The following is a 224,053-nucleotide window of genomic DNA, read 5'->3' as shown; positions in this document are numbered from 1 at the left end:
CCTGTTTCTCCACCTTATTGTTGAATATGCTTATCGGCCTTATCTTGTTGTTCCTTTTAGGAATGACCGCTTTTGGAGTGGCGGCTGTGCCAGCCTTCATCTTTCTGAAAGGCGTTACTGTGGGCCTGGGAGTCCTTTCCTTTTTTACTGTGGACGGGCTTTCCGGGCTGGGCCGGGCGGCATGTACTTATACGCCTGTTACAGCCCTTGCATCTCTGCTGCTCCTGCTTTTCGCCACCCGCACCATGGTTTTTTCCAAGCGCCTGGCAAAGGCCGGGTTCAGCCCTCAGGAAGAAAGTCTGAATTTCCGCCGTTATCTTATGGACTTTTTCCTGTTCCTGTCTTTTGCGGTTATGGCTGCTCTTGTGGGAGGCTTGCTGGCTGTGCTGTACGGCAGTATATTTCCATCATAAAGAAGGTGTTGAAACGTGTACGATTTCCATTCTATGTTCGCGCAGTATCTTATGGAGCAGAAGGCCAATTCTGCTAACACGCGGGAATCTTATTTGCGGGATGTCCAGTATTTTTTGGAGTTTCTTGGCAGGCTGGATATTACGCCTCTAGAAGCAGACGAACGGGATATCCAAGCCTTTGTGCAGCATTTGGCTGATTTAAAGCGCTCTACCACTACTATTTCTCGGAATTTGGCTTCTATCCGCTGTTTTTATAAGTTTCTTATTATGCAGGGGCTTGTGGATCATAACCCGGCCAAGGCGGTAAAGCTGGAAAAGGCGGAGAAAAAGCTGCCCCAGGTTTTGCTGGGGGAAGAGATTGAGCTGCTGCTTGCCCAGCCGGATATCACAGAGCCGAAGGGCTGCCGGGACAAGGCCATGCTGGAGCTGCTGTATGCGACAGGCATCCGGGCCTCGGAGCTTATCAATCTGAACATACAGGACATCAACCTGCGTTCCGGGGTGCTGTACTGCCGGGGCAGCAAAGGCGTGCGTTCCATCCCTATTTACCCTTCTGCTGTGGTGGCGGTGTCTGACTATATATATCGGATGCGGGGCTTGATTGCCGGGCCGGACAGTGGCGAAGCTCTTTTTGTGAACCTGAACGGCGGCAGGCTGACCCGCCAGGGATTCTGGAAGATTGTAAAAGGCTATGCGGTGGAGGCAGGCATTACAAAAGAAATTACGCCCCACACCATCCGCCACTCCTTTGCCCTCCATCTATTGGAAAACGGCGCTTCTGTCAAGGACATTCAGACAATGATGGGCCATGCGGATATTTCCTCTACCCAAGTGTATGTACAGCTTTTGGACAGCCATGTGAATCAGGTGTATCATGACTGCCATCCCAAAGCCCAACGGAAGCTGGGGTAAAGGAGGGAGCGGCTTGCCTTTCTTTGGTGTGTTCAGGCCTTATGGCGGGTCTGAACCTGAAGTGCGCAGAGAGGAAAAGCTCAAAGCAGCGCCAGCGCGGTTTTTTCAGCTTTGGGGGCGGAAATTTTCCCAATTGGTGCGGCTGAACCTGCTTTTCCTGGTTCCGATTCTGCTAGTGCTGGCTTTGATGGCGGCGCTGGAGTTTTTCTTGCCGCACTATCTGATGCGTTTGCCAGAGTCGGGAAACGGTATACAGTGGTGCAGATGGGAGCAGTTTTCCCACCCGGCTCCTTATGAAATGAAAGGCTTCTGGCTGGATATGTGGAGGCTGTGGGCAGTTCCGGCACCGCTGGTGCTGCTTTCTCCATTTTGGGCAGGGCTGGCCCTTGTTACTAGGAATTATGTAAGGGAAGAACACGCTTTTATCTGGTATGATTTCTGGGACGCTGTGAGGGCCAACTGGAAAAGCTTCCTGCTGGGGGGCGCTATGTGCTATCTTCAGTTTGCAGTGTTGTCTACTTCCATTGCCTGTTATGGCTGGGCAGCCCAAAGCCAGCCCTTGTATTATGCCCTTTTATGGCCCTGTGTGATGCTGGGGCTGCTGTGCCTGTTTGCCCAATATTATCTGCCGGTTATGCTGGTTACGTTCCATTTGAAATGGAGACAAGCCTACAAAAATGCTTTGATTTTTTCAGTTGTAGGCCTTGGGCGGAATCTGCTGCTTACGCTCCTTTTAAGCGTACTGGTGCTTTTTTGCAGCCTGCCTTTGCTGGTGCTGAATCTTTTGGTGTTTTCTATCTTCTTCGGGCTGTTCGGCTGCGGTTTTTCCATGTTCCTGGTGAATTTTATGGTTTATCCTGTTGTTGAGCGCCATATGATGCAGAAATCCTGTGAGGAATCTATGACGGACAAAAAATAAAAGCAAGTCTTGAAAGGCGGTTTCGTCTCTCAAGACTTGCTTATTTTTTGCTGTTTTTCTATTCCTCGTCTTTCCGTTCTTTCTTCTCGCTTTTGGGAGATACATGGGCCAGAGGGTTGGCATTTATGGCGCTTTCCATCTGATTGCTGGAGGTGTGCGTATAGATTTCTGTGGTGCCCAGATTGGCATGGCCCAGAATGTCCTGGAGCACCCGGATATCCACATCGCCGTAGCGGTACATTAAGGTGGCGGCTGTGTGGCGCAGCTTGTGTACGGAGTAACCGGGGCCGCTGAGGCCGATTTTATCCAGGTATTTCTTTACCATAGCCTGCACAGTTTTAGGGCTGATGCGGGTTTTCCGGTTGCTGAGAAAGAGGGCGCTGCGATCAATTACGCCGTCCTTGGGACGTACCGCCAGGTAGCTGTTGATAGCGTCCAGGCAGGCTTGGTTTAGGTATACAATGCGCTCCTTGTTGCCCTTGCCCAGGATGCGAAGAGTGGAATTGTTATAGAGCACATCTGAAATGTTGATGGAAACCAGCTCAGCAAGGCGCATTCCGCAGTTGAGAAACAAGGTCAGGATACAGCGGTCGCGCTCTGCGTCCGGGCCTTCTACTGCTTGTAACAGTTCGATGCTTTGTTCGAGAGAAAGAAAATGGGGGAGCGCTTTCTTTTTTTTAGGCGGGGTCAGGTTTTCTGTGGGGTTTTCTGCCAAAAGCTTTTCGTGGACGGTGAGGTATTTGAAAAAGGATTTCAGCGAGGAGGATTTCCGCTGGCGGGTGGAACTCATATTATTGCGCTCGTCTGCCACAAAATTCATAAACTCGAACAGGTCATAGGTTTTGATGTTCCGGACAAATTCCAGGCCCACGTCTTTTACGGAAACTTCTTCCAGTGGCACGCCGGGCTGCACCAAGGCCCAGTTGACCTTTAAGAAACGGAACAGCGTGCGCAGATCCATGCAGTATTCATCTACAGTTTTGGCGGACAATCCTTTGATGTTGCGCAGATACATGGCGTATTCCTGAACGAGATCGGACATTTCCAGTTTGATTGAAAAACTCATGGCAAGGATTCCTTTCTGGGATTTTAGCCGGGTTTTACGGAATTTCAGAGACACGAATACGTTTTTGCCTCCCCTGAATTATACAAAATATCAATTTTGTATAATTGCTCTTTTTGGAAAAAGCCCCTTTCAAAGGTGCTGGCTCCCTCGTCCCTCCTGGCATTAAGCCAAGGGCAAAATACCGCCTACATCTATAAGAGGATTTTGAGTCAGCTCCCAAATGGAAACGCCGCGGCTTTCGCAGAAAGCCCGGATAGCTTTTCCATCAGGATGGCTTTCCAGCCTGCCGGAAACTGCCAGCACATCAGCGGAGACTTTGCCGCAGCATCCACCAATGAAGCCAGTGTCATAGCCAGGCAGTCTGATGAAGCCAGGCCGGATTTTCAGCACAGAAAATCCTTTCGCTTCCAGGGCCTTTGCCATACCTGCGTCGGCAGTTATGCAGGCCTTTTCGTTTATCAGCGCTACAGAGCAGGCCGCATATCCTTGCCGCACTGGCAGCAGTTCCAGTCCCTTGGCTTGAGCCGCGTTTTGTATGCCTGCATCCAGCGTTTGGGGATTCCCCACCAGCCATTTGTCCCATACAAAGCCGTTGCACAGCACATCGCAAGGATACCGGCTTTCTGGCTGACGAATGGTTTCTTTTACAGAAAGCCCCAGGCTGGACAGCTTGTCTTGTAAAGCGCTTTTCCTTAACACAAAGGCTTCTCGTTCAAAAAGGAACACTTGCATGTCAGGATGGTATCCCAGCGGAGCGGGCAAACGGGAATCGAACAAAGTTTTAATAGGGGTAATGCCCTGCCGCTTCAGGCTGTCTGCCAGTTCTGGATATTCCCCGGAAACCAGCGCCAGCTTTGCCGGGCGGAAAGGCAGGCGCGGCGTGTGCGCGCTCATGTAGTGGCAGCCTGGAAAGCCTCCCGGATGTTCCGGGCACCGATAACTTCCAGCCCTTCCAGCTTGCTTTTGGACACGTTTTTCAGCCCATGGTAAGGCAGGATACACCTAGTGAAGCCTAGGCGGCTGATTTCCGCAATGCGCAGTTCTACGTGGCTGACGCTCCGCAGTTCTCCTGCCAGGCCAATTTCCCCGAACACCACAGTATCTTCCCGAATGGGCATGTCCTTCAGGCTGGACACCAGCGCCACAGCTACTGCCAAGTCTACAGAGGGCTGATCCAGCCGCAGGCCCCCCACCACGTTCAGGTATGTGTCTAAATTGGAAAAATAGAAGCCAGCCCGTTTTTCCAGCACAGCCAGAATCAGGGCCATGCGGTTGTTGTCAAAGCCTGTGGCCATGCGCCGGGGCGTGCCAAAGCCTGAGGTGGTGGCAAGCCCCTGTATCTCCGCAAGCAAAGGCCGGGAGCCTTCCATGACAGCGGTGACGCAGGTGCCGGAGGCATCTTTGGGCCTGCCGGACAGCATGGCAAGGGAAGGGTTCTCCACCTGCTGCAGCCCCTTCTCTCCCATGTCGAACACGCCAATCTCGTTTGTAGAGCCGTAACGGTTTTTTACTGCCCGCAAAATGCGGTAGGTCATCTGCCGGTCGCCCTCAAAGAGAAGGACAGCGTCCACAATATGCTCCAGTACCTTTGGCCCGGCAATGGCCCCGTCCTTATTCACATGTCCCACCACAATAACCGGGATGTCCAGGGCTTTGGCACAGCGCATCATCACGTTTGTGCATTCCCGCACCTGGGTAATGCTGCCCGGCGAGGAGGAAAGCTCTGTGTAATTCATGGTCTGGATGGAGTCGATCATCACCAAGTCCGGCTTTTCGGCCCGGATTTGTTCCACTATGTACTGGATATCCGTCTCCGTCAGGATCATCAGGTTCGGGCTTTGCACCCCCAGCCGGGAGGCTCGCAGCTTGATTTGCCGGGCAGACTCCTCCCCGGACACATAGAGCACCCGCAGATTCTGCCCCAGGTATTCGCAGATTTGCAGGAGGATGGTGGATTTGCCAATGCCGGGATCGCCGCTTATCAGCACAAGGGATCCTTTTACGATGCCGCCGCCCAGCACCCTGTCCAGCTCGGACAGGCCTGTGTGGTAGCGGTGCTCGTCTGTGGTGCTGATTTCCCCGATAGGCACTACCCGGGAGGCCATGCCGCCTACAGCCCGCTTTACAGCCGCACGCTGGGCGCTTTCCTGTTCCTTCACTGTCTCCAGAAGGGTGTTCCACTCCCCGCAGGAAGGGCATTTTCCTGCCCATTTGGGGGATTCAAACCCACACTGGGTACACTGGTATATGACTTTGCTTTTGGCTGCCATTGCTTTTTCATTCCTTATGATATGTCAAGTGTAATAGCATTCTTTACAGCCATTATATCACATTTTCATGGATTTGCAAACTGCCCGTTGCTGCCCTGCTACTTTCCGGTATCCTGGTTTGCCTGCAAATAGTCTATCAGCCCGTTATAGATAGCCGCCGCCATTTCCTTCTGGTAGGAGGATGTCTGCAGCTTTTCGGCCTCCTGGGGGTTTGACAAAAAGCCGCATTCTACCAAAATAGCTGGTACATGGCAGTTATACAGCAGATAAATATTTTTTTCAGCCTGCTTGTTTTCCCGTTTGTTTTCAGGCTGCAAGGCGCTTACAATATTTTGCCGGACAGCCTCTGCCAGCACCCCGCTTTCTTCCCGGGCGCCGGAATAAAACACCTGGGTGCCGCTGTACTTGCTTTCGGAAAAGTGGTTCTGGTGGATGCTGATGAGAATGCACTCCCCTGTTTCCTCCACTATGCGCAGACGCTTTTTTGTGTCAGAGCGCTTTCTCTCGGCAATGGTGCCAAGGCTTTGATCCCCTACGGCGCTGTCGGTGTCCCGGATCATGATGACGTTGAAATTATTCTGCTTTAAGTACTTTTCCAGCTCCAGGGCAATGGCTAAATTGATATCCTTTTCCACCGCCCCGTTTATGCCTACGGCTCCGCCGTCTTCGCCGCCATGGCCCGCGTCCACTACAATGGTTCCTTTTTTCTGGAAAAAATCGGCGTGGAAGGACACCACGCCAAAAGCTTCCATGGTTTGTATACCGAAAAGCGCCAGCGCCCCGCAGAATAACACCCAAAATGCCAGCTTCCGTTTCATGCCTTCTCCCCTTTGCCTTGTAGGTTTCACAGTCTTTCCATACAAGCTATGCTGGGAATATTTTTCCTATTCTTTCTTTTCAAAAATCCAGAAGAGGAAAAAAGAAAAGCGCCAGCCTTGCGGGGTTGGGCGCTTTCTTAGAGCGTATCCAACATAAGTTGAATATGTAGATTTTCAAGGGGATTTTGTGGGATTCAAGGCAGGAACCGCAAGAAAGGCTGTCGCCTTCCGGCTCTGCAATTGTCAATACCATTCCTCAGGAACCGCTTGTGCGTCCAGGAAAAGATCGGGATTTTTTTCCAGCAGCGCGCAGGCAGTTTCCCGCATCTTACGGGCGTTGCCGATGATGCATTTGGCATCTCCAAACGTACCATACCGGATGGCCCCATGCTTTAAAAATGGCTTTTCCAGCTTGTCATAGTTTTCAGAAACGTCCCCAGCAGGGCAGTAATGAAACCTTGCGTCTGTGCGGTATTCTTCGCCCTGAGGCCCTATAATAGTGATGGGCCGGGTTTCCTCTGTAAGGCGGTTCGGAATGCCTTCCCACTCCTCTACGCCATGAATAAAGGTGTTGGAGCGCAGGGTGCAGCCTAAAAAGAGAATGTCCGCGTCCAAGTCCAGCAGTCTGCCCCAGCAGCCATCACGGGGGCAGGGACTGTGGGCCTGTTCCTCGCCGGCTGTGTAGGCCGCGGCCCCCTTTCCCAGGGCGGCTACTGAATGGGTGGGATGCAGGGAGCGCACCACGCCGGGCCTGTGCCGGAAAAGCTCAGGCAGGATGCCTACGCAGGAGGGAAGCGTGCGGGAGTCGAACACATTCTGCTCCTTGCCTTGCCCAATGTATTTCCAGGTGTGGGTGGGAAAAATGAGCAGCCCCTCCCCCATGTACTGGCACCAAGCGTCCAAGACGGTGTCCGCACCGCCCTCCACTGGGCCGATGGCCTTCATGGAGGAATGGATGAGCAAAGCGCCTTGGGGGTTGACACCCATGTTTTTAATATCTGCCAGCAAATCGCTTTTTGTATACATTTTAATCGCCATGCGATACAGGCTGTGCCCGGTATCGTTCCTTTCTCATGATTTTTCGTACTATCTATTTTCTTTCCAGGAAGCCTTCCCTGTGCAGCCATGCCGCCGAGTCTGCCAGGGCCTGCGCGGTTTTCACCTCCAGCACAGCCCGGCAGTCTCTCTCAGCGGCAAGAGCCAGGTGCCAGGGCAGATCAATTTCCCCTGTGCCCAGGGGCAGATGGTTTTTTCCACCGATTGCGTCATGAATGTGGAAATGATGCAGCCGTTCTTTATGTGCAAGGAAAAAGGGCCTGTCCACGTCCCCGGCGCTGTGGTTATGGCCGATATCGAAGGTCAGCCCAAAGAGCGGGCTTTGGAGGAACAGCTCCAGGGCCTCCTGGAGGAAGGGTTTGTTAAAATTCCCGGTATTCTCCAGGCAGATGGAAACCGCCCCTTCCGCGGCTTCCTCGCACCGGGCAATGGCCTCTGCCAGCCGCCCCAGGAAATGTTCCCGGTACATTTCATAGAGATACGCCTTTTTCCCAGGCAGGGTAAAGTATACGCCTTCTGACAGGTGCATGTTTAAGACAGGGATGTGCAGCTTACGGGCAAAGGAGATAGTTTTCAACAGGGTGTCCAGGTACGCCTGGGCCACAAGGGGGTTGAAATCACACAGATCCAACTTTTCGTCCAGGTGTATGGTGAAATAGACCTGATACCTGTCTGCTACACTTTGCAGCAAGGGCATGTCCCACTGCTGGTACTGGGGCAGGTTCATGTTCAGTTCGACAAAGCCAAACCCTAAATGGCGGCACAGGGCCGCAGCGCTCTCCGGATCCGAGGCTTCCAGCAGGGTAGGTATTCCCCATTCTTTTACCGGCACTGCTCCCACTCCTCCCGGGTGATGCCATAAACCTTCGTGATGGTGTTCACATCGTCCTCAAACTCTTCTAACAGGCGCATGCCGTTAGCCATAGCAGTGGAATAGGAGCCGATGTTCGTATATTTCATGTAGGAAAAAAGCATGTTAAAAGGGGTATTTTCAAAGGCCCAGTCCCGGCAGGCCCGGGCGGCCTCTTTGGCATAGCCTTTGTGCTGCTGGTCTTTGCGGATGTGGTAGCCAATCTCAGGCTTTATCTTGCTGCCGATGTTCTGCATGGTCAGGCCGCAGTCACCGATTACTTCCCCCGTCTCTTTCAAAACGACTGCCCATAGGCCAAAGCCAAAAATCTGATACCGCTCCATGTTCCGCTGGATCCACTCCCTGACCCGCTTTTCATCGAAGGTATAGGGGTAGTGCTGCATGATATCCCTATCCCCCCAAACCTTGTACAGGGCATCAAAGTCGCTGGGAACCATCTCCCGCAGGATAAGGCGTTCTGTTTCCAACTGCATAAGCTTTACACGCTCCTTTCGCAAAACAGGGGTTTCATTTTCGATTCGGCTTCCGCTTGATTGCCAAGAGCCGCACGTAATCATCCAGCAATTCTGTGCTTTCAGGCTCAAACATAACCCATTTTCCGTCATGGAAAGTCTGCGCCTTTGCGTATGCTGTTTGTATCTGTGCAGGGAAGCTGTCTTGAAGTGCCTCGAATTTATCCCGCTCGGCCTTGCCAAAAATTACCATGAACCCTGCACAGCCTTCCCGGGCATACAGTGCGCACAGGGTCTTGCCGCCCCTGCGGTACTTATATTCATATTGCCAGTTTTTGCCGCCTGTGTTCCAAAGCCGCTCCATTTCATATTTCGCGTCAATTGCGGCGCACAAGCCTGCCCACACCTCATACAGCGTTGGCCCAAGCAATGCCGCCAGTTCTTCCCTGTCCGGGATATTTTCCAGCATAAAGCTTCCACCTTTACAGAAAATGAAAAACGCTATGGACATCTATCCATAGCGTTTCTGGAGGTGACACCCGGATTTGAACCGGGGAATGAAGGTTTTGCAGACCTTTGCCTTACCACTTGGCTATGTCACCAATGTTTAGGAAAAGACGCTCCAAGAAAGAAGCGTCTTTTCACATCTTGTGGAGCGGACGACGAGGCTCGAACTCGCTACCTCCACCTTGGCAAGGTGGCGCTCTACCAGATGAGCTACGCCCGCAAATGGTGCCTCCGATCGGAATCGAACCAATGACACGGGGATTTTCAGTCCCCTGCTCTACCAACTGAGCTACAGAGGCAAATATGGCGACCCGGAACGGGCTCGAACCGTCGACCTCTAGCGTGACAGGCTAGCGTTCTAACCAACTGAACTACCGGGCCAGATTACCTAAGTAAAACATGTGTATGGTGGGGACAATAGGACTCGAACCTATGACCCCCTGCTTGTAAGGCAGGTGCTCTAACCAGCTGAGCTATGCCCCCATCTCCCACACATCCTAAGTACCGCTTAAGCGGCGCTTGCGCTGTCTACCAGCGACGCTCTATATATTACAGGATTTTCCGTCAAATGTCAAGGGGTTTTTCAAAATTTATTTTTCTTTTTTTAAACTGCCTGCCGCCTGCTCTGCCAGGGACTCTAGTTCCTCTTTTGTAAAGTAATATTTCCGGCTGCAATACTGGCATACAGTTTCCACCCTGCCCTGGCTGTCCAAAGGAAGGGTACGGATTTCCTGAGGGCCTAAGGTCAGAAGGCCCTTTGCAAAACGCTCTTTGCTACAATTGCACACATAGTGTATCTGAAACTCGTCTAAAACCTCCATGGCAAAGCCGTCCAGAGCCTTCTGGCACATTTCCTCCAGGGAAAGCCCCTTTGCCAGCATGGTGGTTACGGAATCCAGCTTGGCGATATTGGCTTCCAGTTGCTTGACTGCGGCTTCCTCTGCCCCGGGCAGCACCTGAATCAGCAGCCCGCCAGAAAGCAGCGCCCCGCCCTTTTCTCTGTCCACCAGCACACCTAAGGCACACACTGTGGGCACCTGCTCGCTGATGGCATAATACTGGGTGATGTCCTCGGCTATTTCACCGCTTACAAGGGCTGTCTGCCCGATATAAGGGTCGCCCTCCCCTAAGTCGCGTATAACTGCCAGGCGGCCTTCATGGCCTACGCCGCCGCCCACATCTATTTTTCCGTCTTGGCGGATGGGCAGTTCCACCTGAGGATTGTCCACATAGCCGCGCACGTTGCCCCGGCTGTCTGAAAGGGCTACAAGGGCGCCTAAAGGCCCTCCGCCGTTTACCTTCAGGGTTAGGGCGGCATCATCCTTTTTCAGCATGGCGCCCATAAGGGATGCGCCTGTCAGCAGCCTGCCTAAAGCCGCGCAGGCTGTTTTGGAAAGCCCGTGGAGCTGCTGGGCTGTGTATACAAGCTCTGTGGAGTCGATAGCGGAAGCCATCAGGCTCCCATCGGAAGTGATGGTGCGGATAATCCTGTCCATATGGTTTGGGTTTTCTCCCCTCATTTCAATTTTTGCGCGGCAAACACCAGCCGCTGGCTGTCCTCCCGGGGCGGCTGAAACGTTAGCTCGTCATACACCTGGATATTTCCGAAACCTGCCTTTCCCAGCATGGCAAATACTTCTTCCAGCGGGTAGGCAGACTCGGAAAAGTGCTCCCGGCTGCGGCGGTACAGCTTCCCCTCCCGCTGGAAAAAATCCAACTGGATGTCCACACGCCCAGAGCCTGGGATGCAGCGGTTCTGCCATACACAGTAGACCTGCCCTATATCATAGACAAAGGTATTGTTCCCCAGCACCTTTTCGTGTTTGTAGAGGGTGTTCAGGTCAAATAAAAAATACCCTCCGGGATTCATAAAAAAGGAAACCCTGCCAAAGGCCTGCTGCACCTCTTCCCTGCCGCTTAAATGGTTCAGGCTGTCTAAAGAGCAGATAACCGTATCCACTGTCCCGTACAAGTCCATTTCCTGCATTTTCTGGCACAGAAACAGGATGTCCGCCCCTGCCTGGGCGCATTTCATCCGGGCCTCTGAAAGCATCTCCACAGAAGCGTCTATGCCGTATATATCCACGCCCCTGCGGAACAGCTCCAGAGTCAGGGAGCCTGTGCCGCAGGCCAAATCCAATGTAAGGCCGGGCGTATGCCCCAACCGCTCTAAGAGGGAAAGGAAATATTCCGCCCGCTCCTTATAGCCCACGTTGGCGGTTAGGGCATCGTAAAACTGGGCAAAAACCGCGTAGCTTCCCATAGGCTTATTCCTGCTTCCTCTCTTTTCCCAGCCGGCTGAACACCAATTCATAGCCGTCGCTGCCGTAATTCAGAGAGCGGTTTACCCGGCTGATGGTGGCGGTGGAAGCTCCTGTTTTCGCCACAATGTCGCTGTATACCTGCTTGTCGCTGAGCATCTTTGCCACAGCCAGACGCTGGGACATGGATTTCAGCTCTGGCACTGTACACAGATCGTCAAAAAAGCGGTAGCACTCCTCTGGCGTTTCCAGCGACAGTACTGCCTGGAAAAGAAAATCTATGTTACCGTCCTGCAATTTCGCGTTCATCTCTGCGCCGTCCTTTCTTTCCATGAAAAATTTTAAAACCTGCAGGCTTTCTGCGCCCGGTATGTTCTTATCTCCCTGTTTTCACACGGTTCCCACTGGTTTATCATTTTAACACAGAAAAGCAGAAAAGTAAAGTTCAAAGTCTGTGGATTTTATGGCATCAGGACAAAACCCGCTCCAGCTCCCGCAGGCTGCAGATAATATAGGCAGGCGCAATGTCCTGGGGCGGCTGCTTTCCTCTGGGATTATACCAGCAGGCGGGAATCCCAATAGCCACAGCGCCTGCAATATCGCTGGAAAGGGAGTCGCCCACCATCAGGCACTCCTCCGGGCTGCACCTAAGGGATACGAGCATTTCTTTAAAAAATGTCTTTCCCGGCTTGATACAGCCTATTTCCTCGGAAATGAACACAGCCTCCGTATAAGGCAGGAGTTTTTCCACTCGGGGCCTTTGCACCCGGGTGACGCCGTTAGTGGCCAGCACCAGCTTATGGCTTGCGGAAAGCTGCCTGAAGATATCAAAGGTATCCTCTTCCATAAAATCGCAGGACAAGGCTACGTGCTCCAGGTAACATTCCACCAGTTCGTCTATATCCCCGCCCCACCCCAGGGTCTGTGCGAGGCATGTAAAATGCCGCTGGAGATACGCATAATAATAGCGGTGGTAATTTGCCTGGATGTCTTGATTCGAGGTATTGTCCAAGCCAAACTCGTCCCAGATTTTCCAGCTTAATTTTTCATCTAAAGAAATATATTCCGGCGTATACGCGGCGTTAAGCTTCTCCGCAATGGCTTTTTGGGCGCAGGCATAGGCACGTCCAAAATCTAACAGCGTGCCGTCCACATCAAAAAACAAATATCTATAGCCCATTATGCCGCCCCTTATACGTCATTGCGCACCAAGTCCTCATAGGTCTCCCCTTTGATGATGATACGGGACTCCCCTTGGGACACCATAACACAGGCTGGCCGGGGATTGCGGTTATAGTTTGAGGCCATGGAATAATTATAGGCCCCAGTGGTGAGCACTGCCAGGATGTCCCCTTCCTCTGGGCGCTGAATAGGCGTGTGCTCCTGGATCAGATCGCCGCTCTCACAGCATTTTCCTGCTACTGTGGCAATGTAATCCGCAGGCGCGTTTGCCTTATTGGCAAGCAGGCAGGTGTAATCGGCCTGATAGAGGGCATAGCGGGGATTCTCAAACATGCCCCCGTCAATGGAAACATAATTGCGCACACCGGGAATCTCCTTGATGGCGCCCACAGTATACAAGGTGATGCCTGCTTCCGCCACCACAGATCGGCCTGGTTCAATGTAAATTTCAGGTTGGTCAAGGCCTAAATCTTTACACTTCTTGTGTACCATCTGGGACACAGCTTCCATATAGCGTTCATAGGGAAGGGCATCATCCCGCTGGGTGTAGCGCACCCCAAAACCGCCGCCCAGGTTCAAATGCTCCAGTTCCACGCCAAATTGGGACTTTATCTGCCCGAATAACTCCAGCATGACTTCAGCGGCGTGTACAAAAGGCTCCACTTCAAAAATCTGGGAGCCGATGTGGCAGTGCAGCCCCTTTAAGCTTACATGCTCCAGGGAAAGGCTTTGGCGCACCGCCTCCAGGGCTTCGCCGCTTGCCAAGTCGATGCCGAATTTGGAATCAATCTGCCCGGTGCGGATAAAGTCGTGGGTGTGGGCATCTATGCCCGGCTTGATACGCAGGGAAATGTTGACCACAGCGTTATTGCCCTCCGCAATGCGCTCTACAAGCCGCAGTTCGGAAAAGCTGTCCACCACAATGTCTCCCACGCCGTTTTCAACGGCAAAGGCTATCTCTCCGGCAGACTTATTATTCCCCTGGAAATGGATATGCTGGGGCAGCACTCCTGCTTGCAGGGCTGTGTACAGTTCACCGCCGGAAACCACTTCCACGTCCAGGCCTTCGCTTACCACAATACGGTAAATTTCCTTGCAGCTAAAGGCCTTGCTGGCATAGATAGGGCGGCCATGGCCCCCATAAAATTTCTGGAAGGATTGCACATAGCTTTTGCAAACCCGGCGTACTTCGTCCTCGCTCATCACATAAAGGGGTGTGCCATACTGCCCGGCAAGCTCTACGGCATCACATCCGCTGATAGCCAGCCGTCCCCTCTCGTTTATTTCAAGGCAGGGAGAAAGCAATCTCATCATCCTTTCGCACAATCAAAAATTACATGTCCGCATACGTCTCTACAGCCTTTGCAATCAGTTCCCGCACCTCTTCCAGCCCGACTCCTTTTACCGCGGAGAAAGGATAAAAGGGGATGCCTAAAGGGGTTAGCAAATCAGAAAAAAGCTGGGTTTGAGCCGTTGTCTCCCCTTTATTCAGCTTGTCGGATTTGGTGCAGACCACAGCAAAAGGCGCGCCCATTCCCTGCAGAAAATCTATCATCTGCAGGTCATTGGCAGAGGGCTTGTGGCGCATGTCAATAAGCTGGATAACCAGGGCAATTTGGCGCTGCTGGGCAAAATATCCCTCCACCAGGGAGGCCCAGCGCTCTTTTTCGCTTTTAGAAACCTTTGCATACCCATAGCCGGGCAAGTCCACAAAACAGCAGCCCACCAGACGGTAAAAATTGATGGTGGCGGTTTTGCCCGGCGTGGCGCTCACCCGGGCAAGGGCCTTGCGGTTCACCAAGCGGTTTAAAAGGGAGGATTTCCCCACATTGGACTTGCCGGAAAACACGATCTCTGGTAAATTGGAGGCGGGCAACTGGTCTTTGCGTCCTGCTGCAAATTCAAATTCTACATGTTGAAAATCCACTGGTAAGCTCCTTTACTTTACACTCTGGCAGGCTCTACATAGTGGTCAGCGGGAGCTGGGTGCAGGGGGATTTCCTCGGAAATGGCCTGTCCCTCCGGCTGGATGGGCCGGGGCATACACTGTAAAGCGTTTTCCAGTACGGTATCTACTCGTTTTACTGGGATAAAGCATACATTTTTCTTTACAACTTCATCTATTTCTGCCAGATCCGGCACATTGTCAATGGGAATAAGCACAGTCTTTATGCCGTTTTTATAGGCTGCCATGGCTTTTTCCTTCAGGCCGCCGATGGGCAGCACGCGGCCCTGTAAAGTGATTTCCCCTGTCATGGCTATATCCCGCCGCACAGGTATGGCGGTTAAGGCCGAAGTGATAGCAGTGGCCATGGCGATGCCGGCAGAAGGGCCGTCTTTGGGCACTGCGCCCTCCGGAGCGTGAATATGTATATCACACTTTTCATAAAATTTGGGAGAAATGCCCAAAGCGCCGGCCCGGGTGCGGATGCAGGTGATGGCCGCGTTGGCGGATTCCTTCATCACATCCCCCAAAGAGCCAGTAAGCTGGATTTTGCCTGTGCCTTCCATAACAGCCACTTCCAGGGGCAAAAGCTCCCCTCCCACGCTGGTCCAGGCCAGCCCGTTGACAAGGCCCACCATATTTTCACTGGGCAGGCGATCCTGGGTATATTTCCGGGGGCCGAGCAGCTCTTCCAGATCTTCGGGCTTTACAGAAACGCTGGAAAACTCCGGATCCAGCACAATTTTTTTAGCTGTTTTCCGGCAGACGGAAGCAATGGTGCGCTCCAGTGTGCGCACGCCAGCCTCCCGGGTGTAGCCTTCGATGATCTGCCGGAGGGCCGCTTTGCTGAACTTTAACTGCCGGGCCTTAATGCCATGCTTTGTAAGCTGCTTTTTCACCAGATGCTTGGTAGCAATATTTAACTTTTCCTCCAGCGTATAGCTGCCCAGCTCGATAATATCCATACGATCATACAGCGGGCCGGGGATGCGGGAGGCATCGTTTGCCGTGGTGATAAAAAGCACATGGCTCAAGTCAAAGGGCATGTCAATATAATGGTCGGTAAACTCCCCGTTCTGCTCCGGATCCAACACCTCCAGCAAGGCGGAAGCGGGATCCCCCTTGAAGTTCGTACCCAGTTTGTCAATTTCGTCCAGCAGGATAAGGGGGTTGTTCACTCCTGCCTGCTTCACAGCGTTGATAATACGGCCAGGCATGGAGCCTACATAGGTTTTGCGGTGACCCATGATTTCTGCTTCATCGCTGACGCCTCCCAAGGACACCCGCACATATTTGCGTCCGGTGGCCCGGGCAATGGAACGGGCGATGGAGGTTTTGCCCACGCCCGGAGGACCAACCAGGCAGATGATCTGTCCATTTTGTAAAGGCGCAAGGCTTTTCACTGCCAGGATTTCAATAAACCGCTCCTTGACTTTTACAAGCCCATAATGATCCTGATCCAGAATCCGCTGGGCGCGGGTTAAATCCAGCTTTTCCTTGGAAGATTTCCGCCAGGGCAGCTCCAGGCAGGTGTCCAGATACAGCCGGATGACACTGGCCTCGTGGGAGCCGGAGGGCATATGGTACAGCTTATTGCATTCCTTTAGAAGCTTTTCCTCGCAGACCTTGGAAAGCTGCAGGGCGCGCACCTTTTTCCGAAGTTCATCTGACTCCTGCTGAGGGTCGTCCTCTTCCCCCAGTTCATTGGCAATGGCCCGCATCTGTTCCTTTAAGAAATATTCCCGCTGGTTTTCATCCATCTGGGCCTGGGCCTTCTGATTGATTTCATTTTCTACAGCCAGAATCTGGATTTCCTCGGTCAGCACGTCAATCAGTTTCTGCATACGCTTTAGGGGCCGCAGCTCGTCTAAAATATACTGCTTGCGCTCGAAGTCGATGGAAATGTTGGAGGCAATGTAGTCCGCAAGCCTGCCGCAGTCCTTTTCCTGGAGCACGCCCAGCAGCACATCCGGGGGCACATGCTTAAACAGGCGCAGATATTCGTCAAAGCGCTCGTGGACAATACGGATGAGAGCTTCAGACTTGTAGGACTTTTTATAGGTGAGCATAGGGCATTTTACAATGTTTCCCAGCAGATAAGGCTCTTCCTGCACAAAAGAGGTGATTTCCCCCCGGCACAGCCCCTCTACATGAAGCTTTGCCCCTTCTTCTGAGTGGTGTACCACCTGTTTGATGCGGGCAATGACGCCTACCCGGTACAGGTCATCCCCTACCGGTTCTCCATCCTCCATATGCACCTGGGAGACTAGAAAAATCAGCCTGTCATTGACGATAGATTCGGATGCTGCCAGTACGGATTTTTTTCGGGAAATGTCAAACTGCAGCATCATACCGGGGAAAAACACCAGCCCGCGCACAGCCAGAACCGGCAAAACCAAGTTGTTTTCTATCTTGTTATTTTCATCTGTAAAATTTTGCATGATGATCTCCTAAAACCAGCGAAAGACTGCGACCGGGAACCATGCCGGCAACAGCCTTTTTCGCTACCTTATTTATGATACCGAGTCTCTGCGGTCACGCCGCTTAGGCTGGGTGATTTTGATTTTAACGGGTTTTCTGTCCTTGTTGTACAGGATTTCCGGCTCCATGCCGTCCTCTACCATCTGCTTTGTAATTTTTACCTTTTCAATGGTGTAGTCGCTGGGAACCTTATACATCATGGGCATTAAAACCCCTTCCAAAATGGATCGCAAGCCCCGGGCGCCTGTTTTGCGCTCCAGAGTCTGTCTGGCAACGGAACGCAGGGCTTCTTCCGTAAACTCCAGATCCACCTTGTCAAGGTCAAACAGCTTCTGGTACTGCTTCAAGAGGGAATTTTTCGGTTCCCGCAAAATGCGCACTAGGGACTCTTCGTCCAAGCCCTCCAAGGATGTGATAACCGGGATACGGCCTACAAGCTCAGGGATAAGGCCGTATTTTACCAGATCGTGGGGGGTTACATCCTTCATCCAGTTAATGGAATCCAGTTCCTTTTTCCCGTGGACTTCCCCGCCAAAGCCTAAGGTGGTGGACGCAGAGCGCTGCTGGACAATTTTTTCCAGGCCGTCAAAGGCACCGCCGCAGATGAAGAGGATGTTGGAGGTGTCGATGTTAATGGCTTCCTGCTGGGGATGCTTACGCCCGCCTTTGGGCGGCACACTGGCAGTGGTGCCTTCCAGAATTTTCAGCAGGGCTTGCTGCACCCCCTCGCCGCTGACATCCCGGGTGATGGAGGTGTTTTCCGACTTGCGGGAAATTTTGTCGATTTCGTCGATATAGATAATGCCCCGCTCTGCCTTGAAGATATCATAGTCTGCCGCCTGGATAAGCCGCAGCAGGATGTTTTCCACATCCTCGCCCACATAGCCCGCTTCTGTCAGGGTGGTGGCATCCGCGATGGCAAAGGGTACGTCTAAAAGCTTTGCAAGGGTCTGGGCCAGATAGGTTTTGCCCACGCCGGTGGGTCCTAAAAGCATGACGTTGCTTTTAGACAGCTCCACATCGTCATTGGAAAAATAGATGCGCTTATAGTGGTTGTAAACCGCTACGGACAAAGCGATTTTAGCGCTCTCCTGCCCCACCACGTATTCATCCAGCTTCCGCTTAATTTCCTGTGGCTTTGGCAGCAGGATGCCCACTTCCTTTTCGTCGCTTCTGCCCTTTTTCAGCCGATCCTCATCCTCTATAATGGACATACACAGCCTGACGCAAGCATCGCAGATATACACCCCGGAGCCTGCTATCAGACGGGTTGCTACAGCCTGCGGCTTTCCGCAGAAAGAACAGCAGATTTCACTTTCATTGATTCCCGCCATCTGTCCACACCCTTTCTGTTATCTCGATTCTATAACCTTGTCGATAAGGCCGTACTCCAGTGCCTGCTGGGCTGTCATAAAGTTATCCCGCTCAGTGTCCCGCTCGATGACCTCAATGGGCTGGCCTGTGCGCTGGGACAGGATGGTGTTCAGGCGCTTCTTGGTGCGCAGGATATGGTCGGCATGGATACTGATATCCGTGGCCTGCCCCTGTGCGCCGCCGCTGGGCTGGTGTATCATGATTTCGCTGTTTGGAAGGGCAAAACGTTTGCCCTTCGTCCCCGCAGCCAGCAGGAAGGAACCCATACTGGCTGCCATGCCAATGCAGATAGTAGACACATCGCACTTGATATACTGCATGGTGTCATAAATGGCCATGCCGTCGGTAATAACGCCGCCAGGGCTGTTGATATACAGGGAGATGTCCTTTTCCGGATCCTGCCCTTCCAGGTACAGAAGTTGCGCCACAATAACACCAGCAGACGCGCTGTTCACATCCTCGTTAAGCATAACGATCCGGTCATTGAGCAAGCGGGAGAAAATGTCGTAAGACCGCTCGCCCCGGTTGGTCTGTTCCACAACATATGGCACCAGGCTCATATTGATTAGCTCCTTTCCAGAGGCCCTTTTGAAAGCAAATCACTCCAAACAGGCCTTCAGCCTAAATTAGTATGAAAGCAGGCAATAAGATTTATTCGGTTTCAGAAAAATTATGCCAGCAAAAGGCATTTCTGCCTTATTTTTCCTGTTATTCTTCCCCAGCTTCCGGCTCTTTGATGACAGCGTTGGCACGCACAAACTCTACAGCCTTCTGGTTTGCCAGGTCTGCGCTGACCATATCCATGTTCACCAGGCCCTTGACGTTCTCCAGGGGCATCCCATACGCTTCGGACAGGCGCTTCAGTTCTTCCTCGCACTCCTCGTCTGTGGGCTTGATGCCCTCTAACTGGGCGATTTTTTCAAGGCCCAGCCGCACCTTTACCTGCCGGTCTGCCTGGGGCTTATACTGGGCGCGGAGATCGTCGGTGGTCATATTGGTATACTGGAGGTAAGTCTCCAGCTTCAGGCCCTGGGACTGCAGGCGCTGGGCAAAGGCGTTGATGATTTCATCCACCTCGTTTTCTACCATCTCATCCGGGATTTCCGCCTGCACCTTTTCAATAACCGCGTCAATAAGCTGGTTCTCCACATCGGCATCTGCGGCCTTTTCCCGGCGCTCCAGCAGCTTCTTTTCAATATCCTTCTTATATTCCTCCAAGGTGTCAAATTCGCTGACATCCTTTACAAATTCATCGTCTACCTCGGGCAGTTCCTTTGTCTTTAACTCATGCAGCTTGATTTTGAAAACAGCCGCCTTCCCTTTCAGCTCCTCAGCATGGTAATCCTCCGGGAAGGTCACGTTTACGTCAAAGTCCTCCCCTGTGCTGTGGCCCACGATCTGATCCTCAAAGCCAGGGATAAACTGCCCGGCGCCCAGGGTCAGCTCGTAGTTCTCCGCCTTGCCTCCGTCAAACTGCTTGTCATCTACATAGCCGTCAAAGTCGATTACAGCAATGTCGCCGTTTTCCGCCGCGCGGCCTTCTACTGTGATCATCCGGGAATTACGCTCCCGAACCCGCTCCAGCTCGCTGTTGATGTCCCCTTCTGTTACCACAACAGGCTCCCGGGTGACTTCAATGCCCTTGTATCCTTCAATGGAGGCCTCGGGCTTTGTGATAACCGTCAGCGTACACTGCACGCCAGCCGCCTTGCTGATTTCGTCGATTTTAAAGTCTCCAATGCTGACTACCTCCAGCTTGGACTGGTCGATGGCTTCCATGACGATGGAGCGGTACAGCCGGTCAACAGCGGCATCAAAGAACACTTCCTCGCCGTAATACTTTTCTACAAAAGCCCGGGGCGCCTTGCCTTTGCGGAAGCCGGGGATATTCAGCTTTTTGCTTTCCGCCTTGAACACAGCGTCCAGGGTCTTGTTAAATTCTTCGGGGGTGACCTCAATCTGCAACTGGTATTTGTTGGTTTCCACGTTGTTGGTAGCTTTTAAATTCATTTTACTTTTTCCTCTCACAATAGACTTAGCCGGGCGTTTTGACTTCATACCAGAAACGGGACGGGCCGCCTGGTATCCTGATAAAATTTAAGTATTGCAAAATAGCCGCTTGTGAATATTATAGCATAGACAAGCGCAGGAATCTATATCTGGACTGCAAATTCTTGCAGGAAAATCGTGAAAAATTCGGTTTTTTCACATAAAATTTGCCGTTTATGGGATGCGTACAGGGGCGAAGTTTACATAATCGCAAGAAATCAAATGCATCTCCACACCCCGGTAGCTGCCTGCCAGAACTTTTTTGGCGGCATACTGCCCATGGATATGGCCAAAATAGCAGTGGCGGATCTGGTTTTCCCAAAGGATTTCCAGCAGTTCCCGGCACTCCATATTATCATATACCGGCGGGTAATGGAGGAAAGCCACCAGCTCTCCCCCCAGGGTCTTTGCCTGCTCAATGGAGGACAAAAGCCTGCCTGCCTCCCGGCTGACAATTTTCCTGTCTTCCTCGGTTTCCGAGTTATAGAGCCATCCCCGGGTGCCGCAAATGGCTTTATCGCCTACCCTGTAGGCGCAGTTATGCAAAATGTGTAAGGTGTCCCAACCGTTTTCCAGGAAAAAGCGGTCTATTTTGTTCCGGGTAGACCACCAGTAATCGTGATTGCCTTTTAGGAGCAGCTTTTGCCCGGGCAGGGAATTGATAAAGGCAAAATCCTTGCCGGTATCTTCCAGCTTCATGGCCCAGGAAATATCCCCGGCAATGACTACCGTATCTGTTTCAGCCACTGTGCCCCGCCAGTTTTCTTCCAGGCGCTGCACATAATCCTGCCAGCCTCGGAAAACGTCCATGGGTTTGTCTGTCCCCAGGGACAAATGCAGATCTGCTATTACAAATAAAGCCATTTTCCCACGTTCCCGTGATACAGACAGTCCCGTATCTTCCTTTCTTGATAATCTTACCCTATCCCCAGCATACGGCGTACAGCGGCAGCCGTTTGCTCTTTAGGGACGATTTCTGTAAAGCGAATTCCCTTGTCGCGCAGAGCAAGAAGCTGCCGGGGAGCGCTGGTACGGGTCAGTTCCTCCAGGCGGCGGAGGTTTTCAAATTCTTCCATCGTTTCAAGGGGTTCCAACGCGCCCAGCACATGCTGTGTAAATTTATAAGGACTGGCAGTGGAGGCGATAATGGCAGGCGTTTCCCCGTCCCCAGTTTCCTCTATATACTGCCGGTATACGTCTAAGGCCACTGATGTGTGGGTGTCACAGAGATAGCCTTCCTGCTCCCAGGTGCGGCGCACTGTTTGGGCTGTGGCCTCCTCATCGCAGAAGCCGCCATAGAAGAGGGCTTGCAGCTTTTCCTTTACCAGCGGGCTGACTTCATACACGCCCTTTTGGGCAAGTTCCTCCATCCAGCCGGTTAAAGCCTGGCTGTCTTCCCCGGATAAAGCATACAACAGCCGCTCCAGGTTGCTGGAGATGAGGATATCCATGGAAGGCGAGGAGGTGGCGAAAAACTCCCGGCGGCGATCATACACGCCTGTGCGGATGAAGTCTGCCAGCACCTTGTTGCGGTTGGAGGCACAGACAAACTTTTTTACGGGAAGGCCCATGCGGCTGGCATAATAAGCCGCCAGAATATTGCCAAAATTCCCGGTGGGCACCACAATATTTATCGGCTCTTCCAGGGAAGATATGCGGCCTGTGCGGTGCAGTTCCAAATAAGAATAGAAATAATAGACAATCTGCGGCAGCAGGCGGCCCCAGTTGATGGAATTGGCGCTGGAGAACAGCATTCCCTTATCCAAAAGCGCCTGCTTCATGCCTTGATCGGTAAAGATGGTTTTTACTGCGGTTTGCGCGTCATCAAAGTTCCCCTCTATGGCGCAGACACCCACGTTTTCCCCTTCCTGGGTGGCCATCTGGCGCTTCTGCATAGGGCTGACCCCGTCTTTGGGATAAAACACCATGATTTTCGTGCCCGGCACGTCCTTAAAACCCTCTAACGCAGCTTTGCCCGTATCTCCGGAGGTGGCTACCAGGATGACGGCTGTTTTCCCTGCCGCTGATTTCCCCATGGATTTTGTGAGGAAATGGGGCAGGATTTGCAGTGCCATGTCCTTAAAAGCACAGGTGGGGCCATGCCACAACTCTAATAGATGTTCATTGCCTGGGGAATTCGGCAAGGGGACAAGCTTCACAGGTTCTCCTCCCCCGAATTTGGCGGGGGCATACGCCTTTTCCACGCACTCGTCCAGTTCTTCCAGAGAAAAATCTGTTAAAAATTCCGCAAAAACAACCTTCGCAAGGCTTCGGTAATCCATATCCCGCCATAAAGGCAGCTTTTCTTTCACCTGCGGCAGGCATTCTGGCACAAACAGCCCGCCTTCCTCCGAGATTCCCTGGGCTATAACCTGCGAAGCCAGCAGGGAAAGCTTAGAATTCCTGGTGCTTTTATAGCGCATCCATATCACCCACACTTGTTATTTTTCATTCCCGGCATCTTGGAGGCCTGGGAAATTACACCCCAATACTATACCGCACTTTTGGCGTTCTGTCAAAGCAAATTCTGTTTTTGGAAAAAGCAGGCCCCGTTTTCATAAAAAATTTTCTTTACCAGGCTTTCCGAGTAATTGTGTTTTAAGAACAGCTCATACAGCCTGGGGACAGCCCCCAGCCCGTCTGCCATGTCTTTTGGCAGGGCCGCGCCGTCCCAGTCGCCGCCCATGGCAAGGGTGTTTTCGCCGCCAAGGGCGAGGAAGTGCTCCGCATGGCGCAAAACGTCCTCCATGGAAGCTATTTCCGGTTCATCATGCAGGAAAGCTTTATAGAAATTCAGCCCCACCAGCCCGCCGGAATCCCGTATAATGCAAAACTGCTCATCTGTCAGGTTCCGGGGATGGGAGCACACAGACTTGGCGTTGGAGTGGGACGCAGCCAAAGGCTTTTGGGAAATCTCTGCAACATCGTAAAAAAGCGCCGGGCTTGCGTGGGAAAGATCTATCACAATGCCGGCTTCCTCCAGGCCTTTCACAGCCTGCCTGCCAAAATCTGAAAGCCCGGTATTGCCTTCTGCCCCCACGCCCCGGCCCAATTCATTTTCCCCGTTCCATGTCAGCGTACACATTTTCACGCCCCTGTCCCGGAAGGCCTGGATGTTCTCCAGCTTTCCCCCCAGTGCCGCGCCGTTTTCCACTGTCAGTACAGCGGCGTGCTTTTTCTTTGCGGCAGCCTGGGCCAAGTCTCCGGGCTGCCGGCAGACAGAAAGCGGCTCTCGGTTTGCCGCTGCCTCCTCCTGAAAGCGGTCTGCAATTTCGCAGAACCGCTGGAAAGCAGCGTCCCCCCGCAGGCTGTCTGGGATCCACACCGCATAACACTGGGCATAAGTTTCCATGGCCTGCGCCTTTTGCAGGTTTACGTGGAGATCGTTTTCCTTCAGGTGCTTGTCGTGCAGGAAGCACTCTGTCATGGTGTCGCAGTGCAGGTCGAAATAACGCAAGGATATCCCCTCCTTATGCTGTAAAAGCATTTTCCAGATACTCCATTTTTACTATCCGCCCTGCCTGCATATACACAGCCGCCACGTCAAATCTGGGCTGCCATGGAGCCGGATTTTCCGCCAGATACTGTCCTGCGGCGAGCAGAAGCTTTTTCTGCTTGCTCCGCGTTACTGCCTCCAGCGGGGAAACCATGCTTCCCGCTTTGCGGGCTTTCACCTCTACAAAGAGGATCCATCCGTCCTTTTGGGCGACAATATCTATTTCCCCTAAGCGGGTGCGGTAATTCCGCTTAAGAATTTTGCAGCCCTCTTCCGCTAACCGCTGGGCAACGAAATCTTCTGCAAGCTTCCCCAAGCTGCCGGACTGCTTCTTCTCCATAGCTGTTCCTATTTCTCTCCCAGGTTTTTCAGAAAGCTTTTTCTATGTACTGGCAGCACCCCATAGGCCTTAATGGCCTCATAATGGGCCTTTGTGCCGTATCCTTTGTGCTTGGCAAAGCCATATTGGGGATATTGTGCATCCATCTGGCACAGCACCCTGTCCCGGCTTACCTTGGCTAAAATAGAGGCTGCCGCAATGCTGGCAGACTTTGCGTCACCTTTGACAATGGTTTCCCCGGGGATGGGCAGGGGCGGCATGCGGTTGCCATCCACCATAGCCCAGTCCGGCGGGAGCTTCAGGGCTTCTACAGCCCGGGCCATAGCCTGAAAAGTGGCCCGCAGGATATTGAGACGGTCAATTTCCTCCTCGTCTGCCCATCCGATGCCATAGGCCAGTGCCTTTTGGGTGATGAGGGGGAAAAGCAGTTCCCGTTTTTTCTCTGTCAGCTTTTTGGAATCATCCAGCCCGGGGAGTTCGCAGTCCACAGGCAGGATAACGGCGGCGGCGCACACAGGCCCCGCTAAAGGCCCCCGCCCCGCTTCATCTATGCCGCAGACAGCCCGGCATCCCTGGGATATTGCCTGCTTTTCATAGGCGTACCAGTCCACTGCCCTTTCCTCCTTTATCCGTTGTTTTCAAGCGGGTTCTAAGGTTATGGGGCCAAGCTTTCCGCCCCGGTATTCGTCCAGCAGGGTGATGGCGGCCCGTTCGGTGTTGATTTCCCCGCCGGAAACCAGCATGCCCCTGTTGCGCCCAATGCGCTCTAACAGCTCATATCCCTGCAGAGGTCTTTGGGGATCAAGCTGCAGCTTGTACCGCTGCTCCAGGCATTTGGGATAGCGGGTTTGCAAAAGCTCCAGCAGGCGGCAGGCAAGGCCCTCCAAGTCCAGGATTTCGTCTTTCACAGCCCCTGTAAAGGCTAGATGCTCCCCTACAATGGGATCTTCAAATTTGGGCCAGAGCACTCCTGGGGTATCCAAAAGCTCGAAGCCCCTGCCTACGGCGAACCAGCGGTTTTGCCGGGTGACGCCGGGCTTGTCCCGCACCTCGGCTTTCCCGCCGCCTTTGCCCATTATGCGGTTGATAAAGGAGGACTTGCCCACATTGGGCACCCCCAGCACCATCACCCGGATGGGCCTGCCCACCATGCCTTTGCGCTCCCAGGCGGCAATCTGCTCTGCCAGCACCTGGCGCGCCCCATTGTAAAAGGCAGGGATGCCCTTGCCCGTTTTGCTCTCAATGGGAATGGCCTTCAGCCCCTGCTGCTGATAGCGGGCCACCCATTTAGCCGTTTCGCTGGGATCTGCCATATCGCTTTTATTTAAAAGCACCACGCGGGGCTTGGATCGGATAATATCCCGCAGTACGGGGTTTGAACTGCTTTGGGGAATGCGCGCGTCTAAAATTTCCGCCACCACGTCCACCAGCTTTAAATCTTCCGCGATTTTCCGGCGGGTTTTCGCCATATGGCCTGGGAACCACTGTACTGACATCACTTCGCCCATCTGCGCTCTCCTTTCTGCTTTGTAAAGCCAAACTGCCTTACGAGTTGTCCATAAAAGGTACAAGTTTGTTTCTATGCCGGGTATGCGCCTCAGGAGGGCCTGCCCAACTTGGAGAAGGGATAGAGGTTAAATACGACCTTCCCCAGTATGTTCCGGTGATCCACCATGCCTACAGAGAGAAAGCGGCTGTCTGTGGAATTGCCCCGGTTGTCCCCCAGTACAAACACGCAGTTTTCCGGCACAGTCTGGGGAAAATCCAGCACCTGCCCGGGCGCATCCGGCACAAAGGTGATGCCGTTTTCCAAGCCAAAGGCTTCGCCCTTTACAGGCGTGCCGTCAACAGTCAGCTCTCCTGCCGCCGGATCGAAGTCTACAACCTGCCCTTCTGTGGCAACTACCCGCTTGATAATGGGTTCTTGCAGGGCATGGACGATAATAACTACATCCCCCCGGCCTATCTCTCCTGCAAAGCCGGAAACCAGCACCCGATCCCCATGTTGGTATGTCGGCTCCATGGAGCGCCCATCAACCGTAATAACCCTTGCCGCAAAGGTGAATACAATCGACACCAGCATAATGGCGAACACGATAGTTTCCACCCATTCCAGCACAGAACTGCAAAAAGCTTTCTCCTGCTGTTCTGGCCCTTCCATAGGCTGTAGTATATCCTCCATGAAAACCATCCTTTCCAGTGGTTGTTTATGATAATGCGCTTTCACTGCGCTGGGCCGAATCTGTGCAGGGGAAACACGTGGAAAACAGCTTTCCCAAGCACATCCCGCATATCCACCATGCCGATAATCTGATACCGGCTGTCCTCGGACACAGGCCGGTTGTCGCCCAGCACAAAAATGCAGCCTTTAGGTACGGTCTGGGGAAAATCTACCAGCTCAAAAGAGGTGTATGGATATTCTGTGATACCGTTTTCCAGCCCAAAGACTGTTTCGTCCAGGGCCTTCCCGTCTACCAGAACCGCCTTTGCCTCATAGTCAAAGTCCACAGTCTGTCCCTCTGTGGCTATTACCCGTTTGATAATAGGCTCCTCCAGCACGTTTACAATTACGACCACTTCCCCCTGCCTGGGAGGCGTAAAGGCGTTTACCACCAGTATCCTGTCCCCGTCCTCATAGTTTGGCACCATAGAGGTGCCAGAAACCGTAATGATTCGGAAACAGAAGGTGAAAATGACAGCGATTATGGTAAGAGCTATCACCAGTTCTTCCACCCAGTCCAGAAAAATGCTGGCAGTGATTTTTATTCTATTGGGCTGGCGTGCATTTTCCGGTGCGTCCATCCTGTTTGCCCCGCGGCACAAGATACGCTTTTCAGCGTTCAGTACCGCTCCTTTCCGCTGTTTTTGAACCAGTATAACAAAAAAGGGACATGATGTCCCTTTTTGCCTTGCTATCAGGTTTTTCTTACTTAAGCTGCTCTTTAACCTTGGCGGCCTTACCCACACGGTTGCGCAGGTAATAGAGCTTGGCACGGCGCACACGGCCCCGGCGCACGACTTTCACAGCCTTCACATTGGGGGAATGCAGGGGGAACACCCGCTCCACGCCAACGCCATAAGAAACGCGGCGTACTGTAAAGGTTTCACTGATGCCGCTGCCTTTGCGGGCAATAACGGTGCCTTCAAACTGCTGGATTCTCTCCCGCTCGCCTTCACGGATGTTTACGTCCACCCGCACGGTGTCGCCAATGTTGAACTGGGGTACTTCTTCCCGCAGGGAAGCCTGGGAAATGATTTTCAGTGCGTCCATTTGATATTCCTCCAAAAAATATATTCAGACATTCATGCCGGGAACCCGGCAGCGGACTGTCCGCTTCCGGCGCTTTCGCGCCAAGAACCCCACGGGCAAGCCTTTGAGGACGCCCGCAGAACTCAAATGCTTAAATATTTTACCATACCGCAAGTGGTTTTGCAAGGTGTTTTTTACGCTATTTCGGAAAAATCTTCCAGCAAAAGCCTTTTACGATAGATTTCCGCATAGGGCGCCAAGCCCAGGCAGCTCTTCAGGGCATCTAAAAGCAGGCTGGGGTTTATACTGCCGGAAACGCTGCAGGGCAGGCGCAGGGCGGCCTCCAGATATCCCGGTCCGGCGTTTAATGCCATGCCGGAAAAATAAGGGGCAATATCCAACTCTTTATCCTCTTTTTTTCCATGCTTCGTCACGATTACGGGGCCTTGGGCCAAAAGCCCTTCTATCTGGCTTTTTAACCCGGCGCTGTCCCCTGCCTCCAGGCGCAGTTCATAGTCGGCAAAGGCGATGGCATCCAGCTTGTTTTCCGGCTCTGTAACACCCCAGACGGAAATGGAGTCTGGCAGGCGGGGATTGACGCGGCCTGCCACGTCCGCTAAAGGAAAATCCTCTTCTGTCAGGCGGATGTCCACACACTCCCTCTCCCCGCTTACACCCAGGGACAGAGGCATGGCATACGCCATATAGATCCGGGGGTTAAAGCCCTGGGTATACCATATAGGCAGGCCGGAAAGCTTCAGGGCGCGCCCCATGCAGTGGGTTAAATCCAGATGGGAGATATATTTTGCCGCTCCCCCTTTTTTAAACCACATTCTCACGTTTTTCAACGCACAGCCCTCCTTTGTAGCACAAAGCGCCGCAGTTTGCACACTTTTCCCGGCAGTTGGGGGTGGTAAGCCCCTGATAGGCTCGTTCATACTCTGCCTGCAGGAACGCTTTTGTCACGCCATAGTCCAGATGATCCCAGGGGAATACCTCGTCAAGGCCCCGGGTGCGGGTGGCATAAAAATCCGGATCCACCCCGCAGGCGGAAAAAGCCTCCATCCATTTGTCAAAGTGAAAGCAGTCGTCCCAGCCGTCAAAATGCAGGCCCAGTGCGATGGCCTTTTCCAACACAGCGCAAAGCTTCCTGTCTCCTCTGGCAAAGACAGCCTCCAAAAAACTGGTTTTCGCCCCATGGTAATTGACGCTTACCCGCTTCGAGCGCATATGGCCTGTCAATTCCCGCTGCTTTTTTTGCAGGGTTTCCATGGTGTCCTGGCCAAACCATTGGAAAGGTGTGAAAGGCTTGGGCACAAAGGCAGCAGCGCTTAGAGCCACCTCTACAGGCTTTCCCAGGGGCTTTTCCTTGTTCTGGTAAAAGGCGTCCACCACCTTCTTGCCCAGCTCCAGAATGGCCAGCACGTCCTCCATGGTTTCTGTGGGCAAGCCTATCATAAAATACAGCTTGATGCGTGTCCAGCCCTCGGTGAAAGCCACGTTTACGGTGTGCAGCAGCTCTTCCTCCGTTACGTTCTTGTTGATTACATTGCGCATGCGCTGGGATCCGGCCTCCGGCGCGAAGGTCAGACCGCTTTTGCGCACAGAGTTGATGCGCTCCATCAGTTCCGGCGAAAAGCCATCCACCCGCAGGGAGGGCAGGGAAAGGCTTACCTTATCCTTCTCCGTCCACTGATGCAGGCGGTCAATCAGTTCGTTAAGGCGGCTGTAGTCGCTGGTGCTCAGGGAGGAAAGGGAGATTTCGTCATATCCGGTGGAGGCGCACAGGGCGCGGCACTGGGTATCTATTACCTCGATGCTTTTTTCCCGGAAGGGCCGGTATAAAAAACCTGCCTGGCAGAACCGGCAGCCCCGGATACACCCCCGAAGCACCTCCTCGGATATCCGGCTGTGCACCACCTCTATCATGGGCACAGGGAAAGAATCTGGATAATAGGCGCTGTCCATATCCAGCACCACCCGCTTTTTTATGGTGGCGGGCGCGTTTTCTTGCGGGATATACCGCTTTACGGTGCCGTCCGGGTTATACTCCACATCATAAAGGGACGGTACATATACCCCCTCGATCCGGGAAGCCAGCCGCAGGAACTCTTTCTTATCTTTTCCCTCTTTTTTGCACTGCCTGTAAAGCTCCATCACCTCCATGTCCACTTCTTCCCCGTCCCCTAAAAAGAACAGGTCAAAGAAGTCTGCCAGAGGCTCTGGGTTGCAGGCGCAAGGCCCGCCGCCCACCACGATGTTGAAAAGCTCCGGGCGGTCGGCTGCCCGCAGGGGAACGCCGGAAAGCTCCAGCATCCGGAGAACGTTTGTATAGCTTAACTCATACTGGAGGGTAAAGCCAATAAAATCAAATTCCTTTACTGGATCCCCGCTTTCCAGGGCATACAGGAGGATGCGGTGTTCCTCCATCTGCTTTTCCATATCTGTCCAGGGGGCGAATACCCGTTCGCACCAGAAGTAGGGCACCTGGTTGAAAGCACCGTACAAGATTTTGATACCCAAATGGGACATGCCTATTTCGTATACATCCGGGAAGCAGAAGGCAAAACGCACCTCCACCTCCCTTTTATCCTTCACAACGGAATTTACCTCGCCGCCCACATAGCGGCCCGGCTTCTGCACCTTGAGCAGGAATTTTTCTATCTCTTTTGGATACATAGGTCAGATTTTCCCCGCTTCCCGCTCCAGCATGTCCCAGCAGCCCCACAGGTACATAATGCCCATGGCCCGGTCATAAAGGCCATAGCCGGGGCGGCACTTTTCGCCCCAGATGTGCCTGCCATGGTCAGGCCGCATATAGCCTTCATAGCCGCAGTCATGATAAGCCCGCATAATCTCCAGGATGCCCGTATCCCCGTCGCAGTCCCGGTGGGAGGCTTCTGTAAAGTCCCCGTTCGGGAAATGCTTCACGTTGCGCACATGGGCAAAGGCTATTCTGCCGCAGTAGGCGCGGATAATATCCGCCACATTGTTCTGGGGGTTCGCCCCTAAAGAGCCGGAACACAGGCACAGGCAGTTATAGGGGTCATCCACCATGGAAAGGAACTGTCCGATGGACTCCTTATCCACCAAGAGCCTGGGCAGGCCAAAGATATCCCAGGGTGGATCGTCCTGGTGGATGGCCATTTTAATGCCTGTCTCGTGGCAGGTGGGCATAACCGCCTCTAAGAAGTAGCGCAGGTTTTCCCACAGCTTTTCCTTTGTCACAGGGCGGTAGGCTTCAAAAAGCTCGTCCAGCTTTGCCATGCGCTCCGGCTCCCAGCCAGGGAAAGTCATGCCATGGAGGTTTTCCAGGATATACTGTGCCATTTCTTTATAGTCCTGCTGGATTTTTTCCTTCTCATAGTAAAGGGCTGTGGAGCCGTCCTCCATGGGATGGAACAGATCGGTGCGAGTCCAGTCGAAAATGGGCATAAAATTATAGGTGACCACCTTCACCCCGAATTTTGCCAGGTTTCGCAGAGTCTGCTTGTAGTTTTCTATGTATTTGTCCCGGCTGGGCAGGCCGATTTTGATGTCGTCATGGACGTTTACGCTTTCCACCACGTCCATGTTAAAGCCGTGGCCCTCAATCTGGCGGCGGGCCTCCTCTATCTCTTCCACCTCCCAGACTTCCCCGGGGGCCTTGTCGTGCAAGGCCCACACAAGGCCTGTTACGCCGGGGATCTGCTTAATCTGTTCCTGGGTAATGCTGTCGTTGCCTTCGCCATACCAGCGGAAAGTCATCTGCATAAAAAATTCCTCCTTTATTAAGGCGCACAGCGTTGCGCGGGCTGTGCGCCTTCCATTTCCATTTATATCAGGCGTGCCTTATAAGGGCCGGATTACAGACAGCACGCTGCGGTCTTCCCGCAGGAGGGACAGCTTTTCCGACACGTCCTCCAGGGTTATCTGTGCCAGCGCGTCAATATAGGCAAACAGCTCCCTTCCCTTTAAGGAAAGGCTGAGCACGCCGTTTGCAATGCTGGAGGCGCTGTTTAAAGCTGCCACGTTTTCCCCGTACAGGGCGCGCTTGGCCCGCTGGAAAGCATCCTCTGGGATGCCGTCCTGTAAAAGCCTGGCAATTTCCCGGTTGATGGCCTGGGCCACAGCCTCTGGCTCCCGGGATTCCCCGCCGAACATGACGGTGGCGTATCCGGCTCCCTCGAAATACTCATAGCTGAAGCTGGACTCATTTACAAGGCCCTTGTCCAAAAGCTGCCTGAACAGCGGGGATGATTCAGAAGCCAGGATTTCCAGCAGGATTTCCATTTCCGCAAGATCTTTTTCCGTCCGCGCCCTGCCGCCATCCTCCTTAAAGCCGAACTGGAACAGGGGCAGCGCCACTGCCAGGCGCTCCTCTGCCAAGGGCTTTACAATATCCGCTGGCTCTGCCGGGAAAACCCGCTCCACAGAGACAGGCGCACAGGGCTTGAGCATTTTATCGCACAGGGCCAGCACTTTTTCCGGGTCAAACTTTCCAACCAGCACCAGCGCCATGTTGTGCAGGTTATAGAAGGTGTTGTAGCAGCGGTACAGGTATTCCGGGGTGATTTTCCCAATGCTTTCCACTGTCCCGGCAATATCCAGGCGGATGGGATGGGCATGGTACATGGCACGCAGATAATTAAACATCACCCGCCACTGGGGATCGTCGTCATACATCTTAATTTCCTGGCCGATAATCCCCTGCTCCTTTGCCACCGTCTCCTTGGTAAAATAGGGCGACTGCACAAAGTCCAGCAGGATTTCCAGGGACTCATAAAGCCGCTCTGTGCAGGAGAACAGGTAGCAGGTGGACTCAAAGGAAGTGTAGGCGTTGGCGCTGGCCCCGGTTTTGGCGAACCGGGCGAAAGCGTCCCCGTCCTCGCTCTCAAAAAGCTTGTGCTCCAGATAGTGGGCAATGCCCTCGGGCACGGTTTCCGGGGCCTTTTCATCGCTGCGGCAAAAGCAGTTGTCAATAGATCCATATTTGGCGCCGAAAATGGCATAGGTGGTGTTGCCGCTCTCTTTGGGATAGAGGTAAATGGTAAGGCCTGTGGGATGGCTTGCTTTGAAATAGTGGTCGCCCACCCGAGCGCTTGTCACTTTTTGCAGATCCATTGGTCAATCCCCTCCGTTTCCCTTTAGCCGGTATACTGTGTCAAGCCGCAGCCTGTTCGCGGCCTCTATTACGTCCTGCACCTTGTAGCCCATTAACTGCTCTGCCGCCATGTCCGGGCTTTGCTCCGGCTGATCGAAGGTTCGGGAAAGATACCAGTTTTCCACAGCCCCCAGGGAATCCCTCACAGAATGGAGGGCATTGCACAGAGCAAGCTTTGCAAAGGTCAAATCCTCCTCGGTTACTTCCCCGCGCTGCAAGGCCTGAAGCTGCTCCAGCACAGCCTCCTCTGTTTTTTCCAGATTTGCCGTTTCCACGCCGCTTTCCACATACAGCGCGTTGCCGACGCTGGAAAAGCTGGAGGAGCAGTAATAGCACAGGCCCATTTTTTCCCGCACGTTCTGGAAAAGCCTGGAACTGGGCGTGCCGCCCAGCACAGCGCTCATTAGCTGGAAGAGCATCCGCTCCCGGGGCTTTGCGTCCAGCCGGAAGCCCATGGAAAGCTTGGACTGGGACAGGGGCTGTTCCTCTGTTACCCGGCGCACCTCCCCAGGTTCCCGATAAGGCACCTGTCCAAGAGGGCGGGAAAGGCCCATGGCGCCAAACTTCTCCCGGAACAGCGCAGGATTAGGGGCGCAGTCTCCCAGGGTGAAAATTTCAAACCTTGCTGTGCGGAGCAGTTCCTCCCAGGCCGCCAGAAGCCCTTCCCGCTTCAGTGCCTCAATATCCGCCCGGCTGCCGCAGCGGTTGATACCCGCCTGCTGACCCTGGAACAGGATTTCTTCGCAGCGCTGGTGGGCATAGGTCATTTTATCATTATACTCCGCGTCCTTCATCTCTAAAAGCTGGCGCTTTTCCTGGGTGAACCCGTCTAAAGGGAAAAAGCCCTGGGCATCCTGCAAAGGGGAAAAAATTACGCTGAAAAGGAGGCTGGAAAGCTCCTCCAACATGTTCTCGCCCCCAAAGGCATAGCGGTCCGCAATGCCGCTTGCAGAAAGCCCGATAGACTGGAAGTTCCCGAACTTCCGCACGCTGGAGCTTAAAGAAGCGCCATAAAGCTCTGAAAGGCGGCAGTTTAAGGCTGTGTAATCGGGATACTGCCGGGTGGCCCGGCTGACAAGGGAAGGCAGCAGCGCATAGGCTGCCGCCGTCTTTTCCGTTAGGGGTACCAGCATATTAACAGACACCCGCATGGTTTTAAAGCGGGAATCGGACAGGGATTTCAGGGAAGCGCCCTCCCCGATGGGATTAAATTGCAATGCATTTGTCATGGTGTCGTAACCTTTCAGGATGAATACTTTTAAATCGTGCCAAAAATCCTATCGCCCGCATCCCCCAGTCCGGGCAGGATATAGCCGTTTTCGTTGAGTTTTTCGTCAACAGCGGCACAGTAAATCTGCACATCCGGATGGGCTTTGTGCAGGGCCTCAATCCCCTCAGGGGCCGCGATGATGCACAGGAATTTCACGCTTTTAGGCTGGCTGCGCTTGACAATGGTGATGGCGTCCATGGCGGATCCGCCGGTGGCCAGCATGGGATCCAGCACGATAACATCCCGTTCCATAATATCCTGGGGCAGCTTGTTGTAATACTCCACAGGCTTTAGGGTGTCATGATCCCGGTACAGGCCGATATGCCCCACTTTAGCGGAGGGCACCAGCCGCAGCATGCCATCCACCATGCCCAGCCCAGCCCGCAGGATGGGCACGAAGGCCAGCTTCCGGCCTGCGATGACCTGGGTGGTGGTTTTCTGCATGGGGGTTTCCGTCTCCACATCCATTAAAGGCAGATCCCGGGTGGCCTCATAGCACATCAGGTTGGCGATCTCGCTGACAAGCTCCCGGAACTCCTTGGTGCCTGTGTCCTTGCTGCGCAGAAAAGTGAGCTTGTGCTGGATTAAGGGATGATCCATAACAAATACGTTTTCATGGCTTTTCACTGGTAAAACTCCTCCCAACTTTTAAGTATAGCCGCAACGCATAAAGCTGATTGCCTTTACAGTGTTCCTTCTTCAATCTGGGCAATCTGGGCAATGCGCCGGGCATGCCGGCCGCCGTCAAATCCTGTGTCCAGGAAGATATCCACGAGCTGTAAAGCGGTTTCCTTGTCGATTACTTGCCCGCCCATGCACAAAATGTTGGCGTTATTGTGCCGGCGGGTCATTTCGGCACAGTGGGCGTTTGTACACACTGCCGCCCGGATGCCCTTCACCTTGTTGGCGGCCATGGAAATGCCAATGCCTGTGGAACAGATTAGCACGCCAAAATCTGCCTTTCCCTCCGCCACGCTGCGGGCTGCTTTGGCGGCAATGGGCGCATAATCTACAGATTCGGTGCTGTATGCGCCAAAGTCCTCGCACTGTATGCCCTTTCCCTCCAGATGCTGCCGCACAGCTTCTTTCATCTCAAAACCGCCGTGGTCACAGCCAAGTGCTATTTTCAAGTCAATTCCCCTCTTTTTCTTTTTTTCGTTTTAACTCCCGCTCTGCCTGGGGCAGGCGCAGGTACACAGGCAGCAGCTCCGCCCCGGAAACTGCCAGCCCCTGCTCTGCCTGCTTGAAACCTAAAAAGGCTACGCTGGAGGCTTGCTGGTACCGCTGGCTTTCCGGAGCCAGGCGCGCCCCCCACGCGGAAAAGGTTTTGTGGCACAGGGCTGCGCCGTCGCCAAAGAGCACCAGCGCCGGCCCGTATGCCTCGCATTCTGCCGAAAGCGCGGAGATAGCGATAGCCCTGTCCTCTGTCAGCCGGATGAGCGCGCCCTTTTCCACCCGGAACAGGGCATTGTACACCTGCCCACACCGGGCGTCCATGACGGCACAGAGGACACAGCCCTCGCAGGCAAGGCCTCCATAAGCAATGGCCTCCAGGGTGGAAACGCCGCAGCAGGGCGTGTTGTTTGGAAAGGCCAATCCCTTTACACAGGAGACACCGATGCGCACCCCCGTAAAAGAACCTGGCCCGGCGGAAACTGCCAGCAGAGAAAAATCCTGCCAAGACTTCCCCAAGGCCTGGAGCAGGCTTTCCGCCATAGGCAGCAGGGTCTGGCTGTGGGTCATGGAAACGTTGCAGTAATACTGCCCCAAAAGCTTTTCCCCTTCCACCACAGCCGCCGAAGCCGCTGTGGCTGAGGATTCAATTCCTAAAACCAGCATACCCTACAGTTCCCCCTTCCAGCCCTCTATGGTAATGCGCCGCTGGGCCTGCGTTTCCCCAGGCGACATATGAATATAGACGGTTTCTTCAGGCAAAGCGCCGTCTATGTTTTCGCTCCACTCAATTACCAGCACCCGGCCTGTGCCCAGATAATCAAAAAAGCCAGTGGAATACAGATCGTCCCAGGTTTCAATGCGGTACATGTCAAAGTGTTCCACCGTAAGCCTGCCTGTATACTCATTGATAAGAGCAAAGGTGGGGCTTTGAGCTACGTCCCCTGCTCCCAGTCCTATGACAAGGCCCCGGGTGAAGGCTGTTTTGCCCATACCCATGCCTCCGGTAAAGGCCAGCACTTCCCCGCCCTGCAACTGCTTTGCAAGGCGGGAGGCCAGCGCCTGGGTTTCCTCCGGCGAATTCGTCAAAAATGTTTGCGCCATGCTTTTGTTTAGAACAACCCGTGAATGACAGACATCTCATCCACGTCGATTTTCTCTGCCGCAGGCACTTTGGGCAAGCCGGGCATAGTCATAATATCTCCGGCGTAAGCCACCACAAAGCCTGCGCCTGCAGAAAGCTTCAAGTCCCGAATGGTGATGGAGAATCCCTCGGGCCGCCCCAGCAGGCTGGGATCGTCAGACAGGGAATACTGGGTCTTGGCAATGCACACAGGCATGGCGTCCCCGCCCAGGGCCTTGATGTCCTTTAAAGATTTCTGGGCCTGTTTGGTGAAAATGACGCTGTCCGCGCCGTAAATTTTCTTGGCTATTGAGTCAATTTTTTCCTCAATAGGAGCCTTGTCCGGGTAGATGGGGGCAAAATTCGTCTGGCAGCCCTCGCACTTTTCAATAACATCGCACACAGCCTGGGCCAGCTCTTTGCCGCCTTCGCCGCCCTTGGCGAACACCTCGGAAAGGGCATAGTCTACCTCCAGCTCCTTGCAGCAGTTGTCTATAACCTGCAGCTCTGCGTCTGTATCTGTGCCAAAGCGGTTGATAGCCACCACTACCGGCACGCCAAACTTGTGCATGTTTTCCACATGGGCTTTCAGGTTCACAATTCCCTTTTCCAGCGCAGCCACATTTTCCGCTGCCAAATCGACCTTTGCCACGCCGCCGTTATACTTTAAGGCCCGCACAGTGGCCACCACCACAATGCAGGAAGGCTTCAGCCCTGCCATGCGGCACTTGATATCCAGGAATTTCTCCGCGCCCAGGTCAGAGCCAAACCCTGCTTCTGTAATGCAATAGTCTGCCAGCTTCAGGGCAAGGCGGGTGGCCCGCACAGAGTTGCACCCATGGGCAATATTGGCGAAAGGCCCGCCATGCATGATGGCAGGGGTGCCCTCTACGGTCTGCACCAGGTTGGGATTGACGGCGTCTTTCAAAAGGGCCGCCATAGCGCCCTGGGCCTTGATATCCCGGGCATAGACAGGCTTGTTGTCATAGGTATAGGCGATGAGGATATTGCCCAGGCGCTTTTTCAGGTCTGGCATATCAGCGGCAAGGCACAGAATTGCCATAACCTCGCTTGCCACTGTGATGATAAAGCCGTCCTCCCGGGGCACGCCGTTGATTTTGCCGCCCAAGCCCACGTTTACGTTGCGCAGGGCCCGGTCGTTCATGTCCAGGCAGCGCTTGATAAGGATGCGCCGGGGATCAATGCCCAGAGGGTTCCCCTGCTGCAGGTGGTTGTCCAGCATGGCGCAGCACAGGTTATTGGCGGAAGTGATGGCGTGCATGTCGCCAGTGAAGTGGAGGTTGATATTCTCCATGGGCAGCACCTGGGCATAGCCGCCTCCCGCCGCGCCGCCCTTGATGCCGAACACAGGGCCAAGGGAAGGCTCCCGCAGGGCGATGATGGCGTTTTTGCCAATTTTTGCCATGGCCTGCCCCAAGCCTGCGGTGGTGGTGGTTTTGCCTTCGCCAGCCGGAGTGGGGTTGATGGCCGTCACCAGCACCAGCTTGCCATCCGGCTTCTGGGACAGGCGCTGGAAAGCAGCGTCGTTGAGCTTTGCGGTATACCTGCCGTACAGCTCCAGCTCTTCCTCCAGAATGCCCAGCTCTTTCGCCACCTGGGTGATGGGTTTCATGGTGGTACTCTGTGCGATTTCAATATCGGTTAGCATAAGGTACCTCACGCCTTTCCGGCCGCTATGGCCAAAAGATTTTCTTTCCTTTATGCATTATAAATTATCTTGGCGGAATAGTAAAGCCTGAAACAAAAAAACTTGCCGAAAACCGGGAAGCGTGGTATAATTGCTTTACATAAATCGGGAATTCGGGCTGTAGGAGCGTCATAATCAAAATGAAGAAAGGGAAAGGGGCGGGCGCCGCCTTTGGGTTTAACTGCATATTATGGAAAACCGTTTTTTGAAAGGGCTGTGGGGATATTTAAAGCGGGCCGACATCATCCTCTGGATGCTTTTAGCCGCCATCTCTATATACAGCCTCCTGCTGCTGCGCAGTGTAGACACCGCTACCGGGACAGGCTATTTCCGCACGCAGCTTATGGCCACAGCCATCGGCCTTGCCGGCGCTGTGGTGGTCAGCATGATGGACTATGCTGAAATTGCCAACTATTGGGTTCTGATATCCGGGGCGTGCATTATCATGATGATTTATACGGCCCTTTTCGGGGATCAGGTGCTGGGTTCCGGCGGAGTGGACGCCAGGGCCTGGATCCGCATAGCCGGACGCACCTTCCAGACCTCGGAGCTGGTGAAGATAGCCTTTATGGTTACCTTTGCAAAGCATCTGGATATCCTGAAAAATCAGGGCAGGCTGGAAGAGCCTATACAGGTTATCCTGCTGGCCTGCCATGCTTTCATCGCTGTGGGGCTGTGCATGTTCCAGGGGGACACTGGGGCCGGGGTGGTGTTTTTCTTCATGTTCCTTTCCATGAGCCTGGGCGCCGGGGTGCAGCTTCGGTATTTTGCCATTTTGTTTGTGATGATTCTCATTGCCTTCCCCATCCTCTGGGAGTATGTCATGCCGGAATATCAAAAAAGCCGCTTTACCGCTGTATTCAACCTGGAGGATCCCACTGTCCAGATGGAGGGCGGTTACCAGCAGTATCAGGGGCGCATCTCCATTGGAAGCGGGAAGCTGCGGGGCCAGGGGCTGTTCCAGGGCACCCGGGTGGCAAGCAATGCGGTAACCTTCCAGCAAAGCGACTACATTTTTTCTGTGGCAGGGGAAGAACTGGGGTTTATAGGCTGTTCCCTGATTTTACTGCTTCTGTTCCTGCTTATGGTGAAGGTGCTCCATGTTGCCAGCATGGCCCGCGACGATTTGGGTCGGTTTATGTGCTTTGGCTTTTTTGGCATTATCGCCCTGCAGTCTGTTGTAAATATCGGCATGTGCCTGGCCCTGCTGCCTGTTATGGGCGTGACGCTACCCTTCTTCAGCGCAGGCGGATCCTCCGCGGCCTGCCTGTACCTGGGGTTCGGGCTGGTGCAGAGCGTACACATGCGCCGGAAGGAAAGCGGCGGCCTGCGGCTGCGGCAAAAACAGCCTCTGCGCTTTGTGGGAAAAGCAAAGGGAAAGAGCAAGAGGCTTTCTTAGGGCCTTGCTTTTAAGAATAAAAGTCCCCCGGCTCCGCCGGGGGACTTTTATTCTTATGCCTGTGCTGTTTCCTCTATGCTGAACTCTCCGTCTGCAAGCCGGCAGGCATAGCGTTTCCCGGCAGCCACCCTGCCTTCCAGCATCTGTTCGGATACTGTGTCCTCAATTTTGCTCTGTATCACCCTGCGCAGGGGCCGGGCGCCATAAAGGGGATCGTATCCTTTTTCTGCCAGCGCCTCTACCGCTTCCGGCGCAAACTCCATTTCAATGCCCATCTCTGCCAGCTTCCCTTTCAGGGTTTCCAGCATCTTCCCGGCAATCCTGGCCGTGTCCTCCCGGGTCAGCTTGTGGAACACGATGATGTCGTCTACACGGTTTAAGAACTCTGGCTTGAAAAGGTTTTTCAGTTCTCCCATCACCAGCTCTTTTATCTTCTCGAAATCCTTGCTTTCCCCGCCGCTTCCGGCAAACCCCAGGGTGTTCTGCTTTTCAGTGATAAGCCTGGCCCCTACGTTGGAGGTCATAATGATAACCGTGTTTTTGAAGTCCACGGTTTTGCCCTGGGAGTCTGTCACCCGGCCGTCCTCCAGGATTTGCAGGAGGATGTTGAACACATCGGGATGGGCCTTTTCAATCTCGTCAAAGAGCACCACAGAGTAAGGCTTGCGGCGCACCGCCTCTGTAAGCTGCCCGCCCTCGTCAAAGCCTACATAGCCGGGAGGGGATCCCACCAGCCGGGAAACTGTATGCTTTTCCATATACTCCGACATATCAAAGCGTACCATAGCCTTTTCGTCCCCGAACATGGCTTCTGCCAGGGCTTTGCACAGCTCGGTCTTGCCCACGCCTGTGGGGCCTAAAAAGATGAAGGAACCAATGGGCCGGTTCTTGTCCTTCAGGCCCACCCGGCCCCGGCGGATGGCTTTTGCAATGGCTGTTACGGCTTCTTCCTGGCCGATGACCCGCTGGTGCAGGGTTTCTTCCAGCCGCAGCAGCCGCTGGCTCTCCTCCTCGGTGAGCTGGGACACGGGCACCCCTGTCCACATGGAGACAATGTCCGCAATATCCTCCGGGGTTACCACGCTGTTGCTGCGCTCGTTTTTTGCGGCCCACTCGTCCTTGGCCTTGTCAAGCTGCTCCTGCAGCTCCTTCTGCTTATCCCGCAGGGAGGCCGCCCGCTCGAAATCCTGAGAATTGATGGCTGCTGCTTTGTCTATCTCCGCGTCTTTAATCTGCTTTTCCAAATCCTGCAGGCTCTCCGGGGCTGTGAAGGTGCGCAGGCGCACCCGGGAGGCCGCCTCGTCCACCAGGTCGATGGCTTTGTCCGGCAGGTAGCGGTCGGCAATATACCGGGCGGAAAGCTGCACCGCCGCGTCAATGGAGGCGTCTGTAATCTGCACCTTGTGGTGGGCCTCATACCTGTCTTTCAGGCCCCGGAGGATTTCCACTGCCTCTTCTTCCGTAGGCTCCCCTACCGTCACCGGCTGGAACCGGCGCTCTAAAGCAGCGTCCTTTTCAATGTGCTTGCGGTATTCGTTGATAGTGGTGGCGCCGATTACCTGGAAATCCCCTCGGGCCAGGGCGGGCTTTAAGATGTTCGCCGCGTCTGCCGAGCCTTCGGCAGAGCCTGCGCCGATGATGGTGTGCAGTTCGTCGATAAACAGGATAACGCTGCCGTCTGCCTTCACCTCGTCGATGGCGGCCTTAATGCGCTCCTCAAAGTCTCCCCTGTATTTGGCCCCGGCTACCATGCCTGTTAAATCCAGGGAAACCAGCCGCTTGTTTTTCAGGGTTTCCGGCACGTCTCCCGCGTGGATTTTCAGGGCCAGGCCCTCTGCCACAGCGGTTTTGCCAACGCCAGGCTCGCCAATAAGGACAGGATTATTCTTTGTGCGGCGGGAAAGGATCTGCACTACCCGCTCAATTTCCGTCTGCCGCCCGATTACCGGGTCAATCTTCCCTTCTGCCGCCAGCTTTGTCAAATCCCTGCCAAACTGCTCCAGGGCCTTCCCGGCGGGTTTGCCTTCACGTCCCGCCTTGGAGCCGCTTTCCTGCCCGGAAAAGGCTGTGTTGCTCAGCAATGCGGAAAGCTCCCCCACTATCCTGTCCGGATCTGCCCCCAGAATCTTTAAAAACCGGATGGCATAGCAGCTTTCGTCCTGCATAATGGCAATGAGCAGGTGCTCTGTACCTACATAGGCGTTGTGCAGCCTTGCGCCTGCCATGGCGGCAACCTGTAGAATCTGCTTCGTCCGGGGGGTGAAAGCGTCTGGGGAAAGGGATGTGGCAGGGCCGGAACCGATGCGCTCCCGGATGAGCTTTTCAAAAGCCTCCGCTTCCACCCCCAGCTTGCTTAATACGGTATAGGCCACGCCGCTGCCTTCCTTCAGCAGGCCCAGCATCAGATGTTCGCTGCCAATATAGTCGTGGCCCAGCTCCTGGGCGGATTCCACCGCCAGGTTCAGCGCCTTGTTGGCCTTTTCTGTAAATCCATTAAAACGGTACTCCATATATGCCAGCTCCTTTCAAAACACGTTTATTCCATCACATCTCGAAGCTTCCCGCACACCTGCCGGGCAAGGCAGGCACGTTTGGCGTCCCGCTGGTTTTCAGAAAGCTTCTGCCCGTTTTGGGCCATCAGCGTGGCAGGCTGGGCGTGTACAGACAGGGCGTTCAGTTCTTCCGGCGTGACCCCCTGCAAAAGCCCTGCTGCAAGGCCCAGCCGCACATAGGACAGCAGCTCCATAAACTCCCCGGTGGAAATTACCCGGGCGCTGCCCAGCACACCAGCCGCCCTTGTTATTTTGTCCTGCAAAAGCAGGTTTTTGCACATCTGGTTCCGCAGCCTGCGCTCTTCCTCTATCAACTGCCCTGCAATGGCGCTTAAATTCTCAATGGCCTCGTTTTCGCTTAGCCCCAGGGTAATTTGGTTGGAAAGCTGGTACAGCGCCCCTGTAACCTTTGTCCCCTCGCCGTAAGTGCCCCGCAGGGTCAGGCCCAGCTTGGAAAGGTTTGCGCAGATGCGCGCTATAGATCCGCTTTCCTGCAGGGCTGGCAGGTGCAGCATAACGGAGGCCCGCATACCGGTGCCAAGATTTGTGGGACACTGGGTGAGGAAGCCGAATTCCTGGTCAAAGGCAAAGGAAAGGCTTTCCCCCAGCAGGGTGTCCAGCCGATCCGCTGTTTCAGCGGCCTCTTTCAGGGACAGGCCCTCCCGCAGCACCTGTATACGCAGGTGGTCTTCCTCGTTTATCATAATGGAAATGCTTTCATCCTCTGCAATCAGCACGCCCTTCCCCTGCCGGCCGGCAATAAACCCGGGGCTGACAATGTGCCGCTCCACCAGGGACACTGCTGTTTCTTCGTCCATCTCCTCCAGGGGCAGGAACTGGAATTCCTTAGAAAGAATGCTGTTGCCGGAAAGGAGAGCGTCCCGCACACGCTTTTTAATGTCTTCCCGCTGTTCCAGGGAGGCCCTGTCCGGGAAAGGATATTGTTTCAGGTTCCGCGCCAGGCGCACCCGGGTGCTGCACACCACGTCTCCGCTGGCTCCGGCTTTTTCATACCACTTCATGATTACTTCTCCCCTTTCTGCTGCTTCTCCAAATCCCGTATCTCATCCCGCAGTACAGCGGCCTGTTCAAAGTCCTGGGCTTCTATGGCCTTTTGCAGCAGCCGCTTCTTTTCATCTGCCAGGGTGGTTTCCACAGCCACCAGCTTCTGGTTGGGATCCGCCACCCGCAGGGCCGAGCCGCCGGGCACCTTGCCTTTGTGCCGCGTTGTGCCGTGTACCCGCTGGATAATGGGCGCCAGTTCTTTGCGGAAGGCATTGTAGCATGCGGCACAGCCCATTTTCCCGCTGCGGGATATTTCTTCAAAGCTTGCCCCGCAGGAAGGGCAGCGGGGCACCTGGCGCTGGGGAGCGGCCCCGCCCATCAGCCCGCTTACCAGGCTGTTAAATCCCCAGTCTTCAAAAAGATGGGTATACCCCTGTTCCCTGGCGCATTCCGGGCAGAGGTAAAGCTCTGTCATCTTGCCATTGACAGTTGTTTTGATATGAGTGGTTGCGTTGTTCTTTCCACAGCTTTGGCAGATCATGCAAATTCCTCCTGTTCCTTCTCTGTTATATGGTTACGTCCTGGTTGCCAGCAACATGTTTTTATAGATTGCGGCCCGCACCGCCTCCCGCAGCTCCCGTGGCACAGCGGCCAGGGACTTTTCTGAAACAGCCGCCTGGATAAGGTCTGCCGCCTGGGGGGCAAGCACAGAATTCTGCACCATGTTGGCGGTCATGGCCCGGGCTGTGGCGGCGTCCAGGGAATCCCCCACAGCGTTTACAATATGCATAATCATGTCCGCTGTGGAAAGCCGGAGCCTTGTGATGCGGATATACCCGCCGCCGCCCCGCCTGCTTTCCACCAGATATCCCTGCTCCGGCGTGAAGCGCGAGGTGAGCACATAGTTTATTTGGCTGGGCACGCACCCCAGGAAGCTTGCCAGCTCGTTGCGCTGGATCTCGGCAATGCCGTCGGCTTCATTTAGGAGCTGCAAAATATAGTTTGCAACGCTGTCGCTGATACGCATTCCTTCTCATCTCCGTTTTTGTCTTTGACTTTCTTTGACTTTAAGTATACCAAGTTTTCCGGGAAAGTCAAGAAGGATTTTTAAAAAAATCCGGCTTTCAGATTCACCTATACGGATTTATGGGAACATAGCTTCTGATTCCTGATAAAATCTCCTATATTCTCTTTTTTTCATAGCTGTAACACTTTTCTTCCCCTGCCATAAGATAGAGTGTAAATGAAAGGAGGCGTTCTTCAATGTGTAACGGAGGTTGCTCTTGGATCATCATCATCGTTCTCATCCTTCTGTGCTGCGGTGGCTGCGGGAATTTCGGCGGCTACAACAACGGCTGCAACTGCGGCAATGACTGCGGCTGCAACGGCTGCGGCGGCAACTGCGGCTGCTAACGCCACACAGTCCTGAAAGGACGCGGCGGCAGGTTTTCACATGAAAGCCTGCACGCAAAAAGGGTGCTGTCCCCCAGCGGGGCCAGCACCCTTTCCTTATAACATACATCTTTTTTGAAAAAGCCGGAGCTTATGCCTGCAAAGCCTGGGCCAAGGCTGCGGCAAGCTGATCCGGGCATGACGTGGACTTGACGCCGCAACGGATCCCTTTGCAGCGGTCAATATAATCCTGTACCTTCATGCCTTGGGCCAGAGCCGCCACACCCTGGGTGTTGCCGCTGCAGCCTCCGGTAAACTTGACAGACTGGATAATGCCGTCCTCCACAACCACGTCGATGTGGCGGGAACAGACGCCTTTCGGCGTAAAATGAATTTCCATAGGAACCATCCTTTCCAAAGCTAAAAAGTGAAGGGCAGGAATAAGAAAAAGCTGCCCAGCACAAAATTTACCAAATCTTTTTCCATTTGTCAAGAGGAGCGTGTCCTGGGGGCAGGGCGACAGCATTTAACTTTTTGTCGGAACATGGTAAAATAGAGGAATGGAAATAGAAAGATTAAAAACAGCACTGGAAAAGGTAGAGGACCCGAGAAGAACGGACCGAGGCCATGTACTGCACAAATTGGAGGACATTTTAATAATCGGATTGTGTACTCTGGTATGCAACGGCAGTGATTTTTCGGATATGGAGGATTTCGGAAGGGAACGGGAGGAATGGCTAAGGAACTTCCTGGAACTGCCAAATGGGATACCAGACAGTGACACATTCCGGCGAATTTTCGAGCGATTGAACCCTAAAATGCTGGCCGAAAGTCTGTATGACTGGCTGGCCAACAACCGAAAAGAAGGCAGTGTAATTGCAGTAGATGGTAAAACGATTTGTGGAAGCGGAAACCATAATCACAAGGCATATCATGTAGTAAGTGCTTTCGTGGCGGAAAATCAGGTCACTTTGGGAGAGATCGTTACCGAAGAAAAGTCCAATGAAATCACTGCTGTACCGGAACTTCTGGAGCTGTTGGAGATAAAAAACAATATCGTGACAGCGGATGCCATGAGTTGCCAGAAGGAGATCGTAAGAACAATTACCAGTAAAAAAGCTGACTATGTGATTGCCCTGAAAAGGAACCAGCCTGGACTACTGGAGAATGTTGTTCTGTATTTTGACAGCTTTCGGGAAGAAATCCCTCTGTTCAGCACAGATGAAAAAGACCATGGCCGAATAGAAAAACGGGAATACCGTTTATTAACAGACCTGTCCTGGCTGCCGGAACAGAAAGACTGGAGTGGCCTAAAGTCAGTGGGAGAGGTTCGCACAACTGTTACAAGGAATAGGGAAACTTCTACTGATACTCGGTATTTCATCTCCTCGCTAACCGAACTGCCACGTTTTGCCCATGCGGTACGATGCCATTGGTCTATTGAAAACCAGCTGCATTGGTGTCTGGATGTTATTTTTGACGAGGATAGCTCCAGAGCAAGGAAAGATATGTCACCGCTCAACCTGAATGTCCTTCGCAAGGTTGCTCTGTCTCTCTGTAAAAATTGTCAGAACCCTAATCTCCGTAAATCAAGCCTACAGAAACGCCGCTTCCGCGCTTCCCTTAATCCTGATACCTTCCTCTCCATTTTGTTGGGAACTTAAATGCTGTCGCCCTGGTCCTGGGGGAGTGTCCAAGCCATGCGTTTTATATCCGCGGCACAAGCCCCATGCCCCAAAACATTCCCTTTGAGAATGTTTTGATCCGAAAACCAATCTCCTGCATTTGTGAAATTTCCCTTTAACAAACTTTGTGCTTTCGCCACGCCTATATCCTGCCGGGCTATGATTCGTACACGCTGTCCCCGGCTTCCTGGACAAAAAGTTTTTCAGGCTGGAAATTTTGGGCCGAAATATTGTACAGGATAACGGAAACTGCCCCCAGCGCTGCTGCCAGCACCAGCAGGACCGCCCAATGGAGCCGGAACACCCCGGTAAACTGCACCAGATATACCACCACTATCGGCAGAATCAGGTAGCCCAGGGTCTGCATGGCTTCCCCTGTGCTGTGTACCCGGGTAATAATCAGGCTGATAAATACCACGGAAAACAGGGACATAACAGGCGTTAAGGGGAACAGCGTGATAAGCCAGTCAATGCGCAGGAAAAAAGGCGCGCCTGTTAGGACATCCGCCACTGTAACTGTCAGGAAAAATGCCGCAAAAGCCATCAAAGACAGGAAAACTGACAGCATTACGCAGCAGCCGATTTTCGCGCTGAAAATGGAACGGGCGTTCATGCTGGAAAGCATGAGGGTTTCCAGCGTCCCCTCCTCTTTCTCCCCTATAAAGGCGCAGGCGGCAGAAACCGCGCCGGTGAGCAGGGGCACGCAGAGGAACAGCATGGGGCACAGCAGGGTGGTGAAGGCTTCCATCCACGCCTGCCGGTATGCCAGCTTCCCCTCATATTCCGGCAGCAAAGCCCATATGCCCTCCGGCACCCGGGCGCCAGGGGCGATGGGCACAAGGGAAATGGCGGTAAAGTATACAATGGGGACAATTACCGCCAGAAAAAGCGGCACCAGCACCAGCAGGGCGCGGATGCCTTTGCGGCTCCACAGGCTGCTTAAATCCTTTTTCACCAGGATGATTTCAGAAGAGGAAAAAACAGCCCTATTCTTCCCCTCTGGGTTCTCCCGGCTGTTCCGTCCCGGATTCTGCTCCGTCCGCTGGGGTTTCTTCTCCGGCAGCCTTGTCCTCTTGCCGCTGGGTTCCCTGCTCATAGGCCATCTCCCTTCTCCTGCCTCCCGCCAGGCAGGCGCGATATATTTCATCCAGCGTGGGCCGGATAAGCTTTGCCTCATACAGGCTTTTCCCCTGCCCCACCGCCTGGGCGATAATGGCGGGCATTTCGTTTTCGGAATCTATCTCCTTTTGCCACAGCCCGTCCTCCAGATGAAAGCCAGGAAGGGTTCCCTCCCCTTCCCCCAGGCGCAGGGCGGCCCGGAAACGAACCCCCGCCCCCTGCCGCAGGCTTTCCAGACTTCCCCTGGCAATGAGCACGCCGGCCTGCATGAGGGAAAAGCTGTCGCAAACCCTTTGGGCATACTGCATGTTCCGGGTGCCCAGCAGCAGGGCAATCCCCTCCTCCCGCACCAGATAGGCCAGCAGATCCTGGACTATTTCCGCGGTTTCTGCGTCCAAGCCCCGGGCCGCTTCGTCCATCAGCAGCACCCGGGGGGAGTGCATCAAGGCTCTGGCAAGGCTGGCCCGGCGGGCCACGCCTGTGGGCAGCGCTCCAGCTTTTTCATCCCGGTATTCCCAAATGCCCAGCCTGTGGAGCAAAAAGGAAGAACGCTCCAGGCTGTCATTCCCGTCCATATTATGGATGCCCGCGAAAAACCGCAGGTTCTCCCCTAAGGTCATGCCGCTGTACAAAGGGGCCTTGTCCAACACCACCCCCAGGCGGGCATGAAGCTTCGCCGTTTCAAAGGCCGGGGACATCCCCAAAACAGCGCACTCCCCTGCTGTAGGCCTGCACAGCCCGGACAGCAGCCGTATCAGGGTGGTTTTCCCGGAGTTCTCCCAGCCAGCGCAGGCCATGGCGCTGCCCTGCTGCACCTGCAGGTTCAGCCCCTGGAGCACTGTGCGCCCGGCATATTGCTTTGTCAGCCCAAAGGCTGTGATGGCATCCATATGCGCCCCCCTTTCAGCGTCTGGCCTCTGAGGTGCCATGCTCCCGGAGGTAAGTGGCCTCCAAGTCTGCCAGATGCAGCTTTACAGCCAGCGGGTAGCGGTCAAACGCAACGCTTAACGCGAAGCTGCCGCCCCGCACTGAGTCGTCAAACCCGCCCATGTGCCAGCGCACTGCCATGGCCTCGGCAGGCTTTAAGCGCACAAAGCGCTCAATAAGGAATACAGACTTTTCCCCATGGCCATAAGGAAAGGCATCCTCTACCGAATAGAAGGGCTTCTTCTCCCACTGGCCTGTCTCCTCATTTTTTACATTCCTTGTGGAAATTTTATAAAACTGGGCCTTGCATACGTCATGGAGCAGGCCGCACAGGGCAAAGCTTTCCTCGCTGTCCCCTTCCTCGAAATATTTTTCCCGCATGACCTGGTATACATTCACGCTGTGCTGCACCAGGCCGCACTCACAGGCGCAGTGGTACTTGGTGCTGGCAGGGGCGGTGAAAAAATCTGTGCCGGAAAGCCAGTTCAAAAGCTTATCCCCGCCGTCCCTTGCCACATGCCGCTGAAAGATTTCGATAAATTCCTCTTTATACTGATTTTCCATTCTCAACTTTACCGCCGTTTCCCTTATTCTCTAAACATTATACTGTCCGGAAGCCCTTGCCGATGATCTCGCTGGTGTTGGTGATGAACATAAAGCACTTGGGGTCAATGGTTTTGCACCTCTGCCGCAGGCGCACCGCCTCTCCCCGGCGGCAGGCTATGAGCACCACCTTGCAGCCCGCGTGGGTATAGGCGCCCATGGCGTCAATGACAGTGGAGCTTCTGTTCATGTCCTGTATGATATAGTCGCAGATCTCCCGGGGCTTTGAGGTGACAATGGCAAAAAACTTGCACAGGTTAATGCTTTCAATGACAGAATCTACCACAAAAGCCTTCAAAAACAGGCCCAGCAGGGAGAAAAGGCCTGTCTGCATCCCAAAAATAAAACAGGCGGACAAGGCTATCAGGCCATCGCTGACAAACAGGGCCTTGCCGATATCTGTGATGCTGGCATACTTTTTCAGTATCATGGCGACAATATCTGTGCCCCCGCTGGAGGCGTTGCTATTAAAGAGCAGCGCCGAACCTACTGCCGGCAGCATGATGGCAAAGCACAGCTCCAGAAGGGGCTGGTCGGTGAAGGGCCTGTCCATGGGGAAGATTTTTTCAAAAAGCCATGTCTCAAAGGAGAACATAATGCTGCAATAGGCTGTCCAGAAGCCAAAGTCCCTGCCAAGGAAGATAAAGCCCACCACCAGCAGGGCAATGTTGATGACAGACATCATGGTGGCAGGCGATATGGCCGGGTTCGGGATGAGCCGCCCCAGAATAATGGCAATGCCGCTTACGCCGCCTGTGGTGAAGTTATTGGGGAACTTGAAAAAATATACCCCCAGCGAGAGCAGGAACACCCCTGCGTTGATAATCAGGAATTTTTTCATGCCTTCCCTGCCGATTTTTGCCAGCAGGGGCTGTTTGGGTGATTCGCCCTCCATCTTAAATCACCATACGAACCAGGATTCGCCGCAAAAAGCCATGAAAAAGCGGCCTTTTGTACCCGGTATCGTTCCTTTCTTTGTATTTTTCACACCGCCCGTTCAAAAAGGGCAGTTTTCCTCTTGCAATATGGATTTTACCACCCTTTGCCTGAATTTACAACCCGTTTCCCATAAAAAAACAGCCGCCCCCTGGAAATAAAGGCGCGGCTGCATTTGGTGCTTCTAGCTTTCTTCCCTGTTCCTGGAACGCTCGGAATCAAAGCCCTTGGGACACCGCTTTTGCAGCTTGTCCAGGTTGCTTTGCAGAACAGCCTCCAGGCCTTACCGGATGAGGTTCTGCAAAAAGCGCACTGCCACGCCGATGTCCCCTTCCGGGTCATCCCCCACTTCCCGCTCAATGGTGAGGAAGCCTTTGAAGCCAATGTCGTTTAAGGCTTTCAAGTAGTTGGGGAAATCCACGTCGCCTTCGCCCAAGGGCAGCTCAATATAAGAGGGGTCACTCAGCATTTCAGACTCTACCATGCCGTAAAGCACTTCCGGATCCCGCACAGCCAGCCTGCGGCCGTCCTTGGCATGGGTGTGGACAATGTAATCCTGCAAGGTATATACAGCCTGTACCGGATCGTCCCCGGTGACCATGACAAAGTTTGCGGGATCCAGGTTCACCGCCACGCCGGTGGAGTGCAGGCCGTCCAGAAAGCCTTTGAGGGTGGCGGCCTTCTCCGGGCCTGTTTCAATGGCAAAATGGGCCTGCATCCCGTCCGCGTAAGCTGCAAGCTTTCCGCAGGCATCCTGCATGATTCCATAGCGGGGATGGGCCGGGTCTTCCGGCACCACGCCGATATGGGTGGTCACCACGTCTGTTTCCAAATCCTTTGCCAAGTCCAGAATGCGCTTGGACTGCTCAATCAGCCCGGGGTTCAGTTCCGGGTTTACAAAGCCCTTGCCCAGGTCGCCGCACAGGGCGGAAACCGTAAGGCCATGATCCTTTACAGCCTTGAGGAATTCTTTGCGCTTTTCTCCATAGAGCTTTTCCGGGGACATTTCCCCCCGGGTAGCATACACCTGGATGCCCTTGGCCCCCAGGGCCGCGGCCTTGTCCAGGGCAGTGAGCATGTCTGTGCGGAAGGAATCCAGCATGACGCCGATAGAAAAGGGATACATAATCTTGCTCCTTGTTTTTATTTTTGTAATGGTGGAAGGGCGGGAAATTACGGCTCGCCCATCCAGTTTTTCAAAATCTCCTTGGCGGATCGCTCCATTTCCAGGGCGAAGTCCGAGGTGTACTTCCGCTTGCAGAAAGCGGCGGCCTTCTCGTTATCATAATAGGCCAGCAGTTCTTCATCGGTAAGATCGTGATAACCGTTTTCAAAAACGATCATCTCCTTGGGGAAGCGGCTGGGCTGCTTGCGGTCTTTCTGAAGCTGGGTGGGATAGCCGAACACCAGCATGGATACCGGGGCCACATACTGGGGCAGGTTAAAAGCCTTCTGGTGGGTTTCCCACTGCTCAATAATGTCCCCGATGTAGCAGGAGCCGATGCCAAAGCTTTCCGCTGCCATGCAGGCGGCATGGGCGGCGATAACCGCGTCGTTGGTGGAGAGGATCAGGTCGCTTAAGCGGGGCTTGGGGGCCTCGCACCCGGCCTGGGCAAATTTGCGCACCCAGCGGCGGTAATCTGCCAGAAACACCAGCACCAGAGGGGCTGTGGCGATAAAGGGCTGGTGGTCGCAGCTCTCCGAGAGGAGATCCTTCAGCTTCTGGTCGGTCACGTCCAAAATGGAGTAGAGCATGGAGTTGCCGGCAGTGGGGGCGCGCATGGCTGCTGCTAGAATGGCTTCCTTTACGTCGGCGGGGATTTCCTTTTCTTCAAACTGGCGGACAGATTTCCGTTTCATCAATACGTCAATGGTCTGGTTCATAGGTGGAACCTCCCTTTTTCATAGTTTCGTCTATTGTACCACACTTGCCCGCAGGTGTAAATCAGGAAAAAAGGCGGGGCAGGGCGACAGCATTTAAGTTCCCAACAAAATGGAGAGGAAGGTATCAGGATTAAGGGAAGCGCGGAAGCGGCGTTTCTGTAGGCTTGATTTACGGAGATTAGGGTTCTGACAATTTTTACAGAGAGACAGAGCAACCTTGCGAAGGACATTCAGGTTGAGCGGTGACATATCTTTCCTTGCTCTGGAGCTATCCTCGTCAAAAATAACATCCAGACACCAATGCAGCTGGTTTTCAATAGACCAATGGCATCGTACCGCATGGGCAAAACGTGGCAGTTCGGTTAGCGAGGAGATGAAATACCGAGTATCAGTAGAAGTTTCCCTATTCCTTGTAACAGTTGTGCGAACCTCTCCCACTGACTTTAGGCCACTCCAGTCTTTCTGTTCCGGCAGCCAGGACAGGTCTGTTAATAAACGGTATTCCCGTTTTTCTATTCGGCCATGGTCTTTTTCATCTGTGCTGAACAGAGGGATTTCTTCCCGAAAGCTGTCAAAATACAGAACAACATTCTCCAGTAGTCCAGGCTGGTTCCTTTTCAGGGCAATCACATAGTCAGCTTTTTTACTGGTAATTGTTCTTACGATCTCCTTCTGGCAACTCATGGCATCCGCTGTCACGATATTGTTTTTTATCTCCAACAGCTCCAGAAGTTCCGGTACAGCAGTGATTTCATTGGACTTTTCTTCGGTAACGATCTCTCCCAAAGTGACCTGATTTTCCGCCACGAAAGCACTTACTACATGATATGCCTTGTGATTATGGTTTCCGCTTCCACAAATCGTTTTACCATCTACTGCAATTACACTGCCTTCTTTTCGGTTGTTGGCCAGCCAGTCATACAGACTTTCGGCCAGCATTTTAGGGTTCAATCGCTCGAAAATTCGCCGGAATGTGTCACTGTCTGGTATCCCATTTGGCAGTTCCAGGAAGTTCCTTAGCCATTCCTCCCGTTCCCTTCCGAAATCCTCCATATCCGAAAAATCACTGCCGTTGCATACCAGAGTACACAATCCGATTATTAAAATGTCCTCCAATTTGTGCAGTACATGGCCTCGGTCCGTTCTTCTCGGGTCCTCTACCTTTTCCAGTGCTGTTTTTAATCTTTCTATTTCCATTCCTCTATTTTACCATGTTCCGACAAAAAGTTAAATGCTGTCGCCCTGAAGGCGGCGGGGGGATTTTTTCTAAAATCCGCATTGCAAATACCGGCGCGCTAAGGTATAATCACCATAAAGCCCGAAAACGATGTGAAACTGATAAGGAGAGTGTATCATCATGAAGGTAGCTGTTATCGGCTGCGGCACCATTGCCAACGCCGCCCACATCCCGTCCTATATGAAGAACCCCGAGGCGGAAATCAAATATTTCTGCGACATCATCCCTGAGCGGGCCGAGAAAGCCGTGAAAGAGTATGGCTGCGGCACGGCCATTGTGGATTACCATGCGGCGCTGGCCGACCCGGAAATTGAAGCTGTGTCTGTCTGCACCCCCAACGACATGCACCCGGTTATCGCTATGGACGCCCTGCGGGCCGGGAAAAACGTGCTGTGCGAAAAGCCTGCCGCCCGCACTTACGCGGAAGCCCTGGAGATGCAGAAGGTACAGCACGAAACAGGGAAGGTTTTGAACATCGGCGTGGTAAACCGCTTTAACGACGGCGTAAACCGCATAAAGGAATACATTGATTCCGGCCGCCTGGGGAACATCCACCACGTCTATGTGAGCTTCCGCGCCCACCGCTCTATCCCCGGCCTGGGCGGCGCTTTCACCACCAAGGCCATTGCAGGCGGCGGCGCCCTTATCGACTGGGGCGTACACTACCTGGATATTGTTATGTACTGCTGCGGCGATCCCACTGTGCGCACTGTCACAGGCGAGGCCTTCTGCAAGCTGGGCAAGGATATGGAAAGCTATGTGTATAAAGACATGTGGGCAGGGCCTCCCAAGTATGACGGCGTGTACGACGTGGACGATTCCGTTACCGGCATGATCCGCACCTCCGGCCCTGTGATTACCTTAAACGGCGCCTGGGCGCAGAATATCGGCGCGGAAGACCGCTATATCGATTTTATGGGGGACAAGGGCGGCATCCGGCTGCAGTATGGCAAGGAGTTCACCCTGTACACCGTGGAAAACGGCGCGCTGGTGGAGTTTACCCCTCAGTATACGTCCCGGGATATGTTCCAAAATGAGATAGACGCTTTTGTGGACTGTATCAAGACAGGCAGGAAGCTGCCTTCCCACATCGACACCGTCATTGTTACGGCCCAGATGATGCAGGCCATTTACGATTCTTCCGAGCAGCATAAGGAGATTGTGCTGGGCAGCTAAATTTCAGGCTATGCCCGCTGGCATGGCAAGGGGCACACTGTAAAGGCAATTTGCTTTTCAGTGTGCCCCTTTTTTCTGTTAAAACAGGCGGAGCTGCTCGGCAGGCTTTTCCCTGAGAGGGACTTTCTCCTTTTCCAACAGTTCCGGCGGGATTTCCACCATAAAGGGCGAAGGCTCCCCGGAGGAAAGCAAGACAAGCTCCTCCCGGGCGCGGGTCATGCCCACATAAAACAGGCGGCGTTCCTCCTCGGCATCTGCCTGGCCTTTGGCGGATTCCAGGGGCAGGGTCCCCTTGTCCACTCCAGCTAGAAAGACTACGGAGAATTCCAGCCCCTTGGCCCCGTGCAAGGTGCTGAGATACACGGCCCCGGAGGCGTAAGTTTTGCCGGACTGGCGGCGCAGATCTCCCTCCTCGCCTAACAGCAGGGTGTTGAGGAAATCTTCCAGGCTGGAGGAAAAGGCCGCGACGCCTGCCAGGCGCTTTAATGCCCGGGACTTTGGCTGCCTGGCTGCCCAGCTTTCCAAAAGCTTTTCCGGCTTTTCCTTTACCCGGGGCAGATACTCTTCCGCTGCCTGCAAAAAGCCCTGCAGTGCCGGGATATCCCCCAGCCGCCCTTTCAAAGGCTCTATGCTCCCCTGCCCGGTTTCCCCGCAGCAGGCGGCGGCTGTTTCCCGGTGGTAAGCAGGGCAGCCCCACAAAAGCTCCAGGCAGGATTTTAAAGCGCCCGCATCTGTAAAGTCCAGCAGGAACCGGAAAAAGGCGGCTGTGCCCAGCACCTCCTTTTCCTGCAGGGAATCGTCCCGGCCCCCGATTACGCAGGGGATGTCCTCCCGGCGCAGGCAGCGTTCCAAGGCCTCAAGCTGGCGGCGGGTGCGGCACAGCACCGCAATTTCAGAAAAAGCATAGAAGGCTTCCCGCTGGCGCGCCCCCAGCATGTCCATGCCCCCTGTCATGGCGGCAATTTCCTTGGCGCAGAATATCCCCTGGGAAAACTCGTCCTCTCCTTTGCACCACCGCACAAGGGGGCCTTTAGGGGCTTCGCTTGCAAGGACGCGCGGCCCGCCGGGGTTATGGGAGATGACTTCCAGGGCGCTCTGCAGGATTTCCGGGGTGGAGCGGTAGTTTCGCACAAGGCGTATTTCCCGCAGGCCGGGCCTGTCCTCCTTTAGCTGCTGGAAGCACCTGCCTGCCGCGCCCCGGAAGCCATAGATGGACTGATCCGGATCCCCGATGACAAAAAGGCTTTTCCCCTTTTCCGCCCAATGCAGGGCCAGCCGGTATTGCAGGCTGTTGCAGTCCTGGAACTCGTCTATAAGCAGATGGGTAAGGCTTTTGGGGGCTGGCGGGTCAAGGGCCAGGGCCTGTAAAAGGAGATCGTCAAAGTCCAGCCGCCCCTCCAGCAGGATGCGGTACTCCTCCAGCAAACTCTCCTCCACTGCCGTTTCCTTTGGCCCCATGCCGTTTTTCCGCCGGGAAACCTCCTCTAAAAACCGCCCGGGCGTGACACGAAGCCCCCGGCCCTCTAAAAGCTTTTCCGCAAGGGAAAGGGCCTCGCTTCCGCTTACCAGCCCGGGCTTTCCCAACTGCTGCCAGCACACACTGTGGAAAGTGCCAATGGTCATGCCGGAAACAGCCCGCCTGCCTCCCAGCTTTGACGCGAGCCTGTCCCGCAATTCCCCAGCGGCCTGGTTTGTAAAGGTGACTGCCGTAATCTCCCGGGGCTTTGCCCCCGTTTGGGCGAGCAGGAATTCCACCCTGTCCGCAAGGGTTTTAGTCTTTCCGCTTCCCGGTCCGGCTATCACCGCCACTACTGGCTCCACAGCGCAGGCAGCGGCCTGCTGCTCCGGGTTTGGTATGGCGGATTGGGGAAGCAGAGGCTTTTCCGCGGCTTTCACCTGGGGCTTTTTCCCGGCTTTTTTCTTTTGGCCAGGCTTTTTTCCAGCGCTATACAGGGCAAACAGGCTGGTCTGCCCCTCAAGGGCCTCTATTTCCGCTGGGGTCAGCAGAATCACAGCGCCAAACTGCCCGTCAAACCCAGCTTTGCGCTCCACCCGGCCCTGGCGCAGGCGGCCGATTCCCTCTGCCACAGCAGGCCCTGCCACCTGGCTGATGTCGGAAAGAGGGCTTTCCCGCAGGATGGAAAACTCCGGGCCAAGCTCTGCTATCATGTGTTCGTAACAGGCCCGCACCTTTTTGCTGCCCTCCGAATACCCGCAGCAGGCTCCTATCACCTCCGGCAGGGGCGCTAAGCTTTCAAAGGGCTTGGCCTTTACAGGCCGGAAGCCTTCTTCCCTGTCTGCCAGTTCTTCCACCCGGTGCTCCACCCCGATGGTCAGCTTTTTCCCGCAAACCGGGCAGCGTCCCCCCAGGGCCTCCGTTTCGGCGGGAGAAAGCACCACGCCGCAGTTCCTGTGGCCGTCCAGGTGGTATTTCCCCTCCTCTGGGAAAAATTCCAGGGTGCCCCCAAAGCCTTCTCCCGTCTCAATGGCCTGTTTCAGCGCAGGGTAGGACAGCTCCGTATCCAGCAGGTTCCCTTCCCGTCCCAGCTTCTGGGGGGAATGGGCATCTGAATTGGAAACCAGGGTGTAGCCGTCCAGTTGGGAAACCCGCCAGTTCATAGGAGGATCCGAGGAAAGCCCTGTTTCCAGGGCATGAATTTCCCCGGACATATCCCCAAAACATTCCTCTATGGTGTTAAAGCCGGAAAAAGCCCCGAAAAGGGAAAAATGGGGCGTCCAGATATGGGCGGGAATGAACATGGCCTGGGGGCAGGCCTCCAGGGTGATTTCCAGCAAATCCCGGCAGTCCAGGCCTAGGATGGGCCTGCCGTCGGAGTGAAGGTTGCCGATGGCCTCCAGGCGGGCGGAAAGCCGGCGGGCACTGTCGAAATCGGGCAGGAGGATAACCGAATGCACCTTGCGCACCCTGCCGTCCTTCTTGTAGATGGAACTGATTTCCCCGGAAATCACAAAGCGCACAGCCGCCTCAGGCCCGCCTGGAAGCTGGTGCTCCATCTTTAACGCATAAAGCCCTTCCTCCGCAGGCACAAGCTGATCCTCCAGCTCCCTGCGCCATGCCGGGTGGGTGAAGTCTCCTGTGCCCAGCAGGGCAATCCCTTTTTTCCTGGCCCAGAGATCCAGGTGAGGCCCGTCGCAGTCCCGGCTGGTGGCCCGGGCGTACCGGGAATGGATGTGCAGATCAGCAATGTACATGGAGAACCCCCCTTTTTGTGTAAATCCGTGTGCTTTACACAATTGGCTGTTTCATACTTTTGCGGATAATTTATTATAGCATACCAAGCCAGGCTTGCAAGCCTTTTCTGCATAACACGCCCTTTTTGCGCCCATTCTATAGTATCAGAAAGGAGCGTGCAAAGATGGAAGAAAACCGGACAGCCCTCTCGCCACTGGCAGAAGCGCAGTATCTGGCGCTGGAATATATGCGCCAAAAAGCGCTGACAGATGACGCCCCCGCTGATATTGCCCGGGAGTACAGTACCCTGCGGCAGCAGCTATATGCAGCCTTAAGCGGCAGCGTCTCCCAATAATACGGCAGAAAAGGATCCCGGGCAGCCTGGGATCCTTTTCTTGTAATGCCGATGTCCTTTACAGGCAGGCTTTTGACAGCGCAAATTGCAGCAGGGCCTTGCTTTTTCATGCTTCCTGTGGCAAAATTAAGAAAAACAGCCTGCCATGGCAGGGTGGAAATCAAGGAAGATATTGCGGAGGGCAGGAGGGTATTTATGAAAATCCTGAAAGAGTTTAAAGAGTTCATCTCCAAGGGCAATGTGCTGGATACGGCGCGTTTATTGCTGCTGTCATAAACTTCCTGCTTATTGCCCTGGTGCTGTTTTTGGTTATCAAGGCTATCAACCGGCTGCGCAATTTGAAAAAAGCCGAACCGGATAAGCCAGCCCCTGCGGTGAAGGCCTGCCCTTACTGCAAAAGCGAAATTGCCCTGGAAGCTTCCCGCTGCCCCCACTGCACTTCTGTGCTGGAGGAGGGATAAGCATATAATCTTTTCATTCCAAAGCTGCTGATTTGGGCAAAAAAGAAAAAATTCTGCGCTTTTCAAAAACCTATTGCGCCTTTTTGTTCTTTGTGGTAGGATAGGCAAGGTAGGGACAGGCCTGCGGCACGTACCAAGTAATGATACATTCCAAAAGGGCTGTTGATGCAGCCCTTTTTTCTGGCACTGCCTCTTTTTATTCTGTAAAGGAAACTCTCTTTACAGAGCGGATGAAAAATCATGGGAGAAAGGAATGGCGCAGGGCGCGGGAAAGCCCTGTACCCAATGGCGGTTTCTTTATGAGAATTGTGATTGTGGGCGATGGCAAGGTGGGTTCCGCTCTTGCTGTACAGCTCTCCAAGGAAAATCACGATATTGTCATCATTGACAGCAATAAAATGGTGTTGCAGGAATCGGAGCAGTCTTTGGATGTGAACGTGGTATACGGCAACGGAGCGGCTTTGAAGGTGCAGAAGCAGGCTAATGTGGACGCAAGCGATCTGCTTATTGCCGCCACTTCCGCCGATGAGATCAACCTGCTGTGCTGTATTCTGGCGCGGAAGCTGGGCTGTGCCCACACTATCGCCCGGGTGCGCAACCCCGACTATTTTGGCCAGCTTTTCCTTTTGCAGGAGGAATTTGGCCTGAACATGGCCATCAATCCGGAACGGGCCACCGCAAACGAAATTTCCCGCCTGCTGCAGTTCCCCTCCTTTTTGAAGCGGGAGGCTTTTGCAAGAGGCCGGGTGGAGATTGTAGAGCTGGTGCTTAAAAGTGACAGCGTTTTAAACGGCGCGCGGCTGCTGGATCTGTACAAAATTGTGAAGGTAAAGGTGCTGGTGTGCGCGGTAAAGCGCGGCTCCCAGGTGGTTATCCCGGACGGCAATTTCACCCTGCTGGAAGGCGACAGGCTTTATGTTACGGCCTCCACCAGCGACCTGGCAAGGCTTATCCGCAGCCTGGGCATTGCCCAGAAAAAGGTGCGGGACGTGCTGATTATAGGCGGCAGCCGCATTGCCTTTTATCTGGCGGAAGATCTCATTAAGGCCGGCGTCAACGTAAAACTGATTGAAATCGACGAGAACCGCTGCATAGAGCTTGCGGAAAACCTGCCTAAGGCCACCATCCTCCACGCAGACGGCTCTGACCGTTTTGTGCTGGATTCCGAGGGACTGGCCCAGACAGACGCGGTGGTTACCCTGACGGATTTTGACGAGCAGAACCTTATCATTTCCATGTATGCCAATTTCCTGGGCACCTACAAGGTTATCACCAAAATCAACCGTACAGAATTCAGCGAGGTTTTAAACGAAAAGGGAATTGACTGCGTGGTAAGCCCCAAGGACTTGTGCTGCAACGACATTGCCCGGTATGTGCGTGCCATGGGAAACCGCAAGGGCGGTTCTGTGCAGGCCCTGCACCGGCTGGTGGAGGATCAGGTGGAGGCCCTGGAGTTTACCGCCACCAAGCAGCTCCCCCATCTGGGAGAACCCCTTTACCAGGTGGCATTAAAGCCCGGCACCCTGATTGCCAGCATCACCCGCCGGGGCAAGGTCATCATCCCCAGCGGCGGCGACTGCATTGAGCCTCATGACAACGTGGTGGTTATTTCTCCCGCAGAGCGGGGCATTGCAGATTTGAGCGATATTTTTATTGACGATTGATATTTTGCGGAAAGGAACGGTATGGGGCATGAATCCCCTGCCGCATGGCGGTTTTTTATGGTGGAAAATCCACGGCACATTGACATCCTGGGCGCGCGCAAGGACGGGGGCGCGGATCTGGTTATGGTTTCCCCTGATCCTCTGGACGAAACGCCGGAAGGCCAGACCCTGCTGCTGGACAAGGTGGAAACCTACTTGAAATATATCCGTACCCCGGATTTCCGCGGGCAGTGCCCTGCCGCCACGCCGGAAAACACCCATGTTGTCCTGCTGGTGCGGGAGGAGCCTTCCCCCTTTATGCAGGAGCTGCTGCAAAAAATTGCGGCATGGGTGGCGGACAACCATGCCCGATTTTTCGTGCGCATTGAAAAGGAATAAGTTTTTCCGGCTTTCATCATCTCAAATCAGGAAAGGAGCGCCCCGGATACGGCCTGGGGCCTGTGCCTGCTGCTATGAATCACAGAATGATCCTGCGCTTAATCTGCTATATCCTGCGCGTGGAAGCAGTGTGCCTGCTGCCGTCTATCGGCATATCCCTCTATAAAGGGGAACATGCGGCCCTTTTCGGGCTTATCCTCTCCACCGCCCTGGCGGGCGGCCTCAGCCTGAGCACCTACCTGTTCCGTCCCCGCAGCCGGGAAATAGGCGCCAGGGAAGGCTTCCTCAGCGTGGGCCTCTGCTGGATAGCTGTGTCTGCCCTGGGCGCCCTCCCCTTCTTTCTCAGCGGCGCTATCCCCCATTTTATCGACGCCTTTTTTGAGACGATTTCCGGCTTCACCACCACCGGCGCCAGCATTCTCACCGATGTGGAGGCCATGCCCATGGGCCTGCTCTATTGGCGCAGCTTTACCCACTGGCTGGGCGGCATGGGGGTGCTGGTGTTCCTGTTAGCCGTAGTGCCCATGGGAAAGGGGAAAAATTCCCTGCTGTACGTAATGCGGGCGGAAAGCCCCGGCCCCCAGGTGGACAAGCTGGTACCCAAGCTGCAAAACAGCGCTAAAATATTATATGCCATTTATATCGCCTTGACCCTTATCCAGACTATACTGCTGCTGATAGGCGGCATGCCCTTTTTCGACAGCATCACCACAGCTTTCGGTACGGCGGGCACCGGCGGCTTTGGCATCAAAGGGGACAGCCTTGCCGGGTACAGCCATTATCTGCAGGGGGTCTGCACCGTTTTCATGGCGCTGTTCGGGATAAATTTCAGCGTGTTCTATCTGCTGCTCTTACGGCAGTTTTCCCGGGTGCTCCACAACCAGGAGCTGTGGACGTATTTGGGCGTTATGATAGGCTCTGCCGGGCTTATTGCCTGGAATATCCTGCCCCAGTTTGGCGGCAATGTATGGGAAGCCCTGCACCACGCGGCCTTCCAGGTTTCCTCTATTATGACTACCACTGGCTTTGCCACTGTGGATTTTAACCAATGGCCCACCCTTTCCAAAACCCTTTTGGTGGTGTTGATGGTGCTGGGGGCCTGCGCCGGATCTACTGGCGGCGGTATCAAGGTGGCCCGGGCTGTGGTGCTTACAAAAGCAGGGCACCGGAACATCAAGCGGATGCTGCGGCCCAGGTCTGTTGCCCAGGTGCATATAGACGGGCAGCTTGCCAGCGAGGACATGATTCAGAATGCCTACAGCTATCTTTCCGCTTACTGCGCCATTATCCTTTTGTCTATGCTGCTGATTGCCAGAGACGGCTTCTCCCTGGAAACAAACATAACCGCCGTATTGGCCTGCCTGAACAATATCGGGCCGGGCCTTGACATGGTTGGCCCCACAGGGAATTTCTCCCATTTTTCCGGTTTCAGCAAGCTGGTGCTTTCCTTTGACATGCTGGTGGGCCGGCTGGAAATCTTCCCCATGCTCCTTTTGTTTGTGCCCTCGGCCTGGCGGAAAAGCTGAAAAGCGGGATTTGGAGTGATTGGCTGATGAACAAAACAATCGCAAAGGCGGGGGCTTTTATCGTAACGGTTTCCGTGCTGCTGTTTGCCCTCTGTATGTTTATTCCCTTTGCCTTTGGAAGCTATTTTGTGTGTATGCTGCTGCCTATCGGATACATCATGGCGGCCGCCGGCTTTTGCAAGGAAAGCGATGAAAAGCATAAGGTGGCGGCTCTTGCTGGAATGGCCTTTGCCGTGTTGTATGCTGGCTTCATCTTCCTGGTATATTTTGCCCAGACTACATCTGTCCGGCTGGACGGGCTTAACGAGCAGGCCATAAGGATCCTCGATTTTTCAAGGGGCGGGCTGATTTTCAATTATGACCTGCTTGGATATGGCATGATGGCGCTTTCGACTTTCTTTCTGGGGCTTACGATAGAGGCAAAGACAAAAGCGGACAAATGGTTACAGGTTTTGATGCTGGTTCATGGAATTTTCTTTTTCTCCTGTTTTATACTGCCCATGACAGGCATGTTCCGCTCTATGGCGGACGGGGAGAACAGCCTGGGCGGCGTTATAGCGCTGGAATTCTGGTGCGCTTATTTTACCCCCATCGGCATTTTATCTTTTATCCATTTTAGGAGAAGCAATTTGTAGGAACCGCCATACAGAAGCACACAGCATAGCGCGTAAGACAAGCCATAACGGCCTGTCTTACGCTTTTTTCTATTTGGAGAGGGGTTCCAGCCCCTCTAAAAATTTTTCTATATTTGCCACAGTGCGGGGCGACAGGAAGTGCTCGATTTTTTCCACCTCTTCCAGCTCGCTTTCTGTCTGGTTAATGGTACACAGAAGCCTGCCCACCACCTGGTGCCTGTGTACCAGATAGGCCCCCATGCGCCTGCCCCATTCCGTCAGGGTGATGTAACCGTATTTGGGAAACTCAATCAGCCCCTGGCCCCGGAGGTTTGCCGCCATTTTGGAGGCGGAGGGCGGCTTTACGTGCAGGGCCTGGGCCAGGGCTGTGATGCGCACATAGCCCTCCTCCCCCATGCGGTATATCATCTCCAGATAGTCTTCCATGGACGCGGTAAGCTGCCCATGCTCCAGCAGCGTATACCCTTTCATGGTGTAAAACCCTTCCTGCATCCCGGCTCCTCCCGTCACAAGTTTTTCTCTCAGGAATATAGTAGTGGAGAGAAAGAATTTTGCCTTTCCCTAACAAATTATTCAGGAGTGACTGTATATATGAAACCATTCAGCAATCTTTCCAGCCTGCTGCCAGGGCAGTCGGCTGCCGTGACGGAGCTGTCCGCCCAAGGCCCTATGCGACGCCGCCTGCAGGATATCGGCCTTGTACATGGCACAGTTGTAAAATGCCTGGGGGCAAGCCCTTTGGGCGACCCTTCTGCCTATTTAATCCGGGGGGCTGTTATCGCCCTGCGCAGCCAGGACGCCGCCGGGGTTCTGCTGGACGGGCCGGCGGTTTGACGCCAAAGAAAGGAGCGTGGCAGAACTATGGGGCTTTCTAAGGACTCCACCGGAGCGCGTGCCGCCGGGAGCGAACTGGTTATTGAGAAAAAAGAGCCGGGAGATCTGGTGCTGGCACTGGCGGGAAATCCCAACGTGGGCAAAAGCACTGTGTTTAACGCTTTAACTGGAATGCATCAGCATACAGGCAACTGGCCTGGAAAAACTGTGACCAATGCCCAGGGATATGTAAACCGCCAAAATCAGGGGTATGTTCTGGTGGACTTACCTGGATGCTACTCCCTGCTGGCCCATTCCGCCGAGGAAGAAGTGGCCCGGGACTTCCTCTGCTTCGGCGGCGCGGACGCTGCTGTGGTGGTGTGCGACGCCACCTGCTTGGAGCGGAATTTAAACCTGGTGCTACAGGCCATGGAGATCACCCCCCGGGTGGTGGTGTGCGTGAACCTTTTGGACGAGGCGGAGCGCAAGGGCGTGAAGGTTCATCTGGAGAAGCTTTCAGAGCTTTTAGGCGTGCCGGTGGTGGGCGCCTCTGCCCGCAGCGGCACAGGCCTGGAAAAGCTTTTAGAGGAGGCGGGAAAAAGCGCCCAGGGGCTGTCTCCTGAGGCTGGCAGCGCCCCCATCCCCTATTCCCCCTTTACCGAGGAGGCTGTGGCAAAGCTGCAGCCTGTTGTAGAGGGCTTGTGCGGGGGGCGGGTCAATGCCCGATGGCTGGCCCTGAAGCTGCTGGACAGCAGCGACACAAGCCTGGACCTTGCTATGGAGAAAAACCTGGGCCTGCGCCTGCGGGCACAGCCGGAGGTGCGGGAAATCCTGGAGGCCTTAGAAAAGCAGTGGGAAAAGGAAGGCCTTACCCCGGAGCGGCTGCGGGACGACATTGCCTCCGGGGCCGTGGGCAAGGCAGAGGAGATTGCCCGGCAGGCGGTTTCCTTTGGGCAAAACGGCTACAGCGAACGGGACAGGAAATGGGATCGGCTTTTAACAGGCAAGGCCACAGGGTTCCCGCTTATGCTGCTTTTGCTGCTGGGGATTTTCTGGCTTACCATCACCGGGGCAAACTACCCCTCCCAGCTTCTCAGCACGGCCCTCTTCTGGCTGGGCGACCGCTTAGGGGATCTGTGCGCCCTGTGCCAGCTTCCCCCCTTTCTCACTGGGCTGCTGGTTGACGGCATGTACCGCACCCTTGCCTGGGTGGTTTCCGTAATGCTGCCGCCCATGGCGATTTTCTTCCCCCTCTTTACCCTGCTGGAGGATTTGGGGTATCTGCCCCGGGTGGCCTTTAACCTGGACAAATGCTTTCAGGCCTGCGGGGCCTGCGGGAAGCAGTCCCTCACCACTGCCATGGGATTTGGCTGCAACGCCGCCGGCGTGGTGGGGTGCCGCATTATCGACTCCCCCCGGGAACGGCTGATTGCCATGCTCACCAACAATTTCGTCCCCTGCAACGGCAGGCTGCCCATGCTTATTGCCCTTATCACCATGTTTTTTGCCGGGGCTGCGGGAGGCTTTGGCGGCTCCCTGCTTTCTGCCCTGCTGCTTTTGTGCGTCATCCTTTTGGGGCTGTCCATGACACTGGCTGTTTCCAAATTCCTCTCCAAAACCCTGCTGAAAGGCGTGCCCTCCTCCTTCACCCTGGAGCTGCCCCCCTACCGCCGCCCGCAAATCGGCAAGGTCATTGTCCGCTCTGTGTTCGACCGCACCTTGTTCGTGCTGGGCAGGGCGGCAGCGGTGGCGGCCCCGGCAGGGCTTGTCATCTGGCTTTTAGCCAACATCACCCTGGGAGACGCCACCCTCCTGGCCCACTGCGCCAGGTTTTTAGATCCCTTTGCAAGGCTTTTCGGCCTGGACGGCGTGATACTTTTAGCCTTCATCCTGGGCCTGCCGGCAAATGAAATCGTTATCCCCCTTATCATCATGGCCTACACCAGCGGCGGGGCTTTGATGGAGCTGAGCGACCTGGCAGCCCTTCATGCCCTGCTGGCAGATAACGGCTGGACATGGGTGACAGCCCTGTGTACCATGCTGTTCGGGTTGATGCACTGGCCCTGCTCCACCACCTGCATGACCATCAAAAAAGAGAGCGGAAGCCTGAAATGGACGGCTGTGGCCTTCCTGCTGCCCACAGCCTGCGGGCTGGGCCTGTGCTTTATAACAGCCTGTGCCGCAAGGCTTTTGGGGCTTGCGTGAAGAACCTAAAAGCGGGTTTGAAAATCCTGCACGCTGCATTTTTCAAAAAACATGGCATACACTATAGGGGAATCCCTGTATTTTTCCTGGAAAGGCAGGATGCCTCATGTCAAAACGCATAAACCATACCCCTATCCAGTGGAAGCCCTTATTCATAAGCCTTTTCATTCCCCTGGCTGTGGGGGGCCTGTCCGCCTGGCTTACCCATGACGCCATGGACGCATATAAAAACCTGAGGCAGCCGCCTCTGGCCCCGCCGGGCTGGGTGTTCCCGGCTGTATGGAGTGTCCTTTACGCGCTGATGGGCATTGCCGCCTATCTGGTGTGGGTGCGGGACAGCACCGGGCGCACCGGCGCCCTTTTCTGGTATGGCCTGCAGCTTGCCTGCAATTTCCTCTGGACGCTTATCTTCTTTAACATGGGGCAGTATGCCCTGGCTTTTTTCTGGCTCCTTGGCCTGTGGATACTCATTTTCATAACCACAGTGCGTTTCTTCCGGGAAACCAGCGCCGCCGGCTGGCTGCTGCTCCCCTATCTGTTGTGGACTGCCTTCGCGGCTTACCTGAACCTGGGGGTATGGTTTTTAGGGCTTGCTTAAAAAATCGCAAACGCCGTCTTTTTGTTCAAGATACACGCTTTCTTTGTTGGAAATCCTCGAAAGGCGATAGCCTTTCTTGCGGTTTCCGCCTTGAAACCGCTGCATTTTGATTCAAAAATCCGTCACTTGCTCTATTTTCAAACAAGCCCTGAACCACTGAACCCCAGGCCGCGCCTCTCCTGCTCACCGGGCGGAGAGGCGCTTTTTTGCTGCCATAAGGCGGAAAATGCAAAAGAAACCTGGAAAAAGCCGGGATTTTCGGCAGACAGGCCCTTGCATTGCGGAAAAGAACATGGTATAATAGCAAAGTTGTTTGAGACAAAGTTTCAAACTTCCTTGCTCCGCGACAATACATCATAAGAGCGCGGGGCCAACAGACCAAAAGGAGGTGCAATACAAATGGCAGAAGGAAAGAACCTGTATGAGACGGTTATCGTCACTTCCGCAAAGCTTGGGGAAGAAGGCAGCGCCGCGCTGGTAGAGCGGTTCAAGGCTCTCATCGCGGAGCACGGTACTGTGCAGAGTGTTGACGACTGGGGGAAGCGGCGGTTTGCCTATCCCATCCAGAAGCAGACCGAGGGCTATTACACGCTTATCAACTTTGAGAGCAGCCCTGCGTTTACCGCTGAGCTGGACAGGCGGTACCAGATTACAGACGGCATCATGCGCACCATTATTGTCAAGCGCGATCCCCGTCATGTGAACGCCCAGAAGCCTCAGAAGGCCCACAAGGCTGAAGAATCCAACATTGATGTGGAAGCCATCGCAGCCGAAGCTGTGGAGGCCCCCGCAGAGAGCGCCCAGTAAGGCGCTTGTTTTGGGAAAGCGAGTTCTGAAATTATGCTGAATGTTGCCGTAATCATGGGGCGGCTGGTAGCCGACCCTGAGTTGAGACATACCGCAAATGATATTGCCGTTACCAGCTTCCGCGTGGCGGTTGACCGCAGCTATGCCCGTCAGGGCACAGAGCGCCAGACTGATTTTATTGATGTGGTTGCCTGGCGCCAGACTGCGGAATTTGTCTGCCGCTATTTTACAAAGGGGCAGATGATAGCCGTAAACGGCTCTATCCAGACCCGCAATTACGAGGACAGGCAGGGCAACAAGCGCACCGCTGTGGAGATTGTGGCAAGCGACGTGAGCTTTACCGGTTCCAAGCGGGAAAGCGGCGGCGCAGGCGCTTTTGACGGCCCTCCCCCGCCCCAGCAGCCGCCGGCCCTTTCAGAGCCGGCCCCCGCTTATTCCAGCGGGAGCAGCGAATCCTTTGAGGAGATGTTTGGCGACGACGATCTCCCTTTCTAAAAGGCAAGCGCTGTTTTGCAACGATTCTGTATCAAGATACTGTAAAGGAGGCTTTTTGGCTATGGCAGATAGACCTGAAAGAGAAGTGCGCCGTGGACGCAAGGGGCGCAAAAAGGTATGCAGCTTTTGCGTAGACCGGGCTGAATTCATCGACTATAAAGATGTGGCCAAGCTGCGCCGCTTCATTTCCGAGCGCGGGAAGATCCTTCCCCGCCGTGTTACCGGCACCTGCGCCCGCCACCAGCGGGCACTTACGGTGGCAATTAAGCGTGCGCGCCATCTGGCTCTGCTCCCCTACACCAGCGACTGATAAATACGTTTTGGAGAGGCCTTCCGCCAGCAGGCGGTGGGCCTTTCTTTGACTTGGAGGCACGCGTATGAAATTTTTTGATTCCCATGTCCATTTTTTTCCGGACAAGCTGGCAGGCAAAGCCCTGCCCCAGCTCTCCCGCACCTGCGGGTGCCCCTATTACAGCGACGGCACCAGGGCGGGCACCCTGGCAAAAATGGAGGCCTGGCAGGAGGAAAATTCCTTTGCCGGCGCCATGGCCCTGCACATTGCCACCAGCCCCCGCCAGCAGGCTGCTGTGAACAATTTCGCGGCACAGAGCCAGCAGGGAAAGCTGTTCTGCTTTGGCAGCGTGTTCCCCACCGCGCCAGACGCTTTAGAGGAAATGGAACACATAAAGGCGCTGGGGCTGCATGGCGTAAAGCTTCACCCGGACTACCAGGCGTTTTTCATAGAGGATCCCTGTGCCCTGCCCCTCTATGCCCAGGCGGAAAAGCTGGGCCTTCCTGTGGCCTTCCACACAGGGCGGGATCCCTATTCCCCCTATCTTGTCCACTGCCACCCTGCCGCTGTGGCGCGTGTTGCCCGCCGTTTCCCGGGGCTGACCATTATCGCGGCCCACATGGGCGGCATGGAGCAGCCGGAGGACGCCGCCAAATACCTTTGCGGGCAGGAGAACGTGTATTTTGACACAGCCTTTGCCTCCCGCTTCCTTACGCCGGAGCAGTTTACAAAGCTTGTGCGCCTCCATGGCCCGGAACGCGTGCTGTTCGCCACAGACTGCCCCTGGAGCACTGTGCCTGAGGAGCTTGCCCTGCTGGGGGCGGCAGAGTTGACGGAGGAGGAGCGGGAAAATATCGCCTGGAAAAACGCCGCCAGATTATTCCATCTGGATATTTGACTTTTTCCCGGAAAGCAGGTACAATATAAACATGGTAATGAGACATGGGAAGCCACTGGAGCGCTTCCTTCACTTGCTTAATAAAAAGGAAATCTGCCTATGAAAAAACTGCTTTTTAGCTTATGCCTTTTCTCCCTGCTTCTTCTGCTTTCCGGCTGCGAGTCCGCCTCCCGCCTGAACCTTTCCCAAGGCTATGGCAACGGGCTGAAGCTGGTACACCTGAGCGCCGGCTCTGGTGAAACCTACCAGCGCATTACAGACTTCCAGGCAGCGCTGGAGAATTCCACCCCCTTGGAAAAGGATCCCGCCCTGTTCGCCTATTACCCGGACTTCCTGCTGGAAATTCAAACCCCAGGCACCCAAGAACCGCTGCAGGCGGTGGTGGATATCAACGGGGATTTTGTGGACTTCTACTATGTAGGCCAGGAGGATACCCTGTACCGGGCGCAGGCCAGCGCGGAGGAATTTTTGGCCCTTGTCCACGGGGACTAGAGCCTGTTTGAAAATAGAGGAAATGACGAATTTTTGACGCAAAAATGGCTGATTATGGGCAAAAAGACAAGGCTTTCAATTTTTTAAACATGCCTTAACCCCAAGCTGCACGCGAAAACCTGCCGGAATGCTTTCAAAACCTGCATATAAAACCAGGCGCACCCCTTTTATGGCGGAGCGCCTGGTTTTTTGTCCTTTTGTTAGTTATATGTTATTTTCCGGAAGTGTCTAAAGCGAAGAGTTAATTAAAAGAAATTTATTAATTTTAAGAAATTGGTTTTAGGATCAACCCCTTTTTTAAAAGGGGTTGCAGGGTGTGGGACGGAGTCCCGCAGTTTTGCGTTGCAGATATAAAACGCGCTGTCTGGACACTCCCCTGTTTTCCAGCCTGCCGGGCATGGCGGTGCTGCCTTTACTTCTTCTCGATTGCCGCCGGGGCCGCAAAGCCTTCCCGTATCACCCGATAGACCGCCTCCGAGAACTTGGGCTTGCGGTCATAGGTGTACAGGCCGTTTTGCTCCTGCTCCACATCGGTGAGCTGGGTGTAGCAATAGGCGCACATTTTGGGATCGTCCAACAGGGCCTTGGTGAGGGCCGCAATGCGCTTGCCTGCTTCCTCCTCTGTAAGGGGCCTTGCGCCGTATCCCCAGCCGGTCAGGCCGCCTTCGCCGTTTTCCATGCGCACCCGCTGGGTGGCGGCCTCCTCCGCGTTCCACCAGGTGCCGCCGTATTCGCTGACAAAATAGGGCTGGCCCCCATACCGCTGGCGCTGGGGATAGTTCTCATATGGCTCCGGGTTTTCCGCATAGCGCTTGTAGAACACTTCCGGATCCTGCTCGTAATCATGTACGTCATAGATGTCTGTGACAACATGGAAGTTGCCGCTGGTGTCAATGACGGGCCGGGTGGGATCGGCGGCCTTGGTGGCATAATAGATGCCGGAAAGCACCCGGTCGTCCTGAGGGCGGCCGTTAAAGTCCCAGGTTTCATTGAAAGGGCACCAGCCGATGAGGGCGGGATGGTTAAAGTCCCGCTTCACTTCCTCCAGCCACTGGGGCAGTACTGTACACAGGGCGTCAGCCTCCGATATGTTCAGGCCCCAGTTGGGGAATTCGCCCCACACCAGGTAGCCCATACGGTCGGCCCAGTAAAGGAACCGATCCTCGAAAACCTTTTCGTGAAGCCTGGCCCCGTTGAAGCCCATTTCCATGGAGAGCCGGATGTCCTGCCGCAGGGCCTCGTCTGAGGGGGCTGTGTAAATGCCGTCGGGGTAGAAGCCCTGATCCAGCACCAGCCGCTGGAACACGGGCCTGCCGTTGATTTGGATGGCCCCGTCCCGCAGCTCGATTTTCCTTAGGCCGAAATAGGAGGACACCTTGTCCGCCGCCTTCCCTTCCCCGCTTTCCAGGGTGAGGGCCAGATCGTAAAGCCTGGGGGAACCCGGCTCCCACAAGGCTGTTTCGGACAGGGGCAGGGTGAAAGCGGTGCAGGAGCCTGTGCAGGCGGCGGCAGCCTCCCCTGCCTCCCTGCCTTCCAGGGAAGCGGCAGCCCGCAGCTTCATGCCGGAAGCGGGAACATTGGTGAAAGCCCGCAGGTGGACGCAGGCGTTGTCCGGATCGGGAACGGCCTCCAGGGAGGCAAGGTATACCTTCGGTACAAACTCCAGCCAGACCGTCTGCCAAATGCCTGTGGTGCGGGTGTAGAAGCAGCCAAAGGAAGCAAACTGATGGCTCTGTTTGCCAGAGGGCTGCTTGCCGGTGCGCAGATGGTCGGAAGCGTATACGGTGACAGCATTTTCCCCAGCATGGACTGCCTCTGTGATGTCCACTGTAAAGGAGGTATAGCCTCCATCATGGGAGCCTGCGGCCTGTCCGTTTACAAACACCTCGCAGTGGTAATCCACTGCGCCAAAGTGGAGGAGCACCCGGCCCTCCAGTTCCTGTTCCGTCAGGGCAACCTCCCGGCGGTACCACACCGCGTCTACAAAATCTGTGGCGCCAAGGCCGGAAAGGCTGCTTTCCGGGCAGAAGGGCACTGTAATGGAAAGGGGCAGGCTGTCTTTCTCAGCCCAGCCCTGGGCCTTTTTAGAATCGCTGTAATCGAAATCAAACTGCCAGGCGCCGTTTAAGCTGCGCCAGCTTTCCCGGTAAAACTGGGGCCGGGGGTGTTCGGGACGGGGGATGGAAATGGGGTCCATAGGGAGCCTCCTTATATGGGGTTATTTGAAGCGGCTGTGCCGCCTGTCCAGAAGAAGCTGTCCGCTTCTTCTAAACTGCGATAACTATAGCATACAGCCCTCCAAAAAGCAACATCAAACCGCATTCTTTTTTATGATTATTTCTGAAAAAGCAGAGGGCCGGCCTTGCCACCTGTTCCTTTCAGAGACGGCAGGAAAAAATGCGATATTTTCGACCGAATGTTTTGCAATTCCTGTCAACATATGGTATACTAAAAAGAAAAAGCAACAACAGCTTATAGAAATGGAGAGGAATATGCGGCTTTTTAAACGCATCGCTATCGGGGTTGCCTGTGTGCCGGTATTCCTTTTCACCTTGTTTGCGGCATATGAGCTTATAGGCATGGTGGTAAACCATATTGCCACCAGCATGCAGACCAGCCGACTGGAAAAGACGCTGGAGAAGGAGCTGCCTGCTGTGGAAATCCTTGGCTCCTGTTCTGAAACAGGGAACACCAGCGGCACAGGCAACCATGTGGATATGCTGTCTGTCGTGCTGTTTCGGACAGAGCTGGAGAGGGACGGGATAACCCGCAGGCTGGAACCCTTCTTCCGCTTTACAGACGGCTGGAGCTGTTGGATTGCCGATGCAGGCGTTATAAAAAGGGAACATAAAAAGGATCGGTACGCGCTCTCCTTTTTTGATAAGCTGGACGCCCCGGCAGAGCTTACCAACTGCTATATCCTTTATTTAAATGAAAGCGCGCCCTTTCCGGATAATATAGAGGGACATTAGGTGGGAGGGAGATAGGAAATGGGCCAGCCCCTTGCAGACAGGATACGGCCCGCCGCCCTTAGCGAGGTGGTGGGGCAAAAGCATATTTTAGGTCCCGACAAGGCCCTGCGGCGGATTATCGAATCCGGGCAGGTGCCCAACATGGTTTTTTACGGGCCTTCCGGCGTGGGCAAAACCACAGTGGCCTCCATTATCGCCAAAAATACGGACAGGCACTTGGTAAAGCTTAACGGCACCACAGCCTCCACTGCGGATATCAAGGAGGCTGTGCAGAGCACAGGCACTTTTGAAGGGATAAACGGGGTGCTGCTGTATCTGGACGAAATCCAATACTTTAACAAAAAGCAGCAGCAAACCTTGCTGGAGTGCATAGAAAACGGAAGCGTAACGCTGATTGCTTCCACCACAGAGAATCCTTATTTTTATGTATATAACGCCATTTTAAGCCGCTCTACTGTGTTTGAGTTCAAGCCTGTGGAGCGGGAGGAGGTGGAAAAGGCGGTGCAGCGGGCCTTCTCCATTTTGGCTGATGATCTGGGCCAGGAATTGGAGCTGGAAGAAGGGGTGTGCAGGCACATTTCCTTTGCCTGCGGAGGCGACGTGCGCAAGGCCATGAACGCTGCGGAACTGTGTGTGCTGGCCTGCGGCGGGGACGGCGGGCCTGTCCGGGTGACCCTGGAAAGCGCCCGGGAGCTTACCCAGAAAAGCGCTCTGCGGTATGACCGGGCCGGGGACGAGCATTACGACATCCTTTCTGCCTTCCAGAAATCCATGCGCGGCTCTGACCCGGACGCGGCCCTGCACTATCTGGCCCGGCTGCTGGAGGCCGGGGACATGCCCTCTGTGTGCAGGCGGCTGATGGTATGCGCCTGCGAGGATGTGGGCCTGGCCTGGCCCCAGATTATCCCTATTGTCAAGGCCTGTGTGGACGCGGCCATGATGGTGGGAATGCCGGAAGCTGCCCTCCCCCTTTCCGACGGGGTGGTGCTGGTAAGCACAGCCCCCAAGTCAAATTCCGCCCACGACGCTTATGCAGCCGCCCTGGCAGATGTAAAGGCAGGGAACACAGGGGCCATCCCCCGGCACCTGCAGAACAAGCATTATGACAGCGCCGAAGTGGCCCGCAAAGGGCAGTTTTACCAGTATCCCCACAACGCGCCCCACCACTGGCTTCCCCAGCAGTATCTGCCGGACGCTCTTCTGGGGGCGAAATATTATGAATATGGAGACAACAAGAACGAGCAGGGCTTTAAAGCCTATTGGGACAGGATAAAGGGAGGAAGCTAAAGCTCCCAGGCAGCCATGCATAAGAAAAGCCGCCAGGCTGTATTATATTGTAGAGCGCCATCTGAATAGTACATGATTTGGGGAAACGGAGGTACACATTATGAAACCCCTGGTATTAGAAAATCTTTCTTACGGGCTGTATGCCATTGGCGTACAGGACGGCACACGTACAAACGCCTGCATTGTCAGTTCCTTGATGCAGATTACAAAGGCTACGCCTTCTGCCGCGCCCCTGGTGGCCTTAAGCCTGCACCAGGACAGCTTTAGCTGCCAGTGCGTGGAGGCGACAGGCATCTTCAGCATTTCTGTGCTCAGCCGGGAAACCCCTGCCGCCGTAATCGGGGCGCTGGGCTATCTTTCCGGCCGGGGGACGGATAAGCTGGAGAACATCCGCCACCGGGTGCTCCATGAAGGGGTGCCGGTTATCAAGGAAAACACCTGCTGCTGGTTTTTGTGCCGCGTGAAGGATATGCTGCCCGCTGGGAACCAGAAGCTGTTCGTGGCGGAAATTATTGCCGGCAGCGATGAGGCCGAGGGCGTCCCCATGACTTATGACTACTATATCAAGGAGCTGGGCGGGGCCGCTCCCAAAAAGGCCCCTGGCTATCTGCCTCCGGCCCAGGGCCACGATCGCAAAAGCGGGGAAAGCTTTGTCTGCTCCGTATGCGGCTATGTGTACAGCGATCCCAATTTTGGCTTTGAGGAGCTGCCGCCAGACTGGATCTGCCCCATTTGCAGCATGCCCAAAAAGGCCTTTGTGCGCAAAAAATAGGGATTCCTGCTGCGTGTTCCCCTGTCCTGCGGATGGGGGAACGCTTCTTTTTTCCTGCTGATTTGTTCTGAAATGGCAGAAAAACCGGGCAAAAGTGGGGATAAAGCCGCTTTTTTTGTGAATTTCCGTGGAAAATCTTACAATTTCCCGTCAAGAAGATTGCATTTTTGTAATCTTTCGTATATAATATATGTATCATGCCATTTTGAAACAAGGCATTACATATGGAGGTATACAGTGAAACAGATGATAAAGAGAACGGGAAAGCGGGCTTTGCTCCTGCTGCTGGCAGCGCTTATGCTGACGGCAGGGCTGCCGGTTCTGGCGGCAGAGGATTTATCCTCCCAGGTTTCCGCCATCACCTCCCAGTTGGAAGATCTGGAGGGAACTTCCTCCAGCCCTGAAGAGGAACCGCCGGAAAGCCAGCCGGAGGAATCTCCCCTCCCCTCCAAGCCTGAGGGCAGCGAGCCTGCGGGCGGGGAGGATGATCCAGGAGAGGAAGAAGAGCCTGACGAGGAAAACCCGGAAGAAAAAGCGCCGCTGGACGCCTCTTCCCTGCTGGTGACAGGCGGGCACAATACATATCTTTCCGGCTATGAAGGGGCGCTTTTCAAGCCCGACAACAATATGAGCCGAGGCGAGGTGGCTTATATGTTTTATAACCTTCTGGCCGCAAAGCCCCCTGTCTCCCAGTCCCAGTTTTCCGACGTGCCCTTTTCCAGTTGGTGGGGCCCTGCTATCAACACAGTGGCAGCGGCCGGGGTTTTCCAGGGCAAGGGCGGGAATATTTTTGATCCCACTGCCCCTATCAGCCGCGCTGAATACGTCACAGCCCTCTCCAATTGTTTTGCGCTGGAGTCTGGCGCCGTAAATTTCCCTGACGTGGAAGGCCACTGGGCTTATCCCTACATCGCTTCCGCTGTGGCAAAGGGCTGGATAACCGGCTTTGAGGACGGCACCTTTGGCCCGGACAAGCCTATCACCCGCTGCCAGGCAGTGAAAATCATGAACTCTGCCCTGGAGCGCCGGGACGAAGATTTCGCCAAAGACCGGGCACAGCAGAAATTCTATGACGTGCCCTCTTCCCACTGGGCCTATCTGGAGATTGCCGAGGCCGCCAAGCCTGTGGACTCCATGGTAGATCCCCCTCCTGATGATCGTCCCTTTAAAAAAGGCGACACAGTGAAGGTGACTGCCGATATCGGGTTGAATGTGCGGGATAAGCCCAGCGGCGCCGTTATCACCACTGTGGCCCAGGGTACTCTGCTTACCATTGTGGATACCGCCTCCTGGCCCTGGGTGCAGATCCGTATGAGCAACAGCCGGGTGGGGTATGTCCATTCCGATTATATCGAACTTGCCAATGGCAGCGGCGGGGATCTGCCTGTTACAGGGGATGGGGCGAAAATTTCTACCGGCAGGGTTTCCCTGCACCAATACCAGACCTTCCGGCTGGATGCCTCCGTTACAAAGGGCATGGACGCTATGGTGTGGAGCAGCAGCGATCCCAGCGTGGCAGAGGTGGGCTATACTGTCCCTTACAACAAAACAGAACATGGGGCCATGATATACGGCAAAAAGCCCGGCAGCGCCACGCTCACCTTCTCAGACAGGGCCGGAACCACGAAAGTGTCCTGCGCTGTTACGGTTACTGCCCCGGAATCTGTCCGGTATGCCTATAATGACGCAAACACAGTAACCACCAATACGCCCTGCAACCTGGTGGCTGTAACGGACACCAGCCGCAGTGCTGTGCGGTTTGAGATTGTAAAAGGCCCTGCCCAAGGAACGTATAATGTTTCCGAATATGAAACCCAAACACGCAAGTCCAGCTATGGCCTGCCGGACAATACGGTTCGCGTTTTCAAAAAGAATATGTCCTTCAGCATGGCAGGCTCCTATACCCTCCGGGCCTATTCCCAGGACAGCAGCGGCGCTTTCTCGACAGATTACAAGGAGTTTAACCTGCTTGTCACCGCCGCCGCCTCCACCACCGTTACAAACGAAACCCGCCTGCCAAGCCGCGCAATCCTGGATCAGATTAAAAGCTTTGAGGGGAACGTGTGGGAGATTGAGGATGACATGGCGAACCGGAAGCATCCCACTGTGGGCCATGGGTATGTCGTGAACCTGCACAAAACCTTTTATAACACCCTGACGGAAGCAGAGGCTTATGCCCTGCTGGTCGAGCAGGTAAACAGCAACTATGGCTCTACGGTCAATAATTTCCGCACAAAATATGGCGTGCGCATGAGCCAGGCCCAGTATGACGCCCTGGTAAGCTTTGTGTACAACTGCGGGGGCAATACCTTGAACCCCAGCAGCTATTATACCCCCGCTGTCATCCTGAACGCTGTGGTGCCCCCCAGCGATTTGGGGATGAAAACCTATTCGGGCAAATTGAACGTAGGCAATGGCCTTCTCTTCTCCTCTGCGGATATTACCAGCTCCCGGCTGGCTACTGTGCCTGGAGGCAGCACCGTAACGGTGCGGGAATATAAACGCTTCTCCAGCAGCACCAAGCAGGAAGTGTGGTATAAGGTGACCTATGGCTCCACCACAGGCTGGATGCCTGCCGGCTATGTGAACCTGAACCTTTCCAATCCCATCCACGACCTGAACTATGTGGATTCCACGGTGCTGGCCTATAACTTCCTTCAGTGGCACACTTCCAACGGCACCCATTATGTGGGGCTGCTGCGCCGCAGGCTGGCGGAATGCAAGATATTCTTCTTCGGCAACTATGAGGAAGCAAACTCAAGCCATCCGAATTACAAGAAAAATACTTACGGCTTTGTGTTCCCCACCTGCTGTACCTCATAATCTATAAAAAAGAAGCTCCCTGGCCAACAAGCCAGGGAGCTTTTTTAGAAGGAAAGCCGCTCCCATGCCTTTTAAGGGCACAGGGGCGGCCTTTCTTGTGACCAAACCTGTAAGCCGGGTTCTGTCGCGGACAGTCATCTATCTTGGCCTGCCGTTGCCAGCAGGCTCTCGCCACCTCCATAGGACGCGCGGGCCGCGCTTGCAGACTGAACTGCCGTCCTGCCACGGTGTTGCTCCGGATAGGGTTTACAGGGCCGCGCAGTCTCCTGCGCGCCGGTGAGCTTTTACCTCGCCTTTCCACCCTTACCGGGGTTTCCCCCCGGCGGTATATCTCTGTTGCACTTTCCCTGGGGTCGCCCCCGGCGGCCGTTAGCCGTTATCCTTGCCCTGTGGAGCCCGGACTTTCCTCAGACGCCCGCTTTCGCAAAGCGCCCGCAACTGTCTGGTTTGCTCACATCTAGTCTAATACGGCGCACTGCCCTTTGTCAAGGGGAGGGCGCGGCTTTTAGCAGGATTTTGCAGAAAGCAGGCGGTTCTTTTCCTCCCACAGGCTCTGGGACAAGTCTACATAGTAGGTATGGGGGTTTTCAAACCGGGTAACTTCTTCCCAAAGCGTGTCCACCTGGGCCATGCAGTATGCCTTAATGGCCTTCAAGGCCCGGGGGGTGTAGGTGCAGGCCCCGCCTTTAAAAATCTGGGTCATCAGGGATACGGCATAGAAATTCTGGACAGTTTTGCGCTTCCAGGTGTGGTTGGGGTCGAAGATGGTGTAAGGCTTTGTATCGTCAATAATCTCATCGTGGAGGGTTATCACGTCGGCAATGGCCTTGTCCGTCTCCTTGTCAAAAAGCCTCCACACGTTTTTAAAGCAGGGCGTAGTGATTTTTGCCACGTTTTCGCTGATTTTAATTTTAGGAATTACCTGCCCGTCCGGCTTTTCCACTGCCACCAGCTTATACACGCCGCCGAACACAGGCTCTGAGGAGGAGGTGATAAGCCGCTCGCCCACGCCGAAGGAGTCCACCCTGGCGCCCTGTATCAGCATGTCCCGGATGATATACTCGTCCAGGGAGTTGGAGGCGCAGATGGCACAGTCCTCAAAGCCTGCGTCATCCAGAAGCTTACGGGCCTTGCGGGAAAGATAGGTGATGTCGCCGCTGTCAATGCGTATGCCAGCGGGCCGGAATCCCTGGGGCACCAGCACTTCGTTGAATACCTTTATGGCGTTGGGCACGCCAGACTTTAACACGTTATAGGTGTCCACCAGCAGCACGCAGTTCTGGGGATATGCCTCCGCGTATGCCTTGAAGGCGTCGTATTCGCTGTCGAAAAGCTGCACCCAGCTATGGGCCATGGTGCCCAGTGCCGGCACGCCGAAAAGCTGGTCGCTGATGGTGCAGGCGGTGCCTGCGCACCCGCCGATAAAGGCGGCCCGGGCGCCGTATACCGCGCCGTCAAAGCCCTGGGCGCGGCGGGAGCCAAACTCCATCACAGCCCGGCCCTGGGCAGCCCGGACAATGCGGTTGGTCTTGGTGGCAATAAGGCTTTGGTGGTTGATGCATAAAAGCACCATGGTTTCCACAAACTGTGCTTGGATGGCCGGGCCGCGCACGGTTACAATCGGCTCGCCAGGGAAAATAGGCGTGCCCTCGGGCACAGCCCACACATCGCACTGGAATTTGAAATTGCGCAGGTATTCTAAAAATTCCTTGGAGAAAATATGCTTGCCCGCCAGGTATGCAATATCCTCCTCAGAAAAATGCAGGTTGCGCAGATAGTCCACAAGCTGCTCCACGCCTGCCATAATGGCAAAGCCGCCGTTATCAGGCACTTTGCGGAAAAACATATCAAAATAACAGATGGCATCCTCCAAGCCGTTCTGGAAATAGCCGTTTGCCATTGTCAGTTCGTAAAAGTCTGTAAGCATAGTCAGATTTCTTTCATTGCCGGTAAAATTTTTTCCCATGGCGTTTTGCCCTTCCTTTCTTTATGCAGAGCATAGAGAGCTAAAGATACAAGGTTTATAAAGCGATTTTTACCGTTTCTATTATACCAGCTTTTGGCAAAAAGTACAGTGTGTTTTGCAAAACTATTTTCTTTGCAAAAGAAAGGCGCGGTATGCGGAAACAAACTGTATAAATTCTAAAATTTTTCTGGTATAATTCTTTAAAGTAGATTGATTTCCCCGTTCCCCTTCCTTATAATATGGGTAGGATACTGAAACTTTTTGGGAAAAGAGGGTATAGCTATGAGATTGCGCAGCCAGCCCTTGGGCTCAAAAAACTTGGTAGGTGCCAGAGTAGAGTCTGCCCGTAAAAGCCAGGGCATGAAACAAAAGGAGCTTTTAGCCCAGCTACAGGTGCGCGGCGTAGATTTAAACGCCTCGGGCCTGTCCAAGCTGGAAGGACAACTGCGCTTTGTCACAGACATGGAGCTGCTGGCTTTGTCCAACATCCTAAACGTCTCTGTGGACTGGCTGCTTACCGGCAAAGAAAAGTAGCTGTGGCAAACCAGACAGAAAACTAAAAACCTCCTTCAAAGGATGCCTTCCAGGCCTTCGGGCTTGGAGGGCATTTTTGTGCTCTATGAGGGCATACTCTTTTGTATATCAGCCCATCATGAAAGGAGGCGCGGCTGTGCTTCAAAAAGGCGAACTGCGGCGGCTTTTGCCTCTGCTGGTGTTTTTTGCCCTGTATTCCCTGGGCTTTTTCCTATGGGTGAAAACCTTTTTCTATTCCCTCCCCTTCCTCCTGGGCCTGCTGGCGGCTGCGGCAGTGCAGCCAGTTATTGCTTTTCTGGAAAAGCACTGCAAATGCTCCCATGCTGCCGCCTCTGCCTGGGGGGCGGCCCTTGCCCTGCTGGCAGCGGCAGCCCTCACCGGGCTGGTGGCCTTTTTCGGCATCCGGGAGGCCATCTCCTTTTTGGTGAAGGCTTCTAGCGGCGGGTTTCCAGAGTTTTCCCCGGCAGTGAAAGCTTTTTTCCAGCGGGTGAACAGTTTTTTTGCAGAGCTTGACATGGAATTCTTCCAGCGCAACCAGGAAGAATTGATGGAGTTTTTAAAAAGCAGCATGGATCTGGTGCTCTCTTTCCTCCGGGCGCTGCTGGGGGTGGTCACCTCCCTGCCCACCCTGCTGGCACTGGTGCTGACGGCGGGGTTTTCCACCTTCTGCTTTTCCCGGGATATGGGGCGGCTGCGAGGCTGGGTGCGGCGGATCCTCAGCGACAGCACCGCAGAGCAGGTGAAAGGCGGGCTAGAAAGCTCTGCGGGGACAGGGCGGAAATACTTTCTCTCCTATCTCTTTCTATACTTCATCACATTCTGCGAAACCTGCGTAATCCTGTCCCTTCTGCATATCCCCTATCCCCTCACTACCAGCCTTATCACCGCCGCCGCAGACCTTCTGCCTGTGCTGGGGCCGGGCATTGTGTTTACCCCCCTTGCCGTGTATCAGGTGCTTATTGGGGAATACTGGAAGGCTTTGGGGCTGTTCATCGGGTGGGTTACCATCACCTGCATCCGGCAGGTAATGGAGCCAAAGCTGGTGGCGTCCACCACAAAAATCCATCCCCTTGCCATGCTGGCGGCAGTGTATTTTTCCCTGGTCAGCGGCAGCTTCTGGATGCTGCTCTATGTGATGGGCCTGTGTATGCTGTACGCCTTCCTGAAGGAATCCGGCATCCTGCCTCCATTGCTGCCAAAGGAGGAATCGGAAGCCTCCTGACAAACGCATCATAAAAAGGGAGGGGCCGCCCCCTCCCTTTCCTTTGCTGGTAAAAGGATTATGCCGCCTTTTGCATGGTTTCCTAGAGTTTGTCTTAAAACTCCAAAAAACCGTCTTTTTGTCCAGTGACAAACGGTTTCTGTGTTAAAAATCCTCGAAATACGAAAGTATTTCTTGCGGTTTTTGCCTTGAAACCGCCTGCCCTGAACAAAAATACTGGCATTTCTCTGGTTTTAAAACAGACTCTAGGACTTCTGCAATTTTTTTTGAAAACCCCTTGCAAAATACCCCTAAGGGGTATATAATAGAAATTGCCAAATACCCCCACAGGGTATTTTGACACGCACCAAGCTTATGAGAGGGAAGGGATATCTATGGGAGAAGCGGAAAAAAACTGCTGCCGCTATAAGTCCTCCCCCCGCAGCCCGGAAACCCTCCGGCAACTGCAAAACCGCCTGAGCCGCATAGCAGGGCAGTTAGGGGGCATCAGCAAAATGCTGGAGGAAAACCGCTATTGCGGCGACATCCTCACCCAGGTGGCGGCTGTGGAGAGCGCCCTGCAGAGCTTTGGCTACACAGTTTTGCAGGAACACATGGAAACCTGCGTGGCAGAAGGGGTTCGGGCCGGGGATATGGAAATCCTGGAGGAGGCCCTGGGCCTGATTAAAAAACTGAAATGAGGGGGTAACATATGACAACAGAGAAATTCCGCGTAACCGGCATGACCTGCGCCGCCTGCCAGGCCAATGTCACCCGCCGGGTGCAGAAGCTGTCCGGCGTGCAGGAGGTGGATGTGAGCCTGCTGAAAAACCAGATGCAGGTCACCTTTGACGAAAGCGCAGTGGCAGAAGGGGATATCTGCGCCGCTGTGACAGAGATAGGCTATGGGGCGGAACCGGCGGAGGCCCCTGCCCCAGGCGGGGACGGAAGCGGCCGGGATTTCCAGAGCCAGTGGAAAAAACGCCAGCAGGACGCAGAGGAGGAACAGGCTGCCATGAAAAAGCGGCTTACCCTCTCGGTCATCCTGCTCGTGCCCCTCATGTACGTGGCTATGGGGGCCATGATGGGCCTGCCTGTGCCCTCATTCCTCATTGGCATGGAAAACGCCCTTGTTTCCGCCATGACCCAACTGCTCATCACCCTGCCCATTCTGGTGCTTAACCGGAAGTTTTACACCGGCGGCCTGCGTTCCCTGTGGAAGCGCAGCCCCAACATGGACTCCCTGGTGGCGGTAGGCTCTGGCGCGTCACTGCTGTATGGCATTTTCGCCCTGTACCGCATGGCCTGGGGCTTTGGGCATGGCGATATGGCCCTTGTCCACCAATATGCCCACGACCTGTATTTTGAGTCCAGCGCCATGATTGTCACTCTGGTAACAGTGGGCAAATATCTGGAAAGCCGCTCCAAAGCCAAAACCAGCGGCGCCTTAGACAAGCTGGTGGATTTAGCCCCTAAAACCGCCACAGTGCTGCGGGAAGGCGCAGAAACCGTTATACCTGCCCAGCAGGTGCAGGCAGGGGATATTGTGGTAATACGCCCCGGGGAGAGCCTGCCTGTAGACGGCGTGGTGACAGAAGGCCACGGGTATGTGGATCAGTCGGCTATTACCGGGGAAAGCCTGCCTGTAGAGCGCGGCCCCGGGGATCCGGTGCTGTCCGCCACCATAAACAAAAACGGTTCTTTTCACTTTCGCGCTTCCAAGGTGGGCGATGACACCACTCTGGCCCAAATCATCCGTCTGGTGGACGAGGCGGGCAGTACCAAAGCGCCTATTGCCCGGCTGGCGGATAAAATCAGCGGGGTGTTCGTGCCCATCGTCATGGTCATTGCCCTGGTGACTGCCATTGTGTGGCTCATAGCTGGGCAGACCTTTGAGTTCTCCCTTTCCTGCGCCATTGCCGTTCTGGTAATTTCCTGTCCCTGCGCCTTAGGGCTTGCCACGCCGGTTGCCATTATGGTGGGCACAGGCAAGGCGGCAGAATACGGCATCCTGGTAAAGTCGGCGGAAAGCCTGGAGAACCTGCACCGGGTGGATACCATTGTGCTGGATAAAACCGGCACCCTCACCAGCGGCAAGCCTGCCGTCACGGATGTGCAGGTGCTGGACGACACCCTCTCCCCCGCCAGTTTCCTAGCTCTTGCCGCCGCCCTGGAAACAGGCAGCGAGCACCCCTTAGCCCAGGCTGTTACCGAATATGCCAAATCCCAAGGCATCACCCCCTACAAGGCGGAAGATTTTTCCGCCACTGCCGGACGGGGCGTGCAGGCTGAAATCCAAGGGGAACTGTGCCTGGCAGGCAATCTGGCCTTTCTCCGGGAGCAGGGCATTGAGGCAGACAGCGCTGCGGCCCAGGGAGAAGCCCTTGCCAGGCAGGGCAAAACACCCCTGTTCTTTGTGAAAGCCGGGAAGCTTGCCGGCGTTATCGCTGTGGCAGATTCCCTGCGGGAGTCCAGCCTGCGGGCAGTAGAGCGGTTCCACAAAATGGGCTTGCGGGTGGTTATGCTCACTGGGGACAACAAGGCCACCGCCCAGGCTATCCGCCAGCAGGCAGGCATTGAGGAGGCAGTTTCCGATGTGCTGCCTGCGGAAAAAGAGGCGGTTATCCGCCGCCTGCAGGGAGAAAACCGCCGGGTAGCCATGGTGGGTGACGGCATAAATGACGCCCCCGCCCTCACCCGGGCAGACATCGGCATTGCCATCGGGGCAGGGACGGATATTGCTATCGACTCTGCCGACGTGGTGCTGATGAAGAACTCCCTGGAGGACGTATGCACTGCCATTGAACTGAGCAAGTCCGTTATCCGCAATATCCGCATGAACCTGTTCTGGGCCTTTTTCTATAACGTCCTGGGTATCCCTGTGGCGGCAGGGTTGCTGTGGCCCCTGTTTGCCATCAAACTAAGCCCTATGCTGGGTTCCGCTGCCATGAGCCTAAGCTCTGTGTGTGTGGTGGCAAACGCCCTGCGCCTGCGGTTCTTTAAAGACAAGGCGCGCACCCTGGAGATACCCCCCAAAACAGCAAGCCCTATGGAAACACCCATTCTTAATACAACTATGGAAGGAGCAAATACCATGAAAAAAATTTTAACTGTTGAAGGCATGATGTGCGCCCACTGCCAGTCCCATGTGCAGAAAGCCCTGGAGGGCGTTGTCGGCGTTACTGCTGTCAACGTAGATCTGGAGGCCAAAAAAGCCACTGTGGAGATGGCAGAGAATGTGGCAGATGAGCTGCTCACAGCCGCTGTTAAGGACGCAGGCTATGAACCTGTGGACTGCAAGGCAGTGTAAGAAAACGCAAAACGCAGAGCGGCCTGGAAAAGCTTCCAGGCCGCTCTGCGTTATATGAACAACCACCGGCTAAGCCGATGGTTGCTCATATAAAGAACCCCCCTGCGGAGCTTGTCCGCAGGGGGGTTCTTATTCCTACCAAAAAGGGCTTACGCCAGCTTTTAGATAGAAGCGAAGTACTTAATGGTGCGCACCATCTGGCTGGTGTAGCTGTTCTCGTTGTCATACCAGGATACAACCTGCACCTGATACAGCCCGTCGCCGATTTCGGTAACCATGGTCTGGGTGGCGTCGAACAGGGAGCCATAGGTGATGCCGATGATATCGGAAGATACCAGAGGCTCTTCGGTGTAGCCGAAGGAATCGGAAGCGGCTGCCTTCATGGCGGCATTGATGCCGTCAACAGTCACGTTCTCGCCCTTGACAACGGCAACCAGCAGAGTGGTGGAGCCGGTGGGTACGGGCACGCGCTGGGCAGAGCCGATGAGCTTGCCGTTGAGTTCGGGGATAACCAGGCCGATAGCCTTGGCAGCGCCGGTGGAGTTGGGAACAATGTTCACAGCAGCGGCGCGGGCGCGGCGGAGATCGCCCTTGCGGTGGGGACCGTCCAGAACCATCTGGTCGCCAGTGAAGGCATGTACAGTGGTCATGATGCCGCTCTGGATGGGAGCATACTTGTTCAGGGTGTCGGCCATAGGGGCCAGGCAGTTGGTGGTGCAGGAAGCTGCGGAGATGATCTTGTCCTCAGCAGTCAGGGTGTTCTCGTTCACGCTGTACACGATGGTCTTGAGGTCGCTGCCAGCAGGAGCGGAGATAACAACCTTCTTGGCGCCAGCGTCGATGTGAGCCTGGGACTTTGCCAGGGAGCAATAGAAGCCGGTGCACTCCAGAACAACGTCAACGCCGATCTGGCCCCAAGGCAGATCCTTGGCATCCTTTTCAGCATAGATCTTGATGGTCTTGCCGTCTACAGTGATGGAGTCCTCGCCGGCCTCCACCTTGTCGGCCAGAGCATAGCGGCCCTGGGCAGAGTCATACTTCAGCAGATGAGCCAGCATTTTGGGGCTGGTCAGATCGTTGATAGCTACGACCTCATACCCTTCGGCGCCGAACATCTGGCGGAAAGCCAGACGGCCGATGCGGCCAAAACCATTGATTGCAACTTTAACAGACATTGGTAAAACCTCCTGAAATTGGTATAGGGTTTTGTATACCATTATTTTAATGCATTTTACACAAGAATACAAGAGCCAAACCAAAAAATCCCCGGAAAATTTTTGTGATTTTTTTCTCAAAGTCCTACAAAAATCCGGGGCCGCAGCATTTTTCATGCTGAAGCCCCGGGAAGCGGTTCCATATCAGGGTTATCCGGGCAGGAAGCCTCTGTTAAAGCCCCGTCCTTACTCTGCCTGTGAGATATCAACCCCGAAATATTTTTCAGAGAGTTCTGTGAGGGTGCCGTCCTCTTTCAGCTCTGCCAAGGCTTTGTCCACAGCCTCCCGCAGGGTGCGGGTTTCCTCGCCTTTGCGCATGGGAATGGCAACCTGTACTGCCTCGTCGCTTAAAACGGCAATTTTAATGTCTGCGTCCGGATGGTTCTTCATGTAATCATAATACGCCACTTCGTCATTGAGGGTTGCGTCGATGCGCCCGGAAAACAGCAGTTCAAAGGTCTGGTTCAGATCGTCCACGCCAGTAACCTCCGCCCCATGGGCTTCGGCAATCTTGGCATAGGTGCTGTTCAGGGTATTGGCGGTGTGCTTGCCCTCCAGATCCTCCATGGACTTGATGTCCTCGTTTTCGTTCTTCACAATGACGGCGGTACGGTTGGCGGCATAGGGGATGCTGAAATCATACTTCTCTTTGCGCTCCTCGTCCACGCTGACGCCATTTACCATGAGATCATAGCGGCCGGAGTCCAGGCCAGCCAGCAGGCCGTCCCATTCGCCTTCGATGAAGTTTACCTTCACCCCCAGCTTTTCCCCGATTTTCTGGGAAACCTCTACGTCATAGCCCACCAGGTTGTCGTCCTCGTCATGGAAAGTCCAAGGCGCCCAAGTGCCCTCCATGGCTACGGTTATTTCGCCCTTTCCCTGGATTTGTGCCAGCAGATCCCCTTCTGTCCCGCCGGAGGCGGCAGAGCCTGCAGGCTCTGAGTTTGCGGAGCCTCCCTCTCCGCCGCAGGCCGCCAGGGCCAGTGTCAGACACAGGGCCAGCAGCAGTGCCAAAAGCTTCTTCATTTTCATCATGGTTTCTCCTTTCTGAAATCACAAATGGTAAATATACTATATCTCTATGGATAGCAATTTAAAACGCGGCCTGTTACTCCTGCCCCACCAGCCGCAGAAATTCCTGGGTGCGCTGGGAGCGGGGGCTTTGGAAAAACTCCTTGGAGGGAGCCGATTCCACCACCAGGCCGTCCTCCATAAATACCACCTGGCTGGATACATTCCTGGCAAAGCCCATTTCATGGGTGACCACCAGCATGGTCATGCCCTCCTCTGCAAGCTGCCGCATGACAGCAAGGACTTCCCCTGTAAGCTCTGGATCCAGGGCAGAGGTAGGCTCGTCAAAGTAGATGATTTCCGGCTGTGCTGCCAGCGCCCGGGCAATGGCTACGCGCTGCTGCTGCCCGCCGGAAAGCTGGCTGGGGTAGTAATCCATCCGGTCGGAAAGGCCCACCTTTTCAAGGGCTTGCTCTGCCGTCTGCCTGGCCTGATCCTTTGGCATCTTCCGGGCAATGACCAAGCCTTCCGTCACATTCTGCAGGGCAGTCTTATTCAAAAACAAATTATAATTTTGGAACACAAAGGCAGTTTTCCGGCGGATGGCGGCGATTTCCTTCTTCGTAACCTTATGTAAATCATAGGCCTGCCCATCAAACACCAGTTGGCCTGCCTGGGCGCGCTCCAGGAAATTCATGCACCGCAGCAGGGTGGTTTTGCCGGAGCCGCTGGGGCCTAAAATGGCTACCACATCCCCCTGCCCCACCTTGATGTCTACACCTTTGAGCACTTCTGTGCCCCCAAAGGACTTCTTGATGCCCTTTACTTCCACCATTTCGCCTGGGGCCTCCTTTTCGGCAGGATTATCATGGACTCTTTCGCCGTGTATACGCTGAGCCTCTTCTCCCCCAGCTTTTGCAGCTTTGTCAGCACCGTGGAGAACAGCAGGTAAATTATGCCTGCCTCCATATACAGGGCCAAAGGCTCGTAAGTGCGGGCAATAATGCGCTGGGTGGACATGAGCATTTCCGTTACCGTGATGGTAGACGCCAGGGATGTGTCCTTCATCATGGCAATAAGGGAATTCGCCAGGGATGGGAACGCTGTGCGCATAGCCTGGGGCAGCACAATACGCCGCATGGTCTGCAAATAGGACATGCCCACGCAATAGCCCGCCTCCAACTGCCCGGCAGGCACAGCCTCCAAGGCGGCCCGGACGATTTCCGCGCAATAGGCGCCCTCGTTTAAAGAGAACACCAGCACTGCCGCCGGAAAGGGATCGATAATCACGCCCAAACCCGGCAGTCCATAAAACACCAGATAGAGCTGCAAAAGCAGGGGCGTACCCCGGAACACCCAAATGTGAAACCTGGAAAGCTGCTTCAGCACCGGCACGCCCGCAAACTGCGCCAGCGCCATAAAAACGGCCAGCACCATGGCAAAGAAAAAGGCGATTGCTGTCAGGGGCAGGGTCATGGTCAGGCCCGGCACCAGGATTTTTGTGAAAGAATCTGACAGTATCTCCCACAGCCGCTCTGTCATACCTCGTTTCTCCCTTCTTTGTAACCTCCGCCCTTGGCGGCTGGGATAAAGTATACCATATTACTCCACTTTATGCAAATACCTTTTTCCTATAATAAACCATACTTCAGCAAAAGAAATATGCCTATAGGGCATAGAATCTCGCATAAGAAAGCCGCCCCCTGCAAAGGAACGGCTTTTGTAAAGATCTTGATTTGAGGCTGAAACAAAAATCAGTAGGCCGCTGTCACCTGCTCGGCCTGCTCCTCAATTTTATGGAGCACCATGGAAGCGTCATCTACCTTGGCATATTGCAGCAGGGAGCACACAATATCTGGAATATCCATAGGGGCAAAATTGCCGGACTGGACTATCTGCAAGGCAAAATGCTGATTGCGGGTGAGGGTGGGCGCGTAGCTGCGGGCGTGCTTCCGGCCCCGGCCTGTACCATTCGTTACTTTTATGTATCCCTTCTCCAGCAGTTCGTTTACCAGAAGATGAAAGGAACTGACAGCAAACAAAGGCTCTCCCCGCTCGTTTACAGCGGCAGAGATGATCTCTGGCCTGCATAGCGGATGATCTGCCTGCCAAAGGATCTCCATAAGGATTAATTCAGAGTTTGTAAGCTGATGCGCCTTTTTTCTTTTCATAAGGGGGACAACTCCTTTGCAGCGAATAGAGAATTGCCCGGCCTGCCAGCGCCGGGCTGCCAAATCCTTCTTAAACAGGTGGGCTACATCATTCTCCTTAGTTCCTTCCAAAAGGGATACACTTTTCCCTTTGGCATTGTCTTTGATATATTTTATAATATATTTTCGGAATTGTCAATGCGTTCCCCTAAAAAAACAGGTAAAAATTTTTAAAAGCAAACAGTTAATAAATACAGAAATTCTATCTTTTTTCGCTCATACTTTCCTGTACTCCAGCCCTGAGCTGCCGCCGGCGGTACAGGAACTGATCGGCTACAACCAGCAGTGCGCCGGCAATCACAACCAGGTAATAAGTGAAAAATCTCCACACCATTACAGCGGCATACAGATCGTTATGGATGAAATAGCCCCGGAAGTAGGACGAAAACCCGATTTCCTGGGCGCCGGAGGCACCTGGCATGGGCATGAAAGACACAGAAACCTGCAAAAGGCTTTGCACTGCCACAATCTCCCAATAGCTTGCGTCCTGGTATCCAAAAGCCCGGAAGATGAAAAAAATCACGCTCATTTGCAGGAAAAACTGCGGAACGGACAGCACAATCCCCCACAGGACGCTGGCTTTTTTCTCCTTGAAATTGTCGGTAAAGCTGCCAAAATCGGCCTCGAATTTGTCAATTGTTTCCATCAGGTGGAAGCGTTCCCGCAGAAAGCGGAACCGGGAAGCCAGCCACTTGGCAAAACGGCAGATTACATGAAAGACAGGCTTGATAAACAGGGAGGCGAAAAACAGAATGGAACCGCCATTTATTACAAGCCCCAAGACGATCAGCGGGAGGATGCCTGGGTTTTCCGCCTGAATCTTTCCGTACATCATGGCGTAAAACACAATTGAACACAACACAAAGGCGCACTGATAGCAGAAGAATTTCATCAGCAGCACAGCAGTGGAAAGGCCCACAGGTATGTTGTCCCGGCGCAGGTATGCTGCCTGCATGGGCTGCCCCCCTGTGGAGCTGGGGGTGATATAGGAATAATAAATGCCGATAAGGCCGATTTTTATGCCGCTGCCCCAACCCATAGGAATATGCTGGCTGCGCATAAGCAGGCGGATTATGCCCCCCTCAAAACCAAAAAAAATAACGGTGATGACAATCGCCAAACTGAGCCATCCCGGCGTAAGCCCAGCCATGGTGGCAAACACGTTGCCAAATTCCCGATTGAACACGCCAAACAGCACCACTGCCACAATAGTCGCGGCAATATAAAGCAGGCTCCAAGGAATACGCTTTTTCTTTTTCATGGGAGCCACCCCCTCTTTTCCTTTCATAGCCACTCTCCTCTTAGAATCTGTTTCTATGGAGAATTATAGCACAGCCCATTTTCCCTGTAAACCTTGCTAAGAAAAACGTAAGAAACAGCGTTGCGGCACAGGCTGTTCCAAGGCTGGGCTTTGAAATGCGCAGGTAATATTGCCGTGAAAAAAGCAGGAGGGACTGGGCTTTTGACCCAGTCCCTCCATACTCACTCTAAATTTACAATTACCCAATTGTTGTCCGCGTGTCATGGAATCCATGGCAAAAAAGCCGAAAAGCTTCTCGCACACGAGCTTCTTTTGTGAAAAGATTATAACACTTTTTTGTATGGTTTGTCAAGCGTTTACAACCGGAAATCTATGGATAGTATATTCCTTATTTTACCTCAACTACCCAGCCGAAGGGATCCTCTGCCTTCCCTGTCTGGATGCCAGTGACAGTGTCATAAAGCTTCTGGCTTACAGGGCCAATGCCCCCGCTGGAAATTTCCATCACCTCGTCCCCAAAGCGCAAGGCCCCAACTGGGGAGATGACAGCCGCGGTACCGCTGCCCCAGCACTCTTCCAGGGAGCCGTCCCTGGCGGCGGCCACCAGTTCCTCTACAGAAACGCGGCGTTCCTCCACCTCCATGCCCCAGTGCCTGCACAGATCCAGGCAGGAGGCCCGGGTGACGCCGGGCAGGATACTGCCGTTTAGCATGGGGGTGACCACCTTGCCGTTTATCTTGAAGAAGATATTCATGGCCCCCACCTCTTCAATATATTTGCGCTCCACGCCGTCCAGCCACAGCACCTGGGAGTAACCTTCCTCGTGGGCCTTCATCTGGGCTTTCAGGCTTGCCACATAGTTTCCGCCTGTTTTGGCCTCGCCAATGCCGCCCCGCACAGCCCGCACATAGTCATCTTCGATCCAGATTTTCACTGGATCCAGGCCGCTTTCATAGTATGCGCCGGAGGGGGACAGAATGATCATAAAGAGATATGTATCAGAAGGGCGCACGCCCAGGAAGGGATCTGTGGCGATGATAAAGGGCCGGATGTACAGGGAGGTGCCAGGAGCTGTGGGAATCCAGTCCTTTTCAATGCTTACCAGGGTTTTGAGGGCATTCATAAAATCATCCTCCGGCACTTCCGGGATACAGATGCGCCGGTTGGAATTGTTGGCCCGGGCAATGTTCCGGTCAGGGCGGAACAGCAGGGTGCGGCCGTCCTCCGCCCGGTAAGCCTTCATCCCCTCAAACATCTCCTGGCCATAATGGAACACCATGGCGGAAGGATCCAGCTCCAGGCTGTGATACGGCTCTATGCGGGGATCGTGCCAGCCCTTTTCCTTATTATAGGGCATAATGTACATGTGATCGGTGAATATCTTACCGAAGCCCAGCTTAGACTGGTCTGCGGGCTTTGCCTTTGGGTTTTTTGTCAGTTCAATCTTGATTTCCTGCATAATCAACACCACTTTCTTTGCCTGTCCATTTGGCTTTTGCCGCCTGCCGCAGGCTGATTTTTCCTATTTCCCTATTATAGCCCTTGGGAGGCAAAAATGCAAGTCAAACCAAATAATCCTGCAAAAATTCTCCCGCAAGCTTACTATAAAAGCGCCGGGAGGCTGTCCCGGCGCTTTTTGCCTGTCTCACTCGTCGTCCTCATCCTCCGGGGCATCCCAGTTGTGCCAGACGTTCTGCACGTCGTCGTTGTCCTCCAGCAGATCCAGCATCTTCTGCATTTTGACAACTACCTCCGGATCCGCAATGGCGGTGTAAGTATCGGGCACCATTTCCATCTCGGCGGAGACAAATGCATAGCCTTTCTTTTCCAGGTCTTCCCGCACGCCGCTGAAATCGGCAGGCTCGGTGGAAATCTCAAACACATCCTCATCGGCGGCAAAATCAGAAGCGCCAGCCTCCAGTGCGTCTGTCATAACGGTATCCTCGTCCAGGCCCTCCCGCTCAATCACGATAACGCCTTTCTTGTTGAACATAAAGGACACGCAGCCGGTGGTGCCCAGGTTCCCGCCATATTTGTCAAAGGCATGGCGCACATCGGCAGCAGTGCGGTTCCGGTTATCGGTGAGGGCCTCTACAATGACAGCCACGCCGCAGGGGCCATAGCCCTCATAGGTTACATCTTCATAGTTGTCGGCATTACCGTCTCCGGCGGCCTTTTTGATAATGCGCTCAATATTGTCATTGGGGACGTTTGCGGCCTTTGCCTTGGCGATACAGTCCCGCAGGCGGGAGTTTGCGGCCGGATCCGCGCTGCCCCCTTCCTTTACGGCAACAGTCAGCTCGCGCCCAATCTTCGTAAAGATTTTAGCCTTTGCCCCGTCGGCCTTTTCCTTCTTCCGTTTAATGTTGTTCCATTTTGAATGTCCAGACATGCTGTACCCTCTTCCTTATTAGTATAAAATAAGCTGGCGCTTAAAATTTGCCGCTTATAATCATATCATAAGCGGGAAAGGATTTCAAGACCAAGGCTTCCCGCTTTTTTCTGGGCCTGCACCTGTTTCTCCCGCCCCAGGTCAGTGGCATCCCACACCACGCAGCCCGTAAGCTGGGTGTTCATCACACTGAAGGATCGCTTAAGCTGGTAAGTGGTCACCTCTACCCCGAAATCCTCCTCGCTGCCCATGGAAAGGAGCAGCACAGCTTCCCGGCGCTTTTTAATGGGCGGCTTTTTGTTTAAGGAGAACCGGGCTTCAAAATACCGCTGGGTTCTGTCCAGCAGGGCCTTCATAGGCGCGGGAAAGGAAGCGTTGTATACAGGCGACGCCACTACCAGCAGGTCGCTTTTCCGCAGTTCCTTGTCAAAGCCGTCCAAATCGGAAAATTTGCATCCTTCCTTTTTGGCGCAGGCCCCGCAGGCTATGCAGGGGTTTGGATGCAGATCGTACACATCTATCTCCTTGATTTCCCATTCCTTCTTCCCTTTGAACCCTTCCAGGAAGCTGTCCAGCAGCATCCTGGTGTGGCCATGCCCGTTGGGGGAGCAGAACAGCACCAGCAGCCGCTTTTTGCTTTCAAAAAATCCCATTTCTTTCTCCTTTCCGCTTGTTCTTTCGTAAAAACAGGCGCTGCCTGCCGCCGGAAACCCGCGGGGCGCTTACCTGTCTGCGTCTCCCCGCTCGGGGAGCACTTCTTCGCTTTTTACCACATGGGACACCATGCCCTTGCCTGTGGCCTCCCGGTTGGGGATAACCAGGTTCAGGATAATGCCTACAATAATGCCCAGGCCGATGTTGGAGAAGCTGAAGGTGGCATTGCCAATGACAGCCCCGCCGATTGCCAGCACCAGCATAACGGCGGCAATGCACAGGTTGCGGTTCTTGGTGAAGTCCACATGGTTTTCCACCAGGGTGCGCAGGCCCACAGAGGCTATCATGCCGTAAAGCACAATGCAGGCTCCGCCCAGCACACAGTTAGGCACAGACTGGATAACGCCGATGCCCTTGCCAAAGAAGCTGACCGCTATGGCGACAAGCGCCGCTATACGCAGGGAGGCAGGGTTATAATTCCCGGTAGCAGCCAGTACAGCGGTGTTTTCGCTGTAGGTAGTGTTGGGAGGGCCGCCTACAAAGCCGGCAAATACCGTAGCCAGGCCGTCCCCCAGCATGGTGCGGTGCAGGCCGGGCTTTTCTGTGAACTTCTTGCCTACCACCGCGCCGTTTGCGTATACGTCCCCCACATGCTCCACGCAGGTGACAATGGCAATGGGCGCAATCATGCCAATGGCAGTGATGTTAAAGACGGGAAGCACGAAATGAGGGGCCTGCAGCCAACCATAGCCTGCGATGACGCTGGTATCCATCAGGGAAGCCGGGGCAATGCCGGTTTTGGTGAGGATGAGGGTGAGCACATAACCGCTGACTAAAGCTATCACAATGGAGGACATCTTTACCATCCCCCTGCCGCAGCTTGACAGGAACACAGCCAGCAGGCACACCACCGCAGCGATTACCCAAGCCCATACATAAGTGGGCATATGATAGCCCTCTGTAAAGGGGGACATGGCGGCGCCGTCAGGGCCATATTGGGTCTGGATGTTGGAAATGGCGGTGGAGGCAAGGTTCAGGCCGATGAGGGTGATGCCCACGCCCCGCACAACAGGCGGGAAAAGGGTGTCAATAAGCCCTTTGCCAAAAATGCGGATCACCAGGGACAACAGCAAATAGAAAATGCCGGAAACGATTATGCCGCCCATTGCCGCCGCTATCTGCTCATCCTTGGTGGCGCCAAAGGCAGAATTGCCGACCACGCCGCAGATGGCGGAGATAAAGGCAAAGGAGCTGCCCAGGAAGGTGGGCATACGCCCGCCTGTACAGAGATGGAAAATCAGGGTGCCAACGCCTGCGCAGAACAGGGCCACCCCCACGTCCAGCCCGGTGAGAAGCGGCACCAGGATTGTGGCGCAGCTCATAGCGAAAGCGTGCTGAAAGCCTAAGGCAATGGCCTTCTTCGCGCCCAGCTTTTCATACTCCCCGGCACAGGGAAATAAAAAGCTGTTGATTTTAGAAAACATGCTCATTTTTCTGCCCTCCCGTTTTCATTGCAGGGGCTTTTCCCTGCCCGCAGTTGTTTTGCCTGCCGGCTTACGGGCACATCCGGAGCCTTACGAAACCCGGGTCCCCTCTCCCCTCTTTTCTTCCCGCACGGGGAGGCTGGCAGGCGCTCTTGCCTATTTTATCACTGCGGGGAAGAAATAGCAAGAAAAAATGCCAAAAGGCGGAGAAAAGGATGGATGTTATGGGGGCCATCCATAGATACAAAAAGGGCCTGCGCGGAAAAAATTCTTCCCCGCAGGCCCCCGTCTATATCATTTTTCCTGTTTCTGCTTAAATGGCCCAGTTGCCGTTCCTAAGAACCGGCACAGCCTTGCCGTCCCGGGTGTATCCGGTGACATTCAACTCCTTGCTGCCAACCATAAAGTCCACATGGATAATAGAATCGTTAATGCCTTTTGCCTGGATCTCTTCCTTGGACATCCCGGCAAAGCCGGGAATGGTGTCATTAAAGCCCATGCCCAAAGCCACATGGCAGGCTGCGTTCTCGTCAAAGAGGGTGTTATAAAACAGGATGCCGGAATTGGAGATAGGGGAATCATCCGGCACCAGGGCCAGTTCTCCCAGCATGGAAGCGCCCTCGTCCATGGCGATCATCTTTTCCAGCAGCGCCTGGCCCTGCTCAGCCTTACAGGAAACGGCTTTGCCGTCTTTAAAGGTGATAGAGAACTTATCAATCAGGTTCCCCTGATAGGAAAGGGGCAGGGTGGCAACCAGGGTGCCCTCGCACTTGCCCTTTAAAGGAGAAGTGAAAGCCTCCTCAGTGGGCATATTGGGGTTGAAGAAGGTGCCGTCGATAAGGGTTTCCCCGCCGCCGTTCCACTTGCCGCCAGGGATGAGCCAGCACTTAAAGTCTGTGCCATTCTGGCTTTCATAGTGGAGGTAGTCGAAATCATAAGCCGTGAGCTTTTCGCACTTCTCGATAATGGTACGGTTGTGCTTGTCCCACTCTGCCTGGGGATCGTTGTCCTCGGTGACGCGCACCGTTTTCAAAATGACCTCCCACAGCTTTTCCACCGCTGTGCTGGTGCGCTCTCCAGGGAACACCTTCTTGGCCCACTTTTTAGAGGGCACCGCCACGATAGTCCACTGGTGCTTGTTCTCAATGGCATCCCGGTAGGGCTTGAGCACTTTGCCCCGGGCGGCGTTTATCTTCTGCATTTTGTCCACATTTATGCCCTTGAGGCCGTCAGGATCGGCGGACACGATAGAGATACGCACCGGCAGCTCGTCCACAATGAACTGCTGCTGGGCTTTCTCCCACTCCTCTACCCGGGAGCGCTGGGTGACGCTTTCATGGCGGAACTGGAGCTTGTTGAAATCCTGATCCTGCCACTGCATGTGTACCCACTTAGCCCCGGCCCGGTAAGCCTCCTCAGCCACCATTTCGGCAAACTCATGCTGCTCCACCTGGGCGAAAATCACAGCACCCTGGCCCTTCTTGATATTTACGCCGGTTTTTACTGTCAACTGCGCGTACTTGCGCATCATTGTTTTTTTCATATTGTTTTCCTTTCTTTATCTCCGCATTGCGGCCTTGGGCAGCGCCCCAAAGCCTTACAGCGCCGCCACCTTCTCCTGGAGAGCCGCGTCCTTTTTCATAACGCCCGCTTCCAAGTCCCGCTTCATCTGGGAGAGCTTTTCTGCCAGCGCCTCATCGGACAGGGCCAGCATCTGGGCCGCCAGGATGGCGGCGTTTTCCCCGCCGTCAATGGCTACTGTGGCCACAGGGATGCCCGCGGGCATCTGGACAGTGGCCAGAAGGGCGTCCAGGCCGTCCAGAGTAGAGGACTTCACCGGAATGCCGATGACGGGCAGGGTGGTGTGGGCGGCAAGCACCCCCGCCAGATGGGCGGCCTTTCCTGCCGCGGCAATCACCACGCCAAAGCCCTCATCCCGGGCGCTGGCGGCAAAAGCCCCTGCTGCCGCCGGCGTGCGGTGGGCGGACATGACATGCACCTCCGTCTCTACCCCCAGGGCCTTCAGGCGCCTGATACATGGCTCCAACACAGGGAAATCGCTGTCGCTTCCCATAATTACGGCTGCTTTCTTACTCATAGCTTGACCATTCCTTTCCTTTTGCCAGCATATCTTTTTAGGCGGTCAGTTCCAGAACCAGCGGGACACTTCCTCAAATTTCAGGTATACGTGCTTTGCGCCCAGCTCCCGCTCCAGCAGAGGGATTACCGCGGCCTGAAAGCGCTCGCAGGCCTCCTGGGCGGCGGTGCCGTAGATCATCACGTTCACAAAGGCAATGGGGCCGTCCTGCTCCCCTCCCATCCACAGGCGGCAGTTGTCTGTAAACTGCGCCATCAGGCTGCTTTCGCTTTTGCCGGGAATCAGGGAAATGGCTTTGCCAAGCTCTGCTTTTAACAGGGTTTCCTGCTCGCTGCTTACAGGGCAGCTTGTGCGGACATCTAAAAATGGCATATGCTTCATCCTCTCAGTTTTTTCCATAATACAGGAAGTATACACCCAATCCCCTAAAAGTGCAAGGGCTGTTTTCTTCAAGAGCATGGCTAAAACGCATACGCACGCGGAAAGCGGGCAGGATTTGCCCCCGCCTTTGCCTCCTGATGCTATAAAAGGTTGACACCTCCTGGATTTTCACGTATAATTTATAAAGAAATGAAACTACCAATTCATGGGAGGGCGACAGCAGCGTGAAACAGTTTTTCGGTATGAGCCAGCGCGGGAATTTGGATGAGGCACTCCGCGGCCTCCATGCCCCGCAGTTTATCATGCTATTTTCTAATGACGGCCAGTTTGAAAAGCACGTGGAAGAATTGGAGAAAAGGTTCCCTGGGGTACCCAGCATCGGGTGCGTGGGGATGAGCTACCAGACGCAGGTGGTGGAAAAGGGCGTGGGCATTATTGCTTTTTCCAATGGCGTGCGCGCCGCCGCCAACGTGCTGGAGCAGGTTTCCACCATGCCCGTCAAGCATATCCAGCGTTTGGAAGCGGACATGAAGGCGGTAGGCGGTTCCGGGGAAAACACAGTGTGCATAGATTTTTGCAGCGGCAATGACGCCTGCGTGCTGACTACTATCAACACATCCCTGGGCAAGCGCAGCATCCCCTTGGTGGGCGGCACAGGCGATCAGGGCAAAGTGTCTGCCAACGGGCGGGTATACCAGGACGCGGTGGCCTATGGGCTGGTGCGCAACGAAAACGGGCGGGTGAAAACCTACAAGGAAAACATCTACCATCAATTGGGGAATTACCGCTTTATTGCCTCCAACACAGACAGGGCCAACTACATACTGGGTTCCTTAAACGGCAAGCCCGCCAAGCAGGTCTACAAAGACATCCTCCACGTTACGGACGAGGAAATCCTTACCCGCACCTTCCAGAATCCTTTTGGCAAGCTGAATGGAAATGACACCTGCATTATCTCCATCAAGGAGGTACACGGCAACGCTCTGGCCTGCTTCCGGCAGGTCAACGATTCAGACGTGCTGATTTTGCTGGAGCTGGGGGATTATAAGGCCATCACCCAGGAGACTATCCAGCGGATTTGCGCGGACTTCCCCCGGCGGTCGGCTATTTTTTCTGTAAACTGCCTGTTCCGCTACAAGCTTTTCTCCCAGCACAACTACATGCAGGCCTATTTGCAGGATATGGCCGCGTTGGGGTGCCACGCAGGCCTTGTGGGCTATGGGGAGCATTATAACAACCGTTTTGTAAACCAGTCCATGACCTGCGTGGTCTTTGAATAAAGGAGGGGGAAGCCATGGGGTTCTTTTTTAAGAAACAGGAAAAACAGGCCCAGGAGGAAAGAAGCCTTTATCCCATGCTGCACATCGCCGGCAGCCTGAAAGGCTGCCGGCAGGAATTGGTACAGAAGGAGGTTGCCGCTCTCCAGGAGCTGAGCCTGGTAAGTTCCTCCTTCTCCGGCGTCATGCGGGAGGCTGATTTGTTCCAGAACAAGCTTTCTGATTTGGGAGATTCCTTTTCCAATATTGACGAAGCGGCAGGGCAATTCGGGCAGGTACGGGGAGACATTGCGGAAAGCGTGACCGGCGCCCAGGCCCAGATGGTGGAACTGGGAAAAATCTCCGCAGCGGTGCAGGCCTCCTATGAGGAGATGGCTGGCACCTTCTCCCAACTGCAGGCCGCTGTAAATGGCATACAGCAGTGCATGGGCAAAATTGTGTCCATTGCCGATGAAACCAACATTCTGGCCCTCAACGCCTCTATTGAGGCCGCCCGGGTGGGGGCGGCAGGCCGGGGCTTTTCTGTGGTGGCCGCCCAGGTGAAGGAGCTTGCCGGGGAAATCAAGGCCCTGGCAGGGGAAGTGAGCGATGGCGTAAGCGAGGTAGAGCAGCGGGCAAACGAGTTGAGCGGCCGCATTTCCTCTTCCCAGGAAACACTGGGCTTAGGCGTGGGCATCGTTTCCCAAACAGACGAAAGCTTTCAAACCATCACCTCCGCCGCTGACGGCGCTTCTGCTGTCCAGTCGGAAATTTCTGATGTCATTGAATCCTCCCAGGCAGAGCTGCAGATTATCTGCCGGTTCTTTGACCGGATTAAGGACTTATACCAGGATGTTCAGAAGCATATTAACAATGCCAGCAACCTGGGCACCACGAAAAGCGCCATGTTTGAGGACATGGACAACATGATTTCCCAAATCCAGCCTTTGGTGCGGGATATTGAGAACCACTCATCTTTGAAATCCTGAGTATCGTCCTTGAACGCCAAAAGCGCCTGTCCTGAGTCCTGGACAGGCGCCTCTTTTATCTGCATAAAATATACCGTAAAGTCAGCCTGCGGCGGAGGCTTTCAGAACCTGCATGTTTCCTGAGGTGGTGGAAAAGGACAATTCACCGCTGGGCTTTCCAGTGCCGCATACGCGTTTCCCGCCTTTCCCGTCTGTGGAAGGGAAGTCGGAGGAGAAGGAGCCGGAGACAGTGTCATGCTCTACAGTAAAGCTGGCGTTTGACGGAAGCTCCACTATGATGGCCCCGGAGACAGACTCCATTTTCACCTCTTCCGGGCAGGCAGAGAGAGCAGCCCGGCTGGAACCGGAGACGCTGGAGGAATCGAATTTTTGAGCGGCGCCCTCCACATCAATTTCACCAGACACAGAATGGCAGTGCATTTCCTCTGCTATAGTATCCGCAAAGCGCAGCATGCCGCTGGTAGTGCTGGCATCCAGGTTTTCAGAAGAAAAGTCCTTCAGGATAATGTCGCCGCTGGTGGTGCTGAGTCCGCAGTCCTCGCTAAAGGCCAGCTTGCTAAGACGCAGCGCGCCGGAGACAGAGGAGAATTCCCCTTCTGTGCCGGTAAGGCCGGAGATATCCATGTCTCCGGAAATGTTTGAGCAGTCTATCTCTGTAAGCTGGGAGGCCACCTCTTGGGGAAGCTCTACAACCAGGGATTTGCTGTTCATACCAAAGAAATTCAGGGAAAACAACTTGAAACGGCTGTGATCCCAGGAAATTTCCAGTTTATTCCCGTTTATCCTCACCTGCATCTGCTCTGACTCCTCCAGCTTGTGGCCGCTGCTTTCTGTGATGCGGATTTTGCCTGCCGGGACGGCCTTCACCTCTACCGGGCCTGCTTCCCAGTTTATTTCCAACTGGGCGACAACGTTTTCCTCCGGATCCAGGGTTATTACATTGTCGTAGCCATAGGAATGTTCATCTGAGCTGGCCTGTGCGGCCATAAGCCCAAAGCCGTTGCTGCTAAGGCCTACCAATAGAATGCCAGAAAGGAACACAACTGCGATGGAACCGGCTACAATAGTAAAAATCGCGCGCTTCTTTTTCATATAAGTCTCCCCTTTCCGGCCTACCGCACATTTTTGTCCTGGAGGGTCAGCACCGCGCTGATAATGCTGTCCACTGCCGGGGCAATTAAGAAAATAATCCAGGTGATGTACCACTTGCCTGTGCCAAAGCTCAGGAGGAAATACAGGGCCAGCACCAGGGGCCAGTATGCCGAACGGATGGATTTCATCATCTGCTTTTTCTGGGACTTGCCTGCCTGCCACTCTTTAAATTCTTCCACCACAGTGCCCGGCATGACATAAGGCTGGTTTTTGGGCTTTGTCATGTGATCATAAATCAGCAGGCCTGTGGCGGCGGCTATCATCACAAACATCAGCGCAACGCCCAGCACCGGCCAGCCTTCCCCATAGCCGCCAAACAGGCTGGAAATCACGATGACAGGCACCACGCTCAAAATGTACAGCATTACAGCTATGGTAACCACAGCAGCATGGCGGGCCCGGCCTTCCTCCGGCATAGCGGGCTGGGCCATAGGCGGCGGAACATCCTCATCCTCGGAAAGCCCGGCAAAAAGCTCCCGCACATCGCCAATGCTCATAACCGTAAGGTTATAGGCATCATCTTCGCTTTTGCCCTCGCTTAAAAGGGCAAAATATTTATCCAAAAGGTTCTGGGTCAGCTCCACTTTCAACTCATAGGCCCGCTGGGTGCGGGGTGCGCTTTGAAAAAGCTCATCCACATAGGCCCTTAAACGGTATTCCATACAATCGCGTCCTTTCTCACTTTTTCATCTCAGTTTCCGGATAAATCAGCCGCTGCAAAAGCCGGGCTGACTGCTCCCACTCTGCCGCCATGCGGGTATACTGCTCTACCCCATACGGGGTGATGGAATAATACCGCCTGCGCGCGCCGGTGTTCTCATCTCCCCAATAAGAGGTGATACACCCTAACTGCTCCAGCCGCCGGAAGGCCGTATACAAGGTGGCTTCCTTTAGCTCGAACAGACCCTCTGTCTTTTCTACAATGGCCCGGTTGATTTTATACCCATAGCTGTCTTCCTGCATCAACTGGGCCAGAATAATCGTATCCGTATGCCCGCGGATAACATCTGACGCAATGGACAAAGCGCCCCCTCCTTTGTTCTGGTTTTCCAGGGCGCGCCCCAAAGGCTGTGCCCCGTTTACAGGTAGATTATACGCCTTATATACCTCGCCTGTCAAGGTATATAAGGCAATAAAATACTTACAAATTTCTTACCAGCTTTGAAAAAGACAATAGCCTGAAAATGATTTATAGTAATGCAAAAAGACGGCGGGGACTGCTTCCCTGCCGCCTTTTTGTATTACTATGAAAAGATTTCCCTCCATCAGGAAATTACCGCATGATTCTTCCGATACGTATCGTTATCCTTCTGCGCCAGCTCCTGTTCAATCTGGGCCAACTGCCTTTCCTGCGCTTCCCTTCGCTGAGGATCCTGCTCCCGTTCCACCTGCTGGGAAAGCTTCTCCTGCTTCTCCTTCAAAGCTTTTATCTCCCTGTCCACCTTCCCGGTGTCCATCGTGGTGACATTGGATTCTTCCTTCTCTTTTGCAGGAGCCTCCGGGATAGATTTCTCCGGATCGTCAAACTCCACCTTAGGCACACCATCTTCTTGCACCACCCGGTACAAGCCAATGGGAGCGTGGGCCTCCTTATCCTCTGGTATGTATTCGTCAAAAGCGGAAGCAGGCTGTTTAATTTCCGGCTGGGCCTGTTCCGCAGCGGGGGCCTGCTTAACAGGGGCTGTTCCCTGTATCCCCTGTGCCTGGATACCAGCCTGCACAGCGTTTATGTTCATAAATAATCCCTTCCCTTCTTCGCCTAGTTAAAAAATATTACACTTTTAGTATAGCACCGGCCCTGCATGGTGTCAAGGCGACAAAACCCTGTCGGCAGGCCAGCCCTGCCATTTTAAGAGAATTGTAAGGAATTTCCTTACGGTTCCCCTCTGAGCACGTCCGCCACCTCCGAAATGGATATGTAAGCAGTGGGATCTTCCGCATGGACAATGTTCTTCATGCGGGTGATCTGGAAACGGTTCAGAACGATGTACACCACGCTTTTAGCGGACTGGGAGAAATAGCCTTTGGCGTCCAGGATGGTCAGTCCGCATTTAAACTCCTCAGAAAGAGAAGCCCCCACCTCCTCAGGCTTGGAGGTGACAATCATGGCAGCTTTGGAGCGGTCTATGCCTTCCACCAGGAAGTCCACTGTTTTCAGGGCGGCGGCATATGCCACAATGGAATACAGGGGCAGGATCCAGCTTTGCAGAAGGATGCCGCAAATGACATACAAAAGTAGGTTATATATCATTACAAAGGTACCTACTGTCAGCCCCAGGCGTTTGGCAAAGATGACCGCCATCACCTCTATGCCGTCCATAGCCCCCCCACTGCGGATGGCGAGGCCGCTGCCTACACCGGAAATCAGCCCGCCAAAAATGGCACATAGCAACAGATCCTCCCCCGCCAAGGGAGAGGCAATGCTTACATCTACAGGCAGCACGTCGGTAATCAGCCAGGCCGCCAGGGAATAGATCCCTACTGTATAGATGGCACAGACAGTAAAATAAGCGCCCTGTTTTTTATAGCCGTACAAAAACAGGGGGACATTGAGCAGCAGCAGGAAGAAAGACAAGGAGAGGTAGTCCGGCGTAATTTGAGAAAGGAGAATGGAGGTGCCGGAGATGCCGCTGTCATAGAGCTTGACAGGGGCCAGGAACATGGTTACCCCGGTGGCATTGATAATGCCTGCCAGGGTGAGGAAAAAGAAAGTTTTAAAGGTGAATTTTTCTTTGAGCTTCGCAGATTTCTTGTTCACAGCAGCCTCCTGAAAACAGATTTTCTATATAAATGGCATAGTTTTTACTGATTTTATTGATAGTATATCATAAATTCGCCTGCTCTGCAACCGCTAGAAACAGCTTGATCCCTAAGAACTAAGACGGCAATGAACCCTGTGTATACAGAACCAAGGCGGTGCTGGAGAGAAACGGAGAGGATAGTTCATCTGTTTGTCTGCAACAATTTTTACATCTGCTTTACACAGCAGCTCCTATCACACAAAAAGCCGCAAAGTTTCCTTTGCAGCTCTTTTGTTCATCTACATATTCTATAGTTCTTTACGCCTGCCTGTCAGGCGATTCCTTCAATGCTCTCCGTAAGGCCCCAAAACAGGGTGCAGCTTCCACAGAGCCAGCACTGCCACGGGCAGTACGGCCAACTGGATGATAAGGCCTGGCAAGGGAATTACAAAGCTTTCCTGTGCCCAGATCCACCAGGAATAGGCTCCCGGCCTGAGGAGGAACGCATGCAAAAGCCCCTCTATCCCGCGCCCCAGCAGAATGGCGCCAATAAGGGCGGCGTACACATTTATCCAGCCCCAGCCGCTGCGCAGCAGGCACACCAGCAACCCTGCCAGAAAGCCATAAAGGGCGCAAAGGCACAGAGATACCGGAAGGGCAGAAAGAGAGGGCGCCCCGAAAATCATGTTGGAAAAAACAGGGCAGAGCGCGCCGCAGGACAGCCCGTAAGCCGGGCCGCACAGCAGTCCGCAAAAAAGCACGCAGAGCTGCATGGGCAGCACCACAGGCTCCCACCCTGTCCGCATACGCACCAGGGCAGGCAGCGTTACTCCTAAAAACAGGCAGAACACCAGAAAGCCTGTCTCCCACAACACCCTTCTGGGGCTTTGCATAGGCACCCTCCTCCCCCTTTAAAATAGGCTGGCTTTTCTATTTCCGGCTGGTTATCACAGTTACATCCGGATGAAGCTGCAGAACCGAGGCAGGCACCCGGGGCGTTATCATGCCAAACAGCGCCTTCTGTATAATTTCCGCCTTGTCCGGCCCTGCAATGAGCAGGATTTTTTTCGCCTTCATAATGGTGCCAATACCCATCGTCACCGCCTGGGTGGGTACGTCCTCTATCCTGTCAAAAAGCCGGGAATTGGCTTCTATAGTGCTTTGGGCAAGCTGGACAGGATGCACCTGGCAGGGGAAATCCTCCTGCGGCTCGTTAAACCCGATGTGCCCGTTGTGCCCAATGCCCAAAAGCTGCATGTCCACCTGCATGCCGGCTGCCAGCTCTTCATAGCGGCGGCACTCAGCTTCCAGGTCAGCGGCGCAGCCATCAGGCAGGAACGTGTTTTCCGGCTTTATATTGACCTTTTGAAAGAGATGGGTATTCATAAAATACCGGTAGCTTTGCGGGTGCTCCGGCCCCAACCCGCAGTATTCGTCCAGGTTTACAGTGCGCACCTGGGAGAAGTCCAGCAGGCCTTTTTCATATTCCGCTGCCAGCCTTTCATACGTGCCGATGGGAGAGCTTCCCGTGGCAAGCCCCAGCACGCAGTCCGGCTTTAAAAGCACCTGTGCCCCCAACAGCCCAGCGGCAAGGGCGCTCATTTCCTCATAGCTGTCTGTATGGATTATCCGCATAAAATAACCTTCCTTTCCCATATATGGGTTCTCTATGTTTCCGCTTCTTTTGCTGTTTTCTTGTCCGGCAGTTGTGCCAGCACCACGGCCCCGAACACCAGGGCGCACCCCATAAGCTCCCGCAAGGAAAGGGGCTGGCCCAGCACCATCCAACCGGATACCGCCGCAAATACAGATTCCAAGCTCATCAGCAGGGAGGCTACTGTGGGGGGCACATTCTGCTGCCCCACAATTTGCAGCGTGTATGCCACCCCGCTGGAAAGCACCCCCGTATACAGCAGAGGCCCCCAGGCAGGGAGCAAATCTCCCAAGGCGGGCTTTTCAAAAATCAAGGCGAACACCAGGGACACCGCCCCTGCCACAAAAAACTGCACGCAGGAAAGCATGATGCCGTCCACCCGGGGGGAGAAATGGTCGATAACCAGAATGTGCAGGGAGAAAAACAAGGCGCTGATGAGTACCAGCAAATCTCCCGGAGCGATGGAAAAGCCCTCGCCTGTGGCGGCGCCGCTGAGAAGGTAAGCGCCGGCAAGGGCCAGAACTACCCCGATCCACACCTTAAAGCCTGCCCGTTTTCCCAGAAACACACCCAGCACAGGCACAATGACAATATACAGAGAGGTCAGGAAGCCCGCTTTTCCGGCAGAGGTGGAGGTCAGGCCCATCTGCTGCAAAAGGCTTCCCCCGGAAAGCATGACGCCGCAAGCCGCGCCTCCTATGAGCAGCGCCTTATCCAAAAGCCAGAACTTCTTCTTTTCCCCGCTTTTCTCCGCTCCCCTGCCCTGCCGCCGGGAGAAAAACCAGATTACCGGCAGCAGCGCCACGCTTCCGATAAAGCTGCGGGTGGCGTTAAAGGTGCAAGGCCCGATATAATCCATGCCCATGCTCTGGGCCACAAAGGCCGTTCCCCAAATAAAAGCTGCCAGCACCAGCAGCAGCGCATAGCGCCGTGTATTCTTCCTATTCCCTTCCATCAGCCAGCTCTTCCTTTTTATTGTTGTCTCTCGTCAGGTTTTTCATCCAGTTATACCGGTTTATCTTCACCACTGCCACAAAGCACTTCAAAATCTGATCGCACTTCAGGCAGGCAAACACCACCCAGGGCGCGGCCCCCATCCACATGGCGATAAGGGCGGAGGGGATTACCACCAGGAACACAAAGATGGTATCATTTTTAAAGACAAAGGAGATGTCCCCGCCGGACTTCACCAGGCCGAACAGGCAGGCAGCCTGATAGCAGGTGCCGATAATGGTAACGGCAATTACATTGATAAACTGGTATGAATAAGCCTGGGCCTCGGCGCTCACATCGTATAGGCCGATGAAGCCGTCCCGGAACAGGAGCACCAGCGCCCCGGAGACAAGCCCCACCCCCAGGAAAATCATCTGTACGGTTTTGGCGTATTCTTTCATCTTCTCATACAGCCCCGCGCCCACAGTTTTTCCTGTAATAATGCCCACAGCGGAGGAAAGGCCGTTCATCCACACGTAAATCAGGTTGTGGAGCATGCCGGTGATGCTGGCGGCCGCCATCACGCCGGCAGTATAGCACCCCAATATCTTGGTGTTTGCCAGCATATTGACAGACCACACCACCTGCCCGCCAATAATGGGCAGGCCATAGCGCACAAAGTCCTTTAATAGCTGCCTGTCCGTGCGGAGCAGATCCCGGAAGCCCAGCCGTAGCTTCTTATCCATAAAGAACACATACCCAGCGCTGACGCACATTTCCAGGACGCGGGAAATCAGCGTGGCAACTGCCGCGCCCCGCACCCCCATGGCGGGAAAGCCCAGCTTGCCGAAAATCAGGATATAGTTTAAAGACACGTTTACCACCAGGGCTATAATGGAGATATACAGCCCGATTTTCGCCGTCTCAACGCTGCGCATGGAAGCGATCATCACCTGGGAAATGCAGAAGAACAGGTATGTAAAGCCTACAATCTGTAAATAGACCGCCCCTTCCTGGATGACCCCAGCCTCCTGGGTGAACAGGCCGATTACCACTGAAGGAAACAGCACCGCAATAAGGGATGCCACGATGCCTACCCCCAGGGCAAACTTCACCCCGATGGACACCACCTTCCGGATGCTGCCTGTGTCTTTTTTTCCCCAATACTGGGCGGCAAGGATGAGGATGGCCCCCTCCACGCCTCCAATAAACATCTGCACCACAGTCTGCATCTGGTTGCCCACATACACCCCTGAAACGGCGTTGTCCCCCAGGGAGCCTATCATCAGGTTGTCCGCAAAGTTTACCGCGAAGGTGATAAGGTTCTGCAGCGATATGGGGATTGCCAGGGTAATCAGGGTTTTATAAAAGGACTTGTCCTTTGTAAAAACCGCCATGTGTTTTCTCCTCCTCCCAAAATCCATTCCACCCGATTATACACTACCCGGCGCAGGAAGTAAAGCCCTGCGCCGGGCATATTTTCCGCGTCCCCCTGCATAAACATCCCCCGTCCCAAAGGGCGGGGGCACAGGATATATTTTACTGCTCCAGCAGCCGACGCAGGGCCTCCACGTTTTCCTGCTGCACCTGGATAAGCTTTTCCGTACATTCCAGAAGCTTTGGAGCCCCCGGCTCCCAGCGGATTTCCCTGTCCATGGCGGCTTTCAGGTTTTCCGCTGTCACCTCTCCCAGCTCAATGCAGGAACCATAGCCCAGATACCGCAGGAAAGAGCCGATTTTGGGATCGTAGGAAACCCCCACCATGGGAATGCCGCTGAGGGAAGAAAAGATAAGGCCATGCAGCCGCATGGACACCACCAGCCGCATGTGGGATAATACGGAAATAATCAGCTCCGGGCTGTCCGCGCTGTCCAGAATATGATGGGGGCAGGCAAGGCCCCGGCAGACTTTCCCGGCGGCAAGGGTATCCGGCGCCGGGTTCAGGGCAAGGAACACAGGGGTCAGGCCATAGGCGTCATAGGCGTATTGGGCACAAGCGGCGAACACGCCGGCCTTTTCTGTGAAACCCGCCCAGGAGCGCAGCATAAAGCAGATATAGTTTCCCTCTGTCGAAAGGCCGCTGGCCGCAAGGCAGGCAGCCGCCTTCTGCTCTCCGGCAGGAGGCAGCACCAAAGCCGGGTCAGAGCTGAGCTGGATTTCCGGACTTGTCACCCCAAAGCCCTTAAGCTCCCGCACCGAGTCCTCCTCCCGCAGGGTGATGGTGTCCACCGAACTGTTGAGCACGTGGCGCACCAGCCACACGTTCATCTTCCCAGTGACCGGCCCGATGCCGCAGCCATACATATCCACCTTGTTCCCCAGCCGTTTGGCGGCCCAGAGGGTGAACAGGTAATACCACAGGCTGCGCTGGCTGGTGGCGTTCTGGATAAGGGTGCCGCCGCCGTTAATATACAGCTTCGATTTCCCCATGGCCCACAGCATTTTTAAGAAATGGAAGGTGTAAAGGGCATTCACCCGGTAGCGGCGTTTAATGCTCCCGGTGTTTTTTGCCAGCACGGTAATGGGCATGTCCTTGTCAAGGCCCTGCACCGCCTGTATCACCGACTTTAAAATGGCGTCGTCCCCGGCGTTGCCATGGCCGTATGCCCCGCAGATAATGGCTCCGTCCCGCCTGCCCCGGGCCTTCCGCCGGGCGTGGCGGCGCAGCACGTCCTTGTAGATTTCCAGCTGGTATTCTACCATGTGCTCCAGGGAAAACTCCCTTTGGGCCTTCTCGAAAAGCTTCTCCCCCAGCTCCCGGCGCAAAGCCGGATCCTCATAGAGCTGAATAAGGTATGCCGCAAGCTGCTGATAGTCTTCCGGCTCGAACAAAAGGCCGTTTTCTTCATGATCTATCAAAACCGGCACCCCTCCCACCCGGGTGGACAAGGTGGGCAGATGGAAGCGGGTGCCCTCTGCCAAGGCATAGGGAAAGCCCTCGGAAAGGGAGGACAAAAGGTTGATGTCCACAGCATTGTAGAAGGAATCCATATCCTTCACCCAGCCCGCAAAGCACACCCGGTTTTCAATCCCCAGCGACTTGGAAAGCTCCCGCAGCTTTTTCTCATCTTCCCCATCCCCCGCGCACACCAGCTTCAGGTTGGGGCATTTTTGGGCGGCAACCTGCAAAGCCCGCAGCAAGGTGGAATGATCCTTAACGGCAGTCATCCGGGCCACAATGCCTACCACCACGTCCCCCTCCTGCACCTCAAGGCCTAAAGAGCGCAGAAATTCCTTTGGGGGCACACAGTTTTTAGGGGCGCTGAAATCTATGCCGTTATAGATGGTATAAATCCGCTCCGCAGGGAAGTTCCGCTCTATCATGGCCTCGGTAACAGGCCCTGCCACGCAGATGTAATAATCCACCTGCCGCAGGCAGACTGTATTGGTGGTGCCATACACCAGCCGCGCCCCGGGGCGGCCCAGGTAATCCAGACGGTAATCGCTGTGTACGGTGGTGATAACCGGCACCTGCAGATACCTCTTCATCATCACACCCATCAGGTTGCCCCTGGCCCCATGACAGTGCAGGGCGTCCACCTCTCCTGGGCGCAACAGCTTTTTCAGGTGAGGCAAATCGGAAAAGGGGTTCCCCGTATCAATAATGTGAACCGGGATGCCCAGCTTTTCCGCGTCCTCTGAAAACTCTCCCCGGCGAAAGCATACCAGCTCTGCGTCCACATGCTCCTTCAGCTTACATAAAAGCCCCAGCACATGGGTTTTGGCGCCGCCTGTGTCGCCTCCGCCTATCAGATGCACTACCCGCATAGTAATCGCCATGCGATACGGGACACACATAAAAAGCCGCAGAAAAGCAGGCCAGTATATCCGGTATCGTTCCTTTCTTCCGAATTTTCACCAGTATCTTCCTCTATTATACCTGCCTGCGGCCCCAGGGTCAAGGCCGCACAAAGAGGAACTCCTCCCTGCCGTTTACCAGCACCCGTTCCCCCCGCACGCCAAAAGCCTGCTCTGGCACGCCGCTTTGGAAAACCTCCCGGCTTTTCCCAAAGGCCAAAAGCTTCCCCTGGCCCAGCACAGCTATAAAATCGCTGTAGGAAAAGGCAAGGGACAGATCGTGCAGTACCATCACCACGGTTTTCCCCCGCTCCCGCAGGCTCCGGATAAGCTCCAGCATCTCGTATTTTTGCCCGATATCCAGATAGGTGGTAGGCTCGTCCAGGAAGAACACCTCCGGGCTTTGGGCCAGGGCCATGGCAAAGTAAACGCGCTGGCGCTCTCCCCCGGAAAGCTTTGGCACCTCCCTTTCCCGCAAGGAAAGCACGCCCGCTTCCTCCATGGCCCGAAAGACTGCTTCCTTGTCCGCGGCCGTCAAGTCGCGCCCAAAGGAAAGATGGGGATACCGCCCATGGGACACCAGCGCTTCCACTGTCAGGGCGGGCGCTTCCCGCATCTGGGGCAGCAGGGCGCAGAGCCTTGCCCACTCTTTGCGGCCCGCGTCCTTCCGCATCCTGCCATCTATGGCGATTTTCCCCTTCAAGGGAGGGATCAGGCCGCAGGCCGTTTTCAGCAGGGTGGTTTTCCCGCAGCCGTTCGGCCCGATAAGGGCAGTCATCCTGCCTTTGGGGGCTGTGAAGCTGACCCCCTCCAAAACCGCCCGGCCCCCATGGCCAGCGCTCACCTGGGAAAACGAAACCACAGCCATCCCTCCTCTCTTTATTTTCCTCTCAGTTTTCAAAAGGGCTTCAGCGCCGCCGCCTGCGCAAAATCAAAAACAGGAAGAAAGGCCCGCCTGTAAGGGATAAAAGGATGCCTACCGGGATTTCATAAGGGGAAAACAGCAGGCGGCTGAGAAGGTCGCTGAAAGTGACCAAACACGCGCCCAAAAGGCAGGCTCCGGGCAGCAGCCAGCGGTGGGACTGCCCGAAAAGCCTGCGGGTGATATGGGGCACAATCAGTCCCACAAAGCCGATAAGCCCGGAAAAGCTGACGGCACAGCCTGCCAGCACGCAGGAGAGGATGATGGCGGCAAAACGTATGACGCCCACCGGCTGGCCCAAGCTGCGGGCCGTCTCCTCCCCCAGACAGAGCACGTCAAGCTGCCGGGGCAGGAGCATACACCCTAAAAGGGCCAGCAGGATACACACCCAGGCGGGGGTGATGTCCGCCATAGACACCCCGGAAAAGCCGCCGATGAGAAAGGTGCTGCCGTTATAGAGGGTTTCCGGGGAAAAGGTTTTCACAGCGTTTAAGCCCGCCGTGAAAATACTGCTGACTGCCACGCCCGCCAGGATGATGGTCAGCTTCCCCGCCCCGGCGGCAGCGGCCACAGCATATACAATAAGGGTGGCGGCAAGGGCGCCCAGGAAGGCTCCCAGGGCACAGGCCCCTGTGCTGCCGGGCAAAACCGCCATAAACAAAAAAGCGAAAAAGCCCGCCCCGGCGTTTACCCCGATAACATTGGGTGAAGCCAGCGGGTTTGAAAGCACTGCCTGGATTAAAAGCCCCGCCACCGCCAGGGCCGAGCCTGCAAGGAGGCTGGCGCACACCCGGGGCAGCCGCACATACAGCAGGATGCGGGCATCCGGGCTTTCCGCCCTGCCGGAGAGGATTTCCCCTAAGGCAGAGGGCACGTCAATGAAGGAGGCCCCCGCCCCGGCCCCCAGCAGGGCGCTAAGAAGCGTCAGCAGCAGAAGCAGCAGCAGTTTCCTGCTGTCCCTGGCCTTCATCGGCAGCTTTGCGCTGCCACTCCCCTTCAAAAAGGGCCGGATAAAGGATTTTCCCCAGGTATTCATAGCTTTCCCCCCAGCGGTTATTGGGCTTATAGTGGAATAAATCCTTGGGCAGCACGATATAGCGGCCTTCCTTCACAGCGGTCAGCTCCTGCCAGGCAGGGTTCTTCTCTATGAGGGAGTCAAGATATTGCAGAGCCTTTTCCTCGTTTCCCATGGTGGTGACAAAGATGAAGTCCGGATCTGCCCCAATAATCTCCTCCAGGCTCAAATCCTCTAACATGGAAGGGTGATCGTCCGCAATATTGCGGGCGTTCAAATCCTTTAGAATAGAGCCTGCCAGCTCATCGTCGGTTTTAGCTTTAATGCCTGTGGAAAAGGCCCGCATCAGCAGCACGCTGGGCAGGTTGCTGCTCAAGGCGGCAGTCATCTTCGCCTCTTGAATCTCCTCTCCCACGTCCTCCACGTTCTGTTTATACAGATCCTCCCGCCCGGTAAGGCCCCAGAACTGGAACATCATGGAGCTGTAATCCGCAAAGGTATCCACCCGGAAGCAGGCGCAGGAAATCCCCGCGTTTTCCAGCACATCCCGGATATCCATCTGCCCGGCAATGTCCGGGTTCAAAAGCACCAGCTCCGGCTCCAGGGCGATGATGGTCTCTGCGTTCGGCTCCTTCACCGTGCCCACCACAGGGATGTCCGCAGGAAGCCCCAAGTCCCGCTCCTCCAAAGCGTCCTTTGTCACGCCGGCAAGCTCCCCGCCGGCAAGCAGCCAGGCCTCCGCATAGGATCCGTACAGAGAGACAGTGCGGGGGTTCTCCGGCATGTCCGGGAATTCCCCGCCCAAAGAATCCCGGAATATGCCCGGGTTTAACAGGGCGCCATCCTCTCCCCTTCTGGAAAACTCCGGTATGACATACTGCTCTTTGCCGTCTCCCCGGTATTCATACGCGCCAGAAACATCCGGGGCACTCTCCATCCCGGACACAGCAGGGGCCTGGGAACTGCTTTCCGGTTCCGGCATGGCAGAGGACAGGGCCGCCTCACCAGAGGAAGATGCAGGGGCAGAGCCGTCCCCGCAGCCAGACAGCACAAGGCAGAGGCATAAAAGGCACAAGAAGGTTTTCTTTATCATAAATAGCGGATTCCTTTCTCTTTGGCGTTTTTTCAGCATCCTGTTTATCCGAAGGGCCTTTCCCCGGTTATGGCGGCAAGGTCGCAGGACGGGAAATCCTGTATCAGCCGCCGGGCAAGCTGTACAGCCTGTTCGTACAGGGAGAAAAAGCTTTCTGTGCGGCCTTCCCCGCCCCAAGGGCTTTCCTGCACGTTGGCGTAATCCACCTCATTCCCTTCGGTGAGGGGCACGATGTGGGAGGTTATCACATGGGGCCTGCCCCGCTCCAGCAGGCTGAAAAGGCGGTGCTTAAAGCCTGTACGGTCGGTAATGGCGGCAAAGACAAACCGGGTATCCCGGGTGGCCTGCAGCAGCTCCTCCTCCGGAATCTCCTGGTTGTATACCTCCAGCAGCACTGCATGGTACAGCTTGGCAATGCGCCGCTGTATTCCCTCGTTTTTGGGGAACAGGTTTTTAAGCTTTACCTCTGAGGGCAGCTTTCCGGTTTCCCGCCGCAGGACAATGGCATCCAGTGCCGACTCTATCTCCCCATGCATGGAAGAAGGCGTTTCATGGGGGCGCTGGGCAGCCAGCTCCCCTGCCAGGGCGTTTACATAGGGGTGGGCGGTGGAATCCAGGGCGTAGTGGCACAAAAATCCCTGGACATAAGAAGCATAGGCTGGCTCCGGGTGTTTTTCCAGAAAGTTCCTCATAGCGGACAGGGTCAGGGAAGGCCGGGTGCTGTGCAGCAGGTTCCCATATTCCTTTAACCCCTCCTTTTCCTTCCCAATCCCTACAAAGCGCAGGTAATGGTGGCAGAAGAGAAAATCCGGGCCTTGGGCGCCCCAGAAATAGGCAGGCTCTACAAGCCCGCCGGCTTCCGGCAGGCCTTCCAAGACGGTTTTCGCAAAAGTATAATGGGTCAGGCTGGCTGGCATTTGCATCGCCCCTTTTCTGATTTTATGATGCCTCCCACCTCTGGCAGCCAGGGAAAGGCTTCTTTCATGTCTGGCGGGAACCCTGCGGCAAAGGTTCTGTCCATATCAAGGGCTGCGCTTTTCATGTGCAGAACCCCGCAGTGCAGCGCCTGCCGGCCTATTAGGGCCTGGCTGCCGCCATAGAGATCGTCCCCAGCCAATGGATACCCCATATAAGAAAAATGCGCCCGGATCTGATGGGTGCGCCCGGTTTCCAGCCGCACAGCCAGCAGGGTGTGGCCTCCCCCGCTTTCCAGGGCCTCCCAGTGGGTAACCGCCCGCTGGCCGCTGCCGCACTGGCGCTTGATTTTGCTCCCCTCTTCCAGCCCAATGGGCACGTCTATGGTGCCCCGCCCGGAAAGGGTTCCCTGGCACAGGGCAAAATACGTTTTTTCCAGCGCCGTCCCAGACACAGCCAGGGTGTGTTTCCCCAGGGCGATAGCGCCGCTGGTGTCCCTGTCCAGCCGGTATAGAGGGCAGAGCAGCGGGCACAGAGCGCCCTTAGCCTGATAATAATAGGCCGCGCCGTTTAAAAGGCTGTCCCTGTCATGCCCCGGGGAAGGATGCACTGGCATTCCGGCAGGCTTATGAACCACCAGGAAATCCTCCGTTTCAAAGAGGACAGAGAAAGGAAGCTTCTCAGGAGGGTACGTCCCCTCTAAAAGGGGCAGGCAAAAGGACAGCATATCCCCTGCTTTCAGCAGGGCCGTGGTGAAAACAGGCACGCCGTTTAAGAGGATTCCCCCCTCTGCCCGCTTCTGCTGTGCCAGCACATGGGCAGAAAACCCCAGCCGCTTTTTGGCAAAGTCCTTTACAGCCGCCCCCTCCCACTCTAAAGGTACGGCATAGGAAAGGCGGCGTGTCAATTTTCCCTGGCAGCAAGGGAAAGGGCAAGGCTTTCCAGGAAATCCTTCTCCCCTGGAAAAGCCTTCAGGGCTTCCACCGCTTCCCGGGTGTACTCATTTACCAGGCGCTTGGCCTCTTCCACCCCCAGGAGGGAGACGTAATTCTGCTTGCTGCGGGCAGCATCCATGCCTGTATCCTTTCCCAGCTTGTCCGCGCTGCCCTCCACGTCCAAAATATCATCCCGAAGCTGGAAGGCCATGCCCAGGCCATAAGCATACCGCCTGGCAGCCTGCAGGGCCTCCTCTCCCGCCCCTGCGGCAATGCAGCCCATGCCGCAGGCAGCGTCAATCAGCGCCACAGTTTTCCCGTCATCCATGGCCTGCAGGAGGGGCACTGTCATCTCCCTGCCCTCAGACCGCAGGTCAATGCACTGTCCTCCCACCATGCCTTCATGTCCCGCCCGCCTGGCAAGAAGCCGCGCTCCCTCCAGCGCCGCCTTTGCATCCCCGGCAAAGGAAAGGGCTGTTTCAAAAGCCAGGGTTAAAAGGCCGTCCCCTGCCAGCAGGGCCATGGCCTCCCCATAAGCCTTGTGGTTGGCGGGCCTGCCCCGGCGCATGGCGTCATCGTCCATGCAGGGCATGTCGTCATGGATGAGGGAATAGGTGTGAACCATCTCCACAGCGCAGGCAAAGGGCAGGGCCATGGAAGGCTCTCCCCCGCACAGTTCGCAAAAAGCCAGGGTGAGCACAGGCCGCACCCGCTTGCCGCCGCACAAAAGGCTGTAGGCCATGGCCTCCCGCACAAGGCTCCTGCCGTCTCCCTCCGCCGGGGCCGGGATGGCCTGGGTCAGGGCCTTTTCAATCTGCTCCCGGTACAGTTCCATTTTATCAGCCATCCGCTTCGCCCTCCAGTTTCGCAAGCTGGGACACCTTCTGCTCCGCCTTGTCCAGTGCTTCATAGCACTGGGCGGAAAGCTTTGCCCCTTCTTCAAAAAGCTTCATGGCCCCTTCCAAGGGTTCCTCCCCGCTTTCAAGCCTTTTAACAATTTCCTGAAGCCGCATCATGGCTTCTTCAAACTTCAGCTTTGCCTTTCCCGCCAACCAAAACCACTCCCTTCCTCTGCGTTTTCACACAGCATCATTCCCAGCTTTTGGGGATTTTAATCGCCGCGCGATACTGGATACGCACAAAAAGCCGTAAAAAAGCAGCGCTTTGCGCCCGGTATCGTTCCTTTTTTCGTTTTTTCACACCGCGTCCACTTTAAGGATTTCCGCCAGGGCAGAGGCCTCTGCCCCCCGGATTGCCACCTGCTGGCCCGGGCGCAGGGCGCCCACGTCTGTTACAGCCTGCCCCTTTTCATCGCGCACCAGGGCATATCCCCGGGACAGCACCCGCAGAGGGCTTAAAGCGTCCAGCCTGCCGGCAAGGGCGGAAAGCTCTCCCCTGCTTTTGTCCAGCCGCCTTTGCTGCATCCCTGCCAGGGCCTTTGTAAGCCCCGCAAGCCTTTCCCGGCAGGCCTGCACATAGGCCGCGGGGCTTTGCAGAGGGGAATCCCTCGTGAGGATGTCCACGCTTTGCCGCAGGGAATCTACAAAGCTCTTCGACTCCTCCAGGAAATACCGGTGGAAAGACCTCATCCTTTCCATTTCTTCCAGGCAGTCCGGGGTACACAGCTCTGCTGCCGCGCTGGGGGTGGGGGCGCGCAGGTCGGCGGCAAAATCGCAGATGGTAAAATCCGTCTCATGGCCTACGGCAGACACCACCGGGATGGCGGAGGCATAAACAGCCCGGGCCAGGGCCTCATCGTTAAAGGCCCACAAATCCTCCAAAGAGCCGCCGCCCCGGCCTATGATGATAACATCGCAGGCCCGCCTCCGGTTCAATGCCTCTATGGCGGCTCTTAACTGGGCGGGAGCGCCCTCCCCCTGCACCAGCACCGGGCAAAATACAATCTCCGCCAAAGGCCACCGCCGGGCAGTTACCTGCAAAATATCCCGCACTGCCGCGCCGCTGGGAGAGGTGACCACCCCGATTCTCTCCGGATAGGCAGGCAGGGGCCGCTTATGCTCCCTGTCAAACAGCCCCTCCGCAGTCAGGCGCTCCTTTAGCTGCTCATAGGCAAGGCTTAAGGCCCCCATGCCGTCGGGCTGCATGTCCTCCCCATAAAGCTGGTACTGCCCGCTTGGCTCATACACCGACACCCTGCCCCGGACAATCACCTTCATGCCGTTTTGGGGCCGGAAGCGCAGCCGCCGGGCCGCCCCTGCAAACATCACAGCCTTTATTACAGACTTTTCGTCCTTTAAGGAAAAATACAGGTGCCCTGATTTATAGTGGTCAGTAAAATTGGAGATTTCCCCGCTGACAAGGATATCGGAAAGCCGCCCGTCTCCTTCTATGAGGGATTTAAGGAAGAAATTCACCTGGGAAACTGTCAGCACGCCGCTCATAAGCCCGCCCTCTTTTTATAGGCCAGTATGGCCGCCCCTGCCCCATTGTCTGAAGAAAACTCCGGCGCGGCAAACCATGCCCCGTATTTTTGGGAAAGCCTGTCCCGCAAAATGCTATTGGAGCACACGCCTCCTGCAAACAGCACAGGGAGGGAACCATGCTCCCGCAATAAGGCTTCACACATTTTGTCTAATGCCGCCCCAATGGATTCTATGCAGAACCGGGCTGTCTCCGCTGGCTCCCGGCCCTCCCGCACCATGGCGGCGCTTTTATTTTCAATCCCGGAAAGAGAGCAGTCCGCCCCCTTCATGGCAGGGCGCACAGATACCTTATCTGTCCATTTGAGGGCCAGCTTTTCCAGTTCCGGCCCGCAGGGGAAGGGAAGCCCCAGCATAACGCCTACCCTGTCCACTGCCTGCCCGGCCTTGAGGTCAAGGGACTGGGCGGCTAAAACCGCCTTTGGCATTCCGTCCCTGTCAGGGGCCACTAGGAGGGCCTCTGTGGTGCCCCCGGAGACGTGGAAGGCCAAAAAGGGCTTTCTGAGCAGGTCAAGCTTTCCCGCCGAATAGAGCGCCGCCGCAATATGCCCCTGCTGGTGGGAAAAATATTCTATAGGCACGCACCAGGCCCCGGCTAAAGCCTGGGCAAACCCCTTTCCCACTAAAAAGCAGGGCATGTAAGAGCCTTCCGCGCCGCGAGGGGATGCAGAAACCCCCACCGCGTCCATAGCCTCCCCCCTCTCCAGGATGGGGGCCAGCACCTGGGGAAGCTGCCGCACATGGTGAAACACCGCATCGCTTTGCCGCAGGCCCTTTTCCCCGGGCTTCACCGGCAGCAGCATGCGGCGGTTTTCCAGCACCTCCCCCGCAAAAACAGCGGCAGAGGTGGTATAATTGCTTGTATCTATCCCTAAGCAGCGCACCAGCCTCCTCCTTTCCTTTTAAAAGCCATGCCAATAAGCCGGCACAGCTTTTGCTCTACTTTTCCGCTTCCCCTTGCGGCTCTTTCCGGGGGTTAGGGAACTCTTCCTTTCTGTGCTGGCGCGCAACAGACGCCAGCACCCCGTTGATATAGGGCGCGTCATCTTTCCCGCCGTAGGTTTTTGCCAATTCCACCGCTTCGTTAATGGAAACGCTGGCAGGGATGTCCTGGGCAAACAGCAGCTCGTATACCGAGAGCCGCAGCAGCGCCAGGGTCACCTTGGAGAGCCTGCGCAGGCTCCAGCCCCGGATGTTTTCGCTAATCACCTTGTCAATCTTTTCCCCCTGGCGCTCTGCCCCCAGAGCCACCTCCTCCGCAAAGGGATCGGGAATCAGATCCCGGGCCTCCGTGGCGGCGTGGAGGATGTCGTTCATGCTCTCCCCGCCTGCTGCCTGTTCAAACAGCAGGCAGAATGCCTGCTCCCTTGCTTCCCGTCTTGTCATACGCACCCCACCACCGCGCGGAACCCGTCCCGCGCCTTCCTTTCCTTTTTCTCTTTTCCTCAGTCACATCCCGTAAAAGCGGCAGAAAAAAAGCCCGCCTGGCTGCGGCGGGCCTGTCCGGCCTTTCCTGCGGCTTGTTATAGCCATTTTATCACAGAAGCCGGGATACTGCAAGAAAATCTATCCAAAAATCTTTACAGAAATAATGGAGAGCGCCAGGGCGGCTGTATCCCCCAAAAGCCCGGCAGGCACCGAATAGGAAAGCTTTTTGCAGCCGCAGGCGCCAAAGTATACGGTGATGGCGTAAAAGGTGGTTTCTGTGGAGGCTGTCAGCACAGAGGCTATCCTGCCGGTTTCGCTGTCCGGGCCAAACTGCTGGAGCAGAGACAGGGCATAAGCCGAGGATCCGCTGCCGGAAACAGGCCGCAAAAGGGCCAGGGGCAGCAGCTCCGGGTCAATGTGGGTAGCCTGGGCTAAAGGCGCCATAAGGCTGCACAGCAGTTCCAGCAGGCCGGACTGGCGCATCATGGTTACAGCGAGAATCAGCCCGATAAGGGTGGGCAGCAGCCCTAAGGTGGTGTGTACCCCCTCCTTTGCCCCCTGTACAAAGGAGTCGAACACGTCAATATTTTTGAAGAAGCCATACAGCAGGATGAAGCCCAGTATCACAGGCAGGGCCGCCGCGCCGATTTTTTCCATGCCCCTCTCCCCCTTTCTTGTGTTTACAAGCAGCTTTTCCCCTCCATTATTTTGCAAAACAACAGGGCTGCAAGCAGCGCCCCCAGGGAGGTGAGCCAGATCTCCGGCAGGATGCCGAAGGGCTGCGCGCTGCCGCAGGCGCCCCGCATGGCAGCCATGTTAATGGGCAGAAGCTGCAGGGAAGCTGTGTTCATCACCACAAAGAGCACCATTCCCTTTGTGGGCATATCCCCGCGGGGGTTCTTTTCCTGCATAGCCTGCATGGCGGCTATCCCCAGGGGGGTGGCGGCGTTGCCAAGGCCCAGGAAATTGGCGGAAATGTTCATGCAGATTTTCCCCTTAATTTCCCTGTCCCCTTTGTATTCCGGGAAAAGCCAGTTGATTACAGGGGAAAAGGCCTCTGCCAGAAGATTTGTAAGCCCGCTCTTTTCCGCGATTTTCAAAAAGCCCAGCCAGGCGCACATGCTGCCTAAAAGGGAAATGGAAAGCTCTACCGCCCCTTGGGCCCCTTCCATTACAGCAGCGGACAGCTCCCCCAGCCTGCCGGTACACAGGGCGCAGAGGACGCTGGCGGCAATCATGCCGAACCAAATGTAGTTTATCATAAAAAAGCCCCTCCTTTTTCCCGCTGGGCTTGACTTTGCCGGCAAAAAAGTTTATCGTATAGAGTGTTCCTATATCCCTTTACAAAAGAAAGGAAATCGCGTATGTTTGGTGAAAAAATTCTCGAATACTGGGACGATATCCTCCAGGACTTAGCTAAGGTTGTAGCCATCCCCTCTGTGGCAAAGCCTGCGGAAGGCCCCCATCCCTTTGGGGACGACTGCGCCCGGGTGCTGGACACCGTGGTGGAAATGGCCCAGGGCTATGGCTTGCAGGCCAAAAATGTGGACTACTTTGCCGCCCACGCCGAGTACGGCGAGGGGGAAGGCAACGCTGTGGTGATGTCCCACATGGACGTGGTGCCCGCAGGGGATCCGGAAAACTGGGACACCGACCCCTACACCATGGTTATCAAGGACGGCATGGCCTATGGCCGGGGTGTGTCCGACAACAAGGGGGCTGGCATTATCGCCCTGCACTGCCTGCGCGCCTTAAAGGACGCGGGGGTGAAGGGCAACCGGAAGCTGCGGGTTATTTTCGGCTCTGCCGAGGAAATCGGCATGGGCGACATGCCCCACTATTTCTCCAAGGAGCAGCGGCCTGACATGGGCTTTACCCCCGACGCGGAATACGGCATCTGCCACTGCGAAAAGGGCGGCATCAATTTCACGGTAACCGGGAAGAATGATTCCCAGGTGGTGAAAAGCTTTGCCTCCGGCACTGTGGTGAACGCGGTGCCCGCCAAGGCCCAGTGTGAAATCGCCTGCACGGCTGAAGAACTGGAGAAGCTGCGGGAAGCCGCCCAAAAGGCTGGAACAGAATTTGAAATCACCCCCACAGAGAGCGGCGTTTCCATTTTGTCCATTGGGCAGGCGGCCCACGCCTCCACCCCCTGGAACGGCGTGAACGCGGCTTCCCATCTGGTGAAGCTTCTCTATGAGGTGTTCGGGGAAAAAGCCGGCGTTTTCTTCTGCTTTGCCTATGAAAAAATCGGCCTGCACCACGACGGCGAACCTATGGGCGTAAAGCTCAGCGACGAGCCCAGCGGCCCCCTCACCTTCAACCTGGGCTTGGTAAGCGTGGATGAAAACGCCTGCAGCCTGACGGTGGATATCCGCTACCCCGCCACCTTGGACGGGCAGGAGATTTCCGCCACCCTGGAAAAGGCTGTGCAGCCCTATGAGGGCCTGGCCTACACCCTGCTTTCCAACTCTGTCCCCCTGTACCTGCCTAAGGAAAGCCAGCTTGTCACCCTGCTTTCCGGCGCGTATGAGGACGTGACCGGCGAAGAGTGTGAAATCTTTTCCATGGGCGGCGGCACCTATGCCCGGCAGATGTTCGGCAAGGGCGTTGCTTTCGGCCCCGGCTTCAAAGGAGATCCCAACAGCCATGCCCACGATGTAAACGAGCGGGTGAAGCTGGACAGCTTGAAGCTTCATGCCCAGATCTGCCTGGAGGCCATGTACAGGATGCTCACAGCAGAATAAAAAAAGCTACAGAAAGGCGGTCAGCATATGGCGGATTACCAAGCCCTCTCCCCCGAAGATATTTTTAAAAACCCGGAGGTGCGCTGCTATATTGAAAGCGGCAACAACTGCTTAGGCTCCATCGGCTTTACAGAACATGGCCTTGCCCATGCCAAGCGCAGCAGCCATTATGCCCAGCGCATTTTGGAATCTTTGGGATACCCTGCCCGCACCTGCGAACTGGCGGCAATTGCCGGGTACATGCATGACATCGGCAACACGGTGAACCGGGCGGATCATGCCCACAGCGGCGCGCTGATGGCCTTCACCCTTTTAAACAAACTGCAGATGCCTCCGGAGGAAATCGCCATGGTGTGCTCCGCCATCGGGCACCATGACGAAAAGACGGCTTACCCGGTTAACCCCCTGGCAGCAGCCCTTATCCTTTCGGACAAAAGCGATGTGCGCCGCACCCGGGTGCGCAAGGATGCAGTGCTGGCGGCGGACATCCATGACCGGGTGAATTACGCAGTGGAGGACATGCGGCTTGAAATTGACCCGGAGCAGAAGGTCTGTACATTTAATATTGTGATAGACACGGAAATATGCCCCGTTATGGAATACTTTGAAATTTTCCTGGAGCGCATGGTGCTGTGCCGCAAGGCCGCAAGAACCCTGGGCCTGCAGTTCGAGCTTATCATCAACAACACCCGGCTGCTTTAAAAGCCTTTGGGGCCGCTCCAAAGCTGGGTTCTGGCAAAGTTTGCTATACCTTTTCTATATCCAGCTTCTGTACCCGTTTCCCCTCCACCTTTTCCGGCGCATGGACTATGATTTTCTTGATAAATTCATTGACGATTGCGGGGGTAAGTTCCTTTATCCCCACATATTTGCGGATAATTGCGGCGAAGCTGTCAAAATCGCTTTTGTTCTGTTCGTAGGTATCGACTTCCTGCTGGTCTGCCTTGACCTTTTCTTCCAGTTCCTGCTGTTCCGCTTCATACTCTGCGGACAGCTTCAGAAACCTGTCATGGCTGATGGCCCCGCTTATGTCGTCCTCATAAATCCGCTTGAAGATACGGTCAAGTTCCGCTATCCGCTTATGCGCTTGTAAAACTTCCCGCTTCCTACGCTTCATTTCCTTTTCTGTTTCAGCGGAGCGTTGCTGATACATCATTCGCCGCCTCTGTTGGCATGAGCGACCCTGCCGTATCCCACCACCTGCGGATTCTGAAAAAGGGCGGAATCTTTGAAAGCCGCCGGGACGGGAAAGAGGTTTACTATACTTTGGCGGACACCATCCAGGCGAAGATGCTGCACCGAACCATTGACGCGCTGTTTGAGATCACCTGTCCTACCGGCTGATAGAAGAAATGCGCCGCGCTTATGAAAGTGCGGCGCATTTCCTGTGTTATACTTCACTCCTGCGCCGGAGTTTCAAACTGCTTGACCCGCATGGCCGGATAGCGTTCAGAATGGCAATCACCGAAACGCCCACATCCGCAAACACCGCCGCCCACATATTAGCGCGACCCAGCGCCCCCAGGATCAGCACCAGGAATTTGACCCCCAGGGAAAAGACGATGTTCTCATTGGAAATACGATGGTCTTGCGGGCAATCTACATGACGGCGGCGATTTTGGACGGTTCATCGGTCTTCAGCACCACATCAGCGGCCTCGATCACCACATCAGCGGCCTCGATCACCGCATCGGAGCCGAGAGCGCCCATAGCGATACCCACATCGGCCCACGCCAGCACAGGCGCGTCATTGATGCCGTCACCCACAAAGGCCACGCAAGCTGGAGAACCTCAGGGCTGTTCTGTGTCTTTTTGTGCGTGCCTACAACCGGTTCGGAGCAGCCAAGGCTCGCTTTCGGGTTCTCTATCCTCTCTCCCAACCTCCTTTTTCTTTTCTCAATTTCTTTTAGGGCTTGTTTGAAAATAGAGGGAATGACGAATTTTTGATTCAGAAGTGGTCAGATTCCAGGATAAAACCGCAAGCCAACCTGCCGGTTGGCGAGGATTTTTGACGCAGAATATGGCCGCTTATGGGCAAAAAGACAGCGTTTTCGATTTTTCAAACAAGCCCTAACTGTTCGCTTGGACACACTCCTTTCGTCCGTGGTCTGGTGGCGCTCAATGTACCCAGCCCGCTCCAATTCGTTGACGGCGGAACAAATAGCGTCCTTGTTCTCCCGGTTGATATAGCACAAGCCGGACAGGGTATAATCCCAATCTTCCGGGAGTGACAAAATCTGCGACAACAGGCCCTTGGCTTTCAGGGACAGGGATTTGTCCCGCAGATGGTAGTTGGACATCACCGTGTACCCCTTGTTCCTCTCCACGCGGAATACTGGCATGGCTCTCCGCTCCTTTCGGTGTCTGGACATGAAAAAACACCGCAGACTTTTCATAATCTGCGGCGCTGGCCGGGACGCAGAAACGGGCGGTGTCTTGCCGGCATCGCCCGTTTTCTGTGCTGTTGTTCACTTGTTTGCGCCGCCCCGTTTTCCACTGCCCTTAAAAAGCATTGATTTACTGGGGTTTTCCATGTTTTCTTATGGCAACGCCCTTAAATGCCGCGGCCTTTTTTTACTGGACGTATACGTACAAAAAAGCTTGCGCCTGCCGGGAAAAGGGGTTATAGTAAACACACTTTAAAATCGGTACATCCGATTTTAAAGCTGGGCGGCTTTGCCGTCCGGCTCAAAAGAGGCGTACCTCTTTTGAGCTGTGTTAACTATTACTTGCTTTCCGGCACAAGCAGGCCATAGTCCCCGTCCTTCCGGCGGTAGACCACATTGATTTCGCCGGACTCGTCGTTGCGGAACATGAAGAACTCGTGGCCCAACATGTTCATCTGCATAACCGCCTCCTCTGGGGACATCACCTTGACGAAGAAGGACTTGCTGCGGGTAATTTTAATCTCCTCGTCAGGCTCGTCATAGTAATCATCGGCAATGACAATGCCGGGGTTCATCTTTTTAGATTTCTCAAGCCTTGTCTTGTTGCGGCGGATCTGCTTGCCCAAAGCGGCAACCACGTGATCCAGCGCCTCGTTCATCTCTATGGCGGTATCCTCGGCGCGGCAGATCATGCCCCGCTGTTTGATGGTGATCTCCACGGTCTGGCGGTTGCGCTCCACCGTCACGGTGACCACCGCTTCGGCGTCATCGTCAAAGATCCTGTCAAACTTGGAAAGCTTTTTTTCCACCAGCTCTTTAAAATTGCTGCGCAGATTGACTTTTCTCCCCACAATCGTGATCTTCATGGAATGGCCACCTTTCTTTCTCCTGATTTTTCCAAAAGCACCGTAGCCGGTTTTTTGTAATTCTATTGTAGCACAATACCTAAAAAAACGCAATCATTTCCGCTTAAATTATTAAAGTTTTATGCCGGGTCACATGGCACCCCACATTCACTGCCACAGGCAGGCCGGCAATGTGGGTGGGATATGTTTCAATGTTTACCGCCAAAGCCGTTACGTCCCCGCCAAAGCCCTGGGGGCCTACCCCTGTTTTGTTCACCGCTTCCAGCATCCTGGCTTCCAGCGCCTGATAGTAAGGATCCGGGTGGCGCTGGGAAACATCCCGGCACAGGGCTTTCTTGGCAAGGCAGGCACACAGCTCGAAATCCCCGCCAATGCCCACGCCCAGCACAACGGGAGGGCAGGGGTTTGCCCCTGCCTGGGAGACGGTTTCCGCCACAAACCCGATAATGTCCTCCGGGCTGGCGGCAGGGGTGAACATGTGCAGGCGGCTCATGTTCTCGCTGCCAAAGCCTTTCGGGGCCACCGTAAGCTCCAGCTTGTCCCCAGGCACCAGACGGGTGTGGAGGATGGCGGGGGTGTTGTCCCCTGTGTTTTTACGGCGCAGGGGATCTGCCACCACAGAGCAGCGCAGCAGCCCTTCCACATAGCCCCGGCGCACCCCTTCGTTTACAGCGGCCTCAAAATCCCCCTCTATGCAAACCTCCTGGCCCACCTGGGCAAACACCACTGCCATGCCTGTGTCCTGGCAGATAGGCACCGCCATCTGCCGGGCAGCGTCCAGGTTTTCCGCCAAGTCTCTTAAAATGGCCCGGCCTGTCCCACTGGACTCCCGGCCAGGGCTTTCCCGCACCAGTTTTTCCAATCCCGCAGGCAGCTCCCGGTTGGCCTCCACGCAAAGCCGCCGGACTGCCTCCGCAATGTCCCCCGCTGTAATTTTCCGCATATTCTCTCCCTCTTTGTTAAAAAGTAAAAGGGCCTGAAAGGCCCTTACTGGTATAAAACATCCGGCAGCGCTGCGCAAGCTTTTACCCATGGCCCGCCGCCTGGCTTAACCCCTCTTGAAAGGGGTTGGATGTATGTTCCTTATTTCGGCCCCCGGCGGGAATAGCCTCCCCGGCGGGTGTCTGTGCTGCGCTTCAGGTCGGACATTTTTTCGTCACTGGTCTGCTTGAAGCGGGACATCATGTCCTCAAAGCTGCCGCTGTCGTTGCGCCTGCTCTGCCACTCAAAGTCCCCGGGCCTTCCGGGGCTTGGCTGCGGCGCCGGGCGGGGGCTTCTGGGCGGGCGGCCCTGCCCGCGGCGGGCGTTCCCCCTCTCCCCGCCTTCAGGGCGCCGGGAGGCTGGCTTGCGCTGCTGATCTTCCGGCAGGGCCTTCTTGATGGAAAGGCTTACCTTCCCTTCCTCGCTGACAGACAGCACCTTTACCTTGACCACTTGCCCTTCTGTGACGAAATCCTTTATCTCGTTGACGAATACAGGAGCCACCTCTGAAATGTGGACCATGCCTGTGCGGCCCCCTTCAAAGCTTACAAATGCCCCAAACTTGGTGATCCCCGTCACCTTACCCTCATAGATCTCTCCAACCTCAAGCTGCATAGTTTCGATTTTTCCTCCCTGGCTTACTCGAATCTGTAAATGGCAGATGCTTTCCTCAGTCCCCGCCGCCCACGTCCACAAAAATGCGTTCGTTGGGCTTGGCGTAGTCCAGATCCCGCCGGGCTTTTTTCTCCGCATATTCCTCCAGCCCGCTGCTGTCCTTCAGGGAATCCGCCAGCTCTTCATTGCGGATAGTCTGTTTATCCAGCCGCTGCTGCAGATCTTCCAGCGTCCGGCGCTTCTGGGATATTTCGATCTGCCTGCTCACAAGGGTGAAGGCCACAAACAGCGCCAGGCAGAACACTGCGAATTTCAAAAGGAGGCTGCCCTTGTATTTTCCTTTTTTCTTTTCCTGCAAAAGGCCGCCCTCCTTTTAAAAGCTCTTTTTGGCATCCTGGGCAAAGAACCCGCTGCACCCATTATATAATAGTCTACATAAGTTTTTCAAGTGCTTTTTTCCGGTTTTTTGGCGTATGGCGGATTTTTTTCAAATCCTGCCCCTTTTCTGCGGGGTTTTTTCTTGCTCCCGCGCCTGCCTTTAGGGAAATTTTTCTTTTTCCGCGCTTTTTTCCAGCGTGCCAGCTTTCCTTTTGCCCAACGGAAGGGAGCTGAAAGAAAACAGGAAATCTTCTTCCACAAAAAGCGCAGAAGCTTTCCCCCGGCAGTGGCCAGGGGATCCAGGGAAACCACAACGCCCCAAGCCCCCAGGGCCTGCAGGGCTGCCTGCAAAAGGCGCAGCCTGCCTTTGTCCACCGCCAGAGCGCATAAGAACACCACTGCGCCGCAAACCAGCCCGAAAGCCGTATCCAGCGCCGCCGTAAGCAGCTTTCCCCCGCCCAGGGCCAGCCGCAAGGCCTTGCACAGCAGAAACAGCGCGCCCAGTGCCGCGCCGCTTGTCAGGCAGAAAAGCGCTATGGGCCATGTGCTCCCGGTCATTTAAACAGCCTGCCAAAAAAGGACAGGGCCGGGCTGCTCTCTGTGTAGGACACTGCCGCCACCTTGCCCACAACCCGCATATCCCCTGTGTCCGCGTTCAGGCTGTCTATATGCAGGGCCTGGCCCTTTATGTTAAGCTGGCCCATGTCTGTCTGGGCCGTTATCAGCTCGTCGCTGAAAAAATCCACCCGCCGTATGCCTGTGGCGGTCATGTGCTCCCTGGCGTCTATATGCAGCGTATGCTTTTTCATGGACTGCTGGAGGTCTGCCATATGTTCCATCCCTTCTGCCGGGGATTGCAGCCAGCGCGGTTCAAAAACGGGTAAAATCCCTTTTGAACTAGCGGCAGAGCCGTCTGCCTGAAAGCCGGGCTTTCCCGGCTTTCAAAGGCGTTTACTATAGCCCCGGTCAAGAAATGGATATGCAAAAGCCGTCCCTGTTATTCCTCAATGATCCGGTACAGCCCCGCAGCCTCTTCCTTCTTCACGTATTCCGCCACAGAGAGCACTTCAGCCTTCAGCACCCGCTCCCCCATGGTGATTTCCAGCACATCCCCGGCCTTCACATCGTAAGAAGCCCGGGCCTGCCTGCCGTTTACCAGCACCCGGCCCGCGTCGCAGGCCTCGTTTGCCACGGTGCGGCGCTTTATCAGCCGGGATATTTTCAGATATTTGTCAAGTCGCATGAATTTTTCCTCCTTCTCTGCGCGTTTTAAGAAGCAGCCTGCCCCGCCCGCAACCCCCGGGGCCTTTGGCCCCGGGCGGCAGGCTTTGCCTTGCCGGCCCGGCGGAGCCGGGCGTTTGCGGGCGGGAGCGCTGCCGCTTTCTCCCTGTCCGGAAACAAAAACAGGCCCGGATACGCCCCGGGCCCGCTGGATACTCACAAAGCTACTTATTCACAACATCCTTCAAAGCCTTGCCAGCCTTAAAGGCAGGGGCCTTGGATTCAGGAATATTGATCTCCTCGTTGTTGCGGGGGTTGCGCCCGGTACGGGCGCCGCGGGTGCGCACCTCAAAGGTGCCAAAGCCCACCAACTGCACCTTGTCACCCTTTTCCAGAGCATTGGTAATGGAGTCAATCACAGCGTTTACAGCGGCGTCAGCATCTTTCTTGGTGATGTCTGCCCGCAGGGCGACATCCGCGATCAGTTCAGACTTGTTCATTTATGAGTACCTCCAAAAATATTGATCTGGCCTGCCGATGGGAAACGCAGGCCGCGTCTTGTGGCTGCTATGCCAGTACAACAGGCTTTGGCGGAAGGAATCCGCAGGGCCTGAAAGGGTTAAAAAGCTGTAGCATTTGCAATAATATCATATCCATCCCCTTTTTTCAAGGGTTTTTGCAATTTTTTGCCCACCAGGCAGCATCAGCAGGTCACTTTTTCTCACCGCGCCCAGCAGCAGCGCCCCTGTCCCATATACACAGGCGCCCAAGAGGATGGCGGCCCCCAGGCAGAAAAGCGCCTGATCCGGCAGCAGGCGGATGAGAATGCCATGCCCTCCAAAGGCTGCGGCCCCGCATACCAGCGCGCAGAGGAAGGGCCTGCCCAGCACCCGCTTTGCGGAGAAGCGGGTGCCGGTCACCTTTTGCAGGCAGTATAGCTGGGAAACGGTTAAAAACAGGTAGCACAGCAGGGTGCCTACCCCGGCACCCAGGAGGTTTATTTCCGGAATCCCGCACAACACCCAGTTTACCCCGATTTTTAAAGCCATGGCTATCCCCAGCAGCTTCACAGGCAAGTCCGCCCGCCCCACTGCCTGCAGCATACTGGAAAGGGGCGTGCTTAAAGCTGTGAGCAGGGACGCAGGCCCCAGAATGCCCAGCACCCCTGCCACCAGAGGCGTGGAAGGCCCGGCCCCGTACAAGGCCCTGGTAACGGGTTCTGCCAGGGCGGTAAGCCCCAGCCCGGCAGGAAAGCAGAACAGGGCTGTCAGGCGCAGGATAGAAGCCATGCTCCCCTGCAAGGCCTGTTTTTCCCCTCTGGCCCAGGCCCGGGTGACAGCGGGCAGGGCGCTGACCCCAAAAGCCTGGGTGATGGCCGGCACCAGCAGATACAAGGTGAGGGCCAGGGTATAGCACCCGTATAAAAAAGTGGGGATGCTTTCCGGGTTATCCAGGTATACAGTGGGTATCATGCCCGGATATGCCCGCAATAACCCTGCCGGATCGCTTTTCATAATGTCGCCCAGCCGGTTCTGCAAAAAAGTGGCGTCAATCAGCCCCCCGGCATTCATGGCAATGGAGCCTGCCGCCACCGGCGCGGTAATTTTTAAAAGCCGCCAGACAGTTTCCCGCCGCCTGGCTGCAGGAGGGGATTTCCTCTCCCCTGCCCTGCCCCCCAGGCGGAAACGGATCCACAGGTACAAAAGCGCACCCAAAGAACCTGCCGTCACCCCCAGCACAGCCCCGGCCGCGGACAGGGCCAGCACCAGGAATTCCCCCGCGTCCACTGTAGGCGGGGCAAAGCCGAACACCGTCCCGCTCTGGGCCAGCTCCCGCTGCCCCGCCTGGGCAATGGCCCCGGCGCACCAGAGGCCCAGCACCAGCTTGATCAGGGCTTCTATAATCTCCGAAACCGCTGTGGGCCGCATATCTCCCAGTCCGGCAAAATACCCTCTGTAAACGGAGCCGCAGCAGGCGAACAGCACCGCCGGGGCCAAGGCCAGCATGGGGAAAAGGGCCTGGGGGCTGCCTACGGCAAACTCGCAGTAAAAGGGGGCCGCCAGGGTGACCCCTATAGTTCCTATGGCCCCTATCCCCAAAAACAGGGGCAGGGCGGCTTTTCGCACCTCGTCCACATCCTGCCAGCGCCCCTGGGAGCTGCTTTCCGACACAAGGCGGGATACCGCCACTGGGAAGCCCGCTGTTGCCAGGCTGAAAACCGGCCCGTAAAAATTATAGGCCACGTTGAAAAGCCCCATGCCATATTCTCCGATAATCCGCTGGAGGGGAATTTTAAACAGCGCCCCCACCACCTTCACCACTGCCATCCCGGCTGTGAGGATCAAGGCCCCCCATAAAAAGTTCTGTCCGCTCCGCTTCTCTCCCTGGTTTTGCATCCGCACCCCGCCTTTCCAAAAAACCGCCATGCGATACAGCCATCTGCACAGATATATCGTATAGTAACCGCCTGGCTTTCTGCCCATGGCGCTTCTCTCTTCCGGTTTTTTACAGTATGCCTCCCTGCATCATATGCCGGAGGAAGGCGCAATATTTGTCCCAGGGAAAGGGGCCTTTCGCAGGCAAAAGGAGCGCCCTCCTGCGGGAAGGCGCTCCCTCGCTTTATATGGGGGTAGTGTGAAACACACAGAGAAGGAAACAGAACCGGGCACAAAGGGCTGGCGCTCCCTCTCGATTCTCCCATGGCGGGTTTACATATGGCTTAAAACATCCTGGGTGAGGATTTCCCAGCCGTCGGCCTTTAGGGCCTCCGCAGCCTGCTGGCCCTGATCCACCCGGATGATCACAAAGGCCTTGCCCTTGTCCCGGCTGATAAAAGCATACATGTACTCCAGGTCAAAGCCCTTGTCGGACAGCAGCCGCACCACCTTGGCAAAGGATCCGGAAACATCCGGAATGCCTACGGCTATCACGTTTGTCAGGGACACAGTCATGCCATGGGCCTTCAAGGCGTCCACAGCGTCCTGGGGCCGGTCTACAATCACCCGCAGGATGCCGAAATCGCTGGTATCCGCCACAGAAATGGCCCGGATGTCGATTTCCGCTCCAGCCAGCACCTCGGTAATTTCCGCCAGACGGCCCGGCTTGTTCTCAATAAAGACGGACAACTGTTGAATTTGCATAATCGCTCCTCCTTTAAAAGAATACAAATATATATAGATAAAGTTTATTTTCTTTCCATCCGCAGCAGATATTCCTCTGTATCTTCCTCCAGCACCCGCTCCCCGGTGAGGGCAAAGCCATGGCGCTCATAAAAGCGGATGGCGTCCGGGTTCTTTTCCAAGGCCCACAGCCAGGAAGCCCCCCGGGCCTGCACCGCCTGTTCCAGCAGCGCCCCGCCAATGCCCTGGCCCCGGAAGAAGGATTCCACATACAGGTGCTTTATTTCGCTGCCATCCATCTCCAGGAAGCCCCGCACAATGCCGTCGTCATACACCAGCACGTCCTGCAGGCGGCTGGGGCTGTCCAGGTATTCCCGGGCAACAGGCAGCACCTGCAGCTCCCCAAAGGAATATGGCTCATACTGGAAAATGGGGAAGAATTTCTCCCGGCGCACGAAAACAAAAATCTCCGCGATACGGGAAACGTCCCCTGTTTCCGCCTGCCTTACATACATACAGACTCTCCTTTCTTCCGGTTCGCATTGCCCTTAAAACTTTCTCCTGTCCTCCACCCGTTTGGCCTTGCCTTCAGAACGCTGGAGGGACTTAGGCTCCAGGAGGGTGATTTTCGCCGCAATGTTCAGGGTGGACTGGAGCGCGCCGGCAATGCGCTTTTCCACTTTTTCCAGATTGCGCACGGTGTCGGAGAACATGCCGCTGTTCATCTCCACCTGCACTTCCAGCGTGTCCAGATTATTCTTTCTGTCCACCACCATGCGGTAGTTGGGATCCATGCCCAAATCAAGCAGCACGCTTTCAATCTGGGAGGGGAACACGTTGATGCCCCGGATAATGAGCATGTCATCGGTGCGGCCCTTGGGCTTTGTCATGCGCACAGTGGTGCGCCCGCATTTGCACACCTCATGGGTCAGAGAGGCAATGTCCCTGGTGCGGTAGCGCACCAATGGCAGGGCTTCCTTGCCGATACAGGTGAACACCAGCTCTCCTTCCACGCCGTCGGGAAGCTGCTCCCCGGTTACGGGATCGATAATTTCCGGATAGAAATAATCCTCCTGCACATGCATACCCGCCTGCTCTTGGCACTCGCAGGAAACCCCAGGCCCGGCAATTTCCGAAAGGCCGTAAATGTCATAGGCCTTTATGGCCAGGGCCTTTTCAATCTCCCGGCGCATTTCCTCTGTCCAAGGCTCTGCCCCGAAAATGCCGATGCGCACCCGCAGGCTTTCCGGGTCTATGCCCTTGTCCCGGACGGTTTCCCCGATATACATGGCATAGCTGGGAGTGCAGCAGAGGATGTCGCTGCCATAGTCCTGCAAAATCTGCACCTGCCGGTTAGTGTTGCCGCTGGACACAGGGATAACCGCCGCCCCCAGCTTTTCCGCGCCGTCGTGCAGCCCCAGGCCCCCTGTAAAAAGCCCGTAGCCATAGGACACGTGTACCAAATCCTCCTTCCTGCCGCCCACTGCCACAATGGCCCTGGCGGCCCCGGTGGCCCAAGTGTCCAAATCCCTGGCTGTATAGGCCACCACCGTCTGCTTGCCTGTGGTGCCGGAGGAGGCGTGGATACGGGCCAGCTCCCCCCGGGGCACTGCCACCAGGCCGAAGGGATAGGTATCCCGGAGATCCTGCTTCTCTGTGAAGGGCAGCTTCACGATGTCGTCAATAGATTTCACATCTTCTGGCTTGAGGCCAATGGCGTCAAACTTCTTTTTATAGAAGGGGACATTTTCATAGCAGCGCTTCACCATGTCCGCCAGGCGCTTGGACTGTATTTCCCGCAGGGTTTCCCGGGAAGCGCACTCAATTTCGGGCTGAAAATAATTTGGCATACCGCATCATTCCTTTACAGTTTATTGTGGCCTTATGCCCCGAACCCCAGCCGGAAGGCCTTTTCGTTCAGCGCATAGAACTTTTCCGGCACGCAGGCCCGCACCGCCTCCAGCCACAGAGCTTCATCCGGATCCAGGTGCCGGGCCATGGCCCCGATAAGCACTACATTCACTGCCTTCTGGGAGCCTGCCTCCTCAGAAAGCTTTAGAGCGTCAACCGCCAAAACCTTTGCGCCCTTTTCCTCCATGGCCGCAAGCAGGCCCTGGGGGTAAGCCGCCTGCCCGGTCACCACAGGCATGGGGTCTATTTTCTGGGTGTTCACCACCGCTGTGCCGCCGCTTTTCAGGTAAGGCAAAGCCCTTGCCGCCTCCAACTGCTCAAAGGCCAGAAGCACATCCGCTTCCCCCTGCTCGATAACCGGGGAAAACACCTTTTCCCCGAAGCGCACATAGGTGACCACAGAGCCGCCCCGCTGGCTCATGCCATGAACCTCCCCCACCTTCACGTCATAGCCCTTTTGCAGCATGGCGCTGCCTAAAATCCGGCTGGCAAGCAGGGTGCCCTGCCCGCCCACGCCTACAATCATCACGCTTTTTGTCTGGCTCATGCTATCGCTCCTTTCCCGCAGAGCGCTGTACACACCCCGCAGCCCACGCACTGGGTGGGGTCGATAAGCGCCTTGCCGTCCCGCATGCTGATGGCAGGGCATCCTATCCCCATGCAGGCCTTGCAGCCTATGCATTTTTCCCCGCTTACCTCTAAGGGGGCGCTGTGCTTCACCGTCTTTAACAGGGCGCAGGGCCTGCGGCTGATAATCACCGAAGGCTCTTTTGCCTCAAGCTCCTCCTTGAGAACCTGCCGGGTCAGCTTCAGGTCATAAGGGTCTACCACCCGCACCCGGCGGATACCCACTGCGCAGCACAGGGCCTCCAGATCTACCGCCTGGGCAGGCTCGTTGTAGATGTTAAAGCCTGTGGAGGGGTTCTGCTGGTGGCCTGTCATGCCGGTGATGGAGTTATCCAGGATAATGACAGTGGAATTGGTGCGGTTATACGCAATGTCAATGAGGCTGGTGATGCCGGAATGGATAAAGGTGGAGTCACCGATAACCGCCACAGCCTTCTTAGCAGCTCCCTCTCCCCGGGCCTTGTTATAGCCATGGAGGGCCGAGACAGAGGCCCCCATGCAGATGCAGGCGTCCATGGCGGAAAGGGGCGCGGAGGCCCCCAGGGTATAACAGCCAATGTCCCCGCTGACATACACCTTCTCCTGCTTCAAGGCATAGAACAGGCCCCTGTGGGGACACCCGCAGCACATGACAGGCGGGCGCACAGGCAGAGGGCCTTCCAGGGCCGCGCTGGGGGCCTCTTCCCCGGTAAGCAGCTTTTTTATAAGCCGCTGGGAAAGCTCCCCGCAGCGGGGGAACAGCTCCTTGCCCACAACCTCCAGGCCCAGGGCCTTGCAGTGGGACTCAATAAAATCGTCCAGCTCCTCCGCCACATACAGGGTTTCGCACTGGGCGGCAAAGTCCCGCAGCAGCTTCTGGGGCAGGGGGTATACCATGCCCAGCTTCAGGTAGTTGGCGGAATCCCCCATAGCCTCCCTGGCATACTGGTACACTGCCCCGGCGCAGATAATGCCAATTTTCGCCCCGTTGTTCTCAATCCTGTTGATTTCGCACCGCTCCGCCCACTCTGCAAGGGCCTGGGTGCGGGCCTCCACCTTCTCGTGCTTAGGCCGGGCAAAGGCAGGCAGCATCACGTTTTTCGCCGGATCCTTTTTATATTCCTTTAAGGGGATTTCCTGCCGCTCCCCGCACTCCACCACGCTGCGGGCATGGGACACCCGGGTGGTCAGCCGCAAAAGCACCGGGGTGTCAAATTCCTCGGAAAGGGCATAGCCCAGCTTCGCGAATTCCTTGCACTCCTGGGAGTCTGCTGGCTCCAGCATGGGAAGTTTGGCGGCTTTCGCATAGTTGCGGGAGTCCTGCTCGTTCTGGGAGGAATGCATGCCCGGGTCGTCCGCCACAGCCAGCACCATGCCGCCGTTTACTCCTATGTAGCTCATAGTGAAAACCGGATCCGCCGCCACGTTCAGCCCCACGTGCTTCATGGCGCAGAAGGATCTGGCCCCGCCGACAGCGGCCCCGGCGGCGGCCTCCGCCGCCACCTTTTCGTTGGGCGCCCACTCGCAGGCAAGCTCCGGGAACTTTGCCGCCGCTTCCGTTATTTCCGTGCTGGGGGTTCCCGGGTAGCTGGATACCACCCGCACCCCCGCTTCATACAGGCCCCGGGCCACAGCCTCGTTGCCAAGTAACAGTTGTTTCATTTCAATCGCCCCGCGATACAGAATTCGCGCAAAAGCCTGTGAAAGCACAGCCCTTTATGCCCCGTACCGCTCCTTTCTTTGTATTCCACGCCGTTCCATCCTTCCTGGATAACAGCTTACTCTTTTTCATTTCGCAAGTCCAGCACCCGCTTTGCCTTGCCCTGGAACCGCTCCAGGGACTTCGGCGACACCAGGGAAACCTTTGTCTCCAGCCCCAGCACGCTCTTGAGCCTGTCGTGTATCTTCCCCTGCAAAGCCTGCAGCTCTCCAAAGCTTTCCAGAAGGCTGCCGTCGGTCAGCTCTACTTTGACCTCCAGCCTGTCCAGGAAGTTCTTCCGGGTAACCACAAGCTGATAGTGCGGCCCCACGTTCCGCATCCCTACCAGCACACTTTCGATCTGGGAGGGGAAAACGTTCACGCCCTTGATAATCAGCATGTCGTCTGTGCGGCCCATCACCTTTTCCATACGCGCGTGGGTGCGGCCGCAGGCGCAAGGCTCGTAGTGCAGCCGGGTGATGTCCTTGGTGCGGTAGCGCAGCACAGGCATACCCTCCCGCAGCAGGGTGGTCACCACCAGTTCCCCCGCTTCCCCCCGGGCCTTGGGCTGCAGGGTGTCCGGGTCGATAATCTCCGGCAAAAAGCCGTCCTCGTTAAAGTGCAGGCCGCAGCGGCACAGGCATTCCCCTGAAACGCCAGGGCCTTGCAGCTCTGTCATGCCGTAATTGTCCGTAACCCTTACGCCCAGGGTTTCCTCAATGCGGGCGCGCATTTCCGGGGTGCAGCCCTCGCTGCCCAGGATGCCGTGGCGCAGCTTCCCGTAGGCCTCCCTGGGATAGCCGCTTTCCCGCACCAGCTCCCCCAGGTACAGGGCATAGGAGGGAGTGGCCACAAGGCCCGTCACCCCGAAGTCCCGGAGCATCATCAACTGCTTTTCCGAGTTCCCGGAGGAGGCCGGGATTACCGTTGCCCCAATTTTCTCCAGCCCGAAATGCAGGCCCAAGGCCCCGGTGAACAGCCCGTAGCCAAAGGATATCTGGATAACGTCCTCCTCCGTCACCCCGGCGGCCGTGACCACCCGGGCCATAAAGTCGGACCACTGTTCAATGTCGCCCTTTGTATAGGCCCCCAAAGTGGGCTTGCCTGTGGTGCCGGAGGAGGCGTGGATGCGCACAATGTCTTTCATGGGCACAGCCAGCATTCCGAAAGGGTAGTTATCCCGGATATCGTCCTTTGTGGTAAAGGGTATGTACTGGATATCCGACAGGGCTTTGATTTTATCCCCGCCTGTAATCCCCGCCTCCCCCAGGCGCTTATGATAAAAAGGCACATGGTTGTAGCAATAGTCTACCATGCGCCGCAGCCGCTGGAGCTGCAGGGCGTCCAGCTCTTTGCGGCCCATGGTTTCCACGTCTTTTTGAAAAAATCTTTCCCCCACTCTTCTAACCACTTTCCTTTCTTTGGGCATGCCGGTGGTTTTGCCGCTTTAAACCAGCAAAAAACCGCTCACCCCTATTGTAGCGGATTTCCCGGCAAATTGCAACAAAAAGTGTGCCTCCCTCCTTCTTTTTCTGTCACTTGCGGCTTTTCCGCTTTTCTTCCATCAGCTGGGCAAGCCAGGGCAGGTGGGTTTCAAATTTCGGCCCGAAGCGGGTGTCCCCGCCGCTTTGGGCTGTGGTGACAATGGTGCGGTGGGTAAATTCCACAGCCGTATCGCAGGCTTCATAAAGGGTCATTCCGTTTAGAAGCCCGCCCAGGAGGGTGGAGGAAAAGAGATCCCCTGTGCCATGGAAATAGCCGGGGATTTCCGGGCGCAGGGAAAGGCGCATTTCCCCTGTCTCCCGGTCAAAGCAGGCCGCGCCCAGCTCTCCCTTTTGCAGCCATGCCCCTGTAAGTACCGCCTGCCGGGGGCCTAAACCGCAAAGCGCCCGCAAAAGGCTTTCCAGCCCCTCCCGGGTGTAGGGGCCTGGGTCATAGGGCAGGCCCAGGATGTGGCAGGCCTCCGTCATGTTGGGGGCCACCACGTCTGCCCGGCGGCACAGGCGCACCATGCCGTCCGCCATCTCCTGGGTGTAGGTGCTGTAGAGCTTCCCCCCGTCCCCCATCACCGGATCCACCAGTATAAGGCTTTCCGGCTCCCGGAACATTTCAAAAATCTCCTCCACCATGCCAATCTGCTCCCCGCTGCCCAGAAAGCCGCTGTACAGCGCTTTAAAGCGCGCCCCCACGCTTTCCCAGTGCTTTGCCATGGGCAGAAGCTCCGGGGTCAAATCCCGGTAGATATATCCTGCAAAGCCTCCTGTATGGGTGGACAGCACTGCTGTGGGCAGGGCTGAAACCTCCACCCCGCAGGCGGACAGCACCGGCAGGGCCACTGTCAGCGAGCACTTCCCAAAGCCTGAAAGATCGTGTATGGCGGCGCAGGTCAATTCCCTCTGCTGCATTGTTCACTTCCATCCTTTCCTTGCGGTTTTATTCAAAAACCTATTCAAATATAAAGTGTAAACCTTCCGGGAGAGAAAGTCAAACTTTACAAATGTGAAAAAAAATGCTAAAATAGCATGGTATATCCAGATTTCAGAACAGAAGGGCAGGTTTTCTTCTATGAAAGGCTATAATGACAAGCGCCGCAAGCTGTTTATCCGCGTCACCGCCGCCATGCTGGCCCTGCTGATGGCAGGCTCTGTGCTTTCAGCCCTGATTTTCAGATAGGAGGGATTTCATGCCTTTTCATCATACCACGCTGTTTATGCCCTGCCGGCGAATGTGGGGGGCGCTGGGGGATTTTTGTTCCCAGCGCCGGGGCCTGCGGCCCAAGGGCAGCCATACTATAAAAGAAGATATAATATCCTGCGGTTTGCCGCAGAAAGGATGAAAGAAAACCATGGCAGAAAACAAAGGGAAGTATTATTTAACCACAGCAATTGCCTACACCTCCGGCAAGCCCCATATCGGCAACGTGTATGAAATCGTGCTGGCAGACGCCATCGCCCGCTTCAAGCGCCTGGAAGGCTATGACGTGTGGTTCCAGACAGGCACCGACGAGCACGGCCAGAAAAACGAGCTGAAGGCCGCTGCCGCGGGGGTCAGCCCCAAGGAATATGTGGACAAAATCGCCGGCATTATCAAGGGGCAGTTCGATTTGATGAACGTGTCCTATGACTATTTTATCCGCACCACAGACGAGTATCACGAGAAGGAAATCCAGAAGGTCTTTAAAAAGCTTTATGACCAGGGAGACATTTACAAAAGCTCCTATGAGGGGCTTTACTGCACAGACTGCGAATCCTTCTTCACCGAAAGCCAGCTTGTGGACGGCAAATGCCCGGACTGCGGGCGGGAAGTCCACCCGGCTCAGGAGGAAGCCTACTTCTTTAAGATGAGCAAGTATGCCCAGCGGCTTATCGACCACATCAACAGCCACCCGGAGTTTATCCAGCCTGTGTCCCGGAAAAACGAGATGATGAACAACTTCCTGCTGCCGGGCCTCCAGGATCTGTGCGTGTCCCGCACCTCCTTCACCTGGGGCATTCCTGTGGATTTTGACCCCAAGCATGTGGTATATGTGTGGCTGGACGCCCTGACAAATTATATCACCGGCATTGGCTACCACTGCGGCGGAGAATCTGAAGAGAAGTTCCACAAGCTTTGGCCCGCCGATCTGCACCTTATCGGCAAAGATATCATCCGTTTCCACACCCTCTACTGGCCCATCTTCCTCATGGCCCTGGATCTGCCCCTGCCCAAGCAGGTGTTCGGGCACCCCTGGCTTTTGATGAACGGCGGGAAGATGAGCAAAAGTAAAGGCAACACTATTTACGCGGACGATCTGGTGGACGTGTTCGGCGTGGATCCCATCCGTTACTTTGTGCTGCACGAGATGCCTTATGACAACGACGGCAACCTCACCTGGGAACTGGTGTGCGAGCGGAACAATTCCGATTTGGCAAACGTGCTGGGGAACCTTGTAAACCGCACCATTTCCATGAGCAACAAGTATTTCGGCGGCGTGGTAACAGACGCCGGGGCAACAGAGCCTGTGGATGATGATTTGAAGGGCTTTGTCAGCGCCTGCCGGGACAAGGCGGCGGCAAAGATGGAGAGCCTGCGGGCCGCAGACGCTATCACAGAGATTATGAGCCTGTTTAAGCGCTGCAATAAATATATTGACGAAACCATGCCCTGGGCCTTGGCCAAGGACGAGGCAAAGCTGCCCCGGCTGCAAACGGTGCTGTATAACCTGGTGGACTGCATCTGCGTGGGAGCTTCCCTTTTGCAGCCCTTCCTGCCGGGCACCTGCGAGAATATTTTCCGGCAGTTAAACGCACAGCCCCGCGTGTGGGCAGATCTGGACAAAACCGGGCTGTATCCCAGCGGAAACAAGGTTACCGACAAGCCGGAGATCCTCTTCGCCCGCCTGGACGAAAACGAGGTGCTTGAAAAGGCTGAGGAAAAAAGGCTTGCCAACATGCCTGTGCCGGAAATCGAGGTGGAGCCGCAGCTTACAGAGCAGGTGGACTTTGACACCTTCTGCAAGTCTGACTTCCGGGCTGTAAAGGTGAAGGCCTGCGAGGCTGTGAAAAAGAGCGACAAGCTTTTGCGCTTTACCCTGGATGACGGCACCGGCACAGACAGACAGATTCTCTCCGGCATCCACAAATGGTATGAACCGGAAACCCTTATCGGCAAAACCCTTATCGCCATTGTGAACCTGCCCCCCCGGAAGATGATGGGCCTGGAAAGCTGCGGCATGCTCATCTCCGCCGTCCACAAGGAAAAGGGCGAGGAGGCTTTGAACCTGCTGATGGTGGACGACTCCATTCCCGCCGGGGCCAAGCTGTGCTGATTGGGGCGCTGCCCCAAACCCCGCTTAGGAAACTTTTTTGTATAAAAGTTTCCTAAGAACCTTCAAAAAACTTTAAGAAAAGGGAAGGTGTTTTGGATGAACAATGGTTGGTTTGGCACGGCTGTCATGGTTGCGTCCTGCTGGATTTGCGCGAGCGGTTTCCTGGGCTGGGCTATATTTGCCCGGCGCTATAAAAAGCCTGTGTGGTTCTGGTCAGGTAGCACGGTTGATCCCAACAGCATCGCGGACATTCCTGCCTACAACCGGGCAAACTCCCGCATGTGGACAGTTTTCTCTTTGCCTTTCTGGATTTCCGGGCTGCTGGGCTTCTGGCTCCCCATGGCGTCGGGGATTCTGCTGGTGGTATCCTGCATTGGCGGCATACCCGCGCTTATCATAGGCTATAATAAAATTTTAAACAGATATAAAGCAAGCGACTATGAGTGAAAATATTTTACCTATTTTTGATTCCCATGCGATTCGGATTTTCGATTCCCATGCCCATTACGACAGCGAGCAGTTTGACAACGACCGGGAGCAGCTTTTAGGGGAAACCCTGCCTCAGAAAGGCGTAATAGGCATTCTGAACATGGGCAGCGACATCCCCGGCTGCGAAGCCACAGTCAAGCTTTGCAGCCGCTATGAATACGTATACGGCGCGGCGGGCATCCACCCGGAGTGCGCCAAGGATCTGCCGGAGGACTGGCTTTCCCAGGTGGAAAGGTGGCTTTCAGAGGAAAAAATGGTGGCGGTGGGAGAAATTGGCCTGGACTACCACTGGCTGGATGCCTGCCCTAAGGAGCGCCAGCAGGAGGTGTTTGCCGCCCAACTGGAACTGGCAAACCGCCTGGGCCTGCCTGTAGTGGTACACGACCGGGAAGCCCACGCGGATACCCTTTCCTTCCTGGAAAAATATCGTCCCCGGGGCGTGGTACACTGCTTTTCCGGCAGCCTGGAAACAGCCCGGCAGGTGTTGGGCCTGGGGCTGTATATCGGCCTTGGAGGCGTGGTGACCTTTAAAAACGCCCGCCACGCTGTAGATGTGGCCCGGGAAATCCCGCTGGACCGCCTGCTGCTGGAGACGGACGCCCCTTACATGGCGCCTGTGCCCTATCGCGGCAAGCGCAACGACTCCTCCCTTATCGCCTGTGTCATTGAGAAAATCGCGGAAATCCGGGGGGAAGAGCCTCAAACCATTGCAAACGCCGCCATCGAAAACACAAAAAAGCTGTTCGGCATAAGCTGACAGGCTAAAAGGGCTGCGCTATTTTCTCTCTTGGCGCGTCTAAAAGGGTTGGGCTTAGCAGGCATTTGGCTGCCGGGCCAAAAAGGCGGCGCCATTCTCTCACTTGGCGCGTCTTAAAATTTTTGAAGATTCCTAAGAAACTTTTTTCAAAAAGTTTCTTAGGGGCAGTTATAAACATACTGAAAGATTCCAAAGAAACGGAGCGAAAACCATGCTGTACGGAAGCAAGCCAGATGAGATCGATCCCAAGTTCGGCGCCAGCGTTACATACGAATACGGGAAAAACCTCTACGTAAACATGACAAACCATTGCCCCAACCGCTGTGATTTCTGCCTGCGCAATAACAGCGACGGCAGCCTCTATGCCACAAACCTCTGGTACCGGAACGGCGAGCCGTCTAAGGAGGAGGTTTGGGAGAATTTGCAGCGGCGGGATCTGAACGCCTACCATGAGATCGTCTTTTGCGGCTATGGCGAGCCTGCCTGCCGCTGGGACGATATGATGTGGCTGTGCGACCGCCTGAAAGAGCATGGCTCCCACTTTATCCGCATTAACACCAACGGCTTAGCCAACCTGATTACCGGGAAAAAGGCCTCCCTGGAGCTGGACGGGCGGGTGGACGCGGTGTCTGTCAGCCTGAACGCCAGCACGCCCAAAAGGTATGACGACTTGTGTCACAGTCGGTTTGGCCTGGAGGCCCTGCCCGCCATCCTGCGCTTTACCGCCGACGCGGTTCTCAACGTCCCCCACGTGCGCATGACGGTGGTGAGCACCATGGCCCAGGAGGAAATGGACGAGTGCCGCCGCCTTTGTGAAAACGTGGGGGCAGATTTCCACGTCCGGGAATATATCCAAGAATAATGGCAAACCCTATTCCCAGCAGGTATTGGGAGAACAGGAGAAAGCCCCGCCCTCTCTGCTTTTTGAGGGCGGGGCTTTTGTTCCCAAAATCTGTGAAAGAATGGGCTGTTAAAGCAAAAACACGAAAGAAAGGAAAGATACGGGGCGCAAAACGCCGCTTTTTCATGGCTTTTGTACCCCCATGGCGATTCCCATGAAAAAAACTGTATACTGGCTTCTCCTCTGCCTGCTGGCCCTTTATCTCACCGGCTGCGCCGCCGTGACCACCACAGGGCCTGTGGATCCAGGCCTGAGAAGGGTGTCAGCGGTGTCCCACAGGCCCGACGGCTGTATCTAGGGCTTCCCGGCGGTATCCATCTGCCGGATTTGGGCACGCTTGATTTTCCCCCCCAGGGTCTTGGGCAGCTCTGCCACATATTCAATGATCCGGGGATACTTATAAGGGGCTGTGGCCTTTTTCACATAAGCTTGCAGCTCCTTTGTCAGTTCCGGCGTACCTTCATAGCCCCTTGCCAGCACAATGGTAGCCTTCACCACTTGACCCCGGATAGGATCCGGCGCGCCTGTAATGGCGCATTCCACCACAGCCGGGTGCTCCACCAGGGCAGACTCCACCTCGAAAGGCCCGATGCGGTATCCCGAGCACTTGATAACATCGTCATTGCGCCCCACAAACCAGAAATAGCCGTCGCTGTCCCGCCAAGCCACGTCTCCGGTATCGTAGTAATCGCCGCCCAGCTTTTCCTCTGTCATGGCAGGGTTCTGGAAATAGCCTGTAAAGAGGCCCACCGGAGGCCTGCTTTTTACGTCCATAATGGCGATGGTGCCCTCCTCGCCGTCCTCGCAGAGATTCCCCTCCCTGTCCACTAGCTGCATGTCATACAGGGGATTGGGCTTTCCGGTAGAGCCGGGGATGGGGGGTATCCACTTGAAGTTTGCCAGCAGCACTGGGCCTTCGCTCTGGCCGAAGCCCTCGTAAATTTGCAGGCCCGTAAGCTCCTTCCACTTTTTCACCACTTCCGGGTTTAAAGGCTCCCCGGCAGTGGCGCAGTGGTGGATGGAGGACAGGTCATACCGGGACACATCCTCCTGAAGCATAAACCGGAACATGGTGGGCGGCGCACAGAAGGTGGTCACCTTATATTTTTCCAGGTGCGAGAGCAGGCGGGCAGGCTCGAATTTCCCCAGCATGTCATAGCAGAAAACTGTGGCCCCGCACAGCCACTGGCCGTAAATTTTCCCCCAGCCAAACTTGGCCCAGCCGGAGTCGGACACGCTCATGTGGAGCTTGTTTTCCTCCACGCACTGCCAGTAACGGGCGGTGGTCACGTGGCCCAAGGGGTGGGCAAAGTTGTGCTGCACCATTTTGGGCATTCCCGTGGTGCCGGAGGTGAAATATACCAGCATGATATCGTCCCAGCGGGTGGCCTCTTCCCCTAAAGGGCGGGGAAATTCATCTGGATACCCCATGATTTCCTCGTCCAGGTTCAGCCACCCTTCCCGGCTCTCCGCCGCAAGTGCTTTCATTTGCAGGCTGGGAATCTCCCCCTGGGCCGCTTCCACCTGGGAAATGACAAAGGGATCGTTTACGCAGACAACGCCATGTATTTTCGCGGCGTTGCCCCGGTATACGATATCCTTTTTCGTAAGCTGCAGGGTGCCGGGAATCAGCACAGCGCCCAGCTTGTGGAGGGCCGCAGCACATATCCAGTATTCCCACCGGCGGCGGAGGATGAGCATGACAACAGAGCCTTTTTTCACCCCCTGGGCGCGGAAAAAGTTTGCCGCCCGGGCAGAAAGCTTCATGATGTCCGTAAAGGTGAACACCTTCTCCTCCCCGGACTCGTCGCACCACACCAGCGCCCTTTTCTCCGGCTCTGCCTGCGCCCAGGCGTCCACCACGTCAAAGCCGAAGTTAAAGTCCTCCGGCACATTGATTTTATAGTTAGCCCGGAAATCCTCATAGCTGTCAAAGTCTATGCGGGGCATATATTTTTGCAAGAGATAGTCCATTTTCTTCATCCTTTCCTGTAGGGGCATTGAGCCGGCAGCCCCAGCCCGCAAACGCCTGCCCCCAGGCAGGCCGCCCGGCTTTGCCGGGCGCGGGAGGCTCCGCCTCCCGGTTTGCGGGCCGGGGGCGTGCTCACTCTGTAATAACTGTGACAAACCTGGCCTTCCCGCTGCCGCCGCAGCGCTGCCCATGGGGCAGGGTGGGATTAAAATAAATGGAATCCCCGGCCTTCAGCTCAAACTCCTTCTCCCCTATGCACACCACCACAACTCCCTCCAGCACCAGGTTAAACTCCTGGCCCGGGTGGGTGATAAGCTTTGCCGCCTCGTCGGTAGGCTCCAGCGTTACCAGCAGCGGCTGCATGATTTTATCCGCGTACCGGAAGGCCAAGTCCTCAAAATGGTACTCCGGGTTGCGGTTCACCACCCGGCCCTGGCCCCGGCGCACAATATGGTATGTATCCAGGCGGGCCGGCACGCCTGTGGCAATCTCTGTAAAGTCCACCTTAAATTTGTTTGCTATCTCATATATCACGCTGATGGGGATATCCCGCCCGTCCTCTTCATAGCCCTGATACACTGCCGGATCCAGGTGCAGCTCCCGGGCAAGCTGCTCTGCTGTGTAGTCGCTCGCTTCCCGCAGCTCCCGCAGCCGGGGGCCTATCTCATTGATGCCGCTCACGTCGCCACGCTCCTTTTCATGTGGATTTTGAAAAATTATACCACTTGGAAGCGCCGCCCGTCAATACCGTCCGCGCCAGAGGGAAGCCTGCCCAAAGATTTCGCCTCCCCTTTTTCCTGTTAAAAAAATAATATTCCCAAACCCCCTTGCACTTTTCCTCCAGGTAGTGTACACTGTTGACGTACAGGACATGGGAAAGCCGTCTCTCTGTCAGAGACGGGAAAGGGCATGGATATGTTCCCGCCTCCCTCTCATTGTCCATTTACAGTCAAAGAAAGGATGTATTACGCATGAAAGTAGCAGTTATCGGCGCATGGCACGTACACACCCGGGAGTACACCACCGCTATCCAGGAGAATCCCAAGGCAGAGCTTTGCTGCCTGTGGGATGATGATCAGGAGCGCGGCAAGGCCATGGCGGAGAAATTCGGCATTCCCTTCCAGCCGGATCTCCAGGCCATCTGGGATGACGAAACCATCGACGCTGTGTCCATCACCACCGCCACCTGCCAGCACACAGAGGTGCTCATGGCTGCGGCCAAAGCCAAAAAGCACATCTTCACCGAAAAGGTGCTGGCCTTTACCAACGAGGAAGCAGAGCAGATCGCCAAGGCTATTAAGGAAAGCGGCGTGAAATTCACTATCTCCTATCCCCACAAAACCTGGCCCACCCTGAAAGCCGCCAAAGAGCTGGTGGACAGCGGCAAGCTGGGGCAAATCACCTATGCCCGCGTGCATAACTATCACAACGGCAGCACTGCCGGCTGGCTGCCGCCCCATTTCTATGACGCTTCCCAGACCGGCGGCGGCGCCATGATGGATCTGGGCGCACATCCCATGTACACCCTGAACTGGTTCCTGGGCGAGCCTAAGTCTGTTGTTTCCATGTTCACCGAGGTTACAGGCAAGCCTGTAGAGGAAAACGCGGTTTCCGTTATCGAGTTTGCAAACGGCACCATCGGCGTTTCTGAAACTGGCTTTGTCACCACCGGCATTCCCTATGTAATGGAAATGAGCGGCACCAAAGGCTCCCTGATGGTACATAATGACATCCTGGAGTATAGCTGCGAGGAAACCGACAACAAGCTGGTGCAGAAAACAGATCTGCCCGAGAAGTCCACCATGCCCATCGACGCCTGGATTGACGCGGTAAACGGCATTGGCGAAGCCCCTAACGGCATAGAAGACGCTGTGGCCCTCACCAAGTTCATGGTGGGCGCTTATGAGTCCTACAAGACCGGCAAAAAGTACACCTTCTAAAACCTCCCCAAAGTAAAAAAGGAACCTCCATGTGCAGCAGGTGCATGGGGGTTCCTTTTTTACTGCCAGGCAATTAAACGTCATGCCAGATATTTTTCCATGCGCACAAGCACAGCGGCGGTTTCCCCCCGGGAGGCCCCTGCACTGGGCCGGAAAGCGCCGTTTGCGTCTCCCTTGAGAAGCTCCAGGGCCGTCATGGCGCCCACAGCCTCCACAGCCCATTCTTCAATGAAGGCGGCGTCTGTGTAGCCGCTTACATCTTCTGGCTGGGCGGATACCACGCCTTTATGCCGAAGGTACCGGACAAAAACAGCCGCCAGCTCCTGCCGGTTCACCTTACTATCCGGCTGGAAGGTACCGTCCCCATACCCTGTTACAATGCCGTTTTCATAGGCCCATGCCACAGCTTCTGTATAATACTCCCCTTCCGGCACATCAGTAAAGGGATAGCTGTCCCTGCTGGGGACAGCCGAGGCCTCCCGGGAGGCCCGGTGCAGGAAAGTGGCAAGCTGGCCCCTGGTCACCTGATCCGCAGGGAAAAAACGGCCCTCGCCTGTTCCCAGCATAATGCCCTCTGCCGCCACCTTGTCCACAGAGTCGAAATACCAGTCTGTGGGAAAAACATCGCGGAACACATTTCCCAAAGGGGAATAGGCAAGTTTGACCGTCCCGCTGGGAAAGAAACCCTCTCCCGCCGCGTAGGCCGCGGCCACTGTCCCGGGCTTTACCGCCACAGGCCCGGTGTAAAGCTTTTCCCCGCCGCTGTCCTGCGCCCCGGTCAGGGTATAATGGATCTGGGCGCCCTCCTGCACCCCTTCCATAGCGAGCAGGCCGTTTTCCAGGCGCAGCACCGGGGTGAAGGCTGTGGCCTGGGTAATCTGCTCTTCCACAGTCTCACTGCGGCTGCCGTTCATGTTATAGGCGGAGCAGGCCCTGATGGTACAAGGCCCAGTAACTGTGAAAGGGCCGGTATAGAGGCGGCTCTGCTGGTTTAAGGGGGAGCCGTCTGCGGAATAATACAAGGGCACCCCGGCAGGGCCGGAAATGGACACCTCCAGGCTGCCCTGCCCCACTGTATAGGAGATTTGGGGGCTTTGGACAGGGCCGGGATCCGGGAAATCCTTCACAAGGCTTCCTCCTGTATACCACTTGGCATTTTCCGCTGTGCGCCCCTGCCTGCGGAAAAGCTCCCGCACTGTGACAAACTCATAGCCCTGGGCCTGCAGTTCGTCAATAGCCGCAAGGCTGCCTTCCACTGTTCCCATCTTTTTATCATGCAGCAAAATGATATCGCCCTCATGTACACCGTCCACTATCTGCTGCTTTATGGCATCCGCGTCCGTATACACCCAGTCTTTCGGCGTAAAAGACCAGAGGATGCAGGGCAAACCCACAGCCTGGGCCGCGCCCTCATTGATATGTCCATAGGGCGGGCGCACCATATAGTCTGTACCCGGGCCGCAGATTTTGTCCAGCAGGGCGTTTGTGTCCTGCACCTGCTTCTTTACCTCTTCCAAGGGGATAGCTGTCAGGTTTTCGTGGCTGTAGCTGTGGTTTGCCACCTGGTGCCCTTCCTCATACATCCGGGCCACCGTTTTTTCAAAGGAGGGGATCTTTTTCCCTACCAGGAAAAAGGTGGCGTGTACGCCTCTTTCCTTCAGCCCGTCCAGCAGACGTTCTGTATTTTCATAAGGGCCATCGTCATAGGTGATGGCAACAAGCTTCTTCTCCGCTGCCTGGGCAGGCTGTGGCAGGCAGGCCGTCCCTGCCAGCAGCAAAATAAAGAGCAAAAGCGAACATACCTTTTTCACTCCAAAATCCTCTTCTTTCTTTGTGAAAATTTTTCACATGCCCGCCAGCATATATCTCACATTACTGGCGGGACATACCCCTGCACCCGCAGCAGCACAGCGGCAGCCTCTGCCCGGGTACAGCCGTCTGCTGGGCGGAAATTTCCCTCGGTGTCTCCCTGTAAAATCCCGGAAGCGCTCAAGGCATCCGCAGCTTCTTTTGCCCAATCCGCCACAGCATTCCTATCCCGGAAGCTTTCCAGCCCCCCGGCAGAGAGGGCGGCGCCACAGCAGCCTGTCATATACCGATGCAGGATACAGGCCATTTCCTGGCGGGTCACCTTCCGCTCCGGACGGAAGGTGCTGTCCTCATATCCAGAGGCCACGTTGTTTTCCACCGCCCAGGCTACAGCCTCTGTGTAATACTTCCCTTCCGGTACATCCGTAAAGGGGCTGCCCTCCCCGGCAGGGACATCGCCTGTTTCCTGGGAAATGCGGTGCAGGAAGGTGACAAGCTGCCCCCGGGTTACAGAATCCTTCGGCGCAAACACGCCATCTCCCTGGCCCTGGATAATCCCCTCCGCCGCCGCCTTGTCCACAGCGTCAAAATACCAGGCTTCAGGGAACACATCCCGGAACACGTTGCCCAAAGGGGAATAGGCTATGCGCACCGAAGCGCTGTTGTAATAGCCCTCCCCTGCCCCGTAGGCAGACACCCGCACCCCTGGAACAAGGGCCACCGGCCCTGTGTAAAGCTGGTTGCCATTGCTGTCCTGGGCGCCGCTGACGGAATAATACACCGCCACCTCCGGCGTTGTGCCTTCAATAATGAGAAAGCCATTTTCAATATGCAGCACCGGCGCAGGGGCCGCTGGCCTGTCAAACTTCTTTTCCAGGGTGTCGCTGCGGCTGCCGTTCATATTGTAAGCGGCGCAGGCTTTCACAGTGCAGGGCGTTTGCACTGTAAAAGGCCCTGTATAGCGGCGGCTCTGCTGGTTCAGATCAGAGCCGTCCAGAGAATAATAGACAGCCGTCCCCTTCTGGGCTGTAATGGTGATTTCCAACTGCCCGCCCTTTGGCTGGGAGGTTATCTCCGGCTGCTGAACAGGCCCCAGGTCTTTGCCGTTGGGGTTTGCCTGGCTGTAGCTGCTGCCTGCCGAAAGGGTGCGGCCCCGGCGGCGGAACAGCTCCCGCACGGTGACAAATTCATAGCCCTGGGCCTTCAGGCTGTCAATAGCGGAAAGGCTGCCGTCCACTGTAGTGGAGTGGATGTCATGGAGCAGCAGTACGGCCCCGTCGTGGGCATTTCGCAGCACATTGTTCTTCACAGTGGCAGCGTTGCGGTACAGCCAGTCCTGGGGGTCAATAGACCACAAAATCATGGGCGCGCCGACAGCCCTGCCCACAGCGCTGTTGTAGGAACCATAGGGCGGGCGCAGCAGGTAGTCCGCGCCCTTTCCCGCCGCTTTGTCTAAAATACTGTTGGTGCGGTTCACCTGGCTTTGTATCTCCCCGGCAGAAAGCCGGGTTAAATCCGGGTGGTTATAGGTGTGGTTTGCAAGCTGGTGCCCTTCCCGGTACATCCGGGCCACCGTCTTTTCATACCGGGCGGCGTTCATCCCCTGCATAAAAAAAGTGGCTTTTACGCCCCTCTTTTTCAGGCCGTCCAGCAGCCGCTCCGTATAAGGCCCCGGGCCGTCGTCGTAAGTAACGGCAATCAGCTTCTTCCCTGCCGCCTGGGCAGGCTCTCCAAGGCACACCATTCCCAAAGCTGCACACAGCGCCAGCATAAAAGACAAAACCCGTTTCATCCCATACAATCTCCTTCGTTCTTTAATATACGCGCATTCCTTCTTAGCTTTAACTAATCTTACCACTATATGGTAAAAAACTCAACCCCTTCCCTGCCCCTTTCCCTGTTTTGCCAAAAAATTTCACCAAACAGAAAGGGCGCGCCAAAAACGGCCCGCCCCTTGCAAGATGCGCACTATATAGCAAATCAAAAAATCCCTTCCATACCTAAGGAAACTGTAAACAGAACCTAGCCCTCCGCCTGCTTTTCAGCGTCAGCAGGGCAGCGCACCAGCACCTCCTCGGTGCGGTTGTTCTCCACCCGGGCCACCGTAAAGGTAAGGCCCTGATAGGCGAACACATCCCCTTCGGCGGGAATGCGATCCAGGTTCTCCAAAATCCAGCCGTTGATGGTGGAAGCCTCTGTCTCGCAGGAAATGTGGAAAAACTCGAAGAGATCGTCCAAGTCGGCAGAGCAGAACACCCGGTACTCCCCTTCCTTCACCTTCTGGAAGCCCTGCTGCACCACCCGGTCGTGCTCGTCCCAGATTTCCCCCACCAGCTCCTCCAGCACATCCTCCAGCGTGACGATGCCTTCCGTACCGCCAAACTCGTCTATAATCACAGCAATGTGGGATTTGCTCTGCTGCAGGGATTTCAGCAGGGCGGAAACCTTCATGGAAGGCGGGATAAACTCCGCCGGCTTTATAATGCTGTCAATTTCCTGCTGGGTGTCCCACACAAAGCTGTAAAAATCCTTTTCATGTATCACGCCGATGATGCTGTCAATCGTCTCCTTATACACCGGCAGCCGGGAAAAGCCTGTTGACCGGAACAGCGCCGCCACATCGTTCTTTTTGGCGTCAAAAGACACAGCCTCCACGTCCACCCGGGGCGTCATAATGTCGATGGCTTCTATGTCGTCAAACTCGATAACGTTGCGGAGCATGGCCCCCTCGTCCTCGTCAATGCCGCCTCCCTGCTCCGCTTCCTCCACAATGGTCAACAGCTCGCTGTCCGTCATGGAATAGTCGGACTTCACCCGGAAAATTTTGTGCAGGCCCTTCTTCAACTGGGTGAACAGGAAGTTTACAGGCTTAAGCACCACCACCAGCACCCGCAGCAGGGGGGCCGAGAACATGGCGAAGCTTTCCGCGTTTTCCTTTGCCAGGCTCTTGGGGCTGACCTCGCCAAAGATAAGCACCACCACCGTCATCACAACCGTGGAAACGGTCGGCCCCGCGCTGCCGCCAAGGGCCGCCACAAAAAGGGTGGTGGCAATGGAGGTGGAGGCAATGTTGACGATATTGTTCCCCACCAGAATGGTGGAAAGCAGCTCGTCGTAATTTTCCGAAAGGGAAAGGGCTGTCTGCGCCCGCCTGTTGCCGCCGGACGCCATGTTTTTCAGGCGTATGCGGTTTAAGGAAGAGAAGGCCGTCTCTGTGGCGGAAAAATAGGCGGAAAGAAACACAAGGCAGACTAAAACGAGAATCATGGTTGTACTGTGACTGTCCATAAAAGGGAACACCACATCCTTTTGCAAATAATTTGACTGTCATTATATCACATTCCCGCTGCCTATGCAACATGGGCCGCGGGAAAATTCTACTCCCCCAGATACTCCAGCAAGGCGGGCAGGCGGCTGCGGCAGGTGTCCAGGCCCTGCTGGTACAGCGCCCGCAGCTTCTTCGTATCCTTCTCGGCCCGGGAAATGGTGACGGGCTGGGGCGGGCGCAGCACAAAGAGCCTCCCCTGGGCTTCCAGCCTGTCCAGCATGTCCAGCTCCCGCCCATAGCGCCTGGGGGCCTCCAGCAGGGCCTCCACCAGCCGGGGATACTTCCGGTATGCCCGGGCATACATCCGGGCCACAGGCCGGGAAACCCTCTCCTTCCGGAAGCCATGTTCCCGGGTGGTAACCACTACCACCTTGTCATACCCCTCCTCCAGCGCCCGCATATAGGGGATGGAAAGGGACACCCCGCCGTCCAGGCAGGGCACGCCTTCCACCTGCACCATGGGGGCAAGGAGGGGGAGGCTGGCGCTGGCGCGGATGGCGGCGTAAATATCCGTACAGGCGCCTTTTTCGCTGAAAACAGGCTCCCCTGTCAGGCAGTTGGTGGAAACCGCTGTGAACCGGCAGGCAGAATTTTCAAAGGTTTCCCTGTCCATGGGCACCAGGGTGTCGCAGATTTCTCCAAACAGGAAGTCAAAATTAAAAAGGCTCCTGTGCAGCAGCAGGTTGCGCACGCCCAGGTAGCGCTTGTCATTTACAAAGTTCAGGTTCACCTCTGCTGTGCGGCCCGGCTGGCCGGAGACATAGTTTGCCCCGGTCAAGGCCCCGGCAGACACGCCGAACAGCCCGTCATAGGAAATGCCCTGTTCCATCATCACATCCACGGCCCCGGCGGAGAACATGCACCGCAGGGAGCCGCCTTCCAATACAATCGCTTTCTTGCTCATAAATTCCTTTCCGCCAAAACCGGCATGTTGTTCTTCAAAAGCGCCCGCCCCTTCCCGGGGCTTGCTTTTCCCGGGCCTTCAGGCTATAATACTCCAAAAGGCAGTCATATCTGCGGGCTGCGTCCTGTAAAATGAGTAAGGGGGATTTCTTAAAAGATGCGTATCAGAAAAAAAGACTGGGCACGCCCGGAGCTTACGGCCTGCCCGTATTTCCTTCCGGATCCCAAGGCCCAAAGAGGCGGCTGGCAGCGGGCCTTCTCAGAAGCCCGGCCCCTGCACCTGGATTTGGGCTGCGGCAAGTGCGTTTTCCTGGGGGACATCGCCCATAAAAACCGGGACATAAACTTCATCGGCATCGACATCAGCCTGGACATCCTGGGAGTGGGCAGGCGGAACATCCAAAGCATTTATGGGGAGGAACAGCCTGATAACATCCTCCTTTGCAGCTATAACATTGAGCGCCTGCCGGAGCTTTTCTCCCCGGAGGAAAAGGCAGACAGGCTCTATATCAATTTCTGCAACCCCTGGCCCGCCGCCCGGCACCATAAGCGCCGGCTTACCCACACCCGCCAGCTTGCATCCTACAAAGGGCTGCTGGCGCCAGGAGGGGAAATCTGGTTTAAAACCGACAACGACGACTTGTACCTTGCCACCAAACGGTATTTTGCCGAGGCGGGCTTTCAGGTGTTTTTCGACACAAAGGATCTCCACGCCGCTGAGGGCGTGGAAAACGTTATAACCGAGCATGAAATCATGTTCACAGCCCAGGGCATTCCCACAAAAGCCCTGCGGGCGCGGCTTTTAGAAACCTAAAGCTTAAAGTCCTCCTCGGAAAATTGTTCCGTCTGCAGGCTGGGGGCAGGGCGCGGCTCCCGGAGAAGGGGATCGTAGGCATACTGCCTGCATTTGCCGTCTGTCATGGTGCAGCGCAGGGCGCACAGCACCTGGCCCTGCCTGCCGCTGTTGTGGCGGCAGTAGGCGCAGTCCGGCGGGATGTCCCCGCCAAACAGGGCGTTTTTCCGTTTTTTATGAAACAGCATGCTCCTATCCCCCCAGGCTACCGTTAGCCGCATTATAGGTATTCCCCCATATTTACTATAATATTATAACAGAAAAACCTGCTTATGCAAGACATTCGCCCTTTTGCAGGATGATTTTTTTCACCCGGACGCAGGCCGGAAAGGAAGGCGGGCACATGAAAAGCACAGTTTCTATATTTGATTCCACCCTGCGGGACGGCGCCCAGGGCCATGGCATAGCCTTTTCCGTAGAGGACAAGCTGGGGGCTGCCCGGCTGCTGGACGCCCTGGGGGTGGCCTACATTGAGGCGGGGAACCCCGGCTCCAACCCTAAGGACGAGGAATTTTTCAAGCGGGCCGGGGCCATGAAGCTGGAGCACGCCCGGCTTTCCGCCTTTGGCAGCACCCGCCGCAAGGGCCTGCGGCCGGAGGAGGACGAAAACCTCAAGGCCCTCTTAAAGGCCCAAACCCCCTGCTGCACCCTGTTCGGCAAGGCCTGGAGGTTCCATGTGGACTGGGTGCTGGAAACCACGCCAGAGGAAAATTTTGCCATGATAGAGGAAAGCTGCCGCTTTTTAAAGTCCCAGGGCCGGGAAGTTATCTTTGACGCGGAGCACTTTTTTGACGGCTGGAAGGACGACCCAGCCTTTGCCCTGGAGGCCCTGGAGGCGGCGGCCCGGGGCGGCGCGGATCTTCTGTGCCTGTGCGACACAAACGGCGGCGCTTTCCCGGAGGAAGTAAAGGCCGCCATGGAGCAGGTGCGCGCCCGGTTTTCCCTGCCCATCGGCGTACACTTCCATGAGGACTGCGGCATGGCCACCGCCAACAGCGTTGCCGCTGTGCGCACTGGAGCCAGCCAGGTGCAGGGCACCCTCCTGGGCTTTGGGGAGCGCTGCGGCAACGCGAACCTCTCCGCAGTTATCGGCGACTTGCAGTGCAAGCTGGGCTTCACCTGCATCCCCCAGGAAAAAATCAAGCTCCTCTCCTCCACCGCCCGGGCGCTGGCCGCCATTGCCAACTGGGAGCTGCCCCATGGCCTGCCCTATGTGGGGGCGGACGCCTTCTCCCACAAGGCGGGAATGCACGCCGACGGGGTTTTGAAAACCCCCCGTTCCTTCGAGCACATCGACCCCTACCTGGTGGGGAATGCCCGGCGGTTTCCCGCCTCAGAAATCAGCGGCAGGGCTGTTATGCTGGAAAAAATCCGCCGGGCTTTCCCGGATATATCCCTGGACGCCCAGTCGGCCCGTCAGGTGCTGGCAGATTTGAAGGATCTGGAGGCTGGGGGATACCAGTTTGAAGGGGCCGACGCCTCCTTCGAGCTGCTGGTGCGCAAGCGCCTAAAGCCCTTCCCGCCCTTCTTCGAGCTTTTATATTACCACATTTACAGCGATTACGGATCCGGCAAGGCCGGGGCCAGCGCCACAGTGAAGGTGCGCGTAGGGGAGGAAATCCAACTGATGGCGGCAGAGGGCAACGGCCCTGTAAACGCCTTGGACAGGGCCTTGCGCAAGGCTTTGGAGGTCTTTTACCCTGTGCTGGCAGATGTGAAGCTTACCGACTATAAGGTGCGCGTATTGGACAGCAACAGCGCCACTGCCGCCGGGGTGCGCGTGCTCATCACCTCCTCTGTCCACAGCGGGGAAAGCTTTACCACCGTAGGGGTTTCCGGGGACGTGGTGGCCGCAAGCTGGAAGGCTTTGGAGGACTCTATGGAATACCTGCTTTTAAAGGCAGGGCAGCAGGCGCCTGCCGGAGAATGAACGGTTCTGAAAAAATCCAGGGGGAAGCCCCCGGCTGTGCCGGAAGCTTCCCCCTTTTCGCATTTTCGCGGCCTGCCCTACATCCCCAGCTTTTCCCATATGCGCTGCAGGGTTCCCGACTGCTTAGGCCCCTCCGGCTGCTTCCAGTTTACCAGTACGGTATCGTCCCCTATCAGTTCAATGTCCTTCCAGGGAATGACAAAATCCGGCTCCCTCCCCAGAAGCCCGAACAGCCGCAGCCTGCCATACACCACCACAGCGGTCAGGGTGGCGGCAGCCGTATCCAGCTCCACATCGCTTACAAAGCCCAGCCTGCCGCCGTCCTTCACGTTCACCACCTCTTTGTTGCGCAGTTCGCCTATCCTACAGTTCACAGCCATCCCTCCCTTTTTGGGGCTATAGCGATTATATGCCCCTTTACCGGCAGGTATGCTATTGGGCCCCCGCTATGCTCCAGGCCACATGCAGGGGCATAAGCTGCCCCAGCGCCCTTTCCGCCTGGGCCTTTGGCGCCAGGTATTCTATGGGGGTTATCACCACCCTGCCCCCCTCCTCCGCCGCTGTGCCCCGGATGCCCGCCGCCAGCAGCAGGCCGGGCATGTCCAAAAGGGTAACAGGGCCTTTCCGGGGAAGGAGCCGTTCCTTCAGCATCTCCCGGCGGGTTGCAAGATCCGCCTGCACCGGCTGGGGGAAATACCGGGTTTCCCATTCGTCCAGCCACTCCTGCGGGGCCGTATCGGCAAAGATGCCCTCTTCTGTCCGGGACAGCGCCTCCTCCAGCAGGGAAAACCCCGCGTCATATGCCGCCAGCTCCCACTCCAGGGGCGTGTCTCCGGTAAGCTTATACACCCCGCTTCGAGCCAACAGCTTTTTCATGTTCTCCCCAGCCTTCATATCCGCCGCCATAGGGCGCAGCAGGCCCATAGGGCGGGATAAAGCCTCCCCGCCCCGCGCCCGGGCCCCTCCTTTCTCTCCTGTTTTTCATGTTATCTGCCCCGCTGTCATGGTGCCGGGAACGGGAATCACCCCCGGCGTGGCGGCGCAGCCCATCATGCTGGCAGTCATTTCCATGCGCACCGCACAGGGCACAGCCTCCAGCCCCAGGCGCACCACGTCCGCGGGCTGCACCGGATCCCCCACCTGCCGCTTTGCCATCCACGCCCGCAGCGCCTTTTCAATGGCCGCCTTTGCAGGGGGAAACTCCACCCCCTCCGGCAGGGCTACCTTTAAAAAGAGGTTAATCTTCTTTTCCACAGCCGCCTGCACTGCCAGGGCAGCGCCCAGGGCTTTTTTGCTGTTAAGGATTTCCAAGGCTGCCGCCAGGGTTTCCTCCCCTGGGGCCGCCCCCTCCCCCCACAGATAGATTTTCACTGTGCCCGGGTTCTCCCCGTCCGCCACTGCCTGGGCGGAGGTAACCCCCGGCACGCTTCTGGCAATCTCCTCATAGTAGGCTGCATTGCCCAAAATCACCGGCCGCTCGTAGGCTTTTGCCACCCGCTCCCGGTAGGCTTCGTCCCCCTCCCGGTCTGTGCCCCCTGTAAAGGGAACCCGGTTGGAGGCATACTGAATCCCTTCCACCGGGGTCACCAGGGTGTTCACAGCGCTTTCCGCCGCGTTGCCCTTTTCTCCCGGCTCCACCGCCCGGGCCGGAGCCGTCACCGAAACCTCCCCTGCCAGAAGCACAACGTCCGCTGTGGTTTCATACTCCACAGCCTCCTCTCCAGGAGCCGCGCACACAGTGCCCTTGGGCACCGGCAAATCAAATGAAATGGGGATGTACCGGGTAAAGGTAATCTCCCCCACAGCCCGGACAGCCTCCTTCCGGGCAATGCCCCGCTGGCTGCCATGCAGTTCCAGCTCATCCCCCTCTGCCGTCTGGGGAAAAATCTGGCGCTTCAGCCACTGGGCTTCCTCCTGTATCCTGTAAAGCTCCCCTGCCAGCACCCGCAGCCGCAGGCCGATATCTGAAACTGCCTCCACCGGGCAGCCGCTTTCCTCCCGGTATGCTTCCTCCATCCGCTTCAGGATTCCTGCGAAGCTCTCCAAACTACCACTTCCCCCTTTCCCAGCGGCGTGTCAATCTGAAAAGCCACGCCTGCTTCCACTTCCCTCGCGCCCACTGCCCGCACGCCCGGCATATCCAAAAGCCCCTCGTTTGCCAGGGCCGCCGCCCGCTCCAGGGCATGTTCCTCTGAGGAATCCCACTGCCAGAAGCCGCTGCCCAGCTCCCGCCCATAGGGGAATTCCCCCCGGCGCAGGGCAATGCGCATTCCCGCGTTCTGCAAAAGCTCCTCCAGGCCCTCCACACGCCGGGGCAGGCCCGTAGGCCCCAGCAGGTGGACGCCCTCCTTCACACATAAATCCGCCATAAACGCCTCTTTCAGCCCTCCAGGTTCTTCGGGAAAACCTGTCCGTTTATCACCACGTCCCCGTTGTTTTTCAAAAGGATCTCCGCACCTCCGGCAGAATACAGCCGCACCTCCCCGGCCTGCAGGCGGCTGTCGCTGCCAGACAGCACCCCGGCGCAAAGCCCATCTACCATCACAGCCTCCTTCCCCCCGGCGGCCCGGCTGGACACCCCGTAAGGGGCCACCTGCTCCGGGGCGGAAAACTCCCTTTCCCCCTGCACCCGGAAGCCCTCCCCGGCCTGCACCAGGCCACGTCCCAGCCGCAGGCCCCCGGCCTTTTTCAGTTGTGCCGTCAGCCACATGTGCTCTCCCCCTTTTCCAGCACCAGCCGGGTGCGCAGCCCCTGGCTGTCCAAAAAGCACCTGCCGCTTTTAATGCCGCAGCCTGAAAGCCTTCCAAGCCCCGGCAGGGAAACAGAAACGGTTTTCCCCCGCAGGGGCCACACCGCGCCCCCGCATTCCACAGCGGCGCTCCAACTCTCCTTCTTTGCCTCTTTCAGCATTTCCTTCGGATCCCCGCCGCTCTGGCTGCTTACATACCGCCGGCGCAAAGAAACCGCCTCCCTGTCCCGGTAGGGGGTGTCATAGGTGCCCCGGAAGCTCTGCTGCCAAATTTCCGAAACCTCCTTGCAGGGCTTTTGGGAAATTTCCGCCCGCAGCACTTCCTCTATGGATACCTCCTCCGTCTCCCCGCCACCGCAGCGGAGCACCCCCTCCCCGTCCACATAGGGAACGGCGCCGAAATGCCTGCCGCAAAAATCCGCCAGCACCTGCCAGCAGCTTGCCCCCTTCTCAATCTCCAGTCCGCCGGGCACGGCCCCCTGGGGGCCATCCACCTTCTGAAAGCCTAAAGGCCCCAGAAGCTTTGTCTCTAAAAGCTGCAGGGAAGGGCTTTGCACGGTCTGGGGGCAGGCCTCGTTATCCAGCAGCAGGGCCTCCATGCTGCGGCACACCAGCTCCACCCAAAGGCCCTCCGGGCCAATTTTTGTGTTCTGCTCGTCCACAACGCCCCGGAACACCACATGCCCTCCTGCAATCACCTCCACCCGGGAAAGGGCCTCCCACATCTCCTCTGCCGGAAAAACCGCTTTCAGGCCGTCTGCCGGGGCCTCCCGGTCAAAGGAAAGCACCATTTCCCTGGGCCTCCCCAAAAGCATTTGAGAGCCGTCTTTGCCTGTGCCCCAGCAAATCATGGCCGCACCACCCTTTCCCCCTGCTCCAAACAGGCAATGTCCCGGATATGAGGGTTAGCCCAGCGCACCTCCTCCACAGGCCTTTGCCAGCGCCAGGCATAGTCCCACAGGCTCTCTCCCGCCCCGGCCCGGTATACCTGCCCGCTTCCGCCGTCCTGATGGCCCTTTGCCTCCACAAACACAAAGCTGTAATGCACCGCGCCCTCTCCCGGCTCTCCTAAAAGCTTCAGCTCCTCCAGCACTGCCAGGAAGGGATCCTGCCCGGGAAGCTGCAAATACCCCGGCCCTCCCTCCGCAAAGGCCGCGCCCAGGGCCTGCCACCGGGCCATGCTGTCATCCCCTGTAAAATACCCTTCCCCCAGCACCCTTCGCTTTTTCCTGCCCAAATCCTCCAGCCTGCTGCCCGCAAAGGGCAGCACCGTCTCCCGCAGGCTCCGCGCCCATTCCAGCCGCAGGGCTGTGGGGTTCACCCCCCAGGTGATCCCCTTAAAGCCCATGGTCATCAAATGCATTCCCACACTCCCCCTTTACACGTCCCCGCGCCCCTTTACAGGGAGCCGGGATACCGCCTGCTGTCCCGCTCCAGTTCCCGGGAAAGTTCCTCCGCCCGCTCAAGCGCCTCCACCGGCCCGCCCCCTTTCTTCCCGCTGGCCAGACAGGAACACCCCTTGCCGCCCTGTTTCCTCCAGGCTTTCCCAGCGGCACCGGGTAAAGATGTCCTCCGGAAGCTCTGCCGTAAAGCCCGCAAGGCGCTCCAGCCCTTTTGTGTCAAGCCCCAGAAGCTTTACCCGGTAAACAGCCCCGCCCAGCAGGGCAAAAGGCTCGTTTTCCCCCACCGCCGTCAGGGGCTTCCCAAAGCTTACGGAAATTTCCCAGCCGGAAACAGGCCGCGCCACGCCTCCAATCAAAACCTGGCAGGCGCCGCCCCCTTCCCTTTCCCCGGCAAATTCCAGAAAGCACCTGGCGCACAGCAGCCCTGCCTCCTTGTCTGGCCCGAATCCTTCCCGCTTTATGCCGGAGAGGGAAGAAAAATGTGCCTCCGCCGTCTCCCCAATGGCGGCAAGAAGTTCTTCCCCTGTTTCCAGCGGCTCTTTCCTTGGCAGGTATACCTGGAAATCCAGCCGGGCGCTCCATTTCCCCTCTGCCGCCCCCTCGCTGCCTACCTGCCCCACAGCCACTGGCCTTTGGGGCAGCCGCCCGTTTCCAGGGCTGTAGCTTTCCCGGAAGTCCGCTTCCAGGCCCGCCTCCCGCAAAAGCCCCAGCAGCTTTCTTAAAATCTCATAGGCTGTCATCCTCTGCCTCCCTTTTCTCCAAAACCGCCCGGGTACACACCGCCGCGCCTCCCAGCGTCACCCTGTCCCCGTAAAGCACCCTGTACCGCTCTCCTCCCTGCTCCAGCAGATCCCCTGGCTCTGCCCGGGGCAGGCTCCCGGTAAAAACATAGAGGGGCTTTGTCAGTTCTCCCAGCGGGTGGTTCAGCCCCCCCAGCGTCTGGCCCTGCTGGCCCCTCTGCCGGGATATAATTCCCCGGCCCTCCCCCGCCTTCCCGTCAGTCCCCGTAACCCTTACCCCTGCCATGTGCCGGAACACCCGGCCCGCCAAATCTTCCATCCGGCCCGCTCCTCTCTAAAAGTGTAACATCCCTATTCTTATGCCTTCACGCTGCCAAAATAGAACTCCTCTTCCTGTAAAAATCCCCTGCAGGCCAGGCGCTTTTCCCGCGCCAGCTTTAAGGCCTTTTCCTCCCGCTTCCCTATTTCCAGCTTCACTTCCGGGGATGAAAGGCTTTCCGGGGTCAAGGCCCCGTCCAGCAGTACAAGCTGGTAAAAGGCCTCTGCCGCCGCCAGGCTTTCCAAAAGCCCCAGGCCCTTTTCCCCCTCTCCCGCCGCCTTGTTCCCTATCCACTCCCCGCATTCCCTGCACAGCGCCCTGCACAGCTCCCACCGGGGCCCCTCATCTTCCTCCTCCCCGCTGTAAAGGGAAAACTTTTTTAAAACCTCTTCTTCCCGCAATCTTTTCATATGCCCTCCCCAAAACAGATAAGGCGGACGGCCTGCCGCCCGCCCTCTCCCTGCTTTTTCCTTACGTGCTCACAGCTTGCCCCGGCCCTTTTCCAAATTAAACGGTATAGGAAAGGCCCTGGGCCGCGTCCTCATAAATCCGGGCAAAGCCCGCCGTCACGCTGATAGCGGCCCGCTCCAACTGGCGGTCAATCAGCTTGTCATATTCCGTACACACGTCCCCGGCCTGCACCAGCTCCAAAGCGCATGTCCTATCCATAGCCAGAATCTTCCCCGCCTCCATGGTGGGCACATGAATCAGCTTGGCCCCCAGGGGCGTGCAGAGCCTGCCCGTGCCCTGGAAGTTCATCCCTGCCTGGGCGTCCTTAAACTCCCCGATGTTCAAAAGCTTCTGCATGGCGTCAGTGCCTGCCAGCACTGTGTTCAGGGTGTAGGGGGCCAGCTTCCCCCACAGCGCGATAAAGTCGCTGTAGCTAGGAGCGCCCTCCATAAAGCCCACCCCGGGCTTTGCCCCGTCTCCGTTTATCAGCGCGTCCACCGCGTCCTGCATCTGCGCCCCGCAGATATACGCCCCAATCTGCCGCAGGGTAACGGTGAACAGGTCAAGCTTCTGGAACCGCAGCGCCTCATAGGAGGTCACCAGCATCCGCCCCCGCTTGTGCAGGCGTACCAGCCCTTTGCTGGTGCGGATGGCGGTCTGGGGCAGCTCGGCCCCTTCTGCCACAGGCTTTAAGGACTTGCTGTCATGGCCTGTCCCAGTGGAAATGGTGCGGTAGTCCAGCCCGTCAATGGTGGTAACGGTAGCCGCAATGTCAGCCGCCTTTGTGGCGGACTCCATGCCCTGCCGCACCGCCCGGGCCACATATTCCGGGAACAGCGCCGCGCTGGCAGAGCTGCCAAAAAAGCTTTCCACAGTGCTGGAACCCGGCCCGCTCACCCGGATGCCGAAGCGCATAAGCTGGCGCTGGTAAGCGTCCATGCCCTCCAAAGGCGTGCCCCTGTAGTTTTCCGAATTGTCCATCTCCTCCAGCACCTGGGTAAAGCTTTTCCCCGGCATGCCATACATGCCCTTCTCCAGTACAATGTTTTTATATGCAGCCATATTTTCCCCTCCAAAATACTATTTGCTGGTTTTCCTTTTTCCGCAGATCCTAAAAAATCACCCCGCAGGCCCCTGTAACAGCGTCCACATCCACCACAAAGCCGGGCCTGCCGCTTTCTCCCTTCATAAGCTTTCCATCCGCGCCGCTGGAAAACAGCCCAAAGCCTACCGCCATGCCAGCAGCGCAGGGCAGCTTCATATAGCCCTCTGTCTGCACCCCGCAAATGCCGCTCCGCACCTGCCGGGCCATCCCCAGCGGCACGTCCCCGGCAGCAGAGCAGGCCGCCACAGTCCCGGCAGCCGCCAGCTTCACCATCATGCCATCCTCCACGCCAGTCTGCGCCTCAAAGGTAAACATTTTTTCTCCCATCCCGTCAAAAGAAACCTTCACAGCAAAACCCTCCCATTTATAAATTCTGTCATCTTTTCACGCCATTGTATGCAGGCGCAATAGCGGCTAAATCTGAAACGCTTTGTTCTCATCTTCCCTGACCCGCGCCCTTTCCGGCGCAAGCTGGGGCCTTAAAGGCAGCGCCTTCTGGGCCAGCTTTTCATAGGTGCGGCCCATCATGTCCAGTTCCTCCATGGAAAGCCCCCGCACCGCCGATTTCATCACCTCCCTGGGCAGCTCCGGCTGTACAAGCGCGCTGTACTTCAGCACCTTTTCCGTCAGGCTTTCCCGGTATTTCCGCCCCCACTGGGCCTCCTGCTCCAAAGCCTGCCAGGCCTTTTTAAGGCCTTCCCCCTGCCGGGCATACCGCTTCACCACGCCAGCCCCTTTCTGGGCAGGCACCGCCACAAAGGAGCACTCGTAAGCGTCGGTAGGCTCCAGCAGCAGCCTGTGTACTGCCTGCCCGTTCAGCCCCTCTCCAGGCACATGCCCGCATTGCTCCTGCCCGCAGGCGCTGCACACCCGCCGGGCCACCGCGCAGCTTACGCTCACCTCCTTGAGCATCCCGCTGTCAATCAGGGCAATCATCTCCTCTGTGCCCTTTGTCCTGGGCAGGTAGGCCCTGGCAATCAGCCGGGTGAGGGTTTCTCCCCCTTCTGCCTCCTGCCCCGGCTCCTCCTCCAAAGCCGTATCGAAAATCCGCGCCGCCTGGTTGGCGCCCACCTGCTGGTGGCCGAAAATACAGGTTTTCCCCAAAAACAGCTCCCGCAGCTTTTGGAGGGATTCCACCGGGAACCGCTCCCCGTCCCTGTCCACCCGGTTGTCGCACAGCACCATGGAAAAGGCGAAAACCTCCTCCGGCCCAAAGGCCCGCCGGGTGTAGCGGTTGATTTTCTCCATGTCCGCCGCTGTCAGCCCCTGCTCCCAGGCCTCTCTTATTCCTTCTGCCACATACCCTTCCTGCATACGCATCTCCCCTCTGCCTTCTGCCTCTTCCCCCCGCCCCGGCTGCGGGTTTTTGCAAAACCCGCACGCCGCTTCGCGGCGCGGCGCCGCCTGTCCGGTGCCGGCCGGGGCGGGCCTTCCCTCACTCTCCCAGTTCCCGTTCCAACTTCCGTGCTTGGGCTGTCAGATATCTGGCCCTGGCATGATCCACCTCGTCCTGCATGGTAATCTCCTCCCACACAATGCTGCACACCGGATCAAACCCTGCCAAAGCCAGCCAGGTCTTGCAGATCTTCATGGCCACCGGGGTCAGCGCCCGCCTGTAAGCGTCCAGCTCGCTGGTCAGCACATCTGCCTGCTGGCTGGACATCCGCTCTGTAGACGACCAGGAAAGCCCCAGCAGAAAGGGGGGCAACCCTAGTTTCGCCACGATCTGCTCCAGCATCTGCCGCACTGGCACCTCGCTCTCCAGCACCTGGTTGTCCGCCCCAATGGCCTTGATGGATACATCCCCCACTGCCACAAAGTCCCGCGGCTCCCGGCTCTTCATGGCGTCCTGCCATTCCCTGGCTATCAGCCCGGCCCTGTCTCCTGCCATGGCCCCCATGCCCTCGGGCTTGCAGGTCACCGCAAACCGGACGTTCCCCAGCCTGTCCCAGTTCACCCCCAGAGTGTGGTAAATTTTCAGCAGCACCTCGCTGACAAAGGGAAGCCCCCGCAAAAGGGAGGTGCCCCAGGGGCTTCCCGCCGCCGGGTTCAAAGCCGACACCAGCAGCATCTCTGGATAGGGGCAAGGCTCCTTCCCATGAGGCCCTAAAGCCCACACCTTCACCCCTAAAGGCCCGTCCGCCTCCAGCTCCACCTGGTCAAGCCCCGCGTTGTACAGCGCCCCAACCTGCCCGCCGGAAAGCACCATCTCCCCCACAGCGTTGCCATAGGTCACCAGTTCCTCCAGGTAAATGCCCAGAAACTCATGGATGCCCACCCCGGCGGCGTTCACCTGCACTGTCTCCAAAAACTCCCGGAGGCCCTTCTGGGCCTCCCCGTCCGGACACACTGCCTGGAACTCCCCGATAAGCCTGCGCAGCTTGTAAACCGCCGCGTCAATTATCGGCACCGATTCCCGCAAAGCGCGGTACAGCGCCCGCTCCCCGCCTCCCTGGGGGAAGGCCCCAGGCCCCGGCGCCGGGGCTGTCTGCACTGCCACAGCAGGCCTGCCCTCCCGCTTCCTAAATCCCAGCAATGGCGCCACATCCTTTCCATATCATCGTCCTCTGCCCCTTTCCTTTCTCCTTCTTCACACCGCGCCCCTCTCCTTTCTGGGCTGTCCCCTTTTTTCAAGGAACCGAAAAGCTCCTTTCACTTACACCCTGAAAACGCAAAAAAGTTGTCCTCCAGAGGACAACTTTTCCTAAAAATTGCAAAAAAATTTTTTTCTGCCCTCCGTTCTCCAAGCCAAAGCCATTAAAGTGCACAATAGTCCTGCGAATTTTTGTAAAATATATCCAATCCCCATTTCTCCAATCCTTACAAAAAATTTACATCTCCGTCTTGTTTGCTGGTAAACCCCGACCAAATTCTTTCCTTTTTTAATTTTATCTTACTAAACCTTCCAGTCCCTTGCTTTCCCCCACAGGTGGTGCTAAGATAGTACCAGAACACAAGGAAACGGACTGCCCCCTACACAGAAAGGAAGATGAACCCACATGGCAGACAATAATCAGTATAACAACCAGTATAACCAGACCTATTACACCCAGGCAAACTTCCAGGAGGAGCAGCCTCCCATGTACAACCCGCCCCAATACCAGCCCCAGGCCGGCATGGAGCCTCCTCCCGGCTATGTGCAGAAAAGCCGGGTGGCGGCAGGCGTCCTTGCCATGCTGCTGGGAGCCTATGGCGTCCACAGCTTCTACCTGGGCAACACCTCCCGGGGGCTGGTGCAGCTTCTGGTGTCTTTCCTCACCTGCGGCTTCGGCGCCATTGTCATGCAGATCTGGGGCATCCTGGACGGCATCAAGCTTTTAGACGGGCGCATTAACACCGACGCAAACGGCGTATTCTTAAAAGACTGACACATTCCATTTCAGAAAGGAGCATCTTATATGTCTGATTTTGAAAATAATAACCCCTTAGAACAGCAGAACAATCCCCCCGCCTCCCAGCCGGCAGAAGGGCAGCCTGGGGAAACCCAGCCCGTCCAGGAGAGCGCCCAGCCCTCCGCCCCCCAGCAGGAGCCTGTCTATACGGAAAAGCCTGTGCCCCACCTGACCCTGGAGCCGGATCTCCCACCCGATCCCCCCGCCCCAGACCACACCGGCCCCCACTTCCCCGGATCCTCCGCAGAGCCTTTCCATATGCCAGAGCCGCCCCGGGCGCCAGAGCCTGCCTCTCCCTATTCCAGCTATCAGGCCCAGCCTTCCTATGGCGCGCCCCAGTATACCCAGCAGGAGCAGCAGGCTGCCCCGCAATACCAGCCTCCCCAATACAGCCAGGCGCCCCAGCAGCCCTATTATCCTTACCCGCCCCAGCAGTACAACACCCCGCCGGCAGGCTATGCCCAAAAGAGCCGCCTGGCAGCGGGCCTGCTGGCCATTATGCTGGGCGTGTTCGGCGTGCATAATTTCTACCTGGGCTTTAACACCCGGGGCACCATCCAGCTTGTCCTCTCCCTGGCAGGGGGCCTGCTGACCTGCGGCGTGGCCACTGTAGCCGTTGTCATCTGGGCCTTCATTGAGGGCGTTATGCTCCTCTCTGCCCAGCCCTCCCGCATGTATGACGGCAATGGCGTCATACTCCGGGATTAAATCCTTCCCAACGCATAAACCCCCCGCCCCGGCACTGCCGGAGCGGGGGGTTTATGGTTTCTTCTATTTTTTTCCAGTCTTGCCCGCCACAATCATAAACCGGTGGCGCAGCTCTCTCTCTCGGCCCTTTCCAGCAGCTTCATAGCCCTGATCGCCATATACCACCCGGAACCCTGCCTCATAAAACAGGGGCTTCTGGTTCTCCAGGTTATAATTGCCCGGCAGGCCCAGCTCCCCGGCCCTGCTGTCAGTCCCCCCTGCCTGCTCCGTCAGGAAAAAACCGCCGGGCTTCAGCACCCGGCGTATTTCCCCTAAATCATATGGCTGGCGGTATTGCAGCACCAGATCCAAAGACTGCCCGTCAAAGGGCAAAGGCTCTCCCCCATTCCAGGGCCGCGCCTGCACGCCTAAAGGCCCCAGCCGCCTTTCCTCCCGGAGGCAGCACCCGTCAGGCAGGGCCAAAGCCAGCAGGCAGAGGGGATGCCCCAAGGCCAGCAAATCCTCCAGCCCTTCCCTGCCCACCAGGAGCACCCGGGTTTCCGGGCGCAGGAAAGCCCTGGCCCGCTGCCAAAAATCCCACCTCATGTATTTTTGTCCACCTGATGGAAGGTTTTCAGGTTACCTTGCTTTCCACTGCGCTTTTTCAGCTCAGCCTCCACCTGCTCCAGAGTGATGCCCTGCTGCACCATCAGCACAGTGAGGTGGTATAAAAGGTCGCTTATCTCCAGAACAGTTTCGCTGTTATCCCCGTTTTTCGCGGCGATAATCACCTCGCTGCACTCCTCCCCGCACTTTTTCAAAATCTTGTCCAGTCCCTGCCCGAAAAGATAGCAGGTGTAAGAGCCTTCTGTCTGCGCGTCTTTTCTGGCTGAAACTGTCTCATATAGTTTCTGTAAAGAGTTCATATTCCATTCTCCTTCTGCTCTGCCCCGTCCTTTTCCGGCCACAGGGTTTTAAAAAAACAGCTATGGCTGCCCGTATGGCAGGCAGGGCCTTTCTGCTTCACTTTAATGAGCAGGGTGTCATCGTCGCAGTCCGCATAGACGCTGCACACCTGCTGGGTGTGGCCCGAAGTCTCCCCCTTGTTCCAAAGGGCCTTGCGGCTGCGGCTGTAAAACCAAGTGGTGCCGGTTTGCAAGGTTTTCACCAGGGACTCCCGGTTCATATAGGCCAGCATCAGCACCTCCCCGGTTTCCTCCTCCTGGATAACAGCGGGCAGCAGCTCAGACTTCTGGAAATACCGTTCCAGCTCGTCCTCTGCCGCCTGCCGCGTTTTGGGGGCCTTGCCGGAAACCCGCTGGCAGGCGGTAATGGCCCGGCGCAGATCCAATGCCCCCGTATAGATAGACTTCCCGGCAATAGCGCCATAAAGCCCCAAATCATACAGGTTCACAATATCCAAAAGGCTGCTGACCCCGCCGCTGGCAATGATGTTGCAGGACACAGCCCGGTTCAGCTTATCCAGCATTTCCAGGTTCGGCCCGCTCATCATGCCATCCTGCTGGATGTCTGTGCAGATGATAAACTCCACCCCCAGGGCCTCCATCTCCTTGGCAAGCTCCAGATAATCCTTCCCGCTTTTCTCCGTCCAGCCCTGGGCGGCGGCCTTGCCCCCCAAAGCGTCAATGCCCACAGCAATTTTTTTGCCGTACCGGCCCACAGCTTCTTTCACAAAAGCGGGATTTTCCAAAGCGGCAGAGCCTAAAATCACCCGGCTCACACCCTTCTCCAGATACAGCTCTACAGAAGCCATATCCCGTATGCCGCCCCCCACCTCAATGTGCATGTCCACATTCTGGAGCACGTCAAAAATCAACTGGGCATTTTGGGGCGCGCCTCCCTTGGCCCCGTCCAAATCCACCATGTGCATCCAGCGGGCGCCCTGCTCCTGGAAGCTTCTGGCAGTGTCCAGGGCGCTGTCCGCCACCACATGGGCTGTGGCATAGTCCCCCTGCAGCAGGCGCACGCACTGGCCCTGGTGCAGGTCAATGGCTGGCAGTATAATCATAGGCAAACTCTCCTTTATATAACGGTGTCAAACCTGTATGAAAAAGCCCCTATCCAGCGGGCGAAAAAGATTACAAATCGTTTACAAAACCCAACTTTTTTGCAAAAAACCGCAGTTTTTTCTAAGAATTCACACTTTGTTCATCATTCTTTTCCAGCACAATTCTGACGCTTCCTGAAAGGCTTTTGAGCCGCCGGAGGCAAAAAGCACCGAAAGCGTCTCCTACAGCATCCCTTTGGAGGAAAGCACCCCTTCCTGCCCCAGGGCGCAGGCATCCCGCATCGCGTGGGCACAAGCCTTAAAGAGAGCTTCAATCATGTGGTGGGAATTTTTCCCATAGGGGCAGGCAAGGTGGAGAGTCAGGCCGCTGTGCATGGCAAAGGCCCGGAAAAACTCCTCTGTCATGCAGGCGTCATATGCCCCCAGAGCCTCCTGGGGAAACGCCGCCTGGAACACCAGGAAGGGCCTGCCGCTGATATCCACCACGCAGGAACCCAGGGCCTCGTCCATAGGGATGTAGGCGTGGCCATAACGCTTAATGCCGCTTTTGTCCCCTAAAGCCTGGGCCATGGCCTGGCCCAGCACAATGCCCACGTCCTCCACTGTATGGTGGCAATCCACCTCCAAGTCCCCCTTGGCCCAAACCTCCAGGCCAAAGCCGCTGTGTACCCCGAAGGCTGTCAGCATGTGGTCGAAAAAGCCGACGCCTGTGGCAACCTCCACTGAGCCGCCGTCCAGGGAGAGAGCCAGCTTGATATCTGTTTCCCTTGTTTTCCTTGTTACAGAAGCCTGACGCTTCATGCCTGCCCCCCCTTTCCTGAAGCCTTGAAATACTCTTCCGCCGCCCGGAGGAAAATCCTGTTTTCCTCCGGCGTGCCGCAGGTAATGCGGACAAGGCCCCCGGTAAGGCGGATGGCAATGCCCCGGGCGCACAGGAAATCGAACAGGGCCTGCCTGTCCTCCATCAAGAGGGCGCAGAAATTGGTGTCGCTTGGCAACAGGGTAAAGCGCCCGGGATATTTCCGCCCCAATTCTTCCAGCCCAGCCGCCAGCTCGTCCCGGGACAGAAGGATTTCCTCCAGGGCGGCCTTGATGGCTGCATCCTGCCCTAGTGCCAATGCCCCCATCTTCTGAGACAAGGCGTTTACATTATAGGGGGATTTTGCCGCCCGCAGGGTGTCTGCCAGCAAAGGCCGGGCCACCGCAAATCCCAGCCGCAGGGCCGCCATGCCAAAGGCCTTGGAGCAGGTGCGCAGGATGATGAGGTTATCAAAGCTGTCCGCTTCCCTCAGAAGGCTCTGGTCGGAAAAGTCCATATAAGCCTCGTCCAGCACCACCAAAGCGCTGACCGAGCGGATAAGCCGGGCCACTTCTTCTTTGGGGCACACCAGGGAAGTGGGATTGCAGGGGTTGCTGAAAATCAGCAGCTTTACCCCTTCCTCCTCACAAACCCGGATGGTTTCGTCTATGTCTACGCGAAGGCCCTCTCCCTTCTGAATGGGCACATGCCGGGCCTCCTGCAAAAAGCCGTTAAAGGCATACATGGAAAAGTCCGGCTCCAGGGTGGCAAAAGCATCCCCTTTTTCCAGGAAGGTGCTGAAAATTACGGTTATCAGCTCGTCAGAGCCATTTCCCGCCACCACCTGCCCTTCCGGCACCCCATAATGCCGGGCAAAGGCGGCGCAAAGCTCCTTAGCGGCAGGGTCTGGATAGCGGTTGAAGGCCAGTTCCGGAAGGGCCGTCTGGGCGTCCAGGAGTACCTCCTCCGGCAAAGGCAGGAAAGACTCGTTTGCGTCCAGGCGCACCTGGAAGCCCCCTCCAATGGGGTCATACGCTTTAAGGCCTTTCGCTTTTTCATTCAGGCTGTACATGTGCCTTGTCCTCCTTTTTCCCGCCATATTCCTCCAGGCACCACGCCACTGTGTCGTACACGTCCGCCACGGTGTCCTCTGGGTTTTCATAGCGGCGCACGCCTATGCTGTGCCAGTATTCCTCCCGGAACAAACGCTTTTTCTGGGAAACCTCCACAAAGCTCTCGTCAAAATAAAGCTTATACTGTTTGCGGCCCCCTGTAAAATACAGCACAGCCGCTTCCTTCCCCTTTGTCAGCCATTCCGGCGCAAAGCCCCGGGCCTCCAGGGCCTTATACACGTCCTCCACTGTTTCCATGGGCCTATTTCCCATCCTTGCGCACCCGGACGGAGTTGGCGTGGGCGGTAAGCTCTTCTGTTTCCGCCAAAAGGATAATATCATCGGCAGCATCTAAAAGCGCTTCTTTGGGATAATATACAAAGCCGGATTTCTTCACGAAGTCATCCACAGAAAGGGGTGAGAAGAACCTTGCTGTGCCCCCGGTGGGCAGCACATGGTTCGGCCCGGCAAAATAGTCCCCTAAAGGCTCTGGGGAATAGTGGCCCAAAAACAGGGAACCCGCGTTGTCCAGCCTGCCCAGATAGGCAAAGGGATTGTCGCAGCAGACCTCCAGGTGCTCCGGGGCCAGAAGGTTTGCAAATTCCACCGCCTCGTCCATGTTTTCCGTAAGGAGCACCGCCCCGTAGGTGTCCAAGGATTCCTCGATAATCTCCCTGCGGGAAAGGCTTTCAAGCTGCCTGTACAGGGCCTCCACCGTCTGGGCCGCCAGCTTCTCGTCCGGGGTGATGAGGATGGCAGAAGCCATTTTGTCGTGCTCCGCCTGGCTCATCAAATCCGCTGCCAGATACTCCGGGTTTGCGGAGGAATCGGCTATGATGAGGATTTCGCTTGGCCCGGCTATCATGTCAATGTCCACCACGCCGTAAAGCTGCTTCTTGGCGGTAGCCACGAAAATATTCCCCGGCCCCACGATTTTGTCCACCTTGGGCACCGTCTCCGTGCCGTAAGCCATGGCCGCGACCGCCTGGGCGCCGCCCATGAGGAACACCCTGTCCACCCCGGCGGCAAGGGCCGCGGCGATGATGTTGGGGTCGGGCCGGCCTGTGCGGCCCGGGGGCGTAGCCATTACAATCTCCCCCACCTCTGCCACCTGGGCGGGTATCACGTTCATCAGCACAGAGGAAGGGTATCCCGCCGTACCGCCAGGCACGTAAACCCCCGCCCGGTGCAGGCCCCGCACCCGCTGGCCCGTGATGATGCCGCCCATAGGGTCGATGCGGCTCTGCTGCTTCTGCCGGGCATGGAATATCCGGATGTTTTCCGCTGCCCTCCTAAGGGCCTCTAAAAATTCCGGGGCGCACGCCTGGGCAATTTCCTCCATCTCCTGGCGGGTAAGCTCCAGCCTTTCCGGCGCCCAGCCGTCAAACTGGCGGGAATAATTCTGAACGGCCTCATCCCCGCCCTCCTTCACGTTTCGGATAATCTCCGCCACAGACTCTTCCACAGCCCTGTCCGCCTGGCCCACCCGGGCCTTCAGCTCGTCTATAAAGGCAAGGCGGGCCTGCCGCTCGCCTTTCACCATGCGTATCATCAACATTCACCTCTTTTAAAATATGAACAAATTGTTAATAATGGGTAAAAGCGCTGTTTTCGGGAAAAAGCCTCAGGTTTTGTAACCCTTTTGTCATCTTTCCAGCTTCTCCTCCAGCTTTGCCGCCAGGGCCTCAATCTCCCCCTTGCGCAGCTTCATGCTGGCAGGGTTTACCACCAGCCGGGCAGACACCTGGGCAATGGGTTCTATCACCTCCAGGCCATTTTCCTTTAGGGTGGCCCCGGTTTCCACAATATCTACAATGCCGTCGGAAAGGCCCAGCAGGGGGGCCAGTTCTACCGAGCCTTCTATCTTGATAATGCGCACGTCCATGTGCTTGCTCTCGAAAAACCGCCTTGCCACGCTGGGGTATTTGGAGGCAATGGTTTTCACCCGGTAGCCTCCGTAAAAATCCGCTCCCCTGGGGGCCGCCAGGGCAAAGCCGCAGCGCCCAAAGCCTAAATCTAAAATTTCAAAGAGCTGGTGCCCCTGCTCCATGATGGTGTCTTTCCCCACCACGCCCAGGTCGCACACGCCTTGCTCTACATAGGTGATAACATCCGCCGCCTTTGCCAGCACAGCCTCCATCTTCCCGTCCCCAATGGGCAGGATCAGCCTGCGGCCCTTATCCGTAAGGCTTTGGCAGTCAAACCCGGCCTTCTCAAAAAGGGCGGCGCTTTTTTTCTCCAAACGGCCCTTTGTCAGGGCTATCCGCAAGGGCTTCATGGGTTCGCCCCCTTCCGCTTTATTTCCATCTCCGTCACCTGGCGCCCCACCAGCACCAGCCGGGGGATGCCTCTGTCCCGGGCATATCCCTCTGCCTGCTCCCGCGTTTCAAACAGGGACAGCTCGCACAGCCTGCCCTGGCGGGTTAAAAGGGACACCGCGCTTTCCGCCTCTGCCTCAAAGCCCGGCTCCCCGTACACCAGCACAGCCGGGGCCGGCTCTTCCTCCATGCCATTTTCCAGCAGCAGGGCGCAGGCGTCCACATCCACTGCAAAGCCTACGGCAGGCATAGGCTCCCCAAACTTTTCGCACAGCCCGTCATACCGCCCGCCCATCAGCACCGCCGCCCCATGGTGGGGCACATAGGCACTGAACACAATGCCTGTGTAGTAGTCGTTGCGCTGGACTAAGCCTAAATCCACCATCAGCCTGTCTCCCAGCCCCAGCTTCTGCAAAGCGGTGTAGACAGTGCGCAGGTAACAGAGCATCTCCCCGGCCCTGCCGCCGGAACAATACCGGGCTGCTTCCTCCAGGGCCTCCTCCCCGCCGAAAAGCCGGGGCAGGCGGTGGATGGCCTCTGCCGCCGGGTTTTCGCCTAAAGGCTCCAAAAGTTCTTCCAGGGCCGCGTAATTCTTTGCCTCAATGGTGGCCCGCAGTTCCTCCTTCTGCTCCGGGGATACGGGAAGCTGGTCTGCCAGCACCCGGAAGATCCCGGCGTGGCCCAATTCCATGCGGAAGTCTGGCGCGCAGCCCTCCAGGGCCTGGGCCGCTAAGGACACCACCTCCAAGTCTGCCCCAAGGCCCCCGGCGCCCATCAGTTCCACCCCCATCTGGGCGCTTTCATCGCTGCGGCCGGAAAGGTCGGGGCGGTTGCGGTAAATGCTCTGGTTGTAATAAAGCCGCAGGGGCTTCTGCTGGCCCTGGAGCCGGGAAGCCGCCATGCGGGCGATGGGCAGGGTGGAATCAGGCCGGAACACGATAAGCCGCCCCCGGTTGTCCGTGGTCTTGTACATTTCCCGCTGGGGCAGCGCCGCGCCGGGCAGGCTGAACACGTCGTAATATTCTATTCCCGGGGTCATCACCTCCCGGTATCCCCGGAGGGTAAAAGCCCAGGTGAGCCTGCGCTGCACCTCCCTGCGGCCCCGGCACTCCTCAAACAGGATATCCCGCGCCCCTTCCGGGGTCACTTTGCTGTATGTGCGCATTTTCTCTTTCCTCTCTGTGCTTTATTGTGCTACTATAATAAAGCATCGGCGGCTTTTTGTCAAGCCCGTATTTCCCGGGAAACTCCGCGACATTGTTTCTGCCACTTGCCAAAGGGATGCTCCGGGAGCGCCCCTGGCAGGCGCGCGAAGCGCAGCGAAAAGCCTGCGCAGGCCTCACCCGCGTCTTAGGTGCAAAACGCTTTGCAGGGCAATGCGTTTCGTTACGCTGCCTTAAAACAGGGTGGTCTGGCTGCTTTCCGGCAGATCCTTTAAGGCCCCGGTGTTCCGGAGGGCCTCAATGACGGCGCTGGAAACCTTGGCCCTGGCCTGCAAATCGTCAATGGAGATATATTCCCCGCCGCTTTGCCTTGCTTCCAACAGGCCTTCCGCCGCAGCGCCGCCTACGCCGCTCAGGCTTGAGAAGGGCAGGCGGATTTCCCCCTCCTCCACCAGGAACTTGTTGGCATGGGATTTATAGATGTCCACAGGCCGCAGCTTAATATCCCGGGCCAGCATTTCGTTGATAATCTGCAGGGTGCCAAACTCGCCCTCTTCTTTGGCGCTGGCCTCCCGGTTCTTGATTTTCGTGTCCAGCTCCCGCATTTTCCGGGAGACGGCTTCCCGGCCCAAAGCGGCGGTGGCCCCGTCGAAGTCGTCGCTGCGCACAGTGAAATACGCCGCGTAAAACTCTGTGGGCTTATGCACCTTATACCAGCCCAGCCGCAAAGCGGCAATCATATAGGCCGCCGCATGGGCCTTGGGGAACATGTACTTGATTTTAAAGCAGGAGTCAATATACCATTGGGGCACGTTGTGCTCCTTCATGGCGGCAATGTGCTCTTGGGTTAAAAGCTTTGTGGCCTTGCCCTTGCGCACAATCTCCATAATTTTAAAAGCCATTTTCGGATCCAGGCCCTTGTTCATCAGGTACACCATGATGCTGTCCCGGGTGCCGATAACCTCAGAGATGGTGCAGGTTTTGTTTTTAATCAACTCCTGGGCGTTGCCCAGCCACACGTCTGTGCCATGGGAAAGGCCGGAAACCTGCAGGAGGTCGGAGAATTTCGTGGGGTTCGATTCCTCCAGCATCCCCCGCACAAAGTTTGTGCCCAGCTCCGGCAGGGACAGCGTCCCTGTTTTCACCCCGCCCAAATCCTCCGGGGTGACGCCCAGAGCTTTGGGGGAATGGAACAGGCTCATCACCTCCGGATCGCTCATGGAAACCTGCATGACAGGGATGCCTGTGTAGTCCTCCAGATACCGGTAGATGGTGGGCACGTCGTGTCCCAGCTCGTCCAGCTTGCACACGTTGTCGTGGATGGAGTGGAAGTCGAAATGGGTGGTGATGTTGTCAGACTTCTGGTCGTTTGCCGGGTGCTGGACAGGGCAGAAGTCGTACACCTCCATGCCCCTGGGCACCACGATCATGCCGCCGGGGTGCTGGCCTGTGGTGCGCTTCACCCCTGTACAGCCAATGGAGAGCCGCTTTTCCTCTGCCTTGTGGAAGGTGGCCTGCCGTTCCTCGGCATATTTTTTCACATAGCCAAAGGCCGTCTTGTCCGCCACTGTGGCAATGGTGCCGGCCTTGAACACGTTGTCCCTGCCGAAAAGCACTTCTGTATACCGGTGTGCGCCGGACTGGTATTCCCCGGAAAAGTTCAGGTCAATATCCGGCACCTTGTCCCCGTCAAAGCCCAGGAAGGTTTCAAAGGGAATCGTGTGGCCGTCCCTGTCCAGATCCGTGCCGCAGTGAGGGCACGTTTTGGGAGGCAGGTCAAAGCCGGAATCCACGCTGCCGTCTGTGATAAACTCGCTGTACTGGCACTTAGGGCACACATAGTGAGGCTCTAAAGGATTTACCTCTGAAATGCCCGACATGCTGGCCACAAAGGAGGATCCAACAGAGCCTCGGGAGCCCACCAGATAGCCATGGGCCTCGCTGTCTGCCACCAGCTTCTGGGCTGTCATATACAGCACAGAGAAGCCATGCTTGACAATGGATCCCAGCTCCTTGTTCAGCCGCTTCTCCACGATTTCCGGCACCGGATCCCCATATTTCGCCTTGGCCCGCTGCCAGGTAATGTCGATAAGCTGCTCTTGGGCGCCCTCGATAAAGGGCGGGAAGTTGCCCATGGGCACAGGGCGGAGGTGGTCTATCATGTCCGCAATTTTGCCCGGATTCGTCACCACCACTTCAAAAGCCTTTTCCTTGCCTAAATAGCTGAACTCCTCCAGCATTTCCGGCGTGGTGCGCATGTACAGGGGGGCCTGCTGGTCAGCGTCGGAGAAGCCCTTGCCCGCCATGAGGATTTTCCGGAAGGTGGCGTCTTTGGGATCTTTAAAATGCACGTCGCAGGTGGCCACTACCATTTTGTGCAGCTTCTCCCCGATGCGCACGATGGTGCGGTTATATTCTTTCAGGCCCTCAATGTCCGTATCCCTGTTTCGCACCATAAACATGTTGTTGCCTAAAGGCTGGATTTCCAGGTAATCATAATATTCCGCGATTTTGCACAGGTTCTCAAAGGAATCTCCCCGCACCATGGCCTGGAACAGCTCCCCGGCCTCGCAGGCGCTGCCCACCAGCAGCCCCTCCCTGTATTTGTTCAGCTCGCTTTTGGGCGTGCGGGGGCTGCGGTAGAAATATTCCAGATGGCCTTTGGAAATCAGGCGGTAGAGGTTTTTCAGGCCTGTGTGGTTTTTCACCAGGAGAATCATATGGTAAGGCCGCAGCTTTTTGGGATCCCCTCCTGCCAGGGCGGCGTTGATGTCTGAGACAAGCTTTGCCCCCTGGCCCTCCCGCAGCCGCTGCAAAAGCCGCAGGAAAATCTCTCCCAGGGTGGCGGCGTCATCGTCGGCCCGGTGGTGGTTAAAGGGCTTCAGCTTCAGGTAAGAAGCCACTGTATCCAGCTTGCAGTTTTTAATGTCTGTTAAAAGCGCCCGGCAGATGGGCACAGAATCTATGTACACATGCTGGAAGGGGATGCCGGCCCGCTCTCCGGCGGCCCGGAGGAAGCCTGTGTCAAAGCCCGCGTTGTGGGCCACCAGCACAGGGGATTCCCCGCAGAACTCATAGAAAGCCTTGAGGGCCTCCGCCTCCTTGGGCGCGCCCTGCACCATTTCGTTTGTAATGCCTGTCAGCTCTGTAATTTTTGTGGGGATGGGCATTTCCGGATCCACAAAGGTATCGAAATGGTCGGTGACCTCCCCGTTATGGATGCGCACCGCGCCGATTTCCGTCATGCGGTCTTTTTTCGGGGAAAGGCCGGTGGTTTCCAGGTCGAAGCAGATGAAATCCCCTTCTAAAGGCTGGGCTGTCTCCCCTGTGACCGCAGGCACCAGGTCGTTTACAAAATAGGCCTCTGTGCCATACAGCACTTTGAATTCCGGATCCTCCTTGCGGATGGCAGCCTCGGCATTCATGGCTTCCGGGAAGGCCTGGGCCACCCCATGATCAGTGATAGCCACAGCCTTCTGGCCCCATTTGTGGGCCTGCTTGATGAGATCCCCTGCGGGAGTCATGCCGTCCATGTCGGACATGTTGGTGTGCAGGTGCAGCTCCACCCGCTTTTCCAGGGCGTCGTCCACAACCTCCACTTGCTCCACTGTGGCGATGGCCCGGGGCCGCAGCACGTTTTCCCTGTCATATTTATCGTATTCCAGGCTGCCCCGCACCAGCAGGGATTTCCCCAGCTTCAGGCTGTCCAGCTCCTTGCACTGGCCTGCGTCCTGGATGATTTTCAGGGTGATGGAACTGGTGTAGTCTGTGATGTCGATGCTGTATATTTTCCGGGACTTATCCCGGGTTTCCTTGCTTTCCAGGGAGAAAATCTCTCCCCACACGATGATGCTGCCCAGGTCGATGGCGGCTTCCGCCAGGGGCGTGATGTGCCCCTTGGGCACCGCGCCGATTAAGGGCCGGGCGGTTTTGGGCACAATGGCGGGCAGCAGGTTTTCCTCCCCCCGCACGCTGATTTTCCGACGGCTGGCCTGCTCCTTCATGGCCTCTTCATAGGCCTCCATCTCCTGGATGGCCTGTTCCCGCCGCTGCTTCTCCTCCTGGGTGTGGATGCGTTCTAACAGAGAGGCGCTGCCTGCTTTGGTGCTGGTTTTCCCCGTAAATTCCACCCTGCAGCCCAGGGAGAACCACTCCCGCACCAAGTCCTGCATACGCTGGTCTGTGTGGCGGGCCTCCAGAAGGGAAAGGCCCCCATGGCGCAGTTCTACGGTGAGCACCCCCTCCTCCCACCGGGCCTCCGCCTGATGGAAGGTGCCGTTTAAGGTGGCGTCCTGCTGCTTTAAGGCGGCGCACAAGGAGGGCAGGCACTCTGGGGCAAAGCTTTCCCGGGGAAACCGGGGCAGCACCCGCACAGCGCCAAAGCCCGTCAAAGCCTCCGCAAGCTTTGCAAAGGATTCGTATGCCACAAACTGGGGGAAGCGTATCCCCACTTCTATCCCCCTCGGCTCCCGGCTTACCCGCAGGTTTTCAATCTCCCCCTCCAGCAGCCCTGCCGGGAAGGTTTTGCCCGCCAGCTCCTTTTGGAAAAATTCGCCCAGTGTGCTCAATGCCCGTCCTCCTCTTTTGTTGGGACTCCGTCTCGTCTGCCGACTCGGTCAGCTCGAAACGGCCGCCACTGGCGGCCCTCGCCCCAAACCCTGCTTAGGGGGGCTTTTGGGAAAAAGTCCCCCTAAGAACCCTTCAAAAACTTTCACTTTCCCCGCGTCCTGCAAAGCCCCTCCGCCGGAGCGGTTCGGCCCAGAGGGCCGAACCCGCCGCGAAGCGGCGCGGGAAAGGGCAAAGCCCTTTCCCGGCTCCGGCGGGCCGCTGTGCCTCTTTATTCCATGTAGGAAAGCACGCCTATCTGCCGGATTTGCCGCGACCAGCCCCCGTAAAACTCAAACCGCCCCACAGCCCCGGCCTTTGTCCGGATGCCGCAATGGTTCATGGCTTCCGGCGGCAGGCCCAGCCAAAGGAGGTTCCACACCCCCAGCGTGCCGCCGTGAGACACAAGCACCACGGTGTCTTCATCCCTGTCCAACACCTCCCGGCACAAAGGCTCCAGCCGCTGATAGACCTCCCGCTCCGTCTCCGCGCTGGGGAAAGGCCTTACATCTATGTAATCTCCTGGGCGTTCCGGGCCTCTGTGCTCCCGGTACCATTGGGCGGATTTCCCCACCGCTTCCCCCAGGTTTCGCTCCCGCAGTTCCTGGCGGAATTCTATCTCCAGCCCCAGCTTTTCCGCTAAAGGCGCGGCGGTCTGGGCTGCCCGCTTTAAATCGGAGGAATAGATTTTCACGCTTTGGCCTAAAAGCTCCGGGGCCAGGTTGTCCGCAATATTCTGGGCCTGCCGGCGGCCCCGCTCCGTTAAATCCCAGTCTGTCCAGGAGCCTACCATGCCGTTTGTATGGTGGATGGACTCACAGTGCTGAATGGTGAGAATCTGTTTCATGACCCGCTCCTTTTACAGCTTGCCCACTTCCGCTAAAAGCTCTTCTAAAAGCCTGTTTTCAGGAACCTTCCGGAGAATCTGCCCTTTCTTAAAGATCAGGCCCTCCCCTTTGCCACCGGCTATACCGATGTCCGCTTCCCGGGCCTCCCCGGGGCCGTTGACCGCGCAGCCCATCACCGCCACAGTGATGTCCTTTTTGCAATCCGACAATGCCTGCTCCGCCTGGGTTGCCAGGGAAATCAGGTCAATGCGGGTGCGCCCGCAGGTGGGGCAGGCGATAAGCCGCACGCCTCCCCGCATATCCAGGGCCTTGAGGATGTCCCTGCCTGCGTACACCTCTTCCACCGGGTCTGCGGCCAGGGAAACCCGCAAGGTGTCCCCAATGCCCTGCTGCAAAAGGCTCCCGATGCCAATGGCAGACTTCACCAGCCCCATACGGGCAGTGCCTGCGTGGGTGATGCCCAAGTGCAGGGGGTAAGGGCACTTTTCCGCCGCCAGTTGGTAGGCCCGGATGGTGGCATCCACAGAGGAGGCCTTCATGGACACCACAATGTCGGTAAAATCAAAGCGCTCCAGCAGGGAAGCATGGTACAAAGCGCTTTCGCACAGGGCCTCCGGGGTGGGGTGGCCGTATTTTGCCAGGATATGCTTTTCCAGGGATCCGTCGTTTACCCCAATGCGGATGGGGATGTTTTTGGCCCGGCAGGCCTGGGCTACGGCTTTCACCCGGCTGTCCTCCCCGATGTTGCCGGGGTTAATGCGGATTTTATCCACCCCGGCGTCGCAGCACGCCAGGGCCAGGCGGTAATCGAAATGGATATCCGCCACAATGGGTATGGATACTGCCTCTTTCAGGGCAGAGATGAGCTTTACCGCCGCCATGTCCGGCACCGCCGCCCGGAGTATTTCACACCCGGCCTGTTCCAGTGCCTTTGCCTGGGCCACGCTGCCCGGGATATCTGTGGAAGGGGTGCTGAGCATGGACTGCACCGTTACAGGCGCGCCGCCTCCCAGCAGGATATTCCCCACCTGCACTTGTGTAGATTTTCTTTTTGCCATACTATACTCATTCCCCTGTCATGCAATGTCAGCCTGTGAATATTCGGACGATATCGTGAAAAGTGATAACTGCCATCAGCCCTAAAAGCAGGATAAACCCGGCGGCATGGACATACCCCTCATACTTCTGCGGCACAGGCCTGCGGCTGACGCCCTCCCAGATGAGGAACAGCAGCCGTCCCCCGTCCAGGGCGGGCAGGGGCAGCAGGTTTACCACACCCAGGTTTACCGTTATCATAATAATCATTTGCAGGATATTCCCCACAGCCTTCCCGAAGCTTTCTGAAAGCCCGGCTTCCGCCGCTACAGAGATAGCCTGCACTGTGCCCACCGGCCCTGCAATTTCGTTAAGGCCAAAGCGCCCGGACACAATGCCCTTCAAGCTTTCCAGCGCCATGCGGGTCATGGACACCGTGTAGGTGAAGGAGCGCTTCACCACCCCAAAAAAGCTGCGCCGCTCCGGCTGAACATAAAAGTCCGGGGTGACCACCCGGCGGCCTGACACAGTCTGATAGGCCATGGGGAAGGGGCCAAGGTCTATACGCTGCCCCTCCCGGGAAACGGTGATGGAAACAGCGTCCGGGTTTGCCAGGGCCATGCCGAAGGACATATCCCTGTCGCTGTAAACGGCATAGCCGTCAATGGCGGTTATCACATCCCCTACCTGGGCGCCGGCAGCTTCCAGGGCGGAATTTTCCGCAAATTTGCTGATTTTCGTGGTGGCAAAAACTTCCTGGGGGATAAGGGTGAGGCCCATGAGCACAAAGCCCAGCACCACATTGAACACGCCTCCGGCTATTACCACCAGAATCCGCCGCCATACAGGCTTGCTGCCAAAGGCCGCCGGGTCGTCGCTGTCCTCATCCTCCCCCTCCATGGCGCAGAAGCCGCCAATGGGAAGCAGCCGCAGGGAATACAGAGTTTCCCCTTTTTGGAAAGCCCACAGTTTGGGGCCCATGCCAATGGAAAACTCGTTGACACGAATTTTCGCCGCCTTTGCCAGCAGGAAATGGCCCAGCTCGTGAAAAAATATCACGAACCCGAAAAGCAGTATGCCAATGACAATTAACAGCGCTATCATGAGAATCTGCAAAATATCAGCTCCTTGATCCGGTTTTGTAAAGCGTCCCCCGAGCTAAGGGCAAAAAAGTAAGGTACTGTGCATGTTTCCACGCCCAAGAGGTGGGGAAACACGCACAGTAAAAGCTGCCGGAAAGATTTGTGCTATGCCCGATTGGTCCGGCTTCTTACAGGCTTCCTGCCAGTTCCAGCACCCGGCTGCGGGCCATGCGGTCAGCCTCCAGCACATCCTCCACCTTGGCGGCCTGAACGGCAGGCTGGCTGTCCGCCGCTGCCTGCACCAGCCGGGGGATATCCATAAACCCGATTTTCTTCTCCAGGAAAAGCTGCACTGCCGCCTCGTTTGCGCCGTTTGCCGCCGCAGGCACAAGCCCCCCCCGCTCCATGGCCTTTATGCACAGGTTCAGGCAGGGAAAGCGCTCCCTGTCCGGCTCAAAGAAGGTCAGCTTCCCGAGGGCAGGCAGATCCAGCGCCCCCGAGGGGCTTTCCAGCCGCTGGGGATAGGTGAGGGCATATTGGATGGGCAGGCGCATATCCGGGGCGCCCATCTGGGCAATGACGGCGTTATCTGCAAACTCCACCATGGAGTGGACAATGCTCTCCCGGTGTACCACCACCCCGATGCGCTCCACAGGCATATGGAACAGCCAGGCGGCCTCAATAACCTCCAGGCCCTTGTTCATCATGGTGGCGCAGTCGATGGTAATTTTTGCCCCCATGTCCCAGTTGGGATGGCAAAGGGCCTGCTCTGGGGTGACGGCCTGAAGCCGTTCCTTTTCCCAGCCGAAAAACGGCCCGCCGGAGGCCGTCAGGATAAGGCGCTTTACAGCCCTTTCCTCAGGGCTTCCCTGGAGGCACTGGAAGATGGCGGAGTGCTCGCTGTCCACCGGCAAGATTTTCACCCCGTTCTGCCGGGCAGCTTCTATTACAAGGCTGCCCCCTGCCACCAGGGTTTCCTTGTTGGCAAGGGCCAGGGTTTTCTTCGCCTTTATGGCCGCCATGGTGGGACGAAGCCCCACCATGCCCACCACAGCGTTCAGGGTGGTGTCGGCGCCCTCCCAGGCGGCGGCTTCGCACAGGCCTTCCGGCCCTTCCAGCACTGTGATGTCCAAGTCCCGGGTGCGCTGCCGGAAGTCCCTGGCGGCGGCAGGTTCGAAAAGGGCTACTGCCTGGGGGGAAAGGCGGCGGGCCTGCTGCTCTAAAAGCTGTACATTGGATCGGGCGGCAAGCACCGCAATCTCAACAGGGAACGTCCCTGTCCTGTTTAACTGCTCCGCAACCTCCAAAGCCTGGGTGCCGATAGAGCCGGTGGATCCTAACAGGGAAAGCCTCAAAGGAATCCTTCCTTTCCATAGTGTATGCGCCAAAGCCCGGTTTTACAGCCAGGGTCTTTGAAATGTTTAAAAAGAACTGCTCCAAGCAGGCTTTTGCGCATATTCCCGCTTTTGCTATCCCGCGACGGGCAGGAAGCTTATGAGCAGGTAAACAAAGGGCGCTGTAAAAATCACGCTGTCAAACCGATCCAGAATGCCGCCATGGCCCGGGATCACCTGTCCGAAGTCCTTGATATGGCAGCTTCGCTTAATAAGGGAAAAGCTTAAATCCCCCAGCATGGACACAAAGGCGCCGAAAAACCCGATTAAAAACAGGGGCAGATACTGCACCTCCACCTGTCCCAGGTGGTAAACCCGGCTGAAAAACAGGCCGCACAGCAGGGCTGCCGCCACGTTTGCCACAAGGCCTCCCACAGCGCCTTCCACCGTTTTTTTCGGGCTGATTTTAGGGCAGAGCTTGTGTTTTCCAAAAAAGGTGCCGGCAAAAAAAGCACCCATGTCTGCGGCCCAGGCGGCGAACACCGCGAGAAGCACATAAAACATGCCATGGGCGCGGTTCAGCTCCCGCAGGAGCACCAGGCTGTGCAGGGCGCAGGGAATAAGCACCACCATGCTGTACTGCACAAAAATATCTTTAAAGCTGACTTCCTCATGGTAAGCCAGCATGGCGCAGCAGATAATCAGGGTGTAGAGGGCATAGGCTAAAAAGAGAAGCCTGCCGCCGCAAAAGGGCACTGCTGCCGCCGCTGCCAGAGAGGGCCAGAAAACAACCCCCTTCTTTTCAAGCCCCAAAGCCTTCCCCAATTCAAATACCGCTGCCGCCGCAATAATCGCCACGGCGATATTCAGCGCCAGAGGGAAGGTCTGGTCAAACAGGATAATCGCCGCCAAAAATACCGCCAGCACCGCCCCGGAAAGAACACGCCGCCTCATAGCGCATGCCCCCTTTTTCTTGTGTGATTCCCTCTCGGCCTACACGCCGCCAAAGCGCCGCTGCCGGGAAGCGTAGATCTGCAAGGCCCTGTCCATATCCGCCCGCGTGAAATCAGGCCAGAGGATGTCAAAAAACACAAACTCCGCATAGGCGCACTGCCATAAGAGGAAGTTTGAAAGCCGCTGCTCCCCGCTGGGGCGGATGAGCAAATCCAGATCCGGCTGGCCCGCTGTGTAGAGATAATCGGAAAAGAGGGATTCCTCCATGTCCGCCGGGCCGCGCCTGCCTGCCCGCACATCCTCCGCAAAAGCCCGGGCCGCCCGGACAAGCTCTGCCCGGCCTCCGTAATTCATGGCAAGGTTTAAAACCATGCCGGTTTTCACAGAGGACTCCTCCTCCACCCGGCGCATCAGCGCCTGCAGCTCCGGCGGGAAGGCGGAGGGATCCCCGATAAAGCGCACCCGGATGTTTTCATCCATAAAGTCCCGCAGGGCCTCCTCCAGATAATCCTTGAAAAGGCGCATCAGCCCTCCCACCTCCTCGGCAGGCCTGGCCCAGTTCTCTGTGGAGAACGCATAGATGGTCAGGTATTGGATGCCCAGCCCTGCGCAGTACCGGGTGATGCCCCGGAAGTTCTGGGCGCCGGCCCGGTGCCCGGCGCTTCGGGGCTGATGCCGCTTTTTGGCCCAGCGCCCGTTGCCGTCCATAATAATGCCCACATGGGCAGGCAGTATCCGGGGAGCCTCCCCCTTCTCTTCTTTCATTTTAAAAAGCGCCATGGCCCAACCTCCCGGCAAAAGAATGCGATTTAGATCTCCAGGATTTCCTTCTCTTTTGCAGAGAAGCAGGTATCGCAGTTCTTCACGTATTTATCTGTCAGCTCCTGGATTTTCTTCTCCCCCTGCTTCTGATCGTCCTCTGTAATGTCGCTCTGCTTTTTCATTTCCTTCAGCTTTTCAATGGCGTCCCGGCGGATGGCCCGCACTGCCACCTTGGCTTCTTCGCTAAGCTTGCTGATATCCTTCACCAGCTCCCGGCGGCGCTCCTCATTAAGGGGCGGGAACACCAGCCGGATGATTTTGCCGTCGTTCTGGGGGTTCACTCCCAGGTCGGAGGTCTGGATGGCCTTTTCAATCCCCCGCAGCACAGAAGCGTCCCAGGGCTGGATGGTCAGCACCCGGGCTTCACTCACCGCCACTGCCGCCAACTGGTTGATGGGCGTGGGGGTGTCGTAGTAGTTTACCATTATCTTATCCAGCACCGCTGGGTTTGCCCGGCCTGCCCGGATGGCGGCATACTCCTCCTCCAGGTGCCCGATGGTTTTTTTCATTTTGCTTTCCGCTTTCGCGAATACATCTTTCATCTCTGCCATGATTTTCCGTCCTTTCTTTCTGTTGGGCTGCCGATTCTCGTCTGCCGGCGCCCCAAACCCGCTTTAAAAAACTTTTTTGAAAAAAGTTCCAGTCTATCCGCTCCGGGAGCACGTCTGGTACGCGATGGCCCGCGTAAGCCGCAAACTCTTTGCGGCGGAAAGTTTCCGCTTCTGTCCCCCGCATCTTAGATGCAACGTTACGTTGCCGCTGCCTATTGTACTAGAGTGCCTACTTTTTCGCCCTTTGCCGCCCGGACGATGTTCTGGGGATCTTCCATACTGAACACCAAAAACGGGATGCCCCTGTCCTTACAGAAAGAGGCCGCTGTCATGTCCATAACCCCCAGGTTCCGGCTGAGCACATCCATATAGGAGAGGGTGTCGTATTTCTTGGCCTCCGGGTTCTTCTTGGGATCGCTGTCGTACACCCCGTCCACCATGGTGGCCTTTAAAATCACGTCTGCTTCAATTTCCGCCCCACGCAGGGCCGCCCCTGTGTCTGTGGAGAAGAAAGGGTTGCCGGTGCCGCAGCCGAACACCACCACCCGGCCTTTTTCCAGATGGCGCACCGCCCGGTTGCGGATATAAGGCTCTGCCACCTCCTGCATGGCAATGGCTGTCTGCACCCGCACGTCCAGCCCCGCCTGCTCCAGGCCGTCTGCCACGCCCAGGGCGTTTATCACTGTGGCCAGCATCCCCATGTGGTCTGCCCTGGTACGGTCCATGCTGCCGCTGCTGCGGCCCCGCCAGAAATTGCCTCCGCCCACTACAATGGCAACCTGGGCGCCCAGCACCACCACCTCTTTGATGGGCTTGCAAATCTCCATCACTGTGTCGAAATCAATGCCGTGGCCCAAACTGCCCGCCAAAGCCTCGCCGCTGAGCTTCAAGAGAATGCGCTTATATTTCAGTCCCATGAATTCACTCCTTCCCTTTGCCCGGGCCTCGCCCCGGCAAATCCAAGCATATACCTGCACGTATTCATATTGTACATGATATTGACATTTTTGTAAAGGTAAAAAACAGTTTTTACTGTTTTTTAATCTCCAGTGTTCGTGATTTTGCCAAAACAGTTCGCAATATTTATAAAAATTTTTATTGACTTTCCAGCAGCTCCTCCGGCTCAAAGCAGATGGAGCCATCTGACCGCAGGAAGCAGGGGATTCCGATGCCCCCGTCCTCCCGCACCTGCCGGAACTCCGGGCGGCTGTCCCGCAGGGCCAGGAATTCTTTCAGGCTGCCGGTGGAAAGGCCAATATCCATATAGGAAAACCCTGTAAAGCCCTTTTCCGCAAAAAGGCACAGGGCCTCGGCGCAGTCCTTGCAGATTTCCGTTCCGTAAAATTTCACCGGGGCCGGAGAAGCTTCTGCCGCAGGCATTTCATACGTCCGCACCTCGCAGTTGTGCATGGCAAACTTAAAAAACGTTTCGTTGTCCATGGGATGGAAATAGCTTTCAATCACCCGGCACACGCCCCCATGGCACACCGCCAGCACCGTTTCCTCCGGGCAGCGGGCGGCAAGCTCCTCCAGAAAGCGGTACACCCGCTTTGCCAGCATCATCTGGGATTCCCCCTGGGGATATCCGTCTGCAAAGTTCCGCTTGTGGAAAAGGAAGTTTTCGTCGAACCTGTCTGCCCCCTCGCACAGGCCGTAGTCCTGCTCAATCAGCTCCCTGTGCCGCTCTATCACCACTTCCCGGCCCTCACAGATAAGGGCCGCCGTCTCCCTGGCCCGCAGCATAGGCGAACACACCACCCTGTCAAAATGCACCCCGGAAAGCTTTTTCCCGGTTTCTTGGGCCTGCGCCCGGCCCTTTTCCGTCAGGGGCAGATCTGTCCTGCCGCATACCTTGTTCTCTTTGTTCCAAGCCGTTTCCCCATGGCGGGTTACATACAGCTTCATGGCTTTTCCTCCTCCACGCTATTTTGTATGTAAGTATAACATTCGGAAAAAATTTTTGCAACGTGCCCGTATCAGAACCTTTGGGGGAAATTTATGTGTTGCAAGACAGCCATACCGCACCCGCTTATCTGCAAAGCGCGCGGGGCAATAGTTAACGCAGTTCAAAAGAGGCAAACAGCTTTTTGAACCAGCGGCAATGCCGCATGCTTGAAAATCGGGCTATGCCGATTTTCAAGTGCGTTTACTATATTCTGTTTTTACACACGTTGTAGTGGCTATAACGATCTAAAAAGAAAAACGGCCTTCCCACAGGAAGGCCGCATCTCAAATAGAGAAAGCGCTGTTATACGGCATCTTCTATGCCAAAGTTTGTAGCCTTTGCAGAATAACGGCGGCTTCCGCCCGGGTGGCATAGCCCTGCGGATCCAACGTCCCATCGTCCCGGCCCCGCAACAGGCCGGAGCCTACAGCCCATTCCATAGCTGGAACAGCATAGGCACTGGTTTTGCCTGCGTCTGTAAAGCTGTCCAGCTTACCCATGGTACCTGCTATGCCTTTAAACTGCGCATAACGGTATAGGACAGCAGCAAGCTGCTCTCGTGTTACCGGGTCAGTGGGCCGAAAAAGCCCGTCCTCATGGCCCATCACTAAGCCGTTCTTCGCTGCCCATATTACCCCTTTACCGTACCAGGCATAGTCGATTACATCTGGGAAGGGGTTGTCAGAGCCTGCCGGAGGGGAATTCTCCAACCGATGCAGGACTGTGCAGATCATTCCCCGCTCCAGCGCGGCATTGGGGCTGAACCGCAGCAATTCCGTACCTTTTAAAAATCCTGCCTGATACGCCCACTTCACCTGCTCCTCCGCCCAATGGCCATAGGTGTCCTGGAAGGGGTTAAGAGAGTTACATTTATAAAACGTGTATCCGTATCCGTTCTCTACAACGCGAGCCGCTCCGCCGTAAACGGTTTCAAGCTGGGTATTCCCAGCAAAGGCATAGTCTGCTATCTCTGTAACCGTCTCAGGAAGCGTAACCGTTTTGCGCTCCGCCGCCCCTTGTATGGCGGTTACAACCTTTGTCTTATCATGGTTATACAGGATTCCCTGTTCATCCATCACAAAGTTCTTATTGCCGCTATCCAACTCTAAAGAGGCAATGCTTGTACAGGCGGCAGTATTACGGTCATAATATGACACGGATACAAAGGTCCCGTCCAGCTTGGCAATGTTCCTGGGAAGCTTTACCCTCTTCAGTTCCGGCGCACCCCGGAAAAAGTATGGCGGGATTTCCTCTGGGCCATCGCCTTGAAAAATAATTTGTTCTAATTTTGAACAGCCGCCGAACCAAGCTCCTGTTAAATAGACCCCTTCTATTTCCTGTAAAGTTGCAGGAAATACAACAGAAATCATTTCCGGATTGCCATTCAGACAAAAAACATGGGTGCCGCCTGCGTCTGGGAAATTTTCATAGTATAATCTCGATACAGGCTTGCCTTCAATATATTCTGGTATCACTATATCGCCTTTCAGATTTTCCGATTCATACAACGTCCAATCCGATACAATTTCTCCATTATCATCCAGATCCGCTCCAAAGTACATGGTTCCGCCATTAGGCAAAGTATACGTGCATAATTGATAATCTCCATGCCAATCTGCAAAGGTAATGGTGGGTTCTCCCTCTGCCATAGCGGGCAGGGCAGTGCATAAAACCAATAGCACAGCACTAAGTATTGCCAATAATCTTTTACAGCTTCCTTATCCAATATTTTTCATAATAAAAAGAAAATAGACGGTCCAAAGAACCGTCTGCTTTCTTTTGAAACTTAAACCGCCCGGGTCACCTTGCCGGAACGCAGGCAGCGGGTGCAAGCATAAACCCGTTTGGGAGTGCCGTCAACAATCGCTTTCACACGCCGGATGTTGGGCTTCCAGGTTCTGTTGGAACGCCGGTGGGAGTGGGAAACCTTGATGCCGAAAGAAACGCCCTTGCCGCAGAATTCACATTTTGCCATATATCTGCACCTCCTTCAGGTTGAACATACCACATGTAAAGTTTCGTAACAGATAAAATTATAGCAGGCGTGTCCGGAAATTGCAAGGCTTTTTTCAAAAAACCCCTGTTTTTTTGCCCCGGAGGGCCTGGGCAGAAAAATTTTTAAAAAAATTTCCCCTTTTATGAGATTTTTCCGGGCGCTGGGGGGTATTATGGGTGAAAAGCTTTTCAGAAGGAGGCGGAACCATGGACAGCGATGCATTTGCAGCCGCGGCCGAGCGGTACAGCGGCACAATATACCGGATAGCGTTCCACTCCTGCAAAAACCAGGCGGACGCCGAGGACATCACCCAGAACGTGCTCTTAAAGCTCTTCCGCACCCAGACCGCCTTTGAGAGCGAGGAGCACATGCGCCGCTGGGTTATCCGGGTGGCGGTGAACGAGTGCAAAAAGCTGGTGTGCTCGGCATGGTTCCGCCGCAGCGTGCCTTTGGAGGAATACGCACAGACCCTTTCTCTGGAAGGGCCGGAGGAAAGCGCCCTGTTCCTGGCGGTGATGGAACTGCCCCAGAAATACCGGGTGCCCGTATACCTCCACTATTACGAGGGCTATCCTGTGAAGGAATGCGCGGCCTTGTGCGGGGTGAAGCCCTCCACCATGCAGACCCGTATGCAGCGGGCCAGGGAGAAGCTGAAAAAGAAATTGTGCGAAGAAGAAAGGGAGAACTGACCATGGAACACAAAGCATTGCCGGATACCTGGTTATATAAGCAGACATTTTCAAAGCTTGTGCCCTCTCCCCAATTGATACAGGAGGTACTTGACATGACAGAAACAAAGAAAAGGCCCAAGAAATTTATTTTGCGCCGCCTGGTGGTGGCTGCCCTGGTGGTGGCCCTGGCCGCGGCCCTGGCTATGGGAGCAAACGCCGCCACAGGCGGAGAGCTTTTCAAAGGCGTTGTCAGCTTTGTAAGCTATTCCGAAGACGGGGAAGCCATTATGGTGACGGTAGACTCTGACGCTCTGGAAGGGGCGGAGGATGGAACGCCTATTGAGTATTTCTCCATCGAAGAAAAGGGAAGCGGGCAGGGCCGGATTGTCTACAAGGACAAGGACGGCAACACCGTGATAGAGGATATTGAACTGCCTGACAAGCCCAGCAAGGAGATCCTGGAAGACGCCCGGAAGGAGGGCATCGCTGTGGAAGTAAGGGGCAGCGCAGATTTCTCCGATGAAGAGCTGGAAGCCGCCGCCGCAAGGTTCACAGGCCAGCTTATGGCGGCTAAGTCCCTTGTGGAAAAGCTTGCCGCATAAACACTTCAGGAAAATCCCGGACTGTGAAAAGTCCGGGATTTTCTATGTACGGTTAAATCACTCGCATGGCGCGCCACTTGCCGCCCTTATAGCGCCAGATAACCAATATGGCCTTGATAACCCAGTCGCACACCATGGCAAGGGCCACGCCTACAGCGCCCATTTGCAGCGCCAGCCCAAACAGGAAGGAAAGGGACACCCGGCACACTACCGTGGCAAAGATGGCGGCGTACATGGTGAACTTCACGTCCCCGGCGGCCCGCAGGCCGTTGGCAAAGGCAAAGGCCACAGGGCCGAACACAGCGTTGAGGGAATTGTGGATGAAAACCAGTAGGATAACCAGGTGCTTGGCCTCCCCGCTGAGGCTGTACACCTGCAAAGCCAGGGGCGTGGCTAAAAGGATGGCCAGGTTCCACACAGCGGCCCCGGCAAACGTGATACGCAGAAGCTTTTTCATATAGTAGTCAGCGCCTTCCACGTCTCCCGCGCCCATATACTGGCCCACCACTGTGATAAACACAGGACCCATGGCAATGCAGAACAGGGCCGACATAGACCAGAAGCTTTGGGCCACGCCGTTGGCGGCAATCTGCACAGTACCAAAGGTGGCGACAATGGAGCTGAGGGCCACCTTGGAAAGCTGGAACAAGCCGCTTTCAATGCCGTTGGGTACGGCAATGCGGAAAATCCTTGTAATCATGTTCCACCGGCAGGAGAACACCATGGAAAGCCGCAGGGAGATGGGGTTTTCCGGGTTCATGGTCAGTATCACCATGGCAGCAGCCGCAAAGGCCCGGGAAATCAGGGTGGGCCAAGCCACGCCTGCCACGCCTGCGCGCAGGGCAAACACGCCGATGGCGTTGCCCGCTACGTTGATGCCGTTCATGGCAATGGAAACCTGCATGAGGATTTTTGTCCTGCCCATGCTGCGGAAAAGCCCGGCACAGCCGTTATACAGCGCTAAAAAGGGGAAGGAAAAGGCTGTGATGCGCATGTAAACCATGCCGGTATCCAGCACCTCCTGCTCCACCCTGCCGAACAGCAGGCCGAAAATCTGCCGCCCGAACAGCAGCACCACCAGCCCCAACAGGATGGAAATGGCGCTGATGGACATTACAAGCTGGCTTGCCGCCATGTCCCCGTTTTCCTTGTCCTCCCGGCCCACATACTGGCTGGCCACCACCGCGCCTCCAGAGGCAAGAGCTGTGAAGGCCATGATGAACACGTTGTTAAGCTGATCCACCAGGGATACGCTGGACACCGCCGCTTCCCCGGCATAGCTTATCATCAGGGTATCCACAATGCCCACCAAAAGGGCCAGAAACTGCTCAATCAGTACGGGCAGGATCAGGGCCTTCAGGGCCGGGTTTGAAAAGCGCTTTCGTTCCTCCGGGATTTGGGCTTTCGGCTCCAGCAGCCGGGCCAATAGGCCCTGGGGCCTTGGTGCGTCGCTTTGCATAGCTGTACCTCCTGGTATTTTCCTTTATCTGTATTTAATTTGTATTATACAGCCCTCAGGGGAAAAAGTCCAGCGGCAATCAAATCCCGCCACGCCCGTCTCATAAAAAGCGAAGGATAGAGAGGAAGATGGCAGGGTGCAAGAGAACAGAAAACATATGGGCCTTTATGGAAACTTTCTTGTGATCCTCAAGAAGAAACCGTCTGCTGGCTGATGGCATCATCCAGCGGGGTCACGCTGCCGCCGCGATAGGTTTTCAAAACGATATCTCCCGCCACCGGCGGAACCCCTTCGTCAGCCAGGACGTAATTCATAGAAACCTCCGGCTTGTCAAATCAGCCGCTATAAAGCCTATCCAAATTCTTATCAGAAAAGGTATCCGTCACTAAAATAAGCAAGGCGCCTTGGACATCCACGTCCGCAGCGCCTTACCTACTATTTACCAAACAGGCCGGTTACCCTTTGCCAGAAGTCTTCATGTTCCTGGCTATCCTCCTGGGGCACGATTTGTTCGGCTGGCGTGGTTTCTTGTTCCTGGCCGACTGTTTTCATTACGAATTTCGTAGTTGCCCCGGTTCCATCTGGCGCACCGGCGAAGCTGCCGTAATTTTCTACACGTGCCCGCATGGCCGACGTCACCGCACGCAGTGCAGGGAGCTTCTCTGTGTCTACGGCCTCAGTCAGCTTGCTGATGCCATCGGAGTCGAACCGCTCCAGCCCTTCCTGCAGCTCCAAGGCACCGTCTCGGATTTCTACTGTTCCACTGTGCAAGGAAGTTGCTCCCTCAACTAAACTCTGTATGCCTCCAAACAACTCGGAGGTACCTGCCGCCAGGTCATCCGTTCCCTGGGCAAGCTGTGCTGCACCGTCTGCCAATACCGCATTGCCCTGAGAAAGGGAACCAGCCCCCGCTGAGAGTTGGTTTGACCCTGCAATGAGTTGGTCTACCCCGCCGGTCAGTGCGGGTAAGTTAGCTCCTAATTGTCCGATACCTCCCTGCAGTTGGGCCGCACCGGCCGCAGCTTCCGCCACGCCCTGGGTGTAAGCTGTTATCCCGGCTACAAGCCCTTCGGCACCATTGACACCAGCCTGCAAAGATTCAACACCCGCGCTCACCTGCTCCATTCCACCTAACACTTGACTGTAGGCGCTGTCCAGTTCCGCCAACCCACCGGCCATACTGCCAACCGCACTGTACGCGCCTGTGTACGCTGCCAAAAGCTGCTGGTAGGCCGGGTCAGCGGCGTGGGCCTCATCTGGGGCAAAGGCGCTGGGGTCGGGCAGGCTGGCAAGGGCTCCCGCCCCGTTAGCCGCCGCCCCGGACAAAGAGCCTCCAAAGGCATGAACCCCGGCCATAACCGAGCTGTCAGGGCCGGCTGCTTCATAAAGCTGATTTACTGCCCCGGCGATCTGACCTATGCCGTCTGTCAGGGCGGAGCTCTTGCTCTGCAATGTGTTCAGCCCGGCCGCAAGCCCGTCGGCACCGCCCTTTAGCTGGCTGTACCCGTCGGAGAGCGACCAGGCACCATTCTGTAGGTCTGACAGTCCCTCTGACAGATTATTTGCCCCCGCCTGCAAAGCCGTTGCACCATCCCGTGCCTGGATTGCGCCATTGTTCAGATCACGCGCCCCCTGCTGCAACTGGGCAGTACCGCTTTGCAGCCGCGCGCCCCCGGCGTATAGGGTGTTTATCCCTGCCAACAGGGTAGCGGCACCGCTTTCCAGTGCCGCCGCACCCTCTGCAAGGCGGCCTGCTCCATCTAAAAGTTCGTCCATGCCCTCCCGCAGGCTGTCCATGCCCTCGTCAAGTCCTTCAAGTTCCTCCAGGCCGGAAAATCCGCTTTCCTTAAGGGCATCTGGGTTCGTGGAACAGGCAATAAGAATGTCTGGCAGAGTGAAGTCTGTTACCTGCCCCTCAATACTCACCTGATCCGCCAGGTGTCCAGCCAGATCCTCCAGCTTCTGAGAGTCCAGTTCCTCCAAGCATTCCCGTACTCCGGGCAGGCATACGAAACCCACGGCCTGGGCTTTGCCTGCGCCGGTGACCTTGCCGTGTTCGGCGGAGACTTCTGTCCAGCTTTCGCCCAGTACCGCTGCCACCATGGTGACAAAGGGTGTACACACCGGCTGAGCCTGACCGTCAACCTCGATGGTGCCGGTCTCGTGGTTTTCAAGGCGCACCGTGAGCTTTATGTGGCCGTTTTTGCCTTTTAGCTCCTCCGGAGCGGTCTCCACTCCGTCCAACTCATAGGTGATCTTGGCGCTGACAGGGGCGCGACGGGTGGTCTCGCCCTTATAATAGACGTCACTTGCGTCCGTATCCCAGCGGATCTCCTCCCCATTCTGTGTGTAGGGCGTGGCATCGTGAGTGTTCTCAATGCCTGTCAGGGCGGAGCGGTCGGTAACGCCGGAGAGACCGCTTTCGTTATGCAGATGGACGCTCACCGTCTGACTGCGCACCGATCCGTCCGGCTCCAGCACCACGTACACCGTTTCCTCTTTTTCCGTAGTATTCTCCGCTGCCAGGGCGGACATGGCACATCCCATGACGATCAGTGCCGAAAGGCTAACGCTTAAAATGCGTTTGCAAATTTTCATGCGAACTCTTTCCTTTCTATAGTTGGCTTCTGTGCATCAGTTTTTGCCGGTTTTCCAAGCCAGTGCAGGGTGGTGTGGCGAATAAGAGAGTCCAAAAGCTGTAGCAGGCATGGCAGAATGACTATGATGACGAACATACTGATAATGGCCCCTCTGGATATCAGCAGGCAGATGCTCTTTAAGAGCTCCATGCGGCTGATGGCGGCTACGCCGATGGTGGCCGCAAAGAAGGTCAGACCGCTTGATAGGATACTCTGGCTGCAGTGCTGGCAGGCCACTTGGGCGGCATCCTTTGGCGTAAGGCCCCGGCGTCGTTCCTCCTGGAAGCGGGTAGTCATCAGAATAGCATAGTCCACCGTGGCCCCCAGCTGGATCGTGCCGATGACAATGCTGGCAATAAAGGGCAGGCGGGTCCCGGTAAAATATGGGATGCCCATGTTGATAAAGATGGCGCTTTCAATAGAGGCTACCAGCAGTACGGGAATGGACGCGCTGCGGAAAGCCAGCAGTATGATAAGGAACACTGCCGCAATAGAGGCCACGTTTACATGGGAAAAATCTATATCGGCTATCTCTATCAGGTCCTTTGTCATAGCTCCCTCGCCGGTGATGACCCCGGAGGGGTCTGCAGCCTTTATCAGACTGTCCATCTCATCCAGTTGGGCGGTCAGCTCATCGGTGCCGCTTTTATAGGCGGAATTCGCCAGAATCAACTTTTTCCCGCCGGATCGGGCCAACTGGGCTATATCCTCGGGCAGTACGTCCGTGGAGAAACCCGGGGGCAGCAGCTCGCTGACAGAAGCCACCTGCGTGATCCCATCCACGCCTTTCAGGCCTCTGCACAGGGCATTTAGGTCCTCATCGCTTATGCTTTCACCCACCAGAATAAAGTGGGATGTGGTCATACCAAAATCGTCCTTCAATTTGTTAGTGCCGACAATGCCCGCCAGATCTTGGGGCAGACTGTCGAACAGGGTGTAGTATACGCCTGTCTTGCTCTGGGCCAGGGTAAAGGGTACCATCATCACCAGGAATACCGCCAGGATGGATCTGGGATGCCGGGAAACAAACCGGCTTGCCCTCTTTAGCTGCGGTATCACCGCCCGGTGCCGGTGCTTCTCTACGGCCCGGTCGAAGGTGAGGATAAGCGACGGCAGTATTGTGACCGTGCATAGCACCCCAAGGGCCACGCCCTTTGCCATAACTATGCCAATGTCCCGGCCCAGGGTCAGGCGCATGGTACACAATGCCAGAAAGCCTGCGATGGTGGTAAGGCTGGAGGCCGTCACCGAGGAGGAGGTGTTTACGATGGCGGTGGCCATGGCCTGTTCCTTGTCAGCGCTGCACTTTTTTTCTTCCTCATAACGGTGCAAAAGGAAGATGGAAAAGTCCATAGTCACGCCCAACTGCAAAACCGTGGACAGGGCCTGGGTGATATAGCTTATCTGCCCCAAAAAGTAGTTAGTGCCAAAGTTATAGAGTATTGGGAACAGCAGCCCCACCATAAACAGCACTGGTACCAGGGTGCTCTCCATGGCCAGGAACAGCACCAAAAGGCTTGCCCCAACAGCGCAGAGAATATACAGGGGCATCTCCTGATCCACTAATGCCTTGGTGTCCTGCAAGATGATGCTCATGCCCCCGATAAAGCTGTGCTCCTTCAAAAGGCCCTTCAGCTCCGCCACGGCGCCCATAGTACTCTTGCTGGCCGAGGGTTCCGAAAAGCGCACCAGCATGAGCGTCGCGTTCTCGCCGTACATTGCCTGCTGTATACCCTCTGGGAGCATCTCCCGAGGGATGGCCGGATCTATCACGTCGCTGAGCCAAAATACCTGCTCGACTCCCTCAACCTGCTCCATCTGTGACTTCATGTCCAGCAGTTCGCCTATAGGCATACCCTCCACGGTCACCATGCCGGTGGAGGCAAGGTTGAAGTCGTTTTCCAGCGCCTGCTCACCCAGCATGGAGTCCAGCTCCGGGGGCAGGTATGTCAGTATGTCGTAGTTTATGCGGGTAGCCGCCGCACCCAGCAGGGCTGGTATCAGCAGCAGAACTGCCAATACCAACACCAGCCTGTGGCGGCGCACGATACCCCGGGCGATCCTTTCCAAAATCACACCAGTCCTTTCTGTGAAGTTAAAATCATGTCTTAAACGGCCTGCCTATGGCTATCGGCCTCGGACGATTTTATTTGATATATCCATATTATGACCTCCTTATGTTGTGAGGAATTTTATGGATATCATTATAAGTATAAGATTGAGGGATAACAATATACAAAGCAGCGCCTCTGTCACAAAAATAGACAGAGACGCTGCTTTGTATAAAAATGGTGCAGATCATAAATTAGGTCTTGTTTGAAAAATAGCGAGGAGTAGGCTAAATCAACAAAATAGCAATAGACGCTAAGGAAACGAAGGATTGTCTGTTGGCCTCCCGGCATACCAGGACCGCAATCGGAAGCCCCATCAGCAGGACGGCTAAAGCGGCAAAGGCGGGGTCAGTCCACCGCCTTGATCCGCTCCACCAGAGACAGCCTCCTGGTATAGCGGACCGCACAAGCGGAGAACACCCCCTGCACCAGAAGCAGCGCGGCGGACAGGTCATCCAGACCGGAGATCGCCACCAGTCGGTCATTTTTTGCGGACAGTTCAATACATGCCATCCTTTTCTGTTCCCTGCTCCTGCGTTTGCTCTCGTTTGACTTCTCCCTCTGTATCCTCTTGGCACAAGCAGGACAATACTTCAATATGCCAGAGCCGGGGACATATTCAATGCCGCACACCGTACAGTGTTTAGCGGGTAACGCCGTCCACCGCTTTGTGGGTGTGATATGTAATTCACCGACAAAGCCGATGAATTTATAGTAAATCTTGATTACCGCCCGTTCATCATTCACCGCCATATCCGCAAAACGGTTAATATCGGCAAGGACGGCGTTGAATAAATCCCTCGCTTCAATGGCGTGTGCGGTACACATGACGTTGCCGCACCTGCCATAATTATTACAGGTGTACTGTACGCAGTCGATAATCCGCCTGAGCTTCTATGTACTCCAGTACCAGATTTTTTTGCGCTTCAATGGTATCCGCTCCGGGCTTGCCGCTGTCCTCAACAGAAAGACGCACATAGCCGCCAGCCTTGTAAATCTTCTGCTGGGTTGTTGGTTCCACAGGGGCCGGGGCCAGTGGGTTTACCTTGCGTTTTGTCCTCGCCACGTCAGCCCACCTGCCTTTCGGCCTGGGCCATGCGCAGCAAATCCCGCTGCAAGTCAAATTCGTTTTGCCAGCGGTAGACGATCTCCACCCGCTTGTCTCGGAAAATTATCACTCGCACAATCAGCGACACCACCAGCCTTCTGTCCAAGGCTATGATGTTCCGACAATGGCGAAATTGCTCCATCCAGCTTGTATCCATAGAAGCCGATTCCCGGTCCATCTCTTCCCGCAGAAGCTCGGCCCGTTGCTCAGCTTCCTCCCTGCGCTGGGTGTAGGTCTTTTTTAAGTCCTTGCAGGATGTTTGCAGATGTAAGGAAAGAGAAAGATGCTTTGAAAGCATTGGAGAGAAATCCAGGCTCATCTCAAAAAACCACTTGACTATATCTAATTGTTAAGATAAAATGGAAAAAAGATTTGCAAGGAGGGTCTTTTTATGGCAGCCAAAACAGTGGAAGAACGCATACAGGCAATTGATGCAAAAATCGAGAAAAAACGGGCCGAAATTGAAGCTTTGGAAGCCCAAAAGCAAAAACTTTTGCACCCTGTGACCATGCGGTCAGTTATGTCAAAACTTAAAGAGCAGGGGATTACCCCCGAAGAAGTTGCAAAAAAGATGGGCATTGAAATCTAGCAGAGTAATCAATACCACGCCCAAAGGACGTGGTATGAATGATAAGCCCTAAAAGGGCATGATGCCAGCAGCGCCTAAAGGCGCAGAATGAGAAACGCCAACCGCACTTTGGGTTTGGCGTTTCTTTTTTACACTTCTTCTAAATCTTTAAAGGGATCTTCGTACTCTTTAAAGCTCATCTGATCCATGATCTGGTCTTCTCTTTCCTGATCCTGGATATACTTCTGAATGGCTTTTTTGTTTCCTCCTACGGTGCTTACATAAGGGCCATATAAATTAGGAAAACCGCAAATACAAGGCTTTTCGGAGCCTACCAACAACAAAAATAATATTTGATCTATCACATTACGCTGAAAGGCCGTCCGGCCATCAAAACCGGGCGGCTTTTTTGCGTGGATAGATGGGAAGGAGGCAAAAAATAATTACAGAAATTTAAGCCTGAAATTTGTGCAATTTTAACGAAAAGGAGGTTAATGAATGGCAGATGACAAATTGAACACGGGCCCCGGTGAGAAAAAAATCCCGGAGGCTCCCGAGGCTGTAACGGCTGGCCAGCCCCAGGCCCTGGCTCCCGAACAGGCCGCCGCTCCCACACCTCAGCAGGAACAGGCCGGGCCCGCAAAGCCCGATCCCGGCGATGTGGTAGTGTCCTTTGAGCAGATCAATGAGCTCATGGGCGAAAAGCGAAAGGCGGCCCAGGCTGAGGTAGAGAAAGCCGGGGATGCCCCCGCAAAGGAGCAGACTCCCGGTGAGGCGGAACAGCCCGCCGCTGGCGAACAGAAAAAGCCCCGCCGTAGCCGTTCCCCGAAGGAGGATAAAACGGAGCCCGCTGGCAAGGAGGCGGCAAAGCCCCGCAAGGGCCGCCCGCCCAAGGCTGACAAGGCGGCCCCCGGCGAGGCCCAGCCGTCCAAGCTCAACGGCGATGTGATTGACGGTATCTTATCAGAAAAGAAAAAGGAGGATCGAGGCGTGATTATTTCAACCGCTGAACTGGAAAAGCATTTCGGCAAGGAGGTTACTCCGGCCAAAATGAAAGAGCAGATCATCGGCCTGCTGGACGAGTGGAAACAGAAACAGCCGCCCGAGCTGGCAAAGGCCCCGAAGAAAATGGAAAAAGACAAGTAACCACTTCGAGACATTTTGTCCCGAGGGGCTCCGCCCCTCTGCGATGGCTCTGGTGGTATATATCCCCCGTCGCCGGGGATAAAAAAGCGCAGTCGGGAGCGGGCCGTCAAGGGGGCCAACGGCCCCGCCGCTTGCGGCGGCTTGCCCTTTACGGCCTGCCCCGGCTGTGCTATCTCCGGCCAAGCGGCGGGGGGTATATCCTCCAGAGCCGCCCCCTTTCCCATGATTGGGAAAGGGCGGGGGGTTAGGGTTGAACAATTTCACGATAGAATGGAGGTTTTTACTTATGAAACGACCCCTTGCTTACATTACCGCCGCATGGTTTGGCGGCGACAGCGAAAACGCAGAACTGGCCGTCCAGTATTGCCGGGCAGTCTATGAGGCGGGCTTCTCCCCGATCTGTCCTACCCTCTATCTGCCGCTGTTCCTCAATGACGCAGTACCCGAGGAGCATAAAAGCGGCATCGACATGGGCCGTGACCTCTTGCGCCGCTCCCATGTGCTGGTGGTCTGCGGACACACCATGACCGAGGCTATGAAAAACGATATTGCCGTGGCCCAGCGGCTGGGGATCACCGCCACCACCCTTGAGGGCATTTTGACCGTCAAGGGCCAGGGCAAACGCTGATGGCATCCTTGTTTGAGGCTTACATTACCAACCTCGGCAAATACAACGAGGGGGAGCTGGTGGGAGAAACACTGGAATTTCCCACCAGCCCCCAGGAGGTGCAGACGCTGCTGAAACATATCGGTGTGGACGGCATACGGTATGAGGAATTTTTTATTACCAGCTTTGACGGCGATGTGCTGGGGCTCTATGACTATCTGGGTGAATATGAAAATCTGGACGAGCTTGCTGGTATGCCCTGCTGGGCTATTGGACAGGCAGTAACAGCGATGGTCGGCCAATGTATGGGGGCTGGACAAATTGAGCGCACTCGAAAGGTAGTAAAAATCAGTTTAGTGATGAATGTTGCCGTAACGCTCGTTGTCGTAATTTGCGTACAGCTTTTTGCAGAACCATTGATTTTACTTTTCGGTAGTACCAGCCCGGAAGTAATAAACGATGGAGTTTACTATCTGCGTGTCCGTTGCAGTATAAATAGCTTGATTTATGCCGCTATGTACACTTTGGATTCCTTTGCTATTGGTGTCGGTGCGGCAAATATCGCTATGATTAACGCTTTACTGGACGCAGTTATTATGCGTTTGCCTGTGAGTTGGCTCTTGGCTTTTGCACTTAATATGGGGTTTTCTGGCATTTATTACGGCCAGGCGCTTTCGCCAGTCTTGCCTGCTATTGTAGGCTTACTCTATTTCATGAGTAGAAAATGGGAACACAAAACGCTTATTCAATCAAACCACAAGGAGGGAAGTCTTTAATGAATCGAATGGTATGGCTTCTATGTCCTATATGTAGAAATAAGACCAGACTTAAAGTGCGTCAAGATACAGAGCTCATCAATTTTCCTCTGTATTGCCCGAAATGCAAGCAGGAGACTTTAGTGAATGTCAAGAAAACAAACCTATCTGTTATTCGTATGAGTAACTTGATTTCTGAGGAGGATAGCAATTCATGATGGACAAGCAAAAAATTTATCCCCGGTCAAAAGATCGGGAAACCGTATATTTGAAAAATGTTATTATCGATCCCAGCATCATTGTGGGCGACTACACCATGTATAACGACTTTGTAAATGATCCTGTTGATTTTCAAAAGAATAATGTTCTTTACCATTATCCTATTAACCATGACAGGCTGATTATCGGTAAGTTTTGCTCTATCGCCTGTGGCGCTCGTTTCTTGTTCAATAGCGCCAACCATAGCATGACTTCACTTGCGACTTATCCGTTTCCCATTTTCTTTGAGGAATGGGGACTTGATGTTAGCCAAATAACCGAGGCATGGGACAACAAAGGGGATATTGTTGTTGGAAATGATGTTTGGATTGGATATGAGGCCGCAATCTTCGCTGGAGTTACCATAGGGGACGGTGCTATTATTGGCACCAGAGCTGTTGTAACAAAAGATGTCCCGCCTTATACCATTGTGGGCGGCGTTCCAGCTAAACCTATCCGAAAACGCTTTTCCGATGAAACTATTTCGGCGTTGCTGACAGAACGATGGTGGGACTGGCCGGAAGAAAAAATTGCTCGTAATCTTGCGGCAATCCAATCGGGCCATGTCGATCAATTTAAGTAAATATTGAAAAGAGCCAGACGCACAGACGCAGAGCCATCACAACAAAACCGTTGTTGATTGGCTTATGTTTCAAAGAAAACGGCGGTTTTGAGTTTTATCAAGCCGCCGTTTCTTTATGAGTATATAGTCTAACGGAGTACGGCGGCCCCCTTTGGAGGTGTCGCTGTGCTCTCGCTCATTTTCCATCCCCCTAACTTGTCAAAAAAAGCCCACCCGCCCCGCAGGATCAGTCTGGTGGTAAATATGCAATTTGGCAGTACATAAATGAATATATTACTTCGTGCGTCCGCATGGCTTTGTGTCATGCGGGCGTTTTTTGTTATCCGTACTTCGAGACAAAGTGTCCCGAGGTGCGGTGTAGCTCCCCGGGATGCCGCTCCCCGCCGCCCCCGTTTCGGTCACTCATTCACCCAACACCGAAACGGAGGTTTAATTATGACTACAATCAATCTGAAAGATTTTTATTATTGGTACACACAGGATCAGTTTATCGAGGTTTCTGACGAGGTGGCCGAGGTGTTTCTGGCCGATGGTCGTCACGAGATGGCCTACCAGCGGCGGCTCTCCCGGCACAAGGCGCAGTATTCTCTGGATTGTGAGGACGGGATTGAATATTCTGCCTGCCTGCACGAGCCCACGCCCCAGGAGCTCTTGGAGCGGATGGAGCTGTTCTGCCGTCTGTGGAACGCCCTCAATTCTCTGCCGGAGATCCAGGGCCGGAGGATCGACGCCCACATCATTCTCGGAAAGAGCGTCAAGGAAATTGCCGAGGCCGAGGGCGTACATGAGGAGTCTGTTCGGCAGTCCATCAAACGGGGCCTTGAGCGCATGAAAAAAATATTTTGATTTTTTCATTTTGCCCACTTGGAAATGGTGAAAAAATGTCTCGGTTTATGAGAGGAGGTTTTCTTTCTCCGCAGAACAACAGGAGCGGCCCCGAGCAACATACGGGGAGCCGGGCGGCGGGTGCGCTGTGACTTCCTCCACGGAGGAACGAGCGAACAACACCAGCGCCGCAAATGGGACGGGCTAACCCAGGGCCACGATCCGTCGCTGGACAGGCTGGCCGCCTGTCCCTCCGGGCCGCCCTCTTGCCTGCGTGGGAGCGCCGCCCCGAATAAAGTTGTCTTTGGACAGGTCAAGAAAATGAGGGCGGCGTTCCCTCAATTTTAGGAAAGCGAGGTACAGTCTATGAGTTACGATCCCGCAGAATTGGCGGCCCTGTTATCTGAACCGTGGAGCAACGGCACTTGCCGTGGCTATGTAATTATGGCGATGGAAAACTGCGGCTTTGCCGACCAGGACATCCGCCGTATCATGGCCGAGCTCTATGAGCTGTTCGATTTTGTATCTTTGGATGAGGCCGAGGCCCATTATCAGAAAAGCCCCTATTGACTTCGAGACAAAATGTCCCGAGATGGAGTGAGGCAAGAGGGCGGCACCGTTGCTGGTGCCGTCCTCTTGCGTTTCCCCACTGTGAGCGGGAGGCGTTTTAACTCTGTTTTGGATAAGGAGGTTTTACCGTGAGATTAACTGCACAGGAAATTGAACAAATGAAAAGCGTTGACATCGGCGCAGTAGATAAGGAAACCCTTGCAGACGCAAGCGGTTTTACTTTCGATCCGATGCTCCCCAAGGAAACCCGGGCCCAGCGTATGTTGGAGCATTTCAAAAATCCGTATTGTTTCCGTTTGGGCGATATGGTGATTAAGCTGGAGTTTGCGGACGATGGGCCCTCCCTCCAGGAACTGCTCACCGCATTTTTTCTCCGGCAGAAAAGCGGGCTGTAACTTTGGTTGCGGCCCCTTTGCAACTTCGAGACAAAGTGTCCCATACAAAGGCATCCTTGTTGTCCCTCCCCAGCAGAGGTATAATATAGATGTAATGTGATAGGGAAGGAGGACAAATGGCAAGAACAGCAAACCGGGGGACAATAAGCGCCAGCGCCCCTACTTCATATAATGCGATGCGCTGGAGGCTGGGTAAATATATCCGGCTCTCCAAAGAAGATCTACTCCGTGGCCGGGACGAAAGCAACAGCGTTATCAACCAGCGGCGGCTTTTGGAACAATACCACCAGACCCATCTGGACGAGTTCTATGATGGAACCGAGCAGGATGTATATGTGGATGACGGCAAAACCGGGACGGATACCGACCGTGAAGATTTCCAGCGGCTCCTGGCCGATGTGTATAGCGGCAGGATCAACTGCGTGATTGTCAAAGACCTGTCCCGCCTTTCCCGTAACTATACCGATGCCGGAAACCTAATTGAAAATCTTTTTGTCCGGCTGAATGTACGGTTTATCAGCTTGGCGGAAGGTGTGGACAGCTACCGCAACCCGGACAGCGTATCAAACATTATCGTGCCGATCACGAATGTAATGAACGATCAATACTGCTACCAGACCTCAAAGAAAATCCGGCAAGTATTTGACATGAAACGCCGCAACGGTGAGTTTATCGGCTCGTATGCCCCCTATGGCTATGTGAAAGACCCGAATGACAAACACGCCTTGTTGGTTGACCCCGAGGCCGCCGAAGTGGTAAAAAGCATTTTTTCGTTGTTTCTGTCCGGCATGAACAAGCGGGGGATTACCTATTACTTGAACGACCACGGGACACTTTGTCCCACAGCCTATAAGCAACAGCAAGGGCTCAAGTACAACGCCCCCAACGCCCAAGGCAATCCTATGTGGAGTACAATCACCATAGACACGATCTTAAAAAACCGTGTTTATGTGGGGGATATGGTACAAGGCCGCCAGCGGGTGAAAAGCTATAAAATCCACATTCAAGAAAAAGTGCCGGAGGAAGAATGGTTTATCGTGGAGAATACCCACGAGGCCATCATAGACCGGGAAACCTTTGCAAAGGTGCAGAGCCTGCTCAAACGGGATACTCGCACCGCTCCAAAAGCTAAACAGCTTTACCTGTTCAGTGGTTTTCTGAAATGTGCCGATTGTGGCCGGGCGATGTCCCGGATCGCATCCAAAGGGATTTATGTATATTATCAATGCGGGACTTATAAAAGCCTGTCAAAAAAGGCTTGCACCATGCACTCGATTAAAAGTGACCGACTTGAGGCCGGAGTGCTGTTTGCGATCCAGCAACAGGTGCATCTGGCACTTACCTATTCCGAGTTTGTTGCCCGTATCAACTCCGCACCTCTGAAAAAGAGCAAGTCAAAGCGGCTGGAAGATACCATCGCCGCAAAAGAAAAAGAGCTTGCTAAAATCATGCGATACAAGCAGGCCCTTTACTCTACGCCCATATTTGTATTTCAAGTTCGCATGTCTCTCAAATATCATCAGGGTACTCTTCCCTTTCAGATATCCCATAAATTCTCCCACGCTCAACTTTGGCGGTATAGAAAGCAGCATGTGGATATGATCGAGCATTGCATGGGCTTCTATGATTTCCACATGCTTGTATTCACATAGCTTCCTCAGGATTTTCCCTATATCTGCCCGCAGTTTCCCATATACTACTTTCCTGCGATACTTTGGTACGATCACAATGTGGTATTGACATTTCCATTTTGTATGTGATAAACTTTGCTCGTCCATTTGGACTGACCTCCTTTGATTTTTGTGCGGTTGGCGTTACCCGCTTCCATTATATCAAAGGAGGTCTTTTTTTATAATCAACGCTATTGCTTTCTTCGGTCTCCGCCGGCATAGCCGGTGGTTGCTCTTATAACCGAAAGGGCCGTTGCGGGAATACCGCAGCGGCCCTCTTTCTATTTAGCTTTTCATCAGCACAAACCATCTGCCGCTGTCCTCGAATAAATGCGTCTCCTTGCCTTTTACCACAACCGTGTACTGCTTGGCGATTTCATGGGTTGTATGGTCTTTTGTCAGCCCCACCCGCTTTACTTCCTCAATGTCGAATTCGCCCACCAAGGGGATGTGGATTGACCGGGGCCGCACTTCCCCGTCCACATAATGGGTGGCTAAAACCTCAACATACTGTTTCCGTCTGCTCTCCGTCAGCATGGCTGAAATCCCCCTGCAAATCGTAAATGTCCGTAAAAGGGATGAACGTGCCCGGCAGCACCAGGGCCTGGGCCAATTCGTCCACTTCCTCTACTACATCCGTCTCTGTCACATACTCGCCTATCTCATACTATAAGCTGTCGGCATGGTCGCCGTATTCAATGGCTGCAATGAATTTCTCCCGGTCGTCGTCAAACTGCATTTCCAAGAGCTTCCCTAAATAGTTCAGCTCGTCGGGGTGGGAATACTCGCTTAAATGTTCCGCCAAGCCGGGGATAGGGGATTGAAATTCTGTGAAATGCCATTCCTCGTAATGCTTGAAGTCAATCCCGATACCGCTTTTTCTCGGACGGCAGGAACTATATCACCTATATCCAACGCCCGTTCAGCGCCTTCGCGTCATCCGGCTGGACCAAGCGCAACCCCACCTGCAGCCACTATTATTCTTTGCCCGACGATATTGCCGCGAATCCCGCGAGTATCGCGGCGGTGGAAGAGGTACTGGGCCGTGTTGCGGACTGGCGTGGCGATAATAGCAAGATTGGCTGCGCTATTCAGATGTTTATATACCGTGTAAATCAGGAGCGCCGTGACCGGGCCCGGGAGCGAAAAAGAGCGCTGCAAAAGGCCCACTTTGCCATGTTCCCCGAGTACCCCGCAGACCTGGCGGCGTTCTGCGAGGACCGCGTTTTCCAGTCCTCGGTGCTGTATGTTTCAAAGCTGAAAAAGACATTGGCCAATGGCCAAGTCTCCGGTGAGCGGCGGGCCGTGTGCAGGCATTGCGGAAAGTCGTTTCAGGTGGGGCGCGAGGTCAAGCCTGGAGGCTCCGGAATCTGCCCCAAGTGCGGCCACCCGGTAATCTATAGGGCCGGCTGGCTTGAAAAAGAAGTCACCCACAAGGTCAAAATCTGCATCGCCTATAAAGTAGACGGCCAGCTGCTCCTGCGCTATGTGGACGTGGAGCGCATTATCTACCCCGACCGCAAGGAGCCCAAGTACCGCTTCTCCGACTACTTCAAGACGCTGTTTCTGACCGTCAACGGCAAGCCCATCGAGTACGCCTACGCCTGGTGCCAGGCCCCATACTGCGGGTACGATTGGCGCCGGCTTCGCAACAGTTCGGAGTGCCTGGGCGAGAGCTATGTGTATACTCCCAATCTGCGGGACGTGTTCGGGCCGAAGTATTACAACGTGGACTTGCAGGCCAGCCTCTCCGGCCTGCGTCGCCCTATCTCCTTCCGCCGTCTGCTGGACAATCTCAAGAATATCCCCCAGGCCGAGTACCTGATGAAGGCCGGACTGCCGGTCCTTGCGGCGGGGAATCTGCCGGATGCCAGCGCGAAGAACCTGCCGGAGCTGACCGGGCTGGGCAAGCACTTCCTCCCCGCCATGCGGGAGAGCCAGGCCAGCTTCCAGGAAATAAAGACCATAGCTGCCCAGCGGAACGCTGCCCCCGAGGACCTGCGCCAGCTGTGCGCCCTGCGCCTGGACAGCGATTGCCTGATTCTGCTGGAGAGAATTGCCCGTTTCAACGGCATAGGCCGCTCCCTGCGGTACGTGCGGGCCCAGAAAGAGGCTTCCGCCGGCCGGATGCGGCGCAACAAGCTCCCCTACTTCCTGCGGCTCTACCGGGACTATCTCGACATGGCCCAGAGCCTGAAAAGCGACATGAGCCAGCGGGCCATCCTGGAGCCTCGGGACCTGAAAGAGCGCCATGACCTGCTGGCAGCAAGGGTCAACGAGCTGAAGTCCAGGCCGGACGATGAGCGCTTTTAGCGGGCCATTGACGAGGGCCTGTACGGGTGGGCCCAGGACTACGCCAATGAGGATTACTGCGTGGCCTACCCCATGAAGCGCAGCGACTTGACCACTGAGGGCCAGCGGCTCAATCACTGTGTGGGCATGAGCGCCTACTTTGAAAGGCATCTCCTGGGCCATCAGATGGTGTTCTTTATCCGCAAAGTTTCGGCCCCTGACAAGCCTTACTTCACCGCTGAAATCGACACGGACACCGGGCGGATTATCCAGCTGTACGGCTTCGGGGACTGCTCCGCCCCCAAAGAGGTGCGGGCGTTTACGGAAGGGTTTTGCAGGAAGATTCTTCGGTGGAAGAGTATGGACATACGGCGAGAAGCCGCATAAATTTTGCAAAAGTTTGCAAAATTAAATGTTAAAAAATTATGAACATTTTGCATATATGTACGACTTAATGCGTCAGCAGCGGAACTTCCTGTTCCCTGGAAAAGTGTTCCGACCTTTGACAAGCGAGCCGGTTTATGGTATAATATAACTACAGAAAAGGGATTATACCCTGTAAAAAATAACGAGATTGCACAACAGAAGGGGCAAGCCGGGCATGTGGCCCACACGCTTTCATCGTTTGGTGCAATGTGCAGAACGGGTTTCTCTTTTCTGAATATTTATAAAAAAGGAGTGATGCCCTATGGCAGTCGAATGTGATGCCACGGGTTTCCACACTATGGAAAGCCGGCTTGAACTCGCGGGCAGGGTCACCCAGGTGCGTAGAGCGGTCAAAGAAAACGTAGTCGGAAACTCCCGGCTGGACTTTGCCAGCATTCTGCCTGCGCCGGCCCATTTGCCGGTGGATGTGCCCGATATGAAGCCATATGCCGGGTACGCGGCCAGGCTTTTCCTACAAGACTTTCTTTGCGGCAAAGGGCTGGATACAAAAGCCATGCTGCGGGAGGAACGGGAATACCTGGACAGGCACAAGGAAGTAAAAGCCGGTCCGTATCTTCGCGGGAAGGAGCTTTTTCTGCAAGGCTTCCGCAATGTTACCGAGGAAGGGTTCTACTACTTCTGCCACCTTACGCGTCCGTTTTCCGGCTTCGCCGCATTCTGGTGTTTGGAGGAAGCCTTTGCCAGCTGCCACCATGACCCGGAGAGTTTCCTTGAGCTCATTGCTTCTCACGAAAGAACCTATCTGCAAGAGCGCGGGAACACCATAAGCATGGCTAGGTGGGAAGACAGCAAGGAGCGGTTCCGCCAGGCTTTCCGGCCGGATTCTCCGGCTTTCCAGGCGTTTCTGGCAGACCTTTGGGGCGTTGCGGCCGGGCCGGAGAATTGTTCCTGCGTCTATACCCTCGACTATGCCGCGCATCTGGCATTTACCACGGAAGGAGGCATTCCCCATAAGGTTTTGGACGCCTTGGCCAGGAAGTATCCGGGCCTGATTGTCATCCATTATTGGAATGACACGGAGTGCCCCGAAATATGCGGCTGCGAGACGTACCATTACAGCCGCGATGCCGTCGCGTAACCGGCAGCAAAACAAAGCAGGAGAGCCCTCTGGATGGGATTCCAGGGGGCTCTCCTGCGCCTTAAGGCGTCGTTTCATTCTGGTACTGCGGCACATAGGTCAGCTCCTTCACGCGCTGGATGGCCACCCGCTTACCCTGTGCGTTCAGGTGCTGGAATGAATCCAGGACAGACTTCACATCGCGTGTGATATCGCTGTATTTTCTGCGCAGAGTATGGATGTTTTCCTCTATATTCTGTTCCCTTAAACACAACGCCGCCACATAACATCGAAAGACAGCAGGGTCAACTTCCGCTTTTGTGGTTTCGTCGACTTTCCCATTTACCTTCAAAAATATTTCAAGGGCTTCCCTGATTAGGGTGGCGGCAGTTGTAAGAGCCTCGAAATTGGGCATATCCAAAAGCCTAAACAGATACAGAATCTCGTTGCTGAACTTGATACTGTCCGAGCCCTTTGTCTTGCCCAGCAGTACGTCCACCGTAGTTTCAAAGTAATCCGCCAGCTGCATCAAAGTGGCCGCGTTCGGCGTCAGCCCCCGGGACTTCCATGACCCCATGGTGGATTGGCTGATGCCAAGCTCCTTGCGCACCTGCGCGGGGGTTTTATCTCGTTCTTTACACAGCTTTTCAAAGCAGTCGTAAAACATTGCGGTCCCTCCCTCCGGGAATGTTAAATTATTATGACTTACCTTGCGTTCCTCGCGTATCTATGCTATACTATCGATGGAAACGACGAATAATCATTGGAAGTATCGACATTATAACATATCCCATTTGGGAACGCAAGCGGTACTGGTTATTTGACGCAAAATCATCCAATGAAAGGGGGAACAGCATGCTGTAGATTGATGTAAATGGGTTTCGGGGTGGCCCCAGGACTAAAGAATGACGGGTGAAATAAAAACATATGCGGTGGGAAGCACATGAGAAAGGAAATACTATGCCCTCCAAATGTTGTTTTTCAATAAACGAGGCTGCTGAATATTCCAGCGTTGGAAGACAGACTCTTAGAAATCTGATTAAGGAAAAAAAGATTCCCTGCCTCCTGGTAGGAACACGGCAGCTTATCCTGGTACAAGATTTAGAGAACTTCCTGTTTATCAACAGGGGGAAAGACTTGCTTGATATGGCTAATTTGGAGTCCGTTGAACTGCATGAGAACCGGATGCAGACGGAACTGCATGAGAGCCGGATACAAGTCCATTCAGCAGTAGAAATCGGCTAAGGCCAATTATAATTACCAATTCGATAAGAATGGAGGCATAATCATGCCGTTAATTATTCTCGCCGTCTATATGGCGGCACACGTAAGCGAGCGCTATTTCCGCGTCAGCTTTCCTATGGAGGAGTTTATGGACAAAATGAAAACTCTGGCGTCCGACTACCTCAAGCAAACACACCATACTCAAGACGGAATTACCTGGGATGACGCTCTGAAAAATATTCCGAAGACTCTATGGGAAAAATACGGCTTTTATAAAGCTGACGACGAATGTAATATTGCGTATCCCCCCGACTTTCATGTAACGGGCGACGCTTTCCTTATTTTCCCAAAAAGCGTTCAATTGATGCAGGCGGCTTCTTCCATGACGTCATACCTTTGGGTGCGGCTGGACCAGGAAATTCTTGAACAAAGCCAAGAGGGCGTGATGGACAGGATACAGGAATTTGTGTGCATATGGGTTCCCCGCTTTGTGGACTTCGGGTATGACAATATGACGCTTTTTGTTGAAAAGGCTCTGAAAGAAACCGACCCGGATTTTTGGGAAGTATTCGAGGAAGAGGAAGAGTTCGACCCGGATGAATACGGATGTGAATCCCAATATGCCCAGGTTGTAAGTAAGCTGTAAATTCCATTGAGGTAGGAGGCGCTGTTGACAGGGGCGTGGATTTCCGGTATACTGGAAACCAGCCACCGCAGCAGCGCCGCTTGCCATATGAAAGGAGTTTTTAATATGGCAAAGGGCTCTGTAAGCAAGAAAAAGGGCCGCAAGAAATGGTACTATCGATTCTATATTACCGGCGAGGACGGCAAGCCGAAGCAGATTGAGAGGGCCGGTACAGAGAGCAAGGCGGAAACGGAGCGGATGCTGCGCAAAGCCATGGAGGAATATGAGAGCAAATTGGTCATAGCCCAGAATTCCAATCTGACATTGGCAGAGGTCATCGACATGTGGCTTGAAGAGGGCTTAAAGCCCAGCTCCCTTGCCAACGGGACCGTGCATCAGTACATGACCAAGGCGAACAAAATCAAGTGGCACCCTTTGGCCCAGCGCAAGCTGAAAGCTGTCACGTCCAGCCAACTGCAAGCCTACATAGACTTCCTCAGCTTTGGCGGGACGGACCCAAACGGGGCACAGGCGAAGCCCATAGCCAGCGGGACGGTGAATGTGTACATGGCTATGCTCCACAAGGTTTTCAAATTCGCCATCTACTCTAAGCGCATTTTGACCGCAAACCCTATGGACTACGTTGTGAAACGCACAAAGCCCGCAGACTGTGATATCTTCCAAAATGGTGAAAGCCAGGACGCAGGCCAGGTCTTGAGCCTGGAGCAGTACCGAATCCTCACAGATTATCTCCGCAAGCGGGGTAACCCCTGTCTGTTAGCGGTGCAAATCTCGTATTACGCAGGCTTGCGGCTGGGAGAGGTTTTGGGCCTTGCCTGGGAGGACATCGACCTGGAAAAGCAGTGTATGACAATATGCCGGAGCCTAAGCTATAGCAGTTCGCGCAAGGCCACCTCTCTCGGCCCCACAAAGACAAAGAAAACCCGGACAGTGGACTTCGGCGACACGCTGGCCGAAATCCTCCGCCGGGCGAAAATGGCGCAGGCCCGGGAGAGCCTGCGGTACGGCCCCATGTACAAGGTCAATTATGTCCAAAGGACGGTTGACCGCAACCGGACGTATAACGACCTGCGGACGCTTAGCCAGAATGAGGCCCCGCCGAAGGGGTATATCCCCATCAACCTTGTATGTGTGCGGCACGATGGTGAGTACCAGCGCCAATCTACCATTACAAGTCTCTGCCAGGATTTGAGTAAGTCGCTGTCTGGCCTGGGACATTTCCACTTCCATCAGCTTCGCCACACTTATACAAGTAACCTGCTGGCAAACGGCGCGACCCCCAAGGATGTACAAGAGCTGCTGGGGCACGCTGACATTCGTACAACCATGAATGTCTACGCCCATGCTGAAAGGGATTCCAAGAGAGCGACCGCCAGGCTGTTGGACAAGCTGGCGAGTGGGGAGTAAGAAAGTGTCCCTTATGGGAAGTTAATAAGGGACAAAATGAGGGGCAAAAGGGAGAAAATAGGGCTTTATCCCGCATAAATCCAGTGTTTTCGCGGGGTGTAGGAATAAACAGCAAAAAACCGCGTGGTTACGCGGTTTTTTGCCCAAATATCTTTTTGGTTTTCCTAGGATGGCGGAGAAGGAGGGATTTGAACCCTCGCGCCAGTTTCCCGACCTACTCCCTTAGCAGGGGAGCCCCTTCACCACTTGGGTACTTCTCCAAGGTGAAACTATATGATAAATCTATAAGGATTAACAAATTGGCGGAGAGGAAGAGATTCGAACTCTTGGTCCCTTGCGGGATCACTAGTTTTCAAGACTAGCTCCTTAAACCACTCGGACACCTCTCCGTGTCCTTAGTGCGTAAAATATTATATCATATCTGGCACCTGAATGTCAATAGTTTTTTTACATTTTTTTACGTTTGCCAGATATCTTGAAAAAAGCAGGCATCCCTGGCGCTTGAGGCAAGGACTGCGTTTAGCACATTTTTGTCTTCATAGGCCAAACCATCAGAAATCCCAGCAATAATTTATAAAAGAAGCCAACAAAACACCTTTGCAGGAGTTGAACTTCACTCCATTTGTTAGACAGTATGGGATACTGAATAACAAGCGGGGTGATTTGTAATGCCTAAAAGGGTTCCAAACAAGAAATACACACCAGGATTCAAAAAACTGGTGGTGGAAACGATGCGAAAAGAAAAGCTCAGTTATCGGGAAACAGCAGAGAGATTTGGGATCCGCCATAAGCGGGTGCGGGACTGGGAACGGGTTAATCTAAGGCGTGTTCACATAAGCGCTTGCAAGCGTCTTTTGGGCGTTTTTTTGTCATATTCTTCGCCAAAAAGTGTTGAGGCACACAAGTACATCCACAAATTTTTGACCTGAATCTGCCAAAAACCTGCTCAAAAATCCACATACGCATCTTATGTGAACACGCCCTAAAATCATAAACATCCTTGCCACACCCTCCTCTGAGTAGTTTGTGGCATCTTGGTCATAGACGGGCGAACCTTGCAACGGTCTGTCCGCCGATTCTTTCATCTATTGGCCTTCCTGCCCCTGCGCGTTTCGATATTCCGCTACAATATCCGCCAGTGTACTGGATTCCAAACTTTTTCTCACATCCGCCTGAAGTTTTCCATAAGGAACAGCCAGGACAGTACGGATATTTCGTCCGATGGGACACAGAGCCGAGGGCAGCGGATGGATGCCCACCAAATTGTCCAGACACCCCGGATCGACAGCTTCATAGATCTGATAAAGCGTGATCTCCTCCGGTGACCGGCACAATCTCGTACCGCCTTTTCCCCCTGCAACCTCTACGATCCCAGCCTTTTTCAAAGCGCTTATCAGATTGCGGATCACCACCGGATTGCAGCCGGTGGACAGCGCCAGTATTCCGCTGGTCACCCGCTGCGTTTCGCCGTATTCGTGTAAAAACAGCAGGCAGTGAACGGCAATCGAACATTTTGTGTTGATTCGCATGATTGATCCCCCTTGTGTATACAAGCAGAATACCACAAAAAAATCCTGCTGTAAATATTGACTTTACAGCAGATGAGCGGTATAGTATAAGCTGTAACTTTAAATATTACAGGAGGAAAGATCTTTATGAATTGCGTACAGTTGATTTTCAGCCCCACCGGGGGAACCATGCGGGCCGCGAAAGCGATCACCGACCCATGGGGGCTGGGTGTAGAAACCATAGACCTGACAGACCCGGCGCTGGCCGATCGTGCTTCCCAAAAGGAGGACTTGGTATTGATCGCTGTCCCGTCCTGTGGTGGACGGGTACCGGAGCTTGCGGCCCAGCGGTTAACGAAGATGCGGGGAAACAGTGCCCGCTGCGTCCTGTGCTGCGTTTACGGCAACCGGGCCTATGAGGATACCCTTGTGGAAATGCAGGATATTGCGGAAAAGCAGGGGTTTCAGGTCTTTGCCGCTGTCGCTGCCATAGCTGAGCATTCCATCATGCACCAATATGCCGCCGGACGGCCTGATACAAAAGACATGGAAACGCTTCGGAACTTTTCCCGCACGATCTGGGAGAAATTCAATAACAGCCAGGAGGAATCATCTCCAGCGGTTCCAGGCAACCGCCCCTACAAAAAGGCGGGCGGGGCAGGTTTGGTTCCCAAGGCCGGAAAAGAATGTATCCGGTGCGGAGTGTGCGCCGTCCAATGTCCGGCCCAGGCGATCAGCCGGGATGACCCGCAAACAACAGATGGAAAAAAATGTGTTTCTTGTATGCGCTGTGTTGTGCAATGTCCCCATGGAGCACGGAAGGTCAACAGCACCATCGTTTCGGTAGCGGCGGCAGCAATCAAAAAAGCGTGTTCCATCAGAAAAGAATGCGAATTGTACATCTAAATTTCTAACCGGCAGGCCAGGAAGGTCTGCCGGTCTTATTTTCACTTGGAGATGATACCCATAGAAGCCCGGCATCAACAAAGAAGTCCGGGACTGCCAGGAAAAGCGATCGGTATCTGAACCGTAAGGAAAAGGCATATCTGCCGGAATATGAAAAAACAGCTTGCCCGGAACTGCATACATTCCAATACTACGACCCCCATGATGCCAGCAAGACGATCCCGCCTGCCTGAAAAAGTTTTGCCCTTTTCAACCGCAGGGACTATAAAAACAGGAAGCATTCCCTGCCTGCCAAGCGGGGATGCTTCCTGTTTCAAAATTTCCTCTTTGTTTTAGGCGGACAGCCTGTTATTTTTCCACCCGGCGCACGCCCAGGGTGACAGCCTCGCCGTTAATATCCCATTCTGCGGTGTAGCCTTCCAGGGCGCCATAATGGCAGGCCTCCCCCAGCACATCGGAAAGGATGGCGCTTTCATTGGCCTGCAGCACAGCGGCAACCTTCTCACTCCCCTGCTGGTACACCTCAATGTGATCGGTGACATGGAAACCTGCGTCCTTGCGCATGGACTGGAGTTTTGAGACAATTTCCCGCACAAAGCCCTCCTCGATAAGTTCCTCTGTCAGGGCCGTGTCCAGCACCACAGTGAGGCCCCTGTCGGAAACAGAGGTGAAGCCCTCCTTCTGGGCAGCGTCAATAAGCAGTTCCTCCGCGGTAAGCTGTACCTCCCCGTCAGCCATGGGCACCGCCACAAAGCCCTCATTGTCAAGCTGCTTCTTGGCGGCGGAGCCGTCCAGGTTCTGCAGGGCTTCCCGCAATTCTCCCAGGCGCTTGCCGAATTTCTTGCCCAAAAGCTTTAGCTGGGGCTTGAAGGTGTAGGCGGCGAAGGCTGACATATCGCTGAGGAATTCCAGTTCCTTCACGTTCAATTCCTGTTTGATAATATCCTGGTACAGCTCTCCCAGGCCGGAGGGCGCGTCTGTATACAGCTTTTGCAGGGGCTGGCGGTTTTTAATACCGGAAAGGTTCCGGGCGGCCCGGCCCTGGGTGACCACCTTCAGCACCTCGTCCATGTCCTGCTCCAGCTTTTCGTCCACCCAGCTTTCCTTTGCGGCTGGATAGGCGCACAGATGCACGCTTTCCGGGGCGGCGGGGTCTACAGAGCACACCAGGTTGCGGTAAATTTCCTCGCTCATAAAGGGGGCCATAGGCGCGCAAAGCTTTGCCGTTTCCACCAGGGCTGTGTACAGGGTCATGTAGGCGGCAGTTTTGTCCTCCAGTTCCCCCTGTGCCCAGAACCGGGCGCGGCTGCGACGGACATACCAGTTGCTCATTTCGTCCACAAAGTCCTGCAAGGCCCTTGCTGCTTCCGGCACCTTATAGGCGGCAAGGCACCCGTCCACCTCTTTGATGGTGGAGTGCAGCCGGGACAAAAGCCACTTGTCCATAACGGTGAGGGCGCATGTATCCAGGCTGTGCTTTACAGGGTTAAAGCTGTCAATGTTCGCGTACAGCACATAGAAAGCGTAGGTGTTCCACAGGGTGGAGAAGAACTTTTTCTGGCCCTCCACCACTGTTTTTTTGCTGAAATTTTTGGGCAGCCAGGGGGCCGAACAGGTGTAGAAGAACCAGCGCAGGCTGTCTGCGCCAAAGGACTCCAGGGCCTCCATAGGCTCTACAGCGTTGCCCTTGGACTTGCTCATCTTCTTGCCTTCCTCGTCCTGCACCAGGCCCATCACCAGCACGTTTTTATAAGGGGCCTTGTCAAACAGAAGCGTGGAGATGGCCAAGAGGGAGTAGAACCATCCCCGGGTCTGGTCAACAGCCTCGGAAATGAAGTTTGCCGGGAACTGGCTTTCAAACAGCTCCTTGTTCTCAAAGGGATAGTGATACTGGGCAAAAGGCATGGAGCCGGAATCAAACCAGCAGTCGATAACCTCAGGCACCCGGTGCATCTCCCCGCCGCAGTGGGGGCAAGGGATGGTCACCTCGTCTACATAGGGCCTGTGCAGCTCGATGTCCTCCGGACAGTTAGGCGACAGTTCCCTCAATTCCGCAATGCTGCCCACAGCGTGACGGTGGCCGCACTGGCACTCCCAGATATTGAGAGGCGTGCCCCAATAGCGGTTGCGGCTGACAGCCCAGTCCTGGACGTTTTCCAGCCAGTCTCCGAAGCGGCCCTTGCCGATGCTCTCCGGCAGCCAGTTCACTGTGTTGTTGTTTGCGATAAGCTGCTCTTTCACGTCGGTCATCTTGATATACCAAGACTCCCGGGCATAATAGATGAGGGGCGTATCGCAGCGCCAGCAGAAGGGATAGCTGTGCTCGAATTTCGGCGCGGAATAGAGCAGGCCACGCTTGTCTAAGTCCACCAGAATTTCCTTGTCCGCATCCTTGCAGAAAACCCCTGCCCATTTGGTTTCTTCTGTCATCTGGCCCTTTGTGTCCACAAGCTGCACTAAGGGCAGGCCATATCTGCGGCCCACCTTGGCGTCATCCTCGCCAAAGGCCGGGGCAATGTGTACCACGCCGGTGCCGTCGGTGAGGGTGACATAATCATCGCACACCACATACCAGCACTTTTCCTTGGGGGTCACAAAGTCAAACAGCGGCTCATATTCCTTGTGCTCCAGGTCAGCTCCCTTATACTGCTCCAGCACAGTATACTTCCCCTCTCCCAGCACTGTGTCGCACAGGGCCGCGGCCAGGTAGTAGGTTTCAGCCTTATCCTCTTTCGCATAGCTTACCTTTACATAATCCTCCCCGGCATTCACGCACAGGGCCACGTTGGAGGGCAGCGTCCAGGGGGTAGTGGTCCAGGCCAGAATGAAGGCGTCCTCCCCCTTCACCTTGAACTTGGCAATAGCCGAGCGTTCCTTCACGTCCTTATAACCCTGGGCCACCTCATGGGAGGAAAGGGGTGTGCCGCAGCGGGGGCAGTAGGGCACAATTTTGAAGCCTTTGTACAGCAGGCCCTTGTCCCAAATCTGCTTTAAGGCCCACCACTCTGACTCAATAAAGCTGTTGTGGTAGGTGACGTAAGGATCATCCATGTCTGCCCAGAAGCCTACGGTGCGGGAGAAATCTTCCCACATGCCCTTATATTTCCATACGCTCTCCTTGCACTTGTCGATAAAAGGGGCAATGCCATATTCCTCAATCTGCTCCTTGCCGTTGATAGACAGAAGCTTTTCCACCTCCAGCTCCACAGGCAGGCCATGGGTATCCCATCCGGCCTTGCGCAGCACCTGCTCCCCTTTCATGGTGTGGTACCGGGGGAACATGTCCTTAAAGGCCCGGGTTTCCAAGTGCCCGATATGAGGCCTGCCGTTTGCAGTGGGAGGCCCGTCGTAGAAAGTGTAAGCGGGGCATCCCTTCCGCTGCTCCACGCTCTTTTCAAAAATTTTATGCTCCTGCCAGAACTGCTCTGTGGCCTTTTCCCGCTCCACAAAATTCATGTCCGGGGAAACGGCCTTGTAAAGTTCGCTCATTTTTTCCGCCTTCCTTTCAAAATTTCTGCCGAAAGCCATCTGATACGCAAAAAGCCCTCGTCCCGCGCAAACGGGACGAGGGCAAAACCTTCGCTGTACCACCCATTTCGGCGTATCGCACAGGCTGCGCGCCTGCGTACATACACGCCCCGGTAACGGCGGGGAGCCGGCTGCGCTTACTGGGGAAACGCTACCGCGCCTTCCTTTTCAGCTTGCGACTTGGGAGGGATACGCCTGCGGGCTACTCATGCCGGCTTGCACCTGCCGCCGGCTCTCTGGGATTTTCGCGCCGCCGCGCCTGTCTCCGTCACAGTCTTTCGTCCTATTGGGGGTATTGTACACCATTTTTTCCGGCAAGTCAAGGCCGAAAACAGGGCTCCTGCAAAAACCGGAGGATGCGCTGGTTGAAATCCTTTGCTTCCTCATAGGCGGCATGGCCCAAGGCCTCATACATATAGATTTCACAGGAAAGCTTCCCGGCGATTTCTTCCGACGCAGAGCCTGCAGCCACCTGATCTTCTTTTCCGCCGATGACAAAAGCGGGGCAGGAGATCTGATGCAGCTCCGGGTAGGCGTTGCAGGTCAGGCAGGCTTCTGCAAGGGCAATAAAACGGCTGTAGTCTTTGGGCCTGCCAATTCTGGAAAGGAGGGGGATCAGCCGCCTGTTCTTTTTCCTATACGCCTCTGAATACATTTTCTCAAACATATCAGCCACAAGCCCCGCATAATCCCCTTCCCGCGCCAGCCAAATCCATCTGTTTATAGCTTTTTCCATGGTTTCGCTTATCCTGGACGCGGTAACGCAAAGCACCAGCTTATGCACCAGGCCGGGATGGCGTATCGCAAGATACTGGGCTATCATGCCGCCTTGGGACACGCCCACCACATCTGCGGCGGACAGGCGCAGGTATTCCATCATAAAAGCGGTATCCTCCGCCATATCCCTGATGGTGTACCCGTCCGGCACAGTATCCTTTTTATCCATAACGTATACTGTATAGCCTTTTGTGAAAGCGCGGTACATATAAGCCAGGGGGAGCGCCGCGCCTTTCACCCGCTGGAAGCTCAAGCCGGGGATTAGGACGAGCGTTTTCGCCCCCTTCCCAAAAACCACGCAATCCAAATTTGTACCATCTTTTTTACACGTTATCGTTTTCATGCCGCCTGTCCTTCTTTCCCTAGCCTATAGGTTCGTCAGGGATATCGTCCCCCCTGCCGCCGGATTCCTCTTCTGTACTGCTGTCCGGGCTTTCTCCCTCCTCCGGCTGTGATTCGCCGCCTGAAGCCGATGCCGGGGAAGCCTGCCCCGCAGGATCCACAGGCTGGGAGGTAAACCCTGCCCGGCGCACGTCTGCATAGGAAAGGTCTAAGACCCCTGTCTGATCCTCCCCTATATGGCCTTCCCGCAGAAGCTTATAGCCAAACTGCACCTTGTAATCCAGTTCTGCGGCGTTGCCCAGCTTGCATTCCACCCTGTCCTGATACCACAAGGTGATGTTATAAGGGTCTGTGATGTCCAGGCGGGTGAACTCCCCCCAGGCCCCCAATTCCACAATTTTTTCCAGAATCGTGGAATAGGCTTCCTGCAGGCCCTTATCCTCCACCTGCACCATCCCCCCCGCCTGGGGGTTTTGGGGTGCAAGCCCCTCAATGCGCATAACGCCTTCCCGAGGCTCTGGCTGAGTTTCCAATATTTTCCCTTCCCCGCTGACATAAAGCCACATGCCTTCTGAAAAAACACAGCAAGCCACCTGTGTGCCTGTGATGTGGATTTCCAGGGTGCCTGGAATGTGGCGGCGTATCTCCACATCCGCAATGTAGGGAAGCTGGGCTTTCAGCTTTTTCACCCGGTCGCTGGTGGTGATGAAAAACAGATTATCCCCCACCTCATATTCACACAGGCGCAGGATGTCCTCTGTCTGATACACCACATCCCCGGTAACAGTGATTTCAGAAATTTTAAACAGCAGGGAGATTGCCAGCACACAGGTAACCGCCAGCATAACAAATATTCCGCCCAGCATCAGCAGGCGGCGCAGGCCTTTTTTCATGGGAGGCCTGCGCTTGCGGGGCTGGGGCGGACGCTTAGGGGCAGGAGCCTTCCCGGGCCGGGGGCGCTGGCCCGGGCGGACAGGCCTTCCCCCTGGCTGGGGCGGACGGGCAGGCGCGGGTCTTTGCTGGGAGCGGGGCCGGCGGTTCCCGGCCTCTTTCAGGGGGCGCTGGCCTGGGCGGGCAGGCCTTCCCCCTGGCTGAGGCGGACGGACAGGACGCTCCTGGGCAGACGCTCTGTCCCCGGCAGGCCTGGGCCTGCCGGGGGGCGCGGGCCTTTGCTGGGAGCGGGGCCGGCGGTTCCCGGTTTCTTTCAGGGGCCGCGCCCTTTGAGGCACTTCCCCGTCTGAATGGGAGCGGATATCCACAAAATCGTCCCCATCCCAAAACCCCCGCCTGGGCTTCCTGTTCTGCGCCATAGCCGCTCCCCCTTTCTTTTTTACATCCTAAAAGCGATTTATTTCAGTCCGCCTCCCGGATCCTTGCCCCCAGAAGCGCAAGGTTCCCGGCAATATCTTCATAGCCCCGGCGGATGTATTCCACCCCTTCAATTTCTGTGCGGCCCCGGGCCGCAAGGCCCGCCACCACCAGGGCTGCCCCGCCCCGCAGATCCCACGCCTCCACCGGCGCGCCTGCCAGGCGGTCCACCCCCTCTACAATGGCAACCTTTCCTTCCACCTTAATTTTCGCCCCCAGCCGCTGCAGGCCTTCTGCATGGCGGTAGCGGTTCTCAAATATGTTTTCCACAAAGACGCTGGTGCCGCTGCCCACTGCCGCCATGCTCATTACCACTGGCTGGGCGTCTGTAGGAAAGCCGGGATATGGCATGGTGCGGATATGTTTTACCGGCATAAGCCTGCGGGGGGCCATAATGTTCAGGCTTCCGCCCATCTGCCGCACCTCGCAGCCCGATTCTTCAAAGGGAGAAAGCATGGGCAGGATGTGGGCGTTATCCACGTCCCGCAGGGTGACGCTCCCGCCCGTCACTGCCGCCGCAGCCATGTAGGTGGCGGAAACAATGCGGTCGGGCATCATCCTGTGCTCGCTGCCGAAAAGCTCCTTCACCCCGTCAATGATGACGCAACTCTCCCCCGCCCCGTAAATGCGCCCGCCGCAGCGGTTGAGATAGGCGGCGAGATCCGCGATTTCCGGCTCCCTGGCAGCGTTTGCGATAATGGTGGTGCCCTTGGAGCACACCGCCGCCAGCATCAGGTTTTCTGTGGCGCCCACACTGGGGAAGGAAAGGGACACATAGGCCCCCTGGATGCCCCCCGGCGCCCGGCACTGGAGGCACCCGCCCTTTTCCTCAATCTCCACCCCCAGCTTCTGCAGGGAGGAGATATGCAGGTCAATGGGCCGCGGCCCCAGTTCGCAGCCGCCGGGGAAGCAGAGCCTGGCCTCTCCGCACCGGGAGACAATGGCGCCCAAAAACACAATGGACGATCGCATTTCCCGCATAAGCTCCTGGGGCACCTCGCAGCCGGTCATGGCGTTGTCCACAACCAGATCAGAGCCTTCCCGGGCGCAGCGGCATCCCAAGTGCTCTAAAATGCGTACAGCCGTTTCCACGTCCGTCAGGTCGGGGCAGTTGTGCAGCACGCTTTGGCCCTTGCACAGAACCGTTGCCGCCAAAATAGGCAGCGCGCTGTTCTTGGCCCCCTGGATGCTGATTTCCCCGCAGAGTTCCGCGGGGCCGTCAATAATAATCATAGGGAACACCTCGATTTGTTAGCATACGCTATCATATGAAATGTTCCCAAATCGGTGATTGACGAAGCGCCCGCCCCTATTTCCGCAGATTTTCTTCCTTATGGAAAAAGGCTTTCTCCAGGGCGGCATACTCTGCCAGGCTGCACACGGCCCGGCATTTTTTCTGGATTTTTGCCGATTTCTCCAGCACAGACTCTATCTTCCCGCAGGGGAATGCCCCGCACTGGCTGCACTTTTCCACGCCATGGGCCTTAGTGCAGTCCGTTAAGCCGTATGTACATTCCTTATGGGAGGAGCAGCCTGTGCAGGCCATCTTCTCCGGCGGGACAACGCTGTTCCGCATCCCTGTCCGGTACCACAGTTCGGCGGCCTTTTCCTGCTCCTCCCGGGTGCGGGCTTGATAGCGGGGGCAGGCAAGGCAGTCGTCCCCGCAGAGAGTGATTTTCTCCATGGCCTTCTCCTTATTGTTTCCCGGCCGCGCAGGCCGCCTTAATGGTGCGGTAAATCCGCTCGCTGGCGTCCAGGATCTCCAGCTTCCCCGCGTTTTCCCCCAGGGATTTCAGGTGCTGGGGGTCTGCCAGGATTTCCTCCACCTTGGCCCACAAAGCCTCCCCTGTCAAGTCCTTTTCCTCTATAATCTCCGCCGCACCCCGGCGCACCAGGGCCATGGCGTTGTGGAACTGGTGGTTTTCCGCCACATTGGGAGAGGGCACCAGGATGGAAGCTTTTGCCTTAGCCTCTATCTCCGTCAGGGTCATGGCCCCGGCCCTGCCAATCACCAGATCCGCGGCGGAAAGGCACTGGGGCATGTTGTCGATGTATTCCAAAAGGCGTATCTGGGGGCTCGCGGCCTGGTCAAAGCCAAACTCCCGCAGTTCATCCATAAACTTTTCGTCATGGGTGCCGTATCCATGGATATGCTGCACCTCGCCTTTTTTCGCGCTCTGGGCCAGCATCCAAGCGGCGGCCCGGTTTAGGGCAGAGGCTCCCAGGCTTCCCCCGAAGGACAGCACCAAGGGGCGCTCGTCCAGCCCCAGGGCCTTGCGGGACTCCTCCCGCTGGGCAGAGAGCACCTCCCCCCGCACAGGGTTCCCGGTGACAATGCAGTTTACGGAGTGGTCGAAATAATTCTTGGCATCAGGCACAGCCAGCATCACCGCATGGACAGATTTTGCCAGCATCCGGGTGGTCACCCCGGGATACGCGTTGGACTCATGGATGACGCAGGGAATATGGAGCCTTGCGGCCTCCCGTATCACCGGGCCGCTTACATAGCCGCCGGTGCCCACGCACACGTCCGGGGCAAACTCCTTGATAATGCGGTGGGCCTCGCTGCTGGCAGTGAACATGCGCACCACAGTCTGGGCGTTGCGCATCAGGTTTTTAGGGGTTATCCTGCGCTGGAAGCCGGAGATGGTGATGGTCTGCATGGGATACCCCGCCTTTGCCACCAGCCGTTCCTCCATACCGCCCCGGTTGCCCACATACAGGATTTCCGTGTCCGGCTCTTTTTTGCGCAGATATCCCGCCACAGCCAGGGCCGGGTTAATGTGCCCTGCCGTGCCGCCGCCTGTAAACAATACTTTCATGTCCCCACGATCCTTTCAAAAGTGATGTGCTTTCCACCTTATTGTAACGGCCAGCCGGCCATAAATCAATACCTGGTTCCCGAAAATATGGGAAGGGCACCGGGCGCAAGGGTTTTGCCCCTGCACTCGGTGCGATTCTTAAAACCGGCAAGCTCTATGTCTTTTCCACGCTGGCACTGCGGGAAATATTCAGAAGCACTCCCATCTCCCCCAGCAGCATTAAAAGCGCTGTGCCCCCGTAGCTGAAAAAGGGCAGGCTGATGCCTGTGTTTGGGATGGTGTTTGTCACCACGCAGATGTTCAGCACCGCCTGTATGCCTATCTGGAAAGTAATGCCCAGCCCCAGGAGCATCCCGAAGCGATCCTTGGCCTTTAAGGAAACGTATACGCCCCGCCAAATCAGCATCCCGAACAGCACCATAATCACCAGCGCCCCCACCATGCCCAATTCCTCGCAGACAATGGCGAAAATAAAATCGTTCTGGGGGGCGGGCAGATATAAATATTTCTGCCGGGACTGCCCCAGTCCCAAGCCTAAAAAGCCGCCGGAGCCGATGGCGTATAAAGACTGCCGAGTTTGGTAGGTGTCCACGCCCTCCGGCGCGTTAAAGGGATCCAGCCAGCCCACCACGCGGTCTGTCTGATAGCTGCCGCCAAAGGCCAGCATCAGGATAAGGGCCGCAAGGATAATGGAGCCTCCAATGACAAACCACCGCACCCGCGTTCCCCCTACAAACATCAAAGAAGCGCCCAGCAAAAGGATAATGAGGGTGGCGGAAAGATGGTGCTCCAAAGCAATAAGCCCGGCTATCAGGGCCATAAGGCCCACAAAAGGCACCACGCCATACCGGAAGGTATGCATTCTGGCGGCGTTTTGGGAAATAAGGTGGGCAAACATTAAAATAAGGGCAAACTTCGCCACCTCTGAAGGCTGGAAACGGATGGGCAGGGGGTCGAAATCCAGCCATCGGTTGGCAACACCCTCCACAGGCGCCAGGGAAGTGCCTTTAAAGGCAAGCACAATGATCAGCAGCAGCACGGATACGCCAAGAATGGGCAGGGCCAGCTTGTGGAACTGATGGTAGTCAAAGGTGGAGATGAGCAGCATGGCCGCCGTTCCTGCCAGGGCAAAGCCGCCCTGGCGGCTGATATAGTAATAGCTGTCCCCCTGGCGGTAATAGCTGTCCGCGTAGCTTGCGGAAAAGAGCATCACAAGCCCCACAGCCAGCAGCACCATGATAAACACGAACAGGGGCATATCCAGGCCCTGCCCCAGGGAGAAAATCTTGAACTTTAACCGGGTGCGGCGCTGCCGGGGCCTGTCTCCAGGCTCCCCTCCCCTCTGCCGCTCCCTGGGGGGCGGCGCGGACTGGGGCACCCTTCTCAGGCCCCGGGCCGTCCTGCCTTCTGCTGCCATGGGGATTCCTCCTTCCTATCAGGTAGCTTTGTCTTCTAATGGCTATATTCTGTCCAGGCTCTGGCAGGGCTATACGCCCCACAGCACACAGCAGAAGGCAACGGCTCCCCCTAAAAGGGACACCAAGCCAAAAACTGTGCATATTTTCACCTCAGACCAGCCGCATATTTCAAAGTGGTGGTGGATGGGGGACATTTTAAACAGGCGCTTGCCGTGGGTAGACTTGAAATAAGTGACCTGCAGCACCACGGAAAGGATTTCCGCCCAATAGACTAAGCCGATGGGCAGCAGCAGGATGGGCATATCCAGCCCAAAGGCCAAGGCCCCCACCATGCCGCCTAAAAACAGGGAGCCTGTGTCGCCCATGAAAACCTTGGCGGGGTGGAAGTTCCACATGAGAAAGCCAATGCAGGCTGCCGCCGCCGCAACGCCCAGGACGGAAAGGCCTGTCATGGAGAGGAACCCCGCGCACAGGGCCAGGCTTAAAAAGGCAAAGAAGGTGACAGTGGTGTTCAGGCCGTCTACGCCATCGGTAAAGTTCACCGCGTTTGTAAGCCCCACCAGCAAAATGGCCGCCAGGATATAGTAGCCAGGGCCTAAGTCTATTTGGCCTATAAAGGGGATTGTGGTGGCTGTTGTGTCTCCCGCCAGAGCCAGGGAGGCAAGGTATGCCGCCGCCACGGCAAACTGCAGCACCAGCTTCTGGCGCTCGGTCAGCCCCAGGTTCCGCTTTTTCACCACGCCGATATAGTCATCCATAAACCCAATGGCCCCATAGGCCAGGGCCATGGCAAGGCCCCCCAGCACCCGCACCTGCATGAGAAGCGTCTCTCCGTATCCCATGCCCCGGGCGGCAGGCACGCACACCGCCATGGCGGCAGTGATGCCGATTATGAACATCAGCCCGCCCATGGTGGGGGTGCCCTGCTTGTTCTTGTGCCAGCTAGGGCCTATCTCCCGGATGGTCTGCCCGAAATGCAGCTTGTGCAGGAAGGGAATGAGCCACCGGCCCAAGAAAGCCGTTACGCCGAAGCCCAGCA

227 protein-coding genes, 7 tRNA genes, 1 other RNA gene and 8 pseudogenes (1 of these 243 only partly in view) are annotated in these 224,053 nt (G+C 55.7%); 64 read left to right on the top strand and 179 right to left on the bottom strand.

Annotated elements, in window-relative coordinates; genetic code table 11:
- The first annotated feature begins 86 nt into the window (after nt 1-86).
- The 3 genes from VSQ30_RS08355 to VSQ30_RS08345 are packed head-to-tail and all read left to right on the top strand — an operon-like array spanning nt 87 to nt 2,244.
- Nucleotides 87-413: a hypothetical protein gene (locus tag VSQ30_RS08355; protein WP_160641336.1), complete on the top strand. Its 327-nt coding sequence runs from the start codon at nt 87-89 to the stop codon at nt 411-413.
- Between the two features lie 15 nt (nt 414-428).
- Nucleotides 429-1,325 carry a tyrosine recombinase gene (locus VSQ30_RS08350; protein ID WP_334463341.1) on the top strand — a complete coding sequence of 299 codons (897 nt, stop codon included), beginning with the start codon at nt 429-431 and terminating at the stop codon, nt 1,323-1,325.
- A gap of 13 nt (nt 1,326-1,338) precedes the next feature.
- Entirely contained in the window at nt 1,339-2,244 is a 906-nt protein-coding gene (locus VSQ30_RS08345; RefSeq protein ID WP_334463339.1) for a DUF624 domain-containing protein, read from the top strand.
- Between the two features lie 58 nt (nt 2,245-2,302).
- Here VSQ30_RS08345 and VSQ30_RS08340 read toward each other — a convergent pair whose 3' ends face one another.
- The 42 genes from VSQ30_RS08340 to VSQ30_RS08135 all read right to left on the bottom strand — a co-directional run bounded on the left by VSQ30_RS08340 (nt 2,303) and on the right by VSQ30_RS08135 (nt 38,040).
- Complete coding sequence (locus VSQ30_RS08340) at nt 2,303-3,310, bottom strand: tyrosine recombinase XerC (protein ID WP_334463338.1); 1,008 nt, start codon at nt 3,308-3,310, stop codon at nt 2,303-2,305.
- Nucleotides 3,311-3,472: 162 nt separating this feature from the next.
- Nucleotides 3,473-4,204: a DUF6873 family GME fold protein gene (locus tag VSQ30_RS08335; protein ID WP_334463337.1), complete on the bottom strand. Its 732-nt coding sequence runs from the start codon at nt 4,202-4,204 to the stop codon at nt 3,473-3,475.
- A complete protein-coding gene (radA, locus tag VSQ30_RS08330) occupies nt 4,201-5,580 on the bottom strand; it encodes a DNA repair protein RadA (protein WP_334463335.1) in 1,380 nt (459 codons plus the stop codon). Before radA ends, VSQ30_RS08335 begins: the two co-directional genes overlap by 4 nt.
- A gap of 98 nt (nt 5,581-5,678) precedes the next feature.
- The gene (locus VSQ30_RS08325) at nt 5,679-6,398 is read right to left on the bottom strand and encodes an N-acetylmuramoyl-L-alanine amidase (RefSeq protein WP_334463334.1); all 720 of its coding nucleotides are present in this window, start codon (nt 6,396-6,398) and stop codon (nt 5,679-5,681) included.
- 243 nt (nt 6,399-6,641) lie between these two features.
- The gene (locus VSQ30_RS08320; RefSeq protein ID WP_334463333.1) at nt 6,642-7,436 is read right to left on the bottom strand and encodes an AAC(3) family N-acetyltransferase; all 795 of its coding nucleotides are present in this window, start codon (nt 7,434-7,436) and stop codon (nt 6,642-6,644) included.
- A 52-nt stretch (nt 7,437-7,488) separates the two neighbouring features.
- Nucleotides 7,489-8,286, bottom strand: a complete 798-nt coding sequence (locus VSQ30_RS08315) for a sugar phosphate isomerase/epimerase family protein (protein ID WP_334463332.1) — start codon at nt 8,284-8,286, stop codon at nt 7,489-7,491.
- The gene (locus tag VSQ30_RS08310; protein WP_334463331.1) at nt 8,277-8,798 is read right to left on the bottom strand and encodes a GNAT family N-acetyltransferase; all 522 of its coding nucleotides are present in this window, start codon (nt 8,796-8,798) and stop codon (nt 8,277-8,279) included. Before VSQ30_RS08310 ends, VSQ30_RS08315 begins: the two co-directional genes overlap by 10 nt.
- Nucleotides 8,799-8,832: 34 nt before the next feature.
- Nucleotides 8,833-9,246 carry a DUF3788 domain-containing protein gene (locus VSQ30_RS08305; protein ID WP_334463329.1) on the bottom strand — a complete coding sequence of 138 codons (414 nt, stop codon included), beginning with the start codon at nt 9,244-9,246 and terminating at the stop codon, nt 8,833-8,835.
- Between the two features lie 58 nt (nt 9,247-9,304).
- A tRNA-Cys gene (locus tag VSQ30_RS08300) sits at nt 9,305-9,379 on the bottom strand.
- A gap of 49 nt (nt 9,380-9,428) precedes the next feature.
- Nucleotides 9,429-9,504 (bottom strand) — tRNA-Gly (locus VSQ30_RS08295).
- A 3-nt stretch (nt 9,505-9,507) separates the two neighbouring features.
- A tRNA-Phe gene (locus VSQ30_RS08290) sits at nt 9,508-9,583 on the bottom strand.
- Between the two features lie 5 nt (nt 9,584-9,588).
- A tRNA-Asp gene (locus tag VSQ30_RS08285) sits at nt 9,589-9,665 on the bottom strand.
- 25 nt (nt 9,666-9,690) lie between these two features.
- Nucleotides 9,691-9,767 (bottom strand) — tRNA-Val (locus tag VSQ30_RS08280).
- Between the two features lie 107 nt (nt 9,768-9,874).
- Nucleotides 9,875-10,780, bottom strand: coding sequence for an Hsp33 family molecular chaperone HslO (hslO, locus tag VSQ30_RS08275; protein WP_334463326.1), 906 nt, complete (start codon nt 10,778-10,780; stop codon nt 9,875-9,877).
- 20 nt (nt 10,781-10,800) lie between these two features.
- Complete coding sequence (locus tag VSQ30_RS08270; RefSeq protein WP_334463324.1) at nt 10,801-11,547, bottom strand: class I SAM-dependent DNA methyltransferase; 747 nt, start codon at nt 11,545-11,547, stop codon at nt 10,801-10,803.
- A gap of 4 nt (nt 11,548-11,551) precedes the next feature.
- A complete protein-coding gene (locus tag VSQ30_RS08265) occupies nt 11,552-11,854 on the bottom strand; it encodes a YerC/YecD family TrpR-related protein (RefSeq protein ID WP_160641366.1) in 303 nt (100 codons plus the stop codon).
- 160 nt (nt 11,855-12,014) lie between these two features.
- Nucleotides 12,015-12,725 (bottom strand): HAD family hydrolase, encoded by a 711-nt coding sequence (locus tag VSQ30_RS08260; protein ID WP_334463320.1) that lies wholly within the window; start codon nt 12,723-12,725, stop codon nt 12,015-12,017.
- 11 nt (nt 12,726-12,736) lie between these two features.
- Nucleotides 12,737-14,041: a diaminopimelate decarboxylase gene (gene lysA, locus VSQ30_RS08255; protein ID WP_334463318.1), complete on the bottom strand. Its 1,305-nt coding sequence runs from the start codon at nt 14,039-14,041 to the stop codon at nt 12,737-12,739.
- A gap of 19 nt (nt 14,042-14,060) precedes the next feature.
- Nucleotides 14,061-14,654 (bottom strand): ribosome biogenesis GTP-binding protein YihA/YsxC, encoded by a 594-nt coding sequence (gene yihA / locus VSQ30_RS08250; protein WP_334463316.1) that lies wholly within the window; start codon nt 14,652-14,654, stop codon nt 14,061-14,063.
- Between the two features lie 17 nt (nt 14,655-14,671).
- On the bottom strand, nt 14,672-17,113 hold the full coding sequence (gene lon, locus VSQ30_RS08245) for an endopeptidase La (RefSeq protein ID WP_334463314.1): 2,442 nt from the start codon (nt 17,111-17,113) through the stop codon (nt 14,672-14,674).
- Nucleotides 17,114-17,185: 72 nt separating this feature from the next.
- The gene (gene clpX, locus VSQ30_RS08240) at nt 17,186-18,487 is read right to left on the bottom strand and encodes an ATP-dependent Clp protease ATP-binding subunit ClpX (protein ID WP_160641371.1); all 1,302 of its coding nucleotides are present in this window, start codon (nt 18,485-18,487) and stop codon (nt 17,186-17,188) included.
- An 18-nt stretch (nt 18,488-18,505) separates the two neighbouring features.
- Complete coding sequence (gene clpP / locus VSQ30_RS08235) at nt 18,506-19,087, bottom strand: ATP-dependent Clp endopeptidase proteolytic subunit ClpP (RefSeq protein WP_160641372.1); 582 nt, start codon at nt 19,085-19,087, stop codon at nt 18,506-18,508.
- A gap of 148 nt (nt 19,088-19,235) precedes the next feature.
- Entirely contained in the window at nt 19,236-20,537 is a 1,302-nt protein-coding gene (gene tig / locus VSQ30_RS08230; protein WP_334463309.1) for a trigger factor, read from the bottom strand.
- A gap of 213 nt (nt 20,538-20,750) precedes the next feature.
- A complete protein-coding gene (locus VSQ30_RS08225; RefSeq protein ID WP_334463307.1) occupies nt 20,751-21,440 on the bottom strand; it encodes a metallophosphoesterase in 690 nt (229 codons plus the stop codon).
- 53 nt (nt 21,441-21,493) lie between these two features.
- Entirely contained in the window at nt 21,494-22,999 is a 1,506-nt protein-coding gene (gene thrC, locus VSQ30_RS08220; RefSeq protein WP_334463305.1) for a threonine synthase, read from the bottom strand.
- 92 nt (nt 23,000-23,091) lie between these two features.
- Nucleotides 23,092-24,033: a dipeptidase gene (locus tag VSQ30_RS08215; protein WP_334463303.1), complete on the bottom strand. Its 942-nt coding sequence runs from the start codon at nt 24,031-24,033 to the stop codon at nt 23,092-23,094.
- A 13-nt stretch (nt 24,034-24,046) separates the two neighbouring features.
- On the bottom strand, nt 24,047-24,412 hold the full coding sequence (locus tag VSQ30_RS08210; RefSeq protein ID WP_334463301.1) for a YraN family protein: 366 nt from the start codon (nt 24,410-24,412) through the stop codon (nt 24,047-24,049).
- Between the two features lie 8 nt (nt 24,413-24,420).
- The gene (rnhB, locus tag VSQ30_RS08205) at nt 24,421-25,023 is read right to left on the bottom strand and encodes a ribonuclease HII (RefSeq protein ID WP_334463299.1); all 603 of its coding nucleotides are present in this window, start codon (nt 25,021-25,023) and stop codon (nt 24,421-24,423) included.
- 27 nt (nt 25,024-25,050) lie between these two features.
- Complete coding sequence (gene ylqF, locus VSQ30_RS08200; protein ID WP_160641378.1) at nt 25,051-25,920, bottom strand: ribosome biogenesis GTPase YlqF; 870 nt, start codon at nt 25,918-25,920, stop codon at nt 25,051-25,053.
- Between the two features lie 89 nt (nt 25,921-26,009).
- Entirely contained in the window at nt 26,010-26,594 is a 585-nt protein-coding gene (gene lepB, locus VSQ30_RS08195; RefSeq protein ID WP_334463295.1) for a signal peptidase I, read from the bottom strand.
- A 41-nt stretch (nt 26,595-26,635) separates the two neighbouring features.
- Nucleotides 26,636-27,214 (bottom strand): signal peptidase I, encoded by a 579-nt coding sequence (lepB, locus tag VSQ30_RS08190; RefSeq protein WP_334463293.1) that lies wholly within the window; start codon nt 27,212-27,214, stop codon nt 26,636-26,638.
- 124 nt (nt 27,215-27,338) lie between these two features.
- Nucleotides 27,339-27,683, bottom strand: a complete 345-nt coding sequence (gene rplS, locus VSQ30_RS08185; protein ID WP_160641381.1) for a 50S ribosomal protein L19 — start codon at nt 27,681-27,683, stop codon at nt 27,339-27,341.
- Nucleotides 27,684-27,856: 173 nt separating this feature from the next.
- Nucleotides 27,857-28,501, bottom strand: coding sequence for a TIGR03936 family radical SAM-associated protein (locus VSQ30_RS08180; RefSeq protein ID WP_334464830.1), 645 nt, complete (start codon nt 28,499-28,501; stop codon nt 27,857-27,859).
- On the bottom strand, nt 28,485-30,341 hold the full coding sequence (locus VSQ30_RS08175) for a TIGR03960 family B12-binding radical SAM protein (RefSeq protein ID WP_334463289.1): 1,857 nt from the start codon (nt 30,339-30,341) through the stop codon (nt 28,485-28,487). The genes VSQ30_RS08180 and VSQ30_RS08175 overlap by 17 nt, the downstream gene beginning before the upstream one ends.
- 3 nt (nt 30,342-30,344) lie before the next feature.
- On the bottom strand, nt 30,345-31,415 hold the full coding sequence (uxuA, locus tag VSQ30_RS08170; protein ID WP_334463287.1) for a mannonate dehydratase: 1,071 nt from the start codon (nt 31,413-31,415) through the stop codon (nt 30,345-30,347).
- A gap of 78 nt (nt 31,416-31,493) precedes the next feature.
- Nucleotides 31,494-32,765 carry an EF-P 5-aminopentanol modification-associated protein YfmH gene (gene yfmH / locus VSQ30_RS08165; protein WP_334463285.1) on the bottom strand — a complete coding sequence of 424 codons (1,272 nt, stop codon included), beginning with the start codon at nt 32,763-32,765 and terminating at the stop codon, nt 31,494-31,496.
- Nucleotides 32,766-32,768: 3 nt separating this feature from the next.
- Nucleotides 32,769-34,034 (bottom strand): EF-P 5-aminopentanol modification-associated protein YfmF, encoded by a 1,266-nt coding sequence (yfmF, locus tag VSQ30_RS08160; RefSeq protein ID WP_334463284.1) that lies wholly within the window; start codon nt 34,032-34,034, stop codon nt 32,769-32,771.
- A 29-nt stretch (nt 34,035-34,063) separates the two neighbouring features.
- Nucleotides 34,064-34,675 carry a uracil phosphoribosyltransferase gene (upp, locus tag VSQ30_RS08155; RefSeq protein ID WP_334464828.1) on the bottom strand — a complete coding sequence of 204 codons (612 nt, stop codon included), beginning with the start codon at nt 34,673-34,675 and terminating at the stop codon, nt 34,064-34,066.
- Between the two features lie 83 nt (nt 34,676-34,758).
- Nucleotides 34,759-35,205: a ribose 5-phosphate isomerase B gene (gene rpiB / locus VSQ30_RS08150; RefSeq protein WP_334463282.1), complete on the bottom strand. Its 447-nt coding sequence runs from the start codon at nt 35,203-35,205 to the stop codon at nt 34,759-34,761.
- A gap of 1 nt (nt 35,206) precedes the next feature.
- Nucleotides 35,207-35,914, bottom strand: a complete 708-nt coding sequence (gene tsaB / locus VSQ30_RS08145; protein ID WP_334463281.1) for a tRNA (adenosine(37)-N6)-threonylcarbamoyltransferase complex dimerization subunit type 1 TsaB — start codon at nt 35,912-35,914, stop codon at nt 35,207-35,209.
- A gap of 3 nt (nt 35,915-35,917) precedes the next feature.
- Nucleotides 35,918-36,337, bottom strand: coding sequence for a tRNA (adenosine(37)-N6)-threonylcarbamoyltransferase complex ATPase subunit type 1 TsaE (tsaE, locus tag VSQ30_RS08140; protein ID WP_334463279.1), 420 nt, complete (start codon nt 36,335-36,337; stop codon nt 35,918-35,920).
- Nucleotides 36,338-36,360: 23 nt separating this feature from the next.
- Nucleotides 36,361-38,040, bottom strand: a complete 1,680-nt coding sequence (locus VSQ30_RS08135; protein ID WP_334463277.1) for a formate--tetrahydrofolate ligase — start codon at nt 38,038-38,040, stop codon at nt 36,361-36,363.
- A 244-nt stretch (nt 38,041-38,284) separates the two neighbouring features.
- Here VSQ30_RS08135 and VSQ30_RS08130 point away from each other — a divergent pair, with 244 nt between their 5' ends.
- Nucleotides 38,285-39,478, top strand: coding sequence for an FtsW/RodA/SpoVE family cell cycle protein (locus VSQ30_RS08130; protein WP_334463275.1), 1,194 nt, complete (start codon nt 38,285-38,287; stop codon nt 39,476-39,478).
- A 53-nt stretch (nt 39,479-39,531) separates the two neighbouring features.
- Here the strand turns inward: VSQ30_RS08130 and VSQ30_RS08125 are convergent, their stop codons facing one another.
- From VSQ30_RS08125 to VSQ30_RS08110, 4 genes are read right to left on the bottom strand one after another with little or no spacing between them, the layout of a single operon-like run.
- Nucleotides 39,532-41,988: an ATP-dependent Clp protease ATP-binding subunit gene (locus VSQ30_RS08125; protein WP_334463272.1), complete on the bottom strand. Its 2,457-nt coding sequence runs from the start codon at nt 41,986-41,988 to the stop codon at nt 39,532-39,534.
- A gap of 26 nt (nt 41,989-42,014) precedes the next feature.
- Nucleotides 42,015-43,052, bottom strand: a complete 1,038-nt coding sequence (locus VSQ30_RS08120; RefSeq protein WP_201751165.1) for a protein arginine kinase — start codon at nt 43,050-43,052, stop codon at nt 42,015-42,017.
- Between the two features lie 2 nt (nt 43,053-43,054).
- The gene (locus VSQ30_RS08115) at nt 43,055-43,576 is read right to left on the bottom strand and encodes a UvrB/UvrC motif-containing protein (protein WP_334463268.1); all 522 of its coding nucleotides are present in this window, start codon (nt 43,574-43,576) and stop codon (nt 43,055-43,057) included.
- Nucleotides 43,577-43,609: 33 nt separating this feature from the next.
- Nucleotides 43,610-44,062: a CtsR family transcriptional regulator gene (locus VSQ30_RS08110; protein WP_160641394.1), complete on the bottom strand. Its 453-nt coding sequence runs from the start codon at nt 44,060-44,062 to the stop codon at nt 43,610-43,612.
- Nucleotides 44,063-44,298: 236 nt separating this feature from the next.
- Between VSQ30_RS08110 and VSQ30_RS08105 the strand changes: the two genes are divergently transcribed.
- Entirely contained in the window at nt 44,299-44,448 is a 150-nt protein-coding gene (locus tag VSQ30_RS08105; RefSeq protein WP_334463265.1) for a hypothetical protein, read from the top strand.
- 130 nt (nt 44,449-44,578) lie between these two features.
- On the opposite strand, the gene VSQ30_RS08100 is transcribed toward VSQ30_RS08105, so the two are convergent.
- Complete coding sequence (locus VSQ30_RS08100) at nt 44,579-44,827, bottom strand: TIGR03905 family TSCPD domain-containing protein (RefSeq protein WP_160641395.1); 249 nt, start codon at nt 44,825-44,827, stop codon at nt 44,579-44,581.
- 160 nt (nt 44,828-44,987) lie between these two features.
- Here VSQ30_RS08100 and VSQ30_RS08095 point away from each other — a divergent pair, with 160 nt between their 5' ends.
- A complete protein-coding gene (locus tag VSQ30_RS08095) occupies nt 44,988-46,091 on the top strand; it encodes an ISAs1 family transposase (protein WP_334462467.1) in 1,104 nt (367 codons plus the stop codon).
- A gap of 178 nt (nt 46,092-46,269) precedes the next feature.
- Here VSQ30_RS08095 and VSQ30_RS08090 read toward each other — a convergent pair whose 3' ends face one another.
- The 7 genes from VSQ30_RS08090 to VSQ30_RS08060 all read right to left on the bottom strand — a co-directional run bounded on the left by VSQ30_RS08090 (nt 46,270) and on the right by VSQ30_RS08060 (nt 52,778).
- Complete coding sequence (locus VSQ30_RS08090; RefSeq protein ID WP_160641396.1) at nt 46,270-47,208, bottom strand: ABC transporter permease family protein; 939 nt, start codon at nt 47,206-47,208, stop codon at nt 46,270-46,272.
- Entirely contained in the window at nt 47,099-48,121 is a 1,023-nt protein-coding gene (locus tag VSQ30_RS08085) for an ABC transporter ATP-binding protein (RefSeq protein WP_334463262.1), read from the bottom strand. The genes VSQ30_RS08090 and VSQ30_RS08085 overlap by 110 nt, the downstream gene beginning before the upstream one ends.
- A gap of 13 nt (nt 48,122-48,134) precedes the next feature.
- Nucleotides 48,135-48,722, bottom strand: coding sequence for an HD domain-containing protein (locus VSQ30_RS08080; RefSeq protein ID WP_334463259.1), 588 nt, complete (start codon nt 48,720-48,722; stop codon nt 48,135-48,137).
- Between the two features lie 37 nt (nt 48,723-48,759).
- Entirely contained in the window at nt 48,760-49,656 is an 897-nt protein-coding gene (locus VSQ30_RS08075) for a YitT family protein (RefSeq protein ID WP_334463257.1), read from the bottom strand.
- A gap of 324 nt (nt 49,657-49,980) precedes the next feature.
- Nucleotides 49,981-50,823 carry a sugar phosphate isomerase/epimerase family protein gene (locus VSQ30_RS08070; protein ID WP_334463256.1) on the bottom strand — a complete coding sequence of 281 codons (843 nt, stop codon included), beginning with the start codon at nt 50,821-50,823 and terminating at the stop codon, nt 49,981-49,983.
- Nucleotides 50,824-50,870: 47 nt separating this feature from the next.
- Complete coding sequence (locus tag VSQ30_RS08065) at nt 50,871-51,581, bottom strand: nitroreductase family protein (RefSeq protein ID WP_334463254.1); 711 nt, start codon at nt 51,579-51,581, stop codon at nt 50,871-50,873.
- 93 nt (nt 51,582-51,674) lie between these two features.
- Nucleotides 51,675-52,778, bottom strand: a complete 1,104-nt coding sequence (locus tag VSQ30_RS08060; RefSeq protein ID WP_334462467.1) for an ISAs1 family transposase — start codon at nt 52,776-52,778, stop codon at nt 51,675-51,677.
- 160 nt (nt 52,779-52,938) lie between these two features.
- On the opposite strand from VSQ30_RS08060, the gene VSQ30_RS08055 reads away from it, so the two are divergent.
- Entirely contained in the window at nt 52,939-53,994 is a 1,056-nt protein-coding gene (locus VSQ30_RS08055; protein WP_334463252.1) for a Gfo/Idh/MocA family protein, read from the top strand.
- Nucleotides 53,995-54,072: 78 nt separating this feature from the next.
- Here the strand turns inward: VSQ30_RS08055 and VSQ30_RS08050 are convergent, their stop codons facing one another.
- A complete protein-coding gene (locus VSQ30_RS08050) occupies nt 54,073-57,207 on the bottom strand; it encodes a UvrD-helicase domain-containing protein (protein WP_334463250.1) in 3,135 nt (1,044 codons plus the stop codon).
- Nucleotides 57,208-57,371: 164 nt separating this feature from the next.
- Here VSQ30_RS08050 and VSQ30_RS08045 point away from each other — a divergent pair, with 164 nt between their 5' ends.
- From VSQ30_RS08045 to VSQ30_RS08015, 7 genes are all read left to right on the top strand, one after another.
- Nucleotides 57,372-57,542 carry a hypothetical protein gene (locus VSQ30_RS08045; RefSeq protein ID WP_160641404.1) on the top strand — a complete coding sequence of 57 codons (171 nt, stop codon included), beginning with the start codon at nt 57,372-57,374 and terminating at the stop codon, nt 57,540-57,542.
- A 117-nt stretch (nt 57,543-57,659) separates the two neighbouring features.
- Complete coding sequence (locus VSQ30_RS08040; RefSeq protein WP_334463247.1) at nt 57,660-57,818, top strand: hypothetical protein; 159 nt, start codon at nt 57,660-57,662, stop codon at nt 57,816-57,818.
- A 20-nt stretch (nt 57,819-57,838) separates the two neighbouring features.
- On the top strand, nt 57,839-58,003 hold the full coding sequence (locus tag VSQ30_RS08035) for a hypothetical protein (protein WP_334463245.1): 165 nt from the start codon (nt 57,839-57,841) through the stop codon (nt 58,001-58,003).
- 299 nt (nt 58,004-58,302) lie between these two features.
- Complete coding sequence (gene trkA, locus VSQ30_RS08030; RefSeq protein WP_334463243.1) at nt 58,303-59,667, top strand: Trk system potassium transporter TrkA; 1,365 nt, start codon at nt 58,303-58,305, stop codon at nt 59,665-59,667.
- Nucleotides 59,668-59,688: 21 nt separating this feature from the next.
- A complete protein-coding gene (locus VSQ30_RS08025) occupies nt 59,689-60,045 on the top strand; it encodes a DUF6572 domain-containing protein (RefSeq protein ID WP_160641407.1) in 357 nt (118 codons plus the stop codon).
- 74 nt (nt 60,046-60,119) lie between these two features.
- Entirely contained in the window at nt 60,120-61,571 is a 1,452-nt protein-coding gene (locus tag VSQ30_RS08020) for a TrkH family potassium uptake protein (protein WP_160641408.1), read from the top strand.
- A 26-nt stretch (nt 61,572-61,597) separates the two neighbouring features.
- Nucleotides 61,598-62,206 carry a hypothetical protein gene (locus VSQ30_RS08015; RefSeq protein WP_334463240.1) on the top strand — a complete coding sequence of 203 codons (609 nt, stop codon included), beginning with the start codon at nt 61,598-61,600 and terminating at the stop codon, nt 62,204-62,206.
- A gap of 69 nt (nt 62,207-62,275) precedes the next feature.
- Here the strand turns inward: VSQ30_RS08015 and VSQ30_RS08010 are convergent, their stop codons facing one another.
- Nucleotides 62,276-62,698, bottom strand: coding sequence for a metal-dependent transcriptional regulator (locus VSQ30_RS08010; protein WP_334463238.1), 423 nt, complete (start codon nt 62,696-62,698; stop codon nt 62,276-62,278).
- A 99-nt stretch (nt 62,699-62,797) separates the two neighbouring features.
- Between VSQ30_RS08010 and VSQ30_RS08005 the strand changes: the two genes are divergently transcribed.
- From VSQ30_RS08005 to VSQ30_RS07970, 8 genes are all read left to right on the top strand, one after another.
- Nucleotides 62,798-63,040, top strand: coding sequence for a FeoA family protein (locus VSQ30_RS08005; RefSeq protein ID WP_160641411.1), 243 nt, complete (start codon nt 62,798-62,800; stop codon nt 63,038-63,040).
- Between the two features lie 27 nt (nt 63,041-63,067).
- Nucleotides 63,068-65,224 (top strand): ferrous iron transport protein B, encoded by a 2,157-nt coding sequence (gene feoB / locus VSQ30_RS08000; RefSeq protein WP_334463236.1) that lies wholly within the window; start codon nt 63,068-63,070, stop codon nt 65,222-65,224.
- Nucleotides 65,225-65,330: 106 nt separating this feature from the next.
- Nucleotides 65,331-65,822: a TspO/MBR family protein gene (locus VSQ30_RS07995; RefSeq protein WP_334463234.1), complete on the top strand. Its 492-nt coding sequence runs from the start codon at nt 65,331-65,333 to the stop codon at nt 65,820-65,822.
- A 399-nt stretch (nt 65,823-66,221) separates the two neighbouring features.
- Nucleotides 66,222-66,629, top strand: coding sequence for a 30S ribosomal protein S6 (gene rpsF / locus VSQ30_RS07990; RefSeq protein WP_334463232.1), 408 nt, complete (start codon nt 66,222-66,224; stop codon nt 66,627-66,629).
- A gap of 33 nt (nt 66,630-66,662) precedes the next feature.
- Nucleotides 66,663-67,124, top strand: coding sequence for a single-stranded DNA-binding protein (locus tag VSQ30_RS07985; RefSeq protein WP_334463231.1), 462 nt, complete (start codon nt 66,663-66,665; stop codon nt 67,122-67,124).
- 61 nt (nt 67,125-67,185) lie between these two features.
- Nucleotides 67,186-67,434: a 30S ribosomal protein S18 gene (gene rpsR / locus VSQ30_RS07980; RefSeq protein WP_160641416.1), complete on the top strand. Its 249-nt coding sequence runs from the start codon at nt 67,186-67,188 to the stop codon at nt 67,432-67,434.
- Between the two features lie 67 nt (nt 67,435-67,501).
- Nucleotides 67,502-68,314: an amidohydrolase family protein gene (locus VSQ30_RS07975; protein ID WP_334463230.1), complete on the top strand. Its 813-nt coding sequence runs from the start codon at nt 67,502-67,504 to the stop codon at nt 68,312-68,314.
- 99 nt (nt 68,315-68,413) lie between these two features.
- Complete coding sequence (locus VSQ30_RS07970; RefSeq protein ID WP_334463229.1) at nt 68,414-68,806, top strand: hypothetical protein; 393 nt, start codon at nt 68,414-68,416, stop codon at nt 68,804-68,806.
- Nucleotides 68,807-69,218: 412 nt separating this feature from the next.
- Here VSQ30_RS07970 and VSQ30_RS07965 read toward each other — a convergent pair whose 3' ends face one another.
- Nucleotides 69,219-71,003 carry a glycoside hydrolase family 2 protein gene (locus VSQ30_RS07965; RefSeq protein WP_334463228.1) on the bottom strand — a complete coding sequence of 595 codons (1,785 nt, stop codon included), beginning with the start codon at nt 71,001-71,003 and terminating at the stop codon, nt 69,219-69,221.
- 295 nt (nt 71,004-71,298) lie between these two features.
- Here VSQ30_RS07965 and VSQ30_RS07960 point away from each other — a divergent pair, with 295 nt between their 5' ends.
- From VSQ30_RS07960 to VSQ30_RS07945, 4 genes are all read left to right on the top strand, one after another.
- Nucleotides 71,299-71,778 carry a hypothetical protein gene (locus VSQ30_RS07960; protein WP_334463226.1) on the top strand — a complete coding sequence of 160 codons (480 nt, stop codon included), beginning with the start codon at nt 71,299-71,301 and terminating at the stop codon, nt 71,776-71,778.
- 18 nt (nt 71,779-71,796) lie between these two features.
- Nucleotides 71,797-73,065 carry a replication-associated recombination protein A gene (locus VSQ30_RS07955; RefSeq protein ID WP_160641421.1) on the top strand — a complete coding sequence of 423 codons (1,269 nt, stop codon included), beginning with the start codon at nt 71,797-71,799 and terminating at the stop codon, nt 73,063-73,065.
- Nucleotides 73,066-73,165: 100 nt separating this feature from the next.
- Nucleotides 73,166-73,837 carry a flavin reductase gene (locus tag VSQ30_RS07950; protein ID WP_160641422.1) on the top strand — a complete coding sequence of 224 codons (672 nt, stop codon included), beginning with the start codon at nt 73,166-73,168 and terminating at the stop codon, nt 73,835-73,837.
- 246 nt (nt 73,838-74,083) lie between these two features.
- A complete protein-coding gene (locus VSQ30_RS07945) occupies nt 74,084-76,660 on the top strand; it encodes an S-layer homology domain-containing protein (RefSeq protein WP_334464826.1) in 2,577 nt (858 codons plus the stop codon).
- Nucleotides 76,661-76,754: 94 nt separating this feature from the next.
- On the opposite strand, the gene rnpB is transcribed toward VSQ30_RS07945, so the two are convergent.
- Nucleotides 76,755-77,114: RNase P RNA component class A (gene rnpB, locus VSQ30_RS07940), an RNA gene on the bottom strand.
- Nucleotides 77,115-77,165: 51 nt separating this feature from the next.
- Nucleotides 77,166-78,626: a nicotinate phosphoribosyltransferase gene (locus tag VSQ30_RS07935; RefSeq protein ID WP_237076131.1), complete on the bottom strand. Its 1,461-nt coding sequence runs from the start codon at nt 78,624-78,626 to the stop codon at nt 77,166-77,168.
- Nucleotides 78,627-78,908: 282 nt separating this feature from the next.
- On the opposite strand from VSQ30_RS07935, the gene VSQ30_RS07930 reads away from it, so the two are divergent.
- The 4 genes from VSQ30_RS07930 (at nt 78,909) to VSQ30_RS07915 (ending at nt 83,671) form a co-directional block, all read left to right on the top strand.
- Nucleotides 78,909-79,160, top strand: a complete 252-nt coding sequence (locus VSQ30_RS07930) for a helix-turn-helix domain-containing protein (RefSeq protein ID WP_160641424.1) — start codon at nt 78,909-78,911, stop codon at nt 79,158-79,160.
- A gap of 136 nt (nt 79,161-79,296) precedes the next feature.
- Complete coding sequence (locus VSQ30_RS07925; protein ID WP_334463221.1) at nt 79,297-80,382, top strand: AI-2E family transporter; 1,086 nt, start codon at nt 79,297-79,299, stop codon at nt 80,380-80,382.
- A gap of 374 nt (nt 80,383-80,756) precedes the next feature.
- Complete coding sequence (locus VSQ30_RS07920) at nt 80,757-81,062, top strand: metal-sensing transcriptional repressor (RefSeq protein WP_160641426.1); 306 nt, start codon at nt 80,757-80,759, stop codon at nt 81,060-81,062.
- Nucleotides 81,063-81,073: 11 nt separating this feature from the next.
- A complete protein-coding gene (locus tag VSQ30_RS07915) occupies nt 81,074-83,671 on the top strand; it encodes a heavy metal translocating P-type ATPase (RefSeq protein WP_334463220.1) in 2,598 nt (865 codons plus the stop codon).
- 161 nt (nt 83,672-83,832) lie between these two features.
- Here VSQ30_RS07915 and gap read toward each other — a convergent pair whose 3' ends face one another.
- The 13 genes from gap to VSQ30_RS07850 all read right to left on the bottom strand — a co-directional run bounded on the left by gap (nt 83,833) and on the right by VSQ30_RS07850 (nt 96,367).
- Entirely contained in the window at nt 83,833-84,846 is a 1,014-nt protein-coding gene (gap, locus tag VSQ30_RS07910; protein WP_160641428.1) for a type I glyceraldehyde-3-phosphate dehydrogenase, read from the bottom strand.
- A gap of 225 nt (nt 84,847-85,071) precedes the next feature.
- Nucleotides 85,072-85,920, bottom strand: coding sequence for a transporter substrate-binding domain-containing protein (locus VSQ30_RS07905; protein ID WP_237076132.1), 849 nt, complete (start codon nt 85,918-85,920; stop codon nt 85,072-85,074).
- A gap of 73 nt (nt 85,921-85,993) precedes the next feature.
- Nucleotides 85,994-86,731 (bottom strand): amino acid ABC transporter ATP-binding protein, encoded by a 738-nt coding sequence (locus VSQ30_RS07900; protein ID WP_334463218.1) that lies wholly within the window; start codon nt 86,729-86,731, stop codon nt 85,994-85,996.
- Nucleotides 86,719-87,438, bottom strand: a complete 720-nt coding sequence (locus VSQ30_RS07895; protein WP_160641430.1) for an amino acid ABC transporter permease — start codon at nt 87,436-87,438, stop codon at nt 86,719-86,721. The genes VSQ30_RS07900 and VSQ30_RS07895 overlap by 13 nt, the downstream gene beginning before the upstream one ends.
- A gap of 212 nt (nt 87,439-87,650) precedes the next feature.
- Complete coding sequence (locus VSQ30_RS07890) at nt 87,651-88,067, bottom strand: BlaI/MecI/CopY family transcriptional regulator (protein ID WP_160641431.1); 417 nt, start codon at nt 88,065-88,067, stop codon at nt 87,651-87,653.
- Between the two features lie 241 nt (nt 88,068-88,308).
- Complete coding sequence (locus VSQ30_RS07885) at nt 88,309-89,394, bottom strand: lysylphosphatidylglycerol synthase transmembrane domain-containing protein (RefSeq protein WP_334463217.1); 1,086 nt, start codon at nt 89,392-89,394, stop codon at nt 88,309-88,311.
- 361 nt (nt 89,395-89,755) lie between these two features.
- The gene (locus VSQ30_RS07880) at nt 89,756-90,826 is read right to left on the bottom strand and encodes a branched-chain amino acid aminotransferase (RefSeq protein WP_334463216.1); all 1,071 of its coding nucleotides are present in this window, start codon (nt 90,824-90,826) and stop codon (nt 89,756-89,758) included.
- Nucleotides 90,827-91,012: 186 nt separating this feature from the next.
- Complete coding sequence (locus VSQ30_RS07875) at nt 91,013-91,759, bottom strand: YebC/PmpR family DNA-binding transcriptional regulator (protein ID WP_334463215.1); 747 nt, start codon at nt 91,757-91,759, stop codon at nt 91,013-91,015.
- Nucleotides 91,760-91,824: 65 nt separating this feature from the next.
- Entirely contained in the window at nt 91,825-92,412 is a 588-nt protein-coding gene (locus VSQ30_RS07870) for a flavodoxin family protein (RefSeq protein WP_160641435.1), read from the bottom strand.
- A 69-nt stretch (nt 92,413-92,481) separates the two neighbouring features.
- On the bottom strand, nt 92,482-93,903 hold the full coding sequence (locus VSQ30_RS07865; protein WP_201751166.1) for a uracil-xanthine permease family protein: 1,422 nt from the start codon (nt 93,901-93,903) through the stop codon (nt 92,482-92,484).
- 307 nt (nt 93,904-94,210) lie between these two features.
- Nucleotides 94,211-95,440, bottom strand: coding sequence for an aminopeptidase (locus tag VSQ30_RS07860; RefSeq protein ID WP_160641436.1), 1,230 nt, complete (start codon nt 95,438-95,440; stop codon nt 94,211-94,213).
- A gap of 54 nt (nt 95,441-95,494) precedes the next feature.
- Nucleotides 95,495-95,995 carry a 5-(carboxyamino)imidazole ribonucleotide mutase gene (gene purE / locus VSQ30_RS07855; RefSeq protein WP_160641437.1) on the bottom strand — a complete coding sequence of 167 codons (501 nt, stop codon included), beginning with the start codon at nt 95,993-95,995 and terminating at the stop codon, nt 95,495-95,497.
- Nucleotides 95,996-96,040: 45 nt separating this feature from the next.
- Entirely contained in the window at nt 96,041-96,367 is a 327-nt protein-coding gene (locus VSQ30_RS07850; RefSeq protein ID WP_160641438.1) for a phenylpyruvate tautomerase MIF-related protein, read from the bottom strand.
- A gap of 233 nt (nt 96,368-96,600) precedes the next feature.
- On the opposite strand from VSQ30_RS07850, the gene VSQ30_RS07845 reads away from it, so the two are divergent.
- Both VSQ30_RS07845 and VSQ30_RS07840 read left to right on the top strand, forming a co-directional pair.
- Nucleotides 96,601-97,656, top strand: coding sequence for an FIST signal transduction protein (locus tag VSQ30_RS07845; protein WP_160641439.1), 1,056 nt, complete (start codon nt 96,601-96,603; stop codon nt 97,654-97,656).
- Nucleotides 97,657-97,670: 14 nt separating this feature from the next.
- Nucleotides 97,671-98,621 carry a methyl-accepting chemotaxis protein gene (locus VSQ30_RS07840; protein WP_334463212.1) on the top strand — a complete coding sequence of 317 codons (951 nt, stop codon included), beginning with the start codon at nt 97,671-97,673 and terminating at the stop codon, nt 98,619-98,621.
- A gap of 81 nt (nt 98,622-98,702) precedes the next feature.
- Here VSQ30_RS07840 and VSQ30_RS07835 read toward each other — a convergent pair whose 3' ends face one another.
- From VSQ30_RS07835 to VSQ30_RS07730, 22 genes are all read right to left on the bottom strand, one after another.
- Nucleotides 98,703-99,713 carry a DUF4097 family beta strand repeat-containing protein gene (locus tag VSQ30_RS07835; protein ID WP_334463210.1) on the bottom strand — a complete coding sequence of 337 codons (1,011 nt, stop codon included), beginning with the start codon at nt 99,711-99,713 and terminating at the stop codon, nt 98,703-98,705.
- Between the two features lie 20 nt (nt 99,714-99,733).
- Nucleotides 99,734-100,435 (bottom strand): permease prefix domain 1-containing protein, encoded by a 702-nt coding sequence (locus VSQ30_RS07830; RefSeq protein ID WP_160641442.1) that lies wholly within the window; start codon nt 100,433-100,435, stop codon nt 99,734-99,736.
- Nucleotides 100,436-100,451: 16 nt separating this feature from the next.
- The gene (locus VSQ30_RS07825; RefSeq protein ID WP_160641481.1) at nt 100,452-100,796 is read right to left on the bottom strand and encodes a PadR family transcriptional regulator; all 345 of its coding nucleotides are present in this window, start codon (nt 100,794-100,796) and stop codon (nt 100,452-100,454) included.
- 242 nt (nt 100,797-101,038) lie between these two features.
- Nucleotides 101,039-101,509, bottom strand: a complete 471-nt coding sequence (locus VSQ30_RS07820; RefSeq protein WP_334463206.1) for a hypothetical protein — start codon at nt 101,507-101,509, stop codon at nt 101,039-101,041.
- A gap of 137 nt (nt 101,510-101,646) precedes the next feature.
- Entirely contained in the window at nt 101,647-102,531 is an 885-nt protein-coding gene (locus tag VSQ30_RS07815; protein ID WP_334463204.1) for a YitT family protein, read from the bottom strand.
- 327 nt (nt 102,532-102,858) lie between these two features.
- On the bottom strand, nt 102,859-103,407 hold the full coding sequence (locus VSQ30_RS07810) for an ECF transporter S component (protein ID WP_334463202.1): 549 nt from the start codon (nt 103,405-103,407) through the stop codon (nt 102,859-102,861).
- A gap of 37 nt (nt 103,408-103,444) precedes the next feature.
- Nucleotides 103,445-104,149, bottom strand: a complete 705-nt coding sequence (gene nagB / locus VSQ30_RS07805; RefSeq protein WP_160641445.1) for a glucosamine-6-phosphate deaminase — start codon at nt 104,147-104,149, stop codon at nt 103,445-103,447.
- 32 nt (nt 104,150-104,181) lie between these two features.
- Entirely contained in the window at nt 104,182-105,123 is a 942-nt protein-coding gene (locus VSQ30_RS07800) for a DMT family transporter (protein WP_334463200.1), read from the bottom strand.
- Nucleotides 105,110-106,498: an MATE family efflux transporter gene (locus tag VSQ30_RS07795; RefSeq protein WP_334463198.1), complete on the bottom strand. Its 1,389-nt coding sequence runs from the start codon at nt 106,496-106,498 to the stop codon at nt 105,110-105,112. The genes VSQ30_RS07800 and VSQ30_RS07795 overlap by 14 nt, the downstream gene beginning before the upstream one ends.
- A 142-nt stretch (nt 106,499-106,640) precedes the next feature.
- Complete coding sequence (gene csaB / locus VSQ30_RS07790; RefSeq protein ID WP_334463196.1) at nt 106,641-108,869, bottom strand: polysaccharide pyruvyl transferase CsaB; 2,229 nt, start codon at nt 108,867-108,869, stop codon at nt 106,641-106,643.
- 130 nt (nt 108,870-108,999) lie between these two features.
- On the bottom strand, nt 109,000-109,767 hold the full coding sequence (locus tag VSQ30_RS07785; protein WP_334463193.1) for an ABC transporter ATP-binding protein: 768 nt from the start codon (nt 109,765-109,767) through the stop codon (nt 109,000-109,002).
- 40 nt (nt 109,768-109,807) lie between these two features.
- Entirely contained in the window at nt 109,808-110,791 is a 984-nt protein-coding gene (locus tag VSQ30_RS07780; RefSeq protein WP_334464824.1) for a FecCD family ABC transporter permease, read from the bottom strand.
- Nucleotides 110,736-111,929 (bottom strand): ABC transporter substrate-binding protein, encoded by a 1,194-nt coding sequence (locus VSQ30_RS07775; protein WP_334463191.1) that lies wholly within the window; start codon nt 111,927-111,929, stop codon nt 110,736-110,738. The genes VSQ30_RS07780 and VSQ30_RS07775 overlap by 56 nt, the downstream gene beginning before the upstream one ends.
- A gap of 44 nt (nt 111,930-111,973) precedes the next feature.
- Nucleotides 111,974-112,846 carry a zinc dependent phospholipase C family protein gene (locus VSQ30_RS07770; RefSeq protein WP_334463189.1) on the bottom strand — a complete coding sequence of 291 codons (873 nt, stop codon included), beginning with the start codon at nt 112,844-112,846 and terminating at the stop codon, nt 111,974-111,976.
- A complete protein-coding gene (locus VSQ30_RS07765) occupies nt 112,831-113,751 on the bottom strand; it encodes an RluA family pseudouridine synthase (protein WP_334463187.1) in 921 nt (306 codons plus the stop codon). The genes VSQ30_RS07770 and VSQ30_RS07765 overlap by 16 nt, the downstream gene beginning before the upstream one ends.
- Nucleotides 113,748-114,626 carry a polyprenyl synthetase family protein gene (locus tag VSQ30_RS07760; protein WP_334463185.1) on the bottom strand — a complete coding sequence of 293 codons (879 nt, stop codon included), beginning with the start codon at nt 114,624-114,626 and terminating at the stop codon, nt 113,748-113,750. The genes VSQ30_RS07765 and VSQ30_RS07760 overlap by 4 nt, the downstream gene beginning before the upstream one ends.
- Entirely contained in the window at nt 114,619-114,831 is a 213-nt protein-coding gene (locus VSQ30_RS07755; protein ID WP_201751168.1) for an exodeoxyribonuclease VII small subunit, read from the bottom strand. Before VSQ30_RS07755 ends, VSQ30_RS07760 begins: the two co-directional genes overlap by 8 nt.
- Before the next feature lie 144 nt (nt 114,832-114,975).
- Nucleotides 114,976-116,181: an exodeoxyribonuclease VII large subunit gene (xseA, locus tag VSQ30_RS07750; protein WP_160641454.1), complete on the bottom strand. Its 1,206-nt coding sequence runs from the start codon at nt 116,179-116,181 to the stop codon at nt 114,976-114,978.
- Nucleotides 116,178-117,104 carry a Kae1-like domain-containing protein gene (locus tag VSQ30_RS07745; RefSeq protein WP_334463183.1) on the bottom strand — a complete coding sequence of 309 codons (927 nt, stop codon included), beginning with the start codon at nt 117,102-117,104 and terminating at the stop codon, nt 116,178-116,180. The genes xseA and VSQ30_RS07745 overlap by 4 nt, the downstream gene beginning before the upstream one ends.
- Nucleotides 117,105-117,159: 55 nt before the next feature.
- Nucleotides 117,160-117,606: a transcription antitermination factor NusB gene (gene nusB / locus VSQ30_RS07740; RefSeq protein WP_334463181.1), complete on the bottom strand. Its 447-nt coding sequence runs from the start codon at nt 117,604-117,606 to the stop codon at nt 117,160-117,162.
- Between the two features lie 180 nt (nt 117,607-117,786).
- The gene (locus tag VSQ30_RS07735; protein ID WP_334463179.1) at nt 117,787-118,305 is read right to left on the bottom strand and encodes a spore maturation protein; all 519 of its coding nucleotides are present in this window, start codon (nt 118,303-118,305) and stop codon (nt 117,787-117,789) included.
- Between the two features lie 23 nt (nt 118,306-118,328).
- Nucleotides 118,329-118,910 (bottom strand): nucleoside recognition domain-containing protein, encoded by a 582-nt coding sequence (locus VSQ30_RS07730; RefSeq protein WP_334463177.1) that lies wholly within the window; start codon nt 118,908-118,910, stop codon nt 118,329-118,331.
- Between the two features lie 102 nt (nt 118,911-119,012).
- On the opposite strand from VSQ30_RS07730, the gene VSQ30_RS07725 reads away from it, so the two are divergent.
- Together VSQ30_RS07725 and VSQ30_RS07720 are read left to right on the top strand one after the other, a co-directional pair.
- Nucleotides 119,013-120,395: a Sapep family Mn(2+)-dependent dipeptidase gene (locus VSQ30_RS07725; protein ID WP_334463175.1), complete on the top strand. Its 1,383-nt coding sequence runs from the start codon at nt 119,013-119,015 to the stop codon at nt 120,393-120,395.
- Nucleotides 120,396-120,422: 27 nt separating this feature from the next.
- The gene (locus VSQ30_RS07720; RefSeq protein WP_160641459.1) at nt 120,423-121,097 is read left to right on the top strand and encodes an HD domain-containing protein; all 675 of its coding nucleotides are present in this window, start codon (nt 120,423-120,425) and stop codon (nt 121,095-121,097) included.
- Between the two features lie 55 nt (nt 121,098-121,152).
- On the opposite strand, the pseudogene VSQ30_RS07715 reads toward VSQ30_RS07720, so the two are convergent.
- Nucleotides 121,153-121,542, bottom strand: a pseudogene (locus VSQ30_RS07715) (DUF4368 domain-containing protein); the annotation flags it as partial.
- 26 nt (nt 121,543-121,568) lie between these two features.
- Here VSQ30_RS07715 and VSQ30_RS07710 point away from each other — a divergent pair.
- The gene (locus VSQ30_RS07710; protein ID WP_334463172.1) at nt 121,569-121,739 is read left to right on the top strand and encodes an ArsR family transcriptional regulator; all 171 of its coding nucleotides are present in this window, start codon (nt 121,569-121,571) and stop codon (nt 121,737-121,739) included.
- A gap of 46 nt (nt 121,740-121,785) precedes the next feature.
- On the opposite strand, the pseudogene VSQ30_RS07705 reads toward VSQ30_RS07710, so the two are convergent.
- From VSQ30_RS07705 to VSQ30_RS07620, 18 genes and pseudogenes are all read right to left on the bottom strand, one after another.
- Nucleotides 121,786-122,171: pseudogene (locus VSQ30_RS07705) on the bottom strand (HAD hydrolase family protein); the annotation flags it as partial.
- A gap of 323 nt (nt 122,172-122,494) precedes the next feature.
- Nucleotides 122,495-122,737: pseudogene (locus VSQ30_RS07700) on the bottom strand (helix-turn-helix domain-containing protein); the annotation flags it as partial.
- A 383-nt stretch (nt 122,738-123,120) separates the two neighbouring features.
- Nucleotides 123,121-123,648 (bottom strand): ribosome hibernation-promoting factor, HPF/YfiA family, encoded by a 528-nt coding sequence (hpf, locus tag VSQ30_RS07695; RefSeq protein WP_334463170.1) that lies wholly within the window; start codon nt 123,646-123,648, stop codon nt 123,121-123,123.
- Nucleotides 123,649-123,751: 103 nt separating this feature from the next.
- Nucleotides 123,752-124,591 carry a fumarate hydratase gene (locus VSQ30_RS07690; RefSeq protein WP_334463169.1) on the bottom strand — a complete coding sequence of 280 codons (840 nt, stop codon included), beginning with the start codon at nt 124,589-124,591 and terminating at the stop codon, nt 123,752-123,754.
- Between the two features lie 140 nt (nt 124,592-124,731).
- Entirely contained in the window at nt 124,732-125,244 is a 513-nt protein-coding gene (locus VSQ30_RS07685; protein WP_334463168.1) for a S1 RNA-binding domain-containing protein, read from the bottom strand.
- Between the two features lie 55 nt (nt 125,245-125,299).
- The gene (locus VSQ30_RS07680; protein WP_334463167.1) at nt 125,300-125,602 is read right to left on the bottom strand and encodes an FtsB family cell division protein; all 303 of its coding nucleotides are present in this window, start codon (nt 125,600-125,602) and stop codon (nt 125,300-125,302) included.
- Nucleotides 125,603-125,688: 86 nt separating this feature from the next.
- The gene (gene yabQ, locus VSQ30_RS07675; protein ID WP_334463166.1) at nt 125,689-126,180 is read right to left on the bottom strand and encodes a spore cortex biosynthesis protein YabQ; all 492 of its coding nucleotides are present in this window, start codon (nt 126,178-126,180) and stop codon (nt 125,689-125,691) included.
- On the bottom strand, nt 126,177-126,452 hold the full coding sequence (locus VSQ30_RS07670) for a YabP/YqfC family sporulation protein (RefSeq protein ID WP_160641201.1): 276 nt from the start codon (nt 126,450-126,452) through the stop codon (nt 126,177-126,179). Before VSQ30_RS07670 ends, yabQ begins: the two co-directional genes overlap by 4 nt.
- A gap of 167 nt (nt 126,453-126,619) precedes the next feature.
- The gene (locus tag VSQ30_RS07665; protein ID WP_334463165.1) at nt 126,620-126,865 is read right to left on the bottom strand and encodes an RNA-binding S4 domain-containing protein; all 246 of its coding nucleotides are present in this window, start codon (nt 126,863-126,865) and stop codon (nt 126,620-126,622) included.
- Between the two features lie 202 nt (nt 126,866-127,067).
- Nucleotides 127,068-127,343 (bottom strand): non-specific DNA-binding protein Hbs, encoded by a 276-nt coding sequence (hbs, locus tag VSQ30_RS07660; protein WP_160641199.1) that lies wholly within the window; start codon nt 127,341-127,343, stop codon nt 127,068-127,070.
- Nucleotides 127,344-127,490: 147 nt separating this feature from the next.
- Nucleotides 127,491-129,326, bottom strand: coding sequence for a putative polysaccharide biosynthesis protein (locus VSQ30_RS07655; protein WP_334463164.1), 1,836 nt, complete (start codon nt 129,324-129,326; stop codon nt 127,491-127,493).
- A 225-nt stretch (nt 129,327-129,551) separates the two neighbouring features.
- Nucleotides 129,552-129,983 carry an ACT domain-containing protein gene (locus VSQ30_RS07650; RefSeq protein WP_160641197.1) on the bottom strand — a complete coding sequence of 144 codons (432 nt, stop codon included), beginning with the start codon at nt 129,981-129,983 and terminating at the stop codon, nt 129,552-129,554.
- A gap of 44 nt (nt 129,984-130,027) precedes the next feature.
- On the bottom strand, nt 130,028-130,477 hold the full coding sequence (locus VSQ30_RS07645) for a GNAT family N-acetyltransferase (RefSeq protein ID WP_334463163.1): 450 nt from the start codon (nt 130,475-130,477) through the stop codon (nt 130,028-130,030).
- Between the two features lie 33 nt (nt 130,478-130,510).
- Nucleotides 130,511-131,812 (bottom strand): phenylacetate--CoA ligase family protein, encoded by a 1,302-nt coding sequence (locus tag VSQ30_RS07640; RefSeq protein ID WP_334463161.1) that lies wholly within the window; start codon nt 131,810-131,812, stop codon nt 130,511-130,513.
- A gap of 32 nt (nt 131,813-131,844) precedes the next feature.
- On the bottom strand, nt 131,845-132,420 hold the full coding sequence (locus VSQ30_RS07635; protein WP_334463160.1) for an indolepyruvate oxidoreductase subunit beta: 576 nt from the start codon (nt 132,418-132,420) through the stop codon (nt 131,845-131,847).
- The gene (gene iorA / locus VSQ30_RS07630) at nt 132,417-134,141 is read right to left on the bottom strand and encodes an indolepyruvate ferredoxin oxidoreductase subunit alpha (RefSeq protein ID WP_334463158.1); all 1,725 of its coding nucleotides are present in this window, start codon (nt 134,139-134,141) and stop codon (nt 132,417-132,419) included. Before iorA ends, VSQ30_RS07635 begins: the two co-directional genes overlap by 4 nt.
- Nucleotides 134,142-134,257: 116 nt before the next feature.
- Nucleotides 134,258-135,607, bottom strand: coding sequence for a phenylacetate--CoA ligase family protein (locus VSQ30_RS07625; protein WP_502876213.1), 1,350 nt, complete (start codon nt 135,605-135,607; stop codon nt 134,258-134,260).
- Nucleotides 135,608-135,713: 106 nt separating this feature from the next.
- Nucleotides 135,714-136,583 carry a pyridoxamine kinase gene (locus tag VSQ30_RS07620; protein WP_334463156.1) on the bottom strand — a complete coding sequence of 290 codons (870 nt, stop codon included), beginning with the start codon at nt 136,581-136,583 and terminating at the stop codon, nt 135,714-135,716.
- A gap of 440 nt (nt 136,584-137,023) precedes the next feature.
- Between VSQ30_RS07620 and metG the strand changes: the two genes are divergently transcribed.
- From metG to VSQ30_RS07595, 5 genes are all read left to right on the top strand, one after another.
- Nucleotides 137,024-138,985, top strand: a complete 1,962-nt coding sequence (gene metG, locus VSQ30_RS07615; RefSeq protein ID WP_334463154.1) for a methionine--tRNA ligase — start codon at nt 137,024-137,026, stop codon at nt 138,983-138,985.
- Between the two features lie 96 nt (nt 138,986-139,081).
- Complete coding sequence (locus VSQ30_RS07610; protein ID WP_334463153.1) at nt 139,082-139,432, top strand: hypothetical protein; 351 nt, start codon at nt 139,082-139,084, stop codon at nt 139,430-139,432.
- On the top strand, nt 139,425-140,231 hold the full coding sequence (locus tag VSQ30_RS07605) for a TatD family hydrolase (RefSeq protein WP_334463152.1): 807 nt from the start codon (nt 139,425-139,427) through the stop codon (nt 140,229-140,231). Before VSQ30_RS07610 ends, VSQ30_RS07605 begins: the two co-directional genes overlap by 8 nt.
- 211 nt (nt 140,232-140,442) lie before the next feature.
- Complete coding sequence (locus VSQ30_RS07600; RefSeq protein WP_160641188.1) at nt 140,443-141,093, top strand: TatD family nuclease-associated radical SAM protein; 651 nt, start codon at nt 140,443-140,445, stop codon at nt 141,091-141,093.
- A gap of 193 nt (nt 141,094-141,286) precedes the next feature.
- On the top strand, nt 141,287-141,430 hold the full coding sequence (locus VSQ30_RS07595) for a hypothetical protein (protein WP_160641187.1): 144 nt from the start codon (nt 141,287-141,289) through the stop codon (nt 141,428-141,430).
- Here VSQ30_RS07595 and VSQ30_RS07590 read toward each other — a convergent pair.
- Together VSQ30_RS07590 and VSQ30_RS07585 are read right to left on the bottom strand one after the other, a co-directional pair.
- The gene (locus tag VSQ30_RS07590) at nt 141,427-143,106 is read right to left on the bottom strand and encodes an AMP-binding protein (protein WP_334463150.1); all 1,680 of its coding nucleotides are present in this window, start codon (nt 143,104-143,106) and stop codon (nt 141,427-141,429) included. The genes VSQ30_RS07595 and VSQ30_RS07590 overlap by 4 nt on opposite strands.
- Before the next feature lie 130 nt (nt 143,107-143,236).
- Nucleotides 143,237-143,785: a helix-turn-helix domain-containing protein gene (locus VSQ30_RS07585; protein ID WP_160641185.1), complete on the bottom strand. Its 549-nt coding sequence runs from the start codon at nt 143,783-143,785 to the stop codon at nt 143,237-143,239.
- Nucleotides 143,786-144,075: 290 nt separating this feature from the next.
- On the opposite strand from VSQ30_RS07585, the gene VSQ30_RS07580 reads away from it, so the two are divergent.
- A complete protein-coding gene (locus VSQ30_RS07580) occupies nt 144,076-145,044 on the top strand; it encodes a Gfo/Idh/MocA family protein (protein WP_160641184.1) in 969 nt (322 codons plus the stop codon).
- A gap of 80 nt (nt 145,045-145,124) precedes the next feature.
- Here VSQ30_RS07580 and VSQ30_RS07575 read toward each other — a convergent pair whose 3' ends face one another.
- From VSQ30_RS07575 to VSQ30_RS07560, 4 genes are all read right to left on the bottom strand, one after another.
- Nucleotides 145,125-146,855: a polysaccharide deacetylase family protein gene (locus tag VSQ30_RS07575; protein WP_334463149.1), complete on the bottom strand. Its 1,731-nt coding sequence runs from the start codon at nt 146,853-146,855 to the stop codon at nt 145,125-145,127.
- A 56-nt stretch (nt 146,856-146,911) separates the two neighbouring features.
- The gene (locus VSQ30_RS07570; protein ID WP_334463148.1) at nt 146,912-148,645 is read right to left on the bottom strand and encodes an S-layer homology domain-containing protein; all 1,734 of its coding nucleotides are present in this window, start codon (nt 148,643-148,645) and stop codon (nt 146,912-146,914) included.
- Between the two features lie 230 nt (nt 148,646-148,875).
- On the bottom strand, nt 148,876-150,141 hold the full coding sequence (locus VSQ30_RS07565) for an HlyC/CorC family transporter (RefSeq protein ID WP_334463147.1): 1,266 nt from the start codon (nt 150,139-150,141) through the stop codon (nt 148,876-148,878).
- 89 nt (nt 150,142-150,230) lie between these two features.
- Nucleotides 150,231-151,085: a patatin-like phospholipase family protein gene (locus VSQ30_RS07560; protein ID WP_160641180.1), complete on the bottom strand. Its 855-nt coding sequence runs from the start codon at nt 151,083-151,085 to the stop codon at nt 150,231-150,233.
- Nucleotides 151,086-151,241: 156 nt separating this feature from the next.
- Between VSQ30_RS07560 and trmB the strand changes: the two genes are divergently transcribed.
- Nucleotides 151,242-151,898 carry a tRNA (guanosine(46)-N7)-methyltransferase TrmB gene (gene trmB, locus VSQ30_RS07555; RefSeq protein ID WP_334463142.1) on the top strand — a complete coding sequence of 219 codons (657 nt, stop codon included), beginning with the start codon at nt 151,242-151,244 and terminating at the stop codon, nt 151,896-151,898.
- Here the strand turns inward: trmB and VSQ30_RS07550 are convergent.
- Nucleotides 151,895-152,125, bottom strand: coding sequence for a hypothetical protein (locus tag VSQ30_RS07550; RefSeq protein ID WP_334463139.1), 231 nt, complete (start codon nt 152,123-152,125; stop codon nt 151,895-151,897). The two genes, trmB and VSQ30_RS07550, sit on opposite strands and share 4 nt — an antisense overlap.
- Before the next feature lie 155 nt (nt 152,126-152,280).
- On the opposite strand from VSQ30_RS07550, the gene cimA reads away from it, so the two are divergent.
- A complete protein-coding gene (cimA, locus tag VSQ30_RS07545; RefSeq protein WP_334463137.1) occupies nt 152,281-153,867 on the top strand; it encodes a citramalate synthase in 1,587 nt (528 codons plus the stop codon).
- A 77-nt stretch (nt 153,868-153,944) separates the two neighbouring features.
- Here cimA and VSQ30_RS07540 read toward each other — a convergent pair whose 3' ends face one another.
- The 14 genes from VSQ30_RS07540 to VSQ30_RS07475 form a co-directional block, all read right to left on the bottom strand.
- A complete protein-coding gene (locus tag VSQ30_RS07540; protein ID WP_201751154.1) occupies nt 153,945-154,247 on the bottom strand; it encodes a YlmC/YmxH family sporulation protein in 303 nt (100 codons plus the stop codon).
- A 52-nt stretch (nt 154,248-154,299) separates the two neighbouring features.
- Nucleotides 154,300-154,791, bottom strand: coding sequence for a hypothetical protein (locus tag VSQ30_RS07535; RefSeq protein ID WP_334463135.1), 492 nt, complete (start codon nt 154,789-154,791; stop codon nt 154,300-154,302).
- Nucleotides 154,792-154,848: 57 nt separating this feature from the next.
- Nucleotides 154,849-155,913 carry a baseplate J/gp47 family protein gene (locus VSQ30_RS07530; RefSeq protein ID WP_334463134.1) on the bottom strand — a complete coding sequence of 355 codons (1,065 nt, stop codon included), beginning with the start codon at nt 155,911-155,913 and terminating at the stop codon, nt 154,849-154,851.
- Nucleotides 155,889-156,236: a hypothetical protein gene (locus tag VSQ30_RS07525; RefSeq protein ID WP_334463133.1), complete on the bottom strand. Its 348-nt coding sequence runs from the start codon at nt 156,234-156,236 to the stop codon at nt 155,889-155,891. The genes VSQ30_RS07530 and VSQ30_RS07525 overlap by 25 nt, the downstream gene beginning before the upstream one ends.
- An 11-nt stretch (nt 156,237-156,247) precedes the next feature.
- Complete coding sequence (locus VSQ30_RS07520) at nt 156,248-156,577, bottom strand: hypothetical protein (RefSeq protein WP_334463132.1); 330 nt, start codon at nt 156,575-156,577, stop codon at nt 156,248-156,250.
- A complete protein-coding gene (locus VSQ30_RS07515; RefSeq protein ID WP_334463130.1) occupies nt 156,568-157,467 on the bottom strand; it encodes a hypothetical protein in 900 nt (299 codons plus the stop codon). Before VSQ30_RS07515 ends, VSQ30_RS07520 begins: the two co-directional genes overlap by 10 nt.
- Nucleotides 157,464-157,979: a DNA circularization N-terminal domain-containing protein gene (locus VSQ30_RS07510; RefSeq protein WP_161879843.1), complete on the bottom strand. Its 516-nt coding sequence runs from the start codon at nt 157,977-157,979 to the stop codon at nt 157,464-157,466. The genes VSQ30_RS07515 and VSQ30_RS07510 overlap by 4 nt, the downstream gene beginning before the upstream one ends.
- Before the next feature lie 99 nt (nt 157,980-158,078).
- Nucleotides 158,079-158,759, bottom strand: a complete 681-nt coding sequence (locus VSQ30_RS07505) for a hypothetical protein (RefSeq protein WP_334463127.1) — start codon at nt 158,757-158,759, stop codon at nt 158,079-158,081.
- Nucleotides 158,746-159,078: a hypothetical protein gene (locus VSQ30_RS07500; RefSeq protein WP_334463126.1), complete on the bottom strand. Its 333-nt coding sequence runs from the start codon at nt 159,076-159,078 to the stop codon at nt 158,746-158,748. Before VSQ30_RS07500 ends, VSQ30_RS07505 begins: the two co-directional genes overlap by 14 nt.
- A gap of 38 nt (nt 159,079-159,116) precedes the next feature.
- Nucleotides 159,117-159,488 carry a hypothetical protein gene (locus VSQ30_RS07495; protein ID WP_334463125.1) on the bottom strand — a complete coding sequence of 124 codons (372 nt, stop codon included), beginning with the start codon at nt 159,486-159,488 and terminating at the stop codon, nt 159,117-159,119.
- Nucleotides 159,489-159,585: 97 nt separating this feature from the next.
- The gene (locus VSQ30_RS07490) at nt 159,586-160,590 is read right to left on the bottom strand and encodes a phage major capsid protein (protein WP_334463124.1); all 1,005 of its coding nucleotides are present in this window, start codon (nt 160,588-160,590) and stop codon (nt 159,586-159,588) included.
- Between the two features lie 49 nt (nt 160,591-160,639).
- A complete protein-coding gene (locus VSQ30_RS07485; RefSeq protein WP_160641165.1) occupies nt 160,640-160,981 on the bottom strand; it encodes a hypothetical protein in 342 nt (113 codons plus the stop codon).
- A 66-nt stretch (nt 160,982-161,047) separates the two neighbouring features.
- Nucleotides 161,048-161,932 carry a hypothetical protein gene (locus VSQ30_RS07480; protein WP_334463123.1) on the bottom strand — a complete coding sequence of 295 codons (885 nt, stop codon included), beginning with the start codon at nt 161,930-161,932 and terminating at the stop codon, nt 161,048-161,050.
- A 136-nt stretch (nt 161,933-162,068) separates the two neighbouring features.
- Nucleotides 162,069-163,169 (bottom strand): serine/threonine protein phosphatase, encoded by a 1,101-nt coding sequence (locus tag VSQ30_RS07475; protein ID WP_237076109.1) that lies wholly within the window; start codon nt 163,167-163,169, stop codon nt 162,069-162,071.
- A gap of 463 nt (nt 163,170-163,632) precedes the next feature.
- On the opposite strand from VSQ30_RS07475, the gene VSQ30_RS07470 reads away from it, so the two are divergent.
- Both VSQ30_RS07470 and VSQ30_RS07465 read left to right on the top strand, forming a co-directional pair.
- Nucleotides 163,633-164,001 carry a TM2 domain-containing protein gene (locus VSQ30_RS07470; RefSeq protein WP_201751153.1) on the top strand — a complete coding sequence of 123 codons (369 nt, stop codon included), beginning with the start codon at nt 163,633-163,635 and terminating at the stop codon, nt 163,999-164,001.
- A gap of 30 nt (nt 164,002-164,031) precedes the next feature.
- Complete coding sequence (locus VSQ30_RS07465) at nt 164,032-164,733, top strand: TM2 domain-containing protein (RefSeq protein WP_334463121.1); 702 nt, start codon at nt 164,032-164,034, stop codon at nt 164,731-164,733.
- A gap of 63 nt (nt 164,734-164,796) precedes the next feature.
- Here the strand turns inward: VSQ30_RS07465 and VSQ30_RS07460 are convergent, their stop codons facing one another.
- From VSQ30_RS07460 to rpmB, 21 genes are all read right to left on the bottom strand, one after another.
- Complete coding sequence (locus VSQ30_RS07460; RefSeq protein WP_334463120.1) at nt 164,797-165,318, bottom strand: class I SAM-dependent methyltransferase; 522 nt, start codon at nt 165,316-165,318, stop codon at nt 164,797-164,799.
- Nucleotides 165,315-165,638 carry a phosphoribosyl-ATP diphosphatase gene (hisE, locus tag VSQ30_RS07455; RefSeq protein WP_334463118.1) on the bottom strand — a complete coding sequence of 108 codons (324 nt, stop codon included), beginning with the start codon at nt 165,636-165,638 and terminating at the stop codon, nt 165,315-165,317. The genes VSQ30_RS07460 and hisE overlap by 4 nt, the downstream gene beginning before the upstream one ends.
- Nucleotides 165,635-166,741 carry a 1-(5-phosphoribosyl)-5-[(5-phosphoribosylamino)methylideneamino]imidazole-4-carboxamide isomerase gene (gene hisA, locus VSQ30_RS07450; RefSeq protein ID WP_334463116.1) on the bottom strand — a complete coding sequence of 369 codons (1,107 nt, stop codon included), beginning with the start codon at nt 166,739-166,741 and terminating at the stop codon, nt 165,635-165,637. Before hisA ends, hisE begins: the two co-directional genes overlap by 4 nt.
- A 222-nt stretch (nt 166,742-166,963) precedes the next feature.
- Nucleotides 166,964-167,542, bottom strand: a complete 579-nt coding sequence (gene hisB / locus VSQ30_RS07445) for an imidazoleglycerol-phosphate dehydratase HisB (RefSeq protein WP_334463114.1) — start codon at nt 167,540-167,542, stop codon at nt 166,964-166,966.
- Nucleotides 167,539-168,612 (bottom strand): pyridoxal phosphate-dependent aminotransferase, encoded by a 1,074-nt coding sequence (locus tag VSQ30_RS07440; protein WP_334463112.1) that lies wholly within the window; start codon nt 168,610-168,612, stop codon nt 167,539-167,541. The genes hisB and VSQ30_RS07440 overlap by 4 nt, the downstream gene beginning before the upstream one ends.
- A complete protein-coding gene (locus VSQ30_RS07435) occupies nt 168,596-168,910 on the bottom strand; it encodes a hypothetical protein (protein WP_334463111.1) in 315 nt (104 codons plus the stop codon). The genes VSQ30_RS07440 and VSQ30_RS07435 overlap by 17 nt, the downstream gene beginning before the upstream one ends.
- 4 nt (nt 168,911-168,914) lie before the next feature.
- The gene (gene hisD / locus VSQ30_RS07430) at nt 168,915-170,210 is read right to left on the bottom strand and encodes a histidinol dehydrogenase (protein ID WP_502876211.1); all 1,296 of its coding nucleotides are present in this window, start codon (nt 170,208-170,210) and stop codon (nt 168,915-168,917) included.
- 87 nt (nt 170,211-170,297) lie between these two features.
- Nucleotides 170,298-170,930 (bottom strand): ATP phosphoribosyltransferase, encoded by a 633-nt coding sequence (gene hisG, locus VSQ30_RS07425; protein WP_334463107.1) that lies wholly within the window; start codon nt 170,928-170,930, stop codon nt 170,298-170,300.
- Nucleotides 170,927-172,135 (bottom strand): ATP phosphoribosyltransferase regulatory subunit, encoded by a 1,209-nt coding sequence (gene hisZ / locus VSQ30_RS07420; protein ID WP_334463105.1) that lies wholly within the window; start codon nt 172,133-172,135, stop codon nt 170,927-170,929. Before hisZ ends, hisG begins: the two co-directional genes overlap by 4 nt.
- A 231-nt stretch (nt 172,136-172,366) precedes the next feature.
- Nucleotides 172,367-176,701, bottom strand: a complete 4,335-nt coding sequence (locus VSQ30_RS07415) for a PolC-type DNA polymerase III (protein WP_334463103.1) — start codon at nt 176,699-176,701, stop codon at nt 172,367-172,369.
- 269 nt (nt 176,702-176,970) lie between these two features.
- Nucleotides 176,971-177,585, bottom strand: a complete 615-nt coding sequence (locus tag VSQ30_RS07410; protein WP_334463101.1) for a histidine phosphatase family protein — start codon at nt 177,583-177,585, stop codon at nt 176,971-176,973.
- A 12-nt stretch (nt 177,586-177,597) separates the two neighbouring features.
- Nucleotides 177,598-178,644: a flavodoxin-dependent (E)-4-hydroxy-3-methylbut-2-enyl-diphosphate synthase gene (gene ispG, locus VSQ30_RS07405; RefSeq protein WP_334463098.1), complete on the bottom strand. Its 1,047-nt coding sequence runs from the start codon at nt 178,642-178,644 to the stop codon at nt 177,598-177,600.
- Between the two features lie 28 nt (nt 178,645-178,672).
- Nucleotides 178,673-179,737 (bottom strand): M50 family metallopeptidase, encoded by a 1,065-nt coding sequence (locus tag VSQ30_RS07400; protein ID WP_237076108.1) that lies wholly within the window; start codon nt 179,735-179,737, stop codon nt 178,673-178,675.
- A gap of 154 nt (nt 179,738-179,891) precedes the next feature.
- Nucleotides 179,892-181,058 (bottom strand): 1-deoxy-D-xylulose-5-phosphate reductoisomerase, encoded by a 1,167-nt coding sequence (locus VSQ30_RS07395; RefSeq protein WP_502876210.1) that lies wholly within the window; start codon nt 181,056-181,058, stop codon nt 179,892-179,894.
- 114 nt (nt 181,059-181,172) lie between these two features.
- Nucleotides 181,173-181,991, bottom strand: coding sequence for a phosphatidate cytidylyltransferase (locus tag VSQ30_RS07390; protein WP_334463096.1), 819 nt, complete (start codon nt 181,989-181,991; stop codon nt 181,173-181,175).
- Nucleotides 181,992-182,030: 39 nt separating this feature from the next.
- Nucleotides 182,031-182,771: an undecaprenyl pyrophosphate synthase gene (gene uppS / locus VSQ30_RS07385; RefSeq protein ID WP_334463095.1), complete on the bottom strand. Its 741-nt coding sequence runs from the start codon at nt 182,769-182,771 to the stop codon at nt 182,031-182,033.
- Between the two features lie 29 nt (nt 182,772-182,800).
- Complete coding sequence (gene frr, locus VSQ30_RS07380; protein ID WP_160641213.1) at nt 182,801-183,355, bottom strand: ribosome recycling factor; 555 nt, start codon at nt 183,353-183,355, stop codon at nt 182,801-182,803.
- A gap of 221 nt (nt 183,356-183,576) precedes the next feature.
- Nucleotides 183,577-184,281 (bottom strand): UMP kinase, encoded by a 705-nt coding sequence (gene pyrH / locus VSQ30_RS07375; protein ID WP_334463094.1) that lies wholly within the window; start codon nt 184,279-184,281, stop codon nt 183,577-183,579.
- A 178-nt stretch (nt 184,282-184,459) separates the two neighbouring features.
- A complete protein-coding gene (locus tag VSQ30_RS07370) occupies nt 184,460-185,269 on the bottom strand; it encodes a histidine phosphatase family protein (protein WP_334463092.1) in 810 nt (269 codons plus the stop codon).
- 357 nt (nt 185,270-185,626) lie between these two features.
- Nucleotides 185,627-187,009, bottom strand: coding sequence for an S-layer homology domain-containing protein (locus tag VSQ30_RS07365; RefSeq protein ID WP_334463091.1), 1,383 nt, complete (start codon nt 187,007-187,009; stop codon nt 185,627-185,629).
- Nucleotides 187,010-187,095: 86 nt separating this feature from the next.
- Nucleotides 187,096-187,284: a 50S ribosomal protein L28 gene (gene rpmB, locus VSQ30_RS07360; protein ID WP_160641145.1), complete on the bottom strand. Its 189-nt coding sequence runs from the start codon at nt 187,282-187,284 to the stop codon at nt 187,096-187,098.
- 227 nt (nt 187,285-187,511) lie between these two features.
- Between rpmB and VSQ30_RS07355 the strand changes: the two genes are divergently transcribed.
- Nucleotides 187,512-187,994, top strand: a complete 483-nt coding sequence (locus VSQ30_RS07355) for an RNA polymerase sigma factor (protein ID WP_160641144.1) — start codon at nt 187,512-187,514, stop codon at nt 187,992-187,994.
- Between the two features lie 95 nt (nt 187,995-188,089).
- Nucleotides 188,090-188,578, top strand: coding sequence for a hypothetical protein (locus VSQ30_RS07350; protein ID WP_160641143.1), 489 nt, complete (start codon nt 188,090-188,092; stop codon nt 188,576-188,578).
- Nucleotides 188,579-188,630: 52 nt separating this feature from the next.
- Here VSQ30_RS07350 and VSQ30_RS07345 read toward each other — a convergent pair whose 3' ends face one another.
- The 7 genes from VSQ30_RS07345 to VSQ30_RS07315 form a co-directional block, all read right to left on the bottom strand.
- Nucleotides 188,631-190,037, bottom strand: coding sequence for an MATE family efflux transporter (locus VSQ30_RS07345; RefSeq protein ID WP_201751151.1), 1,407 nt, complete (start codon nt 190,035-190,037; stop codon nt 188,631-188,633).
- A gap of 188 nt (nt 190,038-190,225) precedes the next feature.
- Nucleotides 190,226-190,351: a hypothetical protein gene (locus VSQ30_RS07340; RefSeq protein ID WP_334463088.1), complete on the bottom strand. Its 126-nt coding sequence runs from the start codon at nt 190,349-190,351 to the stop codon at nt 190,226-190,228.
- 121 nt (nt 190,352-190,472) lie between these two features.
- Nucleotides 190,473-192,635 (bottom strand): hypothetical protein, encoded by a 2,163-nt coding sequence (locus VSQ30_RS07335; RefSeq protein ID WP_334463086.1) that lies wholly within the window; start codon nt 192,633-192,635, stop codon nt 190,473-190,475.
- On the bottom strand, nt 192,632-194,746 hold the full coding sequence (locus tag VSQ30_RS07330) for an efflux RND transporter permease subunit (RefSeq protein ID WP_502876274.1): 2,115 nt from the start codon (nt 194,744-194,746) through the stop codon (nt 192,632-192,634). Before VSQ30_RS07330 ends, VSQ30_RS07335 begins: the two co-directional genes overlap by 4 nt.
- Nucleotides 194,747-195,135: 389 nt before the next feature.
- On the bottom strand, nt 195,136-195,615 hold the full coding sequence (locus tag VSQ30_RS07325; RefSeq protein WP_502876209.1) for a hypothetical protein: 480 nt from the start codon (nt 195,613-195,615) through the stop codon (nt 195,136-195,138).
- A gap of 25 nt (nt 195,616-195,640) precedes the next feature.
- Nucleotides 195,641-195,853 carry a hypothetical protein gene (locus VSQ30_RS07320; RefSeq protein ID WP_334463082.1) on the bottom strand — a complete coding sequence of 71 codons (213 nt, stop codon included), beginning with the start codon at nt 195,851-195,853 and terminating at the stop codon, nt 195,641-195,643.
- A gap of 1 nt (nt 195,854) precedes the next feature.
- Complete coding sequence (locus tag VSQ30_RS07315; RefSeq protein ID WP_334463081.1) at nt 195,855-196,193, bottom strand: hypothetical protein; 339 nt, start codon at nt 196,191-196,193, stop codon at nt 195,855-195,857.
- A gap of 93 nt (nt 196,194-196,286) precedes the next feature.
- Between VSQ30_RS07315 and VSQ30_RS07310 the strand changes: the two genes are divergently transcribed.
- Nucleotides 196,287-196,484: a hypothetical protein gene (locus VSQ30_RS07310; protein WP_334463079.1), complete on the top strand. Its 198-nt coding sequence runs from the start codon at nt 196,287-196,289 to the stop codon at nt 196,482-196,484.
- A gap of 128 nt (nt 196,485-196,612) precedes the next feature.
- On the opposite strand, the pseudogene VSQ30_RS07305 reads toward VSQ30_RS07310, so the two are convergent.
- Nucleotides 196,613-196,753 (bottom strand): annotated as a pseudogene (locus tag VSQ30_RS07305) (IS200/IS605 family transposase); the annotation flags it as partial.
- Nucleotides 196,754-197,393: 640 nt separating this feature from the next.
- Here VSQ30_RS07305 and VSQ30_RS20755 point away from each other — a divergent pair.
- The 9 genes and pseudogenes from VSQ30_RS20755 to VSQ30_RS07260 all read left to right on the top strand — a co-directional run.
- A pseudogene (locus VSQ30_RS20755) lies at nt 197,394-197,609 on the top strand (ParB/RepB/Spo0J family partition protein); the annotation flags it as partial.
- A gap of 286 nt (nt 197,610-197,895) precedes the next feature.
- Nucleotides 197,896-198,237, top strand: coding sequence for a DUF7768 domain-containing protein (locus VSQ30_RS07295; protein ID WP_334463075.1), 342 nt, complete (start codon nt 197,896-197,898; stop codon nt 198,235-198,237).
- Complete coding sequence (locus VSQ30_RS07290; RefSeq protein ID WP_334463073.1) at nt 198,237-198,992, top strand: antirestriction protein ArdA; 756 nt, start codon at nt 198,237-198,239, stop codon at nt 198,990-198,992. Before VSQ30_RS07295 ends, VSQ30_RS07290 begins: the two co-directional genes overlap by 1 nt.
- Nucleotides 198,992-199,189 carry a cysteine-rich KTR domain-containing protein gene (locus tag VSQ30_RS07285; protein ID WP_016222229.1) on the top strand — a complete coding sequence of 66 codons (198 nt, stop codon included), beginning with the start codon at nt 198,992-198,994 and terminating at the stop codon, nt 199,187-199,189. The genes VSQ30_RS07290 and VSQ30_RS07285 overlap by 1 nt, the downstream gene beginning before the upstream one ends.
- Nucleotides 199,189-199,812 (top strand): CatB-related O-acetyltransferase, encoded by a 624-nt coding sequence (locus VSQ30_RS07280; protein ID WP_334464818.1) that lies wholly within the window; start codon nt 199,189-199,191, stop codon nt 199,810-199,812. Before VSQ30_RS07285 ends, VSQ30_RS07280 begins: the two co-directional genes overlap by 1 nt.
- 435 nt (nt 199,813-200,247) lie before the next feature.
- Nucleotides 200,248-200,658: an RNA polymerase sigma factor gene (locus VSQ30_RS07275; RefSeq protein WP_135976152.1), complete on the top strand. Its 411-nt coding sequence runs from the start codon at nt 200,248-200,250 to the stop codon at nt 200,656-200,658.
- Nucleotides 200,659-201,003: 345 nt separating this feature from the next.
- Nucleotides 201,004-201,207: a hypothetical protein gene (locus VSQ30_RS07270; RefSeq protein ID WP_135976153.1), complete on the top strand. Its 204-nt coding sequence runs from the start codon at nt 201,004-201,006 to the stop codon at nt 201,205-201,207.
- A 128-nt stretch (nt 201,208-201,335) separates the two neighbouring features.
- Nucleotides 201,336-201,602 carry a DUF6870 family protein gene (locus VSQ30_RS07265; RefSeq protein ID WP_334463072.1) on the top strand — a complete coding sequence of 89 codons (267 nt, stop codon included), beginning with the start codon at nt 201,336-201,338 and terminating at the stop codon, nt 201,600-201,602.
- A 116-nt stretch (nt 201,603-201,718) separates the two neighbouring features.
- A pseudogene (locus VSQ30_RS07260) lies at nt 201,719-203,074 on the top strand (recombinase family protein); the annotation flags it as partial.
- On the opposite strand, the pseudogene tnpA reads toward VSQ30_RS07260, so the two are convergent.
- From tnpA to VSQ30_RS07240, 4 genes and pseudogenes are all read right to left on the bottom strand, one after another.
- Nucleotides 203,075-203,380, bottom strand: a pseudogene (gene tnpA / locus VSQ30_RS07255) (IS200/IS605 family transposase); the annotation flags it as partial.
- Between the two features lie 177 nt (nt 203,381-203,557).
- Nucleotides 203,558-203,809 carry a hypothetical protein gene (locus VSQ30_RS07250; RefSeq protein ID WP_334461646.1) on the bottom strand — a complete coding sequence of 84 codons (252 nt, stop codon included), beginning with the start codon at nt 203,807-203,809 and terminating at the stop codon, nt 203,558-203,560.
- A complete protein-coding gene (locus VSQ30_RS07245) occupies nt 203,775-203,921 on the bottom strand; it encodes a hypothetical protein (protein WP_334463070.1) in 147 nt (48 codons plus the stop codon). The genes VSQ30_RS07250 and VSQ30_RS07245 overlap by 35 nt, the downstream gene beginning before the upstream one ends.
- A gap of 18 nt (nt 203,922-203,939) precedes the next feature.
- Nucleotides 203,940-204,137, bottom strand: a complete 198-nt coding sequence (locus VSQ30_RS07240) for an antirestriction protein ArdA (RefSeq protein WP_502876272.1) — start codon at nt 204,135-204,137, stop codon at nt 203,940-203,942.
- A gap of 230 nt (nt 204,138-204,367) precedes the next feature.
- On the opposite strand from VSQ30_RS07240, the pseudogene VSQ30_RS07235 reads away from it, so the two are divergent.
- Both VSQ30_RS07235 and VSQ30_RS07230 read left to right on the top strand, forming a co-directional pair.
- Nucleotides 204,368-205,951, top strand: a pseudogene (locus tag VSQ30_RS07235) (PcfJ domain-containing protein).
- 301 nt (nt 205,952-206,252) lie between these two features.
- Entirely contained in the window at nt 206,253-207,089 is an 837-nt protein-coding gene (locus VSQ30_RS07230) for a hypothetical protein (RefSeq protein ID WP_334463068.1), read from the top strand.
- Between the two features lie 61 nt (nt 207,090-207,150).
- Here VSQ30_RS07230 and VSQ30_RS07225 read toward each other — a convergent pair whose 3' ends face one another.
- Nucleotides 207,151-207,735: a helix-turn-helix domain-containing protein gene (locus tag VSQ30_RS07225; RefSeq protein ID WP_334463066.1), complete on the bottom strand. Its 585-nt coding sequence runs from the start codon at nt 207,733-207,735 to the stop codon at nt 207,151-207,153.
- Nucleotides 207,736-208,028: 293 nt separating this feature from the next.
- Here VSQ30_RS07225 and VSQ30_RS07220 point away from each other — a divergent pair, with 293 nt between their 5' ends.
- The 3 genes from VSQ30_RS07220 to VSQ30_RS07210 all read left to right on the top strand — a co-directional run bounded on the left by VSQ30_RS07220 (nt 208,029) and on the right by VSQ30_RS07210 (nt 210,345).
- A complete protein-coding gene (locus tag VSQ30_RS07220) occupies nt 208,029-208,313 on the top strand; it encodes a helix-turn-helix domain-containing protein (protein ID WP_334463064.1) in 285 nt (94 codons plus the stop codon).
- Between the two features lie 43 nt (nt 208,314-208,356).
- Nucleotides 208,357-208,938, top strand: a complete 582-nt coding sequence (locus tag VSQ30_RS07215) for a hypothetical protein (protein WP_334463062.1) — start codon at nt 208,357-208,359, stop codon at nt 208,936-208,938.
- 105 nt (nt 208,939-209,043) lie between these two features.
- Nucleotides 209,044-210,345 carry a tyrosine-type recombinase/integrase gene (locus tag VSQ30_RS07210; protein ID WP_334463060.1) on the top strand — a complete coding sequence of 434 codons (1,302 nt, stop codon included), beginning with the start codon at nt 209,044-209,046 and terminating at the stop codon, nt 210,343-210,345.
- Between the two features lie 170 nt (nt 210,346-210,515).
- On the opposite strand, the gene VSQ30_RS07205 is transcribed toward VSQ30_RS07210, so the two are convergent.
- Both VSQ30_RS07205 and VSQ30_RS07200 read right to left on the bottom strand, forming a co-directional pair.
- Nucleotides 210,516-210,605 (bottom strand) — tRNA-Ser (locus VSQ30_RS07205).
- Between the two features lie 40 nt (nt 210,606-210,645).
- Nucleotides 210,646-210,734, bottom strand: a tRNA-Ser gene (locus VSQ30_RS07200).
- Between the two features lie 279 nt (nt 210,735-211,013).
- On the opposite strand from VSQ30_RS07200, the gene VSQ30_RS07195 reads away from it, so the two are divergent.
- The gene (locus tag VSQ30_RS07195) at nt 211,014-211,274 is read left to right on the top strand and encodes a hypothetical protein (RefSeq protein WP_334463058.1); all 261 of its coding nucleotides are present in this window, start codon (nt 211,014-211,016) and stop codon (nt 211,272-211,274) included.
- Nucleotides 211,275-211,430: 156 nt separating this feature from the next.
- On the opposite strand, the gene VSQ30_RS07190 is transcribed toward VSQ30_RS07195, so the two are convergent.
- Nucleotides 211,431-211,874, bottom strand: a complete 444-nt coding sequence (locus VSQ30_RS07190) for an RrF2 family transcriptional regulator (RefSeq protein WP_334463056.1) — start codon at nt 211,872-211,874, stop codon at nt 211,431-211,433.
- 126 nt (nt 211,875-212,000) lie between these two features.
- Here VSQ30_RS07190 and VSQ30_RS07185 point away from each other — a divergent pair, with 126 nt between their 5' ends.
- Entirely contained in the window at nt 212,001-212,759 is a 759-nt protein-coding gene (locus tag VSQ30_RS07185; protein ID WP_334463055.1) for a 4Fe-4S binding protein, read from the top strand.
- A gap of 348 nt (nt 212,760-213,107) precedes the next feature.
- On the opposite strand, the gene ileS is transcribed toward VSQ30_RS07185, so the two are convergent.
- The 8 genes from ileS to mraY all read right to left on the bottom strand — a co-directional run.
- Complete coding sequence (ileS, locus tag VSQ30_RS07180) at nt 213,108-216,248, bottom strand: isoleucine--tRNA ligase (protein WP_334463052.1); 3,141 nt, start codon at nt 216,246-216,248, stop codon at nt 213,108-213,110.
- A 358-nt stretch (nt 216,249-216,606) separates the two neighbouring features.
- A complete protein-coding gene (locus VSQ30_RS07175; RefSeq protein WP_334463049.1) occupies nt 216,607-217,407 on the bottom strand; it encodes an alpha/beta fold hydrolase in 801 nt (266 codons plus the stop codon).
- A 19-nt stretch (nt 217,408-217,426) separates the two neighbouring features.
- Nucleotides 217,427-218,716, bottom strand: a complete 1,290-nt coding sequence (locus tag VSQ30_RS07170; protein WP_160641136.1) for a cell division protein FtsQ/DivIB — start codon at nt 218,714-218,716, stop codon at nt 217,427-217,429.
- A gap of 43 nt (nt 218,717-218,759) precedes the next feature.
- The gene (gene murA / locus VSQ30_RS07165) at nt 218,760-220,007 is read right to left on the bottom strand and encodes a UDP-N-acetylglucosamine 1-carboxyvinyltransferase (protein ID WP_334463048.1); all 1,248 of its coding nucleotides are present in this window, start codon (nt 220,005-220,007) and stop codon (nt 218,760-218,762) included.
- A gap of 76 nt (nt 220,008-220,083) precedes the next feature.
- Nucleotides 220,084-220,458: a DUF3795 domain-containing protein gene (locus tag VSQ30_RS07160; RefSeq protein WP_334463045.1), complete on the bottom strand. Its 375-nt coding sequence runs from the start codon at nt 220,456-220,458 to the stop codon at nt 220,084-220,086.
- Between the two features lie 10 nt (nt 220,459-220,468).
- Complete coding sequence (gene murG, locus VSQ30_RS07155; protein WP_334463044.1) at nt 220,469-221,596, bottom strand: undecaprenyldiphospho-muramoylpentapeptide beta-N-acetylglucosaminyltransferase; 1,128 nt, start codon at nt 221,594-221,596, stop codon at nt 220,469-220,471.
- Between the two features lie 154 nt (nt 221,597-221,750).
- A complete protein-coding gene (locus tag VSQ30_RS07150; RefSeq protein WP_237076106.1) occupies nt 221,751-223,013 on the bottom strand; it encodes an FtsW/RodA/SpoVE family cell cycle protein in 1,263 nt (420 codons plus the stop codon).
- A 69-nt stretch (nt 223,014-223,082) separates the two neighbouring features.
- Nucleotides 223,083-224,053: the 3' portion of a phospho-N-acetylmuramoyl-pentapeptide-transferase gene (gene mraY, locus VSQ30_RS07145; protein ID WP_160641132.1), read on the bottom strand. The gene runs 31 nt beyond the window's last position; only the last 971 of its 1,002 coding nucleotides appear in the window; the start codon falls outside the window, past its right edge — the gene reads right to left on this strand; its stop codon occupies nt 223,083-223,085.

The sequence above is a fragment of the Acutalibacter sp. JLR.KK004 genome (genome assembly GCF_036941085.1).
Taxonomy (GTDB): domain Bacteria; phylum Bacillota; class Clostridia; order Oscillospirales; family Acutalibacteraceae; genus Acutalibacter.
Note: the sequence above shows the minus strand (reverse complement) of the source record. Positions and strands in the feature narration are given on the sequence as shown.

Bases quoted from the DNA above. Each gene is read 5' to 3' on its own strand.
- VSQ30_RS07995 (WP_334463234.1), top strand. From the start codon at position 65,331: ATGTCAAAACGCATAAACCATACCCCTATCCAGTGGAAGCCCTTATTC.
- VSQ30_RS07860 (WP_160641436.1), bottom strand. From the start codon at position 95,440: ATGAAAAAAACAATGATGCGCAAGTACGCGCAGTTGACAGTAAAAACC.
- yfmH (WP_334463285.1), bottom strand. From the start codon at position 32,765: ATGGATCTGCAAAAAGTGACAAGCGCTCGGGTGGGCGACCACTATTTC.
- VSQ30_RS07185 (WP_334463055.1), top strand. From the start codon at position 212,001: ATGAATTGCGTACAGTTGATTTTCAGCCCCACCGGGGGAACCATGCGG.
- VSQ30_RS07785 (WP_334463193.1), bottom strand. From the start codon at position 109,767: ATGGCTGTGGTTTCGTTTTCCCAGGTGAGCGCTGGCCATGGGGGCCGG.
- VSQ30_RS07210 (WP_334463060.1), top strand. From the start codon at position 209,044: ATGGCAAAGGGCTCTGTAAGCAAGAAAAAGGGCCGCAAGAAATGGTAC.
- VSQ30_RS08340 (WP_334463338.1), bottom strand. From the start codon at position 3,310: ATGAGTTTTTCAATCAAACTGGAAATGTCCGATCTCGTTCAGGAATAC.
- VSQ30_RS08050 (WP_334463250.1), bottom strand. From the start codon at position 57,207: ATGTACATTGCTGATCTGCACATCCATTCCCGGTACGCCCGGGCCACC.
- VSQ30_RS07645 (WP_334463163.1), bottom strand. From the start codon at position 130,477: ATGTATGTAAGGCAGGCGGAAACAGGGGACGTTTCCCGTATCGCGGAG.
- VSQ30_RS07665 (WP_334463165.1), bottom strand. From the start codon at position 126,865: ATGCGACTTGACAAATATCTGAAAATATCCCGGCTGATAAAGCGCCGC.
- metG (WP_334463154.1), top strand. From the start codon at position 137,024: ATGGCAGAAAACAAAGGGAAGTATTATTTAACCACAGCAATTGCCTAC.
- VSQ30_RS07865 (WP_201751166.1), bottom strand. From the start codon at position 93,903: ATGAGCATGTTTTCTAAAATCAACAGCTTTTTATTTCCCTGTGCCGGG.
- rpsR (WP_160641416.1), top strand. From the start codon at position 67,186: ATGGCAGATAGACCTGAAAGAGAAGTGCGCCGTGGACGCAAGGGGCGC.
- VSQ30_RS07580 (WP_160641184.1), top strand. From the start codon at position 144,076: ATGAAAGTAGCAGTTATCGGCGCATGGCACGTACACACCCGGGAGTAC.
- VSQ30_RS08080 (WP_334463259.1), bottom strand. From the start codon at position 48,722: ATGGAAAATCAGTATAAAGAGGAATTTATCGAAATCTTTCAGCGGCAT.
- hpf (WP_334463170.1), bottom strand. From the start codon at position 123,648: ATGAAGATCACGATTGTGGGGAGAAAAGTCAATCTGCGCAGCAATTTT.
- murG (WP_334463044.1), bottom strand. From the start codon at position 221,596: ATGAAAGTATTGTTTACAGGCGGCGGCACGGCAGGGCACATTAACCCG.
- VSQ30_RS08005 (WP_160641411.1), top strand. From the start codon at position 62,798: ATGAAACCATTCAGCAATCTTTCCAGCCTGCTGCCAGGGCAGTCGGCT.
- VSQ30_RS07510 (WP_161879843.1), bottom strand. From the start codon at position 157,979: ATGCATTTGATGACCATGGGCTTTAAGGGGATCACCTGGGGGGTGAAC.
- tsaB (WP_334463281.1), bottom strand. From the start codon at position 35,914: ATGCTGGTTTTAGGAATTGAATCCTCAGCCACAGCGGCTTCGGCGGCT.
- VSQ30_RS07175 (WP_334463049.1), bottom strand. From the start codon at position 217,407: ATGAAAACGATAACGTGTAAAAAAGATGGTACAAATTTGGATTGCGTG.
- VSQ30_RS07625 (WP_502876213.1), bottom strand. From the start codon at position 135,607: ATGCCCAAAGAAAGGAAAGTGGTTAGAAGAGTGGGGGAAAGATTTTTT.
- hisG (WP_334463107.1), bottom strand. From the start codon at position 170,930: ATGAAGCCCTTGCGGATAGCCCTGACAAAGGGCCGTTTGGAGAAAAAA.
- VSQ30_RS07685 (WP_334463168.1), bottom strand. From the start codon at position 125,244: ATGCAGCTTGAGGTTGGAGAGATCTATGAGGGTAAGGTGACGGGGATC.
- VSQ30_RS08335 (WP_334463337.1), bottom strand. From the start codon at position 4,204: ATGAGCGCGCACACGCCGCGCCTGCCTTTCCGCCCGGCAAAGCTGGCG.
- frr (WP_160641213.1), bottom strand. From the start codon at position 183,355: ATGAAAGATGTATTCGCGAAAGCGGAAAGCAAAATGAAAAAAACCATC.
- VSQ30_RS07470 (WP_201751153.1), top strand. From the start codon at position 163,633: ATGGCAGACAATAATCAGTATAACAACCAGTATAACCAGACCTATTAC.
- VSQ30_RS08100 (WP_160641395.1), bottom strand. From the start codon at position 44,827: ATGGAAATTCATTTTACGCCGAAAGGCGTCTGTTCCCGCCACATCGAC.
- VSQ30_RS07820 (WP_334463206.1), bottom strand. From the start codon at position 101,509: ATGAACATAAACGCTGTGCAGGCTGGTATCCAGGCACAGGGGATACAG.
- VSQ30_RS07250 (WP_334461646.1), bottom strand. From the start codon at position 203,809: ATGCTGACGGAGAGCAGACGGAAACAGTATGTTGAGGTTTTAGCCACC.
- hisB (WP_334463114.1), bottom strand. From the start codon at position 167,542: ATGAAGCGTCAGGCTTCTGTAACAAGGAAAACAAGGGAAACAGATATC.
- VSQ30_RS08010 (WP_334463238.1), bottom strand. From the start codon at position 62,698: ATGCAGGAAGGGTTTTACACCATGAAAGGGTATACGCTGCTGGAGCAT.
- VSQ30_RS07760 (WP_334463185.1), bottom strand. From the start codon at position 114,626: ATGGCTGATAAAATGGAACTGTACCGGGAGCAGATTGAAAAGGCCCTG.
- VSQ30_RS07310 (WP_334463079.1), top strand. From the start codon at position 196,287: ATGGCAGCCAAAACAGTGGAAGAACGCATACAGGCAATTGATGCAAAA.
- VSQ30_RS07985 (WP_334463231.1), top strand. From the start codon at position 66,663: ATGCTGAATGTTGCCGTAATCATGGGGCGGCTGGTAGCCGACCCTGAG.
- VSQ30_RS07570 (WP_334463148.1), bottom strand. From the start codon at position 148,645: ATGAAACGGGTTTTGTCTTTTATGCTGGCGCTGTGTGCAGCTTTGGGA.
- VSQ30_RS07540 (WP_201751154.1), bottom strand. From the start codon at position 154,247: ATGGCTGTGAACTGTAGGATAGGCGAACTGCGCAACAAAGAGGTGGTG.
- VSQ30_RS07490 (WP_334463124.1), bottom strand. From the start codon at position 160,590: ATGGCTGCATATAAAAACATTGTACTGGAGAAGGGCATGTATGGCATG.
- VSQ30_RS07800 (WP_334463200.1), bottom strand. From the start codon at position 105,123: ATGGAAGGGAATAGGAAGAATACACGGCGCTATGCGCTGCTGCTGGTG.
- VSQ30_RS07230 (WP_334463068.1), top strand. From the start codon at position 206,253: ATGGCAGTCGAATGTGATGCCACGGGTTTCCACACTATGGAAAGCCGG.
- VSQ30_RS07285 (WP_016222229.1), top strand. From the start codon at position 198,992: ATGAATCGAATGGTATGGCTTCTATGTCCTATATGTAGAAATAAGACC.
- VSQ30_RS08320 (WP_334463333.1), bottom strand. From the start codon at position 7,436: ATGGCGATTAAAATGTATACAAAAAGCGATTTGCTGGCAGATATTAAA.
- VSQ30_RS07730 (WP_334463177.1), bottom strand. From the start codon at position 118,910: ATGATAAACTACATTTGGTTCGGCATGATTGCCGCCAGCGTCCTCTGC.
- gap (WP_160641428.1), bottom strand. From the start codon at position 84,846: ATGTCTGTTAAAGTTGCAATCAATGGTTTTGGCCGCATCGGCCGTCTG.
- VSQ30_RS08120 (WP_201751165.1), bottom strand. From the start codon at position 43,052: ATGAAGTGGTATGAAAAAGCCGGAGCCAGCGGAGACGTGGTGTGCAGC.
- lysA (WP_334463318.1), bottom strand. From the start codon at position 14,041: ATGATGAGATTGCTTTCTCCCTGCCTTGAAATAAACGAGAGGGGACGG.
- VSQ30_RS07525 (WP_334463133.1), bottom strand. From the start codon at position 156,236: ATGGCGGATTTATGTGTGAAGGAGGGCGTCCACCTGCTGGGGCCTACG.
- VSQ30_RS07635 (WP_334463160.1), bottom strand. From the start codon at position 132,420: ATGAGCCAGACAAAAAGCGTGATGATTGTAGGCGTGGGCGGGCAGGGC.
- VSQ30_RS07975 (WP_334463230.1), top strand. From the start codon at position 67,502: ATGAAATTTTTTGATTCCCATGTCCATTTTTTTCCGGACAAGCTGGCA.
- feoB (WP_334463236.1), top strand. From the start codon at position 63,068: ATGGGGCTTTCTAAGGACTCCACCGGAGCGCGTGCCGCCGGGAGCGAA.
- VSQ30_RS07770 (WP_334463189.1), bottom strand. From the start codon at position 112,846: ATGCCAGCCAGCCTGACCCATTATACTTTTGCGAAAACCGTCTTGGAA.
- VSQ30_RS07655 (WP_334463164.1), bottom strand. From the start codon at position 129,326: ATGGGCAGAAAGCCAGGCGGTTACTATACGATATATCTGTGCAGATGG.
- VSQ30_RS08115 (WP_334463268.1), bottom strand. From the start codon at position 43,576: ATGATCTGCCAAAGCTGTGGAAAGAACAACGCAACCACTCATATCAAA.
- VSQ30_RS07780 (WP_334464824.1), bottom strand. From the start codon at position 110,791: ATGAAGGCCAGGGACAGCAGGAAACTGCTGCTGCTTCTGCTGCTGACG.
- VSQ30_RS07905 (WP_237076132.1), bottom strand. From the start codon at position 85,920: ATGATGAAAATGAAGAAGCTTTTGGCACTGCTGCTGGCCCTGTGTCTG.
- VSQ30_RS07335 (WP_334463086.1), bottom strand. From the start codon at position 192,635: ATGAAAATTTGCAAACGCATTTTAAGCGTTAGCCTTTCGGCACTGATC.
- VSQ30_RS08210 (WP_334463301.1), bottom strand. From the start codon at position 24,412: ATGGAGAAGAAGCAGTCCGGCAGCTTGGGGAAGCTTGCAGAAGATTTC.
- VSQ30_RS07955 (WP_160641421.1), top strand. From the start codon at position 71,797: ATGGGCCAGCCCCTTGCAGACAGGATACGGCCCGCCGCCCTTAGCGAG.
- lepB (WP_334463295.1), bottom strand. From the start codon at position 26,594: ATGGAGGATATACTACAGCCTATGGAAGGGCCAGAACAGCAGGAGAAA.
- VSQ30_RS07650 (WP_160641197.1), bottom strand. From the start codon at position 129,983: ATGCAAATTCAACAGTTGTCCGTCTTTATTGAGAACAAGCCGGGCCGT.
- VSQ30_RS08060 (WP_334462467.1), bottom strand. From the start codon at position 52,778: ATGGAAATAGAAAGATTAAAAACAGCACTGGAAAAGGTAGAGGACCCG.
- VSQ30_RS07895 (WP_160641430.1), bottom strand. From the start codon at position 87,438: ATGACAGAGCGGCTGTGGGAGATACTGTCAGATTCTTTCACAAAAATC.
- VSQ30_RS07870 (WP_160641435.1), bottom strand. From the start codon at position 92,412: ATGGGATTTTTTGAAAGCAAAAAGCGGCTGCTGGTGCTGTTCTGCTCC.
- VSQ30_RS07935 (WP_237076131.1), bottom strand. From the start codon at position 78,626: ATGGGAAAAAATTTTACCGGCAATGAAAGAAATCTGACTATGCTTACA.
- VSQ30_RS07945 (WP_334464826.1), top strand. From the start codon at position 74,084: ATGATAAAGAGAACGGGAAAGCGGGCTTTGCTCCTGCTGCTGGCAGCG.
- yfmF (WP_334463284.1), bottom strand. From the start codon at position 34,034: ATGACAAATGCATTGCAATTTAATCCCATCGGGGAGGGCGCTTCCCTG.
- VSQ30_RS08065 (WP_334463254.1), bottom strand. From the start codon at position 51,581: ATGAACCAGACCATTGACGTATTGATGAAACGGAAATCTGTCCGCCAG.
- VSQ30_RS07160 (WP_334463045.1), bottom strand. From the start codon at position 220,458: ATGGAGAAAATCACTCTCTGCGGGGACGACTGCCTTGCCTGCCCCCGC.
- VSQ30_RS07605 (WP_334463152.1), top strand. From the start codon at position 139,425: ATGAGTGAAAATATTTTACCTATTTTTGATTCCCATGCGATTCGGATT.
- VSQ30_RS08325 (WP_334463334.1), bottom strand. From the start codon at position 6,398: ATGAAACGGAAGCTGGCATTTTGGGTGTTATTCTGCGGGGCGCTGGCG.
- VSQ30_RS08015 (WP_334463240.1), top strand. From the start codon at position 61,598: ATGAACAAAACAATCGCAAAGGCGGGGGCTTTTATCGTAACGGTTTCC.
- VSQ30_RS07550 (WP_334463139.1), bottom strand. From the start codon at position 152,125: ATGCTGTTTCATAAAAAACGGAAAAACGCCCTGTTTGGCGGGGACATC.
- hisA (WP_334463116.1), bottom strand. From the start codon at position 166,741: ATGATTATACTGCCAGCCATTGACCTGCACCAGGGCCAGTGCGTGCGC.
- VSQ30_RS07710 (WP_334463172.1), top strand. From the start codon at position 121,569: ATGAGCGACCCTGCCGTATCCCACCACCTGCGGATTCTGAAAAAGGGC.
- VSQ30_RS08085 (WP_334463262.1), bottom strand. From the start codon at position 48,121: ATGGATGCCATCACAGCCTTTGGGCTGACAAAGCAATATGCCGGGCGC.
- VSQ30_RS07885 (WP_334463217.1), bottom strand. From the start codon at position 89,394: ATGAAAGGAAAAGAGGGGGTGGCTCCCATGAAAAAGAAAAAGCGTATT.
- VSQ30_RS07835 (WP_334463210.1), bottom strand. From the start codon at position 99,713: ATGAAAAAGAAGCGCGCGATTTTTACTATTGTAGCCGGTTCCATCGCA.
- iorA (WP_334463158.1), bottom strand. From the start codon at position 134,141: ATGAAACAACTGTTACTTGGCAACGAGGCTGTGGCCCGGGGCCTGTAT.
- VSQ30_RS08135 (WP_334463277.1), bottom strand. From the start codon at position 38,040: ATGCTAACCGATATTGAAATCGCACAGAGTACCACCATGAAACCCATC.
- purE (WP_160641437.1), bottom strand. From the start codon at position 95,995: ATGAGTAAGAAAGCAGCCGTAATTATGGGAAGCGACAGCGATTTCCCT.
- VSQ30_RS07590 (WP_334463150.1), bottom strand. From the start codon at position 143,106: ATGGACTATCTCTTGCAAAAATATATGCCCCGCATAGACTTTGACAGC.
- VSQ30_RS07725 (WP_334463175.1), top strand. From the start codon at position 119,013: ATGTTTGGTGAAAAAATTCTCGAATACTGGGACGATATCCTCCAGGAC.
- VSQ30_RS08095 (WP_334462467.1), top strand. From the start codon at position 44,988: ATGGAAATAGAAAGATTAAAAACAGCACTGGAAAAGGTAGAGGACCCG.
- VSQ30_RS07440 (WP_334463112.1), bottom strand. From the start codon at position 168,612: ATGTACAGCCTGAATGAAAAAGCGAAAGGCCTTAAAGCGTATGACCCC.
- VSQ30_RS08090 (WP_160641396.1), bottom strand. From the start codon at position 47,208: ATGAGCAGGGAACCCAGCGGCAAGAGGACAAGGCTGCCGGAGAAGAAA.
- VSQ30_RS07315 (WP_334463081.1), bottom strand. From the start codon at position 196,193: ATGCTTTCAAAGCATCTTTCTCTTTCCTTACATCTGCAAACATCCTGC.
- VSQ30_RS07505 (WP_334463127.1), bottom strand. From the start codon at position 158,759: ATGACAGCCTATGAGATTTTAAGAAAGCTGCTGGGGCTTTTGCGGGAG.
- VSQ30_RS08225 (WP_334463307.1), bottom strand. From the start codon at position 21,440: ATGGCTTTATTTGTAATAGCAGATCTGCATTTGTCCCTGGGGACAGAC.
- VSQ30_RS07190 (WP_334463056.1), bottom strand. From the start codon at position 211,874: ATGCGAATCAACACAAAATGTTCGATTGCCGTTCACTGCCTGCTGTTT.
- trkA (WP_334463243.1), top strand. From the start codon at position 58,303: ATGAGAATTGTGATTGTGGGCGATGGCAAGGTGGGTTCCGCTCTTGCT.
- ileS (WP_334463052.1), bottom strand. From the start codon at position 216,248: ATGAGCGAACTTTACAAGGCCGTTTCCCCGGACATGAATTTTGTGGAG.
- hisE (WP_334463118.1), bottom strand. From the start codon at position 165,638: ATGAACTCTTTACAGAAACTATATGAGACAGTTTCAGCCAGAAAAGAC.
- VSQ30_RS07830 (WP_160641442.1), bottom strand. From the start codon at position 100,435: ATGGAATACCGTTTAAGGGCCTATGTGGATGAGCTTTTTCAAAGCGCA.
- VSQ30_RS07195 (WP_334463058.1), top strand. From the start codon at position 211,014: ATGCCTAAAAGGGTTCCAAACAAGAAATACACACCAGGATTCAAAAAA.
- VSQ30_RS08265 (WP_160641366.1), bottom strand. From the start codon at position 11,854: ATGAACGCGAAATTGCAGGACGGTAACATAGATTTTCTTTTCCAGGCA.
- VSQ30_RS07215 (WP_334463062.1), top strand. From the start codon at position 208,357: ATGCCGTTAATTATTCTCGCCGTCTATATGGCGGCACACGTAAGCGAG.
- VSQ30_RS07565 (WP_334463147.1), bottom strand. From the start codon at position 150,141: ATGGACAGTCACAGTACAACCATGATTCTCGTTTTAGTCTGCCTTGTG.
- VSQ30_RS07280 (WP_334464818.1), top strand. From the start codon at position 199,189: ATGGACAAGCAAAAAATTTATCCCCGGTCAAAAGATCGGGAAACCGTA.
- clpX (WP_160641371.1), bottom strand. From the start codon at position 18,487: ATGGCGGGAATCAATGAAAGTGAAATCTGCTGTTCTTTCTGCGGAAAG.
- VSQ30_RS07340 (WP_334463088.1), bottom strand. From the start codon at position 190,351: ATGAATTACGTCCTGGCTGACGAAGGGGTTCCGCCGGTGGCGGGAGAT.
- VSQ30_RS07460 (WP_334463120.1), bottom strand. From the start codon at position 165,318: ATGAGGTGGGATTTTTGGCAGCGGGCCAGGGCTTTCCTGCGCCCGGAA.
- VSQ30_RS07500 (WP_334463126.1), bottom strand. From the start codon at position 159,078: ATGGAAGATTTGGCGGGCCGGGTGTTCCGGCACATGGCAGGGGTAAGG.
- VSQ30_RS08020 (WP_160641408.1), top strand. From the start codon at position 60,120: ATGAATCACAGAATGATCCTGCGCTTAATCTGCTATATCCTGCGCGTG.
- VSQ30_RS07840 (WP_334463212.1), top strand. From the start codon at position 97,671: ATGGGGTTCTTTTTTAAGAAACAGGAAAAACAGGCCCAGGAGGAAAGA.
- VSQ30_RS07775 (WP_334463191.1), bottom strand. From the start codon at position 111,929: ATGATAAAGAAAACCTTCTTGTGCCTTTTATGCCTCTGCCTTGTGCTG.
- VSQ30_RS07915 (WP_334463220.1), top strand. From the start codon at position 81,074: ATGACAACAGAGAAATTCCGCGTAACCGGCATGACCTGCGCCGCCTGC.
- VSQ30_RS07595 (WP_160641187.1), top strand. From the start codon at position 141,287: ATGAAAAAAACTGTATACTGGCTTCTCCTCTGCCTGCTGGCCCTTTAT.
- tig (WP_334463309.1), bottom strand. From the start codon at position 20,537: ATGAATTTAAAAGCTACCAACAACGTGGAAACCAACAAATACCAGTTG.
- nusB (WP_334463181.1), bottom strand. From the start codon at position 117,606: ATGACAAGACGGGAAGCAAGGGAGCAGGCATTCTGCCTGCTGTTTGAA.
- ispG (WP_334463098.1), bottom strand. From the start codon at position 178,644: ATGGCAAAAAGAAAATCTACACAAGTGCAGGTGGGGAATATCCTGCTG.
- VSQ30_RS07355 (WP_160641144.1), top strand. From the start codon at position 187,512: ATGGACAGCGATGCATTTGCAGCCGCGGCCGAGCGGTACAGCGGCACA.
- yabQ (WP_334463166.1), bottom strand. From the start codon at position 126,180: ATGACCGGGAGCACATGGCCCATAGCGCTTTTCTGCCTGACAAGCGGC.
- VSQ30_RS08075 (WP_334463257.1), bottom strand. From the start codon at position 49,656: ATGGAGGGCGAATCACCCAAACAGCCCCTGCTGGCAAAAATCGGCAGG.
- VSQ30_RS07560 (WP_160641180.1), bottom strand. From the start codon at position 151,085: ATGAGCAAGAAAGCGATTGTATTGGAAGGCGGCTCCCTGCGGTGCATG.
- VSQ30_RS07295 (WP_334463075.1), top strand. From the start codon at position 197,896: ATGAAACGACCCCTTGCTTACATTACCGCCGCATGGTTTGGCGGCGAC.
- VSQ30_RS07920 (WP_160641426.1), top strand. From the start codon at position 80,757: ATGGGAGAAGCGGAAAAAAACTGCTGCCGCTATAAGTCCTCCCCCCGC.
- VSQ30_RS07370 (WP_334463092.1), bottom strand. From the start codon at position 185,269: ATGAAGCTGTATGTAACCCGCCATGGGGAAACGGCTTGGAACAAAGAG.
- VSQ30_RS08025 (WP_160641407.1), top strand. From the start codon at position 59,689: ATGGGGCATGAATCCCCTGCCGCATGGCGGTTTTTTATGGTGGAAAAT.
- VSQ30_RS07390 (WP_334463096.1), bottom strand. From the start codon at position 181,991: ATGAGGCGGCGTGTTCTTTCCGGGGCGGTGCTGGCGGTATTTTTGGCG.
- VSQ30_RS07950 (WP_160641422.1), top strand. From the start codon at position 73,166: ATGAAACCCCTGGTATTAGAAAATCTTTCTTACGGGCTGTATGCCATT.
- VSQ30_RS07465 (WP_334463121.1), top strand. From the start codon at position 164,032: ATGTCTGATTTTGAAAATAATAACCCCTTAGAACAGCAGAACAATCCC.
- hslO (WP_334463326.1), bottom strand. From the start codon at position 10,780: ATGGACAGGATTATCCGCACCATCACTTCCGATGGGAGCCTGATGGCT.
- xseA (WP_160641454.1), bottom strand. From the start codon at position 116,181: ATGAGCGGCGTGCTGACAGTTTCCCAGGTGAATTTCTTCCTTAAATCC.
- VSQ30_RS08070 (WP_334463256.1), bottom strand. From the start codon at position 50,823: ATGTATCCCTTTTCTATCGGCGTCATGCTGGATTCCTTCCGCACAGAC.
- VSQ30_RS07640 (WP_334463161.1), bottom strand. From the start codon at position 131,812: ATGCCAAATTATTTTCAGCCCGAAATTGAGTGCGCTTCCCGGGAAACC.
- VSQ30_RS08045 (WP_160641404.1), top strand. From the start codon at position 57,372: ATGGAAGAAAACCGGACAGCCCTCTCGCCACTGGCAGAAGCGCAGTAT.
- VSQ30_RS07880 (WP_334463216.1), bottom strand. From the start codon at position 90,826: ATGCAGGAAATCAAGATTGAACTGACAAAAAACCCAAAGGCAAAGCCC.
- VSQ30_RS08270 (WP_334463324.1), bottom strand. From the start codon at position 11,547: ATGGGAAGCTACGCGGTTTTTGCCCAGTTTTACGATGCCCTAACCGCC.
- VSQ30_RS07930 (WP_160641424.1), top strand. From the start codon at position 78,909: ATGAGATTGCGCAGCCAGCCCTTGGGCTCAAAAAACTTGGTAGGTGCC.
- VSQ30_RS07850 (WP_160641438.1), bottom strand. From the start codon at position 96,367: ATGCCATTTTTAGATGTCCGCACAAGCTGCCCTGTAAGCAGCGAGCAG.
- csaB (WP_334463196.1), bottom strand. From the start codon at position 108,869: ATGCGGGTAGTGCATCTGATAGGCGGAGGCGACACAGGCGGCGCCAAA.
- VSQ30_RS07325 (WP_502876209.1), bottom strand. From the start codon at position 195,615: ATGTGTACCGCACACGCCATTGAAGCGAGGGATTTATTCAACGCCGTC.
- VSQ30_RS08175 (WP_334463289.1), bottom strand. From the start codon at position 30,341: ATGTATCCAAAAGAGATAGAAAAATTCCTGCTCAAGGTGCAGAAGCCG.
- VSQ30_RS07435 (WP_334463111.1), bottom strand. From the start codon at position 168,910: ATGGAAACAGTGGAGGACGTGTATAAGGCCCTGGAGGCCCGGGGCTTT.
- VSQ30_RS07610 (WP_334463153.1), top strand. From the start codon at position 139,082: ATGAACAATGGTTGGTTTGGCACGGCTGTCATGGTTGCGTCCTGCTGG.
- VSQ30_RS07275 (WP_135976152.1), top strand. From the start codon at position 200,248: ATGACTACAATCAATCTGAAAGATTTTTATTATTGGTACACACAGGAT.
- VSQ30_RS07600 (WP_160641188.1), top strand. From the start codon at position 140,443: ATGCTGTACGGAAGCAAGCCAGATGAGATCGATCCCAAGTTCGGCGCC.
- VSQ30_RS07170 (WP_160641136.1), bottom strand. From the start codon at position 218,716: ATGGCGCAGAACAGGAAGCCCAGGCGGGGGTTTTGGGATGGGGACGAT.
- hisZ (WP_334463105.1), bottom strand. From the start codon at position 172,135: ATGCGCACATACAGCAAAGTGACCCCGGAAGGGGCGCGGGATATCCTG.
- VSQ30_RS07290 (WP_334463073.1), top strand. From the start codon at position 198,237: ATGGCATCCTTGTTTGAGGCTTACATTACCAACCTCGGCAAATACAAC.
- trmB (WP_334463142.1), top strand. From the start codon at position 151,242: ATGCGTATCAGAAAAAAAGACTGGGCACGCCCGGAGCTTACGGCCTGC.
- pyrH (WP_334463094.1), bottom strand. From the start codon at position 184,281: ATGGGACTGAAATATAAGCGCATTCTCTTGAAGCTCAGCGGCGAGGCT.
- lepB (WP_334463293.1), bottom strand. From the start codon at position 27,214: ATGGACGCACCGGAAAATGCACGCCAGCCCAATAGAATAAAAATCACT.
- rpmB (WP_160641145.1), bottom strand. From the start codon at position 187,284: ATGGCAAAATGTGAATTCTGCGGCAAGGGCGTTTCTTTCGGCATCAAG.
- VSQ30_RS07350 (WP_160641143.1), top strand. From the start codon at position 188,090: ATGACAGAAACAAAGAAAAGGCCCAAGAAATTTATTTTGCGCCGCCTG.
- VSQ30_RS07495 (WP_334463125.1), bottom strand. From the start codon at position 159,488: ATGAAAAGATTGCGGGAAGAAGAGGTTTTAAAAAAGTTTTCCCTTTAC.
- upp (WP_334464828.1), bottom strand. From the start codon at position 34,675: ATGGATCATCCCTTAATCCAGCACAAGCTCACTTTTCTGCGCAGCAAG.
- rplS (WP_160641381.1), bottom strand. From the start codon at position 27,683: ATGGACGCACTGAAAATCATTTCCCAGGCTTCCCTGCGGGAAGAAGTA.
- VSQ30_RS07535 (WP_334463135.1), bottom strand. From the start codon at position 154,791: ATGGGCCTGCTGCGCCCTATGGCGGCGGATATGAAGGCTGGGGAGAAC.
- VSQ30_RS07670 (WP_160641201.1), bottom strand. From the start codon at position 126,452: ATGGCAGACCTCCAGCAGTCCATGAAAAAGCATACGCTGCATATAGAC.
- VSQ30_RS07965 (WP_334463228.1), bottom strand. From the start codon at position 71,003: ATGGACCCCATTTCCATCCCCCGTCCCGAACACCCCCGGCCCCAGTTT.
- VSQ30_RS07515 (WP_334463130.1), bottom strand. From the start codon at position 157,467: ATGATTTGCTGGGGCACAGGCAAAGACGGCTCTCAAATGCTTTTGGGG.
- VSQ30_RS07735 (WP_334463179.1), bottom strand. From the start codon at position 118,305: ATGGAAAAAATCGGCGCGGCGGCCCTGCCTGTGATACTGGGCTTCATC.
- VSQ30_RS07220 (WP_334463064.1), top strand. From the start codon at position 208,029: ATGCCCTCCAAATGTTGTTTTTCAATAAACGAGGCTGCTGAATATTCC.
- VSQ30_RS07150 (WP_237076106.1), bottom strand. From the start codon at position 223,013: ATGGCAGCAGAAGGCAGGACGGCCCGGGGCCTGAGAAGGGTGCCCCAG.
- VSQ30_RS07225 (WP_334463066.1), bottom strand. From the start codon at position 207,735: ATGTTTTACGACTGCTTTGAAAAGCTGTGTAAAGAACGAGATAAAACC.
- VSQ30_RS07890 (WP_160641431.1), bottom strand. From the start codon at position 88,067: ATGAAAAGAAAAAAGGCGCATCAGCTTACAAACTCTGAATTAATCCTT.
- uppS (WP_334463095.1), bottom strand. From the start codon at position 182,771: ATGGCGCTTTTTAAAATGAAAGAAGAGAAGGGGGAGGCTCCCCGGATA.
- VSQ30_RS07810 (WP_334463202.1), bottom strand. From the start codon at position 103,407: ATGCAAAGCCCCAGAAGGGTGTTGTGGGAGACAGGCTTTCTGGTGTTC.
- VSQ30_RS07410 (WP_334463101.1), bottom strand. From the start codon at position 177,585: ATGAAACAGATTCTCACCATTCAGCACTGTGAGTCCATCCACCATACA.
- thrC (WP_334463305.1), bottom strand. From the start codon at position 22,999: ATGCGCTATAAAAGCACCAGGAATTCTAAGCTTTCCCTGCTGGCTTCG.
- cimA (WP_334463137.1), top strand. From the start codon at position 152,281: ATGAAAAGCACAGTTTCTATATTTGATTCCACCCTGCGGGACGGCGCC.
- VSQ30_RS07970 (WP_334463229.1), top strand. From the start codon at position 68,414: ATGAAAAAACTGCTTTTTAGCTTATGCCTTTTCTCCCTGCTTCTTCTG.
- rpsF (WP_334463232.1), top strand. From the start codon at position 66,222: ATGGCAGAAGGAAAGAACCTGTATGAGACGGTTATCGTCACTTCCGCA.
- clpP (WP_160641372.1), bottom strand. From the start codon at position 19,087: ATGAGCCTGGTGCCATATGTTGTGGAACAGACCAACCGGGGCGAGCGG.
- VSQ30_RS07620 (WP_334463156.1), bottom strand. From the start codon at position 136,583: ATGCAGCAGAGGGAATTGACCTGCGCCGCCATACACGATCTTTCAGGC.
- VSQ30_RS07875 (WP_334463215.1), bottom strand. From the start codon at position 91,759: ATGTCTGGACATTCAAAATGGAACAACATTAAACGGAAGAAGGAAAAG.
- VSQ30_RS07690 (WP_334463169.1), bottom strand. From the start codon at position 124,591: ATGCGGAAAATTACAGCGGGGGACATTGCGGAGGCAGTCCGGCGGCTT.
- VSQ30_RS08305 (WP_334463329.1), bottom strand. From the start codon at position 9,246: ATGCTGGAAAATATCCCGGACAGGGAAGAACTGGCGGCATTGCTTGGG.
- lon (WP_334463314.1), bottom strand. From the start codon at position 17,113: ATGCAAAATTTTACAGATGAAAATAACAAGATAGAAAACAACTTGGTT.
- VSQ30_RS07795 (WP_334463198.1), bottom strand. From the start codon at position 106,498: ATGGCGGTTTTTACAAAGGACAAGTCCTTTTATAAAACCCTGATTACC.
- radA (WP_334463335.1), bottom strand. From the start codon at position 5,580: ATGGCAGCCAAAAGCAAAGTCATATACCAGTGTACCCAGTGTGGGTTT.
- VSQ30_RS07270 (WP_135976153.1), top strand. From the start codon at position 201,004: ATGAGTTACGATCCCGCAGAATTGGCGGCCCTGTTATCTGAACCGTGG.
- VSQ30_RS08310 (WP_334463331.1), bottom strand. From the start codon at position 8,798: ATGCAGTTGGAAACAGAACGCCTTATCCTGCGGGAGATGGTTCCCAGC.
- VSQ30_RS08105 (WP_334463265.1), top strand. From the start codon at position 44,299: ATGTGTAACGGAGGTTGCTCTTGGATCATCATCATCGTTCTCATCCTT.
- murA (WP_334463048.1), bottom strand. From the start codon at position 220,007: ATGATTATTATTGACGGCCCCGCGGAACTCTGCGGGGAAATCAGCATC.
- VSQ30_RS08125 (WP_334463272.1), bottom strand. From the start codon at position 41,988: ATGGAGTACCGTTTTAATGGATTTACAGAAAAGGCCAACAAGGCGCTG.
- uxuA (WP_334463287.1), bottom strand. From the start codon at position 31,415: ATGCAGATGACTTTCCGCTGGTATGGCGAAGGCAACGACAGCATTACC.
- VSQ30_RS08055 (WP_334463252.1), top strand. From the start codon at position 52,939: ATGAAGGTAGCTGTTATCGGCTGCGGCACCATTGCCAACGCCGCCCAC.
- VSQ30_RS07900 (WP_334463218.1), bottom strand. From the start codon at position 86,731: ATGGTGGAAGTAAAGGGCATCAAGAAGTCCTTTGGGGGCACAGAAGTG.
- ylqF (WP_160641378.1), bottom strand. From the start codon at position 25,920: ATGGGCGAAGTGATGTCAGTACAGTGGTTCCCAGGCCATATGGCGAAA.
- hisD (WP_502876211.1), bottom strand. From the start codon at position 170,210: ATGTTGATGATACGCATGGTGAAAGGCGAGCGGCAGGCCCGCCTTGCC.
- VSQ30_RS07720 (WP_160641459.1), top strand. From the start codon at position 120,423: ATGGCGGATTACCAAGCCCTCTCCCCCGAAGATATTTTTAAAAACCCG.
- VSQ30_RS07520 (WP_334463132.1), bottom strand. From the start codon at position 156,577: ATGTGGCTGACGGCACAACTGAAAAAGGCCGGGGGCCTGCGGCTGGGA.
- nagB (WP_160641445.1), bottom strand. From the start codon at position 104,149: ATGCGGATAATCCATACAGACAGCTATGAGGAAATGAGCGCCCTTGCC.
- VSQ30_RS08110 (WP_160641394.1), bottom strand. From the start codon at position 44,062: ATGCGTATCAGCGACAGCGTTGCAAACTATATTTTGCAGCTCCTAAAT.
- VSQ30_RS07960 (WP_334463226.1), top strand. From the start codon at position 71,299: ATGCGGCTTTTTAAACGCATCGCTATCGGGGTTGCCTGTGTGCCGGTA.
- VSQ30_RS08260 (WP_334463320.1), bottom strand. From the start codon at position 12,725: ATGGGCTATAGATATTTGTTTTTTGATGTGGACGGCACGCTGTTAGAT.
- VSQ30_RS07345 (WP_201751151.1), bottom strand. From the start codon at position 190,037: ATGCAAAGCGACGCACCAAGGCCCCAGGGCCTATTGGCCCGGCTGCTG.
- hbs (WP_160641199.1), bottom strand. From the start codon at position 127,343: ATGAACAAGTCTGAACTGATCGCGGATGTCGCCCTGCGGGCAGACATC.